The sequence below is a fragment of the Leclercia pneumoniae genome, assembly GCF_017348915.1.
GTDB classification, from domain to species: domain Bacteria; phylum Pseudomonadota; class Gammaproteobacteria; order Enterobacterales; family Enterobacteriaceae; genus Enterobacter; species Enterobacter pneumoniae.
In genome coordinates, this window is sequence record NZ_CP071383.1 from 746,532 (window position 1) to 977,217 (window position 230,686).

The 230,686-nt window shown below is 54.4% G+C and carries 206 protein-coding genes, 5 tRNA genes, 3 rRNA genes and 3 pseudogenes (2 of these 217 only partly in view); 138 read left to right on the top strand and 79 right to left on the bottom strand.

Going from position 1 to position 230,686, the window contains the following annotated elements:
- Positions 1-2,330, top strand: the 3' portion of a protein-coding gene (gene acnB, locus JZ655_RS03470; RefSeq protein ID WP_046884969.1) for a bifunctional aconitate hydratase 2/2-methylisocitrate dehydratase. Its footprint begins 268 nt before the window's first position; only the last 2,330 of its 2,598 coding nucleotides appear in the window; its start codon lies beyond the left edge, outside the window; the stop codon is at positions 2,328-2,330.
- 180 nt (positions 2,331-2,510) lie between these two features.
- Positions 2,511-2,873, top strand: a complete 363-nt coding sequence (yacL, locus tag JZ655_RS03475; RefSeq protein WP_040077132.1) for a protein YacL — start codon at positions 2,511-2,513, stop codon at positions 2,871-2,873.
- A 31-nt stretch (positions 2,874-2,904) separates the two neighbouring features.
- Here the strand turns inward: yacL and speD are convergent, their stop codons facing one another.
- From speD to JZ655_RS03490, 3 genes are all read right to left on the bottom strand, one after another.
- Positions 2,905-3,699 carry an adenosylmethionine decarboxylase gene (speD, locus tag JZ655_RS03480; protein WP_040077131.1) on the bottom strand — a complete coding sequence of 265 codons (795 nt, stop codon included), beginning with the start codon at positions 3,697-3,699 and terminating at the stop codon, positions 2,905-2,907.
- A 1-nt stretch (position 3,700) separates the two neighbouring features.
- Entirely contained in the window at positions 3,701-4,570 is an 870-nt protein-coding gene (gene speE, locus JZ655_RS03485) for a polyamine aminopropyltransferase (RefSeq protein WP_046884968.1), read from the bottom strand.
- A gap of 106 nt (positions 4,571-4,676) precedes the next feature.
- Entirely contained in the window at positions 4,677-5,024 is a 348-nt protein-coding gene (locus tag JZ655_RS03490; RefSeq protein ID WP_040078596.1) for a YacC family pilotin-like protein, read from the bottom strand.
- A gap of 145 nt (positions 5,025-5,169) precedes the next feature.
- Here JZ655_RS03490 and cueO point away from each other — a divergent pair, with 145 nt between their 5' ends.
- A complete protein-coding gene (cueO, locus tag JZ655_RS03495; protein ID WP_207293010.1) occupies positions 5,170-6,729 on the top strand; it encodes a multicopper oxidase CueO in 1,560 nt (519 codons plus the stop codon).
- 91 nt (positions 6,730-6,820) lie between these two features.
- Here the strand turns inward: cueO and JZ655_RS03500 are convergent, their stop codons facing one another.
- Positions 6,821-9,211 (bottom strand): glucose/quinate/shikimate family membrane-bound PQQ-dependent dehydrogenase, encoded by a 2,391-nt coding sequence (locus JZ655_RS03500; protein ID WP_207293011.1) that lies wholly within the window; start codon positions 9,209-9,211, stop codon positions 6,821-6,823.
- A 207-nt stretch (positions 9,212-9,418) separates the two neighbouring features.
- On the opposite strand from JZ655_RS03500, the gene hpt reads away from it, so the two are divergent.
- The gene (hpt, locus tag JZ655_RS03505; RefSeq protein WP_046884965.1) at positions 9,419-9,955 is read left to right on the top strand and encodes a hypoxanthine phosphoribosyltransferase; all 537 of its coding nucleotides are present in this window, start codon (positions 9,419-9,421) and stop codon (positions 9,953-9,955) included.
- Between the two features lie 66 nt (positions 9,956-10,021).
- Here the strand turns inward: hpt and can are convergent, their stop codons facing one another.
- Entirely contained in the window at positions 10,022-10,684 is a 663-nt protein-coding gene (gene can, locus JZ655_RS03510) for a carbonate dehydratase (RefSeq protein WP_040077126.1), read from the bottom strand.
- Between the two features lie 107 nt (positions 10,685-10,791).
- On the opposite strand from can, the gene JZ655_RS03515 reads away from it, so the two are divergent.
- From JZ655_RS03515 to JZ655_RS03530, 4 genes are all read left to right on the top strand, one after another.
- A complete protein-coding gene (locus tag JZ655_RS03515) occupies positions 10,792-11,718 on the top strand; it encodes an ABC transporter ATP-binding protein (RefSeq protein ID WP_040077125.1) in 927 nt (308 codons plus the stop codon).
- Complete coding sequence (locus JZ655_RS03520) at positions 11,715-12,485, top strand: ABC transporter permease (RefSeq protein WP_040077124.1); 771 nt, start codon at positions 11,715-11,717, stop codon at positions 12,483-12,485. The genes JZ655_RS03515 and JZ655_RS03520 overlap by 4 nt, the downstream gene beginning before the upstream one ends.
- Positions 12,486-12,598: 113 nt before the next feature.
- Positions 12,599-13,039: a PTS sugar transporter subunit IIA gene (locus JZ655_RS03525; RefSeq protein WP_207293012.1), complete on the top strand. Its 441-nt coding sequence runs from the start codon at positions 12,599-12,601 to the stop codon at positions 13,037-13,039.
- 63 nt (positions 13,040-13,102) lie between these two features.
- Positions 13,103-14,350, top strand: a complete 1,248-nt coding sequence (locus JZ655_RS03530; RefSeq protein ID WP_207293013.1) for a polysaccharide deacetylase family protein — start codon at positions 13,103-13,105, stop codon at positions 14,348-14,350.
- 3 nt (positions 14,351-14,353) lie between these two features.
- Here the strand turns inward: JZ655_RS03530 and panD are convergent, their stop codons facing one another.
- From panD to thpR, 9 genes are all read right to left on the bottom strand, one after another.
- The gene (gene panD, locus JZ655_RS03535; protein WP_039030334.1) at positions 14,354-14,734 is read right to left on the bottom strand and encodes an aspartate 1-decarboxylase; all 381 of its coding nucleotides are present in this window, start codon (positions 14,732-14,734) and stop codon (positions 14,354-14,356) included.
- Positions 14,735-14,820: 86 nt separating this feature from the next.
- A complete protein-coding gene (panC, locus tag JZ655_RS03540) occupies positions 14,821-15,675 on the bottom strand; it encodes a pantoate--beta-alanine ligase (RefSeq protein WP_207293014.1) in 855 nt (284 codons plus the stop codon).
- An 11-nt stretch (positions 15,676-15,686) separates the two neighbouring features.
- Positions 15,687-16,478, bottom strand: coding sequence for a 3-methyl-2-oxobutanoate hydroxymethyltransferase (gene panB, locus JZ655_RS03545; RefSeq protein WP_040077119.1), 792 nt, complete (start codon positions 16,476-16,478; stop codon positions 15,687-15,689).
- 122 nt (positions 16,479-16,600) lie between these two features.
- The gene (folK, locus tag JZ655_RS03550) at positions 16,601-17,080 is read right to left on the bottom strand and encodes a 2-amino-4-hydroxy-6-hydroxymethyldihydropteridine diphosphokinase (RefSeq protein WP_207293015.1); all 480 of its coding nucleotides are present in this window, start codon (positions 17,078-17,080) and stop codon (positions 16,601-16,603) included.
- Entirely contained in the window at positions 17,077-18,474 is a 1,398-nt protein-coding gene (gene pcnB / locus JZ655_RS03555) for a polynucleotide adenylyltransferase PcnB (RefSeq protein WP_207293808.1), read from the bottom strand. Before pcnB ends, folK begins: the two co-directional genes overlap by 4 nt.
- A 54-nt stretch (positions 18,475-18,528) precedes the next feature.
- Complete coding sequence (gene gluQRS / locus JZ655_RS03560; RefSeq protein ID WP_207293016.1) at positions 18,529-19,419, bottom strand: tRNA glutamyl-Q(34) synthetase GluQRS; 891 nt, start codon at positions 19,417-19,419, stop codon at positions 18,529-18,531.
- Positions 19,420-19,490: 71 nt separating this feature from the next.
- The gene (gene dksA / locus JZ655_RS03565) at positions 19,491-19,946 is read right to left on the bottom strand and encodes an RNA polymerase-binding protein DksA (protein WP_012016093.1); all 456 of its coding nucleotides are present in this window, start codon (positions 19,944-19,946) and stop codon (positions 19,491-19,493) included.
- A 175-nt stretch (positions 19,947-20,121) separates the two neighbouring features.
- Positions 20,122-20,826 (bottom strand): DNA/RNA nuclease SfsA, encoded by a 705-nt coding sequence (gene sfsA, locus JZ655_RS03570; RefSeq protein ID WP_207293017.1) that lies wholly within the window; start codon positions 20,824-20,826, stop codon positions 20,122-20,124.
- 12 nt (positions 20,827-20,838) lie between these two features.
- Entirely contained in the window at positions 20,839-21,369 is a 531-nt protein-coding gene (gene thpR / locus JZ655_RS03575) for an RNA 2',3'-cyclic phosphodiesterase (protein ID WP_040077114.1), read from the bottom strand.
- Positions 21,370-21,442: 73 nt separating this feature from the next.
- Between thpR and hrpB the strand changes: the two genes are divergently transcribed.
- From hrpB to fhuB, 6 genes are all read left to right on the top strand, one after another.
- A complete protein-coding gene (hrpB, locus tag JZ655_RS03580) occupies positions 21,443-23,872 on the top strand; it encodes an ATP-dependent helicase HrpB (RefSeq protein WP_207293018.1) in 2,430 nt (809 codons plus the stop codon).
- An 88-nt stretch (positions 23,873-23,960) separates the two neighbouring features.
- Positions 23,961-26,486: a bifunctional glycosyl transferase/transpeptidase gene (mrcB, locus tag JZ655_RS03585; protein ID WP_207293019.1), complete on the top strand. Its 2,526-nt coding sequence runs from the start codon at positions 23,961-23,963 to the stop codon at positions 26,484-26,486.
- 234 nt (positions 26,487-26,720) lie between these two features.
- On the top strand, positions 26,721-28,976 hold the full coding sequence (fhuA, locus tag JZ655_RS03590; protein ID WP_207293020.1) for a ferrichrome porin FhuA: 2,256 nt from the start codon (positions 26,721-26,723) through the stop codon (positions 28,974-28,976).
- Positions 28,977-29,024: 48 nt separating this feature from the next.
- Positions 29,025-29,822, top strand: a complete 798-nt coding sequence (gene fhuC, locus JZ655_RS03595) for a Fe3+-hydroxamate ABC transporter ATP-binding protein FhuC (RefSeq protein WP_207293021.1) — start codon at positions 29,025-29,027, stop codon at positions 29,820-29,822.
- A complete protein-coding gene (fhuD, locus tag JZ655_RS03600) occupies positions 29,822-30,712 on the top strand; it encodes a Fe(3+)-hydroxamate ABC transporter substrate-binding protein FhuD (RefSeq protein WP_412098725.1) in 891 nt (296 codons plus the stop codon). Before fhuC ends, fhuD begins: the two co-directional genes overlap by 1 nt.
- The gene (gene fhuB, locus JZ655_RS03605) at positions 30,709-32,691 is read left to right on the top strand and encodes a Fe(3+)-hydroxamate ABC transporter permease FhuB (protein ID WP_207293022.1); all 1,983 of its coding nucleotides are present in this window, start codon (positions 30,709-30,711) and stop codon (positions 32,689-32,691) included. The genes fhuD and fhuB overlap by 4 nt, the downstream gene beginning before the upstream one ends.
- A gap of 183 nt (positions 32,692-32,874) precedes the next feature.
- Here the strand turns inward: fhuB and hemL are convergent, their stop codons facing one another.
- The gene (gene hemL, locus JZ655_RS03610) at positions 32,875-34,155 is read right to left on the bottom strand and encodes a glutamate-1-semialdehyde 2,1-aminomutase (RefSeq protein ID WP_040077106.1); all 1,281 of its coding nucleotides are present in this window, start codon (positions 34,153-34,155) and stop codon (positions 32,875-32,877) included.
- 265 nt (positions 34,156-34,420) lie between these two features.
- On the opposite strand from hemL, the gene clcA reads away from it, so the two are divergent.
- Positions 34,421-35,809 carry a H(+)/Cl(-) exchange transporter ClcA gene (clcA, locus tag JZ655_RS03615; protein ID WP_207293023.1) on the top strand — a complete coding sequence of 463 codons (1,389 nt, stop codon included), beginning with the start codon at positions 34,421-34,423 and terminating at the stop codon, positions 35,807-35,809.
- Positions 35,810-35,889: 80 nt separating this feature from the next.
- Positions 35,890-36,234, top strand: coding sequence for an iron-sulfur cluster insertion protein ErpA (gene erpA / locus JZ655_RS03620; protein ID WP_040077104.1), 345 nt, complete (start codon positions 35,890-35,892; stop codon positions 36,232-36,234).
- A gap of 54 nt (positions 36,235-36,288) precedes the next feature.
- Here erpA and JZ655_RS03625 read toward each other — a convergent pair whose 3' ends face one another.
- From JZ655_RS03625 to mtnN, 3 genes are read right to left on the bottom strand one after another with little or no spacing between them, the layout of a single operon-like run.
- A complete protein-coding gene (locus JZ655_RS03625; RefSeq protein WP_040077103.1) occupies positions 36,289-36,912 on the bottom strand; it encodes a TRIC cation channel family protein in 624 nt (207 codons plus the stop codon).
- 20 nt (positions 36,913-36,932) lie between these two features.
- On the bottom strand, positions 36,933-37,733 hold the full coding sequence (gene btuF / locus JZ655_RS03630; protein WP_207293024.1) for a vitamin B12 ABC transporter substrate-binding protein BtuF: 801 nt from the start codon (positions 37,731-37,733) through the stop codon (positions 36,933-36,935).
- Positions 37,726-38,424, bottom strand: a complete 699-nt coding sequence (mtnN, locus tag JZ655_RS03635; RefSeq protein ID WP_207293025.1) for a 5'-methylthioadenosine/S-adenosylhomocysteine nucleosidase — start codon at positions 38,422-38,424, stop codon at positions 37,726-37,728. Before mtnN ends, btuF begins: the two co-directional genes overlap by 8 nt.
- Before the next feature lie 83 nt (positions 38,425-38,507).
- On the opposite strand from mtnN, the gene dgt reads away from it, so the two are divergent.
- The 3 genes from dgt (at position 38,508) to cdaR (ending at position 42,893) form a co-directional block, all read left to right on the top strand.
- Positions 38,508-40,022, top strand: coding sequence for a dGTPase (dgt, locus tag JZ655_RS03640; protein ID WP_046884953.1), 1,515 nt, complete (start codon positions 38,508-38,510; stop codon positions 40,020-40,022).
- Positions 40,023-40,153: 131 nt separating this feature from the next.
- Complete coding sequence (gene degP / locus JZ655_RS03645; RefSeq protein ID WP_040077099.1) at positions 40,154-41,581, top strand: serine endoprotease DegP; 1,428 nt, start codon at positions 40,154-40,156, stop codon at positions 41,579-41,581.
- A 154-nt stretch (positions 41,582-41,735) separates the two neighbouring features.
- On the top strand, positions 41,736-42,893 hold the full coding sequence (gene cdaR / locus JZ655_RS03650) for a CdaR family transcriptional regulator (RefSeq protein ID WP_207293026.1): 1,158 nt from the start codon (positions 41,736-41,738) through the stop codon (positions 42,891-42,893).
- Positions 42,894-42,948: 55 nt separating this feature from the next.
- Here cdaR and JZ655_RS03655 read toward each other — a convergent pair whose 3' ends face one another.
- From JZ655_RS03655 to map, 4 genes are all read right to left on the bottom strand, one after another.
- The gene (locus JZ655_RS03655; RefSeq protein ID WP_008501916.1) at positions 42,949-43,338 is read right to left on the bottom strand and encodes a DUF3461 family protein; all 390 of its coding nucleotides are present in this window, start codon (positions 43,336-43,338) and stop codon (positions 42,949-42,951) included.
- Positions 43,339-43,449: 111 nt separating this feature from the next.
- Positions 43,450-44,274 (bottom strand): 2,3,4,5-tetrahydropyridine-2,6-dicarboxylate N-succinyltransferase, encoded by an 825-nt coding sequence (gene dapD / locus JZ655_RS03660; RefSeq protein ID WP_008501915.1) that lies wholly within the window; start codon positions 44,272-44,274, stop codon positions 43,450-43,452.
- Positions 44,275-44,306: 32 nt separating this feature from the next.
- Positions 44,307-46,982, bottom strand: coding sequence for a bifunctional uridylyltransferase/uridylyl-removing protein GlnD (gene glnD / locus JZ655_RS03665; RefSeq protein ID WP_207293027.1), 2,676 nt, complete (start codon positions 46,980-46,982; stop codon positions 44,307-44,309).
- Between the two features lie 62 nt (positions 46,983-47,044).
- Entirely contained in the window at positions 47,045-47,839 is a 795-nt protein-coding gene (gene map / locus JZ655_RS03670; RefSeq protein WP_040077097.1) for a type I methionyl aminopeptidase, read from the bottom strand.
- A 321-nt stretch (positions 47,840-48,160) separates the two neighbouring features.
- On the opposite strand from map, the gene rpsB reads away from it, so the two are divergent.
- From rpsB to tilS, 20 genes are all read left to right on the top strand, one after another.
- Complete coding sequence (gene rpsB / locus JZ655_RS03675; protein WP_040077096.1) at positions 48,161-48,886, top strand: 30S ribosomal protein S2; 726 nt, start codon at positions 48,161-48,163, stop codon at positions 48,884-48,886.
- Positions 48,887-49,003: 117 nt separating this feature from the next.
- Entirely contained in the window at positions 49,004-49,855 is an 852-nt protein-coding gene (gene tsf / locus JZ655_RS03680) for a translation elongation factor Ts (RefSeq protein WP_040077095.1), read from the top strand.
- Positions 49,856-50,005: 150 nt separating this feature from the next.
- Positions 50,006-50,731: a UMP kinase gene (gene pyrH, locus JZ655_RS03685; RefSeq protein WP_004098747.1), complete on the top strand. Its 726-nt coding sequence runs from the start codon at positions 50,006-50,008 to the stop codon at positions 50,729-50,731.
- A gap of 168 nt (positions 50,732-50,899) precedes the next feature.
- The gene (gene frr, locus JZ655_RS03690) at positions 50,900-51,457 is read left to right on the top strand and encodes a ribosome recycling factor (RefSeq protein WP_040077093.1); all 558 of its coding nucleotides are present in this window, start codon (positions 50,900-50,902) and stop codon (positions 51,455-51,457) included.
- A 95-nt stretch (positions 51,458-51,552) separates the two neighbouring features.
- Positions 51,553-52,752 (top strand): 1-deoxy-D-xylulose-5-phosphate reductoisomerase, encoded by a 1,200-nt coding sequence (ispC, locus tag JZ655_RS03695; RefSeq protein ID WP_207293028.1) that lies wholly within the window; start codon positions 51,553-51,555, stop codon positions 52,750-52,752.
- 185 nt (positions 52,753-52,937) lie between these two features.
- A complete protein-coding gene (ispU, locus tag JZ655_RS03700) occupies positions 52,938-53,696 on the top strand; it encodes a (2E,6E)-farnesyl-diphosphate-specific ditrans,polycis-undecaprenyl-diphosphate synthase (protein ID WP_040077092.1) in 759 nt (252 codons plus the stop codon).
- A 12-nt stretch (positions 53,697-53,708) separates the two neighbouring features.
- Positions 53,709-54,566: a phosphatidate cytidylyltransferase gene (cdsA, locus tag JZ655_RS03705; protein ID WP_040077091.1), complete on the top strand. Its 858-nt coding sequence runs from the start codon at positions 53,709-53,711 to the stop codon at positions 54,564-54,566.
- A gap of 11 nt (positions 54,567-54,577) precedes the next feature.
- Positions 54,578-55,930, top strand: a complete 1,353-nt coding sequence (gene rseP, locus JZ655_RS03710) for a sigma E protease regulator RseP (protein ID WP_040077090.1) — start codon at positions 54,578-54,580, stop codon at positions 55,928-55,930.
- 31 nt (positions 55,931-55,961) lie between these two features.
- Positions 55,962-58,379, top strand: a complete 2,418-nt coding sequence (gene bamA, locus JZ655_RS03715; RefSeq protein ID WP_040077089.1) for an outer membrane protein assembly factor BamA — start codon at positions 55,962-55,964, stop codon at positions 58,377-58,379.
- Positions 58,380-58,497: 118 nt separating this feature from the next.
- Positions 58,498-58,992: a molecular chaperone Skp gene (skp, locus tag JZ655_RS03720; RefSeq protein ID WP_040077088.1), complete on the top strand. Its 495-nt coding sequence runs from the start codon at positions 58,498-58,500 to the stop codon at positions 58,990-58,992.
- A 3-nt stretch (positions 58,993-58,995) separates the two neighbouring features.
- On the top strand, positions 58,996-60,021 hold the full coding sequence (lpxD, locus tag JZ655_RS03725; RefSeq protein WP_040077087.1) for a UDP-3-O-(3-hydroxymyristoyl)glucosamine N-acyltransferase: 1,026 nt from the start codon (positions 58,996-58,998) through the stop codon (positions 60,019-60,021).
- Positions 60,022-60,124: 103 nt separating this feature from the next.
- Positions 60,125-60,580 (top strand): 3-hydroxyacyl-ACP dehydratase FabZ, encoded by a 456-nt coding sequence (gene fabZ, locus JZ655_RS03730; protein ID WP_007373234.1) that lies wholly within the window; start codon positions 60,125-60,127, stop codon positions 60,578-60,580.
- A gap of 3 nt (positions 60,581-60,583) precedes the next feature.
- On the top strand, positions 60,584-61,372 hold the full coding sequence (lpxA, locus tag JZ655_RS03735) for an acyl-ACP--UDP-N-acetylglucosamine O-acyltransferase (protein WP_040077086.1): 789 nt from the start codon (positions 60,584-60,586) through the stop codon (positions 61,370-61,372).
- Positions 61,372-62,520 (top strand): lipid-A-disaccharide synthase, encoded by a 1,149-nt coding sequence (gene lpxB, locus JZ655_RS03740; RefSeq protein ID WP_207293029.1) that lies wholly within the window; start codon positions 61,372-61,374, stop codon positions 62,518-62,520. The genes lpxA and lpxB overlap by 1 nt, the downstream gene beginning before the upstream one ends.
- A complete protein-coding gene (gene rnhB, locus JZ655_RS03745; protein WP_207293030.1) occupies positions 62,517-63,113 on the top strand; it encodes a ribonuclease HII in 597 nt (198 codons plus the stop codon). The genes lpxB and rnhB overlap by 4 nt, the downstream gene beginning before the upstream one ends.
- 38 nt (positions 63,114-63,151) lie before the next feature.
- Positions 63,152-66,634 (top strand): DNA polymerase III subunit alpha, encoded by a 3,483-nt coding sequence (dnaE, locus tag JZ655_RS03750; RefSeq protein ID WP_040077083.1) that lies wholly within the window; start codon positions 63,152-63,154, stop codon positions 66,632-66,634.
- A gap of 12 nt (positions 66,635-66,646) precedes the next feature.
- Positions 66,647-67,606 (top strand): acetyl-CoA carboxylase carboxyl transferase subunit alpha, encoded by a 960-nt coding sequence (gene accA / locus JZ655_RS03755; RefSeq protein WP_040077082.1) that lies wholly within the window; start codon positions 66,647-66,649, stop codon positions 67,604-67,606.
- Positions 67,607-67,708: 102 nt separating this feature from the next.
- Positions 67,709-69,847, top strand: coding sequence for a lysine decarboxylase LdcC (locus tag JZ655_RS03760; protein WP_040077081.1), 2,139 nt, complete (start codon positions 67,709-67,711; stop codon positions 69,845-69,847).
- A 59-nt stretch (positions 69,848-69,906) separates the two neighbouring features.
- Entirely contained in the window at positions 69,907-70,296 is a 390-nt protein-coding gene (locus JZ655_RS03765; RefSeq protein WP_040077080.1) for a VOC family protein, read from the top strand.
- Positions 70,297-70,358: 62 nt separating this feature from the next.
- Complete coding sequence (gene tilS, locus JZ655_RS03770; protein ID WP_207293031.1) at positions 70,359-71,651, top strand: tRNA lysidine(34) synthetase TilS; 1,293 nt, start codon at positions 70,359-70,361, stop codon at positions 71,649-71,651.
- A gap of 28 nt (positions 71,652-71,679) precedes the next feature.
- Here the strand turns inward: tilS and rof are convergent, their stop codons facing one another.
- Together rof and JZ655_RS03780 are read right to left on the bottom strand one after the other, a co-directional pair.
- Entirely contained in the window at positions 71,680-71,940 is a 261-nt protein-coding gene (gene rof, locus JZ655_RS03775) for a Rho-binding antiterminator (protein ID WP_040077077.1), read from the bottom strand.
- Positions 71,927-72,127 carry a YaeP family protein gene (locus tag JZ655_RS03780; protein ID WP_040077076.1) on the bottom strand — a complete coding sequence of 67 codons (201 nt, stop codon included), beginning with the start codon at positions 72,125-72,127 and terminating at the stop codon, positions 71,927-71,929. The genes rof and JZ655_RS03780 overlap by 14 nt, the downstream gene beginning before the upstream one ends.
- A gap of 198 nt (positions 72,128-72,325) precedes the next feature.
- On the opposite strand from JZ655_RS03780, the gene JZ655_RS03785 reads away from it, so the two are divergent.
- From JZ655_RS03785 to nlpE, 3 genes are read left to right on the top strand one after another with little or no spacing between them, the layout of a single operon-like run.
- Positions 72,326-72,871 (top strand): YaeQ family protein, encoded by a 546-nt coding sequence (locus tag JZ655_RS03785; protein ID WP_040077074.1) that lies wholly within the window; start codon positions 72,326-72,328, stop codon positions 72,869-72,871.
- Entirely contained in the window at positions 72,868-73,290 is a 423-nt protein-coding gene (arfB, locus tag JZ655_RS03790) for an alternative ribosome rescue aminoacyl-tRNA hydrolase ArfB (RefSeq protein WP_207293032.1), read from the top strand. Before JZ655_RS03785 ends, arfB begins: the two co-directional genes overlap by 4 nt.
- A 33-nt stretch (positions 73,291-73,323) precedes the next feature.
- Positions 73,324-74,022, top strand: coding sequence for an envelope stress response activation lipoprotein NlpE (gene nlpE / locus JZ655_RS03795; RefSeq protein ID WP_207293033.1), 699 nt, complete (start codon positions 73,324-73,326; stop codon positions 74,020-74,022).
- A gap of 37 nt (positions 74,023-74,059) precedes the next feature.
- On the opposite strand, the gene proS is transcribed toward nlpE, so the two are convergent.
- The 6 genes from proS to metN form a co-directional block, all read right to left on the bottom strand.
- Positions 74,060-75,778 (bottom strand): proline--tRNA ligase, encoded by a 1,719-nt coding sequence (proS, locus tag JZ655_RS03800; protein ID WP_207293034.1) that lies wholly within the window; start codon positions 75,776-75,778, stop codon positions 74,060-74,062.
- 112 nt (positions 75,779-75,890) lie between these two features.
- On the bottom strand, positions 75,891-76,598 hold the full coding sequence (gene tsaA, locus JZ655_RS03805; RefSeq protein ID WP_207293035.1) for a tRNA (N6-threonylcarbamoyladenosine(37)-N6)-methyltransferase TrmO: 708 nt from the start codon (positions 76,596-76,598) through the stop codon (positions 75,891-75,893).
- Positions 76,595-76,999, bottom strand: coding sequence for an Rcs stress response system protein RcsF (rcsF, locus tag JZ655_RS03810; RefSeq protein WP_040077069.1), 405 nt, complete (start codon positions 76,997-76,999; stop codon positions 76,595-76,597). The genes tsaA and rcsF overlap by 4 nt, the downstream gene beginning before the upstream one ends.
- Before the next feature lie 107 nt (positions 77,000-77,106).
- The gene (metQ, locus tag JZ655_RS03815; RefSeq protein WP_040077068.1) at positions 77,107-77,922 is read right to left on the bottom strand and encodes a methionine ABC transporter substrate-binding lipoprotein MetQ; all 816 of its coding nucleotides are present in this window, start codon (positions 77,920-77,922) and stop codon (positions 77,107-77,109) included.
- A 38-nt stretch (positions 77,923-77,960) separates the two neighbouring features.
- Entirely contained in the window at positions 77,961-78,614 is a 654-nt protein-coding gene (locus tag JZ655_RS03820; RefSeq protein ID WP_040077067.1) for a methionine ABC transporter permease MetI, read from the bottom strand.
- Positions 78,607-79,638, bottom strand: a complete 1,032-nt coding sequence (gene metN / locus JZ655_RS03825) for a methionine ABC transporter ATP-binding protein MetN (protein WP_040077066.1) — start codon at positions 79,636-79,638, stop codon at positions 78,607-78,609. Before metN ends, JZ655_RS03820 begins: the two co-directional genes overlap by 8 nt.
- A gap of 188 nt (positions 79,639-79,826) precedes the next feature.
- On the opposite strand from metN, the gene gmhB reads away from it, so the two are divergent.
- The 7 genes from gmhB to JZ655_RS03860 all read left to right on the top strand — a co-directional run bounded on the left by gmhB (position 79,827) and on the right by JZ655_RS03860 (position 86,030).
- Positions 79,827-80,387 (top strand): D-glycero-beta-D-manno-heptose 1,7-bisphosphate 7-phosphatase, encoded by a 561-nt coding sequence (gene gmhB, locus JZ655_RS03830; protein WP_040077065.1) that lies wholly within the window; start codon positions 79,827-79,829, stop codon positions 80,385-80,387.
- A 375-nt stretch (positions 80,388-80,762) separates the two neighbouring features.
- Positions 80,763-82,302, top strand: a 16S ribosomal RNA gene (locus JZ655_RS03835).
- A gap of 70 nt (positions 82,303-82,372) precedes the next feature.
- Positions 82,373-82,449, top strand: a tRNA-Ile gene (locus JZ655_RS03840).
- Between the two features lie 108 nt (positions 82,450-82,557).
- Positions 82,558-82,633, top strand: a tRNA-Ala gene (locus JZ655_RS03845).
- 171 nt (positions 82,634-82,804) lie between these two features.
- A 23S ribosomal RNA gene (locus JZ655_RS03850) occupies positions 82,805-85,710 on the top strand.
- A 71-nt stretch (positions 85,711-85,781) separates the two neighbouring features.
- Positions 85,782-85,897: ribosomal RNA gene (rrf, locus tag JZ655_RS03855) — 5S ribosomal RNA — on the top strand.
- Together the 16S, 23S and 5S rRNA genes with 3 tRNA genes alongside form the textbook arrangement of a ribosomal RNA operon.
- A gap of 56 nt (positions 85,898-85,953) precedes the next feature.
- A tRNA-Asp gene (locus JZ655_RS03860) sits at positions 85,954-86,030 on the top strand.
- A gap of 201 nt (positions 86,031-86,231) precedes the next feature.
- On the opposite strand, the gene JZ655_RS03865 is transcribed toward JZ655_RS03860, so the two are convergent.
- Positions 86,232-87,379, bottom strand: a protein-coding gene (locus JZ655_RS03865) for an IS3 family transposase (protein WP_160435769.1) whose coding sequence is annotated in 2 segments (ribosomal slippage) — positions 86,232-87,142 and positions 87,142-87,379 — 1,149 coding nt in all. Because the reading frame shifts where the segments join, the coding sequence is not laid out codon by codon here.
- Between the two features lie 26 nt (positions 87,380-87,405).
- Here JZ655_RS03865 and dkgB point away from each other — a divergent pair.
- Positions 87,406-88,227 (top strand): 2,5-didehydrogluconate reductase DkgB, encoded by an 822-nt coding sequence (gene dkgB / locus JZ655_RS03870; protein WP_207293036.1) that lies wholly within the window; start codon positions 87,406-87,408, stop codon positions 88,225-88,227.
- Positions 88,228-88,249: 22 nt separating this feature from the next.
- Here dkgB and yafC read toward each other — a convergent pair whose 3' ends face one another.
- Positions 88,250-89,155 carry a DNA-binding transcriptional regulator YafC gene (yafC, locus tag JZ655_RS03875; RefSeq protein ID WP_207293037.1) on the bottom strand — a complete coding sequence of 302 codons (906 nt, stop codon included), beginning with the start codon at positions 89,153-89,155 and terminating at the stop codon, positions 88,250-88,252.
- 103 nt (positions 89,156-89,258) lie between these two features.
- On the opposite strand from yafC, the gene JZ655_RS03880 reads away from it, so the two are divergent.
- From JZ655_RS03880 to JZ655_RS03890, 3 genes are all read left to right on the top strand, one after another.
- Positions 89,259-90,449: an MFS transporter gene (locus JZ655_RS03880; protein WP_207293038.1), complete on the top strand. Its 1,191-nt coding sequence runs from the start codon at positions 89,259-89,261 to the stop codon at positions 90,447-90,449.
- A gap of 197 nt (positions 90,450-90,646) precedes the next feature.
- Positions 90,647-91,447 carry an endonuclease/exonuclease/phosphatase family protein gene (locus tag JZ655_RS03885; RefSeq protein WP_046886696.1) on the top strand — a complete coding sequence of 267 codons (801 nt, stop codon included), beginning with the start codon at positions 90,647-90,649 and terminating at the stop codon, positions 91,445-91,447.
- 83 nt (positions 91,448-91,530) lie between these two features.
- The gene (locus JZ655_RS03890; protein ID WP_207293039.1) at positions 91,531-92,301 is read left to right on the top strand and encodes a class I SAM-dependent methyltransferase; all 771 of its coding nucleotides are present in this window, start codon (positions 91,531-91,533) and stop codon (positions 92,299-92,301) included.
- A gap of 52 nt (positions 92,302-92,353) precedes the next feature.
- Here JZ655_RS03890 and mltD read toward each other — a convergent pair whose 3' ends face one another.
- Both mltD and gloB read right to left on the bottom strand, forming a co-directional pair.
- Entirely contained in the window at positions 92,354-93,721 is a 1,368-nt protein-coding gene (mltD, locus tag JZ655_RS03895) for a murein transglycosylase D (RefSeq protein WP_207293040.1), read from the bottom strand.
- Between the two features lie 71 nt (positions 93,722-93,792).
- Positions 93,793-94,548 (bottom strand): hydroxyacylglutathione hydrolase, encoded by a 756-nt coding sequence (gene gloB / locus JZ655_RS03900; protein WP_207293041.1) that lies wholly within the window; start codon positions 94,546-94,548, stop codon positions 93,793-93,795.
- A gap of 32 nt (positions 94,549-94,580) precedes the next feature.
- Here gloB and JZ655_RS03905 point away from each other — a divergent pair, with 32 nt between their 5' ends.
- Positions 94,581-95,297, top strand: coding sequence for a class I SAM-dependent methyltransferase (locus JZ655_RS03905; protein ID WP_046886700.1), 717 nt, complete (start codon positions 94,581-94,583; stop codon positions 95,295-95,297).
- Here JZ655_RS03905 and rnhA read toward each other — a convergent pair.
- A pseudogene (gene rnhA, locus JZ655_RS03910) lies at positions 95,298-95,874 on the bottom strand (ribonuclease HI).
- Between rnhA and dnaQ the strand changes: the two are divergent.
- From dnaQ to JZ655_RS03955, 9 genes are all read left to right on the top strand, one after another.
- Positions 95,828-96,559: a DNA polymerase III subunit epsilon gene (dnaQ, locus tag JZ655_RS03915; RefSeq protein WP_040077050.1), complete on the top strand. Its 732-nt coding sequence runs from the start codon at positions 95,828-95,830 to the stop codon at positions 96,557-96,559. The pseudogene rnhA and the gene dnaQ overlap by 47 nt on opposite strands.
- Positions 96,560-96,689: 130 nt before the next feature.
- Positions 96,690-96,766, top strand: a tRNA-Asp gene (locus JZ655_RS03920).
- Positions 96,767-97,166: 400 nt separating this feature from the next.
- Complete coding sequence (locus JZ655_RS03925) at positions 97,167-97,886, top strand: FadR/GntR family transcriptional regulator (RefSeq protein ID WP_207293042.1); 720 nt, start codon at positions 97,167-97,169, stop codon at positions 97,884-97,886.
- Positions 97,883-98,896: an ABC transporter ATP-binding protein gene (locus JZ655_RS03930; RefSeq protein WP_207293043.1), complete on the top strand. Its 1,014-nt coding sequence runs from the start codon at positions 97,883-97,885 to the stop codon at positions 98,894-98,896. Before JZ655_RS03925 ends, JZ655_RS03930 begins: the two co-directional genes overlap by 4 nt.
- Positions 98,893-99,975: an ABC transporter ATP-binding protein gene (locus JZ655_RS03935; RefSeq protein ID WP_046886703.1), complete on the top strand. Its 1,083-nt coding sequence runs from the start codon at positions 98,893-98,895 to the stop codon at positions 99,973-99,975. Before JZ655_RS03930 ends, JZ655_RS03935 begins: the two co-directional genes overlap by 4 nt.
- A gap of 2 nt (positions 99,976-99,977) precedes the next feature.
- Positions 99,978-101,492 carry an ABC transporter substrate-binding protein gene (locus JZ655_RS03940; protein ID WP_207293044.1) on the top strand — a complete coding sequence of 505 codons (1,515 nt, stop codon included), beginning with the start codon at positions 99,978-99,980 and terminating at the stop codon, positions 101,490-101,492.
- A 21-nt stretch (positions 101,493-101,513) separates the two neighbouring features.
- Positions 101,514-102,455 (top strand): ABC transporter permease, encoded by a 942-nt coding sequence (locus JZ655_RS03945; protein ID WP_040077043.1) that lies wholly within the window; start codon positions 101,514-101,516, stop codon positions 102,453-102,455.
- Positions 102,456-102,457: 2 nt separating this feature from the next.
- Complete coding sequence (locus JZ655_RS03950; RefSeq protein ID WP_207293045.1) at positions 102,458-103,333, top strand: ABC transporter permease; 876 nt, start codon at positions 102,458-102,460, stop codon at positions 103,331-103,333.
- A 9-nt stretch (positions 103,334-103,342) separates the two neighbouring features.
- The gene (locus JZ655_RS03955; protein WP_207293809.1) at positions 103,343-104,944 is read left to right on the top strand and encodes a gamma-glutamyltransferase family protein; all 1,602 of its coding nucleotides are present in this window, start codon (positions 103,343-103,345) and stop codon (positions 104,942-104,944) included.
- An 85-nt stretch (positions 104,945-105,029) separates the two neighbouring features.
- Here the strand turns inward: JZ655_RS03955 and JZ655_RS03960 are convergent, their stop codons facing one another.
- Together JZ655_RS03960 and fadE are read right to left on the bottom strand one after the other, a co-directional pair.
- A complete protein-coding gene (locus tag JZ655_RS03960) occupies positions 105,030-105,800 on the bottom strand; it encodes an amidohydrolase (protein ID WP_207293046.1) in 771 nt (256 codons plus the stop codon).
- 108 nt (positions 105,801-105,908) lie between these two features.
- Positions 105,909-108,353, bottom strand: a complete 2,445-nt coding sequence (fadE, locus tag JZ655_RS03965) for an acyl-CoA dehydrogenase FadE (protein ID WP_040077039.1) — start codon at positions 108,351-108,353, stop codon at positions 105,909-105,911.
- A 238-nt stretch (positions 108,354-108,591) separates the two neighbouring features.
- On the opposite strand from fadE, the gene lpcA reads away from it, so the two are divergent.
- Complete coding sequence (gene lpcA, locus JZ655_RS03970; RefSeq protein WP_040077038.1) at positions 108,592-109,170, top strand: D-sedoheptulose 7-phosphate isomerase; 579 nt, start codon at positions 108,592-108,594, stop codon at positions 109,168-109,170.
- A 46-nt stretch (positions 109,171-109,216) separates the two neighbouring features.
- Positions 109,217-109,984, top strand: a complete 768-nt coding sequence (locus JZ655_RS03975; RefSeq protein WP_040077037.1) for a class II glutamine amidotransferase — start codon at positions 109,217-109,219, stop codon at positions 109,982-109,984.
- Here the strand turns inward: JZ655_RS03975 and dpaA are convergent.
- Positions 109,955-110,695, bottom strand: coding sequence for a peptidoglycan meso-diaminopimelic acid protein amidase (dpaA, locus tag JZ655_RS03980; RefSeq protein ID WP_207293047.1), 741 nt, complete (start codon positions 110,693-110,695; stop codon positions 109,955-109,957). The genes JZ655_RS03975 and dpaA overlap by 30 nt on opposite strands.
- Before the next feature lie 423 nt (positions 110,696-111,118).
- Between dpaA and JZ655_RS03985 the strand changes: the two genes are divergently transcribed.
- Genes JZ655_RS03985 through nqrM form a run of 7 tightly spaced genes read left to right on the top strand, consistent with a single transcriptional unit; the run spans position 111,119 to position 117,174 of the window.
- Positions 111,119-112,462: a Na(+)-translocating NADH-quinone reductase subunit A gene (locus JZ655_RS03985; RefSeq protein WP_207293048.1), complete on the top strand. Its 1,344-nt coding sequence runs from the start codon at positions 111,119-111,121 to the stop codon at positions 112,460-112,462.
- Between the two features lie 3 nt (positions 112,463-112,465).
- Positions 112,466-113,704, top strand: a complete 1,239-nt coding sequence (locus tag JZ655_RS03990; RefSeq protein ID WP_046886708.1) for an NADH:ubiquinone reductase (Na(+)-transporting) subunit B — start codon at positions 112,466-112,468, stop codon at positions 113,702-113,704.
- A complete protein-coding gene (locus tag JZ655_RS03995; protein WP_046886709.1) occupies positions 113,697-114,491 on the top strand; it encodes a Na(+)-translocating NADH-quinone reductase subunit C in 795 nt (264 codons plus the stop codon). The genes JZ655_RS03990 and JZ655_RS03995 overlap by 8 nt, the downstream gene beginning before the upstream one ends.
- Positions 114,484-115,122 (top strand): NADH:ubiquinone reductase (Na(+)-transporting) subunit D, encoded by a 639-nt coding sequence (locus tag JZ655_RS04000; protein WP_032616678.1) that lies wholly within the window; start codon positions 114,484-114,486, stop codon positions 115,120-115,122. The genes JZ655_RS03995 and JZ655_RS04000 overlap by 8 nt, the downstream gene beginning before the upstream one ends.
- A gap of 6 nt (positions 115,123-115,128) precedes the next feature.
- Positions 115,129-115,725: an NADH:ubiquinone reductase (Na(+)-transporting) subunit E gene (nqrE, locus tag JZ655_RS04005; protein WP_046886710.1), complete on the top strand. Its 597-nt coding sequence runs from the start codon at positions 115,129-115,131 to the stop codon at positions 115,723-115,725.
- 11 nt (positions 115,726-115,736) lie between these two features.
- The gene (nqrF, locus tag JZ655_RS04010) at positions 115,737-116,960 is read left to right on the top strand and encodes an NADH:ubiquinone reductase (Na(+)-transporting) subunit F (RefSeq protein ID WP_046886711.1); all 1,224 of its coding nucleotides are present in this window, start codon (positions 115,737-115,739) and stop codon (positions 116,958-116,960) included.
- Between the two features lies 1 nt (position 116,961).
- Positions 116,962-117,174, top strand: a complete 213-nt coding sequence (gene nqrM / locus JZ655_RS04015) for a (Na+)-NQR maturation NqrM (RefSeq protein WP_046886712.1) — start codon at positions 116,962-116,964, stop codon at positions 117,172-117,174.
- A gap of 34 nt (positions 117,175-117,208) precedes the next feature.
- Here nqrM and JZ655_RS04020 read toward each other — a convergent pair whose 3' ends face one another.
- Complete coding sequence (locus JZ655_RS04020) at positions 117,209-118,054, bottom strand: glycerophosphodiester phosphodiesterase family protein (protein WP_207293049.1); 846 nt, start codon at positions 118,052-118,054, stop codon at positions 117,209-117,211.
- A gap of 157 nt (positions 118,055-118,211) precedes the next feature.
- Here JZ655_RS04020 and dinB point away from each other — a divergent pair, with 157 nt between their 5' ends.
- Positions 118,212-119,270: a DNA polymerase IV gene (gene dinB, locus JZ655_RS04025; RefSeq protein WP_207293050.1), complete on the top strand. Its 1,059-nt coding sequence runs from the start codon at positions 118,212-118,214 to the stop codon at positions 119,268-119,270.
- 41 nt (positions 119,271-119,311) lie between these two features.
- Here the strand turns inward: dinB and pepD are convergent, their stop codons facing one another.
- The gene (gene pepD / locus JZ655_RS04030) at positions 119,312-120,769 is read right to left on the bottom strand and encodes a cytosol nonspecific dipeptidase (protein ID WP_207293051.1); all 1,458 of its coding nucleotides are present in this window, start codon (positions 120,767-120,769) and stop codon (positions 119,312-119,314) included.
- Positions 120,770-121,026: 257 nt separating this feature from the next.
- Here pepD and gpt point away from each other — a divergent pair, with 257 nt between their 5' ends.
- From gpt to crl, 3 genes are all read left to right on the top strand, one after another.
- Positions 121,027-121,485, top strand: a complete 459-nt coding sequence (gene gpt / locus JZ655_RS04035) for a xanthine phosphoribosyltransferase (protein ID WP_040077024.1) — start codon at positions 121,027-121,029, stop codon at positions 121,483-121,485.
- 97 nt (positions 121,486-121,582) lie between these two features.
- The gene (frsA, locus tag JZ655_RS04040) at positions 121,583-122,827 is read left to right on the top strand and encodes an esterase FrsA (RefSeq protein ID WP_046886716.1); all 1,245 of its coding nucleotides are present in this window, start codon (positions 121,583-121,585) and stop codon (positions 122,825-122,827) included.
- A gap of 57 nt (positions 122,828-122,884) precedes the next feature.
- Positions 122,885-123,286: a sigma factor-binding protein Crl gene (crl, locus tag JZ655_RS04045; protein ID WP_046886717.1), complete on the top strand. Its 402-nt coding sequence runs from the start codon at positions 122,885-122,887 to the stop codon at positions 123,284-123,286.
- 68 nt (positions 123,287-123,354) lie between these two features.
- Here the strand turns inward: crl and phoE are convergent, their stop codons facing one another.
- Entirely contained in the window at positions 123,355-124,407 is a 1,053-nt protein-coding gene (gene phoE / locus JZ655_RS04050; RefSeq protein WP_207293052.1) for a phosphoporin PhoE, read from the bottom strand.
- 306 nt (positions 124,408-124,713) lie between these two features.
- On the opposite strand from phoE, the gene proB reads away from it, so the two are divergent.
- Both proB and proA read left to right on the top strand, forming a co-directional pair.
- Positions 124,714-125,817: a glutamate 5-kinase gene (proB, locus tag JZ655_RS04055; protein WP_040077021.1), complete on the top strand. Its 1,104-nt coding sequence runs from the start codon at positions 124,714-124,716 to the stop codon at positions 125,815-125,817.
- Positions 125,818-125,827: 10 nt separating this feature from the next.
- Positions 125,828-127,081: a glutamate-5-semialdehyde dehydrogenase gene (proA, locus tag JZ655_RS04060; protein WP_207293053.1), complete on the top strand. Its 1,254-nt coding sequence runs from the start codon at positions 125,828-125,830 to the stop codon at positions 127,079-127,081.
- Between the two features lie 40 nt (positions 127,082-127,121).
- Here proA and JZ655_RS04065 read toward each other — a convergent pair whose 3' ends face one another.
- Positions 127,122-129,755, bottom strand: coding sequence for a bifunctional diguanylate cyclase/phosphodiesterase (locus JZ655_RS04065; protein WP_281064308.1), 2,634 nt, complete (start codon positions 129,753-129,755; stop codon positions 127,122-127,124).
- Between the two features lie 317 nt (positions 129,756-130,072).
- Between JZ655_RS04065 and JZ655_RS04070 the strand changes: the two genes are divergently transcribed.
- From JZ655_RS04070 to JZ655_RS04120, 12 genes are all read left to right on the top strand, one after another.
- Positions 130,073-130,148: transfer RNA gene (locus JZ655_RS04070), tRNA-Thr, on the top strand.
- Between the two features lie 164 nt (positions 130,149-130,312).
- Positions 130,313-131,497 (top strand): tyrosine-type recombinase/integrase, encoded by a 1,185-nt coding sequence (locus tag JZ655_RS04075; protein ID WP_207293054.1) that lies wholly within the window; start codon positions 130,313-130,315, stop codon positions 131,495-131,497.
- Positions 131,494-132,243 (top strand): hypothetical protein, encoded by a 750-nt coding sequence (locus tag JZ655_RS04080; protein WP_207293055.1) that lies wholly within the window; start codon positions 131,494-131,496, stop codon positions 132,241-132,243. Before JZ655_RS04075 ends, JZ655_RS04080 begins: the two co-directional genes overlap by 4 nt.
- A 135-nt stretch (positions 132,244-132,378) precedes the next feature.
- Complete coding sequence (locus JZ655_RS21330) at positions 132,379-132,591, top strand: helix-turn-helix transcriptional regulator (RefSeq protein ID WP_242637310.1); 213 nt, start codon at positions 132,379-132,381, stop codon at positions 132,589-132,591.
- A gap of 44 nt (positions 132,592-132,635) precedes the next feature.
- Positions 132,636-133,502, top strand: coding sequence for a hypothetical protein (locus tag JZ655_RS04085; RefSeq protein ID WP_207293056.1), 867 nt, complete (start codon positions 132,636-132,638; stop codon positions 133,500-133,502).
- Positions 133,503-133,520: 18 nt separating this feature from the next.
- Complete coding sequence (locus JZ655_RS04090) at positions 133,521-134,525, top strand: P2 family phage major capsid protein (protein WP_207293057.1); 1,005 nt, start codon at positions 133,521-133,523, stop codon at positions 134,523-134,525.
- A 135-nt stretch (positions 134,526-134,660) separates the two neighbouring features.
- Positions 134,661-135,203, top strand: a complete 543-nt coding sequence (locus tag JZ655_RS04095; protein WP_242637301.1) for a host cell division inhibitor Icd-like protein — start codon at positions 134,661-134,663, stop codon at positions 135,201-135,203.
- Positions 135,200-135,439 (top strand): hypothetical protein, encoded by a 240-nt coding sequence (locus JZ655_RS04100; protein ID WP_207293058.1) that lies wholly within the window; start codon positions 135,200-135,202, stop codon positions 135,437-135,439. The genes JZ655_RS04095 and JZ655_RS04100 overlap by 4 nt, the downstream gene beginning before the upstream one ends.
- Complete coding sequence (locus JZ655_RS04105) at positions 135,429-135,839, top strand: hypothetical protein (protein ID WP_207293059.1); 411 nt, start codon at positions 135,429-135,431, stop codon at positions 135,837-135,839. Before JZ655_RS04100 ends, JZ655_RS04105 begins: the two co-directional genes overlap by 11 nt.
- 5 nt (positions 135,840-135,844) lie before the next feature.
- On the top strand, positions 135,845-138,520 hold the full coding sequence (locus tag JZ655_RS04110; RefSeq protein ID WP_425352464.1) for a DUF927 domain-containing protein: 2,676 nt from the start codon (positions 135,845-135,847) through the stop codon (positions 138,518-138,520).
- Between the two features lie 279 nt (positions 138,521-138,799).
- Positions 138,800-139,072, top strand: a complete 273-nt coding sequence (locus JZ655_RS04115; protein WP_207293061.1) for an Ogr/Delta-like zinc finger protein — start codon at positions 138,800-138,802, stop codon at positions 139,070-139,072.
- Positions 139,073-139,529: 457 nt separating this feature from the next.
- Positions 139,530-140,966, top strand: a complete 1,437-nt coding sequence (locus JZ655_RS04120) for an arylsulfatase regulator (protein WP_207293062.1) — start codon at positions 139,530-139,532, stop codon at positions 140,964-140,966.
- 152 nt (positions 140,967-141,118) lie between these two features.
- Here JZ655_RS04120 and JZ655_RS04125 read toward each other — a convergent pair whose 3' ends face one another.
- Positions 141,119-141,571: a GNAT family N-acetyltransferase gene (locus JZ655_RS04125; RefSeq protein ID WP_207293063.1), complete on the bottom strand. Its 453-nt coding sequence runs from the start codon at positions 141,569-141,571 to the stop codon at positions 141,119-141,121.
- Positions 141,572-141,743: 172 nt separating this feature from the next.
- Between JZ655_RS04125 and JZ655_RS04130 the strand changes: the two genes are divergently transcribed.
- The 4 genes from JZ655_RS04130 (at position 141,744) to JZ655_RS04145 (ending at position 144,557) form a co-directional block, all read left to right on the top strand.
- On the top strand, positions 141,744-142,247 hold the full coding sequence (locus JZ655_RS04130; RefSeq protein WP_207293064.1) for a DUF2778 domain-containing protein: 504 nt from the start codon (positions 141,744-141,746) through the stop codon (positions 142,245-142,247).
- A gap of 260 nt (positions 142,248-142,507) precedes the next feature.
- Positions 142,508-142,999, top strand: coding sequence for an Hcp family type VI secretion system effector (locus tag JZ655_RS04135; protein WP_046886723.1), 492 nt, complete (start codon positions 142,508-142,510; stop codon positions 142,997-142,999).
- A gap of 204 nt (positions 143,000-143,203) precedes the next feature.
- Positions 143,204-143,848, top strand: a complete 645-nt coding sequence (locus JZ655_RS04140) for a LysE family translocator (RefSeq protein WP_046886730.1) — start codon at positions 143,204-143,206, stop codon at positions 143,846-143,848.
- Between the two features lie 88 nt (positions 143,849-143,936).
- Complete coding sequence (locus tag JZ655_RS04145; RefSeq protein WP_207293065.1) at positions 143,937-144,557, top strand: LysE family translocator; 621 nt, start codon at positions 143,937-143,939, stop codon at positions 144,555-144,557.
- 2 nt (positions 144,558-144,559) lie between these two features.
- Here the strand turns inward: JZ655_RS04145 and JZ655_RS04150 are convergent, their stop codons facing one another.
- From JZ655_RS04150 to JZ655_RS04160, 3 genes are all read right to left on the bottom strand, one after another.
- Complete coding sequence (locus tag JZ655_RS04150; protein ID WP_072039535.1) at positions 144,560-144,796, bottom strand: DUF1272 domain-containing protein; 237 nt, start codon at positions 144,794-144,796, stop codon at positions 144,560-144,562.
- Between the two features lie 64 nt (positions 144,797-144,860).
- The gene (locus tag JZ655_RS04155; RefSeq protein WP_207293066.1) at positions 144,861-146,645 is read right to left on the bottom strand and encodes a diguanylate cyclase; all 1,785 of its coding nucleotides are present in this window, start codon (positions 146,643-146,645) and stop codon (positions 144,861-144,863) included.
- Positions 146,646-146,766: 121 nt separating this feature from the next.
- Positions 146,767-147,876, bottom strand: coding sequence for an AI-2E family transporter (locus JZ655_RS04160; RefSeq protein WP_046886726.1), 1,110 nt, complete (start codon positions 147,874-147,876; stop codon positions 146,767-146,769).
- 398 nt (positions 147,877-148,274) lie between these two features.
- On the opposite strand from JZ655_RS04160, the gene mmuP reads away from it, so the two are divergent.
- A complete protein-coding gene (gene mmuP / locus JZ655_RS04165; protein WP_046886727.1) occupies positions 148,275-149,675 on the top strand; it encodes an S-methylmethionine permease in 1,401 nt (466 codons plus the stop codon).
- On the top strand, positions 149,662-150,594 hold the full coding sequence (gene mmuM / locus JZ655_RS04170; RefSeq protein WP_207293067.1) for a homocysteine S-methyltransferase: 933 nt from the start codon (positions 149,662-149,664) through the stop codon (positions 150,592-150,594). The genes mmuP and mmuM overlap by 14 nt, the downstream gene beginning before the upstream one ends.
- Before the next feature lie 137 nt (positions 150,595-150,731).
- Here mmuM and fbpC read toward each other — a convergent pair whose 3' ends face one another.
- The 6 genes from fbpC to JZ655_RS04200 form a co-directional block, all read right to left on the bottom strand.
- Positions 150,732-151,778: a ferric ABC transporter ATP-binding protein gene (gene fbpC, locus JZ655_RS04175; RefSeq protein WP_207293068.1), complete on the bottom strand. Its 1,047-nt coding sequence runs from the start codon at positions 151,776-151,778 to the stop codon at positions 150,732-150,734.
- 4 nt (positions 151,779-151,782) lie between these two features.
- Entirely contained in the window at positions 151,783-153,861 is a 2,079-nt protein-coding gene (locus tag JZ655_RS04180; RefSeq protein WP_207293069.1) for an ABC transporter permease, read from the bottom strand.
- Positions 153,862-153,926: 65 nt separating this feature from the next.
- A complete protein-coding gene (locus tag JZ655_RS04185; RefSeq protein WP_207293070.1) occupies positions 153,927-154,958 on the bottom strand; it encodes an ABC transporter substrate-binding protein in 1,032 nt (343 codons plus the stop codon).
- 11 nt (positions 154,959-154,969) lie between these two features.
- Positions 154,970-156,271: an MFS transporter family glucose-6-phosphate receptor UhpC gene (gene uhpC / locus JZ655_RS04190; protein ID WP_040076990.1), complete on the bottom strand. Its 1,302-nt coding sequence runs from the start codon at positions 156,269-156,271 to the stop codon at positions 154,970-154,972.
- Positions 156,272-156,356: 85 nt separating this feature from the next.
- A complete protein-coding gene (locus JZ655_RS04195; RefSeq protein WP_207293071.1) occupies positions 156,357-157,898 on the bottom strand; it encodes an MASE1 domain-containing sensor histidine kinase in 1,542 nt (513 codons plus the stop codon).
- The gene (locus JZ655_RS04200) at positions 157,898-158,527 is read right to left on the bottom strand and encodes a response regulator transcription factor (RefSeq protein WP_040076988.1); all 630 of its coding nucleotides are present in this window, start codon (positions 158,525-158,527) and stop codon (positions 157,898-157,900) included. Before JZ655_RS04200 ends, JZ655_RS04195 begins: the two co-directional genes overlap by 1 nt.
- Before the next feature lie 240 nt (positions 158,528-158,767).
- Here JZ655_RS04200 and tauA point away from each other — a divergent pair, with 240 nt between their 5' ends.
- The 4 genes from tauA to tauD are packed head-to-tail and all read left to right on the top strand — an operon-like array spanning position 158,768 to position 162,181.
- Positions 158,768-159,730 carry a taurine ABC transporter substrate-binding protein gene (gene tauA, locus JZ655_RS04205; RefSeq protein WP_207293072.1) on the top strand — a complete coding sequence of 321 codons (963 nt, stop codon included), beginning with the start codon at positions 158,768-158,770 and terminating at the stop codon, positions 159,728-159,730.
- An 11-nt stretch (positions 159,731-159,741) separates the two neighbouring features.
- The gene (tauB, locus tag JZ655_RS04210) at positions 159,742-160,509 is read left to right on the top strand and encodes a taurine ABC transporter ATP-binding subunit (RefSeq protein ID WP_207293073.1); all 768 of its coding nucleotides are present in this window, start codon (positions 159,742-159,744) and stop codon (positions 160,507-160,509) included.
- A complete protein-coding gene (tauC, locus tag JZ655_RS04215; RefSeq protein WP_207293074.1) occupies positions 160,506-161,333 on the top strand; it encodes a taurine ABC transporter permease TauC in 828 nt (275 codons plus the stop codon). The genes tauB and tauC overlap by 4 nt, the downstream gene beginning before the upstream one ends.
- A complete protein-coding gene (gene tauD, locus JZ655_RS04220) occupies positions 161,330-162,181 on the top strand; it encodes a taurine dioxygenase (RefSeq protein WP_207293075.1) in 852 nt (283 codons plus the stop codon). Before tauC ends, tauD begins: the two co-directional genes overlap by 4 nt.
- A gap of 69 nt (positions 162,182-162,250) precedes the next feature.
- On the opposite strand, the gene olsF is transcribed toward tauD, so the two are convergent.
- A complete protein-coding gene (olsF, locus tag JZ655_RS04225) occupies positions 162,251-163,963 on the bottom strand; it encodes a bifunctional ornithine lipid synthase OlsF (protein ID WP_207293076.1) in 1,713 nt (570 codons plus the stop codon).
- Positions 163,964-164,093: 130 nt separating this feature from the next.
- Positions 164,094-165,068, bottom strand: coding sequence for a porphobilinogen synthase (gene hemB / locus JZ655_RS04230; protein WP_207293077.1), 975 nt, complete (start codon positions 165,066-165,068; stop codon positions 164,094-164,096).
- Positions 165,069-165,593: 525 nt separating this feature from the next.
- Here hemB and JZ655_RS04235 point away from each other — a divergent pair.
- Together JZ655_RS04235 and JZ655_RS04240 are read left to right on the top strand one after the other, a co-directional pair.
- Complete coding sequence (locus JZ655_RS04235; protein WP_207293078.1) at positions 165,594-168,371, top strand: autotransporter outer membrane beta-barrel domain-containing protein; 2,778 nt, start codon at positions 165,594-165,596, stop codon at positions 168,369-168,371.
- A gap of 63 nt (positions 168,372-168,434) precedes the next feature.
- Positions 168,435-169,061 carry a helix-turn-helix domain-containing protein gene (locus tag JZ655_RS04240; RefSeq protein ID WP_207293079.1) on the top strand — a complete coding sequence of 209 codons (627 nt, stop codon included), beginning with the start codon at positions 168,435-168,437 and terminating at the stop codon, positions 169,059-169,061.
- A 5-nt stretch (positions 169,062-169,066) separates the two neighbouring features.
- Here JZ655_RS04240 and ampH read toward each other — a convergent pair whose 3' ends face one another.
- Positions 169,067-170,224 (bottom strand): D-alanyl-D-alanine-carboxypeptidase/endopeptidase AmpH, encoded by a 1,158-nt coding sequence (gene ampH, locus JZ655_RS04245; RefSeq protein ID WP_207293080.1) that lies wholly within the window; start codon positions 170,222-170,224, stop codon positions 169,067-169,069.
- Positions 170,225-170,428: 204 nt separating this feature from the next.
- On the opposite strand from ampH, the gene JZ655_RS04250 reads away from it, so the two are divergent.
- From JZ655_RS04250 to JZ655_RS04260, 3 genes are all read left to right on the top strand, one after another.
- Entirely contained in the window at positions 170,429-170,962 is a 534-nt protein-coding gene (locus tag JZ655_RS04250) for an isochorismatase family protein (RefSeq protein WP_207293081.1), read from the top strand.
- Positions 170,963-171,077: 115 nt separating this feature from the next.
- On the top strand, positions 171,078-172,298 hold the full coding sequence (gene sbmA / locus JZ655_RS04255) for a peptide antibiotic transporter SbmA (RefSeq protein ID WP_207293082.1): 1,221 nt from the start codon (positions 171,078-171,080) through the stop codon (positions 172,296-172,298).
- A gap of 14 nt (positions 172,299-172,312) precedes the next feature.
- Positions 172,313-173,413, top strand: coding sequence for a DUF1615 domain-containing protein (locus tag JZ655_RS04260; RefSeq protein ID WP_207293083.1), 1,101 nt, complete (start codon positions 172,313-172,315; stop codon positions 173,411-173,413).
- Here JZ655_RS04260 and JZ655_RS04265 read toward each other — a convergent pair.
- Entirely contained in the window at positions 173,410-173,712 is a 303-nt protein-coding gene (locus tag JZ655_RS04265) for a YaiY family protein (RefSeq protein WP_040076979.1), read from the bottom strand. The genes JZ655_RS04260 and JZ655_RS04265 overlap by 4 nt on opposite strands.
- A gap of 248 nt (positions 173,713-173,960) precedes the next feature.
- Here JZ655_RS04265 and JZ655_RS04270 point away from each other — a divergent pair, with 248 nt between their 5' ends.
- Positions 173,961-174,179, top strand: a complete 219-nt coding sequence (locus JZ655_RS04270; protein WP_040076978.1) for a DUF2754 domain-containing protein — start codon at positions 173,961-173,963, stop codon at positions 174,177-174,179.
- Here JZ655_RS04270 and ddlA read toward each other — a convergent pair.
- A complete protein-coding gene (gene ddlA / locus JZ655_RS04275; protein ID WP_207293084.1) occupies positions 174,176-175,276 on the bottom strand; it encodes a D-alanine--D-alanine ligase in 1,101 nt (366 codons plus the stop codon). The two genes, JZ655_RS04270 and ddlA, sit on opposite strands and share 4 nt — an antisense overlap.
- A gap of 106 nt (positions 175,277-175,382) precedes the next feature.
- Between ddlA and JZ655_RS04280 the strand changes: the two genes are divergently transcribed.
- The 6 genes and pseudogenes from JZ655_RS04280 (at position 175,383) to adrA (ending at position 181,097) form a co-directional block, all read left to right on the top strand.
- Positions 175,383-176,066, top strand: a complete 684-nt coding sequence (locus JZ655_RS04280; RefSeq protein ID WP_046884488.1) for an extensin-like domain-containing protein — start codon at positions 175,383-175,385, stop codon at positions 176,064-176,066.
- A 169-nt stretch (positions 176,067-176,235) separates the two neighbouring features.
- Entirely contained in the window at positions 176,236-177,459 is a 1,224-nt protein-coding gene (locus JZ655_RS04285; protein WP_207293085.1) for a multidrug efflux MFS transporter, read from the top strand.
- Between the two features lie 240 nt (positions 177,460-177,699).
- On the top strand, positions 177,700-177,960 hold the full coding sequence (iraP, locus tag JZ655_RS04290) for an anti-adapter protein IraP (RefSeq protein ID WP_040076973.1): 261 nt from the start codon (positions 177,700-177,702) through the stop codon (positions 177,958-177,960).
- 98 nt (positions 177,961-178,058) lie between these two features.
- Positions 178,059-179,477 carry an alkaline phosphatase gene (phoA, locus tag JZ655_RS04295; RefSeq protein ID WP_207293086.1) on the top strand — a complete coding sequence of 473 codons (1,419 nt, stop codon included), beginning with the start codon at positions 178,059-178,061 and terminating at the stop codon, positions 179,475-179,477.
- 91 nt (positions 179,478-179,568) lie between these two features.
- The gene (psiF, locus tag JZ655_RS04300; protein ID WP_046884485.1) at positions 179,569-179,889 is read left to right on the top strand and encodes a phosphate starvation-inducible protein PsiF; all 321 of its coding nucleotides are present in this window, start codon (positions 179,569-179,571) and stop codon (positions 179,887-179,889) included.
- Between the two features lie 106 nt (positions 179,890-179,995).
- Positions 179,996-181,097: pseudogene (adrA, locus tag JZ655_RS04305) on the top strand (diguanylate cyclase AdrA).
- Between the two features lie 14 nt (positions 181,098-181,111).
- Here adrA and proC read toward each other — a convergent pair.
- Positions 181,112-181,921 carry a pyrroline-5-carboxylate reductase gene (gene proC / locus JZ655_RS04310; protein ID WP_046884483.1) on the bottom strand — a complete coding sequence of 270 codons (810 nt, stop codon included), beginning with the start codon at positions 181,919-181,921 and terminating at the stop codon, positions 181,112-181,114.
- Between the two features lie 147 nt (positions 181,922-182,068).
- On the opposite strand from proC, the gene JZ655_RS04315 reads away from it, so the two are divergent.
- The 5 genes and pseudogenes from JZ655_RS04315 (at position 182,069) to ppnP (ending at position 184,817) form a co-directional block, all read left to right on the top strand.
- Positions 182,069-182,527, top strand: a complete 459-nt coding sequence (locus JZ655_RS04315) for a YaiI/YqxD family protein (protein WP_040076966.1) — start codon at positions 182,069-182,071, stop codon at positions 182,525-182,527.
- Between the two features lie 250 nt (positions 182,528-182,777).
- Entirely contained in the window at positions 182,778-183,302 is a 525-nt protein-coding gene (aroL, locus tag JZ655_RS04320) for a shikimate kinase AroL (RefSeq protein ID WP_207293087.1), read from the top strand.
- A gap of 51 nt (positions 183,303-183,353) precedes the next feature.
- The gene (gene yaiA / locus JZ655_RS04325; RefSeq protein ID WP_040076963.1) at positions 183,354-183,545 is read left to right on the top strand and encodes a protein YaiA; all 192 of its coding nucleotides are present in this window, start codon (positions 183,354-183,356) and stop codon (positions 183,543-183,545) included.
- A gap of 238 nt (positions 183,546-183,783) precedes the next feature.
- Positions 183,784-184,460, top strand: a pseudogene (locus JZ655_RS04330) (AroM family protein).
- Positions 184,461-184,532: 72 nt separating this feature from the next.
- Entirely contained in the window at positions 184,533-184,817 is a 285-nt protein-coding gene (gene ppnP, locus JZ655_RS04335; RefSeq protein ID WP_207293088.1) for a pyrimidine/purine nucleoside phosphorylase, read from the top strand.
- A 47-nt stretch (positions 184,818-184,864) separates the two neighbouring features.
- On the opposite strand, the gene rdgC is transcribed toward ppnP, so the two are convergent.
- On the bottom strand, positions 184,865-185,776 hold the full coding sequence (gene rdgC / locus JZ655_RS04340; protein ID WP_040078583.1) for a recombination-associated protein RdgC: 912 nt from the start codon (positions 185,774-185,776) through the stop codon (positions 184,865-184,867).
- Positions 185,777-185,900: 124 nt separating this feature from the next.
- Between rdgC and mak the strand changes: the two genes are divergently transcribed.
- Positions 185,901-186,806: a fructokinase gene (mak, locus tag JZ655_RS04345; protein ID WP_040076958.1), complete on the top strand. Its 906-nt coding sequence runs from the start codon at positions 185,901-185,903 to the stop codon at positions 186,804-186,806.
- Between the two features lie 36 nt (positions 186,807-186,842).
- On the opposite strand, the gene sbcC is transcribed toward mak, so the two are convergent.
- Positions 186,843-189,977: an exonuclease subunit SbcC gene (sbcC, locus tag JZ655_RS04350; protein ID WP_207293089.1), complete on the bottom strand. Its 3,135-nt coding sequence runs from the start codon at positions 189,975-189,977 to the stop codon at positions 186,843-186,845.
- Positions 189,974-191,179 (bottom strand): exonuclease subunit SbcD, encoded by a 1,206-nt coding sequence (gene sbcD, locus JZ655_RS04355; protein WP_046884479.1) that lies wholly within the window; start codon positions 191,177-191,179, stop codon positions 189,974-189,976. The genes sbcC and sbcD overlap by 4 nt, the downstream gene beginning before the upstream one ends.
- 182 nt (positions 191,180-191,361) lie before the next feature.
- On the opposite strand from sbcD, the gene phoB reads away from it, so the two are divergent.
- The 5 genes from phoB to malZ all read left to right on the top strand — a co-directional run bounded on the left by phoB (position 191,362) and on the right by malZ (position 198,501).
- Positions 191,362-192,051: a phosphate response regulator transcription factor PhoB gene (gene phoB / locus JZ655_RS04360; RefSeq protein ID WP_040076955.1), complete on the top strand. Its 690-nt coding sequence runs from the start codon at positions 191,362-191,364 to the stop codon at positions 192,049-192,051.
- A gap of 21 nt (positions 192,052-192,072) precedes the next feature.
- Entirely contained in the window at positions 192,073-193,359 is a 1,287-nt protein-coding gene (gene phoR / locus JZ655_RS04365) for a phosphate regulon sensor histidine kinase PhoR (protein ID WP_046884478.1), read from the top strand.
- A gap of 418 nt (positions 193,360-193,777) precedes the next feature.
- A complete protein-coding gene (gene brnQ, locus JZ655_RS04370) occupies positions 193,778-195,097 on the top strand; it encodes a branched-chain amino acid transporter carrier protein BrnQ (protein WP_046884477.1) in 1,320 nt (439 codons plus the stop codon).
- Between the two features lie 77 nt (positions 195,098-195,174).
- Positions 195,175-196,548: a proline-specific permease ProY gene (gene proY, locus JZ655_RS04375; protein ID WP_207293090.1), complete on the top strand. Its 1,374-nt coding sequence runs from the start codon at positions 195,175-195,177 to the stop codon at positions 196,546-196,548.
- Between the two features lie 132 nt (positions 196,549-196,680).
- Entirely contained in the window at positions 196,681-198,501 is a 1,821-nt protein-coding gene (gene malZ / locus JZ655_RS04380; protein WP_207293091.1) for a maltodextrin glucosidase, read from the top strand.
- A 47-nt stretch (positions 198,502-198,548) separates the two neighbouring features.
- On the opposite strand, the gene JZ655_RS04385 is transcribed toward malZ, so the two are convergent.
- Positions 198,549-199,151, bottom strand: a complete 603-nt coding sequence (locus tag JZ655_RS04385; RefSeq protein ID WP_207293092.1) for a peroxiredoxin — start codon at positions 199,149-199,151, stop codon at positions 198,549-198,551.
- A gap of 127 nt (positions 199,152-199,278) precedes the next feature.
- The gene (gene acpH / locus JZ655_RS04390; protein ID WP_207293093.1) at positions 199,279-199,860 is read right to left on the bottom strand and encodes an ACP phosphodiesterase; all 582 of its coding nucleotides are present in this window, start codon (positions 199,858-199,860) and stop codon (positions 199,279-199,281) included.
- A 91-nt stretch (positions 199,861-199,951) separates the two neighbouring features.
- On the opposite strand from acpH, the gene queA reads away from it, so the two are divergent.
- The 8 genes from queA to JZ655_RS04430 all read left to right on the top strand — a co-directional run bounded on the left by queA (position 199,952) and on the right by JZ655_RS04430 (position 208,065).
- Complete coding sequence (gene queA / locus JZ655_RS04395; RefSeq protein WP_207293094.1) at positions 199,952-201,022, top strand: tRNA preQ1(34) S-adenosylmethionine ribosyltransferase-isomerase QueA; 1,071 nt, start codon at positions 199,952-199,954, stop codon at positions 201,020-201,022.
- A gap of 55 nt (positions 201,023-201,077) precedes the next feature.
- The gene (tgt, locus tag JZ655_RS04400; protein ID WP_040076946.1) at positions 201,078-202,205 is read left to right on the top strand and encodes a tRNA guanosine(34) transglycosylase Tgt; all 1,128 of its coding nucleotides are present in this window, start codon (positions 201,078-201,080) and stop codon (positions 202,203-202,205) included.
- Between the two features lie 22 nt (positions 202,206-202,227).
- Positions 202,228-202,560: a preprotein translocase subunit YajC gene (gene yajC / locus JZ655_RS04405; protein WP_003859109.1), complete on the top strand. Its 333-nt coding sequence runs from the start codon at positions 202,228-202,230 to the stop codon at positions 202,558-202,560.
- Between the two features lie 27 nt (positions 202,561-202,587).
- Positions 202,588-204,435 (top strand): protein translocase subunit SecD, encoded by a 1,848-nt coding sequence (gene secD, locus JZ655_RS04410; protein WP_046884474.1) that lies wholly within the window; start codon positions 202,588-202,590, stop codon positions 204,433-204,435.
- A gap of 10 nt (positions 204,436-204,445) precedes the next feature.
- Positions 204,446-205,417, top strand: a complete 972-nt coding sequence (secF, locus tag JZ655_RS04415) for a protein translocase subunit SecF (RefSeq protein ID WP_046884473.1) — start codon at positions 204,446-204,448, stop codon at positions 205,415-205,417.
- Positions 205,418-205,533: 116 nt separating this feature from the next.
- Positions 205,534-206,919 carry a M24 family metallopeptidase gene (locus JZ655_RS04420; RefSeq protein ID WP_207293095.1) on the top strand — a complete coding sequence of 462 codons (1,386 nt, stop codon included), beginning with the start codon at positions 205,534-205,536 and terminating at the stop codon, positions 206,917-206,919.
- A 77-nt stretch (positions 206,920-206,996) separates the two neighbouring features.
- Entirely contained in the window at positions 206,997-207,362 is a 366-nt protein-coding gene (locus tag JZ655_RS04425) for a VOC family protein (RefSeq protein ID WP_040076942.1), read from the top strand.
- Positions 207,363-207,384: 22 nt separating this feature from the next.
- Complete coding sequence (locus tag JZ655_RS04430; RefSeq protein WP_046884471.1) at positions 207,385-208,065, top strand: helix-turn-helix transcriptional regulator; 681 nt, start codon at positions 207,385-207,387, stop codon at positions 208,063-208,065.
- Positions 208,066-208,108: 43 nt separating this feature from the next.
- Here JZ655_RS04430 and JZ655_RS04435 read toward each other — a convergent pair whose 3' ends face one another.
- A complete protein-coding gene (locus JZ655_RS04435; RefSeq protein WP_046884470.1) occupies positions 208,109-208,993 on the bottom strand; it encodes a nucleoside-specific channel-forming protein Tsx in 885 nt (294 codons plus the stop codon).
- 263 nt (positions 208,994-209,256) lie between these two features.
- Positions 209,257-209,796, bottom strand: coding sequence for a SadB/YajI family lipoprotein (locus JZ655_RS04440; RefSeq protein WP_046884469.1), 540 nt, complete (start codon positions 209,794-209,796; stop codon positions 209,257-209,259).
- Between the two features lie 153 nt (positions 209,797-209,949).
- On the opposite strand from JZ655_RS04440, the gene nrdR reads away from it, so the two are divergent.
- The 5 genes from nrdR to thiL all read left to right on the top strand — a co-directional run bounded on the left by nrdR (position 209,950) and on the right by thiL (position 213,555).
- Positions 209,950-210,399 (top strand): transcriptional regulator NrdR, encoded by a 450-nt coding sequence (gene nrdR / locus JZ655_RS04445; protein ID WP_040076938.1) that lies wholly within the window; start codon positions 209,950-209,952, stop codon positions 210,397-210,399.
- Positions 210,400-210,403: 4 nt separating this feature from the next.
- A complete protein-coding gene (gene ribD, locus JZ655_RS04450) occupies positions 210,404-211,507 on the top strand; it encodes a bifunctional diaminohydroxyphosphoribosylaminopyrimidine deaminase/5-amino-6-(5-phosphoribosylamino)uracil reductase RibD (RefSeq protein ID WP_207293096.1) in 1,104 nt (367 codons plus the stop codon).
- Positions 211,508-211,594: 87 nt separating this feature from the next.
- A complete protein-coding gene (gene ribH, locus JZ655_RS04455) occupies positions 211,595-212,065 on the top strand; it encodes a 6,7-dimethyl-8-ribityllumazine synthase (RefSeq protein WP_040076935.1) in 471 nt (156 codons plus the stop codon).
- A gap of 19 nt (positions 212,066-212,084) precedes the next feature.
- Positions 212,085-212,504, top strand: coding sequence for a transcription antitermination factor NusB (gene nusB, locus JZ655_RS04460; RefSeq protein ID WP_040076933.1), 420 nt, complete (start codon positions 212,085-212,087; stop codon positions 212,502-212,504).
- A gap of 76 nt (positions 212,505-212,580) precedes the next feature.
- The gene (thiL, locus tag JZ655_RS04465; RefSeq protein WP_207293097.1) at positions 212,581-213,555 is read left to right on the top strand and encodes a thiamine-phosphate kinase; all 975 of its coding nucleotides are present in this window, start codon (positions 212,581-212,583) and stop codon (positions 213,553-213,555) included.
- A 40-nt stretch (positions 213,556-213,595) separates the two neighbouring features.
- Here the strand turns inward: thiL and JZ655_RS04470 are convergent, their stop codons facing one another.
- The 4 genes from JZ655_RS04470 to xseB form a co-directional block, all read right to left on the bottom strand.
- On the bottom strand, positions 213,596-214,570 hold the full coding sequence (locus JZ655_RS04470; protein ID WP_207293098.1) for an aldo/keto reductase: 975 nt from the start codon (positions 214,568-214,570) through the stop codon (positions 213,596-213,598).
- Between the two features lie 67 nt (positions 214,571-214,637).
- On the bottom strand, positions 214,638-216,500 hold the full coding sequence (gene dxs / locus JZ655_RS04475) for a 1-deoxy-D-xylulose-5-phosphate synthase (RefSeq protein ID WP_040076929.1): 1,863 nt from the start codon (positions 216,498-216,500) through the stop codon (positions 214,638-214,640).
- 24 nt (positions 216,501-216,524) lie between these two features.
- Positions 216,525-217,424, bottom strand: a complete 900-nt coding sequence (gene ispA, locus JZ655_RS04480; protein WP_046884465.1) for a (2E,6E)-farnesyl diphosphate synthase — start codon at positions 217,422-217,424, stop codon at positions 216,525-216,527.
- The gene (gene xseB / locus JZ655_RS04485; protein WP_207293099.1) at positions 217,425-217,667 is read right to left on the bottom strand and encodes an exodeoxyribonuclease VII small subunit; all 243 of its coding nucleotides are present in this window, start codon (positions 217,665-217,667) and stop codon (positions 217,425-217,427) included.
- A gap of 190 nt (positions 217,668-217,857) precedes the next feature.
- Here xseB and thiI point away from each other — a divergent pair, with 190 nt between their 5' ends.
- Positions 217,858-219,306: a tRNA uracil 4-sulfurtransferase ThiI gene (gene thiI, locus JZ655_RS04490; protein WP_040076926.1), complete on the top strand. Its 1,449-nt coding sequence runs from the start codon at positions 217,858-217,860 to the stop codon at positions 219,304-219,306.
- 48 nt (positions 219,307-219,354) lie between these two features.
- Here the strand turns inward: thiI and yajL are convergent, their stop codons facing one another.
- Together yajL and panE are read right to left on the bottom strand one after the other, a co-directional pair.
- Positions 219,355-219,945: a protein deglycase YajL gene (yajL, locus tag JZ655_RS04495; protein WP_207293100.1), complete on the bottom strand. Its 591-nt coding sequence runs from the start codon at positions 219,943-219,945 to the stop codon at positions 219,355-219,357.
- The gene (gene panE, locus JZ655_RS04500) at positions 219,908-220,819 is read right to left on the bottom strand and encodes a 2-dehydropantoate 2-reductase (protein ID WP_207293101.1); all 912 of its coding nucleotides are present in this window, start codon (positions 220,817-220,819) and stop codon (positions 219,908-219,910) included. Before panE ends, yajL begins: the two co-directional genes overlap by 38 nt.
- Before the next feature lie 128 nt (positions 220,820-220,947).
- Here panE and JZ655_RS04505 point away from each other — a divergent pair, with 128 nt between their 5' ends.
- The gene (locus JZ655_RS04505; protein WP_207293102.1) at positions 220,948-221,439 is read left to right on the top strand and encodes a YajQ family cyclic di-GMP-binding protein; all 492 of its coding nucleotides are present in this window, start codon (positions 220,948-220,950) and stop codon (positions 221,437-221,439) included.
- Between the two features lie 30 nt (positions 221,440-221,469).
- Here the strand turns inward: JZ655_RS04505 and JZ655_RS04510 are convergent, their stop codons facing one another.
- From JZ655_RS04510 to cyoA, 8 genes are all read right to left on the bottom strand, one after another.
- Positions 221,470-222,831, bottom strand: a complete 1,362-nt coding sequence (locus JZ655_RS04510; RefSeq protein ID WP_046884461.1) for an MFS transporter — start codon at positions 222,829-222,831, stop codon at positions 221,470-221,472.
- A 1,605-nt stretch (positions 222,832-224,436) separates the two neighbouring features.
- Positions 224,437-225,584 (bottom strand): IS3 family transposase gene (locus tag JZ655_RS04515; protein WP_089620201.1). Its coding sequence is split into 2 segments (ribosomal slippage): positions 224,437-225,347 and positions 225,347-225,584, totalling 1,149 coding nucleotides; the frame shifts between segments, so codons are not numbered across the junction.
- A 331-nt stretch (positions 225,585-225,915) separates the two neighbouring features.
- Positions 225,916-226,248: a hypothetical protein gene (locus JZ655_RS04520; protein ID WP_207293103.1), complete on the bottom strand. Its 333-nt coding sequence runs from the start codon at positions 226,246-226,248 to the stop codon at positions 225,916-225,918.
- A 234-nt stretch (positions 226,249-226,482) separates the two neighbouring features.
- Entirely contained in the window at positions 226,483-227,370 is an 888-nt protein-coding gene (gene cyoE, locus JZ655_RS04525; RefSeq protein WP_046884458.1) for a heme o synthase, read from the bottom strand.
- A gap of 11 nt (positions 227,371-227,381) precedes the next feature.
- Positions 227,382-227,708, bottom strand: coding sequence for a cytochrome o ubiquinol oxidase subunit IV (locus tag JZ655_RS04530; protein ID WP_040076916.1), 327 nt, complete (start codon positions 227,706-227,708; stop codon positions 227,382-227,384).
- Positions 227,708-228,322, bottom strand: coding sequence for a cytochrome o ubiquinol oxidase subunit III (locus JZ655_RS04535; RefSeq protein WP_040076915.1), 615 nt, complete (start codon positions 228,320-228,322; stop codon positions 227,708-227,710). Before JZ655_RS04535 ends, JZ655_RS04530 begins: the two co-directional genes overlap by 1 nt.
- A complete protein-coding gene (gene cyoB, locus JZ655_RS04540; protein ID WP_046884457.1) occupies positions 228,312-230,303 on the bottom strand; it encodes a cytochrome o ubiquinol oxidase subunit I in 1,992 nt (663 codons plus the stop codon). The genes JZ655_RS04535 and cyoB overlap by 11 nt, the downstream gene beginning before the upstream one ends.
- A 16-nt stretch (positions 230,304-230,319) precedes the next feature.
- On the bottom strand, positions 230,320-230,686 hold the 3' portion of the coding sequence (gene cyoA, locus JZ655_RS04545; RefSeq protein ID WP_040076912.1) for a cytochrome o ubiquinol oxidase subunit II. Its footprint extends 581 nt past the window's final position; 367 of the gene's 948 nt are visible here — the last part of the coding sequence; its start codon lies beyond the right edge, outside the window — the gene reads right to left on this strand; the stop codon is at positions 230,320-230,322.

The following is a 230,686-nucleotide window of genomic DNA, read 5'->3' on the forward strand; positions in this document are numbered from 1 at the left end:
TCGGCACCATGCAGGGCGGCTATAACATTCATCCGCTGATTGATGCGCTGGATAACGACACGCTGGCACCGATTGCCGCGAAAGCGCTCTCTTCAACGCTGCTGATGTTCGATAACTTCTACGATGTGGAAGAGAAAGCGAAAGCGGGCAACGTCTACGCGAAGCAGGTGATGCAGTCCTGGGCCGATGCTGAATGGTTCCTGAACCGTCCTGCGCTGGCTGAAAAAATCACCGTTACCGTCTTCAAAGTGACCGGTGAAACTAACACCGATGACCTCTCTCCGGCACCGGATGCGTGGTCTCGCCCGGACATCCCTCTGCACGCCCTGGCGATGCTGAAAAACGCCCGTGAAGGTATCGAGCCGGATCAGCCTGGCAGCGTGGGCCCGATCAAGCAGATCGAAGCCCTGCAGCAGAAAGGTTTCCCGCTGGCCTACGTTGGTGACGTTGTGGGTACCGGTTCTTCCCGTAAATCGGCAACCAACTCCGTGCTGTGGTTCATGGGCGATGATATCCCGCATGTGCCGAACAAACGCGGCGGCGGTCTGTGCCTCGGTGGCAAAATTGCCCCTATCTTCTTTAACACCATGGAAGATGCGGGCGCGCTGCCAATCGAAGTGGATGTTTCTAACCTGAACATGGGCGACGTGATTGACGTTTACCCGTTCAAAGGCGAAGTGCGTAACCACGAAACCAACGAACTGCTGGCCAGCTTCGCGCTGAAAACCGACGTGCTGATTGACGAAGTCCGCGCCGGTGGCCGTATTCCGCTGATCATTGGCCGTGGCCTGACCACCAAAGCGCGTGAAGCGCTCGGTCTGCCGCACAGCGATGTGTTCCGTCAGGCGAAAGACGTGGCTGAAAGCAGCCGTGGTTTCTCTCTGGCGCAGAAAATGGTTGGCCGCGCGTGCGGCGTCGCGGGCGTCCGTCCGGGCGCGTACTGCGAACCGAAGATGACCTCTGTCGGTTCTCAGGATACCACCGGCCCAATGACCCGTGACGAACTGAAAGACCTGGCGTGCCTGGGCTTCTCTTCCGATCTGGTGATGCAGTCCTTCTGCCACACGGCGGCCTATCCGAAGCCGGTTGATGTGACCACGCACCACACGCTGCCAGACTTCATCATGAACCGTGGCGGCGTCTCTCTGCGTCCGGGCGATGGCGTTATCCACTCCTGGCTGAACCGCATGCTGTTGCCAGATACCGTGGGTACCGGCGGTGACTCCCACACCCGTTTCCCAATCGGGATCTCCTTCCCGGCGGGCTCCGGTCTGGTGGCCTTCGCCGCTGCGACCGGCGTTATGCCACTGGATATGCCGGAGTCCGTGCTCGTGCGCTTCAAAGGCAAAATGCAGCCGGGTATCACTCTGCGCGACCTGGTTCACGCCATCCCGCTGTACGCTATCAAACAGGGCCTGCTGACCGTTGAGAAGAAGGGCAAGAAAAACATCTTCTCTGGCCGTATCCTGGAGATCGAAGGTCTGCCGGATCTGAAAGTGGAGCAGGCGTTCGAACTGACCGATGCCTCCGCTGAGCGTTCTGCTGCAGGCTGTACCATCAAGCTGAACCAGGCGCCGATTGAAGAGTATCTGACCTCCAACATCGTCCTGCTGAAGTGGATGATTGCCGAAGGCTATGGCGATCGTCGTACCCTGGAGCGTCGTATTCAGGGCATGGAAAAATGGCTGGCGGATCCGCAGCTGCTGGAAGCTGACGCTGATGCAGAATACGCGGCCGTGATCGACATCGATCTGGCTGATATCAAAGAGCCGATCCTCTGTGCACCGAACGATCCGGACGATGCGCGTCCACTCTCTGCAGTGCAGGGCGAGAAGATCGACGAAGTGTTCATCGGTTCCTGTATGACCAACATCGGCCACTTCCGTGCTGCCGGTAAGCTGCTGGATACCCATAAAGGCCAGCTGCCAACCCGCCTGTGGGTGGCACCGCCAACCCGTATGGACGCGGCTCAGCTGACCGAAGAGGGCTACTATAGCGTGTTTGGTAAGAGCGGTGCGCGTATCGAAATCCCTGGCTGCTCCCTGTGCATGGGTAACCAGGCGCGCGTGGCGGACGGTGCGACGGTGGTCTCCACCTCTACCCGTAACTTCCCGAACCGTTTAGGTACCGGTGCAAACGTCTTCCTGGCCTCCGCGGAGCTGGCGGCGGTTGCGGCGCTGATTGGCAAGCTGCCAACGCCGGAAGAGTACCAGACCTTTGTGGCTCAGGTTGATAAGACGGCTGTTGATACCTATCGCTATCTGAACTTCGATCAGCTCTCTCAGTACACCGAGAAAGCGGACGGGGTTATCTTCCAGACGGCAGTATAAAAGCATCCCCTCACCCCCAGCCCCTCTCCCCGGAGGGGCGAGGGGAGCCCAGTTTCCTCTCCCCTCTGGGGAGAGGGTTGGGTGAGGGGATTTTTTATTTTCATTCCTTCCCGCCTCCACGCTTTTTTTCTTCCTCTCTGCTGCGATAATTACCCTAATGGCTTTGCAGAGGAAAACACCATGGATTACGAATTTCTGCGCGATATCACCGGTGTGGTGAAAGTGCGCATGTCGATGGGCCACGAAGTGGTCGGGCACTGGTTTAATGAAGAAGTGAAAGAGAACCTTGCCCTGCTGGATGAAGTGGAACAGGCGGCACGCACCGTGAAAGGCAGTGAGCGCTCATGGCAACGCGCCGGGCATGAATATACTCTGTGGATGGACGGCGAAGAGGTGATGGTTCGCGCTAATCAACTGGAGTTTTCCGGCGACGAAATGGAAGAGGGGATGAACTACTACGACGAAGAGAGCCTGTCGCTGTGCGGCGTAGAGGATTTCTTGCAGGTTGTGGCCGCTTACCGCGACTTTATGAAACAGAAATAATGGACCGGAGCATCCCTGCTCCCGGTGCCTTTTATACGGCCGGAATATTGCGGCCGTAATAAATCTCGCGCATCTCTTTCCAGAGCAGGTCGGTAATGACCTTACGCTCTTCTTCGCTTAAATCTTCCGGTTTGGTATGGAACATGTAGTGCTTAAGGTCGAAATCCTTTAGCAACATTTTGGTATGGAAGATATTTTCCTGGTAAACGTTCACGTCCACCATGTCGTACAGCGCTTTCATATCTTCGGACATGAAGTTCTGAATCGAGTTTATTTCATGATCGATAAAGTGCTTCATCCCGTTGATATCACGCGTAAAACCACGTACGCGATAATCGACGGTCACAATATCGGATTCAAGTTGATGAATCAGGTAATTCAGCGCTTTTAATGGTGAAATCACCCCGCAGGTCGAGACTTCAATATCTGCGCGGAACGTGCAAAGGCCGCCTTCAGGGTGGCTTTCCGGATAGGTATGTACGCAGATATGGCTTTTATCGAGGTGAGCCACCACCGTTTCAGGTAGCGGACCTGGGTGTTCAGTCTGGTCAATAAGCTTGGGATCGATCGGCTCTTCGCTGACCAGAATGGTCACGCTGGCGCCTTGCGGTTCATAATCCTGGCGTGCAACGTTCAGGATATTGGCGCCGATAATTGAGCAGGTTTCTGACAAGATTTCAGTCAGGCGGTTGGCGTTGTAGAGTTCATCGATATAGGCGATATAACCATCGCGCTCTTCCGCTGTCTTTGCATAGCAGATATCGTAGATACAAAAACTCAGGCTTTTGGTCAGGTTGTTAAAGCCATGCAGTTTAAGCTTTTTCAATTTAGCTCACCCCCTTAGATGTCAGTGCGTCTTTCAGATATTGTGGTAGTGCGAATGCTGCGGTATGAACCGCGGGATTATAGTAGCGGCAGGTCAGATTAGCCTGATGGAAGCGCGCCTGGATAATTTCAGTGGAGAGGTGGCGCAGGGCTTCGTTATCCGTGGCCCAGGCAAACGTCATCACGCCGCCGTAGTAGGTCGGAATCGCCGCCTGGTAGAAGCTCACATCGCTAAAGTAGTTGCTCAATTTGCGGTGGCTATCGAGGGCTTCGTCCTGCTGCAGGAAGCAGACGCCATTCTGGGCAACAAAGATGCCGCCCGGTTTCAGGCAGCGCTTGCAGCCCTCATAAAATGCTGAGGTAAACAGGCTCTCACCGGGGCCGATAGGGTCGGTACAGTCGGAGATGATCACGTCAAAGGTCTGCGTGGTCTGATTAACAAAGTTAACCCCATCATCGATGACAAGGTTAAACCGCGGATCGTCGTAGCTGCCCGCGTTGTGGTTGGGTAAATACTGGCGACAGAAGGAGACCACGCCGGCATCAATTTCCACCATGGTGATGCTTTCAATCGACTTATGACGCGAGACTTCACGCAGCATCGCGCCGTCGCCGCCGCCGATGATCAGAACATGTTTGGCGTGGCCGTGAGCCAACAGCGGGACGTGGGTCATCATTTCGTGATAGATGAATTCATCACGTTCGGTGGTTTGTACAACGCCATCCAGCGCCATCACGCGGCCAAAAGCCGTGTTCTCGAAGATAATCAGATCCTGATGATCGGTCTTTTCATGATACAGCACGTTATCAACGGCAAAGTACTGCCCAAAGTGATCGTGCAGCGTTTCATGCCACAGCGCATTTTTGGTCATTGGTGATACCTCCTTTGTTAACACCCGAGAAAACCAGGCGCAACATCATAGCTAACAACCCCGGGGGTTGCACGGCCATAATTTCAACAAGGAGGCGTCAGAAAGGTTACTTTACGTAGGCAAGAAGACTCAACGAGTCGCGGGCCAGCGCTTTGCATTTTTTCGCGGTAGGAATGCCGATGCCGCTGAGATCGCGGTAGCTATCTTCACCGAGCGCCTTCATGTCAAAGCTATCGTAGTTGCTGAGATCCCACTGGTTTTGCTGGGCAAAAAAGACTAAAGCACGACGAATCTGTCCGTTGGGTAAATTCTGGTAGCCGCAATCGTTTTTCAGAAACACAAACACTGCCGTCAGATCCGCCATATCTTCGGCTTCATTTTCACTCAGCGCATAGCTATTTGCGCAACTAATCATAAGGCTGCTGAACAGAATTGTGCGGAAAAACGTCTTCATTGCTTCTACCAATACGTCACGGAAATTCAACGTTAGCACACTTCCCGCCGGTGCGACGATCTTTATTCTGTCTGCACTTATTGACCTTCCGCTAAGGGGAGGGTTTATGCTCTGATACCCGTCTGCTGGAATTAAGGAAATGAACATGCAACGCCGTGATTTTTTAAAATATTCTGCTGCGCTGGGTGTCGCCAGCGCGCTTCCGATCTGGAGTCGTGCGGTATTTGCCGCCGACAGGCCCGCTTTGCCTATCCCTGACTTAATCGCTCCCGATGCACGAAATCAAATCCGTCTGGTCGTCCAGCAGGGGAAAACCACCTTTGGCCCACATCAGGCCACCACATGGGGCTATAACGGTAATCTGCTCGGCCCGGCTCTCCAGCTGCGCCAGGGTAAAGCTGTTACCGTTAATATTCACAATACCCTCGCTCAGGAGACCACGCTTCACTGGCACGGACTGGAGGTGCCCGGCGAGGTGGATGGTGGGCCGCAGGGGGTTATCAAACCAGGCGGTCAGCGCACGGTCTCTTTTACGCCGCAACAGCGTGCGGCAACCTGCTGGTTTCACCCCCATCAGCACGGCAAAACCGGCCATCAGGTGGCGATGGGATTAGCCGGGCTGGTGCTGATTGAAGACGATGAAAGCCGATTGCTGCGTCTGCCGAAGCAGTGGGGCATTGATGATGTGCCAGTGATTGTGCAGGACAAGAAGTTTACCGCCGACGGGCAGATCGATTATCAGCTCGACGTGATGAGCGCAGCCGTAGGCTGGTTTGGCGACACGCTGTTAACCAACGGTGCGGTTTATCCTCAGCACAGCGCACCCAAAGGCTGGCTGCGTCTGCGCCTGCTCAACGGGTGTAACGCCCGCTCCCTCAACTTTGCTACCAGCGACAAGCGCCCGCTGTATGTGGTGGCGAGCGACGGCGGTCTGCTGCCGGAGCCGGTTAAGGTAAGCGAGCTGCCGATGCTGATGGGCGAGCGCTTTGAGGTGTTGGTGGATATCAGCGACGGTAAGGCATTTGACCTGGTGACCCTGCCGGTCAGCCAGATGGGGATGGCCGTTGCGCCATTTGATAAGCCGCATCCGGTATTGCGCGTCCAGCCGCTCCTGGTGGCGGCCTCCGGCACGCTACCCGATAAACTGGCTAGCCTGCCGGCGTTACCCGCTCTGGAGGGGCTTACAGAGCGTAAGCTGCACCTTTCGATGGACCCGATGCTCGATATGATGGGCATGCAGGCCCTGATGAAGCGCTATGGCCATCAGGCAATGTCCGGTATGCAGCACGGGCAGATGGAAGGCCATATGAATATGGATCACGGCAAGATGGGCGGCATGAACCACGGCGGGCATGGATTCGATTTGCACAATGCCAATATGATCAACGGCAAAGCTTTCGATATGAACACCCCGATGTTCGCGGCGACCAAAGGGCAGTATGAACGCTGGTTCATCTCCGGCGAGGGGGACATGATGCTGCACCCGTTCCACATCCACGGTACCCAGTTCCGCATTCTCTCGGAAAACGGCAACGCGCCTGCCGCGCATCGTTCAGGCTGGAAAGATACCGTGAAGGTAGAAGGGGGCGTGAGCGAGGTGCTGGTGAAGTTTGATCACGATGCACCGAAGGCGTTTGCTTATATGGCGCACTGTCATCTGCTGGAACATGAAGATACGGGAATGATGCTGGGGTTCACGGTTTAGCTCTGAGCTGACTGATGCCCTCACCCTGGCCCTCTCCCATGGGGAGAGGGGACAAACACTAAAAACGGCAACCGAGGTTGCCGTTTTGCTTTTACTTTGTGTCGTCCGGCAGAGCATAAGCAACAATGTAGTCGCCCATCTTCGTACCAAACGAACCGTGACCACCTGCAGAGATGACAACATACTGCTTGCCATTCACTTCATAGGTCATCGGCGTGGCTTGTCCACCCGCTGGCAGACGGCCTTGCCACAGCTTCTCACCGTTGGTCATGTTGTACGCACGCAGGTAGTTATCTGCGGTTGCGGCAATGAACAGCACGTTACCGGCGGTAGAGATTGGGCCACCCAGCATTGGCATACCCATATTGAACGGCACAGGAACCGGCATCGGGAACGGCATGCTGTCCTGCGGCGTACCAATACGTTTTTTCCAGACAACCTGATTGGTTTTCAGATCCAGCGCAGAGATGTAACCCCAGGCAGGCTGTTTACACGGCAGGCCAAACGGAGAGAGGAACGGGTTCAGCGTCACGCCATACGGCACGCCATACTGCGGCTGAATACCGGCTTCGGTACCGCTGCCTTTCGCATCTTTCGGCTGCTCCATTGGGTTGCCCGGGCCGCGCGGAATCAGTTTCGAGACAAACGGCAGCGCCATCGGGTTAGCAATTGCCACCTGACGGTTAGGGTCAACGGAGATCCCGCCCCATTCAAACATCCCCAGGTTACCCGGGAAGACCAGCGTGCCCTGTTCAGACGGCGGAGTGAAGATACCTTCATAGCGCAGCTGATGGAACATCACGCGGCACACCAGCTGGTCAAACATGGTGGCACCCCACATGTCTGCACCGCTGAGGTCTTTCTTCGGACGGAAGCTCAGGTCAGAGAACGGCTGCGTTTTGCTGACGTAGTCGCCTTTGGCTGCGCCCTGTGGAACCGGTTTTTCCGGAGCAGGGACGACCAGCTTACCGTTGCTGCGATCCAGCACGAAGATGTTGCCGGTTTTCGCCGGAGCGTAGATCACCGGAACGGTTTTACCGTTAACGGTAATGTCCGCCAGCGTCGGCTGGGACGGCATATCCATATCCCACAGATCGTGGTGAACGGTCTGATAGCTCCACGCCAGCTTACCGGTGGTCGCGTTCAGCGCCACGATGGCGCTCGCGTAGCGCTCTTGCTCCGGCGTACGATTGCCGCCCCAGATATCCGGCGTGGACACGCCCATTGGCAGGTAGACCAGGTCCAGCTTCGCGTCATACGCGGCAGGGGCCCAGGAGTTTGGCGAGTTAAAGGTAAAGGTGTGTTCGTCTGATGGGATCGCGTTTGGATCTTTCGCGCCCGGGTCGAAGGCCCACAGCAGTTTACCGGTATTCACGTCAAAACCACGGATAACGCCCGAGGTTTCGCGGGTAGAGAAGTTATCCGTTACCGAACCGGCAATCACGATGGTTTTATCGGTGATGATTGGTGGAGAGGTCGGCTCATACAGACCCGGCGTGGTATCCGGCATGTTGGTCTGCAGATTCAGGATACCCTTGTTAGCGAAGGTTTCGCACAGCTTGCCCGTTTCGGCGTTGATGGCAAACAGACGACCATCGTTGACCGGCAGCATAATGCGGCGCGGACAGTCGGCAATGACTTCCGGGCTGGCATTATCGGCACGCGCTTCGTGGTAAGAGACACCGCGGCAGGTAACGTGCTGGAACGACGGGTTGGAGTTCAGCTGTGGATCGAAGTGCCATTTCTCTTTACCGGTGGCCGCGTCGAGCGCGAACAGACGCTGGTGCGCCGTACACAGGTAGAGCATGTTGCCCACTTTGATTGGCGTCACTTCGTTGGTCAGCTCGCCCGGATCGTTAGGCATTTTCAGGTCGCCAGTACGGAAGACCCAGGCTTCTTTCAGATCTTTAACGTTATCGGCGTTGATCTGTTTTAACGGAGAGTAACGCTGACCTTCCTGGTTACGCCCGTAGGCCGGCCAGTCGCCATCAGCCACCTGCGAAATCGCTGCGGCAGGCGTCGATTCGCTGCTCAGGGTGCCTTTGACTTCCTGCGGATCGTTAAAACCCGCCCATGTCAGGATGCCACCGCTGATTAACAGCGCCACGACCAGCGCCGCAACGGCACCGCTGGACGGCACCCAAAGACGGCGCCAGACGAATGGCAGGATCAGCCAGATGCCAAAGAAGACCAGGATGTCACTGCGCGGGGTCAGTGCCCAGAAATCGAAACCGACTTCCCAGACGCCCCAAATCATTGTTGCAAGGAGCAGGGCGGCATACAGCCACAGTGCTGATTGCTTTCTACGCCACAGCAGGACGGTGACGCCAACCATAACCAGACCCGCGATCGGGTAGTACCAGGAGCCGCCAATTGCGACCAGCCAGACGCCACCGATTAACAGATACAGCGCGCAGAAAGCTGCGAACACCGCCGTTAATGTCACCAGTAGACGGGGCTGTTGAGATTTTGTTTCAGCCATAGAAAATGTACTCGTCAGTTTTGTTAATTATTTGCTAGCAATTAATTATAGGTATTAACAAGTGTGATCGGAATCACAAATTTTGCTTTTTATATCTCATGCGCCAGGGCTATCCATTTGCTGTTATAATGGCCCGCTTGTGAATCGATGACGGACGCAGGTTCATCCGCATTGAGAGATGTGTTTTACAATCAAACGGTTAGTAATATGAAACATACTGTTGAAGTGATGATCCCGGAAGCGGAGATCAAAGCGCGTATCGCCGAGCTGGGCCGTGAAATTACCGCGCATTATAAAGACAGCGGTTCTGATATGGTGCTGGTGGGGCTGTTACGCGGTTCCTTCATGTTTATGGCCGACCTGTGCCGTGAAGTCCAGGTATCCCATGAAGTCGATTTTATGACCGCCTCCAGCTATGGCAGCGGCATGTCGACAACCCGCGATGTGAAAATCCTCAAAGATCTGGATGAGGATATTCGCGGTAAAGATGTACTGATCGTTGAGGACATCATCGACTCTGGCAACACGCTCTCCAAAGTGCGCGAAATCCTGAGCCTGCGTGGGCCGAAATCCCTCGCCATCTGTACCCTGCTGGATAAACCGACCCGTCGTGAAGTGGACGTGCCGGTAGAGTATATCGGTTTCTCTATCCCGGATGAGTTCGTTGTGGGCTACGGTATCGACTACGCTCAGCGTTATCGCCATCTGCCTTACATCGGCAAAGTGGTGCTACTGGACGAGTGATCGGCTGGATGAGATCCGTAAGAGACAAACGGCAACACTGAGGTTGCCGTTTTGTTTTTCGGGCGCTTACTTGTGATTAACGTGCTTCTGTCTCAGGTTGGCAATCCCGGAACGATAGCGTTGCTCCAGCGTCTCGCGGTTGGTGGCGGTCACTTCCAGATTGCGCAGCAAGCCATCATGAATTCCGTACGCCAGGCCGTGAATGGTCACCTTTTGCCCGCGCTTCCACGCTGACTGCATGATTGTTGAGTGGCCCAGGTTGTACACCTGCTCCATGACGTTGAGTTCACACAGGGTATCGAGGCGGCGCTCCTGCGGCATTTCTCCCAGCAGTGAGCTATGTTTGAACCAGATATCGCGGATGTGCAGCAGCCAGTTGTCAATCAGCCCCAGTTCCGTGTTTTCAACCGCCGCCTGAACGCCGCCGCAGCCGTAGTGGCCACAGATAATGATATGTTCGACTTCCAGAACATCGACGGCATATTGCACGACAGAGAGACAGTTAAGGTCGGTATGGATGACCAGGTTGGCGACGTTACGGTGGACAAAAAGTTCGCCGGGTTCAAGGCCGGTGAGCCGCTCAGCAGGAACGCGGCTGTCAGAACACCCTATCCATAAAAAGCGCGGTTTCTGCGCCTGCGCCAGCGTTTCGAAAAAGCCGGGATCCTCTTCCACCAGCATTTTTGACCATAGTGCATTATTGCTGATGAGTGTATCTATGTCTTTCATGGCGGTTAACGGCCTGTAACCAAGTGAGTGCGTTGCGCTAATATAGGGCAACGTGATTTTTTTTAAAACCACACTCGATGTGAAAGAACTTAAGGTAAGTCTAATCCATGACGATTGCACTGGAGCTTGAACAGCTTAAGAAAACCTATCCCGGCGGCGTTCAGGCGCTCCGTGGTATAGATCTGAAGGTGGAGGCCGGTGATTTTTACGCGCTTCTGGGGCCTAACGGGGCAGGAAAATCCACCACTATCGGCATTATCAGCTCACTGGTTAATAAAACCTCTGGCCGGGTCAGCGTCTTCGGCTACGACCTGGAAAAAGATGTCGTCAATGCCAAGCGTCAACTGGGGTTGGTGCCGCAGGAGTTCAACTTCAACCCGTTCGAGACCGTACAGCAGATCGTCGTAAACCAGGCGGGCTATTACGGGGTTGAGCGCAAAGATGCCGTTGAGCGTAGCGAAAAATACCTGAAACAGCTCGACCTGTGGGAAAAGCGCAATGAGCGTGCACGGATGCTCTCCGGCGGTATGAAGCGCCGTCTGATGATTGCCCGTGCGCTGATGCACGAGCCAAAGCTGCTGATACTTGATGAACCGACCGCGGGTGTCGATATCGAGCTGCGTCGTTCCATGTGGGGGTTCCTGAAAGATCTGAACGACAAAGGCACCACCATTATTCTGACAACTCACTACCTCGAAGAGGCGGAGATGCTGTGCCGTAATATCGGCATCATTCAGCATGGCGAGCTGGTGGAAAACACCTCCATGAAAAATCTGCTCTCAAAGCTGAAGTCAGAGACCTTTATTCTCGATCTGGCGGCGAAAAGCGCGCTGCCGAAGCTGGAAGGCTATCAATACCGGCTGGTGGATACGTCCACGCTTGAAGTGGAAGTTCTGCGTGAGCAGGGAATTAATAGCGTATTTAGTCAACTGAGTGCTCAGGGAATTCAGGTGTTGAGTATGCGTAACAAAGCCAACCGACTGGAAGAGCTGTTCGTCTCGCTGGTCCATCAGAAACAAGGAGAAAGCGCATGATGCAGCTTTACTGGGTGGCGCTGAAGAGTATCTGGGCCAAAGAGATCAATCGCTTTATGCGTATCTGGATCCAGACGCTGGTGCCGCCGGTGATCACCATGACCCTCTATTTCATCATCTTCGGCAATCTGATTGGGTCGCGAATTGGTGAGATGCACGGCTTTACTTACATGCAGTTCATCGTGCCAGGTTTGATTATGATGGCGGTGATCACCAACGCCTACGCCAACGTGGCATCGTCGTTCTTCAGCGCCAAGTTCCAGCGCAACATTGAAGAGTTGCTGGTGGCACCGGTACCGACGCATGTGATCATCGCCGGTTACGTAGGGGGCGGGGTAGCGCGTGGCTTGTGCGTAGGGGTATTGGTAACAGCAATTTCACTGTTCTTTGTGCCGTTCCAGGTACACTCCTGGCTGTTTGTCGGGCTGACGCTGCTGTTAACGGCAGTACTCTTCTCGCTGGCAGGCCTGCTCAATGCTGTCTTTGCGAAAACCTTTGATGATATCAGCCTGATCCCCACGTTCGTGCTGACGCCGCTGACCTACCTCGGCGGGGTATTCTACTCGCTGACGCTGCTGCCGCCGTTCTGGCAGGCGCTGTCACACCTGAACCCCATCGTCTACATGATTAGCGGTTTCCGTTTCGGTTTCCTTGGCATCTCTGATGTGCCGTTGGTGACGACAGTGGGCGTGCTGGCGATCTTTATCGTGGCGTTTTATCTGCTCTGCTACACCCTGATTCAACGGGGACGCGGCCTGCGTACCTAACCTTCCTGCCCGGCGGCGCCCGCCGCCGGGTCATGAGATACGGTTTTTTGACGGTCATCACCCCTGCAAATCCCGGCTCCCGCTACACTACGCCTCTGCAAAAGGAGAATTGTATGCTGGGTTGGGTAATCACATGCCATGATGAACAAGGGCAGGCGCTCCTGGATCAACTGACGGCCAGCTTTGGACCGCTGGTACAGTGCCAGGTGGTCAACTTCTGGCGTGGTCTGAGCACTAACATGCTGAGCCGCATGATGTGCGATGCGCTACACCATACCGACAGCGGAGAGGGTGTCATCTTCCTGACCGATATCACCGGCGCCGCGCCGTATCGCGCAGCGGCACTGCTCAGCCATAAACACCGCAACTGTGAAGTGATCACCGGGATCAGCTATCCGCTTCTGGAGGCGATGTATCCACTGCGTGAATCCCTGGACAGTGCGACCTTTCGCGATCGCATCGTGGCCCAGGGTGCGCCGCTTGTTAGCAGCCTCTGGCATCAGCAGCAAAAAAATCCCCCCTTTGTCCTGCTAAACGACCCGTACAAACATTAATCATTGGTATCAGCGTCGCTTTTGTTACAATGACGCCAGTTTTTAGCTCCCGATTAAGCTCTTATGTTCTCGCGAATTGTTCTTCTGTTATTGCTGCTGCTCTCAGGTGGCGCGACCGCCAGCCTGTTAAGCCAGCAAGGGCTTCCCACCCGCTATATGCAAACCACCGAAGATGCGGCGATTTGGGCGCAGGTCGGCAACGGGGTGATTAACGTCGGCAATATTCGCGCCGGACAGATTCTGGCCGTCGTGCCTACCGCGGCCGATTACTTTGAATTCCGCTTTGGCTTCGGCACCGGTTTTATTGATAAAGGCCATCTGGAAGAGGTGCAGGGGAAGCAGCGCGTAGAAGACAGCCTCGGCGATCTGAATAAACCCCTCAGTAATCAGAATCTGATCACCTGGAAAGACACCCCGGTTTATAATGCGCCAAATGCCGGCAGCGCCCCCTTTGGCACTCTGGCAAATAACCTGCGTTATCCCATTCAGAGCAAGCTGAAAGATCGTTTAAACCAGACCTGGTTCCAGATTCGTATCGGTAATCGCCTCGCGTGGGTCAGTAGCCTGGATGCGCAGGAAGATAACGGCCTGCCGGTACTCACTTATCACCACATTTTGCGTGATGAAGAGAACACCCGTTTTCGCCATACCTCCACCACGACCAGCGTACGTGCGTTTAATAACCAGATGGCGTGGCTGCGCGATCAGGGCTACACCACGCTGAACCTCTATCAGTTGGAAGGGTATGTCCGTAACAAGATTAACCTGCCCGCGAAGGCAGTAGTGATTACGTTTGACGACGGTTTAAAATCGGTGAGTCGCTATGCTTACCCCATTCTGAAAGCGTACGGGTTCAACGCCACCGCGTTTATTATCTCGTCGCGTATTAAACGCCATCCGCAGAAGTGGGATCCCAAAGCGCTGCAGTTTATGAGCCTCTCCGAGCTACGTGAAATTCAGTCGGTGTTTGATTTCCAGTCACATACCCATTTTCTGCATCGGGTAGATGGCTATCATCATCCGATTCTGCTGAGCCGCAGTTACCATAATATTGTGATGGACTTTAAACACTCACGGCGGGCACTGGCGCAGTTCAACCCGCACGTGCTGTACCTCTCGTATCCGTTTGGTGGTTATAACGATAAAGCGGTGAAGGCGGCGAACGACGCCGGTTTTCATCTGGCGGTGACAACGGTGAAAGGGAAGGTGAAGCCGGGGGATAATCCGTTTTTACTCAAACGGTTATATATTCTCAGGACGGACTCTCTGGAGACGATGTCGCGGCTGATCAGCAATCAGCCGCAGGGGTAATACTCAGGCAACCTGGACCGGGATGGCCTTCGCGGTACGTTTCATTTCGTTGTCGCCTTCGAAATAGGCGACTTTTGGCTGCCAGCGGCGCGCTTCTTCATCGGACATCATGACAAAGCTGGCGATAATGACAATATCACCGACGTTAGCGCAGTGCGCAGCGGCACCGTTAACGGAGATGATTTTAGACCCCCGTTCAGCCGCAATGGCATAGGTGGAGAAACGGTTGCCGTTGCTCACGTTCCAGATATCAATGGCTTCGTTTTCAAGAATACCCGCCGCGTCGAGAAAATCCTGATCGATCGCGCAGGAGCCTTCATAGTGCAGGTCGGCCTGGGTGACTTTGACACGGTGCAGCTTACCTTGCAGCATTTTGCGAATCATTACGTTTACCTTTACTCTCTGTCGTAACCCGCCGATCAATAAGCGGGAGGGGTAACTAATCCGTTAGCTCTCTATCGGCTCAGCCATTACTGAGCCAGTTCAACTACTGTGTTATCAATCAGCCGCGCCTGACCCAGCCAGGCGGCAACCAGAATGACTGCGCGTTTGCTGGTTGTCGAAAGCGCCAACAGCGTATCGGCATCCCGAATCTGGATATCATCCGCGCGAAAGCCCTTGTCATTCAATGCCTGCTCAGCGATGGCAATAATCTCTTCGCTGCTCAATGCTTTTTGCTGCAGCTGCTCGACCATGTCGCTCATAACTTTATACAGACCCGGTGCCAGTTTGCGCTGGTCTGCGGTGAGGTAACCATTGCGTGAACTCAGGGCCAGGCCATCTTTCGCGCGCACAATTGGCACGCCGACAATCTCGATGTCGTAACCCAGATCCTCAACCATCTTGCGAATCAGCGCCAGCTGCTGGAAATCTTTCTCACCAAAGCAGGCGATATCCGGCTGGACCAGATTGAATAGCTTACTGACGACGGTAGAGACCCCGCGGAAGTGGCCAGGGCGGCTGGCACCTTCGAGCATTGTGGAGATGCCAGGGACGTCGACGTAGGTGGTCTCCTCGGTCCCTTTCGGCCAGACTTCGTTCGGTGCCGGGGCGAAGACCAAATCAACGTGACGCTTATTCAGCTTCTCGCAATCCTCCTGCAACGTACGCGGATACCGCGCCAGGTCGTCGACGCGGTCAAACTGCATCGGGTTCACGAAGATACTCACCACCACCACATCGGCGCGGGCTTTGGCTTCGTCTACCAGCTTCATATGCCCGTCGTGCAGGTTGCCCATTGTAGGCACCAGCGCGATACGTTTACCTTCCTGACGCAGACGACGGATGTGCTGACGGAGCAGCGGCAGGGTTTCAATGATTAGCACAACGAGACTCCTTAATGGAAACTGTGTTCTTCAGCCGGGTAAACACCGGATTCAACCTCGGTAATATACTGCCTGACTGCGGCGCGCATGTCGCCCGCTTCACTGAGGAAATTCTTTGCAAATTTTGGAATGTGACCGCCGGTAATACCGAAGGCGTCGTGCATCACCAGGATCTGGCCGTCGGTCACATTGCCCGCGCCAATCCCGATAACGGGGATAGAGAGCGCATCGGTAATACGTTTCGCCAGTTCAACCGGCACGCATTCAAGTACCAGCAGCTGTGCGCCCGCGGCTTCGATGGCCTTCGCGTCGTCGAACAACGTCTGGGCTGCGTCGCCGCGCCCCTGCACTTTATAGCCGCCAAAGATATTGACCGACTGCGGCGTAAGCCCCAGATGACCACAGACAGGTACGGCACGGTCGGTGAGCATTTTGATGGTATCGATAAGCCAGGCACCACCTTCAATTTTGACCATATTCGCCCCGGCACGCATCACGGTTGCTGCGTTTTCAAAGGCCTGCTCCGGCGTCGCATAAGCCATAAACGGCAGGTCAGAGAGCAGCAAGCAAGCCGGAGCACCACGGCGCACGGCGCGTGTGTGATAAGCAATATCTTCAACCGTTACCGGCAGAGTTGAATCATGTCCCTGGACCGTCATCCCTAACGAATCGCCCACCAGCATGACGTTGATGCCCTCTTCGGCGAAGAGTTTGGCGAAGCTGTAGTCATAGGCGGTGATGGTCGCGAAGCGCTGCTTTTCCTGTTTGCATTTCTGCAATGCGGAGATGGTGGTTGGTTTCATACTGTTTCCTGATAGCCCAAAGCAAATCTTTGCGCATTCTAACAGTAAGATTCGGGGGAACAATGATTTTAGCTAAGCGATTAACCATAAATTATCTATGGTTAATCGACGAAGAAAGACGGCTACCAGCGTGCCGGTTTTTCGGCGTTCAGCCGTTGCAGCAGGGCGGTAAGGGACTCACCGTCCGGAAAGGTTAACTGCGGGGCGATTTCAGCCAGCGGCCAGAGCATAAACCCGCGATTTTTCATATCGTAATGCGGCACGGTCAGGCGTTCGGTGGCGATCACCGCATCCCCAAACAGCATGATATCAAGATCCAGGGAGCGGGGTCCCCAGCGTTCGGCTTTACGCACGCGGCCTTGCTGTAACTCAATGCGCTGGGTGTGGTCGAGCAACGCGTCGGGGCTGAGCGCGGTCTCCAGCGCAACAGCGGCATTGAGGTAATCGGGCTGATCCTGCGGGCCAAGCGGAGGTGTACGGTAGAAAGCGGAAAGGGCGACAATACGACTTTGCGGGATGTCGCCCAGCGCCTGAACGGCAGCATTAACCTGCTCCAGCGGAGAGGCCAGATTGCTGCCGATAGCGATATACGCCAGGGTCATGCTGCCCCTTCGCGACGCGGAGCACGCTTACGCGGACGGCGATGACGGCGGCGGGGTTCCGGATCGTCACCCAGGTCGGTCAACATATCTTTCTGCTCCGGCGGCGCAGAGACCTGAAACTCACCCCACCACTGCGCCAGACGCTGCAGCTCGTGGTTATTCTCAGCCTCGGCACGCAGGGCCAGCAGATCGTAAGCCGCGCGGAATTTTGGATGTTCCATCAGCTTCCAGGCGCGTTTACCCTGGCGGCGTGACATACGCAGCTGGAGCTGCCAGATATCACGGATAAGGGTGGTAATGCGTTTTGGAATGGCCAGCGAACGGCAGGCTTCGTCCAGCACGTCGTTCGTTGCCAGCGCAAAGGCGTCGTAATAGGCGAGACCGCTCTCCTGCGCAATTTTCTGCGCCGTTTCCAGCAACGGATACCAGAACATCGCCGCAAAGAGGAAGGCCGGGTTAACGCGCATATCGCTGTGAATGCGGGTGTCGGTATTCTTCAGCACCTGATTGATGATGCGCTCCATGGCGCTATCACCCTGCTCGGTGAAGTTGCGGGTAATGATCGGGAACAGCGGCTGGAACAGGCTGTATTCACGCAGCAGCTTATAGGTTTCGAAGCCGTAGCCTGCCTGCAGCAGTTTCAATGCCTCTTCAAACAGACGTGCCGGCGGCACATCGTTGATAAGCGTCGCCAGACGTGGGATCGGCTCGGCGGTTTCCGGGCTGATACGCATTCCGAGCTTAGCGGCGAAACGTACCGCGCGCAGCATGCGCACCGGATCTTCTCGATAGCGGGTTTCAGGATTGCCGATCAGGCGAATCATTCCCTCTTTCAGATCCTGCATACCGCCGACGTAATCGCGAACGGTAAAGTCCGCCACGCTGTAGTAAAGGCTGTTGATGGTAAAGTCGCGGCGCTGGGCATCTTCTTCGATATTGCCGAAGATATTGTCACGCAGCAGCATACCGTTCTGGCCGCGCTGGGAGGTCGTGCGGTCAGTTGGCGTGCCTTCGTGGTGCCCACGGAAAGTGGCGACTTCAATGATTTCTGGCCCAAACATAACGTGGGCGAGACGGAAGCGACGACCTACCAGCCGGCAGTTACGGAATAATTTACGCACCTGCTCCGGCGTGGCACTGGTGGTCACGTCGAAATCTTTTGGTTTTTTGCCAAGCAGCAGATCGCGCACGCCACCCCCTACGAGATAAGCTTCGTAACCCGCTTTATTCAGGCGATAAAGTACCTTGAGGGCATTTTCACTGATATCTTTGCGGGAAATAGCATGCTGCTCGCGCGGAATAACCGACATAGAGTGTTGAGCAATGACGTCGTCCGCCATGCTCTCATCGCGGCTTAGCACCTTACGGCAAAAATTAGCGACTCGGGTAAAAATAGTGCACCTCGGTAGTGTGTGTGTCAGGCTTCAGGACAAAAAAATAGCGGCTAATCATAGCTCAGCGAGACGCGTTTGAGAATGCTGGATTTTCGGCACGCTATTTAGCGTCCAGCCTGCAATGGCTTTTTGCAGCAATTCTTCGGTTCGCAAATCCTGCCACTCATGTGTTACATCCTGGTTGAGAAATTGTAAAGCATTGATAAGCACAGGGCGAGGATCGCCTTTCGGCAATGCCGGGGCATGGTTCTGCTTTGATAACTTTAACCCTTCGCGATTCAATGCTAACGGCAGATGGACATAATCAGGGATCGCCCAGCCGAACTGCTGATAGAGCGAAATCTGGCGCACGGTGGGTTCAATCAGATCGGCACCGCGCACAATTTCCGTCACCCCCTGGAAATGATCATCGACCACCACCGCCAGGTTATAAGCAAACAACCCGTCACGACGATGTACGATAAAATCTTCGCGCGCCAGCCGCGCGTCTGCGTGGATTTCGCCAAGCAGACCATCATGAAACTGGGTCACAGGGTGGTGCTGCATTAATCGAACGGCAGCGTTTTCGGGGCCATTATTCAGGGTACGACAATGGCCATCATACACGCCGCCCACGCTCTGAATACGGGCGCGGGTGCAGGTGCAATAGTATGAAAAACCTTGCTCGCGTAGCCAGGCCAGGCGTTCACGGTAGGCTTCATGGCGCTGAGATTGCCAAAGGATGTCGCCATCCCAGTGCAGGCCGTAATGTTCCAGCTGACGCAGAATGGTCTCTGCCGCACCGGGAACTTCACGCGGGGGGTCGATATCTTCAATACGCACACGCCAGATACCGCGGCGGGCTCGCGCTTGCAGATAGCTGCCGAGGGCAGCGATAAGGGAACCGAAATGCAGCTCACCCGAAGGCGAGGGGGCAAAGCGGCCAATATAGTCAGATTCAGGCATGGTACCGGGAGACTAAAAGTAACAAGGCGGGAGAGACTCCCGCCTTTGTGAACGTGCTGACAGAGCGGGGATTAACCCGCCATCTGTTTTTCGCGGATCTCTGCCAGTGTTTTGCAGTCGATGCACAGGTCGGCTGTAGGACGCGCTTCCAGACGACGAATGCCGATTTCGACACCACAGGATTCGCAAAAGCCGAAATCTTCGTCTTCGACTTTTTTCAGCGTTTTCTCGATCTTTTTAATCAGTTTGCGTTCGCGGTCACGGTTACGCAGCTCGAGGCTGAACTCTTCTTCCTGAGCGGCACGGTCTACCGGATCCGGGAAGTTTGCAGCTTCGTCCTGCATATGTGTAACGGTGCGATCCACTTCATCCCTAAGTTGATTACGCCATGCTTCAAGGATTCGCTTGAAGTGCGACAGCTGGGCTTCGTTCATATACTCTTCGCCCGGCTTCTCTTGATACGGCTCCACCCCAGCGATGGCGAGAATACTCAGGGACGATGTTTTACGGTTTTGCCCTTCTTGCATGTTGCTTCTCCTTAACACGCACTATCGATCCCCGGTTGGGGGAAAAATCAGGCCGCTATAAATAGCAGATGCTTTTCCGGATGGCAATTATCTAAACGTAACACTTGACAAGCCTGTGAGGAAAAGCGTATTTGCGCACACGACCAGAATACTTAATAGTCAATCGACTAGCCCCTTAAAACGTAACGGGAAGAGCCGATCTCAGAGTCATATTATCGGCAGAAAGTTCCGCTTTATAAGCGAAAACCTCCACCCCCTGCTTTTGTGCCTCATTCAACAGTTGCGCGTATTTGGGGTCAATATGGCGGGCAGGTGAAAATCGTTCAATTGCTGAGTGTAAAACCGCAAACAGCAACACGGCGCGTTTGCCCGCCGCCGCTACACTTATCAACTCCCGGAGATGCTTTTGACCGCGCAGGGTCACCGCGTCCGGAAAATAGCCGTTATCTTGGTCAGCTAACGTCACTGATTTCACTTCAATATAGCACTCGGGGCGATCCTCTGCCTGTAACATAAAGTCAATTCTGCTGCCCTCTGCGCCATACTTCACTTCACTTTTGATGCTGCTGTAGCCACCCAGTTCGGCAAGCATATCAAGGGCGATCGCCTCTTTTACCAGCTGGTTTGCCCGTAGCGTATTGACGCATATAAACGCCCCCTGCGTGGTTTGGGTAATTTCCCAGGTATGCGGATATTTGCGTTTGGCATTAAGCGAGGTGGAGTACCAGACGGTATCGCCCGGCGTGGCGCAACCGGTCATCGCGCCGGTATTCGGGCAGTGCAGGGTGAGGGTCTCCCCCTCGGGCGTGACCACATCGGCAAGAAAGCGTTTGTAGCGCTGAACCAGGGTAGCGGGTTGTAAGGCCGGGATAAACTGCATGTAAATTCCTTATTACTCGTTCAGCGTCCAGCGCTGAAGCGGCGTATAGCGGGTGCGCCCGCGGGCGAACACGCTCTCATAAAGTACGAAATCTGTGACCGGAAAGTGCCAGGAAAACCCCGGCGGCGGAATGGCTACCGCGTGGCTGGCATCGCGCAGCAGAGTGATATGCGGATGAAATGGCTGGGGGCTTTGATAACAGCCGCTGCGTGCAGCCTGCGCCCGCAGCATACTGGCGAGTTGCAATAAACCGCGCGGCGGCTGGCGAGTGCCCAGCCAGACGACGCGGGAACGCAGCCACTGTCCGGCATCGTCAAGCTGCAGGGTAAACCCCGGCTGGCGAATACGACCCGCCATGGCTGCCAGCGCCTGCCGCTTTTCATCGCTCACCTCGCCGAGGAAAGCCAGCGTCAAGTGCAGATTCGCTGCCTGCACCGGACGTCCTGCCTCAGGTACGAAGTTCTCGGCGCGCCAGCGCACAATCTTACGCTGCAGCGGGGCGGGCAGTTCAATGGCGAAAAAAAGCCTTTTCGTCTCAGACATTCGGGGTGCTCGGTTATGGTTTGAGGCGATGCTACAATGTACGCCCGCTAATGTTAACCCTCTGGAGCCAAACGTGTCCTCGTTGCCGGTCGCCGCAGTCCTTCCTGAACTTCTCACCGCCTTACAACACGCGCCGCAGATATTGCTCAATGCCCCTACTGGCGCAGGTAAGTCGACGTGGCTACCGCTGCAAATCCTCAACCAGGGTCTCATTCCGGGCAAAATCATACTGCTGGAGCCAAGACGGCTCGCTGCCCGTAACGTGGCGCAACGTCTGGCCGAACTTTTGGGCGAGAAGCCGGGCGAGACGGTAGGTTATCGAATGCGCGCCGAAAGTTGCGTCAGTGACGTCACCCGGCTGGAGGTGGTGACCGAAGGGATCCTCACCCGTATGCTGCAGCAGGATCCTGAGCTGACGGGCATCGGTCTGGTGATCCTTGACGAGTATCACGAACGCAGCCTGCAGGCCGATCTGGCGCTGGCACTGCTGCTGGATGTGCAGCAGGGGCTGCGCGACGATCTGAAATTGTTAATCATGTCGGCGACGCTGGATAACGATCGTCTGCAACGGCTATTACCGGATGCGCCAGTTATCACTTCTGAAGGACGCACCTTTCCGGTGGAACGCCGCTATCAGGCGCTTTCCGCGCAACTGCGCTTCGACGAGGCCGTCGCCGTTGCCACCGCGGAGCTGCTGCGTCAGGAGAGCGGGTCCGTGTTGCTATTTTTGCCCGGCACCCGAGAGATTCAGCGCGTGCAGGAACATCTCGCCTCCCGGGTGGGAAGCGATGTGCTGCTTTGTCCACTCTACGGCGCCTTAACGCTCGCCGAGCAGCGTAAAGCGATCCTGCCGCCTGCGCAGGGGATGCGTAAAGTGGTGCTGGCCACCAATATTGCCGAAACCAGTCTGACCATTGAAGGGATCCGTCTGGTGGTCGACACCGCCCAGGAGCGCGTAGCTCAGTTCGATCCGCGCACCGGGCTAACGAAGCTTATCACCCAGCGTGTCAGTCAGGCGTCGATGACCCAGCGCGCAGGCCGCGCCGGTCGTCTGGAGCCGGGCATCTGTCTGCATCTGATCCCATTTGAGCAGGCAGAACGCGCGGCGGCGCAAGCCACGCCGGAGATCCTGCAAAGCGATCTGAGTGGCCTGCTGCTGGAGCTATTGCAGTGGGGGTGTCAGGATCCGACCCAGCTCTGCTGGCTGGATCACCCCCCAGCCGTCAACCTGCTTGCCGCACGGCGCTTGCTTACCCAGCTTGGGGCGCTGGCCGGCGAGCGGCTCACCGCCTTTGGCCAGAAAATGGCGGCGCTGGGCAATGACCCGCGGCTGGCTGCAATGCTGGCTGGCGCAAAGGGCGACGATGAAATCGCCACGGCGGCGAAACTGGCGGCTATTCTTGAGGAGCCACCGCGTGGAGGGAATAGCGATCTGGCGCTGGCATTTTCGCGCCATCAGCCAGGCTGGCAGCAGCGCGCTAAAACGCTGATGAAGCGTTTGAACAGTAACGGCGGATCGCCCGATGCTGCCAGGATCCCGGCGCTGCTGGCCAGGGCCTTTCCGGATCGCCTGGCGCGGCGTCGCGGGCTGGAAGGCCGTTACCAGCTGGCGAATGGCATGGGGGCGATGTTGGATCGTGATGACGGGTTAACGCGGCATGAGTGGCTCATTGCGCCACTCTTATTACAGGGCAGCCAGTCCCCAGACGCCCGCATCCTGCAGGCCGTTGCCGTAGATATCGAGGCGCTGGTCAGCCGCTGCCCGCAGCTGGTTGAGCAGTCCGATACCATTGAGTGGGACGAGACACAGGGCACGCTAAAAGCGCTGCGTCGGGCGCAAATCGGCCGCCTGACCCTGAGCGTAAAGCCGCTGGCTAAACCTTCTGAAGAGGAGTTGCACCAGGCGATGCTGAACGGCATCCGCGATAAGGGGCTGGAAGTATTGACCTGGAGTCCGCAGGCCGAACAATTTCGTCTTCGTCTGCTGTGTGCGGCTCGCTGGCTGCCCGAATATGACTGGCCTGCCGTAGATGATGCCTCGCTGCTGGCCAACCTCGAAAACTGGTTACTGCCGCAAATGGGTGGCGTACACTCTTTGCGCGCCCTGAAAGCGCTGGATGTTAAGGCAGCGTTACAGAATCTGACCGACTGGTCATTACGTCAACGGCTGGATACTGAGCTGCCAGAGCATTACACTGTGCCAACCGGAAGCCGGATAGCCATTCGTTATCATGAAGATAATCCACCCGTGCTGGCCGTGCGAATGCAGGAGATGTTCGGTGAAGCCACTACCCCGGCAATTGCGCAGGGGCGTGTCCCGCTGGTACTGGAGCTGCTTTCACCGGCGCAGCGTCCGCTGCAGATCACCCGCGATCTGAGCGCATTCTGGGCAGGAAGCTACCGTGAGGTGCAAAAAGAGATGAAGGGGCGTTACCCTAAACATGTCTGGCCGGACGATCCGGCGAACGCGGCACCGACACGACGGACGAAGAAATATTCGTAGTCATTATATTTGAGAGATTTCTTCTTTCTCCTACGGGATTAAGAACAGAGAATCGGGCCTTTGCGCCTGATAGTTGCGGAGAAAAAGCATGGCGGGGAATGACCGCGAGCCTATTGGACGTAAAGGGAAACCGACGCGTCCGGCAAAAGAGAAAGTAAGCCGTCGTCGACTCAGAAATGAAGAGCGCGACGATGACTATGAAGACGATTATGAGGATGAAGAACCGATGCCGCGCAAAGGAAAAGGCAAAGGGCGTAAGCCTCGTGGAAAACGCGGCTGGTTCTGGCTGCTACTGAAGCTCTTTATTGTGTTTATCGCCCTGATGGCGATCTATGGCGTCTATCTGGATCAAAAAATCCGTAGCCGTATCGACGGTAAAGTATGGCAACTGCCTGCGGCCGTTTACGGGCGGATGGTGAACCTTGAGCCGGACATGTCCATCAGCAAGAACGAGATGGTCAAATTGCTGGAGGCGACGCAGTATCGTCAGGTGACGAAAATGACGCGTCCTGGCGAATTTACCGTGCAGGCGAAGAGCATTGAGATGATCCGCCGTCCGTTCGATTTCCCGGACAGCAAAGAGGGGCAGGTGCGCGCGCGTCTGACCTTCGATGGCGATCATCTGGATACCATCGAGAACATGGATAATAACCGCCAGTTCGGTTTCTTCCGTCTCGATCCGCGCCTGATCACCATGCTCTCTTCGCCGAACGGCGAGCAGCGCCTGTTTGTGGCGCGAAATGGCTTCCCGGATCTGCTGGTCGATACTCTGCTGGCAACCGAAGACCGTCATTTCTACGAGCATGACGGGGTGAGTCTTTACTCTATTGGCCGTGCGGTACTGGCCAACCTGACGGCCGGCCGCACGGTGCAGGGGGCGAGTACCCTGACCCAGCAACTGGTGAAAAACTTGTTCCTCTCCAGCGAGCGCTCGTACTGGCGTAAGGCTAACGAAGCCTACATGGCAGTCCTGATGGATGCCCGCTACAGCAAGGATCGTATCCTTGAACTGTATATGAACGAGGTGTACCTCGGTCAGAGCGGCGATAACGAGATCCGTGGTTTCCCGCTGGCGAGCCTGTACTACTTTGGCCGTCCGGTCGAAGAGCTGAGCCTTGACCAACAGGCGCTGCTGGTGGGCATGGTGAAAGGGGCGTCGATCTACAACCCATGGCGCAACCCGAAACTGGCGCTGGAGCGCCGTAACCTGGTGCTGCGCCTGCTGCAACAGCAGCAAGTGATCGACCAGGAGCTGTATGAAATGCTGAGCGCACGTCCGCTGGGCGTACAGCCGCGCGGTGGCGTTATCTCCCCGCAGCCTGCGTTTATGCAGATGGTTCGTCAGGAGTTGCAGGCGAAGCTTGGCGATAAAGTGAAAGATCTCTCCGGCGTGAAGATCTTCACCACGTTCGACTCCGTGGCGCAGGATGCTGCGGAAAAAGCGGCCGTGGAAGGTATTCCGGTCCTGAAGAAACAGCGTAAGCTGAGCGACCTGGAAACCGCGATGGTGGTGGTTGACCGCTACAGCGGTGAAGTGCGCGCCATGGTAGGCGGGGCAGAGCCGCAGTATGCCGGTTATAACCGTGCCATGCAGGCGCGTCGTTCGATTGGTTCTCTGGCGAAACCGGCCACCTATCTGACGGCGCTGAGCCAGCCGAACCAGTATCGCCTGAACACCTGGATTGCGGATGCGCCGATCTCTCTGCGCCAGCCGAATGGCCAGGTCTGGTCGCCGCAGAACGACGATCGTCAGTTCAGCGGACAGGTGATGTTGGTGGATGCGTTGACGCGTTCCATGAACGTACCGACGGTAAACCTGGGTATGGCACTTGGCCTGCCGGCGATTACCGATACCTGGGTAAAACTGGGTGTGCCTAAAAACCAGCTGCATCCGGTTCCGGCGATGATCCTCGGCGCACTGAACCTGACGCCAATCGAAGTGGCGCAGGCGTTCCAGACCATCGCCAGCGGCGGTAATCGCGCTCCTCTCTCTGCGCTGCGTTCGGTCATTGCCGAAGACGGTACGGTGCTGTATCAGAGCTTCCCGCAAGCGGAGCGTGCCGTTCCGGCGCAGGCAGCATACATGACGTTGTGGACCATGCAGCAGGTTGTGCAGCGTGGTACGGGGCGCCAGCTGGGCGCGAAGTATCCGGGGCTGCATCTGGCGGGTAAAACCGGTACCACCAATAACAACGTCGACACCTGGTTTGCCGGTATTGATGGACGTGAAGTGGTGATTACCTGGGTGGGTCGTGATAACAACCAGCCCACTAAGCTGTACGGTGCCAGCGGTGCGATGTCTATCTATCAGCGCTATCTCACTAACCAGTCGCCAGTGCCGTTAGTTCTGACGCCACCGGAAGATATCGTGGATATGGGCGTGGATGAGTCGGGTACCTTCGTCTGTGGCGGCGGGATGCGAAGCCTGCCGGTCTGGACCAGCAATCCAGATTCACTGTGTCAGCAGGCCGCTCCGGAACCCACTGGTAACCCGTTCGAGCAATCTTCTCAGCCGCAACAGCAGCCGCAACAACAGCAGCCGCAGCAGCAGAATGAGAAGAAAGAGAGCGACGGTGTCGCTGGCTGGATTAAGGATATGTTCGGCGGTAATTAACGTGCCAGACCCCCTCTTCGAGAGGAGAGGGGGATTTCACGTAAAACAAACATTTCTCTAACCGGTTTATTCCCTCTTTATAACCCCCGTTTTTCTCTTGTTTATTTCTTATCCCCTCAATTTCCGTAGGGCCGCTATTCGCTTGCTATGCCGCCAGCGTTTCGCATAATATGCTGCGGTCATAATAATAATTCTCGTTTACGTTATCATTCACTCTTGCTCAGAGAGATACCAATGGCGCTTTCAAAAACTGCTCAGCCAATCAATTACTCACTGCGTAAAATCGCAGTGGTTGTAGCCACAGCGGTTAGCGGCATGTCTGCCTATGCACAGGCCGCTGAAACCCCGAAAAAAGAAGAGACGATTACCGTTACCGCAGCGCCAGCTCCACAGGAGAGCGCATGGGGACCCGCTGCGACCATCGCGGCACGGCAATCTGCCACCGGGACCAAGACCGACACCTCTATTGAGAAGGTGCCGCAGTCCATTTCCGTCGTGACGGCGGAAGAGATGGCATTGCATCAGCCTAAGTCTGTCAAAGAAGCACTTAGCTATACGCCGGGTGTTGCAGTAGGCACCCGTGGCGCCTCCAATACCTATGATTATTTGATTATCCGTGGTTTCGCTGCTGATGGCCAAAGTCAGAACAACTATCTGAACGGCCTGAAAATGCAGGGCAACTTCTATAACGACGCGGTGATCGATCCTTATATGCTCGAACGCGCCGAAGTGCTGCGCGGCCCGGTTTCAGTCCTGTACGGCAAGAGCAACCCGGGCGGCTTGCTGAATATGGTCAGTAAGCGTCCAACGACTGAACCCCTGAAAGAGATTCAGTTCAAAGCGGGTACTAACAGCCTGTTCCAGACCGGCTTTGACTTCAGCGATGCGCTGGATGACGACGGCGTTTACTCATACCGTTTAACCGGTCTGGCGCGTTCTGCCAATGCTCAACAGAAGGGGGCAGAAGAGCAGCGTTATGCCATTGCGCCGTCGTTCAACTGGCGTCCGGATGACAAAACCAATTTCACCTTCCTCTCCTATTTCCAGAACGAACCAGAAACGGGCTATTACGGTTGGCTACCAAAAGAGGGCACGGTAACAAAACTGCCTAATGGCAAACGTCTCTCTACCGATTTCAACGAAGGTGCTGACAATAACACCTACTCTCGTAACGAGAAAATGGTGGGATATAGCTTTGACCACGAATTCAACGAGACTTTCACGGTGCGCCAGAACTTGCGTTACGCCGAAAACAAGGTCTCGCAGAACAGTGTATACGGCTATGGCATGTGCTCCGATCCTTTGTATTCCAACGATCCGGCTAACAGTCCTTGCGCGAATATCGCACCGTCAGAATGGGATCACTTCCTGACCCGTCGATACGTAGATGATAACGAAAAACTTCAGAACTTCGCTGTTGATACCCAGCTGCAGAGTAAATTTGCGACGGGCTCAGTCGAACACACCTTACTGACGGGCATCGATTTCATGCGTATGCGCAATGACATCGACTCCTGGTTTGGTTGGGCAGGATCTGTTCCATCTTCTGATATCTACAATCTCGATCGTAGCGACTTCGATTTTGGTGCACATCCTGGCCCAGGCGCCGCTTACCGCGTAATGAATAGACAGAAGCAAACAGGTCTCTATGCGCAGGATCAACTGCAATGGGATAAAGTATTGGTAACGCTTGGTGGCCGTTATGACTGGGCAAAACAAGATTCGCTGAACCGTGTTTCTGGGGTGGAAGACTCCCGCGATGATAAACAGTTCACCTGGCGTGGGGGCATCAATTACCTGTTTGACAACGGGGTAACGCCTTACTTCAGCTACAGTGAGTCTTTCGAACCGGCTTCCACGGTGGGCGAAGATACTAAAATTTTCGCACCTTCCAAGGGTAAGCAATACGAGGCAGGGGTAAAATACGTCCCGAGCGATCGTCCGATTGTGTTCACCGGTGCGGTTTATCAACTCACTAAAACCAACAACCTGATGGGGGACCCTGCGGGTTCATTCTTCTCGGTTGAAGGCGGCGAAATTCGTTCTCGCGGCGTTGAGCTCGAAGCGAAAGCAGCCCTGTCTGCAAGCGTCAACCTGGTAGGTTCTTATACCTACACGGATGCTGAATACACCACTGATACCAATTACAAAGGCAATACCCCTGCACAGGTGCCTAAACATATGGCGTCATTGTGGGCGGATTACACCATCTATGACGGTGCGCTCTCTGGCCTGACGCTGGGTACGGGTGGTCGTTACTCTGGCTCCAGCTATGGCGATGCAGCAAACAGTTTCAAAGTGGGCAGCTACACCGTAGTTGATGCGCTGGTCCGTTACGATCTGGCTCGCCTTGGTATGGCCGGCTCTAACGTAGCGCTGCACGTCAACAACCTGTTCGATCGTGAATACGTCGCAAGCTGCTTCAATACCTACGGCTGCTTCTGGGGTGCTGAACGCCAGGTTGTCGCCACCGCGACCTTCCGCTTCTAATCTTCCTTCGGGCACGGTTCGCCGTGCCCTTTTACTAAGTTGGCTACGATGCAGGACAAAACAACGCAATCCGATACAACCTTTTCGCTAAATGCCACCTCCTTTCGCGTGCCTGGGCGCACGCTGCTGCACCCCCTTTCGCTGACCTTTCCTGCAGGCCAGGTCACCGGTCTGATCGGCCATAACGGCTCCGGCAAATCCACCTTACTGAAAATGCTTGGTCGTCATCAGCCGCCATCAGAAGGCGATATTTTGCTGGACGGACAGCCGCTGGAAAGCTGGAACAATAAGGCCTTTGCCCGCAAGGTGGCCTATCTGCCGCAGCAATTGCCGCAGGCCGAAGGGATGACCGTGCGCGAGCTGGTCGCGATTGGGCGTTATCCGTGGCATGGGGCGTTGGGACGTTTTGGCGTAGCCGACCGTGAAAAAGTGGAAGAAGCCATCGCCCTGGTGGGATTAAAACCACTGGCACATCGCCTGGTTGATAGCCTCTCTGGCGGTGAACGTCAGCGGGCGTGGATCGCGATGCTGGTGGCGCAAGATAGCCGTTGTCTGCTGCTGGATGAACCTACCTCCGCACTGGATATCGCCCATCAGGTCGATGTGCTGGCATTGGTACATCGTTTAAGCCAGCAGCGTGGGCTGACGGTCATTGCGGTGCTGCATGATATCAACATGGCTGCCCGCTACTGTGATTATCTGGTGGCGCTGCGCGGGGGGGAAATGATTGCCCAGGGCACGCCTTCAGAGCTGATGCGCAGTGAGACGCTGGAAACCATTTACGGTATTCCGATGGGCATTCTGCCGCACCCTGCCGGGGCGGCACCGGTGAGCTTTGTCTATTGATGTCTGATTTAACGATTAGCCGCCGTCGGTTGTTGACGGCGATGGCCCTTTCGCCGTTGCTCTGGAAAATGGGCACCGCGCATGCCGCAGCCGCCATCAATAACGACCGTATTGTCGCCCTGGAGTGGCTGCCCGTTGAGCTGTTGCTCGCGCTCGGCGTCACGCCTTATGGCGTTGCGGATATCCCCAACTATCGGCTGTGGGTAAACGAGCCCAGCCTCCCTGACTCGGTCATCGACATCGGTTTGCGCACCGAGCCCAATCTCGAATTGCTGACGCAAATGAAACCCTCCTATCTGGTGTGGTCGGCAGGGTATGGCCCCTCAGAGGAGAAGCTGGCGCGGATTGCGCCAGGCCGGGGGTTCTCGTTTAGCGACGGGAAAGCTCCGCTAACGCAAGCGCGTCACTCGCTTAACGAGATGGCCCAGTTGTTAAACCTGGAGGCCGCTGCCCGTCAGCATCTTGATCACTTCGACAGCGTCATTGATAGCTACAAACCGCGCTTTGCCGGGCGCGGCGATCGGCCTCTGCTGATGATTACGCTGCTGGACGCCCGCCACGTACTGGTGTTCGGCAAAAACTGCCTCTTCCAGGAGGTGATGGATCGCTACGGAATAAATAATGCCTGGGAAGGGGAGATGACCTTCTGGGGCAGCACCGCGATAGGCATTGACAGGCTGGCGGCGTTTCGTGATGTCGATGTGCTCTGTTTTGATCATGGCAATGAGCGTGAAATGCAGACATTGATGAAAACCCCGCTATGGCAGGCGATGCCCTTTGTCCGCCAGCAGCGTTTCCAGCGCGTACCGGCCGTGTGGTTCTACGGCGCGACCCTGTCGGCGATGCACTTTGCCCGGGTACTGGATAGCGCACTGGGAGGCAAAGCATGAAATCACGGATAACATTGCTGCCGGGGCTACTGCTGGTCGCGCTGTTTGTGCTGGCGCTGGGTTTAACCTGGAGCAACCTGACGACCGCGTTGCCGCGAGCCCAGTGGGGCGAAGCGGTTGTTGCGCCAAATATTGATAAGATCGAACAGATGATCTTCCACTACAGCCTGTTACCGCGTCTGGTGATCTCGCTGCTGGTGGGGGCGGGCCTGGGCCTGGTGGGGGTACTGTTCCAGCAAGTGCTACGCAATCCCCTGGCGGAACCCACCACCCTGGGGGTGGCGACCGGCGCGCAGTTGGGGATGACTATCGCCACCCTGTGGGCGTTGCCGGGCGCACTGGCACCGCAGTTCGCGGCGCTGATTGGCGCCTGCGTAGTCGGTGCGCTGGTCTTTGGCGTGGCCTGGGGCAAGCGGTTATCACCGGTGACGCTGATCCTTGCCGGTCTGGTCGTCAGTCTTTACTGCGGTGCGATCAACCAGCTGCTGGTGATCTTCCATCACGATGAATTGCAAAGCATGTTCCTCTGGAGTACCGGTACGCTAACGCAGACCGACTGGAGCATTGTGCAGCGGCTGTGGCCACAACTGCTGGGCGGCGTCTTGCTCACGCTGTTACTGCTGCGCCCGCTGACGTTGATGGGGCTGGATGATGGCGTGGCGCGTAATCTCGGGCTGGCGCTGTCGCTGGCGCGTCTGGCCGCGCTGACGCTGGCGATTGTGATCAGCGCCCTGTTGGTCAACGCCGTCGGGATCATTGGTTTTATCGGCCTGTTTGCGCCATTGCTGGCGAAAATGGTTGGTGCCCGTCGCCTGCTAACCCGGCTGCTGGTCGCTCCCCTGATTGGGGCCCTTATCCTCTGGCTGTCAGATCAGATTATTTTGTGGCTAACCCGCGTATGGATGGAGGTCTCGACTGGCTCGGTGACGGCGATCGTGGGGGCACCGCTGCTGCTGTGGCTCCTGCCGCGCCTGCGAAGCATGAGCGCGCCCGCGATGAACGCCGGGAACCATGTTGCTGCCGAACGTCATCACGTGCTGTGGTATGCCCTGGGGGGCGGCCTGCTGCTGTTACTGGCGGTGATGGCCGCGCTGGCCTTTGGGCGTGATGCCACAGGCTGGCATTGGGCGAGCGGGGCGCTGCTGGATGAGCTGATGCCGTGGCGCTGGTCGCGGGTCATGGCGGCGCTGATTGCCGGGGTAATGCTGGCGGTCGCGGGCTGTATTATTCAGCGCCTGACCGGCAACCCGATGGCGAGCCCGGAAGTGCTGGGTATCAGCTCTGGCGCGGCCTTCGGCGTCGTCTTAATGCTTTTCTTCGTCCCTGGCAATGCCTTCGGCTGGCTGATGCCGGCGGGCAGCTTGGGTGCGGCGGTAACCCTGCTGATCATTATGGTCTCGGCCGGGCGCGGGGGCTTTTCGCCTCACAGAATGCTGCTGGCCGGGATGGCGCTCAGCACTGCCTTTACCATGCTGTTAATGATGCTGCAGGCCAGTGGTGACCCGCGTATGGCGCAGATCCTCACCTGGCTTGCGGGGTCTACCTATAACGCCTCTACCGCGCAGGTGGTGAGCACGGGCATCGCGCTGGTGGTGCTTATGGCTATCGTGCCACTTTGTCGTCGCTGGCTGACGGTGCTGCCGCTGGGGGGCGACACCGCCCGGGCGGTAGGCATAGCGCTGACGCCGTCTCGCGTGGGCTTACTCTTACTGGCGGCGTGCCTGACCGCCACGGCGACCATGACCATCGGCCCTTTAAGCTTTATCGGCCTAATGGCGCCGCACATTGCCCGTATGATGGGTTTTCGTCGTACGATGCCGCACATTGTGATGTCGGCGCTGACGGGGGGTATTTTGCTGGTGTTCGCGGACTGGTGCGGGCGAATGGTGCTTTTCCCTTATCAGATCCCGGCTGGGCTGCTGTCAACCTTTATCGGCGCGCCGTACTTTATCTGGCTGCTGAGAAAGCAGAGCAGGTGATAAAAGCAAAACGGCAACCTCTGGTTGCCGTTTTTAGTATTTGTACCCTCTCCCTGTGGGGGAGGGCCAGGGTGAGGGCATCAGACCGCACCGGGTCAAAGCAAAACGGCAACCTCAGGTTGCCGTTTTTAGTGTTTGTACCCTTTCCCCGTAGGAGAGGGTCAGGGTGAGGGCACCAGGCCCTTAGAGCTTCGCGAACACTCTGCGCGCCGCATCAATGGTGTTGTTGATATCCTCAACGCTATGTGCAACTGACATAAAGCCCGCCTCAAACGCAGATGGCGCCAGGTAGACACCCTCTTCCAGCATCAGGTGGAAGAAACGTTTGAAACGCTCCACGTCGCACTTCACAACATCCTGATAGCAGGTCACGGTTGCGGCATCGGTAAAGAAGAGGCCGAACATGCCGCCCACATGGTTTACCACCAGCGGGATACCGGCTTCTTGTGCCGCTTCCAGCAGGCCGTTTGCCAACTGCGTGGTCAGGTCGCTCAGGGTCTCATGAACCCCCGGCTGGGCCACTTCGGTCAGGCAGGCAAAGCCCGCCGCCATCGCAATCGGGTTGCCGGAAAGCGTGCCCGCCTGGTAGACCGGCCCGGTAGGCGCCAGCGCATCCATCACCTCTTTACGGCCACCAAAGGCCCCTACCGGCATACCGCCGCCGATGATTTTACCGAGGCAGGTCAGGTCTGGCACCACGTTGTAGTAAGACTGGGCACCCGCTAATGCGACACGGAAACCGGTCATCACTTCATCGATGATCAGCAGGGCATTAAACTCGTCGCACAGGGCACGCAGGCCAGGCAGGAATTCAGGCTGCGGTGGAATGCAGTTCATATTGCCGGCAACAGGCTCTACGATGATACAGGCAATCTCCTGCGGGTATTGCTCAAAGGCCGCGCGCACGGAGTCGAGATCGTTATAGGTGCAGGTCAGGGTATGCTTCGCGAAATCCGCCGGAACGCCCGGCGAGTTCGGCTGACCGAGAGTCAGGGCACCGGAACCGGCTTTGACCAGCAGGCAGTCAGCGTGGCCGTGGTAACAACCTTCAAATTTGATGATCTTGTCGCGACCAGTAAAGCCACGCGCCAGGCGGATTGCGCTCATGGTCGCTTCGGTACCAGAGTTCACCATGCGCACCATATCCATGGTCGGAACCAGCTCGGTGACCAGGGCGGCCATTTTGACCTCCATTTCGGTCGGGGCGCCGAAGCTTAAGCCGCGCTGCGCAGCTTCAATCACCGCGTTGCGAATGGTCGGGTGGTTGTGTCCCAGCACCATCGGGCCCCACGAGCCGACGTAGTCGATATAGGCTTTACCATCCACATCGTACAGGTATGCGCCGTCCGCACGTTCAATAAACAGCGGCGTACCGCCTACGCCGGTAAAAGCGCGTACTGGGGAGTTAACACCACCCGGGATAAGTTCGCGGGCAGCGCTGTAAAGCGTTTCTGACTTGCTCATGGCGTCGTTCCTGGTTCGTATAAAATGATTAAGCACACTATTCTAAGTTATTCGCAGAAGGTTATATACCCGTGATACCTCAAGTTGCTTGTGCGTTGGCCTTACTACCCGGCTCGTCCCTGCATTTTTTGCCCGGCCGCCCGAATGATTGGGGTAAACATTTTAGCCACATTCATTTGCGATTTTATTCAGCACTTTTGCAGGCCAGACGGGATACGTCTGGTAGAATCTCTCTGGCTATTTGTATGATCAATAAGAACAGACCATGAAAACAGATACTCCCTCTTTTGAACAACAGCAGCTGGCACGTGCCCGGCAGCGTATCAGCATACGCCGCTTGCTTAACCGTGATAAAACGCCTTTGGCGATCCTGCTTGCCGCTGCGGTGGTGGGAACCCTGGCAGGGTTCGTTGGCGTCGCTTTCGAAAAAGCGGTCAACATAGTGCTGAACTGGCGTATTGGCACCGTGGCAAGCTATGCCGATCGCAGCTGGCTGGTGTGGGGCATGGCCTTTGGGCTATCCGCGCTCCTGGCGGCGACAGGTTATTTCCTGGTGCGTAAGTTTGCCCCTGAAGCGGGGGGGTCGGGCATTCCGGAAATTGAAGGCGCGCTCGAAGAGTTGCGCCCGGTGCGCTGGTGGCGCGTACTGCCCGTCAAGTTTATCGGCGGTATGGGAACGCTCGGTGCCGGTATGGTGCTTGGGCGAGAAGGGCCCACGGTTCAACTGGGCGGGAACGTGGGGCGCATGGTGGGTGATATTTTTCGCATGCGTAGCCCGGAAGCACGCCATACCCTGTTGGCTACCGGGGCTGCGGCAGGCCTTAGCGCCGCGTTTAATGCGCCGCTGGCAGGCATCTTATTTATCATTGAAGAGATGCGCGCCCAGTTTCGTTACAACCTGATCTCTATTAAGGCGGTCTTTACCGGCGTGATTATGTCGAGCATCGTCTTTCGTATCTTCAATGGCGAAGGGGCGGTGATAGAGGTGGGCAAGCTGACCAACGCGCCGGTGAATACGCTGTGGCTCTATCTGGTGTTGGGGATGATTTTTGGCATCGTCGGCCCGCTTTTTAATACGCTGATATTGCGGGCGCAGGATATGTTCCAGCGTATCCATGGCGGAAACACTACCAAATGGGTGCTGGTTGGCGGCCTGCTCGGGGGGATATGCGGTATCCTGGGGTTTATCGAACCGAATGCTGCAGGTGGCGGTTTTGGCTTAATCCCGATTGCGGCCGCCGGTAATTTCAGCATCGGCCTGCTGCTGTTTATGTTTCTCTCCCGCGTCGTTACCACGGTGTTGTGCTTTTCGTCAGGCGCGCCTGGCGGAATTTTTGCGCCCATGCTGGCGCTGGGCACGCTGTTGGGTACCGCGTTTGGCATGGCCGCTGCGGCTGGATTTCCGGCGTATCACCTTGATGCCGGGACCTTTGCCATTGCCGGAATGGGGGCGTTGCTGGCGGCCTCTTTACGCGCACCTCTGACCGGCATTGTGCTGGTGCTGGAGATGACCGACAACTATCAGCTCATTTTGCCAATGATCATTACCTGCCTCGGCGCGACACTATTAGCCCAATTCCTGGGCGGTAAACCGCTATACTCCACCATTCTTGCGCGCACACTGGCGAAGCAAGAGGCAGAGCAGAATACTTGATTGCTATACCAGGGTATTAGATAATGACAACAAGAATTGGGTGATTTTTAACCCGATAGCAGTATTCATGGGAGCATAAAATGAGTGATGACATCGCGCTGCCGCTGCAATTTACTGAAGCAGCAGCTAAAAAAGTAAAAGACCTGATCGCCGATGAAGATAACCCGGCGCTGAAATTGCGTGTTTATATTACCGGTGGCGGTTGTAGCGGCTTCCAGTATGGATTTACCTTTGACGATCAGATTAACGATGGCGATATGACCATTGAGAAGCAGGGCGTGGCCCTGGTGGTCGACCCGATGAGCCTGCAATATCTGGTGGGTGGTGCGGTGGACTACACCGAAGGCCTGGAAGGCTCCCGTTTCGTGGTAACTAACCCGAACGCCAAAAGCACCTGCGGGTGCGGCTCCTCCTTCAGCATCTAAAATTGCACGGTGCAGAAGACAAAAACGGCAACCTCAGGGTTGCCGTTTTGCTTTTCAGCGCCCGTTTTCGTCCAGCGCAAAAGTAGGTAGCTTCAGGTGCCAGCGAATAGCCGCCAGACGAATGGTCAAGGTGACCACCATCCCTAGCATGGCAGCGCTTTCAAGCGGCATGCCGAAGGTATACCAGGCGGTGGCGTGAACGATGCCGCCAACGATACAGGCTGTGGCGTAAATTTCAGTGCGCAAAATCATGGGCACCTCGCGGGCCAGAATATCGCGAATAATCCCGCCACCGACCCCGGTCAATACACCCATGCAGATAGCGACCATCGGACCGGTTCCTGCCATAAAGGCTTTGTTCACGCCAATGCCGACGAAGACCGCCAGCCCCACGGCATCCAGCACGGGCAGAATCCACTTCGGTAGACGTCGCGGCTGACGCACCAGTACGATGGTAAGCAGGCAGGTAACCATTGCCACCACCAGGTCGGTAGGATCTTTCACCCAGAATACCGGACCATGATCGAGCGCCATATCGCGGATAGTGCCACCGCCCACGGCTGTAACCACCCCTAACACCAGAACGCCAAACGGGTCCATGCGTAATTTACCGGCCAGCAGAACGCCGGAAATCGCAAAAACGGCTGTACCGAGAATATCCAGCCAGTAAACGAGCATCGTTAAATCCCCGAAAGTGATTAATGACTCTGCGCCAGCGCAGAACAGAGTTGTTTTGCGGCGAGGATAATACGCGGGCCTGCACGCTCAAACCAGTCGCTGGTGAGTGGAATCACGGGTATTTTTAGCTGGCTATGCCAGTATTGCTCGATTTTGGGAATTTCGCCTGCCCCACCGGCAACGACAATCGCCTGAGGATGGCGCATCAACACCTGTTCGCGGCTCACCTGCGGCCAGGGCACCCGGCTTTCAGCGAAGATATTCTCCCCGCCACACAGCTCCAGAACCTGGTGCTGCAGTGATCCGGCACCCGTGGTAAACAGGGGCTGGCTGCCGAACTGTAAGAAGACGCGTTTGCGCGATGGCGTGTTGTATTTCGCTTTTAACGCCTGATAGTCATCCAGCAGTTGTTGGGCTGCGCGTTCCGCTTTTTGCGGCGTTGGACTATAGGGGGCGAGATCGCGAATCGCTTGCGCGACCTGTTCGATATTGATGGCGTCAACCCAGACGACCTTAATGCCCAGGGAGGAGAGTTGATTGATCTGCCTCTCGGCATTCCCTCCGCGCCAGGCCAGCACCAGATCCGGTTTTAGCGCCACAATGCGTTCGACGTTCATCCCCTGCCAGGTAGCAACCTGCTCGATAGTTTTCGCGGCGGGCGGATAGTCGGAATAGCTACTCACGCCAACCGGCGTGATGCCAGCGGCAAAGGCCAGCTCGGTATTGGCAGGGGAGAGGGTAATAACACGCGGCGCAGCATTCAGCCACGCCGGTGTGAGCAGAAGCAGGGCGAAGAGCGCCCTGTATAGCGACTTAACCACGCGCCAGTTTCTGCACCAGGGTCTCAACCATCAGGCTGGACTGCTTAGCCGCCACGACGAGGAACTCATCGAAACTCAGGTGAGATTGCTGATCGGCCACGTCGGAGATGGCGCGAACCACCACAAACGGCACCTTAAAGTTATGACAAACATGGGCAATAGCGGTCGCTTCCATCTCCACGGCAATCGCCTGTGGGAAATTATGGCGGATCTTCGCCAGGGAGACGGAACCGTTGATGAAGGCATCGCCGCTGACAATCAGGCCACGTACCGCGTTCAGGTTCAGCTCAGCGATGCAGTTTTCTGCTGCGGTAACCAGCTTCTCATCGGCCTTGAAGCCTGCCGGGCAGCCAGGGAGTTGACCCAGCTCGTAACCAAAGGCGGTGACGTCGGCATCGTGATAACGCGCTTCATCAGAGACGACGATATCGCCCACTTTCAGAGTCGGCGCCAGGCCGCCAGCGGAGCCAGTATTGATAATCACGTCCGGCTTGCAGCACTCTAACAGCAGCGTTGTGCCCAGCGCGGCCGCCACTTTACCAATACCGGATTTCAGCAGAGCAACTTCAGTTCCGTTCAGCAGGCCGGTATAGATCTCGCAGCCGCCCAGGGTGAGGGTCTGACGGTTCTTAATTTTGTCACGCAGCAGCGTAACTTCTTCTTCCATTGCTCCAATAATACCGATTTTCATAGATTTACTCGCGATGTGCCATGATTAGAGGCATAGTCTATCATGCGCTTCAGGGGAAACGCATTTTCCGCGCGGGAGAGCACATGTCACATATCGATTTTCGCAACAAAATTAACTGGCATCGGCGTTACCGCTCGCCGCAAGGTCATAAAAGCGAACATGAGATCCTGCGGATCTTCGAAAGCGATCGCGGGCGCATTATCAACTCAGCGGCAATCCGCCGACTGCAACAAAAAACGCAGGTTTTTCCCCTCGAACGTAACGCTGCCGTGCGTACGCGTCTCACCCATTCGATGGAGGTCCAGCAGGTTGGCCGCTACATCGCGAAAGAGGTGTTAAGCCGCCTCAAAGAGCAGCGTCTGCTGGAGGCCTACGGTCTGGATGAACTGACGGGGCCGTTCGAAAGCATCGTTGAGATGGCCTGTCTGATGCACGATATCGGTAACCCGCCGTTTGGCCATTTTGGTGAGGCCGCTATCAACGACTGGTTCCGCCAGCGTTTGTTCCCGTCGGATGCCGCCAGCCAACCGCTGAGCGAGGATCGCTGTATTGTGCGCGACCTGCGCCTGCGGGAGGGCGAAGAGGCGCTGAATGAACTGCGGCGCAAGGTTCGCCAGGATCTCTGTCATTTTGAGGGTAACGCGCAGGGGATACGCCTGGTGCACTCTCTGATGCGCATGAACCTCACCTGGGCCCAGGTGGGCTGTATTTTAAAATATACGCGTCCAGCCTGGTGGCAAGGGGAACCTCCTGCCAGCCATCATTATTTGATGAAAAAGCCTGGCTATTACCTCTCGGAAGAGGCCTATATCGAACGGTTGCGTAAAGAGTTGTCGCTGACGCCTCATGGCCGTTTTCCATTGACCTGGATTATGGAGGCTGCGGACGATATCTCCTACTGCGTGGCCGACCTGGAGGATGCGGTTGAAAAAAGAATCTTCAGCGTAGAGGAGCTTTATCAGCATCTTTATGACGCCTGGGGGACGCATGAAAAAGGATCGCTATTTTCTCAGGTTGTAGAAAATGCCTGGGAGAAATCGCGCGCGAATTCCCTGCGGCGCAGCGCTGAAGATCAGTTCTTTATGTATTTGCGCGTCAATACGCTTAATAAGCTGGTGCCCTATGCGGCAAACCGCTTTATTGATAATTTGCCGATGATTTATCGCGGCGACTTTAATCAGGCTCTGCTTGAAGATGGCAGTGATTTTAGTCAATTGCTTGATTTGTATAAAAATGTTGCACTTCGCCATGTATTTAGTCACCCGGATGTTGAACAGCTCGAATTACAGGGATACCGCGTTATTAGCGGTTTGCTGGAGATCTATCGTCCCTTATTGCAATTATCGACCGATGAGTTTAGCGAGCTGGTAGAAAAAGAGCGGGTGCGACGTTTACCTATTGAATCACGTTTATTTCAGAAACTCTCCACCCGCCATCGGCTGGCCTACATTGAGGCCGTCGGGAAATATGATCGACAGGCGTTAGACTGGCCAGTATATGAATACTATTATCGTTGTCGCCTGATTCAGGATTATATCAGCGGCATGACAGACCTATATGCCTGGGATGAATACCGCCGTTTAATGGCGGTTGAATAAAGCGTGAGTTTTGTAAAGATGGACAATAAATTTTTACTTTTCCTGAGATCGTAATACTGGAACTTCGCGCTATAAAACGAATCTCATGTACACAGCAATTGTGCGTTACTGGCAAATCGAGATTGAGAAAGATGAAAAAAACCACATTAGCAATGAGTGCATTAGCGTTGAGTTTAGGATTGGCGTTGTCTCCACTTTCTGCATCAGCTGCAGAGACCGCTTCGGCAACCACCGCCCAGCAGATGCCAAGCCTGGCACCGATGCTGGAAAAGGTGATGCCATCGGTGGTGAGCATTAATGTTGAAGGCAGCACCGCGGTAAACACCCCGCGTATGCCGCGTAACTTCCAGCAATTCTTCGGCGACAACTCGCCGTTCTGTCAGGACGGTTCGCCGTTCCAGAGTTCGCCATTCTGCCAGGGCGGTCAGGGCGGCGGTGACGGCGCAGCGCCGCAGCAAAAATTCATGGCACTGGGTTCCGGTGTCATCATCGATGCGGCTAAAGGCTACGTCGTGACGAACAACCACGTGGTGGATAACGCCAACAGCATTAAAGTGCAGATGAGCGATGGCCGTAAGTTTGACGCCAAAGTGGTGGGTAAAGATCCGCGCTCCGATATCGCCCTGATCCAGATTCAGGATCCGAAAAACCTGACCGCGATTAAGCTTGCCGATTCCGATGCTCTGCGGGTGGGTGACTATACGGTAGCCATCGGTAACCCGTTCGGCCTTGGCGAGACAGTCACCTCCGGTATTGTCTCCGCGCTGGGTCGTAGCGGCCTCAATGCAGAAAACTATGAAAACTTCATCCAGACCGATGCGGCGATTAACCGCGGTAACTCCGGCGGTGCGCTGGTCAATCTGAATGGTGAACTGATCGGTATCAACACCGCGATTCTGGCCCCGGACGGCGGCAATATCGGTATCGGCTTTGCTATTCCGAGCAACATGGTTAAAAACCTGACCAGTCAGATGGTTGAGTTTGGCCAGGTGAAACGCGGCGAACTGGGGATTATGGGGACTGAGCTGAACTCGGAACTGGCGAAAGCGATGAAAGTCGATGCTCAGCGCGGTGCCTTTGTCAGCCAGGTGATGCCGAACTCTTCCGCTGCGAAAGCCGGTATTAAAGCGGGTGACGTTATTACCACCCTGAACGGCAAGCCAGTAAGCAGCTTTGCCGCGCTGCGTGCGGAAGTGGGCTCTATGCCAGTTGGCAGCAAAGTCTCGCTGGGCCTGCTGCGTGAAGGTAAGCCAGTCAACGTGACACTGGAACTGCAGCAGAGTAGCCAGAGCCAGGTCGATTCCAGCTCTATCTTCAGCGGCATCGAAGGCGCTGAGATGAGCAATAAAGGGCAAGATAAAGGCGTGGTGGTGAGTAACGTGAAAGCCAACTCTCCGGCTGCGCGCATTGGCCTGAAGAAAGGTGACGTGATTATGGGCGCTAACCAGCAGCCGGTGAAAAACATCGCTGAGTTGCGCAAAATTCTCGACAGCAAGCCTTCGGTGCTGGCGCTGAATATCCAGCGTGGCGACACCTCTCTCTATTTGTTAATGCAGTAATCTCCAAAGCCCCTGCGTCCGGTGATGCAGGGGCTTTTCTTCTTTCTGTGACCCTTTCCACAAGTCCATACATCTTCCCCCCTTTTTGTGCATTCGCACAATGCAGCCTCTGCTGAACTTCCCTATGCTTGAGCTCTGCTCAGAGGAGGACGACATGGCTGGCTGGCATCTTGATACCAAAATGGCGCAGGATATCGTGGCACGAACGATGCGCATTATTGATACGAACATCAACGTTATGGATGCCCGTGGGCGGATCATAGGCAGCGGCGATCGTGAGCGTATTGGGGAATTGCACGAAGGCGCACTGCTGGTGCTTTCTCAGGGGCGCGTGGTGGACATCGACGATGCGGTGACCCGCCATCTGCACGGCGTGCGACAGGGTATTAACCTGCCGCTGCGTCTCGAAGGCGAAATTGTTGGCGTTATCGGGCTGACCGGCGAGCCAGAGTCATTGCGCAAGTATGGCGAGCTGGTGTGCATGACCGCCGAGATGATGCTGGAACAATCCCGCCTGATGCACCTGCTGGCTCAGGATAGTCGTCTGCGTGAAGAACTGGTGATGAACCTGATTCAGGCTGAAGAACACACCCCGGCGCTAACCGAATGGGCGCAGCGTCTGGGTATCGATCTGAATCAACCGCGCGTGGTCGCGGTGATTGAGGTCGACAGCGGTCAGCTGGGCGTAGACAGTGCCATGGTTGAACTGCAGCAACTGCAAAATGCGCTGGCGACGCCAGAGCGCAACAACCTCGTCGCGATTGTTTCGTTAACGGAGATGGTGGTGTTAAAACCGGCGCTCAATCAGTTTGGACGCTGGGATGCCGAAGATCATCGTCGTCGGGTTGAGCAGCTTATTGCCCGTATGAAAGAGAACGGTCAACTGCGTTTTCGCGTGGCGCTGGGAAACTACTTCACCGGCCCGGGCAGCATTGCCCGCTCCTGGCGCACTGCACGGACTACCATGATGGTTGGGAAACAGCGGATGCCCGAGAGCCGCAGCTATTTCTATCAGGATTTGATGCTACCGGTACTGCTCGACAGTCTGCGCGGGGGCTGGCAGGCGAATGAACTGGCCCGCCCGCTGACGCGTCTGAAGGCGATGGACAACAATGGGCTTTTGCGCCGTACGTTACAGGCATGGTTCCGTCACAACGTGCAACCGCTGGCGACTTCCCGGGCGTTGTTTATTCACCGTAATACGCTGGAGTATCGTCTTAACCGTATCTCGGAGCTGACGGGGCTGGACCTGGGGAATTTTGACGACAGACTGTTGCTGTATGTGGCATTGCAGCTGGATGAGCAGAGATAACGCAAAGCAAAACGGCAACCAGGTTGCCGTTTTAAAGGTTTGACCGCACCCGGTATTATTTATTACGGGTCAGCTTCTCAAGATCCGCTTCGATTTCACTGATCTTGTTGGTGACCACGCTCTCCAGGTGGCGAAGATCGTCGAGGATTTTACGCTTGAGATCGACTTCGGTGCGATCGCGCTGGCAAATCTGATCGAGTTCATCGATCACATAGCGCAGATTCGGGCTGATCTCCTGCACTTCTTTGTAACCCTGACCAACGCCATCCGCCACAACGGTTTTACGTTGACGTGGGTATTTGAACTTCACGCTCTTGGCGAAGAACTCGCCCTTATCCTTGTGGAAATAGATTTTCAGGATATCGTTGTTGGCTTCCTGCCGGAGGCTGTAACGATCAATTTCATCAGGATTGGTAATGCCCAGACTTTTTAGATTATCGTACATAGCGGTACCCTTGATCTCAACATAACCTATGAATAATTAACGAAAAAATCTATTCTCGCCACCAGCAGATACAAAAAAAGCGGGGTAGCCCCCGCTTTTTGTTATACCTGATTAATCGATGGTACGCAGCAGTTCGTTGATGCCGACTTTGCCACGGGTTTTCGCATCGACTTTCTTCACGATCACCGCGCAGTACAGGCTGTATTTGCCATCTTTCGAAGGCAGGTTGCCGGAAACCACTACGGAGCCCGCTGGCACACGGCCGTAGTGCACTTCGCCGGTTTCACGATCGTAAATACGGGTGCTCTGGCCGATGTAAACGCCCATGGAGATCACCGAGCCTTCTTCAACGATCACGCCTTCAACCACTTCGGAGCGTGCGCCGATGAAGCAGTTATCTTCGATGATGGTTGGGTTAGCCTGCAGCGGCTCCAGAACGCCACCGATGCCTACGCCACCAGAAAGGTGAACGTTTTTACCGATCTGGGCGCAAGAGCCCACGGTCGCCCAGGTATCTACCATGGTGCCTTCGTCAACGTACGCACCGATGTTCACATAGGACGGCATCAGTACGGTGTTACGTGCGATAAAGGCGCCCTGGCGAACAGCGGCTGGCGGTACCACGCGGAAACCTTCTTTCTGGAAGCGCGCTTCGTCGTAATCGGCGAATTTCATCGGGACTTTATCGAAGTAGCGGCTTTCTGCGCCATCAATAACCTGGTTGTCGTTGATACGGAAAGAGAGCAGCACGGCTTTCTTCAGCCACTGGTGAGTGACCCACTGACCGTCGATTTTTTCTGCCACACGCAGCGCGCCGGAATCCAGCAAAGAAATCACCTGGTTAACCGCTTCGCGGGTTACGGTATCCACATTTGCCGGAGTGATCTCGGCGCGACGCTCAAAGGCGGACTCAATAACGTTCTGTAACTGCTGCATTGTTTACTCTTTCCATTTCACTAAAAAACACGTCACCCTTTATCGTTTGGATTGAGGGCTGCTGTCAACCGTTGTTGCACTTCAAGTTGCAGGTCATTATTAAGGCCACGCCGGTCGGCGGTGGCGATTATAAATAAATCTTCTACTCGCTCACCGATTGTCGTAATTCTGGCACCGTGGAGCGAAATACCGAGGTCGGCAAAGATCTGCCCGACCCGTGCCAACAGCCCTGGCTGATCCAGCGCAATGAGCTCCATAAAGGATTTGCGATCGGTATGGGTTGGCAGGAAATTAACCTCGGTGTCCACGGTAAAGTGACGCAGTTTTGCCGGCTGGCGACGCGGCTGCGGCGGCTGCCAACTGCTCTGGGTGATCGCCTGTTCCAGTCCGAAGCGGATCGGCTCGTGTCTGTCTGACGCCAGCGGGCTGCCGTCCGGCTCCAGCACGATAAAGGTGTCCATCGCCATACCGTCGCGGGTGGTAAAAATCTGTGCGTCGTGCACGCTCAAATTACGTCTGTCCAGCTCGGCACAGACCGCAGCGAACAGGTAAGGCCTGTCCGGGCTCCAGATAAAGATCTCCGTTCCGCCGCGCGTGGCCTGTGGGCTAAGCAGAATGAGCGGTTTGGTGAGGTCGTGCTTCAACAGATGTCGCGCGTGCCATGCCAGCTGATTTGGCGTATGACGCACAAAGTAATTAGCGCGACAGCGCGCCCAGATCTGGTGCAGCGCCTCTTCATTAATACTCTCCATGCGCAATAATGCTAACGCCTGTAGCTGATGGTGGCGCACGCGTTCACGCATGTCTGGCGTATTCTGCATCCCGCGTCGTAGCTGTTTCTCCGTGGCAAAGTAGAGCTCGCGGAGCAAACTCTGCTTCCAGCTATTCCATAAGGATTCGTTGGTAGCGCAGATATCAGCTACCGTCAGGCACACCAGGAAGCGCAGACGATTCTCAGTCTGTACCTCTTCGGCAAACTGCTTGATCACCTCCGGATCCTGGATATCTCGCCGTTGCGCGGTGACCGACATCAACAGGTGATGACGAACCAGCCAGGCGACCAGCTGCGTTTCGCGTGAATTCAGTCCGTGAAGCTCGGCGAATTTCAGTATGTCCTGCGCACCCAGCACGGAGTGGTCTCCGCCCCGGCCTTTGGCAATATCATGGAACAGGGCGGCAATAAGGATCAGTTCCGGATGGTTCAGGCGCGGCCAGAGCTCTACGCAGAGCGGATGCTGGCTCCGGGTCTCTTCCCGGGCGAAGCTTTCCAGCTTCAGCAATACGCGAATGGTGTGTTCATCCACGGTGTAGGCATGGAAAAGATCGAACTGCATCTGTCCGACAATATGTGACCACTGGGGCATATAGGCCCAGAGCACGCTGTGGCGGTGCATGGGCAGTAGCCCGCGTTTCACGGCACCCGGATGGCGAAGCATGCTAAGAAACAGTGAGCGGGCTTCCGGGATGTAGCACAGCGGCTGGCGAAGGTGACGGCGAGCGTGGCGCAGATGGCGCAGAGTCGTAGAGTAGATCCCGGTAATCGTGCTGTTACGCACCATGGTATAAAACATCCGCAGGATCGCTTCTGGCTCACGGATAAAAAGCGTTTCGTCGCGCAGGTCGATAAGCGTGCCGCGCAGCTGGAAATCGTCGTCAATGGGGCGCGGTTTTTCATCGGCGGTGAGCGCCAGAATGGCTTCATCAAACAGCTGGAGCAGCATTTGATTCAGCTCGGTGACGCGACGGGTGACGCGGTAGAAGTCTTTCATCATCTGTTCTACCGGCTCGTTCCCTTCGCCGCTATAGTTCAGGCGCTGGGCGACGCTAAGCTGCCTGTCGAACAACAGGCGGTTATCGTAGCGTGTGATTTCCAGATGCAGCGCGAAGCGGATACGCCAAAGCAGGTGCAGACACTCATTCAGCTCAATACGTTCGGCGGGAGTTAAAAAACCAAAGCCGACCATCTCATCGAGCGAGGTCGCCCCGAAATGGCGACGAGCGACCCATTGCAGGGTGTGGATATCGCGCAGGCCGCCGGGGCTGCTTTTGATATCCGGCTCCAGGTTATAACTGGTACCGTGATAACGCTGGTGACGCACCTGCTGTTCGTCGACCTTGGCGGCAAAGAATTTTTCTGAAGGCCAGAATCCGTCGCTGAAAATGTGTTTTTGCAGCTCCAGAAATAGCGCGACGTCGCCGATCAGGAGGCGCGTCTCAATCAGGTTGGTAGCGACGGTAAGATCCGCTAAGCCCTCGAGCAGACACTCTTCCAGGGTGCGCACGCTGTGGCCCACTTCCAGCTTCACGTCCCACAGAAGCGTCAACAGCTCACCAATTTTTTGCGCCTGATCGTCGGGCAGCTTTTTACGGCTCAGGATTAACAGGTCGATATCCGACAGGGGGTGCAATTCGCCGCGGCCGTAACCGCCCACCGCGACCAGCGCCACATCGCTGATTTGGCCAAAGCCATAATCAATCCACAGGCGCTGTAACAGCTGATCAATAAATTCAGTGCGCGCTTCGATGAGTGATTCGGCAGAGATCCCGCTGTCGAACGCTTCACCCAGCCAGTGCTGGAATGTGTCGATATGCGCTTTAATGTCGGCACAGGTGAGATCTGTCTTCGGCCAGACGCCGGGGTTATCCGGCTGGCCGGGCAGGGTGGGGAGTGCCGTGTTGGCATACTGTTCGGGTAAAAGGTTACTCATAGCGCGCCACCCATAAGAAAATATGATAGCCATTAAAAAAGCCGGCATTTGCCGGCTTCTTATCATTCGTTGTGCGAGAGTATCGCCGGGATGGTGTCATCCTTGCGTAACGTCATTATTTCGCAGCCGTTATCTGTCACCACAATAGTATGCTCGTACTGCGCAGACAAGCTTCTGTCTTTGGTTTTCACCGTCCAGCCATCTTTCATGGTGCGGATACGGTAGTCACCGGCGTTAACCATCGGCTCAATGGTAAACGTCATCCCTTTTTGCAGCACCACGCCGCCGTCGTCAGCATCGTAATGCAGCACCTGCGGCTCTTCGTGGAAGACGCGGCCAATACCGTGACCGCAATACTCGCGAACCACAGAGAAACCTTCCGCTTCAACGAATTTCTGAATGGCCGCACCGATAGTGCGCAGGCGAATACCAGGCTTCACCATTTTCAGCGCCAGGTAGAGGCTCTCCTGGGTAATACGGCACAGGCGTTCGCCCTGAATCGTCGGCTTACCGACGATGAACATTTTTGAGGTGTCACCGTGGTACTCGTCTTTAATCACGGTCACATCGATATTGACGATGTCGCCATCTTTCAGCAGTTTTTCGTCGTCCGGAATACCGTGACACACCACTTCATTAATAGAGATGCAGACGGATTTCGGGAAACCGTGATAGCCGAGGCAGGCGGAGACCGCGTGCTGCTCGTTCACGATATAATCATTACAGATACGGTCCAGTTCGCCGGTGCTCACGCCCGGTTTGACGAACGGCTCGATCATTTCCAGCACTTCGGCGGCCAGACGACCGGCAACGCGCATCTTTTCAATTTCTTCAGGTGTCTTAATAGAGATAGCCATGTAATCTGTCCATCGGTGTCGATTTTTTCGACAATACTAGTCTGAGTGCTGTCAATGGTATCAGTCAGGCGTACTGCCTGCCAAATTGAGAATCAGAAGCAGCACGCACGGCCAACAACAGTTGGTTTCTGGTGGCGTTTTGTGGTATAAAGCGCGCCGGACTTCCGATCCATCTCAGATACACAGGGTGGACGGAAGCGACAAATCTCACTTTGTGTAATAACACACACGTATCGGCACATATTCCGGGGTGCCCTTTGGGGTCGGTAATATGGGATACGTGGAGGCATAACCCCAACTTTTAATATAGAGGTTTTAAACATGGCAACTGTTTCCATGCGCGACATGCTCAAGGCTGGTGTTCACTTCGGTCACCAGACCCGTTACTGGAACCCGAAAATGAAGCCTTTCATCTTCGGCGCACGTAACAAAGTTCACATCATCAACCTTGAGAAAACTGTACCAATGTTCAACGAAGCCCTGGCTGAGCTGAACAAGATTGCTTCCCGTAAAGGTAAGATTCTGTTCGTTGGTACTAAGCGCGCTGCAAGCGAAGCTGTGAAAGATGCTGCTAACAGCTGCGACCAGTTCTTCGTGAACCATCGCTGGTTGGGCGGCATGCTGACCAACTGGAAAACCGTTCGTCAGTCAATCAAACGCCTGAAAGATCTGGAAACTCAGTCTCAGGACGGTACTTTCGACAAGCTGACTAAGAAAGAAGCGCTGATGCGCACTCGTGAACTGGACAAGCTGGAAAACAGCCTGGGCGGTATCAAAGATATGGGCGGCCTGCCAGACGCGCTGTTCGTAATCGATGCAGACCACGAGCACATCGCAATCAAAGAAGCTAACAACCTGGGTATCCCGGTATTCGCTATCGTTGATACCAACTCCGATCCGGACGGTGTTGACTTCGTTATCCCGGGTAACGACGACGCAATCCGTGCTGTTAGCCTGTACCTGAGCGCTGTAGCTACTACCGTTCGTGAAGGCCGTTCCCAGGATCTGGCTTCTCAGGCGGAAGAAAGCTTCGTAGAAGCTGAATAATAAGGTTTTACCCCTTATTAGTACCGTGTATGAATAGGGGCCCATTACCGGCCCCTTTTTTCAATTTATACTGTTTGGCCTCCGGCCGGGCAGTTCACATCTCCCGAGGATTTAAGAATGGCTGAAATTACCGCATCCCTGGTAAAAGAGCTGCGTGAGCGTACTGGCGCAGGCATGATGGATTGCAAAAAAGCGCTGACTGAAGCGAACGGCGACATCGAGCTGGCAATCGAAAACATGCGTAAATCCGGTGCGATCAAAGCAGCTAAAAAAGCAGGCAACGTTGCTGCTGACGGCGTGATCATCACCAAAATCGACGGCACCTACGGCATCATTCTGGAAGTTAACTGCCAGACTGACTTCGTTGCTAAAGATGGCGGTTTCCAGGCATTTGCGAACAAAGTACTGGACGCAGCTGTTGCTGGCAAAATCACTGACGTTGAAGTGCTGAAAGCTCAGTTCGAAGAAGAGCGTGTTGCGCTGGTTGCTAAAATCGGTGAGAACATCAACATCCGTCGCGTTTCTTCTCTGGAAGGCGAAGTACTGGGTTCTTACCAGCACGGCGCACGTATCGGTGTTCTGGTTGCGGCTACAGGCGCTGACGAAGAGCTGGTTAAACAGCTGGCAATGCACATCGCTGCAAGCAAACCAGAATTCGTTAAGCCAGAAGACGTGTCTGCTGAAGTGGTAGAGAAAGAGTACCAGGTTCAGCTGGACATCGCGATGCAGTCTGGTAAGCCAAAAGAGATCGCAGAGAAAATGGTTGAAGGCCGCATGAAGAAATTCACCGGCGAAGTTTCTCTGACTGGTCAGCCTTTCGTAATGGACCCAAGCAAGTCTGTTGCTCAGCTGCTGAAAGAGCACAACGCTGACGTAACTGGCTTCATCCGCTTCGAAGTGGGCGAAGGCATTGAGAAAGTTGAGACTGACTTCGCAGCAGAAGTTGCTGCAATGTCCAAGCAGTCTTAATCAGCGAAAAGAAGCCGCCTGAGGGCGGCTTCTTTTTGTCACCCGTCATATAAAATCAGACTGGCTCTAGTATCGCTGTTCTGGTTTGCGGCTTAACATGTCGCCAGAATTAACCCCCATCTTAATCGTTGACAGTCTCAGGAAAGAAACATGGCTACCAATGCAAAACCCGTGTACAAACGCATTCTGCTTAAGCTGAGTGGCGAAGCGCTGCAGGGATCAGAAGGCTTCGGTATTGACGCAAGCATCCTTGACCGCATGGCACAGGAAATCAAAGAACTGGTCGAACTGGGTATCCAGGTTGGCGTGGTCATTGGCGGTGGTAACCTTTTCCGTGGTGCTGGTCTGGCGAAAGCGGGGATGAACCGCGTTGTGGGCGACCATATGGGAATGCTGGCTACCGTGATGAATGGTCTGGCCATGCGTGACGCTCTGCACCGTGCCTATGTGAACGCGCGCCTGATGTCTGCGATTCCGCTGAATGGCGTGTGCGACAATTACAGCTGGGCAGAAGCAATTAGCCTGCTGCGTAACAACCGTGTGGTGATCCTCTCCGCCGGTACCGGTAATCCGTTCTTTACTACCGATTCCGCCGCCTGCCTGCGCGGTATCGAAATCGAAGCCGATGTGGTGCTGAAAGCCACCAAAGTGGATGGCGTGTTTACTGCCGATCCGGCAAAAGATCCTTCAGCCACCATGTACGATCAGCTGACTTACAGCGAAGTGCTGGATAAAGAGCTGAAAGTAATGGATCTTGCCGCCTTCACGCTGGCTCGTGACCACAAACTGCCGATTCGTGTCTTCAACATGAACAAGCCTGGCGCGCTGCGTCGCGTCGTGATGGGCGAAAAAGAAGGCACTTTGATCACGGAATAATTTCCGTCGGCGACAAATACAGGTAAGATTCCGCTTTACTTTGTAGTGAATTCTCACCTGGACGCGCCTTTGGCGCTGTCATGATTTAAACGCGACTATACTTAGCACAGCCTGTGAGGCCGTGCTGGCGGATAGTCTGCCTGAGACAAGTTTTCAAGGATCCGTAACGTGATTAGCGATATCAGAAAAGATGCTGAAGTGCGCATGGACAAATGCGTAGAAGCGTTCAAAAACCAAATCAGCAAAGTGCGCACCGGTCGTGCTTCCCCAAGCCTGCTGGATGGCATTGTTGTTGAATACTACGGTACGCCAACTCCGCTGCGCCAGCTGGCGAGCGTCACGGTAGAAGATACCCGTACGCTGAAAATCAACGTCTTCGATCGTTCTATGGGTCCAGCCGTTGAGAAAGCGATCATGGCCTCCGACCTGGGTCTGAACCCAAGCTCTGCGGGTACTGATATCCGCGTTCCGCTGCCTCCGCTGACGGAAGAGCGTCGTAAAGAGCTGATCAAAGTTGTTCGTGGTGAAGCTGAAGGCGCGCGTGTCGCCGTACGTAACGTACGTCGTGATGCGAACGACAAAGTGAAAGCCCTGCTGAAAGAAAAAGAGATCAGTGAAGATGATGATCGTCGTTCTCAGGACGATGTTCAGAAGCTGACTGACGCTGCTATCAAAAAAGTCGATGCGGCGCTGGCAGACAAAGAAGCGGAACTGATGCAGTTCTGATTTCTGACGTAATCTGATAAAACGCCGTCCAGAAGGCCTTTATGGCTTTGCTGACGGCGTTTTGCTTTGCTGGTTTCACTATTTCCGGACATCTCATGAAGCAATTAACTCTTCTCGGCTCAACCGGCTCCATTGGTTGCAGCACCCTCGACGTCGTTCGCCATAATCCTGAACACTACCGCGTTACTGCGCTGGTGGCGGGGAAGAATGTCTCGCGCATGGTCGAACAGTGTCTGGAATTCACACCCCGCTATGCGGTGATGGATGATGACGAGAGCGCACGTCAAGTGAAACGGCTGCTGTCAGAGCAGGGGAGCCGCACTGAGGTGTTAAGTGGCCAGCAGGCGGCGTGCGAAATGGCAGCGCTGGATGACGTCGATCAGGTTATGGCGGCGATTGTGGGCGCGGCGGGCTTGTTGCCTACGCTTGCGGCAATTGACGCCGGTAAAACGGTTTTACTGGCGAATAAAGAGTCGTTAGTCACCTGTGGGCGATTGTTTATGGAGGCGGTGAAACAGAACGGCGCCAGCTTGTTGCCGGTGGATAGCGAACATAACGCGATTTTTCAGAGTTTACCGCAACCTTTTCAACAGAACCTGGGGTACGCTGATCTGGAGCAAAATGGGGTCTCCTCCATATTGCTTACCGGGTCTGGTGGCCCTTTTCGCGACACGCCTTTGTCCGATCTGAGCGCAATGACGCCCGATCAGGCTTGCCGTCATCCGAACTGGTCGATGGGACGTAAAATTTCCGTCGATTCCGCCACCATGATGAATAAAGGTCTGGAATACATTGAAGCCCGATGGTTGTTTAATGCCTCTGCAAAGCAGATGGAGGTATTGATTCATCCGCAATCGGTGATCCACTCGATGGTGCGTTATCTGGACGGCAGCGTGTTAGCGCAATTAGGCGAACCGGATATGCGTACGCCTATCGCGCATACGATGGCGTGGCCAAATCGCGTAGTCTCTGGTGTGAAGCCGCTCGATTTTTGCAAATTAAGTTCGTTAACGTTTAATGCGCCTGATTACCAACGCTACCCTTGCCTTAAACTGGCAATGGAGGCTTTTGATCAAGGCCAGGCCGTAACGACGGCGCTTAATGCCGCCAATGAAATCGCGGTGGCCGCGTTTTTAGCGCAACAGATCCGCTTCACGGATATTGCCGAATTAAATCAGCGGGTGCTTGAAACGATGGATTTACGCGAACCGCAAAGTGTCGATGATGTGCTGGCCGTAGATGCGCAAGCAAGGGGAGTGGCGCAAAAAGCGGTGACCCACCTCGCAAGCTGGTGATAAACCAGCCACTAGTGGTCATGCTATTTGTTAGCGTTGGGCTTCAGTGATATAGTCTGCGCCACCCAATCGCACGTATTTGGCTTATCGTGATTGGGGCAGCCGTGGTTGAACACGGCTTTTTTACGTAAAGGCTTCAGTATTCCTGAGTACCGTTAAATCCTTTCAGGGACTAAAAACGCGTTATGTTGTCTGCGAATCAACCAATGAGCGAAAACTTGCCAGCACATGGCTGTCGCCATGTAGCAATCATCATGGATGGCAATGGCCGCTGGGCGAAAAGACAAGGGAAGATCCGAGCCTTTGGGCATAAAGCTGGGGCGAAATCTGTGCGCCGTGCCGTTTCTTTTGCCGCCAATAACGGCATTGATGCGTTAACGCTCTATGCTTTCAGCAGTGAAAACTGGAATCGACCGGCGCAGGAAGTAAGCGCGTTGATGGAATTGTTTGTGTGGGCGCTAGACAGCGAAGTAAAAAGCCTGCACCGCCACAACGTTCGCCTGCGCGTCATTGGTGATACCAGTCGTTTTAATGCACGTCTGCAAGAACGCATTCGTAAAGCGGAAGCGCTAACCGGACAAAACACCGGCCTGACGCTGAATATCGCGGCGAATTACGGTGGACGGTGGGATATTATCCAGGGCGTTCAGCATTTGGCTGAACAAGTTCAGGAAGGGCTGTTACGGCCGGACCAGATTGATGAAGAGGCGCTGAGCAAGCAAATCTGCATGAGTGAACTTTCTCCCGTGGATTTAGTAATTAGGACAGGGGGAGAACATCGCATTAGTAACTTTTTGCTTTGGCAAATTGCCTATGCCGAACTTTACTTTACAGATGTTCTTTGGCCCGATTTTGACGAACAAGACTTTGAAGGTGCGCTACATGCCTTTGCCAATCGAGAGCGTCGCTTCGGTGGCACCGAGCCTGGTGGCGACGACGCCTGATGGGGGTAGCTTTTGCTGAAGTATCGCCTGATTTCTGCTTTTGTTTTAATACCCATTGTCATCGCGGCGCTGTTTCTATTGCCTCCGGTGGGATTTGCCATTGTTACGCTGGTTGTCTGTATGCTGGCAGCGTGGGAATGGGGGCAACTTAGTGGTTTTACTTCGCGCTCACAGCGGGTATGGCTGGCGGTACTCTGCGGCCTGATTCTGGCGCTGATGCTGTTTATGCTGCCGGAGTATCATCATAATATCCATCAACCTCTGGTCGCGGGATCGCTGTGGCTATCGCTGGTCTGGTGGCTGGCTGCGCTATTGCTGGTGCTCTTCTATCCGGGTTCGGCAGCGCTATGGCGTAACTCTAAAACGCTGCGCCTGATTTTCGGGCTCTTCACCATCGTTCCCTTCTTTTGGGGAATGCTCGCGCTGCGAGCCTGGCACTATGACGATAACCACTACAGCGGCGCAATCTGGTTGCTTTATGTGATGATTCTCGTCTGGGGGGCTGACTCCGGTGCCTATATGTTTGGTAAACTGTTTGGCAAACATAAACTGGCACCAAAAGTGTCACCGGGTAAGACCTGGCAGGGGTTCATCGGCGGGCTGTTTACCGCAGCGATTATCTCCTGGGGATATGGCGTTTGGGCCAACCTCGAGGTGGCTCCGCTAACATTGCTGGTTTGCTCTATTATTGCGGCTCTGGCCTCCGTGCTGGGCGATTTAACCGAGAGCATGTTCAAGCGTGAAGCAGGGATTAAAGACAGTGGCCATCTGATTCCGGGGCACGGTGGTATCCTGGATCGTATAGACAGCCTGACAGCAGCCGTTCCGGTGTTTGCTTGCCTGTTTTTGCTGGTATTTGGAACGATTTAACGGAAGGTTTTATGCTTAGCATTCTCTGGAATCTGGCGGCATTCATCGTTGCACTGGGTGTGTTAATTACCGTGCATGAATTTGGCCATTTCTGGGTTGCTCGGCGCTGTGGCGTGCGGGTAGAGCGTTTCTCTATCGGCTTTGGTAAGGCTCTCTGGCGCCGTACCGATCGCCAGGGAACAGAATTTGTAATCGCCCTTATTCCGCTCGGGGGTTACGTTAAAATGCTTGATGAGCGCGTAGAGCCGGTCGCACCCGAAATGCGCCACTACGCGTTCAATACCAAATCTGTCGGCCAGCGCGCCGCCATCATCGCTGCCGGTCCGGTAGCAAACTTTATCTTCGCCGCTTTCGCCTACTGGCTGGTGTTTATCATCGGTGTCCCTGGTGTTCGTCCGGTTGTTGGTGAAATAACTCCCAACTCCATCGCGGCGAGCGCGCAAATTGCCCCAGGCATGGAACTTAAAGCGATTGATGGTATCGAAACCCCTGATTGGGATGCGGTGCGGTTGCAGCTGGTTGCCAAAATTGGTGATGAGCAGACCACGCTAAGCGTTGCAAACTTTGGCGATAACCAGCGTCAGAATAAGGTTCTGGATTTACGCCACTGGGCATTCGAACCAGATAAAGAAGATCCCGTTGCTGCATTGGGTATCCGTCCGCGCGGTGCGCAGATTGAATCCGTGCTTGCAGAAGTACAGGATGGGTCCGCCGCAAGCAAAGCAGGTTTGCAAGCGGGCGATAGGATCGTTAAAGTCGATGGTCAGCCATTAACGCAGTGGATGACCTTTGTTAATCTGGTGCGCGATAATCCAGGTACGCCGTTGGCGCTGGAGGTTGAAAGGCAGGGGAGTCCGCTCTCCTTAACGCTTATCCCGGATACTAAATCGGGTGGCGGAAAGGCTGAGGGGTTTGCTGGCGTGGTGCCAAAAGTGATCCCGCTGCCTGATGAGTACAAGACAATACGCCAGTATGGGCCGTTCAGCGCCATTCTTGAAGCCACGGATAAAACATGGCAAATGATGAAGCTGACGGTTCAAATGCTGGGGAAATTGATTACTGGTGACGTAAAACTGAACAACCTCAGTGGGCCGATTTCGATCGCTCAGGGGGCTGGGATGTCAGCAGAGTTCGGGGTGATTTACTACCTGATGTTTCTTGCGCTCATTAGCGTGAACCTCGGGATAATCAACCTGTTCCCACTTCCGGTGTTAGACGGGGGGCATCTGCTGTTTTTAGCGATTGAGAAGCTAAAAGGCGGGCCGGTGTCCGAGCGAGTTCAAGACTTTAGTTATCGCATTGGCTCGATTTTGCTGGTGCTGTTAATGGGGCTTGCACTTTTCAATGATTTTTCTCGGTTGTAATAGAGATAGTTAGGAAGAACGCATAATAACGATGGCGATGAAAAAGTTGCTCATAGCGTCGCTGCTGTTTAGCAGCGCCACCGTATACGGTGCTGAAGGGTTCGTAGTGAAGGATATTCATTTCGAAGGTCTTCAGCGTGTCGCCGTTGGTGCGGCCCTCCTCAGTATGCCAGTGCGCCAAGGCGACACGGTTAATGATGAAGACATCAGTAATACCATTCGCGCGTTGTTTGCCACTGGCAACTTCGAGGACGTCCGCGTCCTGCGCGATGGTGATACTTTACTGGTTCAGGTGAAGGAACGCCCGACGATTGCCAGCATCACCTTCTCCGGCAACAAGTCGGTGAAAGACGATATGCTCAAGCAGAACCTTGAAGCGTCTGGCGTGCGTGTCGGTGAATCCCTGGACCGAACTACCCTCTCTGATATCGAAAAAGGGCTGGAAGATTTCTACTACAGCGTGGGTAAATACAGCGCGAGCGTAAAAGCCGTTGTGACCCCGCTGCCGCGTAACCGCGTTGACCTGAAGCTTGTCTTCCAGGAAGGGGTGTCCGCGAAAATCCAGCAGATCAACATCGTGGGCAACCATGCGTTCAGCACCGATGAACTGATCTCCACTTTCCAGCTGCGCGACGAAGTGCCGTGGTGGAACGTGGTAGGCGATCGCAAATACCAGAAACAGAAACTGGCGGGCGACCTTGAAACCCTGCGTAGTTACTATCTGGACCGCGGCTATGCCCGTTTCAATATCGACTCAACGCAAGTGAGTCTGACTCCGGACAAGAAAGGCATCTACATTACCGTTAACATTACTGAAGGCGATAAATATACGCTTTCTGGTGTTGAAGTGAGCGGTAACCTCGCCGGCCATTCTGCTGAGATCGAGAGCCTGACCAAACTGCAGCCGGGTGAACTGTATAGCGGTGCGAAAGTCACCAAAATGGAAGACGGCATTAAAAAGCTGCTCGGCCGTTATGGTTACGCTTACCCACGCGTTCAGACCCAGCCAGAAATCAACGACACGGATAAAACCGTTAAGCTGCACGTGAATGTCGATGCAGGTAACCGTTTCTACGTGCGTAAGATCCGTTTTGAAGGAAACGACACCTCCAAAGATGCCGTTCTGCGTCGCGAAATGCGTCAGATGGAAGGGGCCTGGCTTGGCAGCGATTTAGTTGACCAGGGTAAAGAGCGTCTGAACCGTCTGGGCTACTTTGAAACGGTCGATACCGATACCCAACGCGTGCCTGGCCGTCCGGATCAGGTCGACGTGGTTTATAAGGTTAAAGAGCGTAACACCGGTAGCTTCAACTTCGGTGTTGGCTACGGTACGGAAAGTGGCGTGAGCTTCCAGGTGGGCGTTCAGCAGGATAACTGGCTGGGCACGGGTTATTCCGTCGGTATCAACGGTACCAAGAATGACTATCAGACCTACTCAGAGTTCTCCGTCACTAACCCGTACTTCACCGTTGACGGTGTGAGTCTCGGTGGTCGTATTTTCTATAACGACTTTAAAGCTGACGATGCCGATCTGTCCTCCTATACCAACAAAAGTTATGGTCTGGATGGAACACTTGGCTTCCCGATTAACGAATACAACACCCTGCGTGCAGGTTTAGGTTACGTACATAACGACCTGTCCAACATGCAGCCGCAGGTGGCGATGTGGCGTTATCTGGACTCTATCGGGCAATCAGCTAGCACTTCCAGCGATGACAATGGCTTTGCTGCGGATGACTTCACCTTCAACTACGGGTGGACATATAACCGCCTTGACCGTGGTTTCTTCCCGACGGAAGGTTCACGTGTCAACCTGAACGGTAAAGTAACTATCCCAGGTTCCGATAACGAGTTCTACAAAGTAACGCTGGATACCGCGTCCTACTTCCCAATCGACGACGATCATAAATGGGTTGTCCTGGGTCGTACCCGCTGGGGTTACGGTGATGGGTTGAGTGGCAAAGAGCTGCCATTCTACGAAAACTTCTATGCAGGTGGTTCCAGCACCGTACGTGGCTTCCAGTCCAATAACATTGGTCCGAAAGCGGTCTACTACGGCGGTAATGACGAAGATAACTGCGCGAAGAGCTCCTCAAGCGAAGTCTGTAGTTCCGATGACGCAGTGGGCGGTAACGCAATGGCTGTCGCCAGCCTGGAGTTCATCACACCGACGCCGTTTATCAGCGACAAGTATGCTAACTCCGTACGTACTTCCTTCTTCTGGGATGCGGGTACCGTATGGGATACCAACTGGGATAACACGGCTCAGATGCGTGCGGCAGGTGTTCCAGACTATAGCGATCCAGGCAACATTCGCATGTCTGCAGGTATCGCATTACAATGGATGTCACCGCTGGGGCCGTTGGTCTTCTCCTACGCCCAGCCGTTTAAGAAATACGATGGAGACAAAGCGGAACAATTCCAGTTTAACATTGGTAAAACCTGGTAATTATCCGCAGCAAAGGAATGTGATGGCAGTGTAGCGCTGACAACTGGCGATCGCATGATCGCCTTGCCACGCAAAGAACGGTACCTTCGGGTGCCAATGGGATGGTAAGGAGTTAATTGTGAAAAAGTGGTTATTAGCTGCAGGCCTCGGTTTAGCGATGGCTACCTCTGCTCAGGCAGCGGACAAAATTGCAATCGTGAACATGGGTAACCTGTTCCAGCAGGTTGCGCAGAAAACCGGTGTTTCTGCAACACTGGAGAACGAGTTCAAAGGCCGTGCTGGCGAACTTCAGCGCATGGAAAACGATCTGCAATCTAAAATGCAGCGTCTGCAGCGTGATGGTTCTACCATGAAAGCAAGCGAGCGCAGCAAGCTGGAGAAAGACGTAATGGCTCAGCGCCAGACCTTCTCTCAGAAAGCACAGGCTTTCGAGCAAGATCGTCAACGTCGCTCTAACGAAGAACGTGGCAAACTGGTTACCCGTATCCAGTCAGCTGTGAAAAGCGTTGCTGCCGATCAGAGCATCGATCTGGTTGTAGATGCTAACGCCGTTGCCTTCAACAGCAGCGATGTAAAAGACATCACCGCTGATGTACTGAAACAGGTTAAATAAGTAATGCCTTCAATTCGACTGGCTGATTTAGCTCAGCAGTTGGATGCAGAATTACACGGTGATGGCGATATCGTCATCACCGCTGTTGCGTCCATGCAATCCGCTAAAGCAGGCAATATCACTTTCATGGTAAGTCCTAAATACCGTGAACATCTGGCTCAATGCCAGGCGTCTGCTGTCGTGCTGACGATGGACGATCTGCCTTTTGCCTCCGGAAGCGCGCTGGTAGTAAAAAACCCCTACCTGACGTATGCCCGTATGGCACAAATTCTTGATACCACGCCGCAGCCAGCGCATAACATCGCACCCAGTGCGGTGATTGACCCGACGGCGCAGCTGGGTAATAACGTTTCTATCGGCCCGAATGCGGTTATTGAATCAGACGTTGTGCTGGGCGATAACGTGGTCATCGGCGCGGGTTGCTTCGTAGGTAAAAAAACCAAAATTGGCGCAGGTTCTCGCTTGTGGGCCAACGTCTCGGTTTACCATGAGATTGAAATTGGCGAAAACTGCCTAATCCAGTCCAGCACCGTTATCGGTTCGGATGGGTTCGGTTATGCCAACGATCGCGGCAACTGGGTGAAGATCCCGCAGTTGGGGCGCGTGATCATCGGCGATCGCGTTGAAATCGGCGCATGCACCACAATCGACCGTGGCGCGCTGGATGACACGATAATCGGTAATGGTGTTATCATCGATAATCAATGCCAGATTGCACATAATGTAGTGATTGGCGACAATACTGCCGTTGCTGGTGGCGTGATTATGGCTGGCAGCCTGAAGATTGGCCGTTACTGTATGATTGGCGGTGCCAGCGTCATTAACGGGCATATGGAAATATGCGACAAAGTGACGGTGACCGGGATGGGTATGGTTATGCGTCCTATCACCGAGCCGGGCGTATATTCCTCGGGCATTCCGCTGCAACCTAATAAGGTGTGGCGTAAAACAGCTGCTCTGGTGATGAATATTGATGATATGAGCAAGCGCCTCAAGGCTATTGAGCGCAAATTCGATCAACAAGACTAAGCGTTCATTCATGTAACGCAAACTTCCCGGCCTGTCGGCTTTCTTTTAAACCGGCAGGCCGTGTTATTATTGCTATTCAGAATTTTTAGACAGGAAGAGTATTTTGACTACTGACACTCATACTCTGCATATTGAAGAGATTTTAGAGCTTCTGCCTCACCGCTACCCGTTCTTACTGGTAGATCGTGTGCTGGATTTTGAAGAAGGTCGTTTTCTGCGCGCAGTGAAAAATGTCTCCGTAAATGAGCCATTCTTCCAGGGGCATTTCCCTGGTAAGCCTATCTTCCCGGGTGTATTGATCCTGGAAGCAATGGCTCAGGCAACCGGTATTCTGGCGTTTAAAAGCGTGGGTAAACTGGAGCCGGGTGAATTGTATTACTTCGCTGGTATCGATGAAGCGCGCTTTAAGCGCCCAGTCGTACCAGGTGATCAGATGATCATGGAAGTGACTTTTGAGAAAACGCGTCGCGGCCTGACTCGCTTCAAAGGTGTTGCTCTGGTTGACGGCAAAGTTGTTTGCGAAGCTACCATGATGTGTGCGCGTAGCCGGGAGGCCTGATACGTGATTGATAAATCCGCCTTTATTCATCCAACCGCCATTGTGGAAGAGGGTGCCGTTATTGGTGCCAATGTCCATATTGGCCCGTTCTGTATTGTTGGACCCCATGTCGAAATTGGTGAGGGTACCGTACTGAAATCTCACATTGTCGTTAATGGTCATACGATCATTGGACGCGATAATGAGATTTATCAGTTCGCCTCCATCGGTGAAGCTAATCAGGATCTTAAATATGCTGGTGAGCCGACCCGTGTGGAAATCGGCGATCGTAACCGCATTCGCGAAAGCGTCACCATTCATCGTGGCACAACTCAGGGTGGTGGATTGACGAAGGTGGGCAGCGATAACCTCTTTATGGTCAATGCGCATATTGCGCACGACTGTACGGTAGGCAACCGCTGCATCCTCGCCAACAATGCAACGCTGGCGGGACACGTATCGGTTGACGATTTCGCAATCATTGGTGGCATGACCGCAGTCCATCAGTTCTGCATCATTGGTGCACACGTGATGGTCGGCGGCTGCTCCGGTGTGGCGCAAGATGTCCCGCCGTATGTGATTGCGCAGGGCAACCACGCAACGCCGTTTGGCGTCAATATCGAAGGTCTGAAGCGTCGTGGCTTTACGCGCGAAGCCATTACCGCGATCCGCAATGCGTACAAAATTATGTACCGTAGCGGTAAAACGCTGGAAGAGGCTAAGCCGGAAGTTTCTGCCCTGGCGGAACAGCACCCTGAGGTGAAGGCGTTCACCGAGTTCTTTGAACGCTCAACCCGCGGCCTGATTCGTTAATGGTTGATAACCGCCCGCTTACGATAGCCCTGGTCGCCGGAGAAACCTCCGGCGATATTCTTGGTGCCGGCCTTATTCGCGCGCTCAAAGCCCGCGTACCCAACGCCCGCTTTGTGGGGGTGGCTGGCCCGCTGATGCAGGCCGAAGGTTGTGAAGCCTGGTACGAAATGGAAGAGCTCGCGGTGATGGGCATTGTTGAAGTGCTGGGTCGCCTGCGTCGTCTGCTGCACATTCGTGCCGATCTTACCCGTCGTTTTACCGAACTCGAGCCCGATGTGTTTGTCGGTATCGACGCGCCCGATTTCAATATTACCCTTGAAGGGAATTTGAAAAAGAAGGGCATTAAAACCATTCATTATGTCAGTCCGTCCGTCTGGGCGTGGCGACAGAAACGCGTTTTCAAAATAGGCAGATCGACCAATCTGGTACTGGCCTTCCTGCCTTTCGAAAAAGCGTTTTACGACAAATTCAATGTTCCGTGCCGCTTTATCGGCCACACCATGGCCGATGCCATGCCGCTGGATCCTGATAAAAACGCAGCACGTGATGTATTAGGTATTCCACACGACGTACACTGCATGGCTCTGCTGCCCGGCAGTCGTGGTGCGGAAGTGGAGATGCTCAGCGCCGATTTTCTGAAAACGGCGCAGATCCTCCGCCAAACCTACCCCGACCTGGAAGTGGTCGTGCCGCTGGTCAATGCGAAACGGCGCGAGCAATTTGAACGCATCAAAGCGGAAGTTGCGCCAGAACTGCATGTCCGCCTGCTGGACGGTAAAGGGCGGGAAGCAATGGTGGCAAGCGATGCCGCGCTGCTCGCTTCAGGAACGGCAGCGCTGGAGTGCATGCTAGCCAAATGCCCGATGGTGGTCGGCTATCGCATGAAGCCGTTCACCTTCTGGCTGGCGAAACGTCTGGTGAAGACGGACTATGTTTCGTTGCCAAACCTGCTCGCCAGGCGCGAGCTGGTTAAAGAATTGCTGCAGGATGAGTGTCAACCGCATCAGCTTGCCGAGGCGCTACTGCCGTTGCTGGCCAATGGCGAAACCAGTCATGAGATGCACGATACCTTCCGCGAACTGCATCAGCAGATCCGCTGTAATGCCGATGAGCAAGCGGCAGATGCGGTGCTGGAGTTAGCAAAATGATGGAATTTATCTATCCACACACGCACCTGGTGGCGGGTGTGGATGAAGTCGGTCGTGGGCCGCTGGTAGGGGCGGTGGTGACTGCTGCCGTTATTCTCGATCCGGCTCGCCCCATCGTCGGGCTAAACGATTCAAAAAAGCTCTCAGAAAAACGTCGCCTGGCGTTATACGATGAGATCAAAGAGAAGGCGCTGGCCTGGAGCCTCGGGCGCGCAGAACCGCATGAAATTGACGAGCTGAATATTCTCCATGCCACCATGCTGGCGATGCAGCGCGCGGTGGCGGGGCTGGCAATTGTGCCGGAATATGTGCTGATTGATGGTAATCGCTGTCCGGCATTGCCAATGCCCTTCCTGGCGGTGGTGAAAGGCGACAGCCGTGTCGCGGAAATCAGTGCGGCCTCCATTCTTGCTAAGGTCACTCGCGATGCCGAGATGGCCGCGCTGGATCTCACATTTCCCCAGTACGGCTTCGGCCAGCACAAGGGGTATCCTACCGCTTTCCATCTGGAAAGGCTGGCAGAACATGGCGCAACGGAACATCACCGCCGCAGTTTTGGGCCGGTGAAACGCGCGATGGGACAGGTGTCCTGAATCAAGACGCAAGCAATTAAGTAACGCGGAATCTGAAGATGGCTGAACCACGTTTCGTACACCTGCGGGTGCACAGCGACTACTCCATGATTGATGGGCTGGCGAAAACCGGGCCGCTGGTAAAAAAGGCGGCTGCACTCGGCATGCCTGCGCTGGCGATCACCGATTTTACTAACCTGTGTGGTCTGGTGAAGTTCTACGGGGCAGCGCACGGCGCCGGGATGAAACCGATCATCGGGGCGGATTTCCACGTTCAGAGCGAACTGCTCGCTGATGAAATGACCCAAATCTCCGTCCTGGCGATGAACAATACCGGTTATCAGAACCTGACGTTGTTAATTTCCCGCGCCTATCAGCGTGGCTACGGCGCGCTGGGCCCCTGGATCGACAGAGAGTGGCTGGCCGAACTAAATGAAGGGCTACTGCTGATCTCCGGCGGACGCATGGGTGACTTAGGTAAATGCCTGATGCGTGGTAACAGCGCGCTGGTCGAGCAGTGTGTCGACTTTTATCAGACGCATTTCCCGGACCGTTTTTACCTGGAGCTGATTCGTACCGGTCGTCCTGATGAAGAGAGCTACCTTCATGCGGCGGTTGCGCTTGCTGAAGCGCACGGTTTGCCGGTGGTCGCAACCAATGACGTTCGCTTTATTAACGCTGACGACTTTGACGCGCATGAAATTCGCGTCGCCATTCACGACGGTTTTACGCTCGACGACCCCAAGCGCCCGCGCAACTACTCTGCGCAACAGTACATGCGCAGCGAAGAGGAGATGTGTGAACTCTTCTCTGATATCCCCGAAGCGCTAGAAAACAGCGTTGAGATTGCAAAACGTTGTAACGTCACGGTACGCCTGGGCGAGTATTTCCTGCCGCAGTTCCCGACCGGGGATATGACCACCGAAGATTTCCTGGTCATGAAATCGAAAGAGGGGCTGGAAGAGCGTCTCGAATTCCTCTTCCCCGATCCGGCGGTTCGGGCAGAAAAGCGTCCTGAATATGACGAACGCCTGGATATCGAGCTTCAGGTTATCAACCAGATGGGCTTCCCTGGGTACTTCCTTATCGTAATGGAGTTTATCCAGTGGTCGAAGGATAACGGCGTGCCGGTTGGGCCGGGCCGTGGCTCTGGTGCGGGCTCATTAGTCGCCTACGCGCTAAAAATTACCGATCTCGACCCGCTGGAATTTGACCTGCTGTTCGAACGTTTCCTTAACCCGGAACGTGTCTCGATGCCTGACTTCGACGTCGACTTCTGCATGGAGAAGCGCGACCAGGTCATTGAACACGTTGCGGATATGTATGGCCGTGATGCGGTATCCCAGATCATTACCTTCGGTACTATGGCGGCGAAAGCGGTTATCCGCGACGTTGGCCGCGTGCTGGGGCACCCTTATGGCTTCGTCGACCGCATCTCAAAACTGGTGCCGCCTGATCCCGGTATGACCCTGGCGAAAGCCTTTGAAGCCGAGCCGCAGCTGCCGGAAATTTACGAGGCCGACGAAGAGGTTAAAGCGCTGATCGACATGGCGCGTAAGCTTGAAGGCGTAACACGTAACGCCGGTAAGCACGCCGGTGGCGTGGTTATCGCACCAACTAAAATTACCGATTTTGCGCCGCTGTATTGCGATGAAACGGGCTCACACCCGGTCACGCAGTTCGATAAGAACGACGTAGAATACGCGGGCCTGGTGAAGTTTGACTTCCTGGGTCTGCGAACGCTCACTATCATCGACTGGGCGTTAAAAATGATCAACCCACGTCGGGCAAAGCAGGGACTGGAGCCGATTGACATCGCCGCCATCCCGCTCGACGACAAGAAAAGTTTCGATATGCTGCAGCGCTCGGAGACTACAGCGGTCTTCCAGCTTGAATCCCGCGGCATGAAAGATCTGATCAAACGTCTGCAGCCTGACTGCTTCGAAGATATGATCGCACTGGTGGCCCTGTTCCGTCCGGGGCCGCTACAGTCCGGCATGGTAGATAACTTTATTGACCGTAAACACGGCCGTGAAGAGCTCTCGTATCCGGACGTCCAGTGGCAGCATGAGAGCCTGAAGCCGGTACTGGAGCCGACCTACGGCATCATCCTGTATCAGGAACAGGTGATGCAGATAGCCCAGGTTCTCTCCGGGTACACCCTCGGCGGCGCGGACATGCTGCGTCGTGCGATGGGTAAGAAAAAGCCGGAAGAGATGGCCAAGCAGCGTTCTATCTTTGAAGACGGCGCGAAAAAGAACGGCATCGACGGCGAACTGGCGATGAAAATCTTCGACCTGGTAGAGAAATTCGCCGGTTATGGATTTAACAAATCGCACTCTGCGGCCTATGCTTTGGTCTCGTATCAAACGCTGTGGCTAAAGGCGCACTATCCCGCGGAGTTTATGGCTGCGGTCATGACGGCCGATATGGACAACACCGAGAAGGTGGTTGGCCTGGTAGACGAATGCTGGCGTATGGGGTTAAAGATCCTGCCGCCGGATATCAACTCGGGCCTGTACCATTTCCACGTTAACGACGACGGGGAGATTGTGTACGGCATTGGCGCGATCAAAGGGGTAGGTGAAGGTCCTATCGAAGCGATCATCGACGCCCGCAACGAGGGCGGTTATTTTCGCGAGCTGTTTGATCTGTGCGCCCGAACTGATACGAAAAAGCTTAACCGTCGCGTGCTTGAAAAATTGATCATGTCCGGCGCGTTTGACAGACTGGGGCCGCACCGCGCCGCACTGATGAACTCGCTAGGCGATGCCCTGAAGGCCGCCGATCAGCATGCAAAAGCGGAAGCTATTGGCCAGGCAGATATGTTCGGCGTGCTGGCCGAAGAGCCAGAACAGATTGAGCAGTCTTACGCCAACTGCCAGCCGTGGCCAGAGCAGGTAGTACTGGATGGGGAACGTGAAACGTTAGGCTTGTACCTGACGGGGCACCCGATCAACCAGTACATTAAAGAAATTGAGCGCTATGTCGGGGGCTACCGCCTGAAAGACATGCATCCGACAGAACGTGGTAAAATTACCACGGCTGCGGGGCTCGTGATTGCTGCAAGGGTAATGGTCACCAAGCGCGGCAATCGTATTGGCATCTGTACGCTGGATGACCGTTCCGGGCGACTGGAGGTGATGTTATTCACCGACGCGCTGGATAAATACCAGCAATTGCTGGAAAAAGACCGCATACTTATCGTCAGCGGACAGGTCAGCTTTGATGACTTCAGTGGGGGGCTTAAAATGACCGCCCGCGAAGTGATGGACATTGACGAAGCCCGGGAAAAATATGCTCGCGGGCTTGCTATCTCGCTGACGGACAGGCAAATTGATGACCAGCTTTTAAACCGACTCCGTCAGTCTCTGGAACCCCACCGCTCGGGGACCATTCCAGTACATCTCTACTATCAGAGGGCGGATGCGCGCGCACGACTGCGCTTTGGCGCAACGTGGCGTGTCTCTCCGAGCGATCGTTTATTAAACGATCTCCGCGGCCTCATTGGTTCGGAGCAGGTGGAACTAGAGTTTGACTAATACAGGAATACTATGAGTCTGAATTTCCTTGATTTCGAACAGCCGATTGCAGAGCTGGAAGCGAAAATCGATTCTCTGACCGCGGTTAGCCGTCAGGATGAAAAACTGGATATTAACATCGACGAAGAAGTGCATCGTCTGCGTGAAAAAAGCGTAGAACTGACGCGCAAAATCTTTGCCGATCTCGGCGCATGGCAGGTTGCCCAGCTGGCACGCCATCCTCAGCGTCCGTACACCCTGGATTATCTCCGCCTGGCGTTTGATGAGTTTGACGAGCTGGCAGGCGATCGCGCCTACGCGGACGATAAAGCCATTGTGGGCGGTATCGCACGTCTCGACGGTCGCCCGGTGATGATCATTGGTCATCAGAAAGGCCGTGAAACGAAAGAGAAGATCCGTCGTAACTTCGGTATGCCTGCACCAGAAGGCTACCGTAAAGCCCTGCGTCTGATGGAGATGGCTGAGCGTTTCAACATGCCCATCATCACCTTTATCGACACCCCGGGCGCGTATCCGGGTGTGGGCGCCGAAGAGCGCGGCCAGTCTGAAGCCATTGCCCGTAACCTGCGTGAAATGTCTCGCCTGAACGTGCCGGTTATCTGCACCGTTATCGGTGAAGGTGGCTCCGGCGGTGCGCTGGCGATTGGTGTGGGTGATAAAGTGAATATGCTGCAGTACAGCACCTATTCCGTTATCTCGCCAGAAGGTTGCGCCTCTATTCTGTGGAAGAGCGCTGACAAGGCGCCGCTGGCGGCAGAAGCGATGGGTATTATCGCCCCGCGTCTGAAAGAGCTGAAGCTGATCGACACCGTGATCCCGGAGCCGCTGGGTGGCGCGCACCGCAATCCGGAAGCGATGGCCGCATCGTTGAAAGCACAGCTGCTGGCCGATCTGGCCGATCTCGATGTGCTGAGCAAAGAAGACCTGCTCAACCGTCGTTATCAGCGACTGATGAGCTACGGTTACGCCTAAGGCGTTTCATTAATCCTAAAAGCCGCACAATGTTGCGGCTTTTTTTATGTCTGCGGTCTACCCTGGCTATCCTTAGTGGATGTTTTTTCAAGGAGGTAGACCGTGAATATCATTGCCATCATGGGGCCGCACGGCGTCTTTTATAAAGATGAACCCATCAAGGAGCTGGAAAACGCGTTACAAAAACGCGGATATCAACTTATCTGGCCGCAAAACAGCGCCGACCTGCTGAAGTTTATCGAGCACAATCCGCGGATTTGCGGCGTGATTTTCGACTGGGACGAGTACGACCTGGAACTGTGCAGTGATATCAATCAGCTCAATGAATACCTGCCGCTGTATGCCTTTATCAATACTCACTCGACGATGGATGTTAGCGCACACGATATGCGTATGGCGCTGTGGTTTTTCGAATACGCGCTGGGCGTGGCCGACGACATCGCGACACGCATTCAGCAATACACCGAAGAATACCTCGATAATATCACCCCACCGTTTACCCGCGCGCTTTTCACCTACGTCAAAGAGGGTAAATACACCTTCTGTACGCCTGGCCATATGGCCGGAACGGCATATCAAAAAAGCCCTGTCGGCTGTCTGTTCTATGATTTTTTCGGCGGCAATACACTGAAAGCCGACGTATCGATTTCGGTGACCGAGCTGGGATCCTTACTAGACCATACCGGACCGCACCTGGAGGCGGAGGAGTACATCGCCCGCACCTTTGGCGCTGAGCAGAGCTATATGGTAACCAACGGCACCTCTACCTCGAACAAGATCGTAGGGATGTATGCCGCACCGGCAGGCAGCACCTTGTTGATTGACCGTAACTGTCATAAATCGCTGGCGCATCTGTTGATGATGAGCGACGTGGTGCCGTTATGGCTCACCCCCACCCGCAATGCGTTGGGGATCCTGGGCGGGATCCCGAGACGGGAATTTACCCACGCGGCAATCGAACGCAAAGTGGCGAATGTCGTGCAGGCCAGTTGGCCGGTCCATGCGGTGATCACCAACTCCACCTATGATGGGCTGCTTTACAACACCAACTGGGTAAAACAGACGCTGGATGTCCCCTCGATTCATTTTGACTCGGCCTGGGTACCCTATACCAATTTTCACCCTATCTATGCGGGTAAGAGCGGTATGAGCGGTGAACGCATGCCGGGCAAAGTCTTCTATGAAACCCAGTCGACGCACAAAATGTTGGCCGCGTTTTCGCAGGCATCGCTCATTCATATCAAAGGCGAGTATGACGAAGAGACCTTTAATGAAGCCTTTATGATGCATACCACCACCTCACCAAGCTATCCGCTGGTGGCCTCTATCGAAACGGCTGCCGCCATGCTACGGGGTAACCCGGGAAAACGGCTGATCAACCGTTCGGTAGAGCGCGCGCTGCACTTCCGTAAAGAGGTGCAGCGGCTGAGGGAAGAGGCAGATGGCTGGTTCTTTGATATCTGGCAGCCTGAGGAGATCGACGAAGCGGAGTGTTGGCCGATCGCCCCGGGTGAAAACTGGCACGGATTCCGCGACGCCGACGACGACCATATGTTCCTCGATCCGGTTAAAGTCACCATCCTGACTCCCGGCATGGATGAGCAGGGCATCATGAGCGACACCGGTATTCCGGCGGCGCTGGTAGCGAAATTCCTTGATGAACGCGGCGTCGTGGTTGAAAAAACCGGCCCTTATAATCTGCTGTTCTTGTTCAGTATCGGGATCGATAAGACCCGGGCGATGGGGCTTTTACGTGGGTTGATGGAGTTTAAGCGCGCTTACGATCTTAATTTGCGGGTGAAGAATATGCTGCCGGATCTGTATGCCGAAGATCCGGATTTCTATCGCAATATGCGTATCCAGGATCTGGCGCAAGGGATCCACAAACTGATCCGCCAGCACGATCTGCCGCGTCTGATGTTGCAGGCGTTCGACGTTTTGCCGGAGATGAAACTCACGCCGCATCACGCCTGGCAGCGGCAGGTGAAAGGTGAGGTTGAAACGGTGGAGCTGGAGAATCTGATCGGCCGGATCTCGGCAAATATGATCCTGCCTTATCCGCCAGGCGTACCGCTATTGATGCCCGGCGAAATGATTACCGAACAGAGCCGGCCAGTTCTCGATTTCCTGCTGATGCTCTGTTCCATTGGACGCCACTACCCCGGCTTCGACACCGACATTCACGGCGCAAAACGTGATGAAAACGGCGTCTACAGGGTACGAGTCTTAAAAACGCCTTGACCCCTTGCCTGGCAAGGAGTTTCAGTTATAACGTGCAGGCACAACAACAAGGAGACGCTATGCTGGGTTTAAAACAGGTTCATCATATTGCCATCATTGCTTCTGACTACGCGGTCAGTAAGGCATTTTACTGCGATACGCTCGGATTCACGCTGCAGAGCGAGGCTTATCGTGAAGAGCGCGACTCGTGGAAAGGTGACCTGGCGCTAAACGGCCAGTATGTTATTGAACTGTTTTCGTTCCCGTTCCCGCCCGCGCGCCCGTCACGTCCAGAAGCCTGCGGTTTGCGCCATCTGGCCTTCAGTGTCGATAACATTGACCAAGCCGTCGCGCATCTGGAAGCGAAGGGGGTGAAGTGTGAAGCCATACGTGTCGATCCCTTCACCGATAAGCGCTTTACCTTCTTCAACGATCCGGATGGCTTGCCGCTGGAGCTCTATCAGCAGTAACGCTTGCCTCCGCACGCTTTGCCCGGTAACGTGCCGGGCAAACCATCATTCAGATAATGACTATGACCATTCCCGCCCTTGCACAAGCCGTTTTTCCGTTCCGCCGATTGCTGGTGGGATTCAGCGGTGGGCTGGACTCGACGGTGCTACTGCATCGGCTGATGCTCTGGCGCGAACAAGAGCCCGACGTCGAACTGCGCGCCATCCATATCCACCACGGGCTGAGTTCGCACGCTGATAGCTGGGTGACGCATTGCGAAGCGCTCTGCCGGGCGTGGAACATTCCTTTGCGCGTTGAACGTGTCACGCTGCAGGATGAAGGGCTGGGAACCGAAGCGCAGGCGCGTAAGGCGCGCTATGCTGCCTTTAAAAGCGCTCTGCTGCCGGGGGAGGCGCTGGTCACTGCGCAGCATCTGGACGATCAGTGCGAAACATTCTTGCTGGCGCTGAAGCGCGGCAGCGGCCCGGCGGGGTTATCTGCCATGCCCGAACGGGCGCATTTTGCCGATACTTATCAATTGCGTCCGCTGCTTGGGGAGCCCCGCGCTTCGTTGCTAAGCTGGGCGCAACAGCACGATCTGCGCTGGATAGATGACGAAAGCAATCAGGACGATGCTTACGACCGTAACTTCCTGCGTTTGCGGGTCGTACCGCAACTCATGCAGCGTTGGCCACACTTTGCCGAGGCGACCGCGCGCAGTGCGGCGCTGTGTGCTGAGCAGGAACAACTGCTTGATGAGTTGCTGGCCGACGATTTGGCAACAGTGACAGATGACGCGGGCGGGATGCAGATAATCCCGCTCCTGACGATGAGCGCCGTGCGCCGGGCCGCGTTAATACGGCGTTGGCTGGCGGCAAACGGCGCGCTAATGCCGTCCCGTGCGATGGTGAATCGTATCTGGGACGAGGTGGTGCAGGCCAGAGAAGATGCCAGTCCGGTGCTGAAACTGGGGGGCGGAGAAATTCGACGATTTCGCCAGGCGCTCTGGTGGGTACGACCACAGCCATCGCTGGCGCAAGAGGTCATTCCCTGGCTGGAACTGAACGCCCCGCTGTTGCTGCCGAAGGGCTGGGGAACGGTATCATTGAGCCCCTGTGGCAATATTCGCCCGCCGCGCAAGGACGAGCCGGTATCGGTGCGTTTTAAAGCCAGTGGAACGGTACACATCGTGGGGCGCAACGGCGGACGGAAGATTAAAAAAATTTGGCAAGAACTCAATGTCCCGCCATGGCTTCGCGAGGCGACGCCGCTTCTCTTTTATGGCGAAACGCTGATTGCTGCAGCCGGGCAATTCGTGACGTGCGAAGGGGAAGCAGAGGCAGGAAAAGGTTTACAACTAAAGTGGGAAAGATAACGGGCAGGGGACTGCCCGTTATGAAGCATCAGGACTCGCTCACCACGACGGTGCCGATTTCTGGATGACTGAAGCTGGCAATTTTATCGAGACGGAGCTCGCGCGTTGCGCCGCCATCTTCCACCACCAGGTACTCAACGTTTTTACGCGAAACCAGATCGTTGGCTTTAGCCTTCAAAACTTCGCCATCTTTAAGCGTCAGCGTCAGCAATAGATGATGCTGGCAGGCGAGTTCCAGATTGTCATAGTCATCACAGTTGATGGGTTGATAGATTTCATTCATTGACATAATCGCTCACCAGTAAATTCGCAGCGGCATACGCCGCCTTTTCTCTGACCGATTCTGAAAGCGTGTCGTCCGACGCGATGTCATTCAGAACTTTCAACACACAGCCCAACGCATCCGGGATATACCCCAGGTCTCCGCTGGCGATTTCCGCATACCGTTTGCGGATCAGCTCACAATAATTATTCACATCCCCTCCTGCCAGCGCGCTGACGTTACTGTGAGATAACACTAAGCCTACGAAGATTAGCTCTGTTTAGCAAGGTGACTATACCATACTCATTTAAGCAATATCAGCAGGTTGCCAGGTGGAGCTTTTAAGCGTCATTAACAGCCATTTGGCCATTATTTCGCTACAATGCGAACCTGATTAGAAAGGAGTTCGCCCATGGCGCTTAAAGCGACAATTTATAAAGCGATGGTCAATGTAGCTGACCTTGATCGTAACCAGTTTCTCGATGCCACCCTGACGCTGGCGCGTCACCCTTCTGAAACTCAGGAGCGCCTGATGCTGCGCCTGCTGGCATGGATCAAACATGCGCATGAGCGTTTGCAGTTCACCCGTGGCCTGAGTGCAGAGGAGGAGCCGGACGCCTGGCTGCGCAATGATCATCTGGGTATCGATTTGTGGATTGAAATGGGGCTTCCAGACGAGCGCCGGATTAAGAAAGCCTGCACCCAGGCAGCAGAAGTGGCGTTATTTGCCTATAACAGCCGTGCCGCAGAGATCTGGTGGCAGCAGAATAAAAGTAAATGTGCACAATACAGCAATCTCTCCGTCTGGTATCTGGACGATGAGCAACTGGCGCAGCTTAGCGCCTTTGCAGAGCGCACCATGAACTTACAGGCGACGATTCAGGACGGCGCCATCTGGCTGTCAGATAACCAGAATAATCTTGAAATTCATCTGACTGCGTGGCAGCAGCGCTCATGATTGTCATCTCGCGCAATGTCTCGCTGGCGGATAGCGAGGTGGAGATCACTGCAATCCGTGCTCAGGGGGCCGGTGGGCAGCATGTGAACAAGGCTTCTACGGCAATTCATCTGCGCTTTGACATTCGGGCCTCCAGCCTGCCAGAGTATTACAAGGAGCGGTTACTCGCCGCCAGCCATCATCTGTTAACCAGCGATGGCATGATCGTGATAAAGGCTCAAGAGTATCGTAGCCAGGAGTTAAACCGTGAAGCGGCACTTTCGCGGCTGGTGGCGGTCATACAGGAATTAACGACCGAGCAGAAAAGCCGAAGAGCCACCCGGCCGACGCGAGCGTCGAAAGAGCGTCGCTTGTCTGCAAAATCGCAAAAATCGACCGTTAAATCTTTGCGCGGTAAAATTCGTCGACCCCAGGAGTAGGGCGTGACACACATATTTCAGAAGGAAAGTAGCGTGAAAACAGCGATTTTTTCAGTGATGGCCGCAAGCACACTGTTTGTATTACTGGGCTGTAACCACCGTTCGGAAACGCAGACGCTTCAGCCTACGCAATCTGAAGCGCTGGCCCCCATGCAGCAAAGCTGGCGCGGCGTGTTGCCTTGTGCCGATTGCGAAGGCATTGAAACCTCGTTGTTCCTTGAAAAAGATGGTACCTGGGTAATGAACCAGCGCTATCAGAGCGCTAAAGAACCTGCCACATTCGCCAGTTACGGCAACTGGGCGCGTACCGCAGAGAAGCTGGTGCTGACCGATAATGAAGGGGAAAAGCACTACTTCCGGGCTAAAGGCGAAGGGCTGGAAATGCTCGATACCGAGGGAAACCCCATTGAATCGCAATTTAACTATACGCTTCAGCCAGTAAAAGCGGCGCTGCCGACGACACCGATGGCGATGCGCGGCATGTATTTCTATATGGCGGATGCGGCGATCTTTACGGACTGCGCCACCGGTAAGAAGGTGAGCGTGGCCAATAACGCACAACTGGAACGGGATTACGCCGCGGCACGCGGAGGCGATACTAAGCCGGTGCTACTGACGGTAGACGGTCACTTCACGCTGGAAGCGAACCCGGATAGCGGTGAGAGCGTGAAAACGCTGGTGGCGGATCGCAACGCCAGGTTTGAGCAGGGTAAAGACTGCAACAGCCAATAACAGCGATAAAAAACCCCGCCGCGGCGGGGTTTTTTAATTAGCCTTTGATGGCTTTAACAAGGTAATCCACAACGTCACCGGTCTTAATCATCTGCTTCTCGCCGTTGCGACGATATTTGTATTCGATATCATCGCTGTCGAGGTTACGGTCACCAATAACGATGGTGTGCGGGATACCGATCAATTCCATATCAGCAAACATCACGCCCGGACGCTCTTTACGGTCGTCCATCAGCACTTCAATGCCCTGCGCGCGCAGTTCGTTATAGAATTTCTCAGCCAGCTCCTGCACACGGTAGGATTTGTGCATGTTCATCGGCAAAATCGCAACCTGGAATGGCGCGATATTATCCGGCCAGACAATACCGCGGTCATCGTAATTCTGCTCAATAGCAGCGGCAACCACACGGGTGACACCGATGCCATAGCAGCCCATCGTCAGGATCTGGTTACGACCATCTTCACCCTGCACAGCCGCGTTCATCGCCTGAGAGTACTTGTTACCCAACTGGAAGATGTGACCCACTTCGATGCCGCGCTTAATCATCAGTGTGCCTTGACCATCCGGGCTCGGATCGCCGGCAACCACGTTACGGATATCTGCCACTTCTGGCGTGGCGACGTCGCGATCCCAGTTGATGCCGAAGTAGTGTTTGCCATCAATGTTGGCACCCGCAGAGAAATCGCTCATCGCGGCAACGGTACGGTCGATAACGACCGGGATAGGCATGTTCACCGGGCCAAGAGAGCCAGGACCCGCGTTAACAACCGCGCGGATTTCTGCTTCGGTAGCGAAGGTCAGTGGGCTGGCAACCTGCGGCAGCTTTTCTGCCTTCACTTCATTCAGTTCGTGATCGCCACGCACCAGCAGAGCGACCAGCGGATAGGCACTGTCTTCTACCGCTTTGACCAGCAGAGTTTTTACCGTCTTCTCGATGGGCAGGTTGTATTGCTCAACCAGTTCGGCGATGGTTTTTGCGTTCGGGGTATCAACCAGGGTCATCTCTTCGGTTGCGGCGGCGCGTGGCGCTTTTGGTGCCAGGGCTTCGGCAAACTCGATGTTAGCGGCGTAATCAGAGGAGTCAGAGAAGATTACATCGTCTTCGCCGCTCTGCGCCAGAACCTGGAACTCGTGGGATGCGCTACCGCCGATTGAACCGGTATCAGCCTGTACAGCACGGAAATCCAGACCCATGCGGGAGAAGATTTTGCTGTAAGCCTCATACATTTTGTCGTAGGTCTCCTGCAGAGACTCCTGAGAGGTATGGAAAGAGTAAGCATCTTTCATCAGGAATTCGCGGGAGCGCATAACGCCAAAACGTGGACGCACTTCGTCACGGAACTTGGTCTGGATCTGGAAGAAGTTCAGCGGCAACTGCTTGTAAGAGCTCAGCTCGTTGCGGATCAGATCGGTAATGACCTCTTCATGCGTTGGACCGAGAACAAACGGACGATCGCCGCGATCGGCAATACGCAGCAGTTCAGGACCGTACTGTTCCCAGCGACCACTCTCCTGCCACAGTTCAGAGGGCTGAACCACAGGCATTAACACCTCGATTGCACCGGCGTTGTTCATCTCTTCACGCACGATGTTTTCGACTTTTTTCAGGACGCGCACGCCGGTCGGCAGCCAGGTATATAACCCGGAGGCCAGCTTGCGGATCATCCCGGCGCGCAGCATCAGCTGGTGGCTGATCACTTCGGCGTCGGCAGGTGTCTCCTTCAGAGTGGAGAGCAGGTATTGGCTAGTACGCATGTTGTTACGGTTCCATTTCGACTATTGGAACAGGCTGAAACGCCAGCCTGACACAAAAAAAGTGGTTTAGTTTACCAGTGTGGCAAAGATGCCAAAAGAGAGGACAATAAAATTACTGCGGCTCAAGCGCAAACACTTCGAAGCCTGAGTCCGTTACGCGCCAGCGGACGTTAAAATCAAGCAACCAGACGGCATACGCTTTCCCGGCGTCTTCCTCTTTACGATAGGCGGGGCGAGGATCCTGCGCCAGCACATCGACGATAAACTCACGCAGACGTGGGTAGCGTTTTTCAAGGTGAACCAGTTCGGCAGCCAGCGCGTCGGTAAAGTAAACCGGCATATCGGCCTGTGGCGCCTGTTGGGCATAGCTGGCGCGGGCATCGGGCAGGGCTTCGGCAAACGGCAGATAAGGTTTGATATCGACGACGGGGGTGCCATCCACCAGGTCCAGCCCGCCGAGCTCCAGGATGACCTGATCCTTCTGGCAGCGAATGCCGTTTAGTTCGACGAGCGACATCCCCACCGGGTTAGGGCGGAAGGTAGAACGCGTGGCAAACACCCCCATTCTGGCGTTGCCGCCAAGCCGGGGAGGGCGTACAGTTGGGCGCCAGCCGCCTTCCATCGTTTGATGGAAGATAAACAGCACCCAGAGATGGCTAAAAGCTTCCAGTCCGCGCACAGCATCAGCCTGGTTATACGGAGCGATTAAGTGAAGTTCGCCGCCACCGCTTTTCACCAGCCCAGGCTGACGAGGTACGGCAAACTTCTCTTTATAGGGTGAGCGGATAACACCTATCTGCTCGAACTGGAATGTACTCATTTCGCCGAAACGTTAAGGGCAGAACCTACGCACACAGCCTGACGATAACAACCCGGCGTACCGCTGGTTACTTCGCAGCTGTGCAGCAGCACGGCGTTCGCTTTCATTTTGGAGGCGTTGATCTGCATACGCTTACGCGCCGTTGGGATGTTTGGTGGGGAGTCCTGATTTGTTGCCTGACAGGAGTCGCCTGAAACTTCACCCAGATCGCGGAACGGTTTGCCAATCAGAGCTTCCGCGTTGGTGTAAATGCGTACCGGCGCAGCGCGTGGCGCTTTCGGTTTTGCTGGCTCCGCTTTTGGCGGGGTTGCAGTGCTTTGAACAGGTTCAACAGGAGATCTGCTTAGCATAGAACATCCGCTCAGCATCAATGCTAAGAGACAGATCGGTAAAGCACGCATATTCTTTCCTCAATGAATAATCAAAACGTCAGTTATTGAATCAGTTGCCCGCATAAATGACAAGACGGGCTTTCGCCCGTCCTGAATGATATTACACAAAGAGAAGATTACCAGCCTTTAACTGCACCACCGTTAAAGACTTTGTTCGCCTCTTCGTAAACTTCATCAGACTGGTAAGCCTGAACGAACTTCTTCACGTTCTCTGCGTCTTTGTTGTCTTCACGAGTCACGATCAGGTTCACATAAGGGGAGTCTTTATCTTCTACGAAGATACCGTCTTTCGCCGGCGTCAGGCCGATCTGGCTAGCATAGGTGGTATTGATAACGGCCAGCGCGATCTGTGCATCGTCCAGAGAGCGTGGCAACTGTGGCGCTTCCAGCTCAACAATTTTCAGATTTTTTGGATTTTCGGTCACGTCCAGAACGGTCGGCAGCAGGCCAACACCGTCTTTCAGTTTGATCAAACCCTGTTTCTGCAGCAGCAGCAAAGAGCGGCCCAGGTTGGTTGGGTCATTTGGTACTGCGACCTGAGAGCCATCCTGCAGTTCGTCCAGAGATTTAATTTTCTTAGAGTAACCGGCAATCGGATATACAAAGGTGTTACCCGCTGGAACCAGTTTATAACCACGATCTTTGATCTGCTGATCCAGATACGGTTTGTGCTGGAAGGCGTTGGCATCGATATCGCCTTTGCTCAGCGCTTCGTTAGGCAGTACGTAATCATTGAATGTAACCAGCTCAACGTCCAGGCCATACTTCTCTTTAGCGACTTTCACTGCTGTTTCAGCAACCTGCTGTTCTGCACCTACGATAACGCCCACTTTGATGTGGTTCGGGTCTTTCTCGTCCTGACCGCAACCCACCAGTGCCAGAGAGCCGATCAGCGCGCCTACCGCTGCAAAGGTCTTAAATTTAAACGTCATGATATTTCCTTAATTCGTCGTGTTTATAATGTTTAACGTTATTTGTGCGTCACAGTACGAACGATGCGATCGCCCGAGAACTGAATGAGATAGACCAGTACTACCAGCAATACCAGAACGGTGTTCATTACGGTAGCGTTATAACCAATATAACCGTACTGGTAACCAATCTGACCCAGACCGCCAGCGCCGACGGCACCGCCCATCGCGGAATAACCGACCAGGGTAATCAGGGTGATGGTTGCGGCATTCACCAGTCCGGGCAGCGCTTCAGGCAGCAGCACTTTGCGTACGATCTGCATCGGCGTGGCGCCCATTGCGCGGGAGGCTTCAATCAAACCGGTCGGGATTTCCAGCAGGGCGTTTTCCACCATACGGGCAATAAAGGGGGCAGCCCCTACGGTCAGCGGAACAATAGCGGCCTGTAAGCCGATAGACGTCCCGACGATGACGCGAGTAAAGGGAATCATCCACACCAGCAGGATAATAAAAGGAATGGAACGGAAGATATTCACCACGGCGGAAAGAGCGCGGTAGAGCTTTGCGTTCTCAACAATTTGGCCCGGACGCGTAACGTACAGCAGCACGCCAACCGGCAGACCAATCACAAAGCCGAAAAAGCCGGATACAAAGGTCATTGCCAGCGTTTCCCATACGCCGCGAACCAGCAGCCACATCATCGGTTCAGACATAACCCAGTACCTCTACTTTTACATGGTGTTCTTGCAGCCAGGCAATGGCCGCTTGCGTCTCTTCTTGCGTGCCGTGCATCTCGGTCAACATAATGCCGAACTTCACGCCGCCGGCATAATCCATCTGCGCGCTAATAATGTTGTTATTCACATTGAAACGACGCGCCGTTTCCGACAGCAGCGGTGCATCGACGGACTGGCCGGTAAATTCCATACGCAGCATCGGCACACTACTGGCTTCAGGCTGCGCTTTTAAACGTTCAAGATAATCTTCCGGAATATCCAGATGCAGCGTGGACTGAATAAACTGCTGTGCTAACGGTGTTTTCGGATGCGAGAAGACTTCACTGACGGTGTCCTGCTCGATCAGTTCACCATTACTGATAACGGCGACACAGTCGCAGATACGTTTAACGACATCCATCTCGTGCGTAATAAGAAGAATGGTCAGTCCCAGGCGACGGTTAATATCTTTCAGTAATTCCAGGATAGAGCGTGTTGTTGCCGGGTCGAGCGCACTGGTGGCTTCATCGCATAACAGCACCTTTGGGTTGCTTGCCAGCGCTCGGGCAATCGCGACACGCTGCTTTTGACCGCCGGACAGGTTGGCGGGATAGCTATCATGCTTATCACCCAAACCGACAAGGTCCAGCAGTTCAGTAACGCGACGTTTGATCTCATCTTTAGACGTGTTATCCAGTTCTAAAGGCAGCGCAACGTTTCCAAAAACGGTGCGGGAAGCCAGCAAGTTAAAATGCTGGAAGATCATGCCAATCTGACGGCGTGCTTTGGTTAATTCTGATTCAGAGAGTTTGGTCAACTCCTGACCGCCAACCTGGACGCTGCCTTCGGTTGGACGCTCAAGCAGGTTGACGCAACGAATCAGCGTACTTTTACCTGCGCCAGAGGCGCCAATAACGCCATAAATCTGTCCAGCCGGAACGTGCAGGCTAACGTTGTTCAGCGCCTGAATCGTTCGGGTTCCTTGCTGGAACACTTTAGTAATGTTTGAAAGTTTGATCATTAGACTTTTTTAATCATATGTGAGTTTGCCGTGGCATTTTCTTCTGCCTGATACGGGCGTTAACCGTCAACGAAATGGATGTTAAGGCATCCAGACGTCTAAATCAATGTAACTCTGTTCGATGAGCACTTTCTTGTCTCCGGATTCATGAGATACTAAGCGTACATGCCTTTTTCAGGAGCAAAGCGGTGGCAAAATCAGTACCAGCAATTTTTCTCGATCGTGACGGCACTATTAATGTCGATCACGGTTACGTACATGAGATCGATGAATTCGAATTTATCGAAGGCGTCATTGATGCCATGCGCGAACTTAAAGAGATGGGTTATGCGCTGGTGGTCGTGACCAACCAGTCTGGGATCGCGCGTGGCAAATTTACCGAGGCGCAGTTTGAGACATTAACTGAGTGGATGGACTGGTCTCTGGCCGATCGCGGTGTTGATCTGGACGGTATCTATTTCTGTCCTCACCACCCTCAAGGAACCGTTGAAGAGTTTCGTCAGACTTGTGACTGCCGTAAGCCGCATCCGGGAATGCTGCTTTCAGCGCAAGAGTTCCTGAACATCGATATGGCTTCTTCTTATATGGTGGGCGATAAACTGGAAGATATGCAGGCAGCTGCAGCGGCGGGTGTAGGTAATAAAGTGCTGGTACGTACCGGTAAACCTGTGACGCCAGAAGCTGAGAATGCCGCAGACTGGGTGATCAATAGCCTTGCGGAGCTGCCTCAGGCCATCAAAAAGCGCTAAAAACGGTCGTTTTGGTGAAAAGGTGAGCGGTTGAAATAAAATTGTATTTTTCCGCTTGTCATTCCTCGGGAGCTCCCTATAATGCGCCTCCATCGACACGGCGGATGTGAATCACTTCACACAAACAGCCGGTTCGGTTGAAGAGAAAAAATCCTGAAATTCAGGGTTGACTCTGAAAGAGGAATGCGTAATATACGCCACCTCGCAACGGTGAGCTGAAAGCCGCGTTGCACTGCTCTTTAACAATTTATCAGACAATCTGTGTGGGCACTCAAAGTGACATGGATTCTTAATGTCTTCGGACAATAAATGAATGCCAAGTCTCTGAGTGAACACGTAATTCATTACGAAGTTTAATTCACGAGCATCAAACTTAAATTGAAGAGTTTGATCATGGCTCAGATTGAACGCTGGCGGCAGGCCTAACACATGCAAGTCGGGCGGTAACACAGGGAGCTTGCTCCTGGGTGACGAGCGGCGGACGGGTGAGTAATGTCTGGGAAACTGCCTGATGGAGGGGGATAACTACTGGAAACGGTAGCTAATACCGCATAACGTCGCAAGACCAAAGAGGGGGACCTTCGGGCCTCTTGCCATCAGATGTGCCCAGATGGGATTAGCTAGTAGGTGGGGTAATGGCTCACCTAGGCGACGATCCCTAGCTGGTCTGAGAGGATGACCAGCCACACTGGAACTGAGACACGGTCCAGACTCCTACGGGAGGCAGCAGTGGGGAATATTGCACAATGGGCGCAAGCCTGATGCAGCCATGCCGCGTGTATGAAGAAGGCCTTCGGGTTGTAAAGTACTTTCAGCGAGGAGGAAGGCATTAAGGTTAATAACCTTGGTGATTGACGTTACTCGCAGAAGAAGCACCGGCTAACTCCGTGCCAGCAGCCGCGGTAATACGGAGGGTGCAAGCGTTAATCGGAATTACTGGGCGTAAAGCGCACGCAGGCGGTCTGTCAAGTCGGATGTGAAATCCCCGGGCTCAACCTGGGAACTGCATTCGAAACTGGCAGGCTAGAGTCTTGTAGAGGGGGGTAGAATTCCAGGTGTAGCGGTGAAATGCGTAGAGATCTGGAGGAATACCGGTGGCGAAGGCGGCCCCCTGGACAAAGACTGACGCTCAGGTGCGAAAGCGTGGGGAGCAAACAGGATTAGATACCCTGGTAGTCCACGCCGTAAACGATGTCGACTTGGAGGCTGTTCCCTTGAGGAGTGGCTTCCGGAGCTAACGCGTTAAGTCGACCGCCTGGGGAGTACGGCCGCAAGGTTAAAACTCAAATGAATTGACGGGGGCCCGCACAAGCGGTGGAGCATGTGGTTTAATTCGATGCAACGCGAAGAACCTTACCTACTCTTGACATCCACGGAACTTAGCAGAGATGCTTTGGTGCCTTCGGGAACCGTGAGACAGGTGCTGCATGGCTGTCGTCAGCTCGTGTTGTGAAATGTTGGGTTAAGTCCCGCAACGAGCGCAACCCTTATCCTTTGTTGCCAGCGGTCCGGCCGGGAACTCAAAGGAGACTGCCAGTGATAAACTGGAGGAAGGTGGGGATGACGTCAAGTCATCATGGCCCTTACGAGTAGGGCTACACACGTGCTACAATGGCGCATACAAAGAGAAGCGACCTCGCGAGAGCAAGCGGACCTCATAAAGTGCGTCGTAGTCCGGATTGGAGTCTGCAACTCGACTCCATGAAGTCGGAATCGCTAGTAATCGTAGATCAGAATGCTACGGTGAATACGTTCCCGGGCCTTGTACACACCGCCCGTCACACCATGGGAGTGGGTTGCAAAAGAAGTAGGTAGCTTAACCTTCGGGAGGGCGCTTACCACTTTGTGATTCATGACTGGGGTGAAGTCGTAACAAGGTAACCGTAGGGGAACCTGCGGTTGGATCACCTCCTTACCTTAAAGAACCTGCCTTTGTAGTGCTCACACAGATTGTCTGATGAAAATTAGCAGTAAAAAATCTCTGCAGGCTTGTAGCTCAGGTGGTTAGAGCGCACCCCTGATAAGGGTGAGGTCGGTGGTTCAAGTCCACTCAGGCCTACCAAATTCGCCTCCGTGCTGCGTTATGGCGATGCTCACATACTGAAGTATGCTTCGCATCACCATGCCTTGCCCGGAAACGAATTAGGGTAACAGAGATAAGTATTACGATGGGGTTATAGCTCAGCTGGGAGAGCGCCTGCCTTGCACGCAGGAGGTCTGCGGTTCGATCCCGCATAGCTCCACCATCCTTTTACTGCGATAACAAGAAAACTTCAGAGTGTACCTGAAAAGGTGCGCTGCGAAGTTTTGCTCTTTAAAAATCTGGATCAAGCTGAAAATTGAAACGACACACATGTTATGTGTGTTCGAGTCTCTCAAATTTTCGCAATCAGAAGTGAAACATCTTCGGGTTGTGAGGTTAAGCGACTAAGCGTACACGGTGGATGCCCTGGCAGTCAGAGGCGATGAAGGACGTGCTAATCTGCGAAAAGCGCCGGCGAGGTGATATGAACCTTTGACCCGGCGATGTCCGAATGGGGAAACCCAGTGCAACTCGTTGCACTATCGTTAACTGAATACATAGGTTAACGAGGCGAACCGGGGGAACTGAAACATCTAAGTACCCCGAGGAAAAGAAATCAACCGAGATTCCCCCAGTAGCGGCGAGCGAACGGGGAGCAGCCCAGAGTCTGAATCAGCTTGTGTGTTAGTGGAAGCGTCTGGAAAGTCGCACGGTACAGGGTGAAAGTCCCGTACACGAAAACACACTTGCTGTGAACTCGAAGAGTAGGGCGGGACACGTGGTATCCTGTCTGAATATGGGGGGACCATCCTCCAAGGCTAAATACTCCTGACTGACCGATAGTGAACCAGTACCGTGAGGGAAAGGCGAAAAGAACCCCGGCGAGGGGAGTGAAAAAGAACCTGAAACCGTGTACGTACAAGCAGTGGGAGCACCCTAGTGGTGTGACTGCGTACCTTTTGTATAATGGGTCAGCGACTTATATTCTGTAGCAAGGTTAACCGTATAGGGGAGCCGAAGGGAAACCGAGTCTTAACTGGGCGTTAAGTTGCAGGGTATAGACCCGAAACCCGGTGATCTAGCCATGGGCAGGTTGAAGGTTGGGTAACACTAACTGGAGGACCGAACCGACTAATGTTGAAAAATTAGCGGATGACCTGTGGCTGGGGGTGAAAGGCCAATCAAACCGGGAGATAGCTGGTTCTCCCCGAAAGCTATTTAGGTAGCGCCTCGTGAACTCATCTTCGGGGGTAGAGCACTGTTTCGGCTAGGGGGCCATCCCGGCTTACCAACCCGATGCAAACTACGAATACCGAAGAATGTTATCACGGGAGACACACGGCGGGTGCTAACGTCCGTCGTGAAGAGGGAAACAACCCAGACCGCCAGCTAAGGTCCCAAAGTCATGGTTAAGTGGGAAACGATGTGGGAAGGCACAGACAGCCAGGATGTTGGCTTAGAAGCAGCCATCATTTAAAGAAAGCGTAATAGCTCACTGGTCGAGTCGGCCTGCGCGGAAGATGTAACGGGGCTAAACCATGCACCGAAGCTGCGGCAGCGACACTTAGGTGTTGTTGGGTAGGGGAGCGTTCTGTAAGCCGTTGAAGGTGTGCTGTGAGGCATGCTGGAGGTATCAGAAGTGCGAATGCTGACATAAGTAACGATAAAGCGGGTGAAAAGCCCGCTCGCCGGAAGACCAAGGGTTCCTGTCCAACGTTAATCGGGGCAGGGTGAGTCGACCCCTAAGGCGAGGCCGAAAGGCGTAGTCGATGGGAAACAGGTTAATATTCCTGTACTTGGTGTTACTGCGAAGGGGGGACGGAGAAGGCTATGTTAGCCGGGCGACGGTTGTCCCGGTTTAAGCATGTAGGCGGAGGTTCCAGGTAAATCCGGTTCCTTTTTAACGCTGAGGTGTGATGACGAGGCACTACGGTGCTGAAGTAACAAATGCCCTGCTTCCAGGAAAAGCCTCTAAGCATCAGGTAACACGAAATCGTACCCCAAACCGACACAGGTGGTCAGGTAGAGAATACCAAGGCGCTTGAGAGAACTCGGGTGAAGGAACTAGGCAAAATGGTGCCGTAACTTCGGGAGAAGGCACGCTGATGTGTAGGTGAAGCCCCTGCGGGTGGAGCTGAAATCAGTCGAAGATACCAGCTGGCTGCAACTGTTTATTAAAAACACAGCACTGTGCAAACACGAAAGTGGACGTATACGGTGTGACGCCTGCCCGGTGCCGGAAGGTTAATTGATGGGGTTAGCGGCAACGCGAAGCTCTTGATCGAAGCCCCGGTAAACGGCGGCCGTAACTATAACGGTCCTAAGGTAGCGAAATTCCTTGTCGGGTAAGTTCCGACCTGCACGAATGGCGTAATGATGGCCAGGCTGTCTCCACCCGAGACTCAGTGAAATTGAACTCGCTGTGAAGATGCAGTGTACCCGCGGCAAGACGGAAAGACCCCGTGAACCTTTACTATAGCTTGACACTGAACACTGGTCCTTGATGTGTAGGATAGGTGGGAGGCTTTGAAGCGTGGACGCCAGTCTGCGTGGAGCCATCCTTGAAATACCACCCTTTAATGGCTGGTGTTCTAACGTAGACCCGTAATCCGGGTTGCGGACAGTGTCTGGTGGGTAGTTTGACTGGGGCGGTCTCCTCCTAAAGAGTAACGGAGGAGCACGAAGGTTAGCTAATCCTGGTCGGACATCAGGAGGTTAGTGCAATGGCATAAGCTAGCTTGACTGCGAGAGTGACGGCTCGAGCAGGTGCGAAAGCAGGTCATAGTGATCCGGTGGTTCTGAATGGAAGGGCCATCGCTCAACGGATAAAAGGTACTCCGGGGATAACAGGCTGATACCGCCCAAGAGTTCATATCGACGGCGGTGTTTGGCACCTCGATGTCGGCTCATCACATCCTGGGGCTGAAGTAGGTCCCAAGGGTATGGCTGTTCGCCATTTAAAGTGGTACGCGAGCTGGGTTTAGAACGTCGTGAGACAGTTCGGTCCCTATCTGCCGTGGGCGCTGGAGAATTGAGGGGGGCTGCTCCTAGTACGAGAGGACCGGAGTGGACGCATCACTGGTGTTCGGGTTGTCATGCCAATGGCACTGCCCGGTAGCTAAATGCGGAAGAGATAAGTGCTGAAAGCATCTAAGCACGAAACTTGCCCCGAGATGAGTTCTCCCTGACTCCCTGAGAGTCCTGAAGGAACGTTGAAGACTACGACGTTGATAGGTCGGGTGTGTAAGCGTAGCGATACGTTGAGCTAACCGATACTAATGAACCGTGAGGCTTAACCTTACAACGCCGAAGCTGTTTCGGCGAAGAGACAGAGACAATTTTCAGCTGTGATACAGATTTAACAGAATTTGCCTGGCGGCTTTAGCGCGGTGGTCCCACCTGACCCCATGCCGAACTCAGAAGTGAAACGCCGTAGCGCCGATGGTAGTGTGGGGTCTCCCCATGCGAGAGTAGGGAACTGCCAGGCATCAAATTAAGTAGTAAGCCGGTGCACTAACCCGGTGGTTACAAAAAGAATACGGTGGAGCGGTAGTTCAGTCGGTTAGAATACCTGCCTGTCACGCAGGGGGTCGCGGGTTCGAGTCCCGTCCGTTCCGCCACTTATTGAAAGCCCTGAGCATCTGCTCAGGGCTTTTTTTCGTTCGCGCTATTATTATTGCTTGAACAGCAAAAATCCTCTGCGTTTCACGATCTTTTTCTGCATAACGACAGCAGCGATAATCTTCCTCACTTAATAACAAAATGATTTATGAGGAATGACATGACTATCCCTGCACTTGGTCTGAATCGCCACAGATAATCTAGACACTTCCGAGCCGCTGATAATATTGTTTTTCGTATTCAGTTGGTGGCATATGATCACTCGAACCATGCCGACGCTTACTGTTATAAAACATTTCGATGTAATCAAAAATATCACCGCGAGCTTCTTCTCGCGTTCCGTAGATCTTTTTCTTTATCCGTTCACGTTTCAGTAGCTGGAAAAAACTTTCTGCGACTGCGTTGTCATGACAGTTACCGCGACGGCTCATACTGCCCTCCAGCCCGTGTGATTTCAGGAACGACTGCCACTCATAGCTTGTGTACTGACTGCCTTGATCAGAATGAACCAGCACCTGCTTTTGAGGATTACGTCGCCACACGGCCATCAGAAGTGCATTCAGGACAATATCCTTTGTCATCCGGGGCTGCATTGACCAGCCAATAACTTTGCGCGAGAACAGGTCAACAACCACAGCCAGATACAGCCAGCCTTCGTGAGTCCGGATGTAGGTGATGTCCGTTACCCAACGCTCATCCGGTGCTTCCGGGTTGAACTGCCGCTGGAGCCTGTTGGGCGTCACGATGCTGGTTTCACCCTTACGTGCCCGTGGGCTACGGTACCCGACCTGAGCCCTTATCCCGGCACGCTTCATCAGTCGCCAGACACGGTTAACTCCGCACTGTTGTCCGGTATCCCGCAGGTCGAGGTGGATCTTGCGATAACCATAAACGCAACCCGACTCCAGCCAGAACTGCTTTATCAGCCCCGTCAGCCTCAGGTCAGCATGATGCCGCCGTGAATCCGGCTGCTGAAGCCAGGCGTAAAAACCACTCGGATGCACATCCAGCACCCGACAAAGCAGTCGGACAGGCCAGCAATAGGTGTTGTCACGGATAAAGGCGTACCTCAGTCGGACAGCTTTGCGAAGTACGCCGCGGCTTTTTTTAATATGTCCCGTTCGTCGGTAACCCGCTTCAGCTCTTTCTGGAGGCGTCGGATCTCAGCCTGAGCGTCTGACTGGACTTTATTGGTTGAGGAATCCGGGCCATATGCCTTTATCCAGGCATAAAGACTGTGGGTGGTGATACCGAGACGTGTTGCCACGCTGGAAACAGAATGGCCGCGATCAACAACCTGTTTTACCGCTTCAATTTTAAACTCTTCGGGATAACGCTTACCGCTCATGGGCACCTCTCTTTAAGTCATCTTAAATGACTCTGAGGTGTCTGTTAAACCCGTGGCGATTCAGTCTGGGCACTTTCCGTCTGAAAGACAACGTTGTTATCGCGTCGGTAAAAACTGCCCTTGAACTGGGCTATCGCACCATTGATACGGCGCAGATTTATGATAATGAAGCGGCCATTGGCCAGGCCATTGAAGAGAGCGGTATACCGCGTGACGCGCTTTTTATCACCACCAAAATCTGGACCGAGAATCTCAGCAAAGAAAAGCTGATCCCAAGCCTCATAGAGAGTCTGAAGAAGCTGCGTACTGAATACGTTGATTTGACCCTAATCCATTGGCCTTCGCCAAACGATGCGGTCTCTGTCGAAACATTCATGCAGGCACTGCTGGAAGCGAAAGAGCAGGGCTTGACCCGCCAGATCGGCATCTCTAACTTCACCATTCCACTAATGGAAAAAGCCATTGCAGCCGTGGGCGCGGAGAATATTGCAACGAATCAGATTGAGTTATCGCCCTATCTGCAGAATCGCAAAGTAGTGAGCTGGGCAAAAGAGCACGGTATCCATATCACCTCTTATATGACCCTGGCTTACGGTAAAGCGCTAAAAGATGACGTTATTGTTCGTATCGCCGACAAACATAATGCGACACCAGCTCAGATCATTCTGGCCTGGGCTTTAGGAGAAGGATTCGCGGTGATCCCTTCCTCGACGAAACGTGAGAATCTGGCGAGCAACCTGTTGGCGCAGGATCTCAAGTTGGATGACGAAGATAGAAAAGCGATCGCGGCGCTAGAGTGCAACGATCGTCTGGTGAGTCCGGAAGGATTAGCGCCAGACTGGGATTAATGTTTTCTGGCTCTCTGAACCCTTACTCAGCTCCTTCGGGAGCTGTTTTTATACGTTCACTCAGAAAATCAATGAAGGCGCGGATCCGCGTGCTTACCGCTCTGTCGCTGTAGTACACGGCACTGAAAGGCATCTCAACGGGCAGACGTTTATCTGCCATCAACTCTACCAGCTCACCTTGGGCTATTTCTTTATCAATCATGTAGTCAGACAGACAAGCGATTCCATTTCCCTCCAGACAGAGCTGTTTTAGCGTCTCTCCGCTGTTGGAAGACAATCCACACTCAATTTCATGTAGCTGCCCGTCATGGCAGGCTAGCGGCCACGTATTCAGGGACAAAGGCTCGGTAAAACCCAGGCACATATGTCGTTTGAGATCGTTCACCGTTGCGGGTTCGCCAAATTCTTCAAGATAGGCCGGAGAAGCAATAATCTTACGATAACTTTTAAACAGAGGGCGAGCGCGGAGGCTGGAGTCGGTTAATGTACCCGCCCTAATGGCGACATCAACCTTTCTCTCAATAAGATTAATAAATGTCTCTGAGGAGACCAGCGAAAGCGTCATTTCAGGATAACGTTCACGGAAAGGTTTGATGAGCGGCATCAGGAAATGCAGTACGACCGGCGTGGCGGCATCAATGCGTAATAACCCGCGCGGTGTGTTACGGCTCTCGATGATCTCGGTTTCTGCCGCTGCCATCTCCTGCAGTATGGACTGCACCCGGCGGAAATAGCGCTCTCCCTCTTCCGTCAGGCTGAGTTGCCGCGTCGTGCGGTTTAACAAGCTGACGCCAAGCTTCATCTCAAGCTTCTTCACTGACCGACTCACTGCTGAGTTGGCTTGCCCAAGCTGCTCCGCAGCACGACTAAAGCTTCCGCTTTCGACCACGGCGACAAAGATTGCCAGCTCTTCTGAGGTTGCTTTCATTGTTGCTATTTCCGCAAAATTATATTGATACTTTGACCATTTTTGTTATTTAAGCACTAACGCATACTACGTGTCATCTTAATCCTGATGAGACGGAGTTATTATGCCACTGGCATTACTTGCCCTGACAATCAGTGCCTTTGCAATTGGCACGACCGAATTTGTTATCGTAGGTTTAGTCCCTACCATCGCCGAACAACTTGCTATTACGCTGCCTTCAGCGGGGTTGTTGGTTTCCATCTATGCGCTCGGCGTCGCCATCGGCGCGCCAGTCCTGACCGCGCTCACAAGCCGTTTGCCGAGAAAGCAGTTACTCATAGGGCTGATGGTACTTTTCACCGCCGGGAACATGCTTGCCTGGCAGGCGCCAGATTATACGACGCTGGTGATTGCGCGCCTGCTTACCGGCCTGGCTCATGGGGTGTTCTTCTCGATTGGTTCGACCATAGCGACAAGCTTAGTGCCGAAAGAGAAAGCCGCATCGGCTATTGCCATTATGTTTGGCGGATTAACGGTCGCGCTGGTAACGGGAGTACCGCTGGGGACCTTTATTGGGCAGCACTTCGGCTGGCGTGAGACGTTTCTTGCGGTCTCTTTACTGGGCGTCATTGCGTTAGTGAGCAGTGTGTTACTGATCCCATCAAATATTCCGGGTCGTACAGCGGTGACACTGCTTGAGCAACTGCAAGTGCTCACACACCCGCGACTGTTGATCATTTATGTCATTACCGCCCTCGGTTATGGTGGCGTGTTTACGGCGTTTACCTTCCTGGCACCTATGATGCAGAACCTGGCTGGCTTTTCCCCCAGCGCAGTGAGCTGGATCCTGCTGGGCTATGGTGTCTCTGTCGCGATAGGCAATATTTGGGGCGGTAAACTTGCGGATAAACAGGGTGCCGTGCCGGCATTGAAGATTATTTTTGCAGCCCTGGTGATATTACTGATGGTGTTCCAGTTTACTGCGTCGATTCAATATGCCGCGCTGGCAACTGTACTGGTCATGGGGATTTTTGCCTTTGGTAATGTTCCGGGCCTGCAAGTCTATGTCGTGCAGAAAGCGGAGCAGTATGCCCCGAACGCGGTAGATGTGGCATCTGGCCTGAATATCGCGGCATTCAATATTGGTATCGCACTGGGGTCGATCGTTGGCGGACAAACGGTACAGCATGCTGGGTTGGCGCAAACGCCATGGATAGGTTCCCTTATTGTTCTGGCTGCATTGGTGCTGGTTGGCATCAGCGGCCGTCTGGATAAGACCGACAGCCCCGTTCTGAAAAATGCGTCTGAAGGCTAGTCAATCATTTGATCCTTTTGGTTTACCGAAGTGATAGTCCTGATGAAGCATCAGGACTATCAACGGTTATGCGGCAGCTTTCATAAACCCATTAAATGTTTCTCACCCATTGCATTGAAAGTGTGACCTGAAAACCTTATAACAATAGTACCCGCCCGTTTTTTGGGCGGTCCATGAGACTGAGGCCGTTTTCAACAGTGCGAAAGAATACCTATGCCATGCGCTATGTAGCCGGACAGCCAGCGGAGAGAATTTTACCTCCGGGCTCGTTTGCGACTATCGGCCAGGCATTGCCAGCCGGTGCGCCGTTAAGCAGCGACGAAAAAATTCGCGTGCTGGTGTGGAACATTTTTAAGCAGCAACGCGCCGAATGGTTATCTGTTCTGAAGAACTTCGGCAAGGATGCGCATCTGGTGTTACTGCAGGAGGCGCAAACGACCCCTGAGCTGGTCAGATTCGCTACCACAAACTACCTGGCTGCCGATCAGGTTCCGGCCTTTGTCCTGCCGCAGCATCCCTCCGGCGTGATGACGCTCTCTGCTGCACACCCGGTTTACTGTTGTCCGCTTCGCGAGCGAGAGCCTATTTTGCGGCTGGCCAAATCGGCACTGGTCACGGTCTACCCATTGCCTGACACCCGTTTACTGATGGTCGTAAACATACACGCCGTGAATTTCAGTCTGGGCGTCGATGTCTACAGTAAGCAGTTACTCCCAATAGGCGATCAAATTGCTCACCATAGCGGGCCGATTATCATGGCCGGGGATTTCAATGCCTGGAGCCGCCCGCGGATGAATGCGCTGTATCGCTTTGCCCGTGAAATGTCACTGCGCGAAGTGCGTTTTACCGATGATCAGCGCCGCAAAGCGTTCGGTCGTCCTCTCGATTTCGTCTTCTATCGTGGTTTGAACGTGCACGAAGCCTCTGTACTGGTTACGCGCGCTTCCGACCATAATCCTCTACTAGTTGAATTCAGTCCCGGCAAACCTGAGAAGTAATGGTTCGTCAGGTCTGCCGTGGGGCAGACCTGTGCTGGTGAGGTGCTGCCCTTTCTTTTTTTCTAACAACAAAGGACAGTACGATGACAACACAATCCCATCATGACAACGTAGAAAAACAGTTCGGTTCACAGGCAAGCGCTTACCTGTCAAGTGCAGTACACGCGTCGGGACGCGATTTAGTGCGTCTGGGCAAGCGTCTCGCCTCATTTCCAGACGCCCAGGTACTGGATTTAGGCTGTGGGGCAGGGCACGCCAGCTTTATTGCCGCCGGGCAGGTTGCAGGGGTGACCGCCTATGACTTATCCAGCCAGATGCTCGATGTGGTTAACGCGGCAGCAAAGGAAAAAGGGCTGACCAATGTGACTACCCGACAAGGGTATGCAGAATCATTGCCGTTTGCCGAGGGGAGCTTCGACGTGGTGATCAGCCGCTATTCAGCACACCACTGGCATGACGTCGGACAGGCGCTGCGCGAGGTTAAGCGGGTACTGAAACCTGGCGGTATTTTCATCATTATGGACGTGATGGCGCCAGGCCACCCGGTACGTGATATCTGGTTACAGACCGTCGAAGCGCTGCGCGATACCTCGCACGTACGTAACTACAGTAGCGGCGAATGGTTAACGTGGATGACCGAAGCGGGATTAATAGCTCGCACGATGGTGACCGATCGCTTACCGCTGGAGTTCAGCTCCTGGATCGCCAGAATGCGCACGCCAGAAGCATTGAGTCAGGCGATTCGACTCTATCAGCAGAGCGCATCCGCTGAAGTGAAAGCGTACTTCGAACTGCAAAGTGACGGCTCTTTTACCAGCGATACCCTTTTTGCTGAGGCGCAAAAGGCCAGCTAAATAAAAAAAGGCACCGAGGGGAATCGGTGCCTTTTTCTTTCTGCGCCTGTTATCAGGAGTCTGGCGTTGCGTTGTTTTTTACAAACAACGTCAACTGGTCGCCTGGCTGCAGATTGTCAGTATCATCATTCCAGCGCATCACATCTTTGATATTTACGCCGTGCGTTTTCGCGATACTAGAGAGCGAATCACCTTTGCGAACACGATAGGTAATGCTATCGCTGTTGCGGGCAAGACGCTGCGCGCTAGTACCCGCGCCAACGGTCAGGTTCTGACCTACCTTCAGGTTTGAACCACGCAGATTGTTCCACTGCTGCAAATCTTTGCTGCTCACGCCGAGTCGTGAAGCGATGCCCGAAAGCGTATCGCCTGAACGAACCTTATAGCTACGGCTGCTGACCGGTGAGTTATCGGCGAGCAGGGTTGACTGCACCGCAGCGATTTCACCAGACGCCAGCGAGTTACGTAGCTGTTCTGCATGCTTCTGCGGAACCAGCACGTATTTCGGACCACTGTTACCTAACGTCGAACCCTTCACGCCAGCGTTAAAGGCTTTCAGTTTCGTCACCGAGATGCCCGCCATATCGGCAACCTGCTTAAGTTCTACAGGATTGCTCAGACGCACTCTCGCCAGTGCCCGACTCTCGTCGGAAGTCGGTAACTGCACCCCATAACGTTTGCTGTTTTTGAGAATATCGCTCAAAGCCAGCATTTTTGGGACATACAGTTTGGTTTCCCGTGGCAGTGGAAGCGACCAAAAGTCCGTGGGTTTGCCACGCGCTTTATTCGCTTTCATTGCCTTCAGTACACGACCTTCACCGCTGTTGTAAGCCGCGACAGTTAGCAGCCAGTCACCGTCAAACATCTTGTTCAGACGCTGCATCATATCGAGAGCGGCCGTAGTTGAGGCGACCACATCACGACGCGCATCGTAGCTGCGAGTCTGTTTTAAACCATAATTGCGCCCTGTGCTCGGTATGATCTGCCAAATACCTGCGGCATTGGCACCAGACGTTGCGTGTGGGTCAAAAGCGCTCTCCACTATGGGTAGGAGTACCAGCTCCATCGGCATGTTACGTTTCTTAACTTGCCCGGCTATCCAGTACATATACGGCTCTGCCCGTAAAGTTACATCGTGGAGATAGCTCTTATTTCTTAAATACTTCTGTTTCTGTTCGCGTATCCGGCTGTTTTCCGGAATTCCCATCTTTAGCTCGTCGCCAATAGAGGCCCACAAGTCCTGTTCCTGCGCAAATGACGTCCCATCGTCCATCCATCGCGCCGAACTTGTAAACTTCCCTGCTTCCCCTTGACCAGCTGCAGAAAGGCTCTGTGCGTGCTGTTGTACGTTGCCAGTGTTCTGAGACGCCTGGCAACCCACAAGCAGGACAGAGGCGAGTAAAATCGCTTTTGCCTTCATGTGTGTGTCAATAGTTGCTTAAAAGACGAGCGATGATAACGACCAATTTTTGAAAAGGCAACCCGCAATTGTTAAAAGTTGTCTTTCTTAGCCCTCAACCATGCGAAACAGGCCTCAGGGTGTTGCATAGTTGTTTCTTTGTTGATTTTATCAATTAAAACAGGATCATCCGTTCGTAGAAAAACATTAACTTTACGTTCATTTTTCAGAATAACAGGGAGTGTTTTTTGGTTTTTTGCACGTAACTCATTAACTTTATGGTAGTAATCATTTATCGCCCGATCCTCAGGCAGAATGTGTCGGGCAAACTTCATATTTGCTAATGTATATTCATGCGCACAACAAATTAACGTCTCGTCAGGAAGCGCATTTATTTTTTGGAATGATTGATACATCTGGGCTGGCGTACCTTCAAAAAGTCTTCCGCAGCCGCCAGAGAACATCGTGTCACCGCAAAAAAGATAAGGGAAACTGAAGAAAGAAACATGTCCCAAAGTGTGACCTGGTGTAGCAATTACGGAAAACTCCGACCCCAGTATGAGGATCTTATCGCCATCTTCTACTACGCGTGTCGTACCCTTATCTTGCGTTTCAGCGGGGCCATATACCACAAGATGCGGGAATTTAGCGCGCAGCGCCGTCACGCCGCCCACGTGGTCATGGTGATGATGCGTTAACAGAATGGCGTCAGGCTGCCACTGGTTCTCCTCAATCGCCTGCAGAACTGGCGCGGCTTCACCGGGATCAACGATCACACAATGGTTTGTATCATCGGTCAAAACCCAGATGTAGTTGTCCTGAAACGCGGGAATACTGATAAGATTCATTTATTACCTCTGACTACGTAGCGGGTGTGTTGATGAAACCGGCAAGGATACCTCAGACAGTCTCACCACCGGAGCGATGGGCCGATTTGCCCTGGGGTGAATACTACCGCGAAGCGCTCGAGCAGCAACTCAAACCCTGGTTTGCAAAAATGTATGGTTTTCACCTGCTTAAGATTGGCAATTTAAGCGCGGAAATCAACTCGGAATGCTGTGCTATCTCGCACCAGGTGAATGTCTCTCTGGCTGGTCAGCCGCTACAAGTCAAAGCCAATCCATTGCACCTGCCTTTTGCCGAAAAGTCTGTCGATGCTTGTCTGCTGGCGCATACCTTACCCTGGTGTGGCGATCCTCACCGTCTTCTGCGGGAAGCCGATCGGGTGCTTATCGATGATGGCTGGCTGATTTTAAGCAGTTTTAACCCGATGAGTCTGATGGGGCTGCGCAAGCTGGTGCCCGTATTGCGTCGCACGCCGCCCTATAACAGCCGCATGTTTACGATGATGCGCCAACTGGACTGGCTCTCATTACTCAACTTTGAAGTGATGTATCACAGCGGTTTCCAGGTTTTACCCTGGACGCGGCGGGGCGGGAAGTTGCTTAGCACGCATTTCCCGGCGCTGGGCTGCATGCAGGTCATTGTGGCGCGCAAGCGGACTATCCCGCTCACGCTTAATCCGATGAAACAGAGCAAAAGCAAAACGCCGCTGCGTCAGGCCGTGGGTGCCACCCGGCAATACCGGAAGCCTTGATCAAGCCTCCGGCTGATAACCCACATCTTCATGAACCGGATTCATTGCCGCTGCCCGCGCCAGCTCATCACAGCGTTCGTTCTCTGGATGTCCCGCATGGCCTTTAACCCACTCCCAGGTAATCTGGTGCTGGCTTAATGCGGCATCAAGACGTTTCCACAGATCGACGTTCTTAACGGGTTTTTTATCTGCTGTCTTCCAGCCGCGTTTTTTCCAGTTATGGATCCACTGGGTGATCCCCTGGCGCACATACTGGCTGTCGGTGCTGAGCACCACATCGCAATGCTCTTTTAAGGCCTCCAGCGCCACGATAGCCGCCATCATCTCCATGCGGTTATTGGTGGTGAGCCGGTAGCCTTCACTGAAGGTTTTTTCATGCTCGCGATACCGGAGAATCGCGCCATAGCCGCCAGGGCCGGGATTGCCAAGGCAAGATCCATCGGTGAAAATTTCTACCTGTTTACGCATCTCTGGTAGACTTCCTGTTTTGAAACGATCGGTAAACGACAAGTCTGACATAAATGACCGCTATGAGCACTGCAATTACACGACAGATCGTCCTCGATACTGAAACCACCGGTATGAACCAAATCGGGGCGCACTATGAAGGCCACAAGATAATCGAGATCGGGGCGGTCGAGGTCATCAACCGTCGTCTTACCGGCAACAATTTCCATGTCTACCTCAAGCCAGACCGGCTGGTTGATCCTGAAGCCTTTGGCGTTCACGGTATCGCCGATGAGTTTCTGCTCGATAAGCCCACCTTTGCTGACGTCGCCGACGACTTTCTTGAATACATCACCGGCGCGGAGCTGATCATTCATAACGCATCGTTCGATATCGGCTTTATGGACTATGAGTTCAGTAAGCTTAATCGCGGCATTCCTAAAACGGATACCTTCTGTAAGGTGACCGACAGCCTGGCGCTGGCACGAAGAATGTTCCCGGGCAAGCGTAACAGCCTGGATGCGTTGTGCTCGCGCTACGAAATCGATAACACCAAGCGAACGCTGCACGGCGCACTGCTCGATGCCCAGATCCTGGCCGACGTCTGGCTAACGATGACAGGTGGTCAAACGCTGTTAAAGTTTGGCAGCGATAATGACGCACAGCAGCAGCAAAACGAAGGCGGCATTCAGCGTCTTGTTCGTCAGGCGAGCAATCTGCGGGTTATACGGGCAGGTGATGAGGAGCTGGTAAATCACGAATCACGTCTCGATCTGGTGCAAAAGAAGGGTGGGAGCTGCCTCTGGCGGGCATAAAGCCTGCTTTTTTGCTGTTAATATCATCGGGTGGGCGATTTTTGCAGCAAACGATTAAAAACAAGAGAAAAAGCATTGACGGGTTCTGAGGCAGACCGTAATATTCGCCTCGTTCCCAAGGGAACAACGCGGAGCGGTAGTTCAGTCGGTTAGAATACCTGCCTGTCACGCAGGGGGTCGCGGGTTCGAGTCCCGTCCGTTCCGCCACATTCAGAAGGCCTGAATCAGAAATGATTCAGGCCTTCGTCGTTTCTACTCTGTCTGTCCTTTCTATCCCCTCTCTTTCTTATCTCACTATTCCTTTTTGTTAACATTTAATTAATTTAAATGGTGCAATTTATTAACAATTGCAGCTTTTTGGTGCAATATTTGCACTGTTATTGTGCGTTTTATCGTCTGCGGGCTTTTTATCCGTTTCTCGATGTAACATTTCTGTAAAGAAATAACCCTTTTTTATCATCATCTTATCTGAGCGATCCCAGAAATTTCCTGAACCAATGCGTAATTGGTTCGTTAATTGCTTAATCATTAAGGCAATAAGTAAAAATCTATATCAATAACTTATTGTTAATAAAAATAAAGTAATGATGAAAGCAGGCGAACCAATATGGAAAAAACGTCCGGATTTCTGGCAAATTCCAGTACCGCGCTTGAGCAACTGCGCGGGCTTATCAACCAGCATGAGTCAACACCAGGCATTCCGCTGCCCACAGAACGTGAGCTGTCGGAAAAACTCGGCGTAGGGCGACGGGAAGTTCGCCGTGCGCTGGATGTGCTGGAAGAGGAAGGGCGTATCTGGCGCAAGCAGGGCAAGGGCACGTTTATTGGCCCCGCTGCACCCGTTGAACCCTTAGCCTTGCAGGGGCTGGTTCAGCAGACCAATTTGCTGGAGGTCATGGAAGCCCGTCTGCAGCTCGAACCCGGCTTAGCCCGTCTTGCGGCACTGCGTGCCACCAGGGAAAACCTCGCGCTGATGCAGCGCATGCTTGAACGTATCGACAGGGTCAGCCCGGACGACCGCGATCTGAATGAACTGTGGGACAGCGCCTTTCATCGCGCCATCGCCGAAGCCGCAGGTAATCGCCTGATGCTTGGCCTCTTTGACGCCATCGATGCCGTCAGACGTGATCCTGCCTGGCAGCATCTGCGTGAAATGGCGCGTACGCCGGAGCGCGTCGACGTTTATAACGACCATCACCACAAAATCATCACGGCGATCATTCATCGCCAGCCCAACGAAGCTGCTGCCGCTATGCGCGAGCATCTGCTGAGTCTGCAAACCGCCCTGATCCAGGCGATCAACCTTGAGGATGCTCCCCTGCTATGACGACAATCCCTTTTAAGGAGACCGCGCCAGTTCTGCGTCTGCATAATCTCAACGTCAAGTTCGCTGGCTCGCCGGTCAGCGTGCTGGACGGTATTTCACTCAGCGTTAAAGCGGGGGAAACCCTGGCGCTGGTGGGTGAATCAGGCTGCGGAAAGAGCATTACGTCGCTGGCGCTAATGGGGCTGCTCCCCTCAAGCGCGCAAATTGTTAGCGGTGAGATGCAGTTTCGACGCCATGATCTGCGCCAACTCTCGGCGCGTGAATACGCCGACCTGCGCGGCAGCGAAATGGCAATGATCTTCCAGGAGCCGATGACCTCGCTCAACCCGGCCTTTACCCTGGGCGATCAGCTTAGCGAGGCGGTCATGCGCCATCAGAAGGTTTCTAAGCCTGAAGCGATGGCCGCTGCACGACAGATTCTGGAAAAGGTGCAGATCCCGGCGGCAGAAATGCGCCTGAAATCGTATCCGCATCAGCTCTCGGGTGGCATGCGCCAGCGCGTGATGATTGCGATGGCGTTGATCAACCATCCGCGTCTGCTGATTGCCGATGAACCGACGACCGCGCTGGACGTGACTATTCAGGCCCAGATCCTGACGCTGCTAAACACCCTTAAAGACGAGACCGGCACCGCCGTGCTGATGATCACCCACGATCTTGGCGTGGTGGCGGAGGTCGCGCAGCAGGTGGCCGTGATGTATGCCGGGCAGGTGGTCGAGCAGGGGAGCGTTGAGGCGATTTTTGCCGACCCGCAACACCCGTATACCATCGGACTGATGGGCTCTATCCCTTCGATGGGGGCCCGCAAAGGCCAGCTCTCGACCATTCCTGGTGCGGTACCTTTGCCCCAATCCATGCCTGCGGGCTGTCGTTTCGCCACGCGCTGTCCGTTTGCGCAGACTCGCTGCCATAACGAAAAACCGCAGCTCAGTACGCTGGGCGCGGGCCATCAGGTTGCCTGTTTCCGCGTACCGCTTGAGCAGCACATCGCCCTGGGAGAAATTGCATGACCACACCCATTCTGGAAGCTCGCGATCTGAGCAAACTCTTCCCCGGGCCGAAAAAGCTCTTTGCCCCACAGCGCTTTGTCACCGCGGTGGATCGGGTCTCGCTCTCGGTTATGCCTGGCGAAACGCTGGCGATAGTCGGCGAGTCGGGCTCGGGTAAATCGACCCTGGGCCGTCTATTGCTACGTCTGCTGGCGGCGAGTGAAGGGCGCGTTTTTTATCAGGGCGAGGAGATCACCCATGCTTCGGGTTCCCGTCTGAACCAGCTGCGTCGTGAGTTGCAAATTATCTTTCAGGATCCCTTTGCCTCGCTAAACCCGCGCATGACGGTGGAGCAGATCGTCGGTGAGCCGCTGTGGCTGCATCAGGATATGAAAAAAGCCGATCGTCAACACCGGGTGGTGGAGCTATTAAAAACCGTTGGATTACCGGCCGCCTGGGCGGAGCGCTATCCCCACGAATTTTCCGGTGGGCAGCGTCAACGTATCGGGATCGCACGCGCACTGGCTTCGGGGCCAAAGCTGCTGCTGGGGGATGAGCCTGTCTCGGCGCTGGATGTCTCGGTTCAGGCGCAGGTGGTCAACCTGCTGGAAAGTCTAAAACATCAGCTGGGTCTGACCATGGTCATCGTGGCGCACGGCCTGGCGGTGATCCGCCACATGAGCGACCGCGTAGCCGTCATGTACCTCGGGCAGATCGTCGAGCTGGCGACGGTAGATGAAATTTTTGACGCGCCGCTGCATCCCTATACCCAGGCGTTGATTGCCTCTGCTCCGCAGATGCAGCCGGGTGCCCAGCGCGATACCCCCTTGCTACAGGGCGATTTGCCGAATCCGGCGGATCCCCCCAGCGGGTGTCGTTTCCACACTCGCTGTCCTTACGTCACGGATGAATGCCGCCAGGTAGAGCCGATCGATCAGGTTCTGGAAGGTGGACGTCAGGTGGCCTGCCATCGCTGGCAGGAGATCAACCGCGATCGCAGTGTTATCCAGATAGCACCGCCATCGGCAGCCTTTTTGCGACGCCGCGCGCTGTTCGAACACGCGGCAACCCACTCCTCTCTTCCAGCCAGGAACTCATGATAATGACAATGCGAAATTCTCTTTTGACCGTACTGGGAAGTGTTATGTTGCTGGGCGCGGCGCTGCCTGCGCAGTCTGAAACCGTGCTGCGCATCGGCCTCGGTGCCGATCCCGATATGCTCGATCCTCACCTGGCGCGCACCTATTATGGCCGCTTTATCTTTGCCTCGCTGTGCGACAGGCTGGTGGACGTGGACGATCACCTGAAAGTGGTGCCAGGGCTGGCAAAAGACTGGACATGGAGCGAAGACGGTAAAACCCTGACCATGAATCTGCGCGAGGGGGTCACCTTCCACGATGGCGAAAAGTTTGATGCGGCTGCGGCGAAATATAACCTCGATCGCGCCCTCACGCTGAAAGGTTCTCTGCGTAAAAGCGAAATCTCCTCCATCGAATCGGTGGAAGTGAAAAGCCCAACCCAGATTGCTATCCACCTGAAGACCCCGGACGCGGCGCTGCTGATGCAGCTTACCGACCGTGCCGGCGCAATGATGGCGCCGCAAGCCGCCGAAAAACCCGACTTCGCCGCGCATCCGGTCTGCTCTGGCCCCTATAAATTTGACAGCCGCGTCTCGCAGGATCGCATCGTGCTGAGCCGTTTCGATAATTACTGGAACAAAGAGGCTTACCACTTCGACAAACTCATTTATCTGCCGATCCCGGATGCGTCGGTGCGTCTGGCGAACCTGCGTGCGGGCGATCTGGATCTCACGGAAGGCGTCGCCGCAAGCGATGTCAAAACCGTTGAGGCCGACAGCAAACTGGCGCTGGCGAAGGTCACTGGCCTCGGCTACCAGGGCATCACCTTTAATATCAATAACGGCAAGGTGTCGAAAAACGATCCGTTCCAGGATGCTCGCGTGCGTGAAGCCTTCTCACAGGCGATTGACCGCGATGCGCTGAACCAGGTGGTGTTCGAGGGACTCTATACGCCAGCAAACCAGGCTTTCTCGCCGGTCAGTCCTTACCATGTGAAGGTGCCGGTGCCGCCGCGCGACGTTGAAAAAGCCAAAGCGCTGCTGAAAGCGGCGGGTGTGACCACGCCGCTGAACGTCAATCTGCTGGTGCCGAATAACCCCACCTCGCAGCAGGTAGGCCAGGTATTGCAGGCGATGGTGGCGGAAGCGGGCTTTAACCTCAATCTGCAAATGACCGAGTTTGCCACGTTACTGGATCGCCAGCAGAGCGGCGATTATCAGCTGAGCTTCTCCGGCTGGTCAGGCCGCCCTGATCCCGATGGCAGCATTTATGGCTTCATCAACAGCAAGGGCAACCTCAACGATGGGCGCTACAGCAACGCGCAGGTAGACGAGTGGCTCGCGCAGGCACGTCTGAGCAACGACCCGGCAGTACGCCAGCCGCTCTACAACAACGTCGTGAAGCAGCTGCAAACCGATATGCCTATCGCCTACCTCTATTTCGAACCGCGTATTTTCGGTCTGAATAAGAACGTGCAGGGGTTCAAGCCCTATCCGGACGGTATCGTGCGTCTGGCGGGCCTGTCGCTGGCCAAATAACTGAGGGCGTGAGGAGAAACCATGCTGGAACTGATTTGCAAACGCCTGCTGCTGGCCATCCCGACTTTGCTGCTTGTGAGCATGATGGTCTTCGGGCTGCAAAAGTTGCTGCCCGGCGACCCGCTGATTGCGATGGCGGGAGAGGAGCGTGACCCGGCGGTCATCGCACAACTGCGCGCGGAGTTAAACCTCGACGCACCGCTACCGGTGCAGTATTACGACTGGCTGACCCGCGCGCTGCAGGGCGACCTCGGTGTCTCCTTACGTACCCATGAACCGGTTACCACGCTGATTGCCAGCAAGTTGCCGGTAACTCTGGAGCTGTCGCTGCTGGCGATGATCATCGCGCTGGTGTTTGGCATCAGCATGGGGATCCTTGCCGCGGTGAATAAAAATAGCTGGGTGGATCATGGGGCTAACTTCGTGGCGATCTCCGGGATCTCGATACCGCACTTCTGGCTGGGGATCCTGCTGATTCTGGTCTTCTCGGTCAATCTGCAGTGGCTTCCCGCCTCAGGCTATGTGCCGTTTAGCGAAGATCCCCTGCAGAACCTGCGCACGCTGCTGCTGCCTGCGTCGGTGCTGGGTACCGGTCTGGCGGCGACGCTCATGCGCCATACCCGAGCCTCGATGATCGCGGTATTGAAGGCAGATTATATCCGTACCGCGCGGGCCAAAGGGCTGCTGCCCAACGCGGTGATCCTCAAGCACGCATTCCGCAACGCGCTGGTGCCGGTGATCACCCTTACCACGCTGTTGTTTGGCGAGTTGCTGGGCGGGGCGGTCCTGACCGAACAGGTCTTCACTATTCCAGGCTTCGGCAAAATGATCGTCGATTCTGTCTTTAACCGCGACTACGCGGTAGTGCAGGGCGTGGTGCTAATTGTGGCTATCGGCTTCCTGATGCTGAACCTGCTGGCGGACGTCCTCTACGTGCTCATCAACCCGAAAATGCGAGGTTAATTATGGCGGAACTGACTACTCAATCCGTTGCGGCCGTCACCCCCCGCGCGCAGAACCGGGTGCTGAAAAAATTTCTCGCCAACAAGAGTGCGGTGATAGGGGCAGTGGTTGTCGGGATCTTTGTCCTGATTGCGCTGCTGGCACCCTGGATTGCCCCGTTCGAACCGGTGAAAGCGAACTTCCTCGCGGTCCGTAAGCCGCCGTCGGAGCTGTTCTGGTTTGGCTCCGACGAACTGGGGCGCGACATTCTGTCACGCATCATCTGGGGCGCGCGTACCTCGCTGATGGCGGGCTGTGTCTCGGTGGTGATTGCGGTGGTTATCGGCGTCCCGCTGGGGCTGGTGGCGGGCTACTTCCAGGGGATCTGGGATGGCGTCATCTCCCGTTTTATCGAGGCGCTGCTGGCCTGCCCGTTCCTGATCATGGCTATCGCGCTGGGGGCGTTTTTAGGCCCGAGCCTGACCAACGCCATGATCGCCATCGGTCTTTCGGCGATGCCGATTTTTGCTCGCCTGACGCGTGGCCAGGTGATCGCTATTCGCAACGAAGAGTACATCGACGGCGCGCGGGCAATCGGCCTGCCGGACCGTTGGATCATCATCAAATACGTGCTGCCAAACGTGATGTCACCGATTCTGGTGCAGGCCACGCTGGCGATTGCTTCAGCGATTATTGCCGAAGCCAGCCTTTCGTTTTTGGGGTTGGGCCAACAGCCGCCAAACCCCTCCTGGGGCTCGATGCTGAACACGGCAAAAGGTTTTCTTGAACAGGCGCCCTGGATGTCTGTTTTTCCCGGTATCGCCATATTCCTGGCGGTGCAGGGCTTTAATTTACTCGGTGACGGCCTGCGCGATGCGCTCGACCCGCGCCACGACTAAGGAGTCATGATGACCAAAGCGCTTGATTTTACGACCGGTTACGATTCTCGCCGTCCGCCCATGATGGGACATAACGCGGTGGCTACGTCACAGCCGCTGGCGGCGCAGGCAGGTATGCGTATGCTGCAACTGGGTGGTAATGCGGTCGATGCCGCGGTCGCCACCGCCATGGCGCTGACCGTGGTGGAGCCAACGGGTTGCGGCATCGGCAGCGATGCCTTCGCCATAATCTGGGATGGCGAAAAGCTGCATGGTCTGAACGCCTCCGGGCGCTCGCCGGCCAGCTGGCATGCGGATCTCTTTGCCGGGAAAACCGCCATGCCCGAGCTGGGCTGGGATGCAGTAACCGTGCCTGGCGCGGTCTCCGGCTGGGTGGCTCTGGCAGAGCGTTTCGGCACGCTTCCCCTCACCACGCTGGCACAGCCTGCCATTGAATATGCGCGGAATGGCTTCCCGGTATCGCCGCTGATTGGCCATCTCTGGCAGCGCGGTTACAACAAACTAAAAGATCAGCCCGGCTTTAGCGCCTGCTTCGCGCCGGAAGGCCGCGCGCCGCGGGTGGGCGAGATCTTCCGCAATCCGGCGCAGGCGGAGTCGCTGGAGCTGATTGCCAAAACCAATGGCGAGGCCTTTTACCGGGGCGAGCTGGCAGAGAAAATTGCCGCCTTTGCAACCGAGCATGGCGCACACCTGACGAAAGACGATCTTGCCAACCATCGCGTGGATTGGGTGGAGCTGCTGTCACGTGATTTTGCCAGCGGTTCCGTTCAGGAGTTACCGCCTAACGGCCAGGGCATTGCGACGCTGATCGCGCTGGGCATTCTGGAGCAGTGCGGCATTGAGAAGCATCACCCGGACTCCGTGCAGTCGCTGCACCTCTCCATCGAGGCCATGAAGCTGGCGCTGGCGGATCTTGACCGCTATGTGGCCGATGAAGCGCATATGGAATTTGCCGCCAAAGAGCTGCTGAGCGACCATTATCTGAAATCACGCGCCGCGCTAATCGACCCGGATAACGCCTCTGACTTTGTCTACGGTTCACCGACTCAGAGCGGCACGGTCTATCTTTCTACGGCCGACGCCAGCGGAATGATGGTCTCGTTCATCCAGTCTAACTTTATGGGCTTTGGCTCAGGCGTAGTAGTGCCAGATACCGGTATCAGCCTGCAAAACCGCGGTTGCGGCTTTGTGCTGGATCCTAAACACCCGAACACGCTGGCGGGCAGCAAGCGTCCGTTCCACACCATCATTCCTGGCTTTGCGATGGACGGCAACGGCAAACCGCTGATGTCCTTTGGCGTGATGGGCGGGCCAATGCAGGCGCAAGGGCATATGCAGATGGCGCTGCGAATTATGCTGCACGGCCAGAACCCGCAGGCCGCGATCGATGCGCCGCGCTGGCGCGTAGTGCAGGGCAGGGAGGTGATCGTCGAATCCACCTTCGATCGCAATACCATCGCCGCGCTGCGTGCGCGTGGGCATCAGATTGTGGTGGAGGATCCGCTGCAAGAGTACAACTTTGGCGGCGCACAGGTGATCTATCGCTTGCCGGAGGGGCACTATGTTGCCGCGACGGAGAGCCGCAAAGATGGGCAGGCGTTAGTGAGTTAGTGAGTTAGTGACTGTCCTTAGGGGGAGGGAACGGCATTGCACGATTCCCTCCCCCCTTTGGTGAGAGGGTCAGGGTGAGGGGAACTCACTCAATACGAAACGGATCCGCATCCTGCCAGGCAGGGAACTTCTCCCGATACTCCTTTAACGCCGTCAGTGAGAGCTCAGCGTCAATGCGCGTCGCCTGATGTGGCTCGGCAGTGGCAATGATCTCGCCTTGCGGGCTCACCACCCGGCTATCACCACGATAATGGTGACCATTGCCGTCGGTGCCTACCCGGTTACATCCCGCGACCCAGGCCTGGTTTTCAATGGCCCGCGCGGTCAGCAGAGCCTGCCAGTGCAGCGAGCGCGGAGCGGGCCAGTTGGCAACATACAGCGCAAGGTCATAATCGTCGCGGTTACGTGACCAGACCGGGAAGCGCAGGTCGTAACAGACCAGCGGCAGAATACGCCAGCCGCGCCACTCAAACACCACGCGCACGTTACCCGCCTCGTAATGCTGATGCTCATCGGCCATTCTGAAGAGGTGGCGCTTGTCGTAGAAATGCACCTTACCTTCAGGCTCCACCAGCAGGAAGCGGTTCACCGGGCCACGTTCAGTTTGCAGGGCAGCGCTGCCCGCGATCAACGCGTTGGCTTGCTGTGCCTTTGCCTGCATCCAGGCCACGACCTCTTCCTGTGCCAGCGATTTTGTCGCGGCTTCCATGGCAAAGCCGGTGGTAAACATCTCCGGCAACACAATGATATCGCGACCGGAAATCGCCTCCAGCTGACGATCAAAATGACGCAGGTTGGCAGGGCCATCCATCCAGACTAAGGGTTGTTGTAACAGCGTAATTTTCAAACCAGGCACAGTTAAGACTCCTCACAGGACCGCATCAAAACACTGTAGCACGAGGCCCGGCGAAATGGGGGCAATAAAAAACCCCGCACGGGGCGGGGTTTGTCGGTCCGATTTGGCTTATGCCGCTTCAGGCTTGCGGACCTTCTCCGGCAGCTTTACCGGCTGGGTCGCCAGCTCTTCAGCATCGAAATCATCAACGTTGATACTGCGCAGACGACTCTCTTCTGCTTTCACCAGCACAGCCGCTTCATCCGGGGTGATGATCCCACCCGCCATCGCCTGCTGAGCCAGTTCATCCAGACGGGTAAACGGCAGGTTTTTGCCCAGCTGTTTACAGATTTTCTGGTGAATCGGGTCGGCCGCCATGACATCCAGCAGCGCCTGTTCCAGCAGACCGACCGGGTTATGCTCCGTCGGGGCCAGATACTGACCGCGGCCGATACGGGAGCGGGTTGCGCTCGGTATTTGCAGGATCTTCGCCACTTTATGATCCAGCTTATCGCTCGGCGCCAGGTAATGACGTCCGGTCGGGAAGATCACCACGCGCAGGGCACCGGCCACAAAGCGGTTCGGGAAGTTCGCCAGCAGATCATCAATGGCCTGTTCTGCCTGATAAAGCGCATCCTGTACGCCCCAGTGCACCAGCGGCAGATCCGCTTCATGACGGCCTTCATCGTCGTAGCGTTTCAGTACCGCCGAGGCGAGGAAGATCTGGCTCAGCACATCGCCCAGACGGGCTGAGATGCGTTCACGACGCTTCAGGCTTCCGCCCAGCACGGCCATGGAGACGTCCGAGAGCAGCGCCAGGTTAGCACTCAGGCGGTTAAGGTGCTGGTAGTAACGTTTAGTGGCATCGCCGGTTGGGGTGGCACTGGTGAGACCGCGCGTCAGACCCAGCCAGAAGCTACGCATTTCGTTGCTTCCCACGTGACCAATATGTTTAAAGAAGAGCTTATCGAACGCGTCGAGATCGTTGTTCTGCGCCGCCGCCATCTCTTCCAGCACATAAGGATGGCAACGAATCGCCCCCTGGCCGAAGATCATCATGCTACGGGTCAGAATGTTTGCCCCTTCTACGGTGATGGCAATAGGCGCACCCTGATAGCCTCGCGCCAGGAAGTTGCCTTCGCCGAGCATAATGCCTTTACCGCCTGCGATATCCATCGCATCAATAATCGACTGCTGCGCACGGTGGGTACAGTGATACTTCACAATCGCCGACAGCACCGCCGGTTTTTCGCCGAGCATGATACCGTAGGTAATTAATGATGCCGCGGCGTCCATCACGTAGGCATTGCCTGCGATACGCGCCAGAGGCTCTTCGATCCCTTCCATCTTGCCGATGGCAATTTTGAACTGACGACGGATATGCGCATAAGCACCAATCCCCATCGCCACCGATTTCAGGCCACCGGTAGAGTTCGACGGCAGGGTAATACCACGCCCGACCGACAGACACTCCACCAGCATACGCCAGCCCTGGCCGGCCATTTTCGGACCGCCAATAATGTAATCAATCGGGACAAAGATATCCTGCCCGCGCGTCGGCCCGTTCTGGAACGGCACGTTCAGCGGGAAGTGGCGGCGGCCAATTTCAACGCCAGGCGTGGAGGTCGGGATCAGCGCACAGGTAATGCCCAGCTCTTCATCACCGCCCAGCAGTTTGTCCGGGTCAGAGAGTTTAAAGGCCAGCCCCAGCACGGTGGCGATAGGTGCCAGCGTGATGTAGCGCTTGTTCCAGGTCAGGCGCATACCTAGCACCTGCTCACCCTGCCACTCACCCATGCAGACCACGCCGGTATCCGGAATGGCGCCCGCATCGGAGCCCGCTTCCGGACTGGTCAATGCGAAGCAAGGGATCTCCTGGCCACGGGCCAGTCGCGGCAGATAGTGATTTTTCTGCTCTTCCGTACCGTAATGTTGCAGCAGCTCACCCGGGCCTAATGAGTTAGGTACCCCGACGGTGATCGCCAGGATGCCCGAAACCCCGGCCAGCTTTTGCAGCACGCGGGCTTGTGCGTAAGCCGAGAACTCCAGGCCGCCGTACTCTTTTTTGATGATCATCGCGAAGAAGCGATGTTCTTTTAGATATGCCCACAGCTCAGGCGGTAAATCGGCCATCTCATGGGTGATAGCAAAGTCGTTTGCCATGCGGCACGCTTCTTCTACCGGGCCATCGATAAAGGCCTGCTCTTCTGCGGTCAGACGCGGCTGAGGATAGTTGTGCAGTTTTTTCCAGTCCGGCTTGCCCTGGAAGAGGTCACCTTCCCACCAGGTGGTGCCGGCGTCGATTGCCTCTTTCTCTGTACGGGACATCGGCGGCATCACTTTACGGAAACCGCGGAATACCGGGGCAGAGATCATCGACTTACGCATCGACGGTAAATTGAACGGCAACAGGATGATGGCCAGCGGCAGTACCACCCAGATATTCCACAGGCCAGCTAACCCCAGCGCTGCGGTCCAGGCCAGTAAAATCAGACTGCTCAGCAGCAAATTGACGCGGTGATAAAAGAGCGCACCGATCAGAACAACGGTTGCGATAAGACTCAAAATCATCATAAAGAAAAGCTCCCTTGCTTGTAGGAGGTCTGACCACTTGTGATGATATGGTTGTAGTGGATGTCACTTCTTTTAGCAATGTGTTTACAAAGTAATTACAACCTGGTTCACATTGTTCATGTTTTACCCGGCACAAAAAATCAAAACCGCCGACGAATCGTGTGGCTTTAGCTTCTCGCTTTTCGCGCTATCCGTTACACTCGCACTGTTATTTCATCAATACTGAAGGATTATCCTCATGTACCAGGATCTTATTCGTAACGAACTGAACGAAGCGGCGGAAACGCTGGCCAACTTTCTGAAAGATGAAGCCAATATCCACGCTATTCAGCGCGCGGCGGTCCTGCTTGCCGACAGCTTTAAAGACGGCGGTAAGGTGCTCTCTTGCGGCAACGGTGGCTCACATTGTGACGCCATGCACTTCGCCGAAGAGCTGACCGGTCGTTATCGTGAAAACCGTCCGGGCTACCCGGCGATTGCGATCTCCGACGTGAGCCACATCTCCTGCGTGAGCAACGACTTTGGTTACGACTATGTCTTCTCTCGCTATGTTGAAGCGGTGGGGCGTGAAGGGGATGTTCTGTTGGGCATTTCCACGTCTGGTAACTCCGGTAACATCATCAAAGCGATTGAAGCGGCCCGGGCGAAAGGGATGAAAGTCATCACCCTGACCGGTAAAGATGGCGGCAAAATGGCCGGCACTGCGGACATCGAGATCCGCGTTCCTCACTTTGGCTATGCTGACCGCATCCAGGAAATTCACATTAAAGTGATTCATATCCTGATTCAGTTGATCGAAAAAGAGATGGTTAAGTAAATCTTCGCCGGGGGCATCATTGTCCCCGCTGTTGTGGAGGTCATGTATGTGCGAACTGCTCGGGATGAGCGCCAATGTGCCAACCGATATCTGCTTTAGTTTTACCGGGCTGGTGCAGCGCGGAGGAGGGACCGGGCCGCATAAAGACGGCTGGGGTATTACCTTCTATGAAGGCAAAGGCTGTCGCACCTTCAAGGATCCACAACCCAGCTTTAACTCACCTATAGCCCGTCTGGTGCAGGATTATCCGATAAAATCCTGCTCAGTGATTGCCCATATTCGCCAGGCAAATCGCGGCGAAGTGGCGCTGGAAAATACCCACCCCTTTACCCGCGAGCTCTGGGGACGTAACTGGACTTACGCGCATAACGGGCAACTGTCGGGCTATAAATCGCTGGAAACCGGCAACTTCCGCCCGGTGGGCGAAACCGACAGCGAAAAGGCTTTTTGCTGGTTATTGCACAAACTGACCGAGCGCTACCCGCGCACGCCAGGCAATATGACCGCGGTATTTAAATACATCGCCTCGCTGGCCACCGAGCTACGTGAGAAAGGGGTATTTAATATGCTGCTGTCGGACGGGCGTTACGTCATGGCGTTTTGCTCTACCAACCTCTTCTGGATCACCCGTCGGGCGCCGTTCGGTGTGGCAAAACTGCTGGATCAGGATGTGGAAATTGATTTTCAGACCGAGACCACACCCAACGATGTGGTCACGGTGATCGCCACTCAGCCGCTGACGGGCAATGAGTCCTGGCAAAAGATCATGCCAGGAGAGTGGGTCTTATTTTGCCTCGGGGACCGCGTAGTTTGACGCCAGCTGTGGATGAACCACTTCGTGGCTAAGCGGCTTGCTGACCACATAGCGGCCATCCACGACTGATACGGTCGGCGGCTTACGCGTTTGCTGGAAGTAGTCATAGCCCGGTTTGAGCTGTTTCCAGAAATCGGCGTAATAAGAGTATTTATGACGCTGCATATTGGCATCGGTCATGCGGAACGGATAGATACTCACCTGAACGCCAGGCTGGCCAAACACCAGTGCGCCGGTCACAAACTGGAAGATCTCATCAATTCCGCTGTCGGTCATGGCGTAGCAGCCAACTGAGACGCAGGCACCATGGATCATCAGGTATTTGCCGTCATAACCATGCGCACGATCGTACTGATTCGGGAAGCCGATATTGATCGCTTTATAGAAGCGGCTATCGGGTTTGAGTTGGCTGCGCTGCACGGTATAGAACCCTTCCGGACTCTTAAAATCGCCCTGACGCTGTTTCGGACCAAGACCGCCGGAATAGTTACAGATTTTGTAGCTGTCGAGCAGCTGATACGTCTCACCCATCTTCACGTAAAGATCGAGCGTCCGCTCCTCTTTAAAGATCTGGATATAGACAGGGGACCCCATCAACTGCTGCTTATACTCTTTGCTGACCGGCGTTGTCGAGCTATCGCTGCTAAGCAGCCCGGCAAATGACATGCACGGAATCAGAAGCATCGCAATGAACAATGCGATTTTGCGCATACTACATGTTCCTTGATAAAACTAAACCAACTTGCCAGGACGGCAAAAGAGACCCGAAATCAGATTTATCTGCATTTAGGAGCGCTCACATTAGCACCACTGGAGTTTTTCGCAAGATCCAGGGCGCGGGTTTACAAAATAGTTTTACGTTATATCCCATCTCGTCTGCGATGGCTGTGAGAACTTTGCGCATTAGCTCGCATTTTAGTGCCCGGGACGCCGCAATTCCTGCCGCCTGAACCAGGGAAATGGTACACTTCGGCAGCCTTAAGACCGAAGGATTAGAAAGGATGCTTTTCTCAGGAGTTGGCTCAACTCCGCCGCTTATCCGGGTGCCTCAACCCTTCCTTTCTTCCTGTGTATCGATTATTGACCCGTCTGGCTTGTTGGCCGGTCAGGTCGTTTATGGGTATTTCTAACACTATGATAAGAATCAAAAAAGGACTTGATTTGCCGATCTCCGGCATTCCAGTGCAGCAGATCTCTCCAGGCTCGCGCCCGCATCATGTCGCTGTTCTGGGGGATGACTACGTGGGGATGCGGCCTGCCATGCTGGTACAGGAGGGGGACAGCGTTGTAAAAGGACAGGCGCTGTTCGAAGATAAAAAGAACCCGGGCGTGCTCTTTACCGCCCCGGCCAGCGGCACCGTGGTGGCTATTCATCGCGGCGAGCGGCGCGTTCTGCAATCGGTGGTGATTCGCATTGAGGGCGACAGCCAGCGTGAGTTCGCCCACTACCCGCTCGCTGAGCTGCCAACGCTCAGTCGTTCGGCAGTGCAAGCGCAACTGTTGGCTTCTGGTCTCTGGACGGCGCTACGCACGCGTCCTTACAGTAAAACGCCGGTTCCCGATACGGTCCCGGCAGCCATTTTCGTGACCGCTATCGACACCCATCCCCTGAGCGCTGACCCGCAGCCGATTATTCTGGCCCAGCGTCAGGACTTTGATGCCGGGCTAACGGTACTGACGCGTCTGACCGACGGGCGGGTACATGTCTGCCAGGCCAGCGGCGGGAAGCTGGGCGGTCATGCACAGGGGCAAGTGACCTTTAATGCGTTTGCTGGCCCGCATCCGGCCGGGCTGGTGGGTACGCATATCCATTTCCTTGAGCCGGTGAGCCTGACAAAACAGGTCTGGCATCTCAATTATCAGGATGTTATCGCCATCGGTAAGCTCTTTACCACCGGGGTGCTCTCCAGCGAACGCGTGATCGCGCTTGGCGGCCCACAGCTGAAAACGCCGCGACTGGTGCGTACCGAACTGGGTGCCGATCTTAACGAACTGCTGGCCCAGGAGACCCTGGATGGGGAAAACCGTCACATCTCCGGTTCGGTGCTGAGCGGCAGGCATGCCACAGGTGCGCAGGCATACCTCGGGCGTTTTCATCTGCAGGTCAGCGTCGTGCTGGAAGGGCGTGAAAAAGAGCTTTTCGGTTGGGTGATGCCGGGCGCGGAGAAGCATTCCGTCACCCGCACCACCCTCGGCCATTTCCTGCGTAAAAAGCTGTTTAATTTCTCGACGTCTACCCATGGTGGCGAACGTGCCATGGTTCCCATCGGCAACTACGAGCGAGTAATGCCGCTCGATATTTTGCCCACTCTGCTCCTGCGCGATTTGCTGGCCGGTGATACCGACGGCGCGCAGGCGCTGGGCTGCCTGGAGCTGGATGAAGAAGATCTGGCGCTCTGCACCTACGTTTGCCCAGGAAAATACGAATATGGACCGGTGTTGCGCGAGGTAATAACCCGCATTGAGCAGGAAGGATAACCGATGGGCCTGAAACATCTCATTGAAAAACTGGAGCCGCACTTTACGCATGGCGGCAAACTGGAAAAGTATTACCCGCTGTTTGAAGCGACCACAACGGTGTTTTACACCCCGGGTCAGGTGACGAAGGGGGCTGCGCACGTACGCGATGCCATCGATCTCAAAAGGATGATGATCCTCGTCTGGTTTGCCGTCTTCCCTGCGATGTTCTGGGGCATGTACAACGTGGGCCTGCAAACCATCCCGGCGTTGCACCATCTGTACGACGCCCAGCAACTCCAGCAGGTTATTCAGGGCGACTGGCACTACCGCGTGGCGCAGATGCTCGGCGTGAGCTTTGCTGCCGATGCTGGCTGGATAAGCATGATGACCCTGGGGGCCGTCTACTTCCTGCCTGTTTATATGACGGTTTTCCTGGTCGGTGGCTTCTGGGAAGTGCTGTTTGCCATCGTGCGTAAGCACGAGATTAACGAGGGATTCTTCGTCACCTCAATTCTGTTTGCCCTGATTGTGCCCCCCACGCTTCCTTTGTGGCAGGCGGCGATGGGCATCAGTTTTGGCGTGGTGATGGCGAAAGAACTCTTCGGCGGCACCGGACGTAACTTCCTCAATCCGGCCCTGGCCGGCCGTGCTTTTCTCTTCTTTGCCTATCCGGCCCAAATTTCTGGCGACCTGGTCTGGACGGCGGCTGACGGCTTCTCGGGCGCAACGCCGCTTTCGCAGTGGGCGGCACACGGCGGTGAGACGCTGGTCAATAACGCCACCGGCCAGCCCGTTAGTTGGTTTGATGCCTTTATCGGCACCATTCCGGGGTCGATAGGTGAGGTATCAACGCTGATGATCCTGATTGGCGGTGCCATCATTCTGTTTGGTCGCGTCGCCTCCTGGCGCATCGTGGCCGGGGTCATGATCGGCATGATTGCCATCGCCTCGCTCTTTAACCTGATAGGTTCCGACACCAACCCGATGTTCTCTATGCCATGGTACTGGCACCTAGTACTGGGCGGTTTTGCCTTCGGCATGATGTTTATGGCAACCGATCCGGTCTCGGCTTCATTTACCGACAAAGGGAAGTGGTGCTACGGCATCCTGATCGGTGCCATGTGCGTGTTGATCCGCGTGGTCAACCCGGCTTATCCGGAAGGGATGATGCTGGCGATCCTGTTTGCCAACCTGTTCGCGCCGCTGTTCGACTACCTGGTGGCGCAGGCCAACATCAGACGGAGGAAGGCGCGTGGCTGAGAACAAAAATAACGATAGCATCGGCAAGACCTTGATGGTGGTGCTGGTGCTGTGCCTGGTGTGCTCCATTGTGGTGGCGGGCTCTGCCGTAGGGCTGAAGTCGCGCCAGCAGGAGCAGCGAGCCCTGGACAAACAGCGCAATATCCTGGCGGTAACGGGACTCATGCAGGGTGAGATGAGCGCTGAAGAGGTCGCACAGACCTTTGCCGAGCGGATCACGCCGAAGCTGGTGGAGCTAAAAACCGGCGCGATACTCGACAAGGATCCAAACAGCTATAACCAGGGGCTGGCGCTAAAGGATCCCAAAATGAGTACGGTACTGGAGGCCAGCGAAGATCCGGCGGGTATTAAGCGTCGCAGCAACGTTGCTGAAATCTACCTGGTGCGCGATGAACAACAACGTGTGCAGCAACTGGTTCTGCCGGTCTATGGCAACGGCCTGTGGTCAATGATGTATGCCTTTGTGGCCCTTGATACCGATGGTCGCACCGTTAAAGGCATCACCTGGTACGACCAGGGAGAAACCCCGGGGCTGGGCGGTGAAGTCGAAAACCCGGGCTGGCGTGCGCAATTTATTGGCAAAAAAGTGCTGGACGATAACGGGCAGCCGGCGCTGAAAGTGATGAAAGGCGCTGCGCGGCAAGGCGACGAGTACGCGGTAGATGGCCTTTCTGGCGCCACGCTCACCTCGAACGGCGTACAACACAGTTTCGATTTCTGGATGGGCGAACTGGGTTTTGGGCCCTTTCTTAAAAAAGTACGTGAAGGAGAGCTGAATCATGGCTGACGCGGGCGAGCTGAAAGAAGTCAAACGGGTTTTGATTGGGCCGTTGATTGCCAATAACCCTATCACCCTGCAGGTGCTGGGGGTCTGCTCGGCGCTGGCGGTGACCACAAAACTGGAAACGGCGGTGGTCATGACTCTGGCGGTGACGCTGGTGACGGCGTTCTCCAGCATGTTTATCTCGATGATTCGCCACCATATCCCCAACAGCGTACGCATTATTGTGCAGATGGCGATCATCGCCTCGCTGGTGATCGTGGTGGATCAACTGTTACGCGCCTTCGCCTATGAAACCTCGAAACAGCTGTCGGTTTTTGTCGGCTTGATCATCACCAACTGTATTGTGATGGGCCGGGCTGAAGCCTACGCCATGAAAATGCCGCCGCTGGCAAGCTTTATGGATGGCATTGGCAACGGCCTCGGTTACGGGGTGATTCTACTGACCGTGGGCTTCCTGCGAGAGCTGATTGGCAGCGGAAAACTGTTTGGGATTACGGTACTGGATACCGTGCAAAACGGTGGCTGGTACCTGCCGAATGGCCTGTTTTTGCTGGCGCCAAGCGCCTTCTTCATTATCGGTTTGTTGATCTGGGCGGTGAGAACCTGGCGCCCGGAGCAGCAGGAAAAGGAGTAACCGACAATGGCTCATTACCTTAGTTTGTTTGTGCGCGCGGTGTTTGTCGAAAACATGGCGCTCGCGTTCTTCCTCGGGATGTGTACCTTTCTTGCCGTCTCCAAAAAGGTATCGACCGCGTTTGGTCTTGGCGTGGCCGTGACGGTGGTGCTGGGGTTGTCGGTCCCGATTAACAATCTGGTCTTCAACCTGGTGCTGCGCGACGGTGCGCTGGTGGAAGGGGTGGATCTCAGCTTCCTTAACTTCATTACCTTTATTGGCGTGATTGCTGCGCTGGTGCAGATTCTGGAGATGATCCTCGATAAATACTTTCCATCCCTTTACAACGCGCTGGGGATCTTCCTGCCGTTGATTGCGGTGAACTGCGCCATCTTTGGCGGGGTGTCATTTATGGTTCAGCGTGATTACAACTTCACCGAGTCGGTCGTGTACGGATTTGGCTCGGGTATTGGCTGGATGCTGGCGATTGTCACCATGGCAGGGATCCGCGAAAAAATGAAATACGCTAACGTGCCGGCCGGTCTGCGCGGCTTAGGGATCACCTTTATCACCACCGGTTTAATGGCGCTGGGCTTTATGTCCTTCTCCGGTGTGCAGCTATAAGGGCTTAATAAATGGAAATTATTCTTGGCGTCGTGATGTTTACGCTCATCGTTCTGATGCTGTCCGGGTTGATTCTGGTGGCGCGTGCGAAGCTGGTTAATGCCGGTGATGTCACGATCGATATTAACGATGAAGCGGACAAACAGATTCGCACCGCGGCGGGTGATAAGCTGCTCAATACGCTCTCCGGCAACGGCATTTTCGTCTCCTCCGCCTGCGGCGGCGGCGGCTCCTGCGGACAGTGCCGGGTTGTCGTGAAAGAGGGGGGCGGTGACATCCTCCCCACCGAGCTTGCGCATATCAGTAAGCGCGAGGCGAAAGAGGGATGTCGTCTGGCCTGCCAGGTGGCGGTGCGCCAGAACATGAAAATCGAACTGCCTGAAGAGATTTTCGGCGTTAAGAAGTGGCAGTGTGAAGTGATCTCCAACGATAACAAAGCCACCTTTATCAAGGAGTTGAAGCTGCGGGTACCGGAAGGCGAAGATGTTCCCTTCCGTGCAGGGGGTTATATTCAAATCGAATGTCCCGAACACACCGTGGCTTACGCCGATTTTGATGTGCCTGACGAGTACCGTGCGGACTGGGATAAATTTAATCTTTTCCGCTTCGTCTCTGACGTCAAAGAGCCCACGCTGCGGGCGTACTCCATGGCCAACTATCCGGACGAGAAGGGCATCATCATGCTCAATGTGCGTATCGCCACGCCGCCCCCGGGCGTGCCTGATGCGCCGCCGGGAATTATGTCCTCCTATATCTGGTCGCTGAAAGCGGGCGATAAGGTCACGATTTCCGGGCCGTTTGGCGAGTTCTTTGCCAAAGAGAGCGAGGCCGAAATGGTCTTTATCGGCGGCGGTGCTGGCATGGCGCCGATGCGCTCACATATCTTCGATCAGCTAAAGCGTCTTGGCAGTAAGCGTAAAATCAGCTTCTGGTACGGTGCCCGTTCGCGGCGTGAGATGTTCTACGATGACGAGTTTGAACAGCTGGCGCGAGAAAATCCTAACTTCAGCTTCCACGTTGCGCTCTCCGATCCGCAGCCGGAAGATAACTGGACGGGCTATACCGGCTTCATTCACAACGTGCTGTATGAGAACTACCTCAAGAACCATGCCGCGCCGGAAGACTGCGAGTTCTACATGTGCGGTCCACCGGTGATGAACGCGGCGGTTATCAGGATGCTGAAAGATCTTGGCGTGGAGGATGAGAACATCATGCTGGACGACTTCGGAGGCTGATATGTTTGTTTTTATCGCCACCTTTGCGGTATTTGTGCTGGTTATCTTTGCCATGTCGCTCGGCTGGATCATCAAGCGTAAAAGCCTGCAGGGCAGCTGCGGTGGGATCTCCTCCCTGGGCATGGAGAAAGTGTGCGACTGCCCGGAACCGTGCGATGCGCGGAAAAAACGGATGGAACGTGATGCCCGGCGTCAGCAGGGCAGAATACTCTAAAATCATCAGGCCGCGCTCGCGGCCTGATTAACGATTAATGCCACTGGCTGGCCTGCGCAGGGGAATCGACCACGACACCGTCGGCACCCAGCATTTTTGCAGTCTGGAAATCTTTGCTGGCGTTGATGCCCAGTAAAATAATGTGCGCATTCCCCTGCGAACGGAAACAGGTCATCGCCTCTTTGTCCCACGTCAGCGTCGCCGGCGAAATGCCTTCGCCAAGCGTGAATTTTTCGACTATCTCAACCTTACGGTTAAGCTCCAGGCCATACCAGTATTCATCCATGGTTTTGGCTGGGGCATCGCACAGATGATTCAGCGAAATGTTTGCCAGACGAGTCCGGGTTTCACTGCGGGTCACAAAACGCGGTACCGTAGGCGGCAATGCGTCCAGGTAACGATCTTCCGTGGAGTAAACGCGAACCCGCTGTAAGCTGTTCGTCTCTTGCAGGGTGGCCGTCAACTGTTTCGCCATCTCCTCCGGCGCCGCATCCGGCGATTTAATATCAATAAAGAACCGGGTCTCTGGCCACTGTTCCAGTACGGCTTTTAGCGTCGGGATGGTGGCATCGGCAATCGTCTCTTTCCATTTGGTACCGGCATTAAAGGTCGTAAGCTCGGCAGCAGTGTAGGCAGAAACTTTTCCCTTCATTGACGTTAACGCCTGCAGGTCGCTGGGACGATAAAGCACCGGCACGCCGTCACGGCTAAGCTGTACGGTTATCCAGATGGCCTGAGCCTGATTTTGCAGCGCCAGCTTAATGGCCGGCAGGGTATTTTCTGGCGCGTCGCCCGTGCCGCCACGATGCGCAATGATTTCTGGGCTGGCCCAGAGCGAGGTGCTGAGAAACAGCAGCGAGGCGGCAATCCGTTTGTTCATGAAACGATCTCCAGAGATTTTTTAAAATAATGAATTATAAGGTTTTTATAGGGTTCTCTTTTTAACATAGCCGTATGACGGTAATGAGACGCTAAAACGGCTGTCGCATTAAATGTTGTTTGTTATACTGTATGCAATTACAGGTATGGTGAATGGAATGCGCAAAATCATTCATGTCGATATGGACTGCTTTTTTGCTGCGGTAGAGATGCGGGACAATCCGGCGCTGCGGGATATTCCCATTGCTATCGGCGGCAGCCGCGTAAAGCGGGGCGTCATCAGCACGGCAAACTACCCGGCGCGCAAATTTGGCGTGCGCAGCGCCATGCCTACGGCGATGGCCCTGAAGCTTTGCCCCCACTTAACCCTGTTGCCCGGGCGCTTTGAGGCCTACAAAGAAGCGTCGCTGCATATTCGCGATATCTTCTCCCGCTACACCTCTCTCATTGAGCCCCTGTCGCTTGACGAAGCCTATCTCGACGTTACGGAAAGCCTGCATTGCCACGGCTCGGCAACGTTGATGGCGCAGGAGATTCGCCAAACCATCTCCAACGAACTCAACCTCACCGCCTCGGCGGGGGTGGCGCCGGTAAAATTCCTGGCCAAGATCGCGTCCGATCTTAATAAGCCCAACGGTCAGTATGTGATCACGCCCGATGACGTCCCGGCGTTCTTAAAAACCCTGCCGCTCAGTAAAATCCCCGGGGTGGGCAAAGTCTCTGCGGCAAAGCTGGAGAGCATGGGGCTTCGCACCTGCGAAGATGTGCAAAATAGCGATCTTGCTATGCTCCTTAAGCGGTTCGGTAAATTTGGCCGGGTGTTGTGGGAGCGAAGCCAGGGGATTGACGATCGCGACGTCAACAGCGAGCGGCTGCGAAAATCGGTTGGTGTGGAGCGCACCCTGAGTGATGACATTCATGACTGGGCGGAGTGTGAAAAAATCATTACCGAACAGCTCTATCCCGAGCTAGAGCGGCGACTGGCGAAAGTGAAGCCAGACCTGTTGATTGCCCGTCAGGGGGTCAAACTTAAATTTAATGATTTTCAGCAGACGACCCAGGAGCACGTCTGGCCGCGTCTCAACAAAGACGACCTTGTCGCCACTGCAAAGAAAACCTGGGCAGAGCGTCGGGCAGGGCGGGGCGTACGGCTGGTGGGGTTACACGTCACGCTATTGGATCCGCAATTAGAGCGGCAGCTGTTGCTGGGGTTATAAAAAAGCCCGGCGGAGCCGGGCTGGATGGCGAGCAGAAATGCTTACTTCGCCGGGATGGCTTTCAGCAGTTCTGTCAGCAGGGTCCAGTAGTGGCCCACGCTTTCGATATGAACTTGCTCGTCTGGCGAGTGCGGACCCGTAATGGTTGGGCCGATAGACACCATGTCCATATCCGGGTACGGTTTTTTAAACAGACCGCACTCCAGACCGGCGTGAATCACCTGAATGTTCGGGGTGCTGTTGAACAGACGCTGGTAGGTTTCACGAACCAGAGCCATTACCGGCGAGCTTGCGTCCGGCTGCCAGCCTGGATAGCTGCCTTTTGCGGATGTTTTCGCTCCGGCCAGGGCACCCAGTGATTCCAGCATACTCACAACGTACTCTTTACCGCTGTCGATAAGTGAACGGATCAGGCAGATGATTTCTGCGCTGTCGTCGCTCATGGTCACCACGCCCACGTTCAGGGAGGTTTCCACCACCCCTTTCGCTACGTCGGAGTTACGGATCACGCCGTTTGGTGTGGCATTCAGCAACTGAACAAAGGCGTCACGGGATGCGGTAGTCAGCGCCGCTTTGTCGCTGGAGACGGCTTCGAGCACCACGGTCAGGTTCTTCTCTTTCACCGAGAGTTCGTTTTTCAGGATATCCAGATAAACGTTCGCCAGGTTTTTCAGCGCGTCGGCTTTGTCAGCCGCAACGGCGACGGTGGCGAAGGCTTCGCGCGGGATGGCGTTACGCAGGGTGCCGCCATTGAAATCGACAAGGCGCAGATCCAGTTCGGCCGCGTGGCCTGCCAGGAAGCGTGCCAGCAGTTTGTTCGCATTGCCCAGGCCCAGGTGAATATCGCCGCCGGAGTGGCCACCTTTCAGCCCTTTCAGGGTCAGCTTAAAGGTCTGGAAATTGGCGGGTACCGCTTCACGGGTCAACGGCAGGGTGGCGATGAAATCGATACCGCCAGCGCAACCCATGTAGATCTCACCCTCTTCTTCAGAGTCGGTATTGATCAGGATATCTGCCTGCAGCCAGTTCGCCTGCAGACCAAATGCGCCGTCCATACCCGCTTCTTCCGTCATGGTCAGCAACACTTCCAGCGGGCCATGCTCAACGCTGTCATCAGCCAGTACGGCCAGGGCAGAGGCCATGCCGATACCGTTATCCGCGCCCAGCGTGGTGCCGCGCGCTTTAACCCACTCGCCGTCGATGTACGGCTGAATCGGATCTTTAGTGAAGTCGTGGACGGTGTCGTTGTTTTTCTGTGGAACCATGTCCAGGTGCGCTTGCAGTACAACTGCTTTGCGGTTTTCCATGCCTTTGGTGGCAGGTTTACGGATCAGAATGTTACCAACCTGGTCGCGCTCGGCGTGCAGCCCTTTTTCCTTCGCCCAGCCCATGATGTGTTCGGCAAGCTGTTCTTCGTGATAGGAAGGGTGAGGAATGGAGCAGATTTTGGCAAAAATATCCCACAGCGGTTGTGGAGATAGTTGAGACAGTTCAGACACTATGAGTCTCCTTGTCGATATCCTGCAACAGGGATGCAGGACACGGGGTTAGCAGGTTTAGAGTCACCACAAGTCAGACTTGCGAGATGCGGTTGAGAATACCACTTTCTCTGGCAACGCATAGTATTAAGCATGCAAAAACTCCACCCCATGCCGCTTAACACTGGTTTTTAGTGCGTCAGATCTCTATAATCTCGCGCAACCTGGTTCACCCCTCATTTTTTTAAGCCGTATACAAACAGGCTGGGACACTTCACATGAGCGAAAAATACGTCGTCACCTGGGACATGTTGCAGATTCACGCACGCAAACTGGCTGCGCGCCTGATGCCTTCCGAACAGTGGAAAGGCATTATCGCCGTTAGCCGTGGCGGTTTGGTACCGGGGGCGCTGCTGGCACGTGAGCTGGGTATTCGTCATGTCGATACCGTCTGCATCTCCAGCTACGACCATGACAACCAGCGTGAGCTGACAGTACTCAAGCGCGCCGAAGGTGATGGCGAAGGCTTTATCGTTATTGACGACCTGGTCGATACCGGTGGCACCGCGGTCGCTATTCGCGAAATGTATCCAAAAGCGCATTTCGTCACTATCTTCGCAAAACCGGCGGGTAAACCACTGGTGGATGATTATGTGATTGATATCCCGCAAGATACCTGGATTGAGCAGCCATGGGATATGGGCGTGGTCTTCGTACCGCCTATTTCAGGCCGCTAAATCCTCTTTTTAACGCCCGGTGACGCCGGGCGTTATTGTTTTTGCCTGTAGCACGTTACAATAGCCTTCTCTGACGTATCTCTAGAGGCAGCGCGAAATGACCCAGGCGAATCTCAGCGAAATTCTCTTCAAACCCAAATTCAAACATCCGGAAACCTCGACCCTGGTTCGCCGCTTCAACAGTGGCACAGAGCAGCAGGTGCAGTCCGCGCTGGATGGCAAAAATATTCCTCACTGGTATCGCATGATTAACCGCCTGATGTGGATTTGGCGCGGGATCGATCCGCGTGAAATTCTGGAGGTGCAGGCGCGCATTGTGATGAGTGATGCCGAGCGTACCGATCCGGAACTGTACGACACGGTGGTGGGATATCGTGGCGGCAACTGGATCTATGAGTGGGCAAAACAGGCGATGCTCTGGCAGCAGAAAGCCACGCAGGAGCCAGACCCGGCCCTCAGCGGCCAGCACTGGCTGCACGCCGCCGACCTTTACAGTATCGCGGCGTATCCGCATCTGAAGGGCGATGAGCTGGCAGAGCAGGCGCAGGCGCTGGCGAATCGCGCCTATCAGGAGGCCGCGCAGCACCTGCCGGGGCGGATACGTGAAATCGAATTCACCATTCCCGGCGGCCCCTCCGTGACCGGATTCCTGCATATGCCCGCAGGCGAGGGTCCCTTCCCGACGGTTATGATGTGCGGCGGCCTCGATTCTCTGCAGACCGATTATTACAGCCTTTATGAACGCTATTTCGCCCCGCAGGGCGTCGCGATGCTCACCCTGGATATGCCCTCTATTGGCTTCTCTTCGAAATGGAAGCTGACCCAGGATTCAAGCTTGCTCCATCAGCACGCCCTGAGATCGCTGGAAAAAAATCCCTGGGTCGATCATACCCGCGTCGCGGCATTTGGTTTCCGTTTTGGTGCGAACGTGGCGGTGCGTCTGGCCTATCTGGAGTCGTCACGCCTGAAGGCGGTGGCCTGTCTCGGTCCGGTCGTCCACGCCCTGCTTAGCGAACCCGCCCGGCAGGGGGGCGTGCCAGAGATGTATCTGGATGTGCTCGCCAGCCGCCTGGGCATGCAGCAAGCCTCCGACGAGGCGCTGCGCATCGAGCTCAACCGTTATTCGTTAAAAACGCAGGGCTTGCTGGGGCGACGCTGCCCAACGCCGATGCTCTCGGGCTACTGGAAGAACGATCCATTCAGCCCGGAAGAGGAGTCACGTTTAATCACCTCGTCATCTGTCGATGGCAAGCTGCTGGAGGTGCCGTTTAGCCCGGTTTACCAGAATTTTGACAAAGCACTGCAGCAAATCTCGCGTTGGATCCATCAGAGATTGTGTTGATTGATTGCTAATTTTTTGTGGTTTGGTAAAACAGTGGCTTCACAAAAGGAGATCGCAATGACGTTACCGAGTGGACATCCGAAAAGTAGAATGATCAAAAAGTTCATGGCTCTTGGCCCGTACATCCGGGAAGAGCAGTGCGAAGGGGCACGCTTTTTTTTCGATTGCCTGGCAGTTTGCGTCAATGTTAAGCCCGCGCCGGAAAAGCGCGAATTCTGGGGCTGGTGGATGGAGATGGAAGCAGAAGAGAGCCGATTTACTTACAGCTACCAGTTTGGTCTGTTTGATAAAGATGGGCACTGGCAGGCGGTCGCCATTAAAGATCCCGAGGTGGTGCAGCGTCTGGAACACACCCTGCGTGAATTCCATGAAAAAGCACGCACTCTGCTGGCAAGTTTTGAACTGAAACTGGAACCTGCCGATGATTTCACCAATCAACCGGTGAAACTTACCGCCTGATCGCGGGGTCACCAATACAAAATAAAAAAGCCCGGCGCTCTGGCAGCCGGGCTTTTTTTTAGTATGAATTAGAACTGGTAGGTCATACCTAGGGCAACGATGTCGTCGCTGCTCACGCCCAGCGCATTATCGTCGTCGATCTGGTTGATTTTATAATCAACAAACGCGGACATGTTTTTGTTGAAATAATAGGTCGCGCCCACATCGATATATTTCACGAGATCTTCGCTGCCGATCCCTTCAATATTTTTGCCTTTAGACTGGACATAACCCAGGGATGGGCGCAGACCAAAGTCAAATTGATATTGTGCCACTACTTCAAAGTTCTGTGCTTTATTCGCAAAGCCACCGGAAATAGGGGTCATATTGCGGGTTTCGGTATACATAGCCGCCAGGTAGATATCGTTAGCGTCATATTTCAGACCGGTACCCCAGGCTTCGGCTTTGTCGCCGTTACCACGTGCCAGCAAGTTCTGATCGTTGGTACGATCGGAGTTGGTATACGCGCCGCTCACCGCAAACGCGCTGCCGCCGAAGTCATAGCTTAAAGAGGTACCGAAGCCGTCGCCGTTCTGTTTCTTGGCGTCGCGACCTTCGTTTTTACCCTGATATTGCAGAGTCAGATCCAGGCCGTCTACCGCACCGAAGAAGTCGGTGTTGCGATACGTCGCCAGGCCGCTGGAGCGTTTGGTCATGAAGTTATCGGTCTGACCAGAGGAGTCGCCGCCGAATTCCGGGAACATATCGGTCCAGGCTTCTACGTCGTACAGTGCGCCCAGGTTACGGCCATAGTCGAAAGAACCAATATCTTTAATTTTAAGACCGGCGAAGGCCAGACGGGTCTTTTGCGTAGCGTCGCTCTCGGCTTTGTTGCCAGAGAATTCTGCTTCCCAGCGACCGTAACCGGTCAGCTGATCGTTAATTTGAGTTTCGCCTTTAAAGCCGAAACGGACGTAGGTCTGGTCACCATCTTTGGCGTCGTCATCACTGAGGTAGTGCATGGCTTTTACTTTACCGTACACATCCAGTTTATTTCCGTTTTTATTAAAAACTTCTGCTGCGTGAACAGATGCGGAAGCAACAACGCTCATTACCACTAATGCCAGAGTACTCTTTTTCATTTTCAATCCTGAGTGTTTTGTAAACGCGCTAATATTCGCTGAGCAATAAGAATCGACTTATTACCCCGTGAAAAACAGGAAGGGTTTTAACGTCCGCGGGTGAACGTTTTATGACAATTTCAGAATAATTTCAAAAAGCGCTGATTTATTATTTCAGTAATAAAAATGTAAAAATCTGCCGCTACGCTTCCTGATCCCGCGCAATAAAGTGTTCCCCTCTGCGCAAAGCCTGTTGGCAACGCGGCTCAGTCCTGCTAAAACGTCTGATTAACATCATTTTCCCTTATTGTTGAACGGCAGAGAATCATGAGTGATAGCCAGACGCTGGTCGTAAAACTCGGTACCAGTGTATTAACAGGCGGATCGCGCCGCCTTAATCGCGCCCATATCGTTGAGCTGGTGCGCCAGTGCGCGCAGCTGCATGCCGCAGGGCATCGCATTGTTATTGTTACCTCCGGCGCGATTGCCGCCGGGCGCGAACATCTGGGCTACCCTGAACTCCCCGCAACGATTGCCTCCAAGCAGCTGCTCGCCGCCGTGGGCCAGAGCCGCCTGATTCAGCTCTGGGAGCAGCTCTTCTCCATTTACGGCATCCACGTAGGCCAGATGTTGCTGACCCGCGCAGACATGGAAGACCGCGAGCGTTTCCTGAACGCCCGGGATACCCTGCGCGCGCTTCTGGATAACAACATTGTGCCGGTCATCAACGAAAACGATGCGGTGGCCACCGCCGAAATCAAAGTCGGCGATAACGATAACCTCTCTGCACTTGCGGCTATTCTGGCGGGGGCCGATAAACTGCTGCTGCTGACCGACCAGCAAGGGCTGTTCACCGCCGATCCGCGTACCAACCCACAGGCTGAACTGATCACCGATGTGAAAGGGATCGACGATGCGCTGCGCGCGATTGCCGGCGACAGCGTTTCGGGCCTGGGGACGGGCGGCATGGGCACAAAACTGCAGGCTGCGGACGTGGCTTGCCGCGCGGGCATCGACACCATTATTGCGGCGGGCAGCCGTCCTGGCGTGATTGGCGATGTGATGGAGGGTATCTCTGTCGGCACGCGTTTCCATGCCGAAGCGACGCCGCTGGAGAACCGTAAACGCTGGATCTTCGGTGCCCCCCCGGCGGGGCAGCTCACCGTGGACGAAGGCGCGACCGCGGCAATTCTGGAACGTGGGAGCTCATTGCTTCCAAAAGGCATTAAAAACGTGACAGGTAACTTCTCCCGTGGTGAAGTGATCCGCATCTGCAATCAGGAAGGGCGCGATATTGCCCACGGCGTTTCTCGCTATAACAGCGATGCGCTGCGCCGTATCGCAGGCCATCACTCCCAGCAGATTGACGCGATTCTCGGGTATGAATATGGCCCGGTTGCTGTTCATCGTGACGATATGATCATTCGCTAAGGAGCCAGAAATGTTGGAACAAATGGGCGCCGCCGCCAAAGCCGCCTCGTACAAGCTGGCGCTCCTCTCCAGTCGCGAGAAAAACCGCGTGCTGGAAAAAATCGCTGATTATCTGGAAGCGCAGTCCGCTGAGATTCTGCTCGCCAACGAACAGGATCTGCTGGAAGCCCGTCGCAATGGTCTGAGCGAGGCTATGCTCGACCGCCTGGCCCTGAATCCGGCGCGTCTGAAAGGCATCGCCGACGATGTGCGTCAGGTCTGCAATCTGGCCGACCCGGTTGGACAAATTATTGACGGCGGTCTGCTGGACAGCGGCCTGCGCATTGAACGTCGCCGCGTACCGCTGGGCGTAATCGGCGTGATTTATGAAGCCCGCCCGAACGTGACGGTGGATGTTGCCTCCCTGTGCCTGAAGACCGGCAACGCCGCGATCCTGCGCGGCGGGAAAGAGACCTGGCGTACCAACGCCGCGACCGTGAAAGTGATTCAGCAAGCGCTGGAAGAGTGCGGCCTGCCAGCCGGTGCCGTACAGGCGATCGAAAGTCCGGATCGCGCGCTGGTAACCGAAATGCTGCGCATGGATAAGTACATCGACATGTTGATCCCGCGCGGTGGCGCTGGCCTGCACAAACTGTGCCGCGAACAGTCAACGATTCCGGTGATCACCGGAGGGATCGGGGTGTGTCACATCCTGGTCGATGAGAGCGCCGAGATCGACCCGGCGTTGAAGATCATCGTTAACGCTAAAACCCAGCGTCCCAGCACCTGTAACACCGTTGAAACGCTGCTGGTACACCGGGGCATCGCCAGCACCTTCCTGCCGGCGCTGAGTAAGCAGATGGCGGAAAGCGGCGTCACCCTCCATGCGGAACCAGATGCGCTGGCACTGCTGCAAAGCGGCCCGGCGAAGGTTGAGGCGGTGAAAGCGGAACAGTACGACGACGAATACCTGTCGCTGGATCTGAACGTCAAACTGGTGGCCGATCTGGATGAGGCCATTGCGCACATCCGTGAACATGGCACGCAGCACTCTGATGCGATCCTGACCCGCACGCTGCGCCATGCCGACCGCTTTATCAATGAAGTGGACTCATCGGCGGTGTACATCAATGCCTCTACCCGCTTCACCGACGGCGGACAGTTTGGCCTGGGCGCGGAAGTGGCGGTAAGTACCCAGAAGCTGCATGCGCGTGGCCCGATGGGGCTTGAAGCCTTAACCACCTACAAGTGGGTCGGCTTCGGCGACGACACGGTGCGTCGCTAACGACGCTGATGCACGCGGGTGGCTTGTAGGGCCGCCCGCGTTACTCCTCCAGCCGCTGCCCTGTGCGCTCTTGCGCCGCCGAGTCGAGCGCGGCCATCTGCTCCTGTAACGCTGCCAGACTGAGCGGCCGCCCAATCAAGTACCCCTGGGTTTCATCGCACTCCATCATCATCAGTTTTTGCAGCTGTCCTTCCGTCTCAACCCCCTCCGCCGTTATGCTCAGCGAAAAAGCTTTGCCGAGGCCAATAATATTTTCAACGATGGTATTGGCACTGTCGCTCTCCGGCATGCCGGAGATAAAGGACTTATCCAGCTTGATCCCATCGAACGGGAAGTTGCGCAGATAGCTGAGGGAGGAGTAGCCGGTGCCAAAATCATCCATCAGCAATTTCACCCCCAGCTTCTTAAGCGCCAGCATCAGCTCAAGGCTATTTTCCGGGTTCCATAGCGTGGCGTTTTCAGTGATCTCAATCTCCAGCCGCGCCGGGTCGAGCCCGGAGAGGGTTAGTGCGTCACGGATGCGCTCTACCAGGCTCCAGGACTGGAACTCCACGGCGGAGATGTTGACCGACACCGAGAGGCCATTCAGAGATTGCTGTGCATCGCGACAGGCGGTCTTAAGCACCCAGTCGCTGAGCGCAACGATAAGGCCGGTCTCTTCTGCCAGCGAGATAAACTGATCGGGCATGAGCAGGCCAAGCTCAGGATGTTCCCAGCGGATAAGGGCCTCCACGGCGATAATCCGCGATGAGTTATGTCCATAGCGCGGCTGATACACCAGGCGGAACTGCTCTTTCTTGATGGCCTCGCGCAGGCCGTTTTCCATCTCGCGGCGTTGCACCATCTGCTCGGCCATTTCCGCAGTGTAAAAGAGCCATTTGTTGCGCCCGCTGCTTTTGGCTTTATAAAGCGCGATGTCCGAGAAGCGCAGCAGTTCGCCCGCGTCGACGGCATCCTGCGGGGCCATCGCAATCCCGATACTGGCGCCGATAAATATCTCATTGCCGTTGATAAAGAACGGCCGCGCCAGCTCGGCGAGAATACGTTCACACAGATGTTCGATATCCTGACGATCGAGAATGTCAGAGATAATCAGGATAAATTCGTCTCCCCCCTGGCGTGCCACCAGATCGTAGTCGCGTACGCAGTGGCGTAGACGGGCCGAGACCTCATGCAGCACGGTATCGCCAGCACCGTGACCGAACAGATCATTCACCGGCTTGAACTTATCCAGATCGAGGCTGATCATTGCCAGCGGATGCGCCTGCGTAGGCTGCGCTTGCAGCTTACCCTCCAGAAACTCGCGCATTCTTACCCGGTTAGGCAGGCCGGTCAGTTCGTCATGGCGCGAGAGATACTGCACGCGCGCCTGGGCTTCAACTTCGAGCGTGACGTCCGTGGCGGTGCCCCGGTAGCCGGTAATCCCCTCCGGCGTGATTACAGGCTTCAGGGCGATATGACAATAGCGCTGGTGGCCCATTGCCGAAAGATAGCGGCAGTGAAGCAGGCGGCGATGGCCTGTCTGGCCTGGCAGGGTGATCCACTCCGCCAGCGGTTGACCCTCAGCCTCTAAAAATTCGGTCACCGGACGGCCAATCCATGCCGATATGCTGTGCCCGGTAATGCCGGGAAAGCGGTCCGAAAGCCAGGTAAAACGCAGGTCAGGGTCCGTTTCCCAGATCCAGTCCGTGGTGGCCTCGGCCACGTCGCGAAAGCGCCTTTCGCTGGCGGTGAGGGCAAGACGACTTTGGGTCAGCAGGAATGTATTTTCATCAAACATCCGGGCTTTTTTTAGCGCGTTGCGCCCCAGAATCACCCCGGCAAAGCCGGTACAGAGCGCCAGTAAAATCAGCAGCGGCAGGATGTAGCGCATCAGTTCCCGACCGGGGTTTTCACTTTTCCACTCAAAAGCGATCTGCTGCCCGTCGATAGGCAAGGTGGCAACGCCGCGACGCCCCGCTAACGCCGGCGCATTGCTACGTTGCACGCGGGCCTGTGCGATGCCGTACTCTTTCCCCATCGCCATCAACTTTTTGTCATCCAGCACGTCCACAAACACCAGTACAGGCGCCGGGCCAGGAATGCGTGTTATGCGTGAGTCATCGCCAGGGGTAATGCGTGCCGCTGACACCAGGGCGGGATGTCCAGCTTTCATGACGATGGTACTGGCCAGCGGTTCCCCGTCCGGCCTGTCGATTTTATGCAATAGCTCTGGAATGGGGTTATCCCCCAGCCACGCTTGCAGAGGCCGCGTGACCAGCGCGCCGTCGATCACGCTGTAGCGCGTCTGGCCGGCACCGTCGAGTACGAATATCCCCTCGTACTCAAAATCACGCCAGAGCGTAGCGCCCATATTTTGCCGGGTATAAGCCCATTCAACGTCCACGTAGGGGTGAAGGTGCTGATAGGCCTCGCCCCACCAGGCATAGTCTTTGATATGGGTGGTTAGGGTATCAATGCGGTTATGGATCGCTTTTTCCAGCAGCAGGGCGCTATGTTTATCGGTTTCCTGATTGATATTGTGCACGATAATCAGCAGCACAATGATGGCGATGACAAACAGGGCCGATAGCAGTGACACCATGAGCATCAGGGCGCGTTTGATAAAGGAGGCCGTACTTTTATGCTCCAGAACCGGCCCGGTCGTCTCATCATTGACAAAAAGTTTCTGCATCCGATACCCACTCCCGATTTTATTGCAGCGGTCTGGGAAGTATCGACCTGCGCTCACGGGGCTTTATTGTAGAGAGATAAAATTGAAGATAGCTGATTTCGAAAGGAAAGAGGGGAGGGAGTGGCCGCGAGCGGGTCTTTTAATGATAAATGTGAAGGCAGGAGGGACTGCGTTTTAGTTAGGGTTACCCATACATTTTGTGCTGATTATTCAGGGCTTGATGCAAAAAACATCAACTGAAAGGCGAAGGTGTTGACGGGGAAAGCGCTTTTTCTTAACCTTACAAACCGTTGTCACGTTCGTGGCAGGCCTGAAAAGCCGATATAGCTCAGTTGGTAGAGCAGCGCATTCGTAATGCGAAGGTCGTAGGTTCGACTCCTATTATCGGCACCACCCCCAAGTTTTCTCAAATCAACTCAAATCAACAAAACCCTTTAAAAACATACATATTACGTCCTTTTTGGTCGTTTGAGGTCAACCCATATCTCTTGAAATCAACATGCACTTGGGGGCACAATCAGGGGCATGTTCTGTTCGGTCTAGGAAATGTGCCCCCAATGATGCTTAATGCCCGCAAGGTTGAAGCTGCGAAAGGAAAAGAGAAGAGCTATAAGCTGTCTGATGGAGGTGGCCTATACCTTCAGGTTGAACCCAATGGCTCGCGTTACTGGCGTATGAAGTACCGTTTTGCTGGCAAAGAGAAGCGCTTGTCCTTTGGTGTTTATCCAACGGTGTCTCTCGCCGATGCCAGGCAAAAACGTGAAGACGCGAAGAAATTACTCGCGACTGGTGATGATCCGGGCGAAGTAAAGAAAGCAAAAAAGCAGGCCTTAACCGCTGCGAACGAGATTCTAAATCCATTCAGAGATGTGGCGTTAGAGTGGCATAAGATGAAGTCTCCCAAATGGTCTGAGGGCTACGCTTCGGACATCATCGAGGCATTTGAGAAAGACATCTTTCCGCATATTGGCCATCGTCCTATTGCCGATATCAAGCCTCTTGAGCTGCTTGAAGTTCTTAGGCTAATAGAAGCCAGAGGAGCAATGGAAAAAGCAAAGAAAGTTCGTCAGCGATGCGGTGAAGTATTCCGCTATGCCATCGTAACGGGTCGGGCGATCTACAATCCGGCACCAGATCTTGCTAGTGCGATGCAAGGTCATGAAGCAGTTCACTATCCGTTCCTCAAGGCCAACGAGCTGCCCGAGTTCTTTACTACCCTTAACGCTTATTCAGGAAGCCCAATTGTATTGCTGGGGGCACATTTACTCATCCTGACAGGTCTCAGAACTGGAGAACTTCGAGCAGCAGAGTGGCGTGAGGTGGATTTTGATAACGCAGTGTGGGAAATCCCTAAAGAACGCATGAAAATGCGTAGAACTCATATTGTACCGCTTTCAACACAAGCATTAGTACATCTCCAACGATTAAAAGAGCTGACAGGCAACTATCCGCTCATGTTCCCTGGACGCAACGATCCCAGTAAGTTCATGAGTGAAGCCAGTATCAACCAGGTGTTTAAGCGTATTGGGTATGCTGGCCGTGTAACAGGGCATGGTTTTAGGCATACGATGAGTACGATTCTGCACGAGAAAGGTTTTAATAGCGCCTGGATTGAAACCCAGCTTGCTCATCTGGACAAAAATTCCATTCGAGGAATTTATAACCATGCTCAATATATTGAAGGGCGTAGGGAAATGATGCAGTGGTATGCGGATGAATTGTGCAGGTTGGAGGCAAAATGAATAATTTTATCGAACTACAAGAGGTGTCAGATGAAATTGGGGTTGATTTCATTCATGTGTTGAAAGAATGTATAAATCTTAATATACCCATAATAATTGATGTTAGTGAATATGAAACCATTATCACTGGCCTGACAGTAAACAGTGGTTATCATATTGAACAATTTAATATGAATAGAAACACACATAGCCAATTTTTGCAGTTCAGTCGCTGGAGTGGAGTTGAGTTAGTTAGTGAGAATAACTGGTTGGGTAGTGAGTATGCTCTTTACGGACATTGGGTATTAAGCAAAAACTATATTAATCATTGTCTGAGGAACAGACTGCAACCTTTTGTAAAAGTATCATCATTAACACCGTATTGTGAAAATGAGATTTTGCCAATTGGTTGTAATTCTGGGGATATTATTAATATACCTCCTGTTTTGTCAATTGAGAAAGAAAAAAAAGAAAAGATTGTAGAGTTATATCTTGACGGTGGTTTTCAGAAGGTCAAACGCAAATATAGTTATTTCTCACAAAGTAATGCACAAAAGGAACGGCATGCAGCTAAAAGAGAATCTGTTTTAATGGCAGCGATTGCCCTGTACAAAAAAGCACCGGAAGTCTGTTCCAAAAATGCGAAGCAGTGGGGAGAGTTGCTCTGGAGTCGAAAAGAAGAATTTTGGGAGGATGGTAAGGCACCTCTTTCGGAAGAAGAAATTATCAAGCTGCTGCGACGTGCATTAAAGTTCGGATGTAGTTAACGAAATTTTAACAAAAGAGGTGAGTAATAGCTTTTTGCTATGTTGAATCTTACTCCCTCTTACTTACCTCCACAGTACACTCTAAATTACCCATGTCGATACGAAATGATGAACAACATGGGGAGATAGATGTATATGAAAATCTTGCACAAATATGAACGGCCGAATTTAGACACATTGGTGGATATGAAATTCATTACCTCTGATTGTTTGTTTACAGATAAATGGATTTATAAGCTAATTTCGCAGGGCAGGTTCCCTAAACCGATTAAACTTGGTCGTATGTCTCGTTGGCGCGCGGGGGACTATTACGCATGGCGTGATAGTCATTCAATTGTTAATGATTAATCAATGCTGCTTTTTTCTTAAATAAAAAAATATTGAGGTGAATAATGAATAACCTTTATGTAGAGGGTGGGGCTTCACTCGCCCTAAAGTTTACAAAAAGTAATGCTCTTGCTTATGTTCAAAACTATAAAGTAATTCCTTTTAAGGATTTATATAGTGACGCCGCATGTATTGCCCGCATTATTGAAATCTTTTCGCTAAACAAATTACAGACTGAGGGGGCCAAACTTTTTGCGTTAACTGGTCTGGTCGTTCCTGATACTGGTGCGGAAGCTTGTGAAATTAATATGTTGTTAAAGCGCTGCATTCAACTTTGCCACAATGAAGAAGAGGAGCTTGGCTACAGAGAACGTGCAGCAGCTGAAGCAGAAGCGGCAACAAAGCAGGTTTATACAGCTCGTAGTGTTGCCGAGATGAAGAACCGGGGTTCACATCCAGTGAGTCGCGCTGATGCTGAATATCTTTATCAGGCCGCGCAAAGCAGGGTTGAAGAACAACGAGAGCGGGTAAAACTTTTCCGGTCTTTTCCTGGCTTACTTGTTGAGGAAGCAAAGCGAATCGGAAAGGGCGTAGATAGATCGGTGTTGCATTCTTTTCCTGTATCTCAGTACATCCCGGCACAAATTACGGCTTCTGAACAGAATCCGGTAATTTCCAGTGCTGCCCGGTTCGTAAAGGATGCTCTTAATGAATTGGTGGAGGCTGTACGTGAAATCATTAAACACTGTACTCCACCTTCTGACATGTACGCTTTAAATGATGGTGGTTTACAAAGGGTAGCAGCTTACAAAGAGTATTATAGGGTGGATAATTCACTGTTACGTGCAGTGGTTACCGCTGAGGATTATGTTGAATACTGCCTCCAGGGCCAAAAACTAACAGAGCGAAAAGAAAAGCTTTTTTCCATCTAATATATTCAGGGTGTATTTATGTTTGCTTTTAAAAATCAAAAGCCGGATGTGGCACGTCTTTATCATGAGAAATTAACAGATAATCGCAATGCGGGTTTTAATGAAGGTCGTCGTTTTTCTCTTGGCGGTAATAAGGAAAATATTCTCCGTGCATCTATTCTGGAATCAGGCTGGATGATGGAAAACATCACGTTGCGTGATGTTAATGCTGTTTCGGGTAATGCAATCAATATTGGAGCCAGCGAGCTTCATACCGGCCGGGTTGCGGATGGACGCTTTCGGAAAAAGGTATCGATTAATGGAACAGAGTTTTGGCTTTCAGAAACGGATACCTGTGCCACTATCAGCTATGGCGAAATGTCGGATATTTATAATCTTGGTAACGCCGGTGATTTTGACGAAGCGCTGGATAAGTTTTTTAGTCAGGCATATTCACTGGATATGCTACGTGTTGGCTTTAATGGTTCATCAATTTCAGAAACGACCATTCCGGAACTAAATAAGAAAGGTGAGGACGTCAATATTGGCTGGCATGCGCTAGCTAAAGATTTCATGAAAGGAAAACAGGTTATTTCTGAACCGCTGACCCTGGGTGAAACGGGGAAATGGAAAAATATCGATTTACTGGCTAATCATCTCATCACCAGTTTTATCGCGGAGTCGTTCCGGGAAGATCCGCGGCTGGTGATAATGGTCGGGGCTGAACTGGCTGCACAACAACGCCTGCGCCTGTTTAATGCTGCTGACCGCCCGGCAGATATCAGCGCCGCACAGATGGCCGTCAGTTCAGTTGCCGGGCGTTTTGCTTTCATTCCACCTTTCATGCCTGGTAAGCGTCTCGCTGTGACTACATTGAGCAATCTGCATATTTATACGCAGGAGAACACGCGATATTTTCGCGCCGAATTTGATGACGATAATTGTGAATATGTGCATTCCTATTTGCGTAATGAAGGGTATGCACTGGGCAATCCGGAACTCTACGCCGCTGTTGATGAGAGCGCAATTTCATTCGTTGACTAACTTTACGGCAAATAAAAAAGCCCGCTGGTTATTTAGCGGGCTTTGAGAACTTACACAGGAAAAAATGAAACCTACAGAGTGGCAGACCCTGTAAGGACTTTTAGAATGTCAGGATTTTCAGAAATGAACAATATAATGAATTCGGTTATAAATTTCTTGCGTAGCCTTAATCTGGCGGGCTATAGTTCCGTTGTTGCCGCAAAATCGGCAGCCGGGCGTGGAAACCCGTGTAATCTGAAGGCGACACCAGACGCGCCATGCGTCTTTTTTTGTGTCTTTGTCTTTGCACATCTATTACTTGCGCAGCGGTTTCTATGCCGTTGTAGCTATCACGTAATGGTGGCTCAGGCGGGGCTGACTTCGGTCAGGCCGGTATCCTTCAGAGCCGGTATTTCCACCCCCGTCTGGGCTACCACCCACGAGCGTGGAAACTCCGGTGGTGGCGTTAACCGCTATCTGAAGGAGATTGCCATTATGGCTACGGTCCCCACGTTGTTACACCCCGAATATACCTTTCTGTTTCTTGCCGTTCGTCGTATCGATGGTGAAGCCCTGCCTGTGCCGGTTCGTATTACTGCACACACCGAACGTGATGCCCGGCTGCAACTGATTACCGATTTTGTTCTCTGCTTTGCTGGTCGTATTCCTTTCAGGGCTTCCGTGGAGGTAATGGCATGAAAGATAGCTCTGCTGTGCAGTCTGGCTGCACCCTGTCTGAAATCGGGGAAAAACGTCTTTTGCGCGTTGCACTTGCCAGTGAATTCCTCGCCGATGTGCTTTCCTTAAACAGTGTCTCCTGCATGCGTACGGTCTCTTCTGATGGCGCTGCGGCAATATTTGCCTGTCTTGCAGAGCAGCTCGATGGCGTTGTAAAGGAAACCAGCACCATGAAGGAGATCCACAATGATAAGTAACGAGTTCATTGTTTCTCCAGGTTTTCGCACTGCATTACTGCGCCGCTATATCGCGGAGGCTTTCATTTCTCTGATGGAGCGCGTTAATGGTGAAGCCGCTTTTATCGAAGATGGCGAACGCGTGGCGCTTACGCATGACAAAGTGGCCATGAACATTTTTTATCACATTGAAATGCCGTGGATGGATGAGTTTGGTATCGACGAGGGAAGTTGTCTGGCCACAGAGAGGCTGGCAAAAATGCTCTCGCCGGGTTTTATAGGCGAAACACTCCGGCTGTCCGTTGAAGGTGTCACGGAAATGCGTGAAGTTTATCGGGACATTATTTTTGGCGCACCTGACGGGGAATTGCCTCCGGGCTTTGAATTCATCCCCTGTGATGAACGGGAGGGGAGCCAGTGAAGCAAATGTCCGTAACATCGGTAACTTCCGCCGCACGTGGCCACTGGCCTCATATTCTTTCGTCTCTTGGGATCGACATACCGGTAGGTAAACGTCATGGCGCATGTCCAAAATGTGGCGGCAAGGATCGTTTTCGCATGGATGATAAAGAAGGACGCGGTACATGGTTCTGTAACCAGTGCGGTAATGGCGATGGGCTGGATCTAGTCCGGCTGGTGACCGGCAAAGGCGTGAAAGAGGCATCGGGCATGGTGGCCGGAACACTGTCTCTGGCAGAAGTGAGTCAGCAACCCGTTAAGCCAGCCAGGAATGAAGCTGCACGGCAGGCAAATGGCCGGGCGCGTTTTCATCAGCTGATGCAGAAAAGCAGGCAGGGGGAAAGCCGCTACCTGAGCGATCGCAGTCTTTATGGCCACGCTTTCAGCCTGCTTGAGCAGCCCACGACTGTTGCGGGGACTGTTTTTTCTGACGGTTCACTGCTGCTGCCACTGACTGACAGCGACGGAGATATCACCGGCGGTCAGCTTATCAGCCCCGAAGGGGATAAAAGTTTGTTACCGGGCAGCCAGCTGAGCGGCAGTTTCATCGCGCTGGCTGACATTCCCGCGACACCGCCTGAGCAGGTCATCATCACAGAGGGTTTCGCCACTGCGCTCACGGTTTCCCTGATTGCATCCGGCTGGATTATTGCCGCCGTGGCGGCGACAAATCTCCTTAAAACCGCTGAAAAAATACGGAAGAAATGGCCGGATACTCGCATTGTGCTGGCCGCTGATAACGATCTGCTGGACGGGAAAGAAAACACCGGGCGTCTGTGGGCGGAAAAGGCCGCAAAAGCGGTTAACGGCTGGGTAACCCTGCCGCCGACCCGTCATAAAGCTGACTGGGATGATTTCCGTCAGGAAAATGGTCTGGAGCGCGCCCGCGAGGCATTCCGGGATGAAATGACCCTGCATGGCCGGGGGCAGACACGGCTGCCGGAGGGATTCCGCCTTACCAAAGAATATCTTTGGTATGACAAGCTGGTTAATAAGTCAGACGGCGACACTGAGATCCGCAATATCAAGATTTCCAGCCCTATTCGTGTCACGGCAATCACCAGTGATGCCGATGGCAGCAATTACGGGCGGTTGCTGGAATGGGAGGACACCAACGGTATTCCACGAAAATGGGCGATGCCGATGGAAATGCTCGGCGGTAGCGGAGAAGAATTGCGCCGCATACTGCTGGTTAACGGGCTTTCCTATATCAATGTTAACGGTGCAGCAAGGGCGCACCTGATGGAATACATCTCACTGTGTAAGCCGGAAAATAAAGTTACCTGCGTGAACAAAACCGGCTGGCATGGCAGCGTGTACGTTTTACAGGATGAGGTTATTGGTCGTGACGCGCGTTCGGTCATCCTTCAGACTTCCAGCGTTCAGGGACGTGATTTCCGGGTGAGTGGCACATCCGAAGAGTGGCGTGAGCAAATTGGGCGCTACTGCACCGGGAACGCCAGGCTGGCTTTCAGCGTCAGCCTGGCGTTTGCCGCGCCACTGTTGCAACTGGTCGGAATGAGTGGGGGCGGTTATCACCTGAAAGGTGAATCGACGGATGGCAAAACCACCACCATGAAAGTGGCGGCTTCTGTCTGTGGCGGTACTGATTTCTGGCATACATGGCGTGCGACGGGTAACGCGCTTGAGGGCACGGCAAGTCGCCGCAATGACGCCACGCTGATGCTCGATGAAATCCGTGAGGTCGACGGACGCGAAGCGGGGAATATTGCTTACATGCTCGCTAATGGCCAGGGCAAGGCCAGAGCCAGAACGGACGGTTCCGTGAGGGAAACGAATCGCTGGAACCTGCTGTTTCTCTCCACCGGCGAATTATCCCTCGTAGAACATGCGGCAAACGCAGGTGAACGGACTTATGCCGGTGTTGAGGTGAGGATGATCCAGATCCCCAGCGATTCCGGTAAATACGGGGTATTTGAAGAACTTCATGGTTTCAGCGGTGGCAAGGCGCTGTCAGAGCATCTGGAGCAGGGGGTAGCACAGTGCCACGGTGCGCCGTTTCGTGACTGGCTGCGCCATATCACGGCCTCACTTCCGGAGGTCACCAGCCAGGCTAAGGCGATGTTGAAAGAGTTCACGCGCAGGCTGACACCACAGGATGCGGGGAATCAGGTCGGGCGGGCAGTGACCCGCTTTGCCCTGGTGGCGATGGCGGGGGAACTGGCCACCCGCGCTGGTATCACCGGCTGGTCAGAGGGTGAGGCTTACGCAGCGGCAGAGCGTTGTCTGGCATCGTGGATGGTGGATCGTGGCCATTCAGCCAATCAGGAAGATCGCGCTGCGCTGGAACAGGTGCGCGACTTTATCACGCGTAACCAGTACAGCCGTTTTGCTGACTGGCACGACGACAGGAACCGTCCAGTGGCCATGATGGGCTTTCGCAAAGTGGATACGGGCAGTCAGACCACGGAAACGGTCACGACATTTTATGTCCTGCCGTCAGGCTGGAAGGAAATCTGTAAGGGTTTCAATGCCAGTAAGGTGGCAAAACTCTGCGTCAGTGCAGGCTGGCTTGAGCCGGGAAGGGATGGGCGAACCCAGACAAGCCTTCGCCTGCCAGAAATAGGCCTCAAACGGGTCTACCAGTTTAATACGAATGTACTGGGCGACCCGGAAGAATAGCTTCGCACGAGTCTTATTTTTATGAGGTAACACAGGTAACAGAGGTAACAGTCAGGCACCACAGGGGCTGTGGCTGTTACCAGTTAAAAAACAGGAGTGGTAACAATGGTAACAAAAACCGGGTGTTACCACACGTTACCTCGACAAAAAACGCAGAGGTAACGGCATTTATCCTTATAAATCAATGTTGTTGCCAGTGTTACCGCTGTTACACGCTCTCAGGTAAAGAGACTTATCCTGTCAGCCCTTTTCTGGCAGGCAATTAATAAAGGAATCTGCATGCGCATAATGAAAATGACCTGCCCTGAATGTCTTGCTGACGCGACGATCCGTAAGACCAATCGTAAACACCCACAGCTGGCGGACGTTTACTGTAGTTGTACCAACGTTGAATGCGGCCATACCTTTGTGATGTGCGTATCCTTTTCGCATACCATTAGCCCCAGTGCTCTAAAGGGGCAGGGAAGGGTTAAAGAGCTGATTGATGCCATGCCGGAACAGGATCGTGATAAGGCGCTGGAAATTCTGCTTCAGGCAAAAAAACGGGCTTAACGGCGGCAGACCGGGAGGCGAAACGCATGCCCGGTACTGCTGATATGTGATGAAATTTTTTCAGTGTACTCTGTTGATAACTGGCTGAATTTAATCATATTATTATTTTTTTGTTCAACGTTATCTTTACCGAATAGTGACATTAAATTAAAAATCCCTTCTGAAACAATCACCTGAAAAATATTACGCCACTCCTAAAAGTGCAGAAACTGAAAAAAAGTGAAATTCGTTTCAATCTTTTCAGTCCGTTTTTGATGCCAGAGAGCCAGCATTGGCGCGGGCTGGCTTCCTTATATGTAGAAAAACAAAACTGAAAAAATTTACTGCCATGAAAGTGGCAGGCGGGTGCGGTGTAGTGCGATTTTTGTTATTCTTACTTTTTGTCTAACGATTAGAATAAAAACATTTTAGAATACGATGAAGATAAAATGAGACATATCGATTTGCTGGGGGAGAGATGCAAGTAAAAAACAAAAGAAAATATAATAGATTTAAGTTGTCATATACTAAATATGTCTTTAATTGCGCTTATTATTGTCCGTTTTTATTTCCTCGTTGGTTAGTCAGTGAAGTAAATAGTCGTTATGAGGAAACCGGAAGCATAAATAGTTATCTTCATAATGATAATCCTAAATTTGTATCTTTCCTCAATGGTGAATTTAATTGGTATAAAACGACACTAAATTTTGCAATCGAAAAGAATGACCTTGATAAATTGGCTAAGTGGATAGATCGTTATTCTAGAAGTGTTTTTAATGCCTCGCGATATGAAAGCATAAATGATGTTTCAAGCATATTTGGTTCCTCCCATTATAACTTCGGGAGAATTAGTGTTAATGGGATGGATAAATATAATGATTCTCTAAAATCTTTATCATCAAAAACTAAATACATTGATTTTGTTATACTGAGCTTAAACAAATATGGCAGCGATTTATTTATTCTGACATATGATGTTTTTATGGCGAAAGAGGCGTCTGATGCTATAAAGAATATTGCTGTCGGTGAACTTGAGTTTGATTCAGAGTTTGAGAGGCTTAACTTTTACAGTAAAAAAAATAGTGGCTTTAAATGTTTGGATAGATCGTGGTTAGCATCTGAAATTATTTGCGAAAAATTTGATTTTGTATTTAGTGATGTTTGTAAGGTTTGGAAGGAATTGAATGACGTTATAGGCATTTCAATCCATGAGAACAGCGTGATTGCGGTTCCAGAAATGTGCATAGAAGAGGGTGTTGATTACTTTTCAAGCACAAATAATCAAGACGCAGAGAGAGTCGCTGAGTTTGGCCATTATTACCCCTCTCCATATATGATAAAAGATGATGCTGGATATTTTTTAAATATACATGATACATCAAAATATTCTTTCGATGCTCTTTATATTTACAATAAGATTAATGGAAAAGATAATAGTGGATACCCGGATTTCTACCCTCCTGCTAATTCAAAAGGTTTTATCAGTGATATTTCTTTTGGATTGTTGATTTCTAATGAAATAACTTCCTTAGCTAAGCAGGTTGGAGAGGTTGTAACTGATGAGCATGGTGATGTATTAACGAAGAAACATAATGATTACTTCGTTTTTTATATGCGGGCAAAAAAAATAAAAAGTTGGCTGAACGCTTTCTCACGAAAAAGGAATGCTAAGGTAAATAATCTAGTGGGGTATCAAATTGAAAAATGTGATGAGTTAGTAAGCAAAACCGAAAGTTTGTATCATTTATCAGAAAGTAGAATTCAATTTGATAGTATTAAATATAATAAAAAGAACTCAAAGATTATTTTTGGGTTCGTAATCATACAAATAATTTTAGCTGTGCTGGCAATAGACATCTTAAAATGGAAGATATGGTTAAATAATATTGTCAATTTTTTCAATAAATTCATTTAATTAGAAGTGCGCATTAGCTAAGCAAGTGACCTATGTATGCTTTCTAGTCAGGGGGCATATATGGGGGCATTTGTATGTGGTTTTTGTTTTTTCTTGTTTTATTTCAACTAGTTATTAATGTATTTTGTTCCTATTATCGCACCATCCCCCTTTCAACCAATCCGCTTAGCAAAACAGACCGCATCATCGCGCCCCACATACACCCCGTAATTGGGAATCTTTTGATATCCCTGTTTTAAGTAAAAATCTACCGCCTGGGTATTTACGACACGGGTTTCTAAACAGAGCTCCTGATACCCGAGCTCGCGCGCGGCCTGCTCCAGCCAGGTCAAAATGGCTGTGCCAATACCGGGTTGTGTTCTGCTGGAAAACATTCTTTTAAGTTCGGCAGTGGTAGCCGACACCGGACGAAACGCGCCGCAGCCGACTGGCGTTTGGCTGGCATCTCTGGCGATAACCCACCTCGCCCCCGGCGCCATGACATCGTCCAGCTTGAAATTGCTTTCCCCGCTGGAGCCTGTAATGTGGGATAACTCAGCCGCTAGATATTCAATGAGTCGCTGCGAATCAGCACTGCGTGGGTCGGATTCTTCAATCGTGATCATGTCGAGCCTTGTGTTGCATGAGCATTATAAGGTTGTCTATGCACAATATGATAACGATGTTATTTATACAAATATGAAATATTAATCATTTCTGAAAAGGAAATCTCTCTGTTGAATTAAGTTTAAGCTGCCTATAGCCTGGGCCATTATGACTTTAGCTTAAGGTGAGTATATGGCGCTGCAAGGAAGTTTGATTCTTAATGGCGCTGACTATGCGCCTTTCAATTTATTTGGTGTCGGTGTTTTTATGGCTTTTTCAGGACAAGGGTTTTGTCGAAATAATCTCTCATGTATGGCAAATGCAGGAGATGGCCCTATTCCTTCAGGAAAGTACTGGATCGTTGACAGGCAAGAAGGCAACTGGTTATCTCAAAAACGCGTTGAACTCAAAGACTCGGCTAATAAAATACTTGGGCGACGTGAATTCGGCAAATCCGATTGGTTTGCGCTCTATAGAGATGACTGGGGGATTGATGATGGAACCTGGGTCGAAGATGTTTATCGGGGATTGTTTCGTTTGCATCCTGGGCGAGTTTCAAAAGGTTGTATCACCATCGCTCATGATTCAGACTTTGCAATAATCAGACAAGCACTATTAAATACTCAGCTTGTTCAGGTTCCCTGTATGCGCTCACTTAAGGCTCATGGGTGGGTCGAGGTGCAGGCTAGTGGTTAATAAACATTTCCTATACTATGCTTGCCACATATCATTGTTTTTAATAGTTATGATGGCTGTGGGTCGAGTCTTGCCAAGCCCCGAAAGTTATATCGACGGTAGTCTGGCAACAATGTTTTGTCGATTTCTTTATAGCGATGTCAATTGCGAAACTCTATACGATACGCTGTTTTATATAGATATGTTTGTCATCCTCTCATTAGCAGTGCTTATTTATTTAACATTTTTAAACTTAATCAATAGATACAGGAAGAGATAACATGCCAATTCCACCCTATATGTGGCTTAAAGATGATGGTGGTGCAGATATTAAAGGATCTGTTGATATTAGATATCGCGAAGGCAGTATAGAGATCATTGGCCTCGGCCATGGTATAAATTTACCGGTAGACAATTTAACGGGTAAGATTACAGGTAGTCGACAACATTCATCAATGATGATTGAAAAAGAGGTGGACAGTTCTACACCCTATTTATATAAAGCCGCCGCGACTGGACAATCAATGAAAAGTGCGGAAATTAAGTTTTATAAAATAAATGATGCCGGTCAGGAGGTGTGTTACTACACGGTTTTGATGGAAAAAGTAAAGGTTACAGGCGTTAATTGTAGCGTACCTAATATAAAGTTAGCAGGAAACAGTAAAATCAATCACGTTGAAAGCGTCAGCCTTCAATATGAAAAAATAACCTGGAGAATCGAAGACGGTAATATCCAGTTTACCGACGCCTGGAATGAGCGAAATACGGCATAAAATTGTCTGAGGAAGAGGTAAATTGTGATCATGTAATCACGTCCATTGAATACGGCTATGCAAACTTAGTTTCGCGGCTGTAGGAATAGTGAAAAAGGGCTGTGTGAATTATTATGCTTAAATATTGATTAATCATGCTATTTGTTCGTGGATAACTTCTTATTAACAATGTTAAGGTATGGAACCCACCCTATGGAGGTCACCATGCTGGATATTACGCATTTTGGACTGTTTGCTCTGTCTGTTCTTCTTCTTTCCATCACGCCGGGGCCAGATATTGCCTACGTTGTCGGGCAGAGCGTGGCCAATGGGCGCCGGGCCGGGGTGATCTCTGCGGCGGGGGTAGCGTTGGGAAGTTGTACCCATGCGGTTGCCAGCGCGGTAGGTCTCACCGCGTTAATCGCCGCCTCTCCGCTGATGTTCACCGTGATTAAATATTTAGGTGCAGCCTATCTGATGTATCTGGGCAGCAAGATGATCCTGGGCACGCTAAGCAAGAAGAAGGCCGAGGATACAGCGCGGCCGACCATTAAGCCGCTACTGCACCCTTACAGTTTGCTGTCGAAAGGCTTTATTACTACCCTTACCAATCCGAAGGTACTGCTGTTTTTCATCTCCTTCTTCCCGCAATTTGTCTCCCCGGGCGGCGAGCATCAGGCGGTCTCATTCCTGCTGCTGGGGCTGGTTTATGCGCTCATTGCGTTTCTCACCGATGTGACTTTTGCCGTTCTGGCGGGCAGCGCCGCAGGAGCGGTATCGCAAAATAAAACGCTGCAAACGCTGTTGGATCGCGTTGTTGGCGCGACCTTTATCACCCTGGGTATTCGCCTGGCGCTGACCCGTCGATAATCAAACGATTCAAAAGGGCATCCCCTCAATATTCAGGATTGCCCCTTCGATGGCTTAACGTTAACCTCTGCGTTTTCGGAGCTCCTGAATGACCGTTACCGATGCTCTGCTGGCCTTTACTCTCGCTGCCACGCTACTGACACTGACTCCCGGCCTTGATACCGCCCTGATCCTGCGCACCGCCACTGCGGAAGGTGGCAAAAAAGCCTTTCATGCAGCACTGGGGATAGATGCGGGCTGTTTTATATGGGGAGCAATGGTGGCTTTTGGGCTGGGGGCGCTGCTGGCAGTGTCTGAATTCGCCTATACGCTACTGAAATGGTGTGGGGCAGCCTACCTTTGCTGGTTAGGCATTCAACTCTTACTGCGCCCGCGTCAGCAATTTACCCTTAATCAGGCTGCAACCCATGCATCGGGTAACTGGTTTGTTCGCGGGATGCTGGGCAACGTGCTCAACCCAAAAATGGGCGTGTTTTACGTCTCGTTTTTACCGCAATTTATCCCGAACGGTCACTCGCCGCTGCTCTGGACGTTTTTATTGGTGGGTATCCACGTGCTGATTGGCACCCTCTGGTCGCTGACCTTGATTGTGGCGACGCGCTACGCCGCCGGAGTGCTAAAAAAGCCCGCCGTGGTGAAATGGATGGATCGCACAACGGGCTGCGTCTTTTTGCTGTTTGCCGCCAAACTGGCCATCAGTAAGCGCTAGCATTACGCTGGCCGCTTCGCATGCACCCGGGTAAGAGAAGCGGGGAATTTCTCAAGTTTGTTGGCCGGACGAATCGGCCGTCTCACCAGTTCGCCTCCGCAATTTGGGCAGCGATTGTCCAGCGCGTGTTCAGCGCACTCTGCGCAATAGGTGCATTCAAAAGAGCAGATTCTTGCCGCCGTTGATTCAGGCGGCAAATCGACATCGCACCATTCACAGTTGGGACGTAATTCCAGCATTGCGTGCTCCTGTAAGCGAAAAAACAGACAGCGTTATCGGCCCTGACTTTTTTAGCGCGGGTCGTTAACCCGCCTCAAGCATGCCAAAACTGACAATCCGCGAACGGCCCAGCTCCTTCGCGCGGTATAGCGCCACGTCGGCCGCGCGCAGCAGGGTATCGCTCTGAGCATGTTCCGGGTAGCTGGCGATGCCGATAGAGACATCAACCGGGCCGAGTTCAGCCAGGCCATAGCGCAGCGACAATCCCCGTACCCCGTCATAAATTTCCGTTGCGCAGGCGTGGGCGACAGCTTCATCTGCCCCGGCGAGCAGCGCCAGAAACTCCTCGCCGCCATAGCGGAAAGCCAGGCCGGATTCATGCACGGCGCGCTGCACAATCGTCGCCACGCTTTTAATGACCAGATCGCCCGCCTCGTGACCAAAACGGTCATTAATGCTCTTGAAGTGATCGATGTCGATCATCAGACAGCTCACCGGCTCCTTATTACGTACGGCCTGCGCCATTTGGGTTCGCAGGGTATCTTCCAGATGATGGCGGTTGCGCAGGCCGGTCAGCGGATCGAACAGGGCTTTTTCCAGCAAGGCATCGCGCAATCTCTGGTTAGCCAGCGCCAGGCCCAGCGCCTCTGCCATTAACTCCAGATAAGCACGCGACGGAGCGTTTTCAGGGGTAAGGTTCTGGAAAGAGAGCAGCCCAATGGCTTCTCCCTGGGCGATAAGGGGCACGCATAAGGATTGATGTGCGCAGGATGCTGGCAAGTGATAGCAAGTGATATCCGGCTCACCGCTCCTCGGAGGGTGGCTCTGCCCGCGCCGTACCGCCCAGCACGCATCCGGATGGAACGCCGTTTTGTCCCCCTCTGGCGCCAGCCATTCCGCGGCGCAGCGCATCTCCCAGAGTTCGCGATCGAGAATATATAAGCGCCCGGAAACGCCAGGCGCGATATTGGGGGCAAACAGCTTCGCCACGTTAATGACATCCGCAAAGTTCTCGCATCCCTGCAGGCGCTGCGTCATCCGTGCCAGCAGTTCGCGGATGGCCCAGTCGGCATCGCGCTCTTTTTCCAGCCGCTGTCGGGCCAGGCCGTTTTCACGGAAGATACGGATGGCCTGCGCCATATCGCCAATTTCATCGATCTGATTGAAGTTCGGCGTTTCAACGGCGTAATCCTGTGAAGCCAGCCGGTGCACCACGTCGCTCAGGCGCACCACCGGGTGCAGGACGCGGCGTTTAAGAATAAAGCCCAGCACGAACAAGAAGAGCAGGGCAGTGAGGCCCACCATCACTTCCGAAGCGGTGCGCAACGTTTTTGATTTGTTGGTGGCGGCGTGAACGTCGGCGATGATCCGTTTGTCCAGCATCTGGCGAAAATGGTCAATTTGTCGCTGGGCGCGTTCAAGCTCTTGTTCATAAGGTGAGCCATAAAGCAGGTCCAAGGCCTGTTGCTCTTCCCCCCTGGCCATACCCGCCAGTGCCGCCTGCTGTTCGTCCTGCAACTCATCGATAATTTGTAATCCGTCACGCAGCAGGGAGAGCTTTTCAATAGAGGCGCCATTATCCTTCAGCTGCGTCAGCCGGACTTCCACGTTCTTCAGTTCGCGGGCCTCCTGCCGGTACGCTTCCAGTGCGGAGGGATCTTTTTTGATGACAAACAGGCGGGCTAAGTCAGACAGCCTCCAGGCATCTGTTTCGATCTCTTCGCTGAATTGATCAAACATCTGCCGCTGTTTCACGGCCTGACGCTCAACGTTGTCAGCATGAGAAGCCATTAGCATCACAATGCCTGAGGCGATAGTCAGACAGACGGTGGCGCCGTAGGCCCAGTTGGTAATCGTAGCGATTCGCACCTGTTGGATCCTTTTACGACGAAAGTGGGGTGGCGTTCTTTCAAATTATAGAAAATGTTTGATTTCAGCTAATAAAAAAGGCGGCACAGTGCCGCCTGGTTTATCGTTTACCGATGCCCCTTCACAAATCGGGCGGGGTTTTCCCCTCTTCAAGGAAATCGGCATCCAGCTCTTCGGTGTTGCCAGCATGGTCACGTCCGGAGAAGAGATTCCAGCAGGCGATAAACAGCGCCGCAATCAGCGGGCCAATCACAAAACCGTTGATCCCGTACAACTCCATGCCGCCGAGGGTGGAGATAAGGATCAGATAGTCTGGCATTTTGGTGTCCTTGCCCACCAGCAATGGACGCAGAATGTTATCCACCAGCCCAACGATAATCACAAAGAAGCCGACAATAAACAGCCCTTGCCACAGCTGGTGCGTGGCGAAAAGGAAGATGGCGGCAGGCACCCAGACGATAGCCGAGCCGACGGCCGGGACGAGCGAGAGGAACGCCATCAGCGCGCCCCACAATATGCTGCCGTCGATGCCGACAATCGCGAATGCAATCCCGCCAAGCGTGCCCTGAACGACCGCCACTACCGCCGTACCTTTCACCGTTGCCCGTGAGACGCCGACGAATTTGGCAAACAGGTGCTCTTTCGCAAAGTTGCTCAACGGCAGCGAATCCAGGATCTGACGCACCAGGTAAGGCCCATCCTTCAGCAGGAAGAAGAGCAGATAGAGCATAATGCCAAAGCTGATGGCGAAGCCAAATGTGCCTTTGCCGATCAGGAATGCGCTGCCAGCCAGGTACTGCCCACCCCGCAGCGCGGCTTCAGAGAGTTTTTTCTGAATCTCCGCCGCATTCGCCAGGTTGTGATCGGCAAGAAAGCCGCTCGCCCAGCCGGGCAGGCGGTTAAGGATACCGGCCACCACTTCCGGGAACTGGGTATTGTTTTGCTGAAGCTTGGTGTACACCACGTTCAGCTCAATGGCGAGCGACGAGAGGATCACCATCAACGGAATAAAGACGATCAGGCAGATAATGCACAGGGTCAAAAACGACGCCAGGCCGTTGCGCTCGCCCAGCAGGGTGCGCAGCTTGTTTTTCACCGGGTTGAAAATGATGGTCAGGATGGCCGCCCACAAAATGGCAGAGAAGTAGGGGGAGAGCACATCAAAAAAAGCCCAGGTGACAAGGGCGAGAATAAAGATGAAGAAACCTTTGGTCAGTCCGTTAAATCGCATAGTGAGTCCTGATAACTAAGTAACTGTGACGACTATAGAACCCTTTAACGGATTTACCAATAATTGCGCGCGTGCTTCATCAGATAAGCGGGCGGGCGGGGGACCTGGTCCAGTAATGGCCTCTAAAGACTGCGTAAGGCATACAAAGGTTTAGCAAACAGAAAACAGATACCACTTTCGCCTGACTGAGAAAGTTTGCCCCCCGCGCCATGCTGTAAGTATCTTCTTGCGGAGGACATTATGGCCTGGCGACCAATACTCTACGTGATCCTCACAGCTCACCCCAGACTCAGCGCACGACGTGCCCGGCTGCGGCTGGTTGGCTAGCTTTTTGTTAACAATCGCGGTATAACACACCTTCTTTGGATGTTTAGATGTCCATACGTTTAGAAGGTAATATGCAAACAGAACACGAAAATGGGCAGCTAAAGCGCACCATGAAAACACGCCACCTGATTATGCTCTCGCTGGGTGGGGTCATTGGCACAGGGTTATTCTTCAATACCGGATACATTATTTCGACGACCGGCGCGGCGGGCACGCTGCTGGCGTACCTGATTGGGGCACTGGTTGTGTGGCTGGTGATGCAGTGTCTGGGCGAACTTTCCGTCGCGATGCCGGAGACCGGCGCATTCCACGTCTATGCCGCCCGCTATCTGGGCCCGGCGACCGGGTACACCGTCGCCTGGCTTTACTGGCTCACCTGGACGGTCGCGCTCGGGTCGAGCTTTACCGCCGCCGGATTCTGCATGCAGTACTGGTTCCCGCAGGTGCCCGTCTGGGTGTGGTGCGTGGTGTTCTGCGTCGTGATTTTTGCCCTTAACGTCATCTCTACCCGGTTTTTTGCCGAAGGGGAGTTCTGGTTCTCGCTGGTGAAAGTTATCACCATCATTGCCTTTATCATTCTCGGTGGCGCGGCGATCTTTGGGTTTATCCCGATGCAGGACGGCTCTCCCGCGCCGGGCCTGAGCAATATCACCGCTGAAGGCTGGTTCCCGCACGGCGGCCTGCCGATCCTGATGACCATGGTGGCGGTGAACTTCGCCTTCTCGGGAACGGAGCTGATCGGCATTGCGGCGGGGGAGACCGAAAACCCGCACAAAGTGATTCCGGTAGCGATCCGCACCACCATCGCCCGGCTGATCATTTTCTTTATCGGCACCGTCTTTGTGCTGGCGGCCCTGATCCCGATGCAGCAGGCCGGGGTAGAGAAAAGCCCGTTCGTGCTGGTCTTTGAGAAAGTGGGTATTCCTTACGCGGCGGATATCTTTAACTTTGTGATTCTGACGGCAATCCTCTCGGCGGCGAACTCGGGGTTATATGCCTCTGGCCGGATGCTGTGGTCGCTCTCGAACGAGAAAACGTTGCCGCGCTGCTTTGCCCGGGTTAACAAAAATGGCGTGCCGCTGACGGCGCTGTCGGTGTCGATGCTGGGCGGCGTACTGGCGCTGTTCTCAAGCGTGGTGGCCCCGGATACGGTATTCGTCGCGCTCTCTGCCATTTCCGGTTTCGCGGTGGTGGCGGTGTGGATCAGCATTTGCGCTTCGCACTTTGTCTTCCGCCGCCGTCATGTGCAGGCTGGTCTGCCGCTCTCTGACCTGCACTATCGGGCGCCGTGGTATCCGTTAGTTCCGGTGCTCGGTTTTATCCTCTGCGTAGTGGCCTGCGTCGGCCTGTGGTTTGACCCCAGCCAGCGCATTGCCCTTTATTGCGGACTCCCCTTCGTCGCCCTGTGTTATGGTGCGTACTACCTGACCCGAAATCTGACAACGCAGGAGCATCAACATGTCGCAGAATAATCCGCTTACCGCCATCCTCGAAAAACAACCCTTTGTGGTGCTGGATGGCGCGATGGCAACGGAGCTGGAAGCGCGCGGCTGTAATCTTGCAGACGGCCTCTGGTCTGCCAAAGTGCTGGTGGAAAACCCGGATCTTATCCGTGAAGTGCATCTTGATTACTATCGTGCTGGCGCGCAGGTGGCGATCACCGCCAGCTATCAGGCCACGCCTGCAGGCTTTGCGGCTCGCGGGCTGGACGAGGCGCAATCCCGGGCGCTGATTGGTAAAAGCGTGGAGCTGGCGCGCAAAGCGCGCGAGGCATATCTGGCCGAGAACGCCCAGGCGGGCACGCTGCTGGTGGCGGGCTCCGTCGGGCCCTATGGTGCTTACCTGGCGGATGGCTCCGAATACCGCGGCGACTACGTGCGCAGCGCGGAAGAATTTACCGCGTTCCACCGCCCACGGGTAGAGGCGCTGCTGGACGCGGGGGCCGATCTGCTGGCCTGCGAAACCCTGCCGTCATTCCCTGAAATTAAAGCGCTGGCCGCGTTGCTGACGGAATATCCCCGCGCCCGGGCATGGTTCTCGTTTACCCTGCGCGACAGCGAGCACCTGAGCGACGGCACGCCGCTGCGTGAAGTCATTGCTGTGCTGGATAACTTCCCACAGATTGTGGCGTTGGGTATCAACTGTATCGCCCTGGAGAACACCACGGCGGCGCTGCAACATCTGCAAGGCCTGACGGCATTGCCGCTGGTGGTCTATCCGAACTCGGGCGAGCACTATGATGCGGTGAGCAAGACCTGGCATCACCACGGTGAAGCGTGCGAGACGCTGGCGGGGTATTTGCCGCAATGGCAGTCGGCCGGAGCGAAGTTAATTGGCGGGTGTTGTCGGACGACGCCGAAGGATATTGCTGAGTTATATGCGCTGCGCTGAGTTTTGTGCGGCCTGATGCCCTCACCCCGGCCCTCTCCCACAGGGAGAGGGAGAAAACCGTGAAAAGACGAAAACTGAACGGTCCCCTCTCCCTTGAGGGAGAGGGTTAGGGTGAGGGGGGAGACGCGCGCACAACCTCACGCCACGTCTGCCAGCACAAACATCCCGTACGGATGAATCTCCAGGTAATACGACTCCCCCACGTCCGGCTGTAGCCGCGTGGCATTCACCTGCAACAAAATTTCCTGCCCGTGCCACTCCACAATCACTTCATACTGCGGTCCCATATAGGCCACGTGACGAATCACGCAGCGCTGGCTTGCCTCGCCGTGCTGACTCAGGGTGATGGCCTCCGGGCGTACCCCAACGGTGCCTTTCCCCTGCGCGGCGAAATGCAGCGGACGGGGCAGCCGGTAGCCGTGGATTTCCACCGCCTCTTCACTGAAGTTCGCCGGAAAGAGGTTGGCATCCCCCATAAAGCTCGCCATAAAGCGCGACGCGGGCTGACGGTAGAGATCCTGCGGGGAACCAATCTGCATAATATTGCCCTTGTTCATCACCAGTACGGTGTCAGAGACCGCAAACGCCTCGCTCTGATCGTGGGTCACATACAGCGAGGTGATGTTGAACTGCTTCTGCAGCTCGCGAATTTTATCGCGCATGCTGCGTCTGAGGTTGGCGTCGAGGTTACTCAGCGGCTCATCAAAGAGCAGAACTTTGGGTTTGAGGATCAGCGCACGGGCCAGCGCCACGCGCTGCTGCTGCCCGCCGGAAATCTGATCCACATAGCGATCTTCAAATCCCTCCAGGTCCACCATCGCCAGCGCCTCCTGGACGCGGGTTTTAATCTCCGCGCGCGAGACGCCCAGCATCTTCAGGCCGTAGCCGACGTTCTCCCCCAGCGACATATGCGGGAAGAGGGCGTAGGACTGGAACACCATACAGATATCACGCTGCTGAATGGAGCGGTGTGTCACATCTTCACCGTCGATATAAATCTGCCCTTCGGTCGGCTTCTCCAGTCCGGCCACCAGACGCAGGACGGTCGTTTTGCCGCAGCCAGACGGGCCGAGCAGCGTCACCATTTGTCCTTGCGGAATCGCCAGGTTGATATTTTCAATCACCGTGTTAGCGCCGAAGCGCTTGGTCACGTTACGCAGTTCAACGAAATGTTTCTGAGTCATAGTGTTACGCCTGGTTTTTAGCTTTTGAACGGGAGATACGTGCCTCACCGATCAGCCAGTCAAAGAGGAAAATGATCGCCAGCATGACCACAATCAGGATCGAGCCGTAGGCAATCGCCACGCCATATTCGCCGTCTTCCACGCGGTTCAGAATGTAGGCCGTTGCCACGCGGGTATCCGGCGTGACGAGGAACACAATGGCGCTGACGGTGGTAATAGCGCGCACAAAGCTGTAGATCAGCGCCGACAAAATGGCGGGGCGCAGCAGTGGCAGCAGGATGTGGGTAATGGTTCGCAAGCTTCCGGCACGCAGACTGAGCGAGGCTTCATCCAGCGACTTGTCGATCTGACCCAGCCCGGCGATCCCGGCGCGAATGCCCACCGGCACGTTACGCATTACCATGGAAATAATGACGATGGCGGCGGTACCGGTCAGGTACACCGGCGCGCTGTTAAAGGCCAGAATATAGGAGACACCAGCCACGGTGCCCGGTACGGCGAAGCAGAGCATGGTGGTGAACTCGATAGTCTTTTTCCCTTTAAACTGCTGGCGGACAACCACCCACGCAATCAGCAGACCGAAGGCGGCGGTGATCGGCGCGGCGATCCCGGCGTAGAGCAGCGTGTCGAGCAGCGAAGGCCATGCGCCGTCGCTCATGCCCTGGCCGAACAACTTGATAAAGTTATCCAGCGTCAGGGTGTAATCCACTCCCCAGTTGACGGTGAAGCTGCCGTAGAAGATGCTGCCGTAAAGCAGGGCGTTGAAGGCGATCCACACCGCCAGCAGCGCGATCACGCTCCACACCAGCGTCACCGGTAGCGGCTGCACATCACCGCGGTAGGATTTACCGGAGACGGTCACGTAGGAGCGTTTGCCAATCCACATGTACTGGATACAGAACACCAACAGCGAGAAGAGCAGCAGGAAGGCACCCAGCGTACTGGCCGCCTGATAGTCCAGCTGCGAACCGGTGATATAGAAATAGATTTGCGTCGCCAGCACGTCGAAGTTGCCGCCCAGCACCAGCGGGTTACTGAAGTCCGCCAGCGACTGGACAATGACAATTAAAAAGGCGTTGGCCAGCGCCGGTTTCAGCAGCGGCACGAAGACGCCGTTAAAGGTCTGCCAGCGGCTGGCGCGCAGCGTATAGGAGGCCTCTTCCAGCGACGGATGAATAGTTTTAATGGCCCCGTCGAGGATCATAAAGGCCATCGGCGTAAAGGCCAGCACCTGCGCCAGCCAGATGCCGGTAAAGCCGTACAGCCAGTTGGTATTGGTTAAACCGAACCACTCCACCATAAATTCGGTCACATAGCCGGAGCGCCCCATCATCAGCGTTACGCCTAAGCCCACCACAAACGGCGGGGTCACAATGGGCAGAATGGAGAAGATGCGGCCAATGATCGCGCTGCGTTTGGCGATGCGAGTGGTGTAAATGGCCAGCACCAGCCCGAAGAAGGTGCAGCCGATACCGACGGCAATCGACAACAGAATGGAGTTAATGATCACCTGAATGATGTGCGCCTGCGAGAGCACATTCATAAATGCCAGCGGAGCAAACTCGCCGGCATCGTTGGTAAACATCGGAATAAAGATGGCGATGCTGGGCCAGACGATAAAAATGCCGATCAGGGCAACAATGGTGATAAGGGATTCAATGACAAAGCGGTCACCGCCCAGCCACTCCAGGCGTGTGAGGGCCAGGGTCATGATGGCGCCCAGCGCCACGAACAGCACGATGGTGGCATAGCCTAAACCGCGCCCTTCCAGGGTAGCGCTTATGACCACAAACGCCATGCACAGTAGTGCCCAGCCGGCGTCCAGGTAATGGCGGCTGCGCTGTTCGCGTTTCGCTTCGTTAAACGGACGTACCAGCAGCAGGCTTGGCAGCACGTACCACAGCCAGCTGATATTAACCTGCGACCAGCTGTAGGCATCGAAGATCTCGTCGCTGGTGGACTCCAGCAGGCCGTAATCAAGGCTCCAGCTCGGCAGCAGGGCAAAGGCCAGCCAGCCGAGTAAAACCCAAAGGAATACCGCATCCCGTTTTTTGACGGGATGGAGAGCGAGTGTGTGTGACATAAGTTTTCCAGGTGTTGGAGACCCGGCGGCAAAATGGCGCCGGGTGATAACCACTGTTTGCGGGCTTATTTACCCATCTTCACGTCGCTGACCCATTTGTTGATCAACGCTTTTCGCACATCCGTGGAGCCATACTTATCCATGTCGTAACTGATCAACTTCAGATCGTCGAGCTTGAGGGAGTTCTGCGAAGTTTCCGCCGTGGTGTTGGTCAGGATCTGATAGGATTTGCCTTTCTTCCATGCCAGCTCCTGAGCCTCTTTCGACAATACCCAGTCGACGAACAGCTTCGCATTCTCTTCGTTACGCGCCCCTTTCAGAATGCTCACGCCGCCAATTTCATACCCGGTGCCTTCGCACGGGGAGATCAGCTCCAGCGGCGCCCCTTGCTCTTTTTCCAGGGAGTAGTCGTGCAGGAACCCGATGCCGATGGCCGTTTCGCCGCGTGCGGCGTTACGCGCTGGGGCGATGCCGGATTTGGTGTACTGAGAGACGTTACCGTTAAGCTGCTTCAGGTAGTCGAAGGCCTGAGCTTCACCCCACAGCTGGACAAAGGTTGCCAGCGCGGTGTAGGCAGTGCCGGAACTTTGCGGATCGGCAATCTGGATCTCGCCTTTGTATTCCGGTTTGGTCAGATCTTTCCAGCACTGAGGCACCGGCAGGTTCTTCTCTTTCAGACGCTGGGTATTCACACCAAAGCCGAGGATCCCGACGTAGACCGCCGAAGAGAGGTTGCCCTTCACTTTCGCCGGATCGCGGAATTTCTCCATGATCTGCTCAAGGTTCTTCGATTTGTACGGCTGCAGCAGCCCCATTTCGCCCGCCTGAGACTGCGGATCCAGGGTGCCGCCATACCAGACGTCGGCCTGCGGGTTTTTCTTCTCGGCATCCACCTTCGCCAGCGTGCTGCCGGAACCGTTGCGGATAAACGAGGTTTTGACGTCGTACTTATCGCCGAACGCTTTGGTTTCGGCTTCGCACATTTCGTTGGTTGCGCTGCAGTAAACCACCAGGCGGCCTTTGGCCTGTGCGGCACCCGTTAAGGTAGCCAGCGCGATCCCGGAAGCAATGAGGGTAGAGAGAAGTGTCGTTTTCATTATTCAGCCTTTTATGACGTTATGTGACTGCGAGAAGCGGTGATGCCCGCCATCAGCAATGGCATCAGTAACAAACCCATCAGCACGGCGGCGATCGAGAGCAAACTGAACATTCCCGACCAGCCGTAGCGTTCGATAACCTGCGACAGCGGCCACCCGGCTAGCGCGGCCCCCAGATAAGCGAACACGCCAAGAAAACCGGTAATCGACCCTGCAGCCTGTTTATGTCCACACTCCACGGCGGCAAGGCCAATGAGCATCTGCGGACCAAAGACAAAAAATCCCACCGTAAAAAAACACATCGCCAGCAGGGCGTAATGGTGGACCGGCGCCAGCCACAGGGCGGCCACCGACACCATCAACCCCAGCGTGAAAAGCAAAATCATCGGCGCACGCTGACCACTGAACAGCAGATCCGATCCCCACCCGGCAAAGAGCGCTCCCAGCAGTCCGCCCACTTCAAAGAGCATCACCGTAGCGTTAGCGCTCAGCAGGTTTACCCCGTGGCTCTCTGCCAGCCAGATATTCCCCCAGTCGTTCAGGGCGATGCGGATGAGATACACCAGCACATACGACGCCCCGAGCAGCCAGATCATCGGGTTTTGCAGCATGGTGCTGCGTAACATCTGCCACAAACCCATCGGCGGGCTCTGCTGTTGCTGGCGTAACTCGAGCGGATCGTTACGCCATTCGCCGACCGTCGGCAGACCCTCTTCCTGCGGTGTGCCCCGCAGTTGTGTGGTCAGCCACAGGCCAAGCACGATGCTGATTATCCCCGGTGTCAGCATCGCCGCCTGCCAGCCCCACCAGTGGGCGGCAGCGGCACAAATCAGTGGAATAATTGCCCCACCAATATTGATGGAGGTATTCCAGCATCCCCACCAGAAGCCGCGCTCATTGCGCGAGTACCAGTGGGTCAACAATCTGGCGCAGGGCGGCCATCCCCATCCCTGGAAGAAGCCGTTCAACGTCCAGATAAACAGCAGCAGCGGGAAGGCATCGCTAAAGGTGAACAACACGTTCAACACCCCTGTCGCCAGCAGCCCGATGCCCATAAATGCCCGCTGACCGTGGCTGTCGTGCCAGAGTCCGGCGGCAAATTTCGACAGTCCGTAGCTCAGGTAGAAGAGCGAGCCAATCAGCCCGATATCACTCTTACTCAGCCCCAAATCCATCTGCAGCGCGGGTAACACATAGTTAAGGCTTTTACGCGTCAGGTAGAACGCGGCGTAGCCAATCACCATACACAGCAGCAGTCTGGGGCGAAGCGCCCGATAACGTTGTGAAACCTGTTCGGCAGACAGTACGTGCATGATCTTCTCCGTTTGAGCTGACTCTAGTTAAGCGCGACTGAAATGGGATGAGAGAAAGTCTGGAGTGACTAAGACTTTTTCCTGGTTAATACGGTGTTTGTTGCAAATTTGTGGGCAGGTTAACAATTACGCGCGTCCCCGCGTGGGATTCCAGCGTCAAATCGCCACCCAGGGCAGAGACGCGCTCACGCATCCCCTGAATACCAAACCCTGCTGGCTGCTGTGAACCCATCCCGCTGCCGTTATCACGTACCTCAAGATGCAGCTGATCATGGCGCTGACAGAGCAAGATTGACACCTCGCTGGCGTCGGCGTGCTTGCTTACGTTATTCAGCAACTCTTGCAGCAGGCGGTAGAGGGTGAAAATGACGGTTTCACTCTGCGGCGGGGCGGGGAGCTGGTAGTCAAACCGGCAGGTGATGCCGCGCTCGGTAAAGGCAAACTCATTCACCAGATGATGTAGCGCCTCCTTCAGGGAGAGCTCATCCAGCACCGGTGGGCGAAGCTGGCGCAGTAGCTGGCGGGTGGAGTGATGAATACGACGTGCCAGTTCGTTAATCTGACCGGCGGCTTCCACGGCCAGCGGCGTATCGCCCGCCCGTTTCACCAGCTGAGACTGGATCTGGATAGCGGTGATGTTCTGGCCAATCTCATCATGCAGTTCGCGCGCAAGGTGCTTGCGGGTATCTTCTTCAGTATGGATCAGCTTTTCCGTCAGCTCTCGCCGGGCCTGTAACTCCGCTTCCAGCCGACGGCGGTAGCGGTCAAGGTTCATCGCCAGATGCTGCTGGCGGCTGATGGCGATCCCCAGACCCATCCCCAGCAGAGACTGGGTGGCGAGGAAAATCTCCAGCTCCAGCAGATCGCTAAATCCGATCCCGACCTGCCGGGCAATGGTGATCATCATGCTGCCGAGTAACCCGGAGAGTACGCCGCCCTGCCAGCCAAATTTCCACGCCATCACCACGTTGGGCAGGAATACCACAATCAGCAGTAACCGCTCCAGCGATGGGGAGAGCACCATCTGGGTGCCGATGCCGATAATGAAAAAGAGGCTGCACCAGATAATAAGGGACGTCCGCAGCGGCGGGTTGCTGGTATCCAGCCCCAGCAGATGATAGCGATGCTGCTGGCGCAAAAATTCAAATACCAGATAGACAAACGGAGTAAGCAACACCCCACCGGTAAACGAGGCCAGTAATAGCAGGGTAGCGGGGCTTTCCAGAAACGGTGACAACAGCAGGGTTTGTAGCAGGGCATTAACCGTTACGGCCGCAATCAGCATCGAGAGACGTTGCCAGTAGAGGGGAAACGCGTGCCAGTAGCGCTGGGCTAACCAGGCGCTGAGCAGGCCGGTTAGCGGCACCGCGAGCATGACGTGGTGGGTAAGTAATTGCTCCCCGTGCAGCCACAATAGCGCCGCCAGCACGGGCAGGATCAGCGCCGGCCAGTAGCGGCGTGCGAGCAGAATCAGCAGGGCCAGATAAACGCCCTGCGGCAGAAAAAGCGCCGCCTGCTGGCCATTGTGGGTGAGGTAAAAACTGAGCGTCCATAGCATCAGCCAGCCGGTGCCCCAGGCCAGCATAATAAACAACGAAAGAATAAGATGTCGCAGGGGGCGCCGCATCAGTGGCCCGTGAGTAACTGGTTGTCGAGGGCAAAATGCACCAGCTCAATGGTGCTGTTGCACTGTAATTTGCCAAGCACGTTGGCGCGATGGACGTGTACGGTTTTGTGGCTCAGGGCCAGTTTAAAGGCAATCTCTTTGACGCTCTCGCCTTTGACCAGCAGCTCAAACACCTCCCGTTCGCGTGGGGTGAGCACGTTGAGCACGCTGGACGTCGGCTCGCCGCCGCGCAGCGCTTTTACCGCATCGGCACATAAATAGTGGCCACCCATGCCGACGGAACGTACCGCCTGTACCAGCTCTTCCGGGCCGCAGCGTTTGGTCAAATAGCCGCTGGCGCCCGCATCAAGCGCGCTTTGAACAAACGCCGGCGTGTCATAAATGCTCAGAATAATGGCGCGAAACTGAGGGCGTAGCTGACGCAGTCGCTTAAGCAGGCTCAGTCCGTTCTCATCGGGCATGGCGACATCCATGACGGCGACGTCAATCGCATCACGTGAGAGGGCCGGCCAGGCCTCAGCGGCGCTGCTGTATTGGCCTTCGACCACCAGATCATCTTCCAGATTTAATAGCTGGGCGAACCCGGAACGGACCACCACGTGATCGTCTACCAGCACGACTTTGATCATTTCAGCACCCATTGCACAAGAGTAACTCTATGATGCCCGTTGCCGCCGGGCTGGCAATGCTGTGGCTGCGGTTATGTAACGGATGTAACAGAATTGCAATAAAGCGTTCCGTCAGTTTTTAACTATCTTTTGCCGCTTTTTTTCTAAAAACGAATCGGAATGAGCGATGCGATTTTGTTCCTTTATGAAAATGACCTCGCCGGAAATACTGCTCCCATAACAACAAGGGGGACAGAGACTATGGCGATTTCATCGAGAATGACGTTACTCGGCGCGCTGGCGCTGTGGGCATTTCAGGCGCAGGCGGTGGATGTCACCGTCGCGTACCAAACCTCTGCCGAGCCGGCGAAAGTGGCCCAGGCGGATAACACCTTTGCCAGGGCGAGCGGCGCCAACGTGGACTGGCGCAAATTCGACAGCGGGGCTGCTATCGTGCGGGCGCTGGCTTCCGGCGATGTACAGATTGGAAACCTCGGCTCCAGCCCGCTGGCGGTGGCGGCCAGCCAGCAGGTACCAATTGAAGTTTTCCTGCTGGCGTCCCAGCTTGGCCAGTCTGAAGCGCTGGTCGTAAAGAAAAGTATCACGAAGCCCGCCGATCTTATCGGCAAGCGCATCGCCGTTCCCTTTATCTCCACCACCCATTACAGCCTGCTGGCAGCGCTCAAACACTGGGGCATCAAGCCGGGGCAGGTCCAAATTCTTAACCTGCAACCCCCGGCAATTATTGCCGCCTGGCAGCGCGGCGATATCGATGGTGCCTACGTCTGGGCACCTGCCGTAAATGAGCTGGAAAAAGAGGGTACCGTGCTCACCGACTCCGAAAAAGTAGGGCAGTGGGGGGCGCCAACGCTCGACGTATGGGTTGTGCGCAAAGACTTTGCTGAAAAACATCCCGGGGTCGTCAAGGCCTTTGCCAAAAGCGCCATCGACGCCCAGCAGCCCTACATTGCCAATCCGGATGAATGGCTGAAACAACCCGATAATCTGGAAAAACTCTCTCGTCTGAGCGGCGTACCGAAGGCGGACGTGCCGGGGCTGGTGAAGGGCAACACCTACCTGACCCCTGTCCAGCAGGCTCAGCAACTGGCCGGGCCGGTGAATAAAGCGATTGTGGATACCGCAGGCTTCCTGAAAGAACAAGGCAAAGTGCCGGCGGTAGCGGCAGATTACAGCCAGTACGTTACCGACCGCTTTGTCAAATAAGGTTGCCCGCGATGCTGAATATTACCCATCTGTCTGCGGATTACGCTGGAAAGCCCGCACTGGAAGAGATCAATCTGACGCTCGACCGCGGTGAGCTGCTGGTCGTGTTGGGGCCGTCTGGCTGCGGTAAAACCACGCTGTTGAATCTGATTGCCGGGTTTCTTCCTTATCAGCATGGCAGCATCCAGCTGGAGGGAAAAAAGGTCCAGGGGCCAGGCGCGGAACGTGGCGTGGTGTTTCAGAACGAGGGGCTGTTGCCCTGGCGTAACGTGCAGGAGAACGTGGCCTTTGGCCTGCAGCTGGCGGGCCTTGGGCGTGAGCAGCGCCTGACCGTTGCCCGGGAGATGCTCAAAAAAGTGGGGCTCGAAGGGGCGGAAAAACGCTATATCTGGCAGCTTTCTGGAGGCCAGCGCCAGCGGGTGGGGATTGCCCGCGCGCTGGCGGCGAACCCGCAGCTTCTGCTGCTGGATGAGCCCTTTGGGGCGCTCGACGCCTTCACCCGTGAACAGATGCAAACCCTGCTGCTGCGTCTGTGGCATGAGACCGGAAAACAGGTGCTGTTGATTACGCACGATATTGAAGAAGCGATATTTATGGCCACGGAACTGGTGTTGTTATCGCCCGGGCCTGGACGCGTGCAGGAGCGCTTGTCGCTCGACTTTGCCCGTCGCTACGTGGCGGGTGAGCTGGTGCGCAGTATTAAATCCGATCCGCAGTTTATCGAGCAGCGCGAATATGTGCTGAGTCGCGTGTTTGAACAACGGGAGGCATTCTCGTGAGCATTGTCTTCGGTGAAAAAACGCGGCGCTCGCGCTTCGCATTACGCTGGCCCTTCTCCCGTCAAATCACGTTGAGCGTGAGTACGCTGGTGGCGTTGCTGGCCGTGTGGTGGGCCGTTGCGGCCCAGCAGTGGATCAGCCCGCTCTTTCTCCCCCCGCCGGGTCAGGTGCTGGAGAAACTGATCAGCATCGCCGGCCCACAAGGCTTTATGGACGCCACGCTCTGGCAGCACTTAGGGGCCAGCCTGGCGCGTATTCTGGTGGCGCTGCTGGCGGCAGTGGTCGTCGGCATCCCGGTGGGGATCGCGATGGGGTTAAGCCCAACGCTGCGCGGCATTCTGGATCCGCTGATAGAGCTTTACCGGCCGGTGCCGCCGCTGGCCTATCTGCCGCTGATGGTTATCTGGTTTGGGATCGGTGAAACCTCAAAAATCTTGCTGATCTATCTGGCAATTTTTGCTCCTGTGGCGATGTCTGCCCTGGCGGGGGTGAAAAGTGCTCAGCAGGTGCGGATTCGTGCCGCGCAGTCGCTTGGCGCCAGCCGCGTGCAGGTGCTGCTTTTTGTGATTTTGCCCGGTGCTTTGCCGGAAATTTTAACCGGGCTGCGTATTGGTCTTGGCGTGGGCTGGTCAACGCTGGTAGCGGCCGAGCTTATCGCCGCCACGCGTGGGTTGGGGTTTATGGTGCAGTCGGCTGGAGAGTTCCTGGCGACTGACGTGGTGCTGGCAGGTATTGCGGTGATTGCCGTGATTGCCTTCGGATTAGAACTGGGGTTGCGCGCGTTACAGCGTCGTCTGACGCCCTGGCATGGAGAGATTCAATGAGTGAACGTCTGACCATTACCCCGCTGGGGCCGTACATTGGCGCGCAGGTCTCGGGCCTGGATGTCAGCCGCCCGCTGAGCGATAACCAGTTTGAGCAGCTGTACCATGCGGTGCTGCGCCATCAGGTGGTCTTCCTGCGCGAGCAGGCCATCACGCCACAGCAGCAGCGTGCGCTGGCACTGCGTTTTGGCGATCTGCATATCCACCCCGTCTATCCCCATGCGGAAGGGGTGGAGGAGATAATTGTGCTGGATACCCATAACAATAACCCGCCGGATAATGACAACTGGCACACCGATGTGACCTTTATCGATACGCCACCTGCCGGGGCGATTCTGGCGGCGAAACAGTTACCCGAAACGGGCGGAGACACGCTCTGGGCCAGCGGTATTGCGGCCTTTGAGGCGTTATCGGCACCCTTCCAGACGCTACTGAGCGGACTGCGAGCGGAGCACGATTTTAAGAAATCGTTCCAGGAGTATAAGTACCGTAAGACCGAAGAGGAGCACCAGCGCTGGCAGGAGGCGGTGGCGAAGCATCCTCCGCTGCTGCATCCGGTGGTGCGTACCCATCCGGTGACGGGCAAACAGGCGCTGTTTGTGAACGAAGGGTTTACCACCCGTATTGTGGACGTCACCGAAAAAGAGAGCGAGGCGCTGTTACACTTCCTCTTCGCGCATATCACCAAACCGGAGTTTCAGGTGCGCTGGCGCTGGCAGGAGAACGATCTGGCGATCTGGGATAACCGCGTGACGCAGCACTATGCCAACGCGGATTACCTGCCGCAGCGTCGGATTATGCAGCGAGCGACAATTTTGGGGGATAAGCCGTTTTATCGTGCGAGCTGATTCCCTTTACCATCTCCTCGCCCCTTTGGGGCGAGGAGATGGGGTAGTACGGTGTTCAGCTTTTCCCTTTTAGGGTGAGGGAGGTAAATGCGCCTCAATATACCGCTGATAGCGGTTCGCCTTCAGATAACACAAATCCACCAGCACCAGTCCATCAACGCAGTTGATGAAGGCCGGATCGCTGCCAAAATCGATAAATTGCACGCCGCCGGGTTCGCACAGTTCAGAGTACTGTTTATAGAGCGGCGGAATGCCGCAGCCCATATTACCCAGCAGTGATTTCAGCCGGGTCAGGTCATCAACATAATCTACCCCACCAAACTGCGCCAGCACGTCAGGCAGCGACGCGGGATAAGGCTGGCGAGAGGCCGCCAACGGGTGGCTCGCCGGGAACCAGAGGCGGTAAAAGGCCACCAGTAAATCCCGGGCATCGGGCGGTAGTCCCCCTGAAATAGAGACCGGGCCAAACAGATAACGATACTGCGGATAGCGAGCCAGCCAGGCGCCAATACCAGACCAGAGATAATCCAGCCCGCGACGCCCCCAGTAGCGTGGCTGAATGAAGCTGCGTCCCAGCTCAATGCCATGCGCCAGCACCTCTTCCATTTTGTCGTCGTACTGGAACAGGCTGTAGCTGTACAGCCCCTCCACGCCACGTTTTTCGACCTGAGCGGCCGTGGGCATAAAGCGGTAGGCGCCAACGATCTCCAGCTCCTCTTCATCCCACAGGATCAGGTGCAGGTAGTCATCGTCATAGCTGTCGGTATCGCGTCGTCTGCCGCTACCTTCGCCCACGGCCCGGAACGAAATTTCCCGCAAACGCCCCAGTTCGCGCAGAAGCGGGGCCTCTTCCTGCCCGTTGCGTTGCCATAAATAGATGATTTTCCCGTCGCCGGTTTTCCCGAGACACTCCGCCAGCGCCAGCTCTCGTTTGAGCAGCGCCCGATCTTCGGGGCGGGCAATCGCAGAGACAGTTTTAAAGATACCGGGCAGTCCTTTCCCCAGGCGTATTACGTGCCGGCGGCACTGCTCTGCCATCTCACGGGGCGATAAGGGGGGGCTAAACCAGCTGTGCCAGGTAATCTGCTCGCCGATCTTTATCGGTAACGTGCTGTGGCGACGGCGGAACATTTGCTGCATCAATAACAGCAGGGGAAGGGTAGGGGAGATCAGCGTGGTGGCGTAAAACAGCAGGCTGTTATGTGCCTGAATGTGCACCGGTAGCAAGGGGGCCCGAAGTTTACCGGCGAGTTTAATAAAGCCGGAATGCCACTTTTTATCGCGGATCCCTTTGCGGGTGGGGCGCGAGACCTCGCCCGCCGGGAAGAAGATAAGTACACCGGCGTTTTGCAGATGCTGTTCCATCTGTATCAACGACGTTTTCGCCGTTTTACCGCCCAGGTTATCCACCGGGATAAACAGCGAACTTAACGGCTCAAGGTGCGTCAGCATACGATTGGTTACCACTTTGACATCGCGGCGAACGCGCGAGACGGCGTACATGAGCGCCAGCCCGTCGAGAGTACCTGTGGGGTGATTTGCCATGATGACCAGCGGGCCGTGTTCGGGGATTTGTTCGAGATCGCGGGCGGAGACGGTGCAATGAATATCCAGGTGCTCCAGAACCTGCTCCACCATATCGAGTCCTTTCAGGTGGCGGTGAGTAGCGGCGAACTGCTGAAACTCTTCTTCATAAAATAGCTTTTTTAACAGGCTTTTTTGCCAGGGCGCAGGCCTCGCCTGAGGCCAAAGGTCATCGAGAACGCTGTCGAGACTAAACATGGTGGCTTCTCCTCCTGTCCTGCCGAGACAGTAGTAGGGCCAGATGTCGTTTCTATTGCAGATTAGTGAAGATTCGTGCGGGGAGGTTCAGGCCGGGCAGGGCAAAGCCGCTACCCGGTCGAGTGGGGGATTAGCGCAGAATTTTCTTCTCAGCCAGATCCAGCGCGAAGTAGCTGAAGATCAGATCCGCGCCCGCGCGTTTGATCGCGCCCAGGCTCTCCAGGATCACTTTCTCTTCGTCAATGGCGCCCGCCTGTGCGGCGAATTTGATCATCGCGTATTCACCGCTCACCTGATAAGCACCTAATGGCAGCTCGGTACGTTCGCGGATGTCGCGCAGAATATCCAGATAGGCCCCCGCCGGCTTCACCATCAGGCAGTCGGCACCCTGAGCTTCGTCGAGAAGGGATTCACGGATCGCTTCGCGGCGGTTCAGCGGGTTCATCTGATAAGTTTTGCGGTCGCCTTTCAGCGCAGTTCCTGCGGCTTCACGGAACGGGCCGTAGAAAGAGGAGGCAAATTTAGTGGAGTAGGACATGATGGCGGTGTCGGTAAAACCCGCTGCATCCAGCGCCTGGCGAATCGCCTGCACCTGGCCATCCATTGCCGCCGATGGCGCGATGAAATCAGCCCCTGCGGCAGCGGCGACAACCGCCTGTTTGCCGAGATTAAGCAGAGTGGCGTCATTGTCTACGCCGTGATCGCACAGTACGCCGCAGTGGCCGTGAGAGGTGTATTCGCAGAAGCAGGTATCGGACATAACGATCATCTCCGGCACGGCCTCTTTGCAGATCCGGGACATGCGGGCGACGAGGCCATCCTCTTTCCACGCATCGCTGCCGGTGGCATCGGTGTGATGGGAGATACCAAAGGTCATCACCGAGCGGATCCCGGCGTTGGCGATACGCTCGATCTCACGTGCCAGATGCTTTTCCGGAATGCGCATCACGCCCGGCATAGCATCAATGGCTTTGTAGTCATCGATCTCTTCTTCAACAAAAATCGGCAACACCAGATCGTTTAAGCTCAGTGTTGTCTCTTCAAACATAGCGCGCAGTGCGGGTGACTTGCGCAGGCGACGGGGACGTGCAATTAAATCGGTCATGGTATGCCTGACGTTTGCGAAAATAAGGAGCACCAGTTTACCTGAACTGCTGCCGGACTGTTTTACTAAAGTTGTCGTTTAGCCTTAAGCCCCGGATCGGTACGGTACCCGCGGGTTTATGAACCTGATTAATGTCAGGAAATAAGTAGGGCAATAATATCGTCATCCTCAAAAAGTGTTTTCTTGATGTTATTTCTTATCTAACGCTTTGTGACTAACGGGTAATTTATCTTTCATGTTTCTTTTTAATATTCATGATAATTGTTTTTTTCGCTTTGTTGATTTATTTTTCTGATCTTTCGTTTTTTACGCTGTATCTTTTGTTTTAATATAAACTGTTGTTTTTAAGTTATTTTTTAATTTATTTTTGTCGATTAAAAAGTGTTTATTAATTCTGTCTGTTTTCGGACATAATTCATCGATTCATTGAACCATTTTGTTTTGAGGCGGCATAATTCATTGCGCAATTTATTTGCTGTGTATTTATGGACAAACTTGCTTACGTCCCTGAGGAGGGATGACCCAATGCAAAAATGGAAAAAGAAACTTGTTGTATCTCAAATTGCATTAGCCTGCACGATGGCTATCGCTTCTCAGGTAAATGCAAAAGATATTTCTGGTACAACCTATAATACCTTTGGCTACGATGGTACCGCCGCCTCTACGCTGTATAACGGTTACACTGACTGGCGCAATGCCAGTGCCACGGTTGATGGCGATATCTATCCGGTTATCAACAAATCCGTAGTAAACGGGGTGATCTCTGGTTACTACCTTGATGATGCAGTCGGCGGTAAAAGCAACTCGCTCTCCATCAGCAACAGTACCCTTAATGGTATGGTCACCTCTGAATGTATCACCACGGAGTGTGCGGGCGGCGTGAATCGCGACGGTTCTACCCACTACCAGTACGACCGCTTCGCATTGACGGTGAATAACACCACCATTAACGACACCTATGAGCATTACGCTTACGACGTGGTAACAGGCGGCACCACCACCACCACCAACTACTGGGATACCTACGCGCTCGGCAATGCTATCAGTCTGGATGTTGAGTCTGATATCGTTATCGAAAACAACTCCCGCATCGCGGGTATTACGCTGACTCAGGGTTATAACTACCCGGACAATACCCCTTACGACAGCACCGTTGGCATCGAAAACAGCGCGCATGTCTTCAATAACACCCTCAAAGTGACCGACTCTGCTGTCACATCCGGTGCCTACAGCGACCTGGGAACCACCGGTTTTTATGGTCAGTCAGCGAAGCCGAGCGACTACGGCAATCCGAGTGCCACCTCACAGGATGATGCTGCGCTCATCGTTGCGGCTGGCGCGGCAGATAACGCCATGCAGACGGTGGCAAGCTTTGACCACTCGACCCTGACAGGCGATGTGTTGTTCTCCAGCACCTTTGATAATAACTTCTTTGTCAATGGTGACCCGGCGACCGATACCACTGCCGACGGCGTTTACAACCCAACCACCAACGGCTGGGACGGTACCGATAAACTGGATCTGACCTTAACCAATGGCAGCAAGTGGGTCGGTGCGGCGACCTCCAGCGTGGAGATGATCGCCCCGTCTCAGATGTATGGTCTGGGGTATAGCAGCGTTGATCTGACTACCCTGTTACCAAACAGCATCTGGCCTGATTCAACCTTCAACAGTAACAACCATCTGGTGGGTACCCAGGTTTATCAGAGTGGTATTTTCAACGTTACGCTGGATAACGGTTCAGAGTGGGACACGCGTAAAGAGTCGAACATCGATGCGTTGACCGTGAAGAACCATTCTCAGGTTAATGTCGAAAACTCCGGCCTGCTGGCCGACAGCATTACGCTGACTAACGCCTCTACCCTGAATATCGGTGATGCCGGTGGTGTGGCAACCAACAGCTTGAACCTCGACAGCAGCAGCCAGGCAACCCTGACTCAGGAGCTTGCCGACCTGTACGCGAACACCATCACCGTTGATAACCGTTCTGAGCTGGCGCTGGGTCTGGGCCAGGTTGATACCCATAAACTGGTACTGACCGACGGCGGCATGCTGAACGTTGCCAGCCGCGATTATGTGTTCAATTCCGATCTGAACAACGCGCGTTACATCACTAATGACAGCACGAAGAGTGGGTACGATTACGGTGTGATTGCCATCAACGCGGATGGTCATCTGGCCGTTAATGGTGAAACCTCAGGTAACTACAAAGTGCGTCTTGATAACGCGACCGGTAAAGGCGGCGTTGCAGATTATCGCAACAAAGAACTTATCCGTGTTTATGATAACAACGCTGATACCCGCGTCTCCTTCACGGCGGCTAACCGCGCCGATCTGGGTGCATATACCTACCAGGCACAGCAGAAGGGCGATACTGTTGTTCTGAATCAGGAACGCTTAACGGATTACGCCAATATGGCGCTGAGCATTCCTTCTGCGAATACCAATATCTGGAATCTGCAGCAGGATACCGTAGGCACCCGCCTGACCAATGGGCGTCATGGCCTGACGGATCAGGGCGGCGCCTGGGTTAGCTTCTTTGGCGGTAACGTCGATGGCGACAACGATGTCATCAAGTACGATCAGGACGTGAGCGGTATCATGGTGGGTTTAGATACCCAGATTGATGGCAATAGCGCGAAATGGACCGTCGGTGTAGCTGCAGCCTTCGCTAAAGGCGACATGAATGACCGTTCAGGTCAGGTGGATCAGGATAGCCAGACGGCGATGATCTACTCCGCTGCTAAATTTGCCAACGATATGTTCCTCGATGGCAGCATGAGCTATACCCGCTTCAACAATGATCTGAGCGCGACCATGAGCAACGGCGAGTACGTTGATGGCAGCACAAATACCGATGCCTGGGGCTTTGGCCTGAAGCTTGGTTACGACTGGATGCCGAATGACGCAGGCTACTTAACGCCATATGCCGCGGTTTCTGGCCTGTTCCAGTCGGGTGATGACTATCGTCTGAGCAATGACCTGCAGGTGGGTTCGCAGTCTTATAACAGCATGCGTTATGAACTCGGTTTAGACGCGGGTTACACCTTCGGTTACGGTGACAATCAGGCGTTAACGCCGTACTTCAAACTGGCTTATGTCTATGACGATGCCAGCGAGAATGCAGATGTTAACGGCGATAGCATTGATAACGGCGTGAAAGGCTCTGCGGTACGTGCGGGTCTGGGAACGCAGTTCAGCTTCACCAAAAACTTCAGCGCTTATACTGACGCCACCTACCTGGGCGGCGGCGACGTTGAGCAGAACTGGGGTGCTAACCTGGGTGTGAAATACACCTGGTAGTCGTTGTAAAAATGGGGAGGCTTTGCCTCCCCATTGTATTTTCAAGGATGATTTGAGGTCTGCATGAACCGTTACGCAAAGTCGGTTCCTGAATTCTCCCGGCTTGAAAAGTGCCTTTTTGACCATAGCAAAACGTTCAAACTGGCAGGACAACACTCTGTATTTGGGGAAGTCTTCGAAGAGGAGCAGTTTGCGTTATTGCTGCAAACCGGCACGCTGGCAATTCATCGGCAGCAAGATGACTTGTTGATGGAAATAGTGACCGCACCCTATATCTTTGGCATTAATGCCGGAATGATGGGCTGTAGTACCGAATACAAACTTATCACTCATTCACCCTGCACGGGTTTTTACCTTCCAGCGGCCACGGCCCGCACCCTCATACAACAAGCCGGCCTGTGGCGGGAGGCCTTTTGCTGGCTCTCCTGGCATCATCGGGTCATGGAAATACGCGATAAACAGCTGGTGGGAAACAACTCCTATAGCCAGATCCGCTCGACACTGCTGGATATGGCTCAGTGGGATGAGACGCTGCGTATGCGTGTGGGGGTAATGAATTATATCCAGCGACGCACGCGGATTTCGCGCTCTGTGGTGGCCGAGGTGCTGGCCGCGTTGCGTCAGGGGAATTACATCAATATGGTTCGGGGTAAACTGGTCAGTATCAACCGTTTACCCGCAGAGTATTAACGCGATCAGGAAGCAGGAACAACCTGAGCTTTGTTGTCACTGAGTTCCGTGACCAGTTTATTAATACCATCGCTCATGTTGACGAAACGGGTATTGGGGGAGCGAGTGACCACCACAAAGGCGCCAACGTTCGATTGTGGGATCATCGCCATATAGGTAATAAAGCCACCGCCGCCGCCTGTTTTCTGAATAATTCCCGGATGCCCGTTCTTTGGCGCCATATACACCCAGCCCAGACCCAGCGCGTCCGCTTTGCCCGGTACATCCATGCCAATGACGCGCTGGAACTGGCTGCGCTGATATATCAGCGTCTGCATCCGGTCAGCCTGAGTGCTGCGTGAATAGAAATCGGAAGAGAGGAACTGCTGCATCCAGCGCATCATATCGCCGGGTGTGGAATAGACACCGCCGCTGCCAATGGCTGCCAGCGTGTTGTTACATGGGCTGGCCCCTTTCTCTGCCACCATCAGGCGTTTGCACTGATCCGGTGAGGGGGTAAAGGTGGTGTCTTTCATGCCCAACGGACGGGTAATCTGCTCTTCAAACAGCTGGGTATAAGGTTTACCCGAGGCGGTAGCCAGGGCATCGGCCAGTAAATCGAATGCCAGGTTAGAGTAGGCTGCCTGGGAGCCCGGCGTGGTTTTCAGGTTCGCGGTGCTCAGATAGTTCCAGCGCTGTTCGCGGGTTGGCCAGACGAAGACCGGCCGATGCGCCGCACCGCCCGGTTGTTCACGCGGCAGGGCGCTGGTGTGCGTCGCCAGATTAACCAGGGTGATAGGGGTGCCCTGATAGGTTGGCACCCGTGCACCCGGTGGCGCATATTTGCTCAGGGGGTCGTTAAGCTTCACGACCCCCTGATCGAGTAATTTCACCAGCATCTCGCTGGTCATTAATTTGGTTAAGGACGCAATACGAACCACGGAGTCCAGCTGCGGATGAATATTATTGCCTGGACGCGTTTCGCCAAAGCTCCGAAACACGCGCTGATTACCATCAATAACAACCAGTGCTATACCGGTTGCGCCGCTGCCGTAATAGATCAGGTTTGCGTAACGGTCGGCAATATCAGAGGCAAGTGCCGGGGTGGTCAGCGGTTGGGCAGCCTGAACCGTCGAAAGGCTCACCGCACACAGCGCGGCAATAGATAGCAGACAAGATTTCAACGAAAAGCATCCATAAGAGAAATGAAGATAATTAAGCGTATTTATACTACTAACGTGCCCGGTGCAATGGGCTGAATAGCCTAACGATAGCGGGAAAAACGTAACCGCGAGTAAATAAAAACAATTTCATTACGTGCCATCTCCCATTTTGTGACATCGGGCTTATGATAGACCCCTACGTAGCTCAGCGACCCGGAGAAGGTGATGTCAGAAAAGCGTGTGGTGATGGTTGTCGATATGCAGCAAGGTGTTTTTGCGACCCCTCGTATTCAGCGCGAACAATGCGTTTCACGTATCAATCAGTTAACCCATGCCGCCGATACGGTCATTTTTATCCAGCATACCGAAGCCGGTGGGCTGGAAGAGGGGAGCGAGGGGTTTGCGTTGTTACCTGAACTGCACCAGCCGGAAGGGGCGCACTACGTGACCAAAACGGCGTGCGATGCGTTTTACCGCACCTCGCTCGCCGCGTTATTAAGCGAGCTGGATATTCATCATTTTGTGCTTTGCGGCTGTGCTACCGACTACTGCGTGGATACTACCCTTAAAAATGGCGTTAGCCGGGGATACCATATCACCGTCGCCGGTGATGCGCACACCACCGCCCACCGTCCTGCCGCCCGGGCAGAAACGCTGATAAACCACTATAACGATGTCTGGCGCGATCTGATTGCTCCCGGCAATCCGCCGGGTGTGAAACTCACCGAAACAATTCTCGCCCACTGGAAAGCGAACTAATAATTACCCGTCAGGTCTGATTTTTTTGCACCGGCCGGAGACCGGCTGGTGGATGCAATGTCGTGTGGTGATGTGTTGAACACAGCAACAGCCATAATTACAAGAAGGAAGTTTTATGTTTAAGTCATTTTTCCCAAAGCCGGGGCCCTTTTTCCTCTCGGCATTTATATGGGGCCTTATCGCCGTTATTTTCTGGCAGGCCGGTGGCGGCGCCTGGCTTGAGCGCCTAATTGGTGCTTCCAGCGACGTACCCCTTAGTGCCGCACGTTTCTGGGCGCGTAGCTATCTGTTGTTCTACGCCTATTACGCCCTCTGCGTTGGGCTGTTTGCCCTTTTTTGGTTTACCTTTTCACCCCATCGCTGGCAGTACTGGTCCGTGCTGGGAACGGCATTAATTATTTTTGTCACCTGGTTTTTGGTGGAAGTCGGGGTCGCGGTCAACGCCTGGTATGCCCCCTTCTATGATCTGATCCAGAAGGCACTCAGTTCCCCGCACAAGGTCTCTATCGACCAGTTTTATCACGAAGTGGGGGTCTTCCTCGGCATCGCGCTGATCGCCGTGATCATTGCCGTGATGAATAACTTCTTTGTCAGCCACTATGTGTTCCGCTGGCGTACCGCCATGAACGAGCACTATATGGCCCACTGGCAGCAGTTACGTCATATCGAAGGTGCCGCCCAGCGTGTGCAAGAAGACACGATGCGTTTCGCCTCTACGCTGGAGGATATGGGGGTGAGCTTTCTCAACGCCATCATGACGCTGATCGCTTTCCTGCCGGTGCTGGTTACCCTGTCGGCTCACGTGCCGGATCTGCCCATTATCGGCCATGTTCCGTACGGCCTGGTTATCGCCGCAATTATCTGGTCGCTGATGGGCACCGGTTTACTGGCGGTGGTAGGGATCAAACTGCCGGGGCTGGAGTTCAAAAACCAGCGCGTTGAAGCCGCCTACCGTAAAGAGCTGGTTTACGGTGAAGACGACGCTAACCGGGCCTCGCCGCCTACTGTGCGTCAGCTGTTCAGCGCGGTACGTCAAAACTATTTCCGTCTCTATTTCCACTACATGTACTTCAACATTGCGCGCATTCTCTATCTGCAAGTCGATAACGTATTCGGCTTATTCCTGCTGTTCCCGTCGATCGTTGCCGGTACCATTACCCTCGGTCTGATGACTCAGATCACCAACGTCTTCGGCCAGGTTAGGGGCTCGTTCCAGTATCTCATCAGCTCCTGGACTACGCTGGTAGAGTTAATGTCTATCTATAAACGTTTACGCAGCTTTGAACGCGAGCTGGATAACCAGCCACTGCAGGAAGTGACCAACACGTTAAGCTAATACAGGGAGTCGTTATGCCTTTTGCCGTATCACGCGCCTTACCGTTATCGCTCCTTGCCGCCCTGGTGCTGGCAGGCTGTGCTGAGCAAGGTGCAGCCCCGCTTAAAAAGGGCGAGAAACCCGTCGATGTCGCGAGCGTGGTGCGGCAGAAAATGCCCGCCAGCGTGAAAGATCGCGACCAGTGGGCCAGCGCGCTGGCAAAGACCTTCGATAGCCAGAAGATAGCCCCGACCGAAGAGAATATCTGTTCGGTACTGGCGGTAGCGCAGCAGGAGTCAATGTATCAATCCGACCCTAAGGTGCCCGGGCTGAACAAGATCGCCTGGAAGGAGATCGACCGACGGGCAGAATCGATGCATATACCGGCGTTTCTGGTCCATACCGCCCTCAAAATCACCTCTCCTGATGGCAAGAGTTATAGCGAGCGGCTGGACACGGTGAAAACCGAGAAGCAGTTGAGTGAAATCTTCGACGATATGATTAGCATGGTGCCGATGGGGCAAAAGCTCTTCGGCTCGCTTAACCCGGTACATACCGGCGGGCCGATGCAGGTCAGTATCGCCTTTGCCGAGAAACACACCGACGGTTACCCGTGGAAGTATGACGGTACCGTGCGTCAGGAGGTCTTTTCCCTGCGCGGAGGTTTGTGGTTTGGGACTTATCATCTGCTCAATTACCCTGCCAGCTACAGCGCGCCGCTGTACCGCTTTGCCGACTTCAATGCAGGCTGGTACGCGAGCCGTAACGCGGCATTTCAGAATGCCGTCAGCCGCGCCAGCGGTGTAAAGCTGGCGCTGGATGGTGATTTAATTGCGTATGGTAGCCGCACGGCGGGCAAAACCGAGATGGCGGTTCGCAAGCTGGCCGGGAAGCTGGATATGAGCGAGAGCGAGATTCGACACCAGCTGGAGAAGAGCGATAGCCAGAGCTTCGAGAAAACGAAACTTTATCAGCAAGTTTATGCGTTAGCGGAGCAGAAGAGTGGAAAGACGTTGCCGCGAGAGATGTTGCCAGGCATTCAGCTTGAGAGCCCGAAGATCACCCGCAACCTGACCACAGCCTGGTTTGCGAAGCGTGTCGACGATCGTCGGGCTCGCTGTATGGCAATGAATTAGTGGTAGCGACGCCAGCGGTTAACTAGCGCCACAACACCCAGGATGACGCAGCCCACTAGGAAGGGAATCAGCCCAAAGATGGTTCCCACGCCCAGTCCGATTTCAACGCGCGGGCGGCCGCTGTCCTCTACCTGCATCAAATGTTCATAGACGCCAGGTGCATGCACCAACATGTTCAAAAACTGCGAACCCGCCCAAAAGCAGAACAGTACAAACAGGGCATAGGCAATATTACCTGACGTGGAGGTTTTCGGGTGTTTACCATTAAAGATCGGCTTCGACATAGTAAAGTCTGCCATAAAGACCTCCGTATAGTTCGTTCTGGCCATACACCAGTGATATAAGCGAAGTTTGACAGGTCATCGCATTTGTCAATATCGGAATCGTGGTAATTTGCAGCATGGATTTCTCCTGGATCGCCGATTTCTGCACCAACTCACAACTTCGTAACCTTAAGTTAAATTCATTAACATTTAAGAATTTCCGTATTGGACACAGACCTGACGCGGAAACTATGCGAGGATGTTTTTTTTATTCAGGAGCGACCATGAAACTGCCTGCCAAAATTCGCCGTGACTGGCATTACTACGCCTTTGCCATTGGGCTGATCTTTATTCTTAATGGGGTTGTGGGGTTACTGGGATTTGAAGCGAAGGGTTGGCAAACCTATGCGGTAGGTCTGGTGACATGGGTTATTAGCTTCTGGCTGGCAGGATTGATTATTCGCCGTCGCCCGGAAGAGCCGACGGCGAATAACGTCGATTAACCGTTTACCGTAACATTTAGCGCGCTATCGGCGGCATGCTGCTCCAGCGCCAGCTCAATCAGGCGGGTAATCAGCTCTGGATAGCTGATGCCGCTCGCCTGCCACAATTTCGGGTACATGCTGATATTGGTAAAGCCAGGCAAGGTGTTAATTTCATTGATGATGACGTCATTTTCAGTGGTTAAAAAGACATCGACCCGGGCCATTCCGCGACAGCCCAGCGCCTGATAAGCCTCAATCGCGATGGCCCGGATGCGGTCGTTTACCGCCGAGTCCAGGGCTGCCGGCACGACGACCTGTGCGCCTTTGTCATCAATGTATTTGGTGTCATACGAATAGAAATCGCTGTTCAGTACCACTTCGCCGCAGGTACTGGCCTGGGGGAAGTCATTGCCCAGCACCGCACACTCGATTTCACGTCCTTTGATACCCTGTTCAACCACCACTTTATGGTCAAAGGTAAATGCCAGACGTACGGCCTCGTTGAATTGCGCCTCGCTGCTGACTTTACTCACCCCAACGGACGACCCCTGATTTGCCGGCTTCACAAAGAGCGGCAGGCCAAGCTCTGCCTGTAGAGCGCTAAAGCTGTGTTTGTCGCGATTGGCGCGGGTGAGGGTAACGAAAGGCGCTACGTTCAGACCGGCGTCGCGCAACAGACGTTTGGTGACATCTTTATCCATGCAGGCGGCAGAACCCAGTACGTCGGAGCCGACAAACGGCAGGTTTGCCATGCGCAGCATGCCCTGCAGCGAGCCATCTTCGCCCAGCGTACCGTGCACGATCGGGAAGATGACGTCGAGTTGCAGAAGGGCCTGTGCGTTGCTGGCGTTAATCAGTTGATTCTGTGCCACGCCCGGCACAACCGCGACGCTTATGTCAGAAGGATTCAGGGCGATGTGTGCCGGATCGTCAGCATTAAGCAGGTAGCTGTTGGCGTCATTGACATGCCACTGTCCCTGCTTATCGATACCCAGCAGCACAACGTCGAACCGGCTCTTATCAATCGCATTGACGATGTTTTTGGCCGATTGCAGCGACACTTCGTGTTCTGCTGATTTTCCCCCAAATACAATACCCACACGCAGCTTTGCCATTACTCTCACTCATCCAGTCTGACTCAAAACCCATACCTTACCACGATGCCCGGCGGGATTCGCCGCCTTCTGCCATAATGTTTTAGCAAGCAACGGAGGGGGGAAAGTGCGAGGAAAAGGTCTAATTATCTGTCTTGTTATTATCGGCGCGGCAGCGGTGGGGTATCGCTGGTTGCCGTCTTATTACAACCCTTTTGCGCCTCTCTCGCTTGACGATCCCCCCGGGAAAATCACCCAGTTTAAGCTGCGGCGACTCACGCCCGAGCACTGCGAAACCTTGCTCAGCCAGGCGAACGATTCAAAGCTGATCCGTACCCAGACGGTTGCCGACAGTGGGGGCGAGTGTCCCCTGGTGGATGTGGTGCGGGTGCGTGACTTTGGCCGCGTAGGGCTGAGCAGCAGTTTCCTGGCCAGTTGTCCCCTGGCGCTCAGTGCTGCCCTCTATATTCACCAGCAGGCACAACCGCTGACACAGCGCATGATGGGGAGCCGCCTGACCCGCGTTGACCATTTTGGCAGCTTTGCTTGCCGAAATATCTATCATCGACAGGATGCGCGACGCAGCGAGCATGCCAGCGCCCAGGCGCTCGATATTAGCGGCTTTCAGCTGGCGGACGGGCAGAAGATTACGGTGCTGCAAGGCTGGAAAAACGCGCGAACGCAGCCCTGGTTAAAGGCGATGCTTAGCGCCAGCTGCGGCTATTTTGGCAATGGGCTTGGGCCAGAGTACAACAGGGCGCATGCTAACCATTTTCATCTGGGTATGCGGGGATATGGTTACTGCCCGTAAGCATAAACCCACCGCTAAAAGAGGATAGAGTGTGATTTGTTTCACATTTTTGATGACTGGAAAGATAAAACACTAAAATTCATCCCGACAGCATCAGCTGCGCTTTGTGATGAGGCATAACTTGCTAATCTATGAGCGAATTCGCTCAAAAAAATGAATGTGTCGCGCTATGGAATCCTGGAAGGTTAACCTTATATCGGTCTGGTTCGGTTGTTTCTTCACCGGGCTTGCCATCAGTCAGATCTTACCTTTTCTGCCGCTGTATGTGTCTCAGCTGGGGGTCTCCTCGCACGAGGCGCTTTCGATGTGGTCCGGGCTTACCTTCAGCGTGACGTTTCTGGTCTCTGCCATCGTCTCGCCTATGTGGGGAAGCCTTGCCGATCGCAAAGGGCGGAAGCTTATGCTGCTGCGTGCCTCCCTGGGAATGGCCATTGCTATTCTGTTGCAGGCCTTCGCCTCCAACGTCTGGCAGCTTTTTCTGCTACGAGCGCTGATGGGGCTGACTTCCGGTTATATTCCTAACGCCATGGCGCTGGTGGCGTCGCAGGTACCACGCGAACGCAGCGGCTGGGCGTTGAGTACGCTCTCAACGGCGCAAATTAGCGGCGTAATTGGCGGGCCACTGATGGGCGGTTTCCTGGCCGATCACGTAGGGCTGCGGGCGGTCTTTATTATTACCGCTATCCTGCTGATGGTCAGTTTTCTGGTCACGCTGTTTCTTATTAAAGAGGGGGCGCGTCCCACCGTTAGTAAAGCGCAGCGCCTGAGCGGGAAAGCGGTCTTTGCCTCACTGCCTTACCCGGGGCTGATGATCGCTCTCTTCGTCACCACGATGGTGATCCAGCTCTGTAACGGCTCGGTGGGGCCTATTCTGGCGCTGTTTATCAAATCGATGGAGCCAGACAGCAACAATATCGCTTTTCTGAGCGGCATGATTGCCGCCGTACCGGGTGTTTCTGCCCTTATCGCTGCACCGCGACTGGGCAAGCTGGGCGACCGTATCGGCACCGCACGCATTTTAATGGCGACGCTGGTGGTGGCCGTGGTGCTCTTCTTCGCAATGTCATTTGTCACCACCCCATTCCAGCTTGGTGTGTTGCGCTTTTTACTGGGCTTTGCCGATGGCGCGATGTTGCCAGCCGTACAGACCCTGCTGGTTAAATACTCCAGCGACCAGGTGACCGGACGCATCTTTGGCTATAACCAGTCGTTCATGTATCTCGGTAACGTTGCCGGGCCGCTGATTGGGGCGTCGGTTTCGGCTATGGCAGGATTCCGTTGGGTCTTTGCTGCCACGGCGGTAGTGGTGTTGCTGAATATTCTGTATCTGGCGGTGGTATTACGCCGTCGCCGTCAGCAGGAGGCTAATAGAAGCGTCGGTAACAGAAGATAACGCTGCTGTATTATATATTCTTATACTTAAACCTGACGGTAATAACTAAAATGGCTTTCTGTTTTTTTAATGACGCAAAGCAATTCATGATCTGAAGCTAATATAAAAACGTTTCGCTGAACCTGGATCGCATTTATTTAAAATAATGGATTTTATTTGTCTAAAGATAATACTTTTCCCTCTTTGCAACCCCCATCCTTAGTGCTAAGTTCAGAACAAATCTGATAAGGAAATAGCACGATGAAAAATCTCATTGCTGAGTTGTTAGTGAAGCTCGCCCAAAAGGAAGAAGAGTCAAAAGAACTGGTAGCCCAGGTTGAAGCGCTGGAAATTGTCGTCACCGCGTTATTACGCCAGATGGCTCAGTCCGATCAGCAGGCCTTGATCCGAAGCGTTGAAGGGGCGCTGGATGCGGTACGGCCAGATTCACTGGTGCCGGAGCAGGATAGCGAAATGCTACAACAATACGTAAAGAAGCTGTTGCGGCACCCGCGGAGCTGATTGGTTTGCGTATCTAAAACGCTGTCATCGATCTGTCACGTCGGTTGCCTATAGTCGCTCTGTTTTATTTTTTATGTATTTTTACATGGAGAAAATAAGTGAAACAGAGCGCACTTGCTATTGCATTACTTCCCCTGATGTTCACTCCTAAAATTTATGCAGAAACGGTAACATCATTCCACGTTCTTGAAAATCGCGCAGCTCAGGGTGATATCACCCAGCCCGGCGGTGCGCGTCGCTTGTCGGAAGACCAGACCGCCGCATTGCGCGCCTCCTTAAATGATAAGCCAGCAAAGAATATTATCCTGCTGATTGGCGATGGAATGGGTGATTCAGAAATTACTGCTGCACGAAATTATGCTGAAGGCGCGGGCGGATATTTTAAAGGGATTGATTCGCTGCCGCTTACCGGCCAGTACACCCACTATGCGCTGGATAAAAAAACCGGCAAGCCGGATTACGTCACGGATTCCGCCGCGTCTGCCACGGCCTGGTCAACCGGCGTAAAAACCTATAACGGCGCGCTGGGCGTGGATATTCACGAAAAAGATCACCAAACCATTCTTGAAATGGCAAAAGCGGCAGGCCTGATGACGGGTAACGTCTCGACGGCGGAATTGCAGGACGCGACCCCGGCGGCGCTGGTAGCGCATGTGACGTCACGTAAATGCTACGGCCCGAGCGTCACCAGCGAAAATTGCGCCACCAATGCGCTGGAAAAAGGCGGTAAAGGCTCTATTACGGAGCAGCTGTTAAACGCCCGTGCCGACGTCACGCTTGGCGGTGGCGCCAAAACCTTTATGGAGACCGCCACCAGCGGTGAATGGCAGGGCAAAACTCTGCGCGAACAGGCCCAGGCGCGCGGCTATCAGCTGGTTAACGATGCGGCCTCACTGGCGACCATTACCGAAGCCAACCAGGATAAACCGCTGCTGGGCCTCTTCTCCGAGGGCAATATGCCTGTGCGCTGGGAAGGGCCGAAAGCCAGCTATCACGGCAATCTCGATAAGCCTGCCGTCACCTGTGCGCCTAACCCGAAACGCAATGAAAGCGTACCGACACTGGCAGCGATGACCGAAAAAGCGATCGCGCTGCTGGATAAGAGCGAAAAAGGGTTCTTCCTGCAGGTTGAAGGTGCATCCATCGACAAGCAGGATCACGCCGCTAACCCTTGCGGCCAGATTGGCGAAACCGTCGATCTGGATGAAGCCGTGCAGAAAGCGATGGCCTTCGCGAAGAAAGATGGCAATACGCTGGTGATCGTGACGGCTGACCACGCTCACTCCAGCCAGATTGTGGCGCCGGATACCAAAGCTCCGGGTCTGACCCAGGCGCTGAACACCAAAGATGGCGCTGTGATGGCCATTAGCTATGGCAACTCCGAAGAGGAGTCGATGGAACATACCGGTAGCCAGCTGCGCATTGCCGCCTATGGTCCACATGCCGCAAACGTGGTGGGGCTGACGGATCAGACCGATCTCTTCTACACCATGAAAGCGGCTCTGGGTATGAAGTAAAACGAATGCCCGGCGGGAATCTTCTCTGCCGGGTGGTTTTTTTACCGCAAACGACCAGACTTAATGTGATCATTCACAGAAGGATAGTGCTATGAAAATCACATTACTTGTTACTTTGATCTTCGGCCTGTTTTTCATCGCCACGGTGGGTGCGCAAGAGAAGACCCTCACACCGCAACAGCAACGTATGACCACCTGCAACCAGCAGGCGACGGCTGATGCGTTGAAAGGCGATGCGCGAAAAACTTACATGAGCGACTGCCTCAAAAATGGAGCCTCGAAACCGGGCGAAAAGAGCCTGACGCCACAGCAGCAAAAGATGCGTGAATGTAACGTTAAGGCGACAGAGCAGTCTCTTAAAGGCGATGACCGTAATAAGTTTATGAGTGCCTGTCTGAAGAAAGCTGTCTAGTGCTAATGGGTGAGCGGGCTTCCCGGCTCACCCAAAATCTCATACTCCCCCGTCGGACCCCCTCTCTATAATTTGGGAAATTGTTTCAGAATGTTCCCAAAAGATAATGAATGACGAAAACTTTTACCAGAAAGGGCTGACGCGCGAAGAGTGGGATTATCCTTTTCCCTCGGATGACCATCATCGTTCCGGCATACGCTTCGCCCGGCGGGTTCGCCTGCCGCGGATGGCTGGCCTTGCGACGATGTTTTTCCCCATTGCTGGCGTTCTGGTGACGCAACCTGTGGCCGGCGGCTGGTGGCTGCTGCTGGTTGGCGGGGCGTTCGTCTGGCCACATCTCGCCTGGCAGTTGGCGTCACGCTCTGCCGATCCCCGCAGCAATGAATTCTATAACCTGAAAGCTGATGCCATTATTGCCGGGATCTGGATTGGCCTGATGGGCGTTAATGCGTTTCCTACCGCTGCGCTATTGATGATGACCAGCATGAACATGATGGGGGCTGGCGGGCTACGGCTGTTTACTGCTGGCACGCTGCTGACGACCCTTGCCGCCCTGGCGACACTGCAGATGGCCAGCATTCCCCCCCCTCTTTGTGAGCTCAGCGCTGCAGGGGTGGCTCACGCTGCCGGTGTTAATTTTCTACCCGGTGCTCTTTGCCTGGGTCAGTTACCAGACCGCAATCCGGCTGGCGGAACACAAGCGACGGCTGGAATTAATGAGTACCCGCGACGGCATGACGGGCGTCTTTAACCGGCGGCACTGGGAAGACCTGCTGCGCAATGAGTTTGATAGCTGCCGCCGTCATCATCGTGACGCCACCATGCTGCTTATCGATATCGACCATTTCAAAACCATCAACGACACCTGGGGGCATGATATTGGCGATGAAGCCATTATCGCCATTACGCACCAGCTACAACTCACGCTGCGCGGAAGCGATATCATAGGCCGGTTTGGCGGGGACGAATTTGCGGTGATCATGAGTAACACCGCGGCGGACAGCGCTATCGCCGCGATGTCGCGAGTCCATGAGCGGCTGGCGCAGCTAAGCCTGCCGGGCGCACCGCTGGTGAAGCTCTGTATTAGCGTAGGGGTGGCACCGCTCACGCCGCCGATGGGGCACTATCGTGAGTGGCTAAAGGCGGCAGATGTTGCCCTGTACAAAGCGAAGAACGCCGGACGAAACCGCACCGAAGTGGCGGCCTGACGCCCGGCATGCGATCAGGACTTACTCAGCTGTTCTGATTTTTCCATACACTTATTCATGGCTTCAATAACCGCCGAGCGGAACCCTCGCTCTTCCAGCACCCGTACAGCTTCAATGGTCGTCCCGCCTGGCGAGCAGACCATATCTTTCAGTTCACCCGGATGCTTACCGGTTTCCAGCACCATTTTGGCCGAGCCCATCACCGCCTGAGCTGCAAATTTATATGCCTGCGCCCTTGGCATTCCACCCAGCACGGCGGCATCCGCCATCGCTTCGATGAACATAAAGACATACGCAGGCGCCGAGCCGCTCACGCCCACTACCGGATGGATCATCGCTTCCGCAATCACTTCCGCTTCGCCGAAGCAGCGGAAGATATTCACCACGTCGGCCACATCTTCCGTGGTGACCAGCGCATTAGGGGTGATGGAGGTCATGCCTGCGTTGACCAGCGAAGGGGTGTTTGGCATCGCGCGCACGATTTTGCGATCGTGGCCCATGGCGCGAGCCAGCTGATCCAGAGTGACGCCGGCAGCAATCGATACGACAACGGTATCCTTGTTCAGGCTTGAGGTGACGTCGCTCAGCACTTTGACCATGATATTAGGCTTTACGGCACCGAAGAGGATATCCGCTACCTGGGCCACTTCCTGGGCGCTCTGCGCCGCATTGATACCATACTGATCGTGCAGGGCAGCGACTTTATCTGGCGACGGGGTATAGACCCAAATCTGGCCAGGCTGCACCTGGCCGCTGGCAATCAGGCCACCCAGGATGGCTTTACCCATGTTACCGCAGCCGATAAAACCGATTTTCTTCTCCATCACGTCTCCCTCTTTTATGCCTTGTTATGTGTATGGAAGGCTAGCTTAGCGCGGATTGTTACGCAGCGCTAAAGCTTCTGCCTCATCCGCTGCTTTGCCTGAGAAGAAAAGCAGGCGACAATGGGGCAGTTATCGAAAGGAGAGAACATGGCGATTTGGGTGGATGCCGATGCGTGTCCAAATGTGATTAAAGAGATTCTGTTTCGCGCCGCCGAGCGCGTGCAAATGCCCCTGACGCTGGTGGCTAACCAGAACCTGCGAGTCCCACCGTCACGGTTTATTCGCGCCATGCGCGTACCGGCCGGCTTTGACGTAGCGGATAACGAAATAGTGCGTCTGTGCAGCGCGGAGGATCTGGTTATCACCGCCGATATTCCGCTGGCGGCTGAGGTGCTGGAAAAGGGCGCCGCCGCGCTAAATCCAAGAGGTGAGCGTTACTCTCCGGCCACCATCCGTGAAAAACTGACGATGCGTGATTTTATGGACACCCTGCGCGCCAGCGGCGTACAAACCGGGGGGCCGGATAGTTTATCTCAGCGCGACCGACAGCTCTTTGCTGCTGAGCTGGATAAATGGCTTCTTGAGGTGAAACGTCGTCAGGGATGAGCCCAGCATTGTCGTCGGATTGTGCTCCCGTTATGCCACTGGGGTTGTCAGCCCCTGCAGCAATCAGGTATGGTGTGCGGCATCAGGTATGCAATCATTTCTTTACAGTCGCTATCCCTAATCATCAGGGGATAAATCTACATTTGTAAAAATAAATTTACACTGACTTCTGTACTAGTTAAATGGTATCATTGGCCACTTTTCGACGTTACGCTCCGCATCTTTGCGGCCTTAAGAGGAACACCAGGTTATGACCCAGCCTATATTCTTGATCGGCCCCCGCGGCTGCGGCAAAACGACGGTGGGGCATGAGCTGGCGCGTCTGTGCGGCTGTGAGTGCATCGATACCGATCGCTGGTTGCAAACCCACGCGCAAAAAAGTATTGCTGAAATTGTTGAGCAGGAAGGGTGGGAAAGCTTTCGCGCCCGCGAGACCGCAGCCCTGGAAGCGGTGACGGCGGTCTCAGGCGTCATTGCCACCGGCGGCGGCATTATCCTGGCACCTTATAACCGGCAGTTTATGCGCGAGAAAGGCACTGTTATTTATCTCTCTGCGCCCGTGCCGGTGCTGGTTGAGCGCCTTGTGGCATTTCCAGAAGAGGGTCAACGCCCTACGCTTACCGGCAAACCGATCAGCGAAGAGGTGAGCGAAGTACTGGCAGAACGCGACGCCCTCTATCGCGAAGCGGCTCACCATGTGGTTGATGCCTCGCTCTCCCCGTCAGAAGTGGTACAAAATATTGCTACTGCGCTGCGTCTGGCTTGTGTTAGCTAACTGATGTCTATACTGATAGTTCACCCCAGATAAAGATAAAAAGGATGAACTATGCCAACAAGACCTCCCTATCCGCGTGAAGCCCGTGTCGTTGCCGTTGAGAAAGGCGCTACGGGCCAGACCGTCACCTGGTATCAGCTGCGTGCCGACCATCCAAAACCCGATTCGCTCATTAGCGAGCATGAAACGGAGCAGGAAGCGCTCGACGCCAAGGTCCGCTACGAAGATCCCGATAAGACTTAAAAAAAATCTGAAAGCGGGAAATACCACGCCTAAATCACATTTATCACTCATTGAATAAGTTAAGCAGAGGTTAATATCTAGTTATTACAGATACCTTCTGCCAGGCGTCCGGATCTTTACATTCCGGCAGGCACATACGCTGCTACGCTATTGTGCTGTTCATACCAGAACAGCGAGCCGCGCAGCGTTGTGAGCCTGTGCCTGTTTTACGTAGTGGTAGTGGAGAAAGGCGAGAAAGATGAAGGCCACCTTGGCGATCCTCACGATTGGGGTAGTCCCAGTAAGCGAAGTGTTACCGCTCTTGACCGAGCATATTTCGGAACAACAGATCACCCATCATAGCTTGCTGGGTAGTCTAAGCCGTGAGGCGGTCATGGAGACCTACGGCGTTGCGCGGGAGATGATTCCCTGCCGACACTGTTAAGCGACGGTAAAATGGCGACGGTATCCCGGCAAAAGATCGAACGCGATCTGCAGGCCGTTATTGAAGTGCTTGATAATCAGGGGTATGACGTCATCCTGCTGATGAGTACCGCCCCGGTATCCGGGCTGGTGGCCCGTAATGCGATCCTGCTTGAGCCGATGCGGATTATCCCGCCGCTGGTGGCCTCGATTGTGGATGGTCATCAGGTGGGGGTGATCGTGCCGATCCCCGAATTGATGCAAAACCAGTCCCGAAAATGGCAGGCGTTAGAACGTCCGCCGCTCTACTCGCTGGCGAACCCTATCTGGGATAACGAGGCCAAATTGATCGAGGCCGGGCGCGATCTGCTGGCGCAGGGAGCTGATGTATTGATGCTGGATTGCCTCGGTTTTCATCAGCGTCATCGCGATCTGTTACAAAAAGCGCTCGATGTGCCCGTTTTGTTATCAAACGTACTGGTGGCGCGGCTTGCCTCGGAGCTGCTGGGGTAATGATTTTGCGTGACAGGCAGGGAGTGTGCCCCCTATATTGGATTGACATCCAACAACAAAAAGGGCCAGTTCATGCTTCAAAGTAATGAGTACTTTTCCGGTAAAGTGAAGTCCATCGGTTTTGCCAGCAGCATCACTGGCAATGCCAGTGTCGGCGTGATGGCTGAAGGGGAATATACATTTGGTACCGCTCAACCTGAAGAGATGACCGTCGTCAGTGGCTCTCTGAAGGTATTGTTACCGGGTGAGACGGAGTGGAAATTGTTTACTGCGGGTCAGATCTTTAACGTTCCGGGCCATAGCGAGTTCCACCTGCAGGTGGCTGAGCCGGCCTCTTATCTCTGCCGTTATCTGTAATTTTTTTTACCCTCTCCCGGTCGGGAGAGGGTAAACAGCATGGCCGATTAGCGCTGTGCTTCTCCGCCGAGACCCTCTACCAGGCTTTGTATCAGTGCGGCTAACTCGCCCGTCATCAGAATAAAGTCGGCATCAAAACGCTGCGCCGGATCGTCACGGTCGATGTCGTCGTTCTGATCGCGCAGTTCGTCAGAGAATTTCAGCCGTTTTACGGAGCCATCGTCGCAGATCATGAACTGGATCCGTTGCTGCCAGTCGAGCGCCAGCTTGGTTACCAGTTTGCCCGCTTCAATGTGTACGGCAATTTCATCGCTCACCAGATCCTGTTTTTTCGCGCGGATCACACCGCCATCTTCCAGGATCGCCTTCAGTTCTGCTTCATCCAGCAGCTGGAAGCCCTGCGGCACGGTACCGCCGCGAACCCATTCGGTGAGCGTCAGCTCAATGGGGTTTTCCATGGTCAGCGGCACGACCGGAAGGGAGCCCAGGCTCTTACGCAGCAGCGCAAGGGTATCTTCCGCTTTTTTGGCGCTGGCACAGTCGACAATAATCAGGCCGTTAACGGTGTCGATCCACATCATCGTCTGGCTGAAGCGGCTAAAAGCGCGCGGCAGCAGCGAGTGCAGTACTTCATCTTTCAGCGAGTCTTTCTCGGTTTTTTTCAGCTTGCGGCCCTGTTCTGCCTCCAGCTTGAAGATCTTCGCTTCCAGTGCCTGTTTCACGACCGGCGCGGGCAGAATTTTCTCTTCTTTGCGGGCGCAAATGATGATTTGACCATTGGTGGTGTGGGTCAGCGCATCGCTCTGAGAGCCCATCGGTGGAACCCAACCGGTTTTGGCCATATCCTGGCTGCCGCAAGGGCTAAACGTATAAAGGGCTAACTGTTTTTCCATCTCGTCAGCGCGCAGCGGGACATCGCGGCTGAGACGGTAAACCATCAAATTTTTGAACCACAGCATGATAATTTCCACGGCCTTGTCGTTAAATGCAGCGGGCATGATAACGAATTGTCGCATCGCTTGCATTGCTAATCGGGATGCCGACTTCTACTCTGTTGATAATCAAAAAAATGAGGAACGTCCTGTGCGAATTGGTATCGATTTAGGCGGCACGAAAACCGAAGTGATAGCGCTGAGTGAGCAGGGGGAGCAGCTGTTTCGCCACCGTCTGCCCACCCCTCGTGATGATTATCAGCAAACCATAGAAACCATTGCCACGCTGGTGGAGATGGCGGAGCAGGCCACAGGCCAGAGTGGTAGCGTAGGTATGGGGATCCCGGGTTCGATTTCGCCCTATACCGGCGTGGTGAAAAACGCTAACTCAACCTGGCTCAATGGCCAGCCGTTTGACAAAGATCTGAGCCAGCGCCTGAATCGTGAAGTACGGCTGGCAAACGATGCCAACTGCCTGGCGGTATCTGAGGCTATTGATGGAGCTGCGGCGGGGGCACAGACCGTTTTTGCGGTCATAATCGGCACCGGTTGCGGCGCGGGCGTGGCCTTTGGCGGTCGCTCTCATATCGGCGGCAACGGCACGGCGGGCGAGTGGGGGCACAACCCTTTGCCGTGGATGGACGAAGATGAGCTGAAATACCGCGCAGAAGTGCCCTGCTATTGCGGCAAGCAGGGGTGTATTGAAACCTTTATCTCCGGCACGGGCTTTGCCACCGATTACCACCGACTGAGCGGCAAGCCGCTGAAGGGGAATGAGATCATCCGTCTGGTTGATGCGCAGGATCCCCTTGCTGAACTGGCCCTCAGCCGCTACGAAACGCGGCTGGCGAAATCTCTGGCGCACGTGATCAATATTCTGGATCCGGATGTGATCGTGCTGGGGGGCGGCATGAGCAATGTGGATCGTCTTTATGCCACCGTGCCTCAGCTGGTGAAGCAGTGGGTGTTCGGCGGCGAGTGCGAGACCCCGATTCGCAAAGCGGTGCACGGGGACTCCAGCGGGGTGCGCGGCGCCGCCTGGCTCTGGCCGCAGTGACGATGTCGCCCTCTTGCAGCGCAAGAGGGCGCAGTCTTATTCGACCGCAAACGCGCGGTCTAGCTTGCTGAAGCCCAGCCCGTTGATCTTCTTAACCTTAATCTGCACCGGAATGCGCTCCTTCATCGCCTCGACGTGACTGATCACCCCGATGGTCTTGCCGCTGGCGTTCAGGGCATCCAGCGCATCCAGGGCTGTGTCCAGCGTCTCGCTGTCCAGGGTGCCAAAACCTTCATCGAGGAACAGCGAGTCGATACGCGTTTTATGACTCACCAGGTCGGAAAGCGCCAGCGCCAGCGCCAGGCTCACCAGGAAACTCTCACCGCCTGAAAGGGTGCGGGTATCGCGTACGGCATCGGCCTGCCAGGTATCGACCACCTCCAGCTCCAGCGCGTCGCTGACTTTCCGTTGCAGGAGATAGCGGCCGTGCAGGCGGATTAGCTGCTGGTTTGCCAGCCAGACCAGGTTATCCAGGGTCAGCCCCTGCGCAAATTTACGGAAGCGATCGCCCTCTTTTGAGCCAATCAGCGCATTCAAATATCCCCAGTCCTCCGCCAGACGTGCGGCCTCTTCAATTTGCTGCATCAGCACCTGCTGGTGCTGGCGATTGTCGGCGTCCTGTTTTACCTGCTGGCGTATTTCACCCTGGCGGGTGGTATTTTCACGCAGTTTCAGCGCCAGGTGGTGTAACTGCTCCTGCAGGGTCTGCATCGCGACCTCATCAGGAAGATCTGCAGGGCGTTGTGCCGCATGCGCTTTACACTGCTGCTCTGCCTGGTGAGCCAGGGCGCGTGATTGCTGGATCTGCTGCTCCAGCGTCTGTTTCAGCTGCTCCAGCTTGCTCACGCTCTCATCATCCAGCACGGCGGCCAGGAAGGCCTGCTGATCGGTAAAACAGCTGGCGGACAGGGCTGCCGCAAACTGCTCTTGTAATTCCGTCAGCCTGTCTGCGTCCACTCTCTCTTGCGCCTGCAGCGTATTCAGTTGGCTCTGCAGCGAGATGCACTCGGTGTGGATCGCCTGCCAGTTTTCGGGCACCGGCTCTTCATCTTCCTGCTCTGAAGGCGGTAGGGTATCAAGCAGGGGTTTCAGGGCCTGGATACGCTCCTGGATGGCCGCAAGCTGCGTCTGTTGCGCTTGCCAGCTATTCGCCTCGGCTTCACGCTCGGCGAGCCAGGCCGCAGCTTCGCCCTCGGCGGGGGCGGTGAGTGCCAGCGCCTCTAGCGCGCTCTGCAGCGACTGTTGCTGGGCGTCGAGTTGTTGTTTGCTCTGCTGTCGCTGCTGTTCCAGGTCGTTTAACTGTACCTGTAGAGCGTGAAGCTGGCTTAGCTGGTAAAGCTGCTGCTCGTACTGCTCCTGCTCGTTCAACCAGTGTGTAATGTCGTCCTGAATCGAGTGGGTGATGGCTAGCTGGGAGCAACTCTCCTGCCACGCTTTAGTAAGTGCTTGCTCATCTTCTGAGAGCGTCTGGATCAGCTTCGCCTCGCGTTGCAACTGCTCAACACGTGCGTTCAGTTGCCCGCGCAGCAGCAGACCCTCTTCCTCAAGCTGCTTAACCGCACGCTCAAGTTCATCACGACGTCGCTGATTTTCCGTTAACTCCAGCGCCTGGTATTGTGATACCGCAGGATGGTGGGTCGAGCCGCAGAGCGGGCAGGCTTTGCCGGCCTCCAGCGTGGCGCGATAACTTTCCAGTACTTTAATCTGTTCTTCCTGCGCGCAGAGCGTTTTGACATCCAGGTAGTGTTGATGCTTCTCTTTATACTGCAGGCGGCGCGCCGTCAGGGTCTCTTCCAGACGGGTTTTCTCTGCTTCTCCTTTCTGCTGACCGTCGCGATTATCAGCCAGTTGTTTTTGCAGAGGCTGGTAGCGAGCCTGTAGGGTGGCGAGGCGCTGGCGCACTGGGCGCAGTTGCACCTGTCGCTCAATGGCGGCGGCGGTCTCCTCTGGCGACAGCGTCAGAGCAGGCTGCGGCAACGCAGCGCGTTTTTGTTGAAACTCCGCAAGCCGTTTGTTGAGGCCATCATACTGCTGTTTATCGCGTTGCTGCTGGCTGAAAAGGGCCCGCCAACCGGCAATGTGCGAACTCCAGAGACCAAACTGACGATGCGCTTCCATCCAGAGGGTCATCTGCTTTTGTTGCGCCTCAAGTTGCGCCATGCTGCGGGCTGCACCGTTACGGACGCGCCCCCGCTGTGCCATCCGATCACGTAAGCAAGCATTCACTTCTGAAATTTGCTGGCGGGTACGGGTGAGAGAGGCGCTCTGCTCTTGCTCGCGCGTCCATAGCGGGCGCAGCGCCTGTGCGGGAAGGGCCAGCTGCAGCCTTGCCAGTTGCGGCTGGGCATCCGTTTGCGCGTGAAGCGCCTGCTGATGTGCAGCCTGCGCCTGTTGCTGGGCGCGGGCCAGTTCATCACTGCGCACCCACCACTGATGCCAGCGCTGCTGGCGCTGTTGTTCGGCCAGCAGTGAGGTTTCTTCGTCAGTAAGTGCCTGCAAACCTTGAACTAACTGCTGCTGTTGTTCTTCGCTTAACAGCACGACCCCGGCGGCTTGCGCTTCGCGCATCTCAAGCTGTTGGCGAGCGGCTTTGTGTTTTTCAAATACCTTCGCCGAAATCTGGCCGTAGATCTCCGTTCCCGTCAGCTCCTCTAACAGCTCCGCACGCTCTTTCGGTTTTGCATTGAGGAAGGCGGCAAACTGACCCTGCGAGAGCAACATTGAGCGGGTAAAACGGTCGTAATCCAGCCCGGTCAGGGAGGCGGTCAGTTCCAGTTTATCTTTCACTTTGTCGGCGAGGATTTTGCCATCTTCACAGCGGGCCAGCTCAACGCGCGGCGCCTGCAGATTGCCATCAGGCTGGTTGCGGGCACGGTTCTGGCTCCAGAAGGCGCGATAGGCCACCTCTTTGACCTCAAATTCCACCTCGGCAAGACACTCGGCGGTGTCCCGGGTCATGAGATCATTTTGTGACTGTGAGAGCGTGTTCAGGCGCGGTGTTTCGTGGTACAGCGCGAGGCAGATGGCGTCCAGCAGGGTGGTTTTCCCCGCACCGGTCGGCCCGGTAATGGCAAACAGGCCGTTGCTGAGAAAGGGCTCGGCGGTGAAGTCGATTTTCCACTCACCCTTTAATGAATTGAGGTTCTTCAGGCGCAGACTCAAAATTTTCATGGGTGCGACTCCTCGTCATTCAGGGTATTCAGCGCATCGTTAAATAGCTCATTCAGCCGCGCGCGCCGTGTTTCATCCAGCTCTTCCTGGGCCAGTCGCCGTTCGAAGACCTCTTCCACCTTCAGTTCACTCAATGTCTCGCGCTGGGCGGCGAGCAGACTTTTCTGGCGCTGTTCCCGGCTGCGGCGCACCAGTAACACCTCTACCGGCAGATCCTCGGTGAGCGCCTGAATTTTGCGCTGCATATTGTGCAGGTATTCGTCGGTAGTGATCTCAATATCGAGCCATACTGGCGGGGTTTGCGCGACGCCGCGCCACTGTTCAAGCTGCTGGGTAATTGACGCCAGGTCGCCTTTCAGGACGGCCAGTTGCTGGGTTACCGGCACCTCCAGCGTCTCGACGGCGCTCAGCTTGCCGTCATGGAAGCTGACCAGATGCACGCTTTTGTTTTTCCCCGTCTCGTCAAAGCTAAGGGCGATAGGGGAGCCGCAGTAGCGGATATGCTCACAGCCGCCGATGACCTGCGCCCGATGAATATGGCCCAGCGCGATATAGTCCGCCGCCGGGAAGTTCTGCGCCGGGAACGCGTCCAGCGTGCCGATATAGATGTCGCGGACCGCATCGCTTTTACTGGCGCCAACGGTCGTCAGATGGCCCGTGGCGATCACCGGCAAGGCGCTATCGCTCCGCAGGGCACAGGCGTCGGCATATTGTCTGGCGTAATAATCGGTAATGGCCTGCAGGAGATGCTGCTGCTTCTCTGCACCGGACATCCCCGCCTGGCTCTGCACCACATCGCGAGGGCGTAAAAACGGTACCGGGCAGAGTATGGCACCCGGGGTGCCGTCGCGTTTTTTTAACACCTGCGGTGGGTGTCCGGTGCTGGCGATAACGGTCGTATTCAGAAACGCCAGCAGATCGCGGGATTCGTTCAGGGTCGCCACGGAATCATGATTGCCTGCGACAATCACCAGATGGCAGCCGGTCTGCTGCAGGTTCACCACAAAACGGTTATAAAGCTCACGCGCATAGCTGGGAGGCGATCCGGTATCGAAGATATCTCCGGCGACGACGATGGCATCTACCTGCTGCGCTTGCGCTACCTCCAGCAGCCAGTTGAGGAAGGCTTCATGTTCATTGGCGCGGCTCTTACTGTAAAAATTCTGACCCAGGTGCCAGTCTGAGGTGTGAAGTATGCGCATAACAGATCCGTGGCAAAAAGAGGGGAAGGGGATTATAAACGTCTAAAGGCAGGAAAATCACGGCTGCCAGAAAACAACAGCTTGCCATCTGAGCTGGAACAGTTTTTCATAAATCTGTCACAAATCTGACGCATAATGACGCCGCATTACAATCATGTAACCTAATTAAGACAGGGCAATGTATGGCGAGACGTATTCTGGTCGTAGAAGATGAAGCACCTATCCGTGAAATGGTCTGTTTCGTGCTTGAGCAAAATGGCTTTCAGCCCGTTGAAGCCGAGGATTATGACAGTGCGGTGAACCAGCTCAACGAACCCTGGCCCGATCTTATTTTGCTGGACTGGATGCTGCCTGGCGGCTCGGGTCTGCAATTTATCAAACACATTAAACGTGAAGCCCTGACCCGGGATATCCCGGTGGTGATGCTGACCGCGCGTGGTGAAGAGGAGGATCGTGTCCGCGGTCTGGAAACCGGCGCGGATGATTACATCACCAAGCCCTTCTCGCCAAAAGAGCTGGTGGCGCGTATCAAAGCCGTGATGCGCCGCATCTCGCCGATGGCGGTGGAAGAGGTGATTGAGATGCAGGGACTTAGCCTGGATCCTACCTCACATCGCGTCATGACCGGCGAAAACCCACTCGATATGGGCCCCACCGAATTCAAATTATTGCACTTCTTTATGACCCACCCGGAGCGTGTCTACAGCCGCGAACAGTTGCTCAACAATGTCTGGGGAACTAACGTCTATGTCGAAGACCGGACGGTGGATGTCCATATCAGGCGCCTTCGCAAAGCGCTGGAACTCAGCGGGCACGATCGCATGGTGCAGACGGTCCGCGGCACGGGTTATCGATTCTCGACCCGTTACTGAACAATGACAGGAGTGTGACGCGTGCTGGAACGTCTGTCATGGAAAAGGCTTTTATTTGAACTGATCTTATGCTGCATTCCGGCCCTGATTCTGGGGGCCGTGTTAGGTTATCTTCCGTGGTTTTTACTTGCGGCAGTGACCGGCCTGCTTATCTGGCACTTCTGGAATTTATTGCGTCTCTCCTGGTGGCTATGGGTAGACAGAAGCATGACCCCACCGCCGGGTAGCGGCAGTTGGGAGCCGCTCCTGTATGGCCTGCACCAGATGCAGATGCGTAATAAAAAGCGTCGACGCGAGCTGGGTAGCCTGATTAAGCGCTTTCGCAGCGGTGCCGAATCGTTGCCGGACGCGGTGGTGTTGACCACCGAAGAGGGGGCGATCTTCTGGTGTAATGGCCTGGCGCAGCAGCTTCTTGGCCTGCGCTGGCCGGACGATAACGGCCAGAATATCCTTAACTTGCTGCGTTATCCGGAATTCGCCCGTTACCTGAAAGCGCGCGATTTTACCCGCCCGCACAATCTGGTACTGAACAATAGCCGTCATCTTGAGATCCGCGTCATGCCTTACAGCGATCAACAGTGGTTGATGGTGGCGCGTGACGTGACCCAGATGCACCAGCTGGAAGGGGCGCGTAGAAACTTCTTTGCTAACGTCAGCCATGAGTTGCGTACGCCGTTAACGGTGTTGCAGGGCTATCTGGAGATGATGCAGGAGCAGACGCTGGAGGGAGCACCGCGCGAGAAAGCGTTGCACACCATGCGTGAACAGACCCACCGGATGGAGGGGCTGGTTCGCCAGTTATTGACGCTTTCGCGTATCGAAGCCGCACCAACGCTGGCGCTGAACGATACCATTGATGTGCCGATGATGCTGCGCCTGCTCGAACGTGAAGCCCAGACCTTAAGCCACGGTAGACACCAGCTGAGCTTCGACGTGGACAACACGTTAAAAGTGCGCGGCAGTGAAGATGAACTGCGCAGCGCCATCTCGAACCTGGTATATAATGCGGTGAATCACACCCCTGAGGGCACCTCGATTAAGGTGCGCTGGCAGCGTGTCGCTTCCGGCGCGGAGTTCAGCGTTGATGATGATGGACCCGGGGTGGCACCAGAACACATTCCGCGTTTGACTGAACGCTTCTACCGGGTGGATAAAGCCCGATCCCGGCAGACCGGGGGCAGTGGCCTGGGGCTGGCGATTGTGAAGCATGCCATTAATCACCATGAAAGCCGGCTCGATATCTCCAGCCAGCCCGGCGTAAGCACGCGTTTCAGCTTCGTTATTCCGGAACGTTTGCTTGCCAGTTGAAAGGGCTGAGAGGAGTGCTGTAATCGGAAGTTGCCACAGGCCAGCGAAAGCTGGCCTGTTTACTTTGCAGTCAGGCGAAGCGAGCATGATTTTCATACTGCTGTTGCTTTTTTGTTCGCATGATTAGCCATGAGTTTTTCTTATACATGGTTCATTGTTCCAATCACTCTTTTCATTCCGGCATAATGTTCTGGTTTTGAGATCCTATATTGCCTTTAAACGTTATAAGCGTTTAAATTGCGCCCCAGATATCGTCATACCGACTATATTTGCGTGGTAAATCGAAAAACTATTCTTCTCCACGCCAGTACGGGAGTATATCCCACTGAAATTGAGTATTTTTTCCGCTGTTTTGTCCCGGCAGGGATGGCGAAAAATTCATCGTTTTCAACACCACATCCACAGGCAGTAAGGTTTTATGACCCATCATCTGAAATCGCGCGACATCGTTGCGCTGGGCTTTATGACATTTGCGCTGTTCGTTGGCGCAGGCAACATCATCTTTCCTCCCATGGTTGGCTTGCAGGCGGGTGAACACGTCTGGACGGCAGCCATTGGCTTCCTGATCACTGCCGTGGGTCTGCCGGTGCTAACCGTTATCGCGCTGGCGAAAGTGGGCGGCGGCGTAGACAGCCTCAGCACCCCGATTGGTAAAGTGGCTGGCATTCTGCTGGCGACCGTCTGTTATCTGGCCGTGGGCCCGCTGTTTGCCACGCCACGTACCGCGACCGTCTCATTCGAAGTGGGGATCGCGCCCCTGACGGGCGACGGCGCGATGCCGCTGTTTATCTATAGCCTGGTCTACTTCGCGCTTGTGATTCTGGTTTCTCTCTATCCGGGCAAACTGCTGGATACGGTAGGTAACTTCCTGGCTCCGCTGAAAATCGTTGCGCTGATCGTTCTGGCCGTGGCCGCCGTGATGTGGCCTGCTGGCCCCATCAGCGATGCGATGGATGCCTATAAAAACGCTGCCTTCTCTAACGGCTTCGTGAATGGCTATCTGACGATGGATACGCTGGGCGCCATGGTGTTTGGTATCGTTATTGTCAACGCTGCGCGTTCCCGTGGCGTAACGGAAGCGCGTCTGCTGACCCGTTACACCATCTGGGCGGGTCTGATGGCCGGCGTGGGCCTGACGCTGCTCTATCTGGCATTGTTCCGTCTGGGTTCCGATAGCGCCACGCTGGTGGATCAGAGCGCTAACGGTGCGGCGATCCTGCATGCTTACGTGCAGCATACCTTTGGTGGTGCAGGTAGCTTCCTGCTGGCGGTATTGATCTTCCTGGCCTGTCTGGTGACGGCGGTAGGGCTGACCTGCGCCTGTGCAGAGTTCTTTGCGCAGTATCTGCCGCTCTCTTACCGCACGCTGGTGTTTATCCTCGGCATCTTCTCAATGGCGGTCTCGAATCTGGGACTGAGCCACCTGATTCAGGTGTCCATTCCGGTACTGACGGCCATTTACCCGCCGTGTATTGTACTGGTTGTGCTGAGCTTTACCCGCCCGTGGTGGCATAACTCCTCACGAATTATTGCCCCGGCCATGTTTATCAGCCTGATTTTTGGTATCCTTGACGGGATAAAAGCATCCGCTATTGGCGACGTACTGCCTGCCTGGACACAGCGTCTGCCGCTGTCTGAGCAGGGGCTGGCCTGGCTGATGCCTACCGTTGTTGCACTGGTATTGGCTGTTATCTGGGATCGTGCTGCAGGACGCCAGGTTACATCGAACGCGCATTAATCAACGGCAGAATGTACAACCACGGGGCTTATGGCCCCGTGGTTTTTTGTTTTTTTGTGTTGAATGGCAAGACATAAATGGAAAGCTCTAACAAACTCAAGCGGGGTCTCACCGCCCGTCACATTCGCTTTATGGCACTGGGTTCTGCAATAGGCACGGGCCTTTTTTATGGCTCGGCAGATGCCATAAAAATGGCCGGTCCCAGCGTATTGCTGGCCTATGTTATTGGCGGCGCTGCGGCCTATATCATCATGCGTGCCCTTGGGGAGATGTCGGTTCATAACCCCTCAGCCAGCTCCTTCTCACGCTATGCCCAGGAAAACCTCGGGCCACTGGCCGGGTATATCACCGGCTGGACCTACTGCTTTGAAATTCTGATTGTGGCCATCGCCGATGTGACCGCGTTCGGAATTTATATGGGCGTCTGGTTCCCCACGGTGCCGCACTGGATCTGGGTCTTAAGCGTCGTGATGATCATCTGCACCGTTAACCTGATGAGCGTAAAAGTGTTCGGTGAACTGGAGTTCTGGTTCTCGTTCTTTAAAGTCGCCACCATCATTGTGATGATTGCTGCCGGCTTTGGCATCATTATCTGGGGCATTGGCAACGGCGGCGAAGCGACCGGAATTCATAATCTCTGGAGCAACGGCGGCTTCTTCAGCAACGGCTGGATTGGAATGGTGATGTCGCTGCAGATGGTGATGTTTGCCTACGGCGGGATCGAAATCATCGGTATTACCGCGGGCGAAGCGAAAGATCCTGAAAAATCTATTCCTCGTGCGATTAACTCAGTGCCAATGCGTATCCTGGTCTTCTATGTGGGCACGCTGTTCGTCATTATGTCCATCTACCCGTGGAATCAGGTCGGCACAAACGGCAGCCCGTTTGTCCTTACCTTCCAGCATTTGGGGATTGCCTTTGCCGCCAGCATTCTTAACTTTGTGGTGCTGACCGCTTCGCTCTCGGCCATTAACGCCGACGTATTTGGCGTGGGTCGTATGCTGCACGGCATGGCCGAGCAGGGCAGTGCGCCGAAGATCTTCGCCAAAACCTCCCGTCGTGGTACGCCATGGGTGACGGTGATGGTGATGACGGTCGCGCTGCTGCTGTCGGTCTACCTGAACTACATCATGCCGGAGCGCGTCTTCCTGGTGATTGCTTCGCTGGCCACCTTCGCCACCGTATGGGTGTGGATTATGATCCTGTTGTCGCAGATCGCCTTCCGCCGCCGTCTGGGGCCAGAGGCCTCGAAAGCGCTGAAGTTTAAAGTGCCGGGCGGGGTAGCGACGACGGTCGTTGGGCTGATCTTCCTGGTCTTTATTATCGCGCTGATCGGTTACCACCCGGATACCCGCATTTCGTTGTACGTAGGCTTCGCGTGGATCGCTCTGCTGCTGGTGGGCTGGGTCTTCAAACGCCGCCACGAACGTCGGATCGCCAAGGTACAGTAATCAGAATGCCCGGCACCTGCCGGGCATTTTTTCTCCTCCCCCGATCTCCTCCCCTAATAATTGTCTCCGCGATGAGTGAACATCCTCTACCCTATGGCAAGGTGGCCTCAATTCTGGGAAAGGGGATACGAAATGTTGAAGGCATGGCACCTCGCGGTTGCCCCATTTGTTAAGCAAAACAAAGACAAGCTCGTGATTACGCTCTGGCTGGCAGGCGACAATCAGCCTGAGCGGGTGACGCTTCGCGCCGAAGTGGACAATGAAGAGACGACGCTGAAAATGCACAAACAGCGTAGCCAGCCGCAGCCGGAGATCACGGCATGGCGGGCCACGATCGATCTGAACAGCGGCCAGCCGCGTCGACGCTACAGTTTTAAACTGCTCTGGCACGACCGCCAGCTGTGGTTTACCCCCCAGGGCTTCAGCCGTTTTCCACCGGCTCGTCTGGAGCAATTTGCCGTCGATTATCCCGATAATGGCCCTCAGTGGGTGGTGGAGCAGGTCTTCTACCAAATCTTCCCGGATCGCTTCGCCCGCAGCCAGCAGCGCACGGCATTGCAGGACCAACGCTACTATCACCACGCCGCCGGGCAGGAGGTTATCTTCCGCCAGTGGGATGAACCCGTCACCGCGCAGGCGGGCGGCTCCACCTTCTATGGCGGGGATCTGGACGGTATCAGCGAAAAGTTACCCTATCTGAAAAAACTCGGCGTCACGGCGCTCTACCTGAATCCGGTCTTTGCCGCGCCCAGCGTGCACAAATACGATACCGAGGATTATCGTCGGGTAGATGAGCAGTTCGGTGGCGATGGAGCATTGCTGCGCCTGCGTGAAAATACTCACCGTGAGGGGATGCGTCTGATTCTGGATGGCGTCTTTAACCACAGCGGCGACTCTCATGCCTGGTTTGATCGCCACAACCAGACAATGGGCGGCGCCTGTCATAATCCGGAATCGGCCCAGCGTGACTGGTATAGCTTCAACGACGAGGGCTACGCGCTTGACTGGCTGGGTTACCCCAGCCTGCCGAAGCTGGACTATGCCTCGAATGCGCTGGTGCAGGAGATTTATGGCGGCGAGGAGAGTATTGTCCGCCACTGGCTGATAGCCCCCTGGAACATGGACGGCTGGCGGCTGGATGTCGTGCATATGCTTGGCGAAGCGGGCGGCGCGCGGAATAATTTGCAGCACGTCGCCGGTATCACCCGTTCGGCGAAAGCCGCCCGGCCAGATGCCTTTGTCTTTGGCGAGCATTTCGGTGATGCCCGTCAGTGGCTGCAGGCCGATGCGGAAGATTCGGCGATGAACTATCGCGGTTTTACTTTCCCGCTCTGGGGCTTTTTGGCGAATACGGATATCTCTTACGATCCGCAGCGTATCGACGCTGAAACCTGCATGGCGTGGATGGATAACTACCGCGCCAGTCTGTCGCATCAGCAGCAGCTCCGGATGTTCAACCAGCTGGATAGCCACGATACCGCACGCTTTAAAACGCTGCTGGGCAAAGATGTGGCGCGGTTGCCGCTGGCGGTCATCTGGCTCTTTAGCTGGCCGGGCGTGCCGTGCATCTATTATGGCGATGAAGTCGGGCTGGATGGCAATAATGACCCCTTCTGCCGCAAAACCTTCCCGTGGGAGCCAGAGAAGCAGGATAAACACCTGCTGGCGCTCTATCAGCGGATGGCGAAGCTGCGCAAACAGAGCCAGGCCCTGCGCTACGGCGGTTGTCAGGTGATCTATGCGCACGATAACGTGGTGGTGTTTATACGCGTCTATAACCAGCAGCGGGTGCTGGTGGCGATAAATCGCGGTGAGGCCTGCGAAGTAGTACTGGACGACACGCCGTTATTAAGCGTGAAGACGTGGCTTCTGAAAGAGGGGAAAGGCAGCGTGCAGGATGGCGTGCTCTCTCTGCCGGCGATATCGGCCACCGTCTGGGCAGGCAACCATTAATAACAAAAAGGCCCGCATGCGCGGGCCTTTTGCGTAAACCTTGCCAGTTACAGGCTGGATACGTTCTCGGACAGGTATTTTGCAACGCCGTCTGGAGAGGCGTTCATACCTTCTTTACCTTTTTCCCACTGAGCCGGGCACACTTCACCGTGCTCTTCGTGGAACTGCAGCGCGTCAACCATGCGCAGCATTTCGTCGATGTTACGACCCAGCGGCAGATCGTTCACAACCTGGTGACGAACGATGCCGTTTGCGTCGATCAGGAAAGAACCACGCAGCGCAACGCCCGCGTCCGGATGTTCGATACCGTAAGCCTGCTGAATTTCACGTTTGATGTCCGCAACCATCGCGTATTTCACCGGACCGATGCCGCCGTTGTCGACAGGGGTATTACGCCATGCGTTGTGTACAAACTCAGAGTCGAAGGAGACGCCAACCACTTCCACGCCACGCTTCTGGAATTCTTCATAACGTTTGTCGAACGCGATCAGCTCAGACGGGCAAACGAAGGTGAAATCCATCGGCCAGAAGAACAGAACGGTCGCTTTACCGTTGGTGTGCTGTTTGAAGTTGAAGTTATCAACGATTTCACCGTTACCCAGTACAGCTGCTGCTGTAAAATCCGGAGCCGGACGAGTTACCAGAACCATATGATTCTCCTGTATTTACTAAGGTTATTTGGAACGCAACGCCGGCCAGTATAGAGAGTGTGGCGCTTTAACTCAAAGAGGCCCTAACAATCGTTCGATGAGCTTTTGCCTATCAATGACGCACCGGTTACAGCTGTCTGCTTTTTGCCTGCGCCATCATGCGTGGATAGAACTGCCAGAAACGGGTTTCAAGTGCGTCATAATGGTCGTCCAGATCTTGCCAGGAGTCGCGCAGAGCATCCAGACGCGGGCGGCGGCTGGCCATGCCATTAAGCACGTTCTGAATAAAATCCATATCGCGATAACGTTCCATCCAGCGCTCTGACCATAAGTAATGATTCAGATTCACAAAGCGTGGGGGAGAGTCGGGCAGGATGGTTGCTATCTGCGTCTGGGCATAGCGTACAAATTCTGACAGCGGCATCTCGGGTGAGAGCTGTGCCCAGTGCCGAGAGAGAAAGTGATCCCACATGACGTCCAGGGTAATCGGCGCGACGCGGCGGGTGTGAGGACGGAACCAGCCTTTCGCTTCGGTCACTTCGGGCAGGTTATCGGTCAACACGTCGATACGCCGGTGCATAAAAATACCCTCTACAACCTCGGGAGGGTACTCTTCTGCCGGGTTGCCGCGGACGAAATCGGCCAGCAAATTACCAGAAAGCGAGCTATCGGCCAGGTGAGCCAGGTGCAGGTGAGCGAGAAAATTCATGCGATTCGGTATCCGGAGTCGGCTAGTTGTTGCAGCAAAGTGGTGTGAGCACTAGACTAAGCCGCCTGTTTTTAAGTCACGAGTATAAGTCATGCGCGTCGCCGATTTCTCCTTTGAATTACCTGATTCCCTGATCGCCCACTATCCAATGCCTGAGCGCAGTAGCTGTCGCTTACTCTCTCTGGACGGGCCAACGGGCGCGCTGACGCACGGTACTTTCACCGATCTGCTCGATAAGCTCAACGCGGGCGATCTGCTGGTCTTTAACAATACCCGTGTGATCCCGGCCCGCCTGTTTGGTCGTAAAGCCAGCGGCGGAAAGATTGAAGTGCTGGTTGAGCGCATGCTGGATGATAAACGTATTCTGGCACATATTCGCGCATCCAAAGCGCCAAAGCCGGGCGCGGAACTGCTGCTGGGCGATGACGAGAGCATCAACGCAACCATGGTTGCGCGCCATGATGCCCTGTTTGAAGTGCAGTTCAACGATGAACGTCCGGTGCTGGATATTCTGAATGCCATTGGCCATATGCCACTGCCGCCCTATATTGAGCGCCCGGACGAAGAGGCCGACCGCGAGCTGTACCAGACCGTCTATAGCCAGAAGCCAGGCGCAGTTGCTGCGCCGACGGCGGGCCTGCACTTTGACGAACCTCTGCTGGCAAAACTGCGCGACAAAGGTGTTGAGATGGCCTTTGTAACGCTGCACGTCGGCGCGGGCACCTTCCAGCCCGTGCGCGTGGACTCTATCGAAGACCACATTATGCACTCGGAATACGCAGAGGTCCCGCAAGAGGTTGTGGAGGCGGTAATGGCGACCAAAGCGCGTGGCAACCGCGTTATCGCGGTGGGGACCACCTCTGTCCGCTCGCTTGAGAGCGCGGCGCAGGCGGCGAAAAGTGAACTGATTGAACCCTTCTTTGGCGACACGCAAATCTTTATCTACCCGGGCTATCAGTACAAAGTGATTGATGCGCTGGTGACCAATTTCCACCTGCCTGAATCAACGCTGATTATGTTGGTTTCCGCCTTTGCGGGTTATCAGCATACGATGAATGCCTATAAGGCTGCGGTAGAACAAAATTATCGCTTTTTTAGCTACGGGGACGCGATGTTTATCACGTACAATCCGCAGGCTTTGAATGAGCGTGTCGGGGAATAAGTCCGCGGCACCGGAATAATGTGTTGGACTGTTTTTCTGACACAGAGGAAAAAAAATGAAATTTGAACTCGATACCACCGACGGTCGCGCACGCCGCGGTCGCCTGGTGTTTGATCGCGGCGTGGTAGAAACCCCCGCGTTTATGCCTGTGGGCACCTACGGCACCGTAAAAGGGATGACGCCGGAAGAAGTTGAAGCCACTGGCGCACAAATCATCCTCGGTAACACCTTCCACCTCTGGCTGCGTCCTGGCCAGGAGATCATGAAGCTGCACGGCGATCTGCACGACTTCATGCAGTGGAAAGGCCCCATTCTTACCGATTCCGGCGGTTTCCAGGTCTTCAGCCTCGGCGATATCCGCAAAATTACCGAAAAGGGTGTGCACTTCCGTAACCCCATCAACGGCGATCCGATCTTCCTTGATCCTGAAAAATCGATGGAAATTCAGTACGATCTCGGCTCCGATATCGTGATGATCTTCGATGAATGTACGCCATACCCGGCAGACTGGGATTACGCGAAGCGTTCCATGGAGATGTCACTGCGCTGGGCGCAGCGTAGCCGCGACCGTTTTGACTCGCTCGGCAACAAAAATGCGCTGTTCGGCATTATCCAGGGCAGTGTTTACGAAGATTTACGTGATATCTCGGTTAAAGGTCTGGTAGAGATAGGTTTTGATGGCTACGCTGTCGGCGGTTTGGCTGTGGGTGAGCCGAAGGAAGACATGCACCGTATCCTGGAGCACGTCTGCCCGCAAATCCCGGCTGATAAACCGCGATACCTGATGGGTGTGGGTAAACCAGAAGATCTGGTTGAAGGCGTTCGTCGCGGTATTGATATGTTTGACTGCGTGATGCCAACCCGCAATGCCCGTAATGGTCACCTGTTCGTGACCGATGGCGTGGTAAAAATTCGTAATGCGAAGCATAAAAGCGACACCAGCCCACTCGACGCCGAGTGCGATTGCTATACCTGTCGCAATTATTCTCGCGCGTACCTGCATCATCTTGATCGTTGCAACGAGATTCTGGGCGCGCGTCTCAATACCATTCACAATCTTCGTTATTATCAGCGCTTAATGGCTGGTTTACGTAAGGCCATTGAAGAGGGTAAATTAGAGAGCTTCGTGACCGATTTCTACCAACGTCAGGGCCGTGCTGTACCACCTTTGAACGTTGATTAATTTTAATAATGAGGGAATTTAAATGAGCTTTTTTATTTCTGATGCGGTAGCAGCAACTGGCGCTCCGGCGCAGGGCAGCCCAATGTCTCTGATCCTGATGCTGGTTGTGTTCGGTCTGATCTTCTACTTCATGATCCTGCGTCCACAGCAGAAACGCACCAAAGAGCACAAAAACCTGATGAACTCCATTGCGAAAGGCGATGAAGTGCTGACCAACGGTGGCCTGGTGGGTCGCGTGACCAAAGTAGCGGAAAACGGCTACATTGCTATCGCCCTGAACGACACCACTGAAGTGGTTATCAAACGTGACTTCGTAGCTGCCGTTCTGCCGAAAGGCACCATGAAGGCGCTGTAATCCAACCATTTCCCAAAGGGAACTGCCGTGTTAAACCGTTATCCTTTGTGGAAGTACATCATGCTGGTCGTCGTGATTATCGTCGGCCTGCTGTACGCGCTTCCCAACCTGTATGGTGAGGATCCGGCTGTTCAAATCACTGGCGCGCGCGGTGTCGCCGCCAGTGAGCAAACGCTGATCCAGGTCCAGAAAACGTTACAAGAAGAAAAAATTACCGCTAAGTCTGTGGCACTGGAAGAGGGCGCTATTCTTGCTCGCTTCGACTCCACCGATACGCAGCTCCGCGCTCGTGAAGCGCTGATGGGCGTGATGGGTGATAAATATGTCGTGGCGCTGAACCTTGCTCCTGCAACTCCGCGTTGGCTGGCTGCGCTGAACGCAGAGCCAATGAAACTCGGTCTCGACCTGCGTGGCGGTGTGCACTTCCTGATGGAAGTGGATATGGATACCGCGCTGGGCAAGCTGCAGGAACAGAACATCGACAGCCTGCGCAGCGATCTGCGTGATAAAGGCATCCCTTACACCACCGTGCGTAAGGAAGAGAACTACGGCATGAGCATCGCGTTCCGCGACGGCTCTGCACGCGACCAGGCAGTCACTTACCTGACGTCGCGTCACCGCGATCTGGTGATCACCTCGCAGGGCAGCAACCAGCTGCGCGCCGTGATGACGGATGCCCGTCTGAGCGAAGCGCGTGAATACGCCGTTCAGCAGAACATCAACATTCTGCGTAACCGTGTAAACCAGCTGGGGGTAGCCGAGCCGCTGGTACAGCGTCAGGGTGCTGACCGTATCGTGGTTGAACTGCCAGGTATTCAGGATACCGCGCGTGCGAAGGAGATTCTGGGCGCGACCGCGACCCTGGAGTTCCGTCTGGTAAATACCAACGTTGACCAGTCCGCAGCCGCCTCTGGCCGCGTACCGGGCGACTCTGAAGTGAAGCAGACCCGTGAAGGTCAGCCGGTGGTGATGTACAAACGTGTGATCCTGACCGGTGACCACATTACCGACTCCACTTCCAGCCAGGATGAATACAACCAGCCGCAGGTGAACATCTCGCTTGATAGCGCAGGTGGCAACATCATGTCTAACTTCACTAAGGACAACATCGGTAAACCGATGGCAACCCTGTTCGTGGAGTATAAAGACAGCGGTAAGAAAGATGCGAACGGTCGCTCGGTGCTGGTGAAAGAGGAAGAGGTGATTAACATCGCCAATATCCAGTCCCGACTGGGTAACAGCTTCCGTATCACCGGTATCAACAACCCGAACGAAGCACGTCAGCTGTCGCTGCTGCTGCGTGCCGGTGCGTTGATTGCGCCAATCCAGATTGTTGAAGAGCGTACCATTGGTCCAACCCTGGGTATGCAGAACATCAAACAGGGTCTGGAAGCCTGTCTGGCCGGTCTGGTGGTCTCCATCATCTTCATGATCTTCTTCTATAAGAAGTTTGGTCTGATCGCGACAAGCGCGCTGGTGGCGAACCTGGTCCTGATTATCGGCATCATGTCTCTGCTTCCGGGGGCGACGCTGACCATGCCGGGTATTGCGGGTATCGTTCTTACCCTTGCGGTGGCGGTCGACGCCAACGTACTGATAAACGAACGTATCAAAGAAGAGCTAAGCAACGGTCGTTCTGTGCAGCAGGCGATTGAAGAGGGCTACAAAGGGGCGTTCAGCTCCATCTTCGATGCGAACGTAACAACACTGATTAAGGTTCTTATCCTGTATGCAGTGGGTACTGGCGCTATCAAAGGCTTTGCGATTACCACCGGTATCGGTGTAGCAACGTCAATGTTTACCGCTATTGTCGGCACCCGTGCCATCGTGAACCTGCTGTACGGCGGCAAGCGCGTTAAAAAGCTGTCTATCTGAGGAGTGCGTTGTGGCACAGGAATATACTGTTGAACAATTAAACCACGGCCGTAAAGTCTGGGACTTTATGCGCTGGGACTACTGGGCCTTCGGCATATCAGGTTTTCTGCTGATTCTGTCCATCGTCATTATGGGCGTGAAAGGCTTCAACTGGGGTCTGGACTTCACCGGTGGTACGGTGATTGAAATCACCCTGGAAAAACCGGTCGATATGGACCAGATGCGCGAATCACTGCAGAAAGCGGGCTTTGAAGAGCCGCTGCTGCAGAACTTCGGCAGCAGCCGCGACATCATGGTGCGTATGCCACCGGTACACGATGCCAACGGCAGCCAGGAGCTGGGCAGCAAGGTCGTTCAGGTTATCAATGAATCGACCAGCCAGAATGCAACGGTTAAGCGTATTGAGTTTGTTGGCCCGAGCGTGGGTGCAGACCTGGCCCAGACCGGTGCCATGGCGCTGCTGGTGGCGCTGATCTCCATCCTCGTTTATGTTGGCTTCCGCTTCGAGTGGCGCCTGGCGGCCGGGGTGGTTATTGCTCTGGCGCACGACGTGGTGATCACCATGGGCGTATTGTCGCTGTTCCACATTGAGATTGACCTGACGATTGTGGCATCCCTGATGTCCGTTATCGGTTACTCACTGAACGACAGTATCGTGGTATCTGACCGTATCCGTGAAAACTTCCGTAAGATCCGTCGCGGTACGCCGTACGAAATCTTTAACGTGTCGTTGACCCAGACGCTGCACCGTACCTTGATCACCTCCGGGACCACCTTGATGGTGATCCTGATGCTGTATCTCTTCGGTGGCCCGGTACTGGAAGGCTTCTCGCTGACCATGCTGATTGGTGTCTCTATCGGTACGGCGTCGTCCATTTACGTGGCGTCCGCACTGGCACTGAAACTCGGCATGAAGCGTGAGCACCTGATCCAGCAGAAGGTCGAAAAAGAAGGGGCGGATCAGCCGTCCATTCTGCCGTAAAGGCAACAGCGCGTTAAAACAGAATCCCGGTCGCAAGGCCGGGATTTTTTTTGGTACATCGCGCACGGATTTGGGTACTCTCCAGTGTGAATGCGAAATGACATGGAGCAATACCGATGGCCGTCATCACCCTCTCATCTGTTCCCCAACCGACCCTCTGGCACGATGTGCCATCTGTAACGCTAAGCGATGAAACTCTGCAGCAGCGCAAGGCGAAAGTCCTTAGCCGCATGGTACAGCAGGGGCTGGATACGCTGGTTATCTATGCCGACAAAGAGCACGGCGGCAATTTTGAATATCTCACCGGGTTTATCCCGCGCTTTGAAGAGGCGCTCCTGATACTGCAACAGACGGGGGAGGCGGCCCTGGTGCTGGGTAATGAAAACCTGAAGCTGGCGGCGCATGCCCGACTGGCGAACCGCGTTATCCATGCGCCGTGGTTTTCACTGCCAAACCAGCCGATGGATAATCAGCACTCCTTCCCGGAGTTGCTTCGTGAGGCGGGGCTCTCAGGCGCGAACACCGTTGGGCTGGCGGGCTGGAAGCTATTTACTGGCGCGCGCGACGACAATTTGCAGATGTTCGATCTCCCCGCGTTTATTGTCGATGCCCTGCGTCTGGCGGCACCTCAGGCGCAGTTACGCAACGCAACGGGGATCTTTATCTCGCCCGAGAGCGGCGCCCGCATCACCAATAATGCAAACGAACTGGCGCACTACGAATACGGTGCCAATCTCGCCTCTACGGCAATGCTCACGGCGCTGAATGCCATCGCGCCCGGCAAAACCGAGAAGCAGATCGGCGCGCTGCTGGCGGCAGAGGGGCAGGCCAATAACGTGGTGATGATTGCCGCCACTGGCGAGCGCTTTGCTGATGCCAGGCTCTATCCAGGGGACAAAATTATTCAGCGCGGCGATAAATTCTCGCTGACGACCGGTTATAAAGGCGGCTTAAGCAGCCGTGCGGCTTATGTGGTGGCAGATGAAAATGAGCTAACACCGGCGGTAGCAGACTACCTCGAGGTGGTCGCCAAACCCTATTTTAATGCGGTGGTCAGTTGGCTGCAGCACCTGCGTATCGGCCTGCGTGGCGGTGAGATGTATGACCTGGTCGAACGGGTGTTGCCGAAAGCAGACTACCACTGGCACCTTAATCCGGGACATCTGGTGGCGGATGAGGAGTGGCTCTGCTCGCCCATTGGACCGAATTCGGCGGCAACATTACAAAGCGGCATGCTCCTGCAAATCGATATCATTCCCTCCCGCGCGGGATATGCTGGCGCCAGCATTGAAGATACCGTGGCGCTGGCGGACGAGGCGCTTCGCCACGAGATTCAGACCGCCTGGCCTGCGCTCTGGCAGCGTATTTGTACGCGCCGGGCCTATATTCAGACGCAGCTGGGCATCAGGCTGCCCGAGCAGGTTTTACCGCTCTCTAATACCGTCGGTTATCTGCGCCCGTGGCTGCTAAATCAATCACTTGCCCTTATTTTTACTGAGTGAGCCACTCTGCTGACAGTATGCTGTCAGGAGGCCAGGCGTACACTCCTTCTGAACTTACTCAACAGGCAGGAGGATGTATGAATAACGTCATTAACTGGTTTGAGATTGCGGTTACGGATATGGAGCGGGCCATTGCCTTTTATGAGCCGGTGATGCAGGTCTCGCTAAAACGTGAAGCAATGGACTGCGCGGAACTGGCCGTGTTCCCGCACGATGATCCGGCCGTCGGCGGTGCGCTGGCAAAATTTGACGGCATTGCGCCGTCGCAGCAGGGGGCGATTATCTATCTTCATACCTCAAACCTTGCGGCAACGCTCGATCGCGTGGCCTCAGCCGGGGGAGAATGTGTTTTCGGCCCGCTGGTCCTGCCGCGCGGCATTGGCACTATCGCGCTGTTTACGGACAGCGAAGGCAACCGGGTAGGGCTCCATCAGCCCGCCTGATAACGAGTGAAGGTGAAAATCGATGACCCGACGCGCTGACCGCCTGTTTCAGATCGTACAGATTCTGCGGGGCAGACGGCTGACCACCGCCGCGCTGCTTGCTGAACGACTGGGCGTGTCGGCGCGCACGGTGTATCGCGATATCCGCGATCTGTCGCTGTCGGGCGTGCCGATAGAGGGCGAAGCCGGAAGTGGTTATCGACTGCTGTCGGGCTTTGATTTGCCGCCGTTGATGTTGACTAACCGCGAGTCCGAAGCGCTGATCGTTGCCATTCGCCTGCTCAAAACCTGGGGAGGTGAGTCGCTCTCAAAAGAACTGGAGTCGGCGCAGGAGAAAGTGCTCGCTATTTTGCCCGAAGAGAGCCGTCGCAAGGCCGAGCAGACCCGCATTTACGCGCCGGATATTGCCCTGCAACCCCATTCGAGAAGCGGCTTTGATGTCATTCATCAGGCGATATCGTCCCAGCAGGTGCTCGCGTTACATTATCGGGATGAGGCCGGGCAGCTCTCCTGGCGGGAGGTGCAGCCGTTAGGGCTGTTCTTCTGGGGAGAGCACTGGCTACTCGCAGCCTGGTGTGAGCGACGCAATGACTACCGCTGTTTTCGCCTCGACCGTTGCCTGACCATTACCCTGACCGGGCGACGCTTCAGCGAAAGTGTAGAACGTTCTCTGGCCGACTTTTTGCGTAAAGTGAAGCAATAAAAAAGCCAGCCCGGAGGCTGGCTTTCATACATTGAAGCGATGCTTAGAAGTTGTAACCGACAACCAGATAACCACCCCAGCCGGTAGTACGTGTGTTGAAGTTGCCATTGCCAAAGTTCAGCTCAGCATCGTCGTTCCACTGACCACCGTTGTGCCAGTAACGCGCAACAACAGAGTAATGCCAGTGATCGTAGTTCAGCGCCAGAATGTGGCTGGAGGCGATAGAGTCGTTGGTACGGGATTTATTGCCGTTCAGATCGTTGGCGCTGTCATCGCCTAAATCGGAACCCCAGTCAAAGTTGGTGAAGCCGATATAGCTCAGGTTACCGCCCCACAGCTGGGTAATCGGCACGAAGTATTTCACTTTGAAACGGTAGCCATCCCACTCGTTTTCGTTCGCAGCACCGTAGTTCTGCCATTGGTATTTCGCGTACACGTTCAGGGAGAGGCTCATCGGCAGACCGGTATCGATGTCGGTACCCAGACCCATATACCAGGTGCTCTGGCGGCCATCTTTATTGCGACCCATGTCGTAGATGTAGTTGTTCGCGATGTACCACTCTTTGAATGGACCAAAGCTCAGATCGGTGCCGGTCAGCTTATCGATAGAGAAACGCGGCTCGATCTCCATGAACAGCGGAGAGCCGTGGTTCCAGATACCTTTCGCATTAGTGTTACCACCGAAGAATACCGGCGCATCCAGGTAACCATAGAAATCAAACCAGTCTTTTTTGGCAAACGCTTCGTATTCAAGGTAGGTATCGTTACGGATCTGAGGTCCGAAGCGGGTGTGGTAGCTACCGACCACGTTTACGCTCTGGTGCCACCAGTCGGAGACATATTCAGGTTTATCGTTTTCCGCTGCGTTAACAGAGAAAGTGGTTGAGAGCGCCAGAACTGCGCCAGCTGCCAGTAATGTTTTTTTCATAATGATGCCACTGATTTGAAATCCCTTACGGGAGTGAAAAATGCGCGAATAGCGTTTCTAAATATTTCGTGTTTCTGCGAGCCTATTATAGGAATCCGTGCTCACAAAAATATGTGTTGTTTCACATATCTCTCACATACGTAATCGATTGCGTTCACGTTTGCGTACTTTAAACGGAGCGGATTGTACTGGCAAACATTTATGTTGCCAATCTTTGCGGAATTTAAATGAAAGCGGAACGTGGTTACGTTCCGCTGAAGAGATTACTGCGCGACGGGCTGGATATCGTGGATGCGGACAAAACCGAGCTGTTCTGGGGTAACGCCATTCAACTGCAGTGGGATATCCACATCGCTCGGGGCGAGTACGCTGGCCGGCGCATTAATCAGCTGGCTTTGCACATTCACCTCCTGGAAATTATCTGTGGTGCCCTGGATCTGGCCCCACTCCACGGTGCCGCTGAAAGCGGGTAAGGGATCGTTAGACTCGCCCTGAATGCGCAGCGTCGCACGGGTACCGTCAGCATTGGGCGCCACGTCGACCAACGACATTCGCAGCGTGCCGATCTGGCTTTTCAGCCGCGCCGGAGTGTTAGCGCCCGGTAGCAGATAAACACCGCTGGTCGATTTCACATTCAGCGCGTTCTGCTGGGTGATCTTTACGGTTTCTTGGTTGAGCTCGCTCATGGTTTGGTTTAGCGCGCTCACGCTCTGGTTCATCTGGCGAACTTCGCTTTGCTGTGCACAGGCGCTAAGGCTAAAGAGGCTCCCCACCAGGAGAATTTTCAGGTAACGTCTTGTCATTGCGTTTAATTCCTTGAAATAACGGATGGTGATAAGCGTAGCCAACGAAGCAAGGCAGGGTATAGATCCATTATCTCAAAAACGCTCTTCCTTTGTTGTCAGCCCAGTTCAGGGTAAAATGGAACTCAGTTAACCCGAAAGTCAGGACACCGTATGCATTGCCCATTCTGTCTCGCCGTGGATACCAAAGTAATCGACTCCCGTCTGGTGGGGGAAGGCTCCTCCGTACGCCGCCGCCGGCAATGCCTGGTATGCAACGAACGTTTTACTACCTTTGAAGTGGCAGAGCTGGTTATGCCGCGGGTAGTGAAAAGCAACGATATTCGCGAACCCTTCAATGAAGAGAAGCTGCGAAGTGGAATGCTGAAAGCGCTGGAAAAACGCCCCGTCAGCGCAGATGACGTCGAAACGGCACTTAACCACATCAAATCCCATCTGCGCGGTACCGGCGAGCGCGAAGTGCCGAGCAAGATGATCGGCAACCTGGTGATGGAGCAGCTGAAAAAGCTCGATAAAGTGGCCTATATCCGCTTCGCTTCTGTCTACCGCAGCTTCGAAGATATTAAAGAATTTGGCGAAGAGATCGCCCGCCTACAGGATTAAGCCCATGCAGGATGAAATGTACATGGCGCGAGCCTTAAAGCTGGCGCAGCGCGGACGTTTTACTACCCATCCCAATCCCAACGTTGGCTGTGTAATTGTGAAAGAGGGCGAAATCGTCGGAGAAGGTTTTCACTTTCGCGCCGGCGAGCCGCATGCCGAAGTACACGCCCTGCGGATGGCCGGCGAGAAGGCGCGTGGGGCGACGGCTTACGTGACGCTTGAGCCTTGCAGCCATCATGGGCGCACGCCACCCTGCTGTGAAGCGCTGATTAACGCAGGGGTGACGCGCGTGGTGGCAGCGATGCAGGATCCTAATCCGCAGGTAGCCGGCCGTGGATTGTTCCGCCTGCAGCAGGAAGGGATTGAGGTGAGTCATGGCCTGATGATGCAGGAAGCCGAAGCCATTAATAAAGGTTTCCTGAAGCGCATGCGGACGGGCTTTCCCTTTATTCAGTTAAAGCTCGGCGCCTCCCTTGATGGCCGTACGGCGATGGCCAACGGCGAGAGCCAGTGGATCACTTCTGCGCAATCAAGGCGCGATGTGCAACGTCTGCGCGCGCAAAGCCATGCTATTCTCACCACCAGTGACACCGTGCTGGCGGATAACCCGTCAATGACCGTGCGCTGGGACGAACTTTCTGCCGATACGCAGTCCTGCTATTCCCAGGATGACCTGCGTCAGCCGCTTCGCATCGTGCTGGACCGCCAAAACCGCGTCACGCCAGAGCATCGTATTGTCCAGCAACCAGGTGAAACGCTTTTTGTCCGCACCGGGGAAGATAGCCGCACATGGCCGGAGGGCGTTCGAACGCTGATTGTACCCGAGCATAATGGCCACCTCGATCTGGTGGTACTTATGATGCAGCTTGGCAGACAGCAGGTGAACAGCATCTGGGTTGAAGCAGGGCCGACCCTTGCTGGGGCGCTACTGCAGGCGGGGCTGGTGGATGAACTCATTGTTTACGTTGCCCCTAAACTGTTAGGCAACGACGCGCGTGGTCTGTTTGTCCTGCCGGGCCTTGAAAAACTGGCCGATGCACCGCAGCTTAAGTTCAGCGAGATACGCCCGGTTGGACCCGATATTTGCCTGCATTTAATTCCCGCGTAAGGCTTACTGAAATAGGGAAGCAGTACGCAAATTATTATGATAAAATCCGCCCCCCTGCGGGGCCAAATGAACCCGTTAAGGAAGAGTATGAACATTATTGAAGCCGCTGTTGCTACCCCGGACGCTCGCGTCGCCATCACCATTGCGCGTTTTAACAACTTCATCAACGACAGCCTGTTGGAAGGTGCGGTAGACGCACTGAAACGTATCGGTCAGGTGAAAGACGAAAATATTACCGTTGTCTGGGTTCCAGGCGCTTATGAACTGCCGCTGGCAGCAGGCGCGCTGGCGAAAACCGGCAAGTATGATGCGGTAATTGCGCTGGGTACGGTTATTCGTGGCGGTACCGCGCACTTTGAATATGTAGCAGGCGGTGCCAGCAATGGTCTGCTGCACGTTGCGCAGGATGCTGAAATTCCTGTCGCGTTTGGCGTGCTCACCACTGAAAGTATTGAACAAGCTATCGAACGCGCTGGCACCAAAGCCGGTAACAAAGGTGCAGAAGCTGCACTGACCGCGCTTGAAATGATTAATGTATTGAAAGCCATCAAGGCCTGATTTTTGTAAGGGGAATTCCGTGAAACCTGCTGCTCGTCGCCGCGCCCGTGAATGTGCCGTCCAGGCACTTTACTCCTGGCAGTTGTCCCAGAACGACATCGCTGATGTTGAATACCAGTTCCTGGCGGAACAAGACGTCAAAGGCGTTGATGTCCTGTACTTCCGTGAACTGCTGTCGGGAGTGGCGACTAATAGCGCGTATCTCGACGGACTGATGAAGCCATACCTGTCCCGTCTGCTCGAAGAGCTGGGCCAGGTTGAAAAAGCCGTACTGCGTATCGCCCTGTTCGAACTGTCTAAACGTGACGATGTGCCGTACAAAGTGGCCATCAACGAAGCGATCGAACTGGCGAAAACCTTCGGTGCTGAAGACAGCCATAAATTCGTCAATGGCGTGCTGGATAAAGCCGCTCCTGCGATCCGTCCCCACAAAAAGTGATCCGCAAACCGGAGTACTGTGCTGCCTTCGTGCGGTGTAGTCTCCGGTTTTTTCTTTTCTTAGCGAGGCATAACGTATGGCATGCGGCGAATTCTCCCTGATTGCCCGTTATTTTGACCGCGTCAGATCTTCTCGTCGTGATGTTGAAACCGGCATCGGTGACGACTGCGCACTGCTCAATATTCCGGGAAAACAGACGCTGGCCATCAGCACCGATACGCTGGTGTGTGGCAACCATTTTCTGGCGGACATCGATCCTGCCGATCTGGCGTACAAAGCGCTGGCGGTGAACGTCAGCGATCTGGCGGCGATGGGGGCCGACCCGGCGTGGTTAACGCTGGCGCTCACCCTGCCGAAGGTAGATGAAGCGTGGCTGGAAACGTTCAGCGATGCCCTTTTCGAGCAGCTTAACTACTACGATATGCAGCTGATTGGCGGCGATACCACAGCGGGCCCGCTGTCGATGACGCTGGCGATCCACGGCTATGTCCCGGCTGGACGGGCTCTGAAGCGCTCAGGCGCGAAGCCGGGAGACTGGATCTATGTGACCGGAACCCCTGGCGACAGTGCGGCCGGGCTGGCGATTTTACAAGATCGACTGGTGGTCGAAGAGGCTGCTGATGCCGACTACCTGATAAAGCGTCATCTGCGTCCGACGCCACGTATTCTTCATGGGCAGGCGCTACGGGATCGTGCCAGCGCGGCAATCGATCTCTCTGATGGCTTGATTTCCGATCTTGGCCACATACTTAAGGCCAGCGGCGTAGGAGCGCGTGTCGATCTCGATACCTTCCCGCTTTCGGCGCCGCTGCGCCGCCATGCTGAGCCTGAACAGGCTCTACGCTGGGCGCTCTCGGGGGGTGAAGACTACGAGCTGTGTTTCACCGTGCCTGAACTGAATCGCGGTACGCTGGACGTAGCGCTTGGCCATCTGGGCGTTCCATTTACCTGTATCGGCCAGATCCTGCCGGAAAGCGAAGGGATGCAGTTTTTGCGTGACGGAGAACCTGTCACGCTGGACTGGAAAGGCTACGATCACTTCGCGCAGTAAATAGTGTGTCCCCTCTCCTTGCGGGAGAGGGGGTTCGGGGTTATTTAAACCCCACGACCGGATGATGCTGATAGGGCGTCTCGAGTTCGGCGATCTGCTCCGGCGTAAGTGTTAGCTCAACCGCACGCAGCAACTCATCCAGCTGATCCTCGCGTGAAGCACCAATAATCGGTGCCGCTACCCCACGTTTACTCAGCAACCATGCCAGCGCCACCTGCGCGCGGGTTGCATGGGTCTCTTCTGCAATGGCGGCCAGACGTTCGGCGATCTGCGCATCGTTGGCGTCACTTTCTGAATAGAGGGTTTTGCCAAACTCATCCGAAACCGAGCGGGCCGTAGTCTCGCCCCAGGGACGAGTTAACCTGCCGCGCGCCAGCGGGCTCCAGGGGATCACCGCAACGCCTTCCTGATAGCAGAGCGGCAGCATCTCGCGCTCCTCTTCCCGATAGATGAGGTTATAGTGATTCTGCATTGTCACGAAGCGCGCCCAGCCATGTTGTGCCTGTAAATCCAGCGCCTGGGCAAACTGCGAAGCGTGCATGGAGGATGCGCCGATAAAACGTGCTTTCCCGGCTTTAACCACGTCGTTCAGCGCTTCGAGCGTCTCTTCGATAGGGGTGTTGTAATCCCAGCGATGGATTTGCAGCAGATCCACATAATCCATATTCAGCCGACGCAGGCTGTCGTCAATCGATCGCAGAATCTGTGCGCGGGAGAGCCCTTCCGGCAGGTCGCCTACCTGATGGTAAACCTTAGTGGCGACAACCACCTCGTCCCGACGTGCAAAGTCGCGCAGGGCGCGACCGACAATCTCTTCGCTGCTGCCGTCGGAATAGCTGTTTGCGGTATCAAAAAAGGTAATGCCGCCATCAAGGGCGTGCTTGATGAGCAGGCGACTGCTCTCTTCCGGCAGCGTCCAGGCGTGTTTACCCCGATCCGGCTCGCCAAATGTCATACAACCCAGACAAAGACGGGAAACCTTAAGGTCTGTTTTTCCTAATGTTGTATATTGCACGGTTCCACTCCTGCTGTTTTAAACATGAGGTTTAAGCATAGCAGGAGCGGAAAGGGGAGAGATGGGGTCAGGCCAGCCAGCTGCGAATTCTGGCTTCGATACCGGCGGCATCAAGACCAATTTCTGCGCGGGCTTCATCCTGGGTGCCCTGGGCAATGAAGTGATCCGGCAGACCAAGGTTCAACACCGGTACTGGCTTGCGGTTCGCCATCAGCACTTCGTTCACGCCGCTGCCCGCGCCGCCCATAATCGCGTTCTCTTCCAGCGTGACCAGCATCTCGTGACTGGCGGCCATTTCAAGGATAAGCGCTTCGTCGAGCGGCTTCACAAAGCGCATATCAACCAGAGTCGCGTTTAGCGCGTCGGCGGCCTGAGCGGCTTCCGGCATCAGCGTGCCGAAGTTCAGGATCGCGACCTTTTCACCGCGACGCCTGATGACGCCTTTGCCAATCGCCATTTTTTGCAGAGGTTCAAGCTCAACGCCCAGGGCGTTACCGCGCGGGTAGCGAACCGCACTTGGACCGTCCTGATAGTGATAGCCGGTAAACAGCATCTGACGACATTCGTTTTCATCAGACGGGGTCATGATCACCATGTCAGGAATACAGCGCAGGAACGACAGATCGAATGCGCCCTGATGGGTCTGGCCGTCGGCACCGACAATGCCTGCGCGGTCGATAGCAAACAGCACCGGCAGCTTCTGGATAGCCACGTCGTGGATCACCTGATCGTAGGCGCGCTGCAGGAAGGTGGAGTAGATCGCCACGATCGGCTTATAGCCGCCAATCGCCAGACCAGCCGCGAAGGTCACCGCGTGTTGCTCGGCGATCGCCACGTCAAAATATTGATCCGGATATTTTTTAGAGAACTCAACCATGCCGGAGCCTTCGCGCATGGCGGGCGTAACGGCCATCAGCTTGTTATCTTTCGCTGCGGTTTCACACAGCCAGTCACCAAAGATTTTGGAGTAGCTCGGCATGCCGCCGCTGCTTTTCGGCAGACAGCCGCTGGTAGGGTCGAACTTCGGTACCGCGTGGAAAGTGATCGGATCTTTTTCCGCCGGTTCGTATCCGCGACCTTTTTTGGTCATGATATGCAGGAACTGCGGGCCTTTGAGGTCTCGCATGTTCTTGAGCGTAGTGACCAGCCCCAGCACATCGTGGCCATCGACCGGACCGATATAGTTAAAGCCCAGCTCTTCAAACAGCGTGCCTGGCACGACCATGCCTTTGATATGTTCTTCCGTACGCTTGAGCAGCTCTTTGATCGGCGGTACACCGGAGAAGACTTTTTTACCGCCTTCACGCAGGGTGGAATAGAGCTTACCGGAGAGCAGTTGCGCCAGATGATTATTGAGCGCGCCGACATTCTCGGAGATCGACATTTCGTTGTCGTTCAGCACCACCAGCATATCCGGTTTGATATCGCCCGCATGGTTCATTGCCTCGAAGGCCATACCCGCGGTGATCGCCCCGTCACCAATTACGCAGACGGTACGGCGCTGCTTGTTCTCTTTCTCTGCCGCGACGGCAATGCCGATACCGGCGGAAATTGAGGTGGAGGAGTGACCGACGCTTAAGACGTCGTATTCGCTCTCACCGCGCCAGGGGAACGGATGCAGCCCCCCTTTCTGGCGAATGGTGCCAATTTTATCGCGACGGCCAGTAAGAATTTTATGCGGATAAGCCTGATGGCCAACATCCCAAATCAGCTGATCGAAGGGGGTATTGTAGACGTAGTGCAGCGCTACGGTGAGCTCCACCGTGCCAAGCCCGGAGGCGAAGTGGCCGCTGGAACGACTTACGCTGTCGAGCAGATAGCGACGTAACTCATCGCACAGCTTCGGCAGGCTCTCTTTCGGCAACAGACGCAACTCCTGGGTGGAGTCAACCAACGCCAGTGTCGGGTATTTGGCAATATCAAAACTCATCAAAGGCTCATCGAGATATATAGTTTATTTATCACGCTGGATTATGTAGTCCGCTAGCGCTTCCAGTGCCGAGGTGTCCAGTGACTGCGCGGCCAGTTCATTTAGCGACTGGCGGGCATCATCAATCAGATCCCGGGCTTTACGTTGGGCTTGCTCAAGACCCAACAGGGCGGGGTAGGTACTTTTGCCAAGCTGCTGATCGGCACCCTGACGTTTACCCAATATTGCAGTATCGCCCACGACATCCAGAATGTCATCCTGAACCTGGAAAGCCAGACCGATACTTTCTGCGTAGCGATCCAGGATCGGCAGGGCGTTACGCCCTTGTTCGCCCGCGCTCAATGCTCCCAGACGAACGGCGGCGCGAATCAGTGCCCCGGTCTTGTGGCGATGAATGCGTTCCAGCTGTTCCAGCGTCACCTGGCGCCCTTCGGCTTCCAGATCCAGTGCCTGACCGCCGCACATACCCGCCACGCCGCTGGCCTGCGCCAGTTCGGAGATCATGGCCAGACGGTCACGATCGGCCACCTCTGCCATCGGCGCATCACTCAGGATAGCAAACGCCAGGGTTTGTAGCGCATCGCCCGCCAGAATGGCATTCGCTTCGCCAAACTTAATGTGGCAGGTTGGCTGGCCGCGGCGCAGATCGTCATCATCCATCGCCGGTAAATCGTCGTGCATTAATGAGTAAGCATGAATACACTCAACGGCGGCCGCGGGGGCGTCCAGCGTTCCGGTGCTGATACCAAACATGTTGCCGGTGGCATAGACCAGGAACGGGCGCAGACGTTTGCCGCCCAACAGTGCGCCATAGTGCATGGCGCCGACCAGCGGAGTGTTCTGAAAAGGCTGTGGCTCAATGAAACGGCGAAGCGCGTCGTTAGCACGCTCGACGCACGTCTGAAGCTGATTCGCAAAATCCATTTACTCAGCGTCCGGTGTAAAAGGGGTGGGGGCAGCATCTTCGCTATTAGTAAGCAGGATCTGCACGCGCTGTTCAGCTTGCTGCAGCTTAACTTGGCCCTGACGCGCCAGCTGCACGCCGCGCTCGAACTCATTCAGCGCCTCTTCCAGCGGCAGATCGCCATTTTCCAGACGGGTAACGATTTGCTCTAGTTCACCCAGCGTAGTTTCGAAACTGGCGGGTGCGTCATTTTTCTTTGGCATAGTGAATTGACTCTACTGTTTTTGCCTGTTCATGGTAACGGACTCAGGCTGATAAGCAAATAACGCGCAATATGCACAGGAGCCGCGCGATGGTGGTATACTTGCGCGCCTGGATGCAGTCTTCGGTATAGGGGCTGCTGTACTTTTCCATCACAAGCCTCTCAGGGCTTGCCAAAGAACCATTGCCGCCATGAAGTTTATCATTAAATTGTTCCCTGAAATCACCATCAAAAGCCAATCTGTGCGTTTGCGCTTTATTAAAATTCTGACCGGGAACATTCGTAACGTATTAAAGCACTATGACGAAACCCTCGCTGTGGTTCGCCACTGGGACCACGTTGAAGTGCGCGCCAAAGATGAAAATAAGCGTATTGATATTCGCGATGCGCTCACCCGTATTCCGGGCATCCACCATATTCTGGAAGTTGAGGACGTGCCGTTCACGTCTCTTCATGACATCTTCGAGAAGGCGCTGGCGCAGTACCGCGACCAGATCGAAGGCAAAACCTTCTGCGTTCGCGTAAAGCGCCGCGGTAAACATGAATTTAGCTCAATTGAAGCTGAACGCTATGTGGGCGGCGGGCTGAATCAGCACGTTGAATCGGCGCGCGTGAAGCTGACCGACCCGGATGTGACCGTTCACCTTGAGATCGAAAACGATCGCCTGTTGCTGGTGAAAGGGCGCTACGAAGGGATTGGCGGTTTCCCCATCGGTACCCAGGAAGATGTGCTGTCGCTTATCTCCGGTGGGTTCGACTCCGGCGTATCCAGCTATATGCTTATGCGTCGCGGTTGTCGTGTGCACTACTGTTTCTTTAATCTGGGTGGCGCCGCGCATGAAATCGGCGTTCGTCAGGTTGCACACTATCTGTGGAACCGCTTTGGTAGCTCCCACCGCGTGCGTTTTGTGGCGATAAACTTCGAACCCGTGGTCGGCGAGATCCTCGAGAAAGTGGAAGATGGCCAGATGGGGGTGATACTGAAGCGCATGATGGTGCGTGCGGCCTCCCAGGTTGCTGAGCGCTACGGCGTGCAGGCGCTGGTCACCGGCGAAGCGCTGGGACAGGTTTCCAGCCAGACGCTGACCAACCTGCGCCTGATCGACAACGTCTCTGATACTCTGATTCTCCGCCCGCTGATCTCTCACGATAAAGAGCATATCATCGACCTGGCGCGTGAAATCGGTACCGCTGACTTCGCCCGCACCATGCCGGAATATTGTGGCGTGATTTCAAAAAGTCCAACGGTGAAAGCGGTGAAGGGAAAAATCGAAGCGGAAGAAGAAAACTTCGACTTCAGTATCCTGGATAAAGTGGTCGCCGAAGCGTCCAATATCGATATTCGCGAAATTGCTCAGCAGACCGAGCAGGACGTTGTGGAAGTGGAAACCGTGAAAGGTTTTAGCGCTAACGATGCGATTCTGGATATCCGCTCTATTGATGAACAGGATGACAAACCACTGCAGGTTGAGGGTGTGGAGGTGGTTTCACTGCCATTCTACAAACTGAGCACGAAGTTTGGTGACCTCGACCAGAACAAAACGTATTTGCTGTGGTGTGAGCGTGGGGTGATGAGCCGCCTGCAGGCGCTCTATCTCCGCGAACAGGGCTTTGCCAACGTGAAGGTGTATCGCCCGTAAGGTGTATCGCCCGCAATACGATAACGGCAACCTCAGGGTTGCCGTTTTTTATTCGTAGTAATTATAAATGCCCGCCGCCATAACCAGTTGAGATGCCACTTCATGGGCTTTCTCGCGTCCAGCCAGTAGCTGAATAATCTTCAGCGCAAAATCAATCGATGTACCCGGCCCCTGGCTGGTTAACAGATTGACGCGCGGATCCCAGACCACGCGTTTATCCACCCATTGCTCTTCGGGGATACGATCTTTAAGCGTCGGGAAACCCGTCATGTTGCCGACAGGAAACAGGTTATGAGGCACAAGCACCGTGCCCGCTGCGGCGCAAATGGCCGCGACGATACGCCCGGAAAGATGGAACTGACGCACGGTCTCTACCAGCAGGGGGCTGTCCCGAAAACACTCTGCCCCCTTCAGGCCACCCGGTAACACGATGATGTCGTAATCACCATCCGCCACCTCTACCAGCGGGGCATCGGCCAGGAGCTTCACGCCGCGTGAACAGACAATTGCCAGGTTACCATCGCTGGCTACGCTGGCGGTGGTAACGTTAATGCCGCCGCGCACCAGTAAATCAATGGTCGTGACTGCTTCGGTCTCTTCGCTACCAGGGGCGAGGCATACCAGTGCCGACGCGCTCATACTCACTCTCCTTACGTTTAACCATGTCATACAGACGGGCGTTTTCCGGCACGCTAATGCCGTGGGCTCGCGCTCGTTTAAGTAAATACCCGGTAATATAATCGATCTCAGTGTGACGCTGGGCACGCACATCCTGCAGCATTGAAGAGATATTTTCTGCTGTACTTTCAATAACCTGATCGACGTAATAACGGAGATCGTCAGCGGAGGTGTGTAAGCCTTCTCGCTCCACCACCGACGCGACCTCCGCGCAGAGCGTGGCCACCAGCTGCGGATGATTTTTTAATTCGCCGTTTGGACAATTCCAGAGCGCCGTCAGGGGATTGATCACGCAGTTTACCGCCAGCTTACGCCAGAGCTGTGGACGAATATGATTATGCCAGGCCACATCGGGTAAAACGTCCTGCAGCGTATCGGCCAGGTAGCTGTAATCCCCATCCTGCGCCCGGGCCGGGCCAATATGGGTGACGCCGCCCGCGACGTGAACAATGATATTGCCATCGCGCCGCGCCGCGTGCGTGGTGGTGGCCATCAAAAGCGGCTGGTGGATACTTTTTAGCTCATCAATGGTGCCCATACCGTTATGCAGCAACAACACAGGGGATGAGGCGGGTAGCGTGGCGGCCAGCGCTTTAACGGCATCGGAAACTTGCCAGGCCTTCAGGGTCACCAGCAGCATATCGCTCTGGGCGAGAAAATCGGGATCGTTGGCGGTAAGCGATTCATTAAAAATCGTCCCGTCCTCTTCAATCAGGTTCACACTGCAATAAGGCTGGGGCACGCGCAACCAACCCTGAACATCGTGACCATGCTTACGCAGCGCAGTAAGCCAAAGCTGGCCCAGGGCTCCGCATCCAAGCACAGTAATTTTCATTGTTCCTCCTCACCTGCAACTGCGCCAGGTGTTACGGCCTAAGTATAGCGCCGCCAGCTAAGCTTCTGTTGAGTTATGCCTCGTAGCGGGTATTATGCAACGCAACAAATATGAAGGGAGAAGAAAAGATGCCATCTTTCGATATTGTTTCTGAAGTGGACATTCAGGAAGTGCGTAACGGCGTGGATAACGCTAGCCGTGAAGTCGAGTCACGTTTCGATTTTCGGGGCGTTGAGGCCACTTTCGAGCTGAATGACGCAAATAAGAGCATTAAGGTGCTCAGCGAGTCCGATTTCCAGGTAAACCAGTTGCTGGATATTTTGCGTGCCAAGCTGCTGAAACGCGGCATTGAAGGTACCTCACTGGATGTTCCGGAAGAGTTCGTCCACAGTGGTAAAACCTGGTTTGTTGAAGCCAAACTGAAGCAGGGCATTGAGAGCGCGGTGCAGAAGAAAATCGTTAAGCTCATCAAAGACAGCAAGCTGAAAGTGCAGGCGCAAATCAAGGGTGAAGAGATTCGCGTAACCGGTAAATCCCGTGACGATCTGCAGTCCGTGATGGCTCTGGTGCGAGGCGGCGATCTGGGGCAGCCGTTCCAGTTTAAAAACTTCCGTGATTAATAAAAAAGCCCGGTCGGACCGGGCTTTTTTTTAGGCTTTCACTGCCTGCTCCACTTCGAAACGGTTAGTCACCTTGCTGTCAATTTTGACGTAGGCACTGCGCTCTTCCGCGGCAATAAGAACTTCACTTACGCCTTCAGTGGATTCAAGACGCTGTTTCAGCGCTTCACTTATCTCAACGCCATCAGGAATTTCGATCCGCAGGCTGCTTACGTAACGGGGCTCTTTCATGGTGGTGGCAACAAACAGCCAGACCATGGCCAGCAGTGCGCCCGCGAGGAAGACCGTTTGTGAGTCAAACAGACCATCTACCCAGCCCCCAAGCGAGCCGCCAATGGCCACCCCAAGAAACTGGCTGGTGGAATAAATGCCCATCGCCGTCCCTTTATAACCGGCCGGAGACTCTTTACTGATCAGCGACGGCAGCAGCGCTTCCATCAGGTTAAAAGCGAGGAAGAAGAGTTGTACGCCGGCTACCAGCTCCCAAAAGTGCGGGCCGGAGCCCCAAAGTACGATCTCGGCAATGAGCAATATCGCCACGCAACCGATAAAGACGCGCTTCATCTTACGCTTCACTTCGGCATAGATAATAAATGGCACCACCGAGACGAACGAAATCAGCATCGTCACGAGGTAAATCTTCCAGTGCTCTGCCGCCGGAAAACCTGCCGCGGCAAGCTGTCCTGGCAGGGCGACAAAGGTCGACATCAGCAGAATATGCAGGCACATAATGCCGAAGTTAAGCTTGAGCAGGCGCGGCTCCATGAGCACTTTGCTGAAGCAGCCTTTCACCATCCCCGACTCACGGTTAAGGACGTGATTTTTACTGTCCGGCACTACCCACAGCGTTAAGGCAATACCGATAGTCGCCAGTATGGCAATCATCCAGAACAGGGCATGCAGACCCAGCTTGTGCGTAATAACCGGGCCGAGCACCATCGCTATGGCAAAGGTAACCCCGAAACTCACGCCAATAAAGGCCATTGCTTTGGTGCGGTTTTGTTCGCGCGTTAAGTCTGACAACAGTGCCATCACGGCGGCGGCTATCGCGCCGGAACCTTGCAGCGCGCGGCCAAGAATAATACCCCAGATAGAGTGGGAGAGGGCGGCGATAACGCTACCCAGCACGAAGACCAGCAATCCGCCCACAATTAACGGCTTGCGACCTACGCGGTCAGAGAGCAGACCGAAGGGGATCTGGAAGATGGCCTGGGCCAGGCCATAGATGCCAATCGCCAGACCAATCAATGCTTCGCTGGCACCCTGCAGCGCCATACCATACGTAGTCAGAACGGGCAGGACCATAAACATGCCGAGCATACGCAGTGAGAAAACAGTCCCTAAACCCCAGGTGGCGCGCAACTCGCCCGGCGTCATTTTATAATCGTTCATTACCACCTCAACCTAAAAGCAGGCCATAGTTTAGGTGGGGTGATAAGTGCGGTAAATAGATGTTTGTTAAAATATATTAAGTAAACGTTAATGTTAGCGTTTTTCAGCCAGATAAATGTGGGCATTGAGGCACGAAATGCAAAATTGTAACGTTAGCAGAGTCAAGAAAGGCTTCCGTCTTGTTAACCTTTATCTCTCTTGATGTGTTTGAATCAAATCTCTTCCAATCGAATGCGGTAGTGTTCAGGCATTATCTTGTTCGCCCAAAGAATTCATAACAGTAATAAGTTTGGCTATCCGCGTCGTAGATGAAGGGGATTAACGATCTCTTTACCCGTTATAAGTTATTTAAAAATTTATGGCGGCTATCTGCTGCAAACGCAAAGTCATGGGCATAGTGATGCTGTCATGCAGGTGATTGCACTGATAATCCGCATTGACTGGAATAAAATATATTTATCCAATTTATAAGTCTGATACTAACATTTTTATTCCGAATGTGTTCTTTTGACCTGCTTCGATAGAGTGGATTCAATATAAATAGGATATTTAAACGACAGAATTATTGAAGGTATATAATAGTTTCTTGCACTGTATTTATCGATAGCTGTGAAAAGGATATTCATTTTGGGTTTACAAGAGCGGTGTGCCGAAAACGGTTTTAACGCTAAAGCGACGATTTTACTGAGTAACTTTTTAGAATAACGAAATGTATTAATGGTGCGAAAAGCAGACTAATTGAATATAAACATAATATGAAGCATGTTGTTTTTATCTCTTCAGTATGTGAAATGGATATGAATATACGGCGATGAAAGTTTTAGATAAAACGTGATTTACTTCATTAATGGTTCATTTTGGCTGCATGTAATTGAAAAACATAACTTTGTTTTGTGTTTTTTAATTGATAAATAGTTGCGGCTAAATTCATTCTCATTTTTTTATATAATTCATTAAGAAAAGTGTTGATTCACGTTTTCGTCACAGAATTCAGTGCTTATTCACTATTGTATTAATCTCGTTGCGATTAAAATTCTGCTGTCAAAGAGGTTGGGTGACATTATACATTATTTAGATGTTCGATTTGAACATCTAACAAAGAAGATCTGCATCGAAATTTTGCTCAGTAACTATACGTGTCCTGAACAGGGAGGCGTGAGTTCTCAGGCATATTTACTTTGTGGTGAAGCTATTGGGTGGTGTTAATTGTTGCGCCATGAAATTAGTTTCATTAAGGGCGGATTTAAATTCATTATTTTGCCTGATCTTTTTGAGTTAATGAGGTCGGCATGGCATGACCTTGTAGCATAGTTTATTAACACATAATTGAATGTACCTGCGGCATGAAATGGCCAAAAGGGAGACGCTTTTGAATTAAAGTTCAGTGTTGGGTTTCCTTTGGTCTGGGTATTAACAACATAATTTTTACTTGATAGGTTTATATGAAAAATAGCGAAAACAAATGTAAGGCAATCAGATTAAATCCTATTGCTGCTTCACTGTTAATGCTGATGCCAGTAATGGCGCAGGCGGCCGATATTACAATGGTTGATGGCAATGTAACCAGAGCAGCTAACGGTACAACTATGAATCGCCACAGATAATCTAGACACTTCCGAGCCGCTGATAATATTGTTTTTCGTATTCAGTTGGTGGCATATGATCACTCGAACCATGCCGACGCTTACTGTTATAAAATATTTCGATGTAATCAAAAATATCACCGCGAGCTTCTTCTCGCGTTCCGTAGATCTTTTTCTTTATCCGTTCACGTTTCAGTAGCTGGAAAAAACTTTCTGCGACTGCGTTGTCATGACAGTTACCGCGACGGCTCATACTGCCCTCCAGCCCGTGTGATTTCAGGAACGACTGCCACTCATAGCTTGTGTACTGACTGCCTTGATCAGAATGAACCAGCACCTGCTTTTGAGGATTACGTCGCCACACGGCCATCAGAAGTGCATTCAGGACAATATCCTTTGTCATCCGGGGCTGCATTGACCAGCCAATAACTTTGCGCGAGAACAGGTCAACAACCACAGCCAGATACAGCCAGCCTTCGTGAGTCCGGATGTAGGTGATGTCCGTTACCCAACGCTCATCCGGTGCTTCCGGGTTGAACTGCCGCTGGAGCCTGTTGGGCGTCACGATGCTGGTTTCACCCTTACGTGCCCGTGGGCTACGGTACCCGACCTGAGCCCTTATCCCGGCACGCTTCATCAGTCGCCAGACACGGTTAACTCCGCACTGTTGTCCGGTATCCCGCAGGTCGAGGTGGATCTTGCGATAACCATAAACGCAACCCGACTCCAGCCAGAACTGCTTTATCAGCCCCGTCAGCCTCAGGTCAGCATGATGCCGCCGTGAATCCGGCTGCTGAAGCCAGGCGTAAAAACCACTCGGATGCACATCCAGCACCCGACAAAGCAGTCGGACAGGCCAGCAATAGGTGTTGTCACGGATAAAGGCGTACCTCAGTCGGACAGCTTTGCGAAGTACGCCGCGGCTTTTTTTAATATGTCCCGTTCGTCGGTAACCCGCTTCAGCTCTTTCTGGAGGCGTCGGATCTCAGCCTGAGCGTCTGACTGGACTTTATTGGTTGAGGAATCCGGGCCATATGCCTTTATCCAGGCATAAAGACTGTGGGTGGTGATACCGAGACGTGTTGCCACGCTGGAAACAGAATGGCCGCGATCAACAACCTGTTTTACCGCTTCAATTTTAAACTCTTCGGGATAACGCTTACCGCTCATGGGCACCTCTCTTTAAGTCATCTTAAATGACTCTGAGGTGTCTGTTAAACCCGTGGCGATTCAAACGTCATTATTGCATGGCCGCTCTTATCCACGGCGGACATGTAGTGATATAAAACGCTGCTTATAACAGGTGAGGGGCAGTATGCTACATTCCCCGGCGTCTCGTAGGTGCAGGTTATGATGCCGGGCTTGCCAGCAATGCCAGAGTAGTCTGCCTGAGATAACGACTGAGGTATCCTTGCTGATGCGTTAGTTCAGAGAGTAAAGTGAATAAAACCGCTAATTTTCTCTGGCAGGCAGCTTTACCTGCCAGAAATTTCACCCTGCGTCAGGCAGAGGCAGCATCAATAAATTTATTCCAGTCATTTCCGGCATTACTGACGAAGTTAGACCAACTGTCTCCAGCGGTACTGGTAAAGTTATTCCAGTTACTGGATCCAGTCGAAACGACAGATGTCCAGCTGGACTGGCTAATCACATACTTACCGAACTCCAGTGCGCTATCGGCGACAAAATGCGTAAATGCCGTACCAGACGTCCAGACAAACGAGGCAAAACCGATGCCTGAATTAAAAACAAAGCTGGAAAACCCGGTGACGGCGCCAAAGAGATCGAAGCCCCCTGAGACATATTCCATTTCAATTATAGATAATTCTTTCATGTTTATTCCCTTAATAAATAATCCTGAATACATCAGTTATGTATCCATTTCGGGAGGCTAACACTGTCGATAGCGTTAAGCTATAGCGTCTTCAAAACTAAGAATTAGTAAATATACAGGGGTCACCTTGCATACTCTTAGCCTGGCATATGACCGTGACATCCTTGTCAGAACCTTACGCAATAAAAAAAGCCCCGGGCGCAGGCCCGAGGCTTTTTTAACAGCATCCTGAACTTACCAGACGTAAGTGAGCAGGCTGTGTGAATCCGGTACCATAAAATCGACGGACATCATCACGCTCAATGCGGTAATAGCAATGATAGAGAAGCCGAACAGCTTACGCGCCCAGACCTTATCATCTTCCACTTTATAACCGCGCAGTGCCATGCCCAGCCACCAAACGCTCACGGCGGCAGCGACAACCAGATATTTATATCCAGCGTAACCGCCCAAAGAGAGCATCAGCGTCGCGATAGCGAAGGCAATGATATAAAGCGTGATATGGTTTTTGGCGACCGAAATGCCTTTCACGACCGGCAGAACCGGGATGTTCGCAGCCTGATAATCCTTAAAGCGGAAAATCGCAATGGCATAGGAGTGCGGCATCTGCCACAGGCTAAAGATAGCCAGCAGGATGAGCGCACCGCTGTCGAACTCGTTAGTGACCGCGCAGTAGCCAATCACCGGCGGCGCAGCGCCGGAGAGTGAACCAATCAGCGTACCGTAAACGGAGTGACGTTTCATATACAGGCTGTAGATGCCTACATAAACCACGAAACCCATCACCCCCAGCCAGCAGGCCAGAGGATTAGCACCGAACCACAGCAGCATAAAGCCAGCAATACCCAGCAAGGTGGCGTACACCAGCGAGACGGAAGGGGACATCAGGCCTTTTACCAGCACCCGGTTCTTAGTCCTTTCCATCTTCCTGTCGATATCCATGTCGATGTAGTTATTAAATACACAACCGGACGCAACCACCAGCGACACCCCAACCAGCGTATTGATAAAGAGGGTGTAATCAATGCTGCCCTTAGAGGCCAGCAGGAACCCTCCGATCACGGAGATCAGGTTGCCAAAGATGATGCCTGGTTTCGTAACTTGCAGGTATTGCTTAAACATACTCGCCGCTCTTAGTGAACCATCATGTTGTAGTTGAGGTTCCACATGATCCAGATGGAGCCGACTACCAGGATTGCGATGATAATCACAGTAAAGACGAAGGCCGTCATGTTCCAGCCTTCATCAGACTTGGTGTTCATGTGCAGGAAGCAAACCAGATGCACCAGAATCTGAATCACCGCGGTCACCAGGATTGCGCCCAGAATAACCGGCTTAGAAGCAGAACCGCTCATCACCATCCAGAAGGGGATAACCGTCAGGATGATCGACAGGATGAAACCTGTCATATAGGTTTTTACGCTGCCATGGGAAGCGCCATGATCGTTAGAATGACTCATTACATCGCCCCCATCAGATACACAACAGAGAACACACAGATCCAAACCACATCCAGGAAGTGCCAGAACAGGCTCAGGCACATAATACGGGTGCGGTTGGTGCTCGTCAGGCCACGACGGGATACCTGGAACATCAGTACCGCCATCCAGATCAGGCCTGAGGTTACGTGCAGACCGTGGGTACCCACCAGCGCGAAGAACGCGGACAGGAAGCCACTACGATCCGGGCCGAAACCTTCAGCAATCAGGTGATGGAATTCATAGATTTCCATCCCGATGAAGCCCGCACCAAACAACCAGGTCAACGCCAGCCAGGAGACAACCTGGCTCTTGTTGTTTTTATACATGGCAATAGCGGCCATGCCGTAGGTGATGGAGCTGAACAGCAGCAGTGCGGTTTCAACCAGAACGAACGGCAGTTCAAAGATGTCCTTACCGGTCGGGCCGCCCGCTGTGCCGTTCACCAGAACGGCATAGGTTGCGAACAGACAGCAGAACAGAATGCAGTCGCTCATCAGGTAGATCCAGAAACCGAAAACTTTCATCGGTCCTGTATCGTGGTGCGCGTGTTCATGCGCATGGGCAGTTGAGTGCGCCAGAGTATCAGTTGCCATTTTTCAGCCCCGCTTTAGCAATCTCGTCGAAATGCTGGTTTTCCAGTTTTTCAACTTCACGGACTGGTACGTAGTAGTCCACGTCCTCGTCAAAGCTCTTCACAATCCAGCTAATTACGATGCCAGCAAAGCCAACAATCGCCAGCCACCAGATGTGCCAGATCATTGCGAAACCAAATACCGTAGCGAAGGCGGCAATCACAATGCCCGCACCGCTGTTTTTCGGCATGTGGATCTCTTCGTAATGTGCTGGTTGCTTGTACGCTTCACCTTTTTCTTTCATTTCCCAGAATGCGTCGCGCTCATGAATCTGCGGCACAATGGCGAAGTTATAGAACGGAGGTGGAGAAGAGGTTGCCCACTCCAGCGTACGGCCACCCCATGGGTCACCGGTCAGGTCACGGTTCTGGTCGCGGTCGCGAATAGAGACGTAGAACTGAATCAGCTGAGAAGCAATACCACAGGCAATCAGTACCGCACCGCCTGCTGCAATCATCAGCATTGGGTGGAACTGTGGATCAATCTGCTGGCTAAGACGACGGGTCATACCCATGAAGCCCAGCACGTACAGCGGCATAAATGCAACGAAGAAGCCGATGATCCAGAACCAGAAGGCGCGTTTACCCCATTTTTCGTTCAGGGTGAAACCGAACGCTTTTGGCCACCAGTAAGTCACACCTGCGAAGCAACCGAAGACCACACCGCCGATGATAACGTTATGGAAGTGGGCAATCAGGAACAGACTGTTGTGCAGTACGAAGTCTGCACCCGGTACTGCCAGCAGTACGCCGGTCATCCCACCAACGGAGAAGGTCACGATGAAGCCGATAGTCCACAGCATCGCTGAGTGGAACTGGATACGGCCCTGGTACATGGTGAACAGCCAGTTGAAGATCTTCACCCCGGTCGGGATGGCGATAATCATTGTGGTAATACCGAAGAAGGCGTTTACGTTCGCGCCCGCACCCATGGTGAAGAAGTGGTGCAGCCAAACGATGAACGACAGAACGGTAATACACACGGTTGCCCACACCAGCGAGGTGTAACCAAACAGGCGTTTACGCGAGAAGGTTGCTGCGATTTCGGAGAAGACACCGAACACTGGCAGAACCAGGATGTACACTTCCGGGTGACCCCAGGCCCAAATCAGGTTGATGTACATCATCATGTTGCCACCCATATCGTTTGTGAAGAAATGGGTGCCCAGATAACGATCCAGGGTCAGCAGCGCGACGGTGACAGTCAGAATTGGGAAGGAGGCAATAATCAGGATGTTGGCGCACAGAGATGCCCAGGTAAATACCGGCATCTTGAACATGGTCATGCCAGGGGCACGCATCTTGATAATCGTCACAAAGAAGTTAATACCGGTCAGGGTCGTACCGACACCGGAGAGCTGAAGCGCCCAAATCCAGTAATCAACACCGACACCAGGACTGTACTCAATTCCCGAAAGCGGCGGGTAGGCCAGCCAGCCGGTCTGCGCGAATTCGCCCACACCCAGTGACAGGTTTACCAGGATTACGCCAACAACGGTGAACCAGAAGCTCAGGTTGTTCAGGAACGGGTAAGCAACGTCGCGCGCACCGATTTGCAGCGGTACTACAACGTTCATCAGACCGATTACCAGCGGCATCGCCACGAAGAAGATCATGATAACGCCGTGAGCGGTAAAGATCTGATCGTAGTGGTGCGGTGGCAGGAAGCCAGCTTCACCAGCAGAGGCGAGCGCCTGCTGGCTACGCATCATGATCGCATCCGCAAAGCCACGAATTAACATGACGATACCGACGATGCAGTACATGATACCGAGTTTTTTGTGGTCAACCGAAGTCAGCCACTCATTCCACAGGTAGCTCCACTTACCGAAGTAAGTGATCAGGCCAACTAAAGCCGCACCACCAATGATAATTGCAGCAATCGTAACCATGATAATGGGTTCATGGTACGGCACTGCATCCAGTGTCAATTTTCCGAACATTTTCTTCCTCGGCCCCTTAGTGAGCGGTTTCCGCGTGGCTCATGTCCATGCCTTCCATCCCTTCGTGCGAGCTATGCTCACCTTCAGGCTGGGTCACGTCCATGCTCTTGCCATGATCCATAAATTTGCCAATCACATCTTTGAACAAATTCGGTTTCACGTCAGAGAAGTACTCCACCTTGTTATATTCGCTAGGTGTTGCCACTTTTTCGAATGCCGCCATGTCAGACATGGTGTTCGTAGACTGCTTCGCTTTTTCAACCCACTGGTCGAAGGCGGCGCGGTCAGGAGTGGCAATGGCTTTGAACTTCATACCAGAGAAGCCTGGGCCACTGTAGCTGGCGGAGATACCATCGTAGGTGCCTGCTTCATTCGCGATCAGA

Bases quoted from the DNA above. Each gene is read 5' to 3' on its own strand.
- JZ655_RS04105 (WP_207293059.1), top strand. From the start codon at position 135,429: ATGATAAGTAACGAGTTCATTGTTTCTCCAGGTTTTCGCACTGCATTA.
- JZ655_RS04065 (WP_281064308.1), bottom strand. From the start codon at position 129,755: ATGCAGAAACTTTTTGTCAATGATGAGACGACCGGGCCGGTTCTGGAG.
- yacL (WP_040077132.1), top strand. From the start codon at position 2,511: ATGGATTACGAATTTCTGCGCGATATCACCGGTGTGGTGAAAGTGCGC.
- iraP (WP_040076973.1), top strand. From the start codon at position 177,700: ATGAAAAATCTCATTGCTGAGTTGTTAGTGAAGCTCGCCCAAAAGGAA.
- rpsB (WP_040077096.1), top strand. From the start codon at position 48,161: ATGGCAACTGTTTCCATGCGCGACATGCTCAAGGCTGGTGTTCACTTC.
- JZ655_RS04135 (WP_046886723.1), top strand. From the start codon at position 142,508: ATGCCAATTCCACCCTATATGTGGCTTAAAGATGATGGTGGTGCAGAT.
- ppnP (WP_207293088.1), top strand. From the start codon at position 184,533: ATGCTTCAAAGTAATGAGTACTTTTCCGGTAAAGTGAAGTCCATCGGT.
- JZ655_RS04095 (WP_242637301.1), top strand. From the start codon at position 134,661: ATGAATTCGGTTATAAATTTCTTGCGTAGCCTTAATCTGGCGGGCTAT.
- sfsA (WP_207293017.1), bottom strand. From the start codon at position 20,826: ATGCAGTTTATCCCGGCCTTACAACCCGCTACCCTGGTTCAGCGCTAC.
- JZ655_RS03990 (WP_046886708.1), top strand. From the start codon at position 112,466: ATGGGCCTGAAACATCTCATTGAAAAACTGGAGCCGCACTTTACGCAT.
- ispC (WP_207293028.1), top strand. From the start codon at position 51,553: ATGAAGCAATTAACTCTTCTCGGCTCAACCGGCTCCATTGGTTGCAGC.
- lpxD (WP_040077087.1), top strand. From the start codon at position 58,996: ATGCCTTCAATTCGACTGGCTGATTTAGCTCAGCAGTTGGATGCAGAA.
- JZ655_RS03785 (WP_040077074.1), top strand. From the start codon at position 72,326: ATGGCGCTTAAAGCGACAATTTATAAAGCGATGGTCAATGTAGCTGAC.
- rof (WP_040077077.1), bottom strand. From the start codon at position 71,940: ATGTCAATGAATGAAATCTATCAACCCATCAACTGTGATGACTATGAC.
- clcA (WP_207293023.1), top strand. From the start codon at position 34,421: ATGAAAACAGATACTCCCTCTTTTGAACAACAGCAGCTGGCACGTGCC.
- queA (WP_207293094.1), top strand. From the start codon at position 199,952: ATGCGCGTCGCCGATTTCTCCTTTGAATTACCTGATTCCCTGATCGCC.
- JZ655_RS04425 (WP_040076942.1), top strand. From the start codon at position 206,997: ATGAATAACGTCATTAACTGGTTTGAGATTGCGGTTACGGATATGGAG.
- JZ655_RS03520 (WP_040077124.1), top strand. From the start codon at position 11,715: ATGATGCAGCTTTACTGGGTGGCGCTGAAGAGTATCTGGGCCAAAGAG.
- tauD (WP_207293075.1), top strand. From the start codon at position 161,330: ATGAGTGAACGTCTGACCATTACCCCGCTGGGGCCGTACATTGGCGCG.
- JZ655_RS03655 (WP_008501916.1), bottom strand. From the start codon at position 43,338: ATGTACGATAATCTAAAAAGTCTGGGCATTACCAATCCTGATGAAATT.
- yajC (WP_003859109.1), top strand. From the start codon at position 202,228: ATGAGCTTTTTTATTTCTGATGCGGTAGCAGCAACTGGCGCTCCGGCG.
- panD (WP_039030334.1), bottom strand. From the start codon at position 14,734: ATGATTCGCAAAATGCTGCAAGGTAAGCTGCACCGTGTCAAAGTCACC.
- rseP (WP_040077090.1), top strand. From the start codon at position 54,578: ATGCTTAGCATTCTCTGGAATCTGGCGGCATTCATCGTTGCACTGGGT.
- JZ655_RS04315 (WP_040076966.1), top strand. From the start codon at position 182,069: ATGGCGATTTGGGTGGATGCCGATGCGTGTCCAAATGTGATTAAAGAG.
- JZ655_RS03945 (WP_040077043.1), top strand. From the start codon at position 101,514: ATGCTGGAACTGATTTGCAAACGCCTGCTGCTGGCCATCCCGACTTTG.
- tsaA (WP_207293035.1), bottom strand. From the start codon at position 76,598: ATGAGTACATTCCAGTTCGAGCAGATAGGTGTTATCCGCTCACCCTAT.
- erpA (WP_040077104.1), top strand. From the start codon at position 35,890: ATGAGTGATGACATCGCGCTGCCGCTGCAATTTACTGAAGCAGCAGCT.
- rdgC (WP_040078583.1), bottom strand. From the start codon at position 185,776: ATGCTGTGGTTCAAAAATTTGATGGTTTACCGTCTCAGCCGCGATGTC.
- JZ655_RS04075 (WP_207293054.1), top strand. From the start codon at position 130,313: ATGATGCTTAATGCCCGCAAGGTTGAAGCTGCGAAAGGAAAAGAGAAG.
- dxs (WP_040076929.1), bottom strand. From the start codon at position 216,500: ATGAGTTTTGATATTGCCAAATACCCGACACTGGCGTTGGTTGACTCC.
- fhuC (WP_207293021.1), top strand. From the start codon at position 29,025: ATGCAGGACAAAACAACGCAATCCGATACAACCTTTTCGCTAAATGCC.
- proY (WP_207293090.1), top strand. From the start codon at position 195,175: ATGGAAAGCTCTAACAAACTCAAGCGGGGTCTCACCGCCCGTCACATT.
- fhuA (WP_207293020.1), top strand. From the start codon at position 26,721: ATGGCGCTTTCAAAAACTGCTCAGCCAATCAATTACTCACTGCGTAAA.
- JZ655_RS04520 (WP_207293103.1), bottom strand. From the start codon at position 226,248: ATGAAAGAATTATCTATAATTGAAATGGAATATGTCTCAGGGGGCTTC.
- thpR (WP_040077114.1), bottom strand. From the start codon at position 21,369: ATGTCTGAGACGAAAAGGCTTTTTTTCGCCATTGAACTGCCCGCCCCG.
- dksA (WP_012016093.1), bottom strand. From the start codon at position 19,946: ATGCAAGAAGGGCAAAACCGTAAAACATCGTCCCTGAGTATTCTCGCC.
- JZ655_RS03930 (WP_207293043.1), top strand. From the start codon at position 97,883: ATGACGACAATCCCTTTTAAGGAGACCGCGCCAGTTCTGCGTCTGCAT.
- nrdR (WP_040076938.1), top strand. From the start codon at position 209,950: ATGCATTGCCCATTCTGTCTCGCCGTGGATACCAAAGTAATCGACTCC.
- JZ655_RS03625 (WP_040077103.1), bottom strand. From the start codon at position 36,912: ATGCTCGTTTACTGGCTGGATATTCTCGGTACAGCCGTTTTTGCGATT.
- crl (WP_046886717.1), top strand. From the start codon at position 122,885: ATGACGTTACCGAGTGGACATCCGAAAAGTAGAATGATCAAAAAGTTC.
- nqrE (WP_046886710.1), top strand. From the start codon at position 115,129: ATGGCTCATTACCTTAGTTTGTTTGTGCGCGCGGTGTTTGTCGAAAAC.
- lpcA (WP_040077038.1), top strand. From the start codon at position 108,592: ATGTACCAGGATCTTATTCGTAACGAACTGAACGAAGCGGCGGAAACG.
- JZ655_RS04145 (WP_207293065.1), top strand. From the start codon at position 143,937: ATGACCGTTACCGATGCTCTGCTGGCCTTTACTCTCGCTGCCACGCTA.
- dinB (WP_207293050.1), top strand. From the start codon at position 118,212: ATGCGCAAAATCATTCATGTCGATATGGACTGCTTTTTTGCTGCGGTA.
- JZ655_RS04120 (WP_207293062.1), top strand. From the start codon at position 139,530: ATGCAAGTAAAAAACAAAAGAAAATATAATAGATTTAAGTTGTCATAT.
- aroL (WP_207293087.1), top strand. From the start codon at position 182,778: ATGACCCAGCCTATATTCTTGATCGGCCCCCGCGGCTGCGGCAAAACG.
- folK (WP_207293015.1), bottom strand. From the start codon at position 17,080: ATGACCCTGGCGTATATCGCTATCGGCAGCAATCTGGCCTCTCCGCTG.
- JZ655_RS04140 (WP_046886730.1), top strand. From the start codon at position 143,204: ATGCTGGATATTACGCATTTTGGACTGTTTGCTCTGTCTGTTCTTCTT.
- sbmA (WP_207293082.1), top strand. From the start codon at position 171,078: ATGTTTAAGTCATTTTTCCCAAAGCCGGGGCCCTTTTTCCTCTCGGCA.
- tgt (WP_040076946.1), top strand. From the start codon at position 201,078: ATGAAATTTGAACTCGATACCACCGACGGTCGCGCACGCCGCGGTCGC.
- phoB (WP_040076955.1), top strand. From the start codon at position 191,362: ATGGCGAGACGTATTCTGGTCGTAGAAGATGAAGCACCTATCCGTGAA.
- tilS (WP_207293031.1), top strand. From the start codon at position 70,359: ATGACCATTCCCGCCCTTGCACAAGCCGTTTTTCCGTTCCGCCGATTG.
- JZ655_RS04110 (WP_425352464.1), top strand. From the start codon at position 135,845: ATGTCCGTAACATCGGTAACTTCCGCCGCACGTGGCCACTGGCCTCAT.
- JZ655_RS03490 (WP_040078596.1), bottom strand. From the start codon at position 5,024: ATGAAGACGTTTTTCCGCACAATTCTGTTCAGCAGCCTTATGATTAGT.
- JZ655_RS03515 (WP_040077125.1), top strand. From the start codon at position 10,792: ATGACGATTGCACTGGAGCTTGAACAGCTTAAGAAAACCTATCCCGGC.
- lpxB (WP_207293029.1), top strand. From the start codon at position 61,372: ATGGTTGATAACCGCCCGCTTACGATAGCCCTGGTCGCCGGAGAAACC.
- arfB (WP_207293032.1), top strand. From the start codon at position 72,868: ATGATTGTCATCTCGCGCAATGTCTCGCTGGCGGATAGCGAGGTGGAG.
- JZ655_RS03935 (WP_046886703.1), top strand. From the start codon at position 98,893: ATGACCACACCCATTCTGGAAGCTCGCGATCTGAGCAAACTCTTCCCC.
- JZ655_RS04240 (WP_207293079.1), top strand. From the start codon at position 168,435: ATGAACCGTTACGCAAAGTCGGTTCCTGAATTCTCCCGGCTTGAAAAG.
- dapD (WP_008501915.1), bottom strand. From the start codon at position 44,274: ATGCAGCAGTTACAGAACGTTATTGAGTCCGCCTTTGAGCGTCGCGCC.
- frsA (WP_046886716.1), top strand. From the start codon at position 121,583: ATGACCCAGGCGAATCTCAGCGAAATTCTCTTCAAACCCAAATTCAAA.
- JZ655_RS04020 (WP_207293049.1), bottom strand. From the start codon at position 118,054: ATGAACAAACGGATTGCCGCCTCGCTGCTGTTTCTCAGCACCTCGCTC.
- JZ655_RS04270 (WP_040076978.1), top strand. From the start codon at position 173,961: ATGAAACTGCCTGCCAAAATTCGCCGTGACTGGCATTACTACGCCTTT.
- JZ655_RS04130 (WP_207293064.1), top strand. From the start codon at position 141,744: ATGGCGCTGCAAGGAAGTTTGATTCTTAATGGCGCTGACTATGCGCCT.
- JZ655_RS04385 (WP_207293092.1), bottom strand. From the start codon at position 199,151: ATGGTTCTGGTAACTCGTCCGGCTCCGGATTTTACAGCAGCAGCTGTA.
- mmuP (WP_046886727.1), top strand. From the start codon at position 148,275: ATGCAAACAGAACACGAAAATGGGCAGCTAAAGCGCACCATGAAAACA.
- JZ655_RS04090 (WP_207293057.1), top strand. From the start codon at position 133,521: ATGTTTGCTTTTAAAAATCAAAAGCCGGATGTGGCACGTCTTTATCAT.
- JZ655_RS03955 (WP_207293809.1), top strand. From the start codon at position 103,343: ATGACCAAAGCGCTTGATTTTACGACCGGTTACGATTCTCGCCGTCCG.
- JZ655_RS04195 (WP_207293071.1), bottom strand. From the start codon at position 157,898: ATGCGGCGCCCCCTGCGACATCTTATTCTTTCGTTGTTTATTATGCTG.
- proB (WP_040077021.1), top strand. From the start codon at position 124,714: ATGAGTGATAGCCAGACGCTGGTCGTAAAACTCGGTACCAGTGTATTA.
- JZ655_RS04115 (WP_207293061.1), top strand. From the start codon at position 138,800: ATGCGCATAATGAAAATGACCTGCCCTGAATGTCTTGCTGACGCGACG.
- dnaQ (WP_040077050.1), top strand. From the start codon at position 95,828: ATGAGCACTGCAATTACACGACAGATCGTCCTCGATACTGAAACCACC.
- thiL (WP_207293097.1), top strand. From the start codon at position 212,581: ATGGCATGCGGCGAATTCTCCCTGATTGCCCGTTATTTTGACCGCGTC.
- JZ655_RS04265 (WP_040076979.1), bottom strand. From the start codon at position 173,712: ATGGCAGACTTTACTATGTCGAAGCCGATCTTTAATGGTAAACACCCG.
- ispU (WP_040077092.1), top strand. From the start codon at position 52,938: ATGTTGTCTGCGAATCAACCAATGAGCGAAAACTTGCCAGCACATGGC.
- JZ655_RS03925 (WP_207293042.1), top strand. From the start codon at position 97,167: ATGGAAAAAACGTCCGGATTTCTGGCAAATTCCAGTACCGCGCTTGAG.
- yajL (WP_207293100.1), bottom strand. From the start codon at position 219,945: ATGAGCGCGTCGGCACTGGTATGCCTCGCCCCTGGTAGCGAAGAGACC.
- can (WP_040077126.1), bottom strand. From the start codon at position 10,684: ATGAAAGACATAGATACACTCATCAGCAATAATGCACTATGGTCAAAA.
- JZ655_RS03985 (WP_207293048.1), top strand. From the start codon at position 111,119: ATGATAAGAATCAAAAAAGGACTTGATTTGCCGATCTCCGGCATTCCA.
- metN (WP_040077066.1), bottom strand. From the start codon at position 79,638: ATGATCAAACTTTCAAACATTACTAAAGTGTTCCAGCAAGGAACCCGA.
- acpH (WP_207293093.1), bottom strand. From the start codon at position 199,860: ATGAATTTTCTCGCTCACCTGCACCTGGCTCACCTGGCCGATAGCTCG.
- malZ (WP_207293091.1), top strand. From the start codon at position 196,681: ATGTTGAAGGCATGGCACCTCGCGGTTGCCCCATTTGTTAAGCAAAAC.
- JZ655_RS04100 (WP_207293058.1), top strand. From the start codon at position 135,200: ATGAAAGATAGCTCTGCTGTGCAGTCTGGCTGCACCCTGTCTGAAATC.
- dnaE (WP_040077083.1), top strand. From the start codon at position 63,152: ATGGCTGAACCACGTTTCGTACACCTGCGGGTGCACAGCGACTACTCC.
- degP (WP_040077099.1), top strand. From the start codon at position 40,154: ATGAAAAAAACCACATTAGCAATGAGTGCATTAGCGTTGAGTTTAGGA.
- JZ655_RS04000 (WP_032616678.1), top strand. From the start codon at position 114,484: ATGGCTGACGCGGGCGAGCTGAAAGAAGTCAAACGGGTTTTGATTGGG.
- ispA (WP_046884465.1), bottom strand. From the start codon at position 217,424: ATGGATTTTGCGAATCAGCTTCAGACGTGCGTCGAGCGTGCTAACGAC.
- ddlA (WP_207293084.1), bottom strand. From the start codon at position 175,276: ATGGCAAAGCTGCGTGTGGGTATTGTATTTGGGGGAAAATCAGCAGAA.
- JZ655_RS04250 (WP_207293081.1), top strand. From the start codon at position 170,429: ATGTCAGAAAAGCGTGTGGTGATGGTTGTCGATATGCAGCAAGGTGTT.
- proA (WP_207293053.1), top strand. From the start codon at position 125,828: ATGTTGGAACAAATGGGCGCCGCCGCCAAAGCCGCCTCGTACAAGCTG.
- cyoE (WP_046884458.1), bottom strand. From the start codon at position 227,370: ATGTTTAAGCAATACCTGCAAGTTACGAAACCAGGCATCATCTTTGGC.
- speE (WP_046884968.1), bottom strand. From the start codon at position 4,570: ATGACCAAAAATGCGCTGTGGCATGAAACGCTGCACGATCACTTTGGG.
- panE (WP_207293101.1), bottom strand. From the start codon at position 220,819: ATGAAAATTACTGTGCTTGGATGCGGAGCCCTGGGCCAGCTTTGGCTT.
- nqrM (WP_046886712.1), top strand. From the start codon at position 116,962: ATGTTTGTTTTTATCGCCACCTTTGCGGTATTTGTGCTGGTTATCTTT.
- JZ655_RS03530 (WP_207293013.1), top strand. From the start codon at position 13,103: ATGTTCTCGCGAATTGTTCTTCTGTTATTGCTGCTGCTCTCAGGTGGC.
- JZ655_RS04160 (WP_046886726.1), bottom strand. From the start codon at position 147,876: ATGCGATTTAACGGACTGACCAAAGGTTTCTTCATCTTTATTCTCGCC.
- JZ655_RS04185 (WP_207293070.1), bottom strand. From the start codon at position 154,958: ATGAAAACGACACTTCTCTCTACCCTCATTGCTTCCGGGATCGCGCTG.
- JZ655_RS04510 (WP_046884461.1), bottom strand. From the start codon at position 222,831: ATGAACGATTATAAAATGACGCCGGGCGAGTTGCGCGCCACCTGGGGT.
- fhuD (WP_412098725.1), top strand. From the start codon at position 29,822: ATGTCTGATTTAACGATTAGCCGCCGTCGGTTGTTGACGGCGATGGCC.
- gluQRS (WP_207293016.1), bottom strand. From the start codon at position 19,419: ATGCCTGAATCTGACTATATTGGCCGCTTTGCCCCCTCGCCTTCGGGT.
- olsF (WP_207293076.1), bottom strand. From the start codon at position 163,963: ATGTTTAGTCTCGACAGCGTTCTCGATGACCTTTGGCCTCAGGCGAGG.
- tauA (WP_207293072.1), top strand. From the start codon at position 158,768: ATGGCGATTTCATCGAGAATGACGTTACTCGGCGCGCTGGCGCTGTGG.
- pyrH (WP_004098747.1), top strand. From the start codon at position 50,006: ATGGCTACCAATGCAAAACCCGTGTACAAACGCATTCTGCTTAAGCTG.
- JZ655_RS04260 (WP_207293083.1), top strand. From the start codon at position 172,313: ATGCCTTTTGCCGTATCACGCGCCTTACCGTTATCGCTCCTTGCCGCC.
- JZ655_RS04150 (WP_072039535.1), bottom strand. From the start codon at position 144,796: ATGCTGGAATTACGTCCCAACTGTGAATGGTGCGATGTCGATTTGCCG.
- JZ655_RS03975 (WP_040077037.1), top strand. From the start codon at position 109,217: ATGTGCGAACTGCTCGGGATGAGCGCCAATGTGCCAACCGATATCTGC.
- JZ655_RS04080 (WP_207293055.1), top strand. From the start codon at position 131,494: ATGAATAATTTTATCGAACTACAAGAGGTGTCAGATGAAATTGGGGTT.
- JZ655_RS04420 (WP_207293095.1), top strand. From the start codon at position 205,534: ATGGCCGTCATCACCCTCTCATCTGTTCCCCAACCGACCCTCTGGCAC.
- JZ655_RS04200 (WP_040076988.1), bottom strand. From the start codon at position 158,527: ATGATCAAAGTCGTGCTGGTAGACGATCACGTGGTGGTCCGTTCCGGG.
- cueO (WP_207293010.1), top strand. From the start codon at position 5,170: ATGCAACGCCGTGATTTTTTAAAATATTCTGCTGCGCTGGGTGTCGCC.
- uhpC (WP_040076990.1), bottom strand. From the start codon at position 156,271: ATGCACGTACTGTCTGCCGAACAGGTTTCACAACGTTATCGGGCGCTT.
- cdaR (WP_207293026.1), top strand. From the start codon at position 41,736: ATGGCTGGCTGGCATCTTGATACCAAAATGGCGCAGGATATCGTGGCA.
- JZ655_RS04235 (WP_207293078.1), top strand. From the start codon at position 165,594: ATGCAAAAATGGAAAAAGAAACTTGTTGTATCTCAAATTGCATTAGCC.
- brnQ (WP_046884477.1), top strand. From the start codon at position 193,778: ATGACCCATCATCTGAAATCGCGCGACATCGTTGCGCTGGGCTTTATG.
- JZ655_RS04535 (WP_040076915.1), bottom strand. From the start codon at position 228,322: ATGGCAACTGATACTCTGGCGCACTCAACTGCCCATGCGCATGAACAC.
- JZ655_RS04505 (WP_207293102.1), top strand. From the start codon at position 220,948: ATGCCATCTTTCGATATTGTTTCTGAAGTGGACATTCAGGAAGTGCGT.
- rcsF (WP_040077069.1), bottom strand. From the start codon at position 76,999: ATGCGTGCTTTACCGATCTGTCTCTTAGCATTGATGCTGAGCGGATGT.
- bamA (WP_040077089.1), top strand. From the start codon at position 55,962: ATGGCGATGAAAAAGTTGCTCATAGCGTCGCTGCTGTTTAGCAGCGCC.
- JZ655_RS04085 (WP_207293056.1), top strand. From the start codon at position 132,636: ATGAATAACCTTTATGTAGAGGGTGGGGCTTCACTCGCCCTAAAGTTT.
- JZ655_RS04440 (WP_046884469.1), bottom strand. From the start codon at position 209,796: ATGACAAGACGTTACCTGAAAATTCTCCTGGTGGGGAGCCTCTTTAGC.
- mtnN (WP_207293025.1), bottom strand. From the start codon at position 38,424: ATGAAAATCGGTATTATTGGAGCAATGGAAGAAGAAGTTACGCTGCTG.
- metQ (WP_040077068.1), bottom strand. From the start codon at position 77,922: ATGACGTTTAAATTTAAGACCTTTGCAGCGGTAGGCGCGCTGATCGGC.
- fhuB (WP_207293022.1), top strand. From the start codon at position 30,709: ATGAAATCACGGATAACATTGCTGCCGGGGCTACTGCTGGTCGCGCTG.
- map (WP_040077097.1), bottom strand. From the start codon at position 47,839: ATGGCTATCTCTATTAAGACACCTGAAGAAATTGAAAAGATGCGCGTT.
- ribD (WP_207293096.1), top strand. From the start codon at position 210,404: ATGCAGGATGAAATGTACATGGCGCGAGCCTTAAAGCTGGCGCAGCGC.
- JZ655_RS03500 (WP_207293011.1), bottom strand. From the start codon at position 9,211: ATGGCTGAAACAAAATCTCAACAGCCCCGTCTACTGGTGACATTAACG.
- hemL (WP_040077106.1), bottom strand. From the start codon at position 34,155: ATGAGCAAGTCAGAAACGCTTTACAGCGCTGCCCGCGAACTTATCCCG.
- JZ655_RS04285 (WP_207293085.1), top strand. From the start codon at position 176,236: ATGGAATCCTGGAAGGTTAACCTTATATCGGTCTGGTTCGGTTGTTTC.
- sbcC (WP_207293089.1), bottom strand. From the start codon at position 189,977: ATGAAAATTTTGAGTCTGCGCCTGAAGAACCTCAATTCATTAAAGGGT.
- sbcD (WP_046884479.1), bottom strand. From the start codon at position 191,179: ATGCGCATACTTCACACCTCAGACTGGCACCTGGGTCAGAATTTTTAC.
- fbpC (WP_207293068.1), bottom strand. From the start codon at position 151,778: ATGACTCAGAAACATTTCGTTGAACTGCGTAACGTGACCAAGCGCTTC.
- JZ655_RS04530 (WP_040076916.1), bottom strand. From the start codon at position 227,708: ATGAGTCATTCTAACGATCATGGCGCTTCCCATGGCAGCGTAAAAACC.
- JZ655_RS03880 (WP_207293038.1), top strand. From the start codon at position 89,259: ATGCCACTGGCATTACTTGCCCTGACAATCAGTGCCTTTGCAATTGGC.
- glnD (WP_207293027.1), bottom strand. From the start codon at position 46,982: ATGAGTAACCTTTTACCCGAACAGTATGCCAACACGGCACTCCCCACC.
- ribH (WP_040076935.1), top strand. From the start codon at position 211,595: ATGAACATTATTGAAGCCGCTGTTGCTACCCCGGACGCTCGCGTCGCC.
- JZ655_RS03940 (WP_207293044.1), top strand. From the start codon at position 99,978: ATGACAATGCGAAATTCTCTTTTGACCGTACTGGGAAGTGTTATGTTG.
- JZ655_RS04430 (WP_046884471.1), top strand. From the start codon at position 207,385: ATGACCCGACGCGCTGACCGCCTGTTTCAGATCGTACAGATTCTGCGG.
- JZ655_RS03525 (WP_207293012.1), top strand. From the start codon at position 12,599: ATGCTGGGTTGGGTAATCACATGCCATGATGAACAAGGGCAGGCGCTC.
- xseB (WP_207293099.1), bottom strand. From the start codon at position 217,667: ATGCCAAAGAAAAATGACGCACCCGCCAGTTTCGAAACTACGCTGGGT.
- yafC (WP_207293037.1), bottom strand. From the start codon at position 89,155: ATGAAAGCAACCTCAGAAGAGCTGGCAATCTTTGTCGCCGTGGTCGAA.
- proS (WP_207293034.1), bottom strand. From the start codon at position 75,778: ATGCGTACTAGCCAATACCTGCTCTCCACTCTGAAGGAGACACCTGCC.
- phoE (WP_207293052.1), bottom strand. From the start codon at position 124,407: ATGAAAAAGAGTACTCTGGCATTAGTGGTAATGAGCGTTGTTGCTTCC.
- gloB (WP_207293041.1), bottom strand. From the start codon at position 94,548: ATGAATCTTATCAGTATTCCCGCGTTTCAGGACAACTACATCTGGGTT.
- hemB (WP_207293077.1), bottom strand. From the start codon at position 165,068: ATGACCGATTTAATTGCACGTCCCCGTCGCCTGCGCAAGTCACCCGCA.
- accA (WP_040077082.1), top strand. From the start codon at position 66,647: ATGAGTCTGAATTTCCTTGATTTCGAACAGCCGATTGCAGAGCTGGAA.
- nqrF (WP_046886711.1), top strand. From the start codon at position 115,737: ATGGAAATTATTCTTGGCGTCGTGATGTTTACGCTCATCGTTCTGATG.
- thiI (WP_040076926.1), top strand. From the start codon at position 217,858: ATGAAGTTTATCATTAAATTGTTCCCTGAAATCACCATCAAAAGCCAA.
- hpt (WP_046884965.1), top strand. From the start codon at position 9,419: ATGAAACATACTGTTGAAGTGATGATCCCGGAAGCGGAGATCAAAGCG.
- cyoB (WP_046884457.1), bottom strand. From the start codon at position 230,303: ATGTTCGGAAAATTGACACTGGATGCAGTGCCGTACCATGAACCCATT.
- gpt (WP_040077024.1), top strand. From the start codon at position 121,027: ATGAGCGAAAAATACGTCGTCACCTGGGACATGTTGCAGATTCACGCA.
- JZ655_RS04435 (WP_046884470.1), bottom strand. From the start codon at position 208,993: ATGAAAAAAACATTACTGGCAGCTGGCGCAGTTCTGGCGCTCTCAACC.
- proC (WP_046884483.1), bottom strand. From the start codon at position 181,921: ATGGAGAAGAAAATCGGTTTTATCGGCTGCGGTAACATGGGTAAAGCC.
- mrcB (WP_207293019.1), top strand. From the start codon at position 23,961: ATGGCGGGGAATGACCGCGAGCCTATTGGACGTAAAGGGAAACCGACG.
- dkgB (WP_207293036.1), top strand. From the start codon at position 87,406: ATGACTCTGAGGTGTCTGTTAAACCCGTGGCGATTCAGTCTGGGCACT.
- dpaA (WP_207293047.1), bottom strand. From the start codon at position 110,695: ATGCGCAAAATCGCATTGTTCATTGCGATGCTTCTGATTCCGTGCATG.
- JZ655_RS03950 (WP_207293045.1), top strand. From the start codon at position 102,458: ATGGCGGAACTGACTACTCAATCCGTTGCGGCCGTCACCCCCCGCGCG.
- tauB (WP_207293073.1), top strand. From the start codon at position 159,742: ATGCTGAATATTACCCATCTGTCTGCGGATTACGCTGGAAAGCCCGCA.
- JZ655_RS03905 (WP_046886700.1), top strand. From the start codon at position 94,581: ATGAAACCGGCAAGGATACCTCAGACAGTCTCACCACCGGAGCGATGG.
- JZ655_RS03765 (WP_040077080.1), top strand. From the start codon at position 69,907: ATGCTGGGTTTAAAACAGGTTCATCATATTGCCATCATTGCTTCTGAC.
- panB (WP_040077119.1), bottom strand. From the start codon at position 16,478: ATGAAACCAACCACCATCTCCGCATTGCAGAAATGCAAACAGGAAAAG.
- psiF (WP_046884485.1), top strand. From the start codon at position 179,569: ATGAAAATCACATTACTTGTTACTTTGATCTTCGGCCTGTTTTTCATC.
- yaiA (WP_040076963.1), top strand. From the start codon at position 183,354: ATGCCAACAAGACCTCCCTATCCGCGTGAAGCCCGTGTCGTTGCCGTT.
- dgt (WP_046884953.1), top strand. From the start codon at position 38,508: ATGTCACATATCGATTTTCGCAACAAAATTAACTGGCATCGGCGTTAC.
- mmuM (WP_207293067.1), top strand. From the start codon at position 149,662: ATGTCGCAGAATAATCCGCTTACCGCCATCCTCGAAAAACAACCCTTT.
- JZ655_RS03820 (WP_040077067.1), bottom strand. From the start codon at position 78,614: ATGTCTGAACCGATGATGTGGCTGCTGGTTCGCGGCGTATGGGAAACG.
- fadE (WP_040077039.1), bottom strand. From the start codon at position 108,353: ATGATGATTTTGAGTCTTATCGCAACCGTTGTTCTGATCGGTGCGCTC.
- JZ655_RS03890 (WP_207293039.1), top strand. From the start codon at position 91,531: ATGACAACACAATCCCATCATGACAACGTAGAAAAACAGTTCGGTTCA.
- JZ655_RS04180 (WP_207293069.1), bottom strand. From the start codon at position 153,861: ATGTCACACACACTCGCTCTCCATCCCGTCAAAAAACGGGATGCGGTA.
- tsf (WP_040077095.1), top strand. From the start codon at position 49,004: ATGGCTGAAATTACCGCATCCCTGGTAAAAGAGCTGCGTGAGCGTACT.
- JZ655_RS21330 (WP_242637310.1), top strand. From the start codon at position 132,379: ATGAAAATCTTGCACAAATATGAACGGCCGAATTTAGACACATTGGTG.
- rnhB (WP_207293030.1), top strand. From the start codon at position 62,517: ATGATGGAATTTATCTATCCACACACGCACCTGGTGGCGGGTGTGGAT.
- JZ655_RS04125 (WP_207293063.1), bottom strand. From the start codon at position 141,571: ATGATCACGATTGAAGAATCCGACCCACGCAGTGCTGATTCGCAGCGA.
- mltD (WP_207293040.1), bottom strand. From the start codon at position 93,721: ATGAAGGCAAAAGCGATTTTACTCGCCTCTGTCCTGCTTGTGGGTTGC.